Raw genomic sequence first — 227,331 nt, 5'->3', positions numbered from 1 at the left:
CCGCCTCCGCCAGCCGCATGGCCTTGGCCTTCCGCTTCGGCTTCTCCTGCGTCTCGGCCTCCCCGTGCGCGGGCGCCTGGCCGCCCAAGCGCCTCACCGAGGCCTCCAGCTTCGCCTCCAGGCGGTCCTCGGCAACCTCCTCGCTCGTCTTGTTGATGTTGATGCGCCCCTCGATGCCGCAGCCCGAGAAGTACCGGACGAAGTTCTTCACCACGTCGGGGTTCGAGTACGCCGTGGATATGCCGATGCTCAAGTCGTCGCCGAACGAGCACAGAAGGAAGTTCAGCCCAGTGGTGGACGTCAGGAGGTTGATGTCGCGCACGTACGGCTCCACCCGCGCGTCCACGGTGATGCGCCCGAGGTTCGAGAGCGTCGTGGTGGTCTCGCGCGCCGTGAAGCGGCTGGCCAGCTCCAGGAGGGCGTCCTTCACGAACAGGGGGGCCAGGCGCAGAAGCGGGTTCTTCTCCAGCGCGATCATGCGGTTCATGTGGGGCTTGAGGCTCTCGGGGTCGGTGGCCACGCGCAGCTGCTCCTGCACCTTCGCGGCAATCCGCTCCACGGGCTCGTCCTCGTCGCCGGGCACGTAGGACACGAACGCAAGCCCGAAGAAGTTCTTGGTGGTGGTGGACTTGAAGTGCTGCCGCAGGTCCACGGGGACGTCCAGGCGGATGGCGCGGTGGCGCTCGCGCCGGGGCATCTCGGCGCGGATGGCGCACATGATGGCCGCGATGACGAGCGACGTCAGGCTCACGCCGTGCCTGCGCGCCAGGTCGAGCACGGATCGCACGGGCAGGTGGTACTCCAAGTACGTGGGGTCGGCCGCGTCGCGCCAGCCGGTGAGCCGGTAGACCTTGGGGGCGTGCGTGGAGGCCGCCTTGTCGCGCTCGAAGTACTTGTCGAAGCTGTCCTCGGCCTTCTGGTGGTCCGAGCCGTCGTACTCCTGCGGCAGGCCCTCCACGCCGTAGCGCTCCTCCACGTAGGCGTAGAGCAGGGCCTTGAAGAAGCTCAGCGATCCGCGCCCGTCGGACACCATGTGCGACACTTCCAGGTTGATGCGCGCCCGGAACCAGCTTACGCGGATGAGCACGCTCTTCGCGTCCACGTGCAGGCCGAAGCAGATGGGGAGGTTCTCCTGCGTCACGGCAGGGGGGCGGGGCGCCTGCTCCAGATAGTGCCAGAACATGCCGCTGCGCAGGCACACGTTGAAGCCGGGGAACACGTCCACCGTGCGGTCGAGCGCGCGCTGCAGCGCCGCGGGGTCTACGTCGTCGGCCATCGTCGCCGCGTAGCGGAACACCGTCTGGGCGGAGCTGCCCGCCTGCGACGAGTAGAACTTCCCTACGTTGTCTAGTCGGTACCAAGTAGCCCGAGCCACGTCGGTTCGCCTTCCTGCACGAGCGGGTCGCCATCGAGGAACTGCTTGACGATGCGGTACGTGTCCCTCACGATGTTGAACACCGAGGGGTACAGCAGGTAGCCGTGCACGGCGTCGAGCATGCGGTAGCACTGCACGTCGCCGCCGTCGTCGGCCAGCCGCTGCGCGTACACCTCGCCCTCGTCGCGCAGCGGGCAGTACTCGGCCGTGACCACGAGCGTGCGCGGCTGGCGGGAGAGGTCGCTCTCCAACAGCGGCGCGAAGTAGGGCCGGTGCAGGTCGGCGGGCGACGAGGCGTACAGCTCCATGTAGCCGCGTATGTCGCGCGACGAGAGCAGGTAGTCTTCGCCGTTCTCCCGCACGGAGTCGAAGTACGAGGTGACGGGGTCGTGGTCGTTGTACGTCACGGGATAGAGCAGCATCTGCGTGCGGGGCAGGAACTCCCCGCGGTCGCGGGCCATGAGCGACACCACGGCGGCCAGGTTCCCCCCGGCGCTGTCGCCGAAGAGCACGATATGGTCGGCGTCCACGTCGGCCAAAAGCTCGCCCGCATGCAGCTGGCGGGCCACCTCGTAGCAGTCCTCGGGCGCCTGGGGGAAGCGGTGCTCGGGTGCGCGGCGGTAGTCCACCGACACCACGCGCCGCTCCAGGCGCAGCGCCATCGCGCTGCAGGCATCGGTGTAGAAGTCCACGTCGCCGTTCACCCAGCCGCCGCCGTGGAAGAACAGCACGGTGCCGCGGAAGTCCTCCGTGACCTTGAACCCCTCGGCCAGCGAGAAGTCGATGTCGAGCGGGGTGAACACGCGCAGGGGGAGCGCGCAGCCGTCGGGCATCGGGGCCGTGATGTCGTCGACGCGGCAGCGGGGGTTGGGGAGGGCGAGCCTGGCGCTCAGGTCCTCGGCCACGCGCTGCGCCTTGTAGAACTCCTTGATGTCGGGCCGAAGCCGCGTTGCCGCCTTGAAGGCGGCGAGCACCGCCTTGTTGATGGGCATGTATGCCGTCCTTTCCCGGGGCGGCGGCGCCGTTTCCGGGCCGTCCTGCGCGGCGGGGCGCCGCGACTTCCTCGCGTGCCATCGTAGCACAAGCGCGCCGCGGCGTGGGGCGCGCCGCGCGGGCTGCACGGGCCCGGCACGCGGCAGGCCCGTACCCGAGGCTGCGACCTGCCTCGTCGGGAGCGCGGGCGCTTCGAGGTTGCATGTCCGCAACGGTTCGGCCGCGTGCCTGCGGCCGCGCCTAGACTGTTCGGGGAGAGCCCCTCCGGCCTTGCTGGCCCCGGCGGCGGGACCTGCCGGTCGCGGGGTGCGGGCGCGTCTCGCGCCCATAGCCTCCGCGCGGGACGGCTGCGGGCGTGCCCGAGCGCTTGCGGCCCCGGCGGCGGACGGGCTAGTAGTGGAAATGCGGGCAGTACGAGGAAAGGCGGTGCGATGCGGGCGACGTTGGAGGCGGGCGGCAAGGAGGCGCGGGCGCAGCTCCCGCTGCTCCTCGCGTGCTCGTTCGCCGCCTCGTTCGCGCAGAGCATGATGAACATCGCCCTTCCGCAGGTGGCGGACGAGTTCGGCGTGACGCTCTCGACGGCGAACTGGCTCGTGACCGGCTACATGGTGGTGGCCGCCACGTCCATTGCGCTCGCGGCGTTCCTGCTGCGGCGCCTGGGGCTGCGCACGGTGTTCTTTATAGGCTGCGGAGCGCTCGCCTTGGGCAGCGGCCTGGCCCTGTTCGCCCCCAATTTCTGGGTGCTTTTGGCGGGGCGGCTCGTGCAGGCCGTGTGCACCGGCCTGTTCTACTCTGCCGTGACCAGCTTCATCATGGCGAACTCCGATCCGGCCAGGCGCGGCACGCACCTGGCCCTCAACAGCGGCACCGTGGCGGCGGGCCTTGCCGTGAGCCCCGTGGTGTCCGGCCTGGTGCTCACGGGCTTCGGCCGGCACGCGCTGTTCGCCCTGCCGCTTGCCTTGGCGGTGCTGCTGCTTGCCGTGGGGTTCTTCCGTTTGCGCGAGGTGGGGCCGCGCGGCACGGGCGCGGTCGACCCTTTGAGCGTGGTGCTGGGCCTGGGGGCGCTCGTCTACGGGCTGGGCGAGGTGTTCCGCGACCCGTTGCCGTCGCTCGCGGTGCTGGCGGCCGGCGTGGCGGTGCTGGGCCTGTTCGCCTGGCGCCAGCTGGTCCTGAAGGACCCGCTTCTCAACTTGAGGCTGCTCGGCAACCTCGGGTTCGCCGTGGGCGAGCTGCTGGTGATGCTCGGCATGATGGCGTCGTTCTCGCTCAGCATCCTGCTGCCGCTGTACTACGAGGGGGCGCTGGGGTTCTCCGCGTTCCTCGCGGGCGCGCTGCTGGCCGGGCCGGTGCTGGCGAACGCGCTGTCCGACGTCGTGGGCGGGCGGCTGCTCGACCGATGGGGCATCTGGCCCCTCGTGCCCTGCGGCTTCGCCTTGACGGCGCTCGGGCTGGCGGTCGTGGCGCTCGCGGCCGGCCGGCCGCTGCTCGCGCTGGTCGTGCTGGCCTCAGCCGTGGCTTACGTGGGGCTCGGCCTGGTGGTCGCGCCCTCGAAGACCACCGCGCTAAGCCAGCTTCCGCCGAGCCTGTACGCGCACGCCTCGTCCATCAACTCGGCGTTCATCCAGATAGCCTCGGCCATCGGCTCGTCGCTGTTCGTGGGCGTGCTGTCCGCCGACGTGCTCGCGGGCACGTCGCGCGGCCTGGCGAGGGCGGCCGCCTACGATGCCGGCTTCGCGCACACGATGGAGATAGCCATCGGGATCGCTGCGGCGAGCCTGCTCGTGTCGCTGGCCTACGCGTACCGCCTGCGGCGCCGGAGGGGCTGACGCGGCAGGCGGTACGCGTTGAAGCATACGGGACGGAGCACGTGGGTCGGTTGCGGCGCGTAGGGTCGGCAGCGGCTCACGGGGACGGCCTCGGCGGCCGGGGCCGTCCGCGCGGTGCGGCGGGAACCTACCCCTCGATGGCATCGATGGCGTTGATCACGGCACCCCGGAACGCGTCCTTCTCGAGCGATGCCACGCCCTTGATGGTGGTGCCGCCCGGCGAGCACACGGCGTCCTTCATGGCGCCGGGGTGCGTGCCCGTCTCCAGGTGCAGCTTCGCGGTGCCCATCATCATCTGGGCGGCCAGGCGGTAGGCGGCGGCGCGCGGCAGGCCGTGCTTCACCCCGGCGTCGCCGAGCGTCTCCAGGAACATGGCGGCGAAGGCGGGGCCGCAGCCGGCGATGGCGCTGGCGGTGGACAGCAGCTTGCCGTCCACCCATTCGATGAGCGCTACCTGGCCGAACAGGTCCTCGAACGCCGCGAGCTCGCCCTCGGAGAGCGAGTGGCGCTGCTCGCAGGCCACCACGCCCGCGCCCACGGCGATGGGCGTGTTGGGGATGGTGCTCAGATGGTGCGTACCGGGCGCGAGCACGCCCTCGTAGAAGTCGAAGCCGCAGCCGGCGGCCACCGAGATCACGGCCTTGCCGGGCGCGGCCAGCGCGTCGCGCACGGGCTCGAGCACCGAGGCCACGAGGTGCGGCTTCACGGCCACCACCACGAAATCGCTCGCCTTGACGACGCCGCGCGCATCCTCGCAGGCATGTGCGCCCAGCGCGGCCGTGCTCGCCTGCAGCTTGTCGAAGTGCGCGGCGGTCGCGTAGATGCGCGTGCCCGGCAGCGCGCCCGCCTCCACGAGCCCCTTCGCCATGGCCTGCGCCATGTTCCCGAATCCGATGAAGCCCAACGTAGGGGCGTTGACCTGGTCTGCCATAGGGTCCTCTTTCCGTCGCGTCCGAATGCGTTTCCCCGATTGTACGGCACCCGGGCCCGCCGACGGCCCGCGATGCCGAACCAGCGGCCCGCTCGTCAGCAAAACTGCACGCTTTGCCGGGCGGCACTTGCCGCGCCGCCGCGGTCGCAAGCAAGGCGATCCCCCGTTTCGCAGGGAAGAAAATCAAAGGTGACCAGGCCTGACAACTGCCGGTTGTCGTCCGTTCGCGAAAAAGCATCCGCAAGTTGGTTGCGGCACCCATCCTCGCGGTGCATGATGCGAGGCGTGACCACGGTATTGTGCGAGCGTGAGGAGATGCCCATGAGCTTTCGAGACAACCTTCAGCATCTGCGAGACCTGCAGGATATGAGCCAAGCAGATTTGGCGCAGCGGATCGGTGTGAGCCGCCAGTCGGTGGCGAAGTGGGAGGCCGAGAAGAGCTACCCCGAGATGGACAAGCTCATCAAGATCTGCGACCTGTTCGGCTGCTCCCTCGACGATCTTGTGCGCGGCGACCTTGCCGGGCGCGAAGCGGCCTCCGCGGAGCCGTCTTCCGCCGGCGGGAAGGCGGGATGCGAAGGGGTCGTCGAGGACGTTCCGGTGGATGTGTGGGGCTACGACGAGCGCATGCGCCGGCGCGCGTGGGACGTTGCGGCCGCTGTCGCCGTGGTGATCCTCGGTTTCGGAGCGGGCATCAACTTCACGACGATGGGCCCCAACGTGAACCCGGCTCCCTTCATCATCTTCTTCTCGATGGGGGTCGCACTGGCGCTTCTCTTGGTGAAACCCATGTGGGAAGAGTATCGGGCGTTTCTCAAGGAGCACCCGCAGATCGACGACTTCTACACGCCAGAGCAGAAGGCCGAGTCGCGCAGCGCGAAAGGAGGTGCCATCGCCGGCGCCGTTGTGCTTGTGGTTGCGGGCCTGAACATGCCCGGCTTGTTCGGATGGTTCCAGCAGTACACCTTTGCCGCACTTGCGATGTTCGGCTGCCTCGCCTTGGCCTCCGCGATTGTCGTCTACGCCGTCATGATGGATCGGCGCACCGATGTTGCCCGGTACAACCGGCTCTCTGCGGGCACGACCGTCGCCGAGCCCGACGCAGCCAAGGCCCCGACGGCGGGCGACACCCTGGCGAGCTAGTCCCCGGCCGGCGTGTCCCCTGTTCCAAGGGAGCCCCTGGCGTTTGATCTCCGCATGCAGCTTTCCTCGGGGGGGTGGGTTGGGCGGACGCGGCGACGCGAATACGCGGCATCCGCCTTGCCGGCCCGCATGGCCTGGCCGTCAGCGAGCTGGCGTCGTCGGGCGTCGTGTTGACGCGGCAACGGCCTCTTTGGTACCATGGCCGCTCGGGCCGTGGCGCCCGTCATCCTCTTGAAAGGCCTCTTTCCATGACCGTTCCTCCCAACCGGTAGATCACGCGACCCATCCCGCCTATCCGTCGCCGCGTTCGCGCGCGGCCGCTTCGTGATGGGCTCATCCGGCGGAACGATCGATCAAACGAAGAGGTTTCCTTTATGAAAAAGCTGAACAACGGCGTGGTGCCGCCTGCGTTCGCCTTCCTTATTGCACCTATTCTCAACGCAAAGGAAGGCAGCGAACATTATGAAAACGATACAGTGGCGCGTGGGGGCGACCTCCGCGCCGGCCGCTTTGCGCCCGTGCGGCGCCTGCGGTGCTGAGGCAAGGTTCGAATCGACGGGCCGGTTCCGCGTGAACGCCCAGAAGAAGCGCCTGGACGTATGGCTCATCTACCGGTGCGCCGCGTGCGGCAGCGTGTGGAATTGCGCGGTGGTCAGCCGCGGGCGGCAGGGCGGCGTCGGCCGGGAGCGGCTTGAGCGCTTCATGGGCAACGACCCAGGCCAGGCCCTCGAGTGCGCCCTCGACGCGGGCCTGCTGAAAGGCAACGGCGCGCGGCGGGGCCCGGTGGACTTCGCCGTCGAGGGCGAGCTGCCCGGCGACGAGGACTGCCGGGTGGAGATCCATGCCGAAGGGCTCTCGGGCATCCGGCTCGCCGCGGTGATGCGTGCCAAGCTGGGCCTTTCGCGCAGCGAGCTCGAGCAGCTCGTGGGGGCGGGCGACGTGGCGTGCGCCGACGGGGCGGACGCGCTCGCCGCCAAGCTGCGGCCGCATCAGGCGGTCGTGGTGCGGGCGCGAAGCTAAAGAAGGGAAGCGGGGCTCCGGGATCTTCCTGGGGCCCCGCTCGCAAAAGGCCGCCTTGCCGGAAGGGCATCGGTTCCCATGCTATCATGGCGGCGAACGACCCGCGAAGGCGAAGGAGTCTATCATGTACGGACTGAAGACCGAGGCCAGCTTCGATTCGGCCCATTTTCTCACCGACTACTACGGCAAGTGCGAGAACCTGCACGGCCACCGTTGGCGCGCGGTGGTGCACCTGGCGGTGGACGACCTGCAGGCCGAGGGCACGATGAAGGGCATGGTGCTCGACTTCGGCGTGTTCAAGCGCGCGGTGCGCGAGCTGGCCGAGGCGCTGGACCACACCTTCCTCGTGGAGGAGGGCTCGCTCGCTCCGGCGACGCTGGCGGCGCTCGAGGCCGAGGGGTTCAGCCTGTTCATCGTGCCCTTCCGCACCACGGCGGAGAACCTGGCGCGCTACTTCGGCGACTGCCTGGTTGAGCAGGGCCTTCCCGTGTCCCAGGTGGAGATGTACGAGACCCCGAACAACTGCGCCGTCTACCGGCCGCAGTAGCGCAATCGGGAAAGGGGGCGTCGTGGGCAAGAAAGCCGAGCTCTTCGTGCAGTCGGTCAAGCAAGCCGGCGGCCTCATGGTCATGGCCGTGCGCTACAGCGGGAAGGAGCCCGACAAGCGCACCGGGGCCTCGCGGGAGGAGTACGCGCTGCCGTTCGAGGGCGCGTGGACGGTGGTCAACGGCGGCGTCGTCAAGGAGACGTCGCATTCGTGGGACGTGCTCACCCAACGCTATGCCTACGACTTTGTGATACTCGATGACGAAGGGCGCAGCTGCCGCCCCGACGCCGATCCGGCCGACCCCGCCTCGTACTATTGCCACGGTCTGCCCATTCTCGCGCCTGCCGACGGCGTGGTGGTCGAAGCGGGCGCATCGTGCCCGAATGCGACGATCTGGCTCGACGGCAAGGTGCACTTCGGCGGGGGAGACATCCGCGGCAACTACGTGCTCGTCGAGCACGCGCACGGCGAGTTCTCGTGCCTGTGCCACCTGATGCCGGGCGGCGTCTCCGTCGAGGTCGGCCAGGAGGTGAGGCGCGGGCAGCAGGTCGGGCTCTGCGGGAGCTCGGGCTGCAGCTCCGAGCCGCACTTGCACTTCCATATCCAGCAGGGGCAGAGCTTCTACACCTCGCCCGGCGTGCCGGTGCGGTTCGCGGGCGTCGCGGCCGCTCCCGCGCCGAACTACGAGGCGGCCGATCCCCGTCCGCTGCCGCCGGGGGCCTACGGCGACTTCCCGCCGTTCCTCACGCGCGGCCTGTGCGTGGAGCTTTCGCGCGAAGGGGAGCCGTCCCGGTTGCCCTCCTGATCAGTCCCAGAAGGCCTGCGCCGCGTCGAGGATATCCGCCGCCGGCAGGAGGGTGGCGTCGGCGATGTCGGTGCCGGACTCTTCGAGAAAGCGCCTGACCAGGTGGTACCCGCACGCGTAACCGGCGCAGTAAGGCACGCCGTGCACGGGGTAGCCCATGAGCGCCGCCGTCTCGTCGCCGTAGAGGTAGGCGGAAAGCTCGGCCAGGCCCTGCGCATCCAGGCCTGCGTGCACGAGCGGCTTCACCTGCTCGAGCAGGTCGGGCGTGGTGCGCGCGACCCACGGGCCCGCCAGCTCCTCGCCGAACAGCTCCACGGCGAAGTTCTCGGCCAACCCCTCGCTCACCAGCATCTCGCCGAGCGTGATGTCGTTTCGCCACCTCACGAACTGGAAGCGCACGTTGTGGTTCGTCTCGTGCGCGAGCGCTGCGGGCAGGCGGCGCATCGTGCGCCCGCCCGGCACGAGCCAGGCGAAGATGCTGCCGGGGATGCCCCCGTCGCCGCCGTAGCCTTCGCTCGCCCGTACCACGGGGTTTTCCGGGTTCGCCAACAGCACGGTGAAGCGGTAGTCCTTCCGCGGAAGCTCGATGCCGCGCGCGGCGAAACGTGCGAGCGAGCGCTCGACGGTGCGTTGGCATGCGTCCCAGAAGGCGTCGTCGCCGATGAGGCTCACGGCTTCGGCCCAACTGCCGTCCACGCGCATGGGCGGCAGGATGCCGAGCATCTCGCTGGCCATGACCACGTCGTAACCGCCGGGCTGCGCGGCTTTGAGCGGCACGCGGTAGCAGTCCCACTTCTCCTTGAAGGGGGCCATGAGCTCGTGGCGGTACAGGTCGGGGCGCTTCTCGGGCGGCGCGGCGATCATGGCGCGGTATGCTTGGTCTGAGCGCACGGGTCGCACGTCCATGGGGGTTCCTTTCTCGCGGGTGCGCGCATTCGTCATCGAGTGCGTGCGCCCATGCTACGGCCTCACGTGGCGTGAGGGTCAAGGAAATTTCCAAAGGTTTTTCCGGTGCGGCCGCACCGATCGCGCTAGGGATTCGTTATAGAGGGCAGAGGAGGTGAAGCGGGACGTGGGAGGCAGGCTGCGGGACGGCGAGGCGTTCGATCGTCTGGTCGAAGAGCATTACGACGATGTGCTGGCGTACTGCCGGCGGCACGCGCCATCGTACGACGAGGCGCCGGACGTAGCGCAGGAGGCGTTTCTGCGCTTCGTGCGCAGCGGGCGCTCGCCGATCGAGGGCAAGCCGCTCGCGTACCTGCTCACCATCGCGCGCAACCTCTGCATCGACGCATCGCGCGCCAAGCGCCCGCCCGCCGTGCCGCTTGATGTGGACGTGCCCGACCGCTCGCCCGGCGCCGACCCGGCGGCCGCGTGCGCGGGCAGCGAGGTGGGCGGGCTGATCGGGGCGCTCGATCCCGAGCTGCGCGAGGTGGTGGAGCTGCGTTTCGACCAGGGCTTCAAGGTGGGCGAGATCGCGCAGGTCCTAGGCGTGTCGCGCTTTGCGGTGAACCGGCGGTTGAACCGGGCGCTGGCGGAGCTCCGGCGCGGATTGGAAGGAAGGAGCGGGGCATGAGTCCAACGAGCAAGAGAGATGTCGGGCGGCTGCTGCAGGCGCACTACCGCGCCGAGCGCGGCGCGCCGGACGCGGCTGCGAAGGCGGCAACCCTCAAGGCCGTGCGCGCGGTGGCGACGGAGCGCCCGGCGGACGCGAGCAGGGATGCGGTCGGTGCGGGCGTGTGCGGTCACGGCGCGACGTTCGCCTCGTTCGTGGCCGTGCAGGCGCGCTTCATCCATCCGCGCGTGTGGGCGGCGCAGCTCGCGCTCGTGGCGGCGATGGCGGCGGCGTGCCTGCTCGCGGGCGATGCGCCGAGCGGCTTCCCGCTCGCGTCGGGCGTGCTGGCGGCGGCGACGGTGCTCGTGGGCCTGCCCGACCTGCTGTCGAGCGCCTCCCACCGCGTGGCCGAGCTCGAGTACGCCTGCCGCTTCGACTGCCGGGCGGTCGCGCTCGCGCGGCTCGTCGTGCTGGGCTGCGCCGACGTGGTGACGGTCACGGCCATCGCGCTCGCCGCGCCGGTCATGCTGGGTACCGACCTGTTCGCCTCGCTCATGCATGCATGCGCCCCCTACTTCCTCTCGTGCGCGGGCGCGCTCCTGCTGGTGCGCCGCTGCGCGCCGTCGCAGGCGCTGCCGCTCGCCTGCGCCTGGACGCTGCTCGTGGCGGCCGGCGCCTACGCGCTGTTCACGCTCGTGCCGCCCGCCTACGCCCAGGGGTCGGCCTGGGCCTGGGCGCTTGTTGCGGCGGGCTCGCTTGTGTGGGCCTTCCGCGAGGCGCGCGCCTGGCTTGGGGGCATAGCGGGCGGCTTGGACATGCTCGCGGCCGCCGCGAACCAACGATGATGAAGGAGCAAACTCTCATGGAGCTGACCATTGACCGGCTGAGCAAGCAGTTCGGGTCGAAGATCGCGGTCGACCGCGTGTCGGCGACCCTCGAGCCCGGCGTGTACGGCCTTCTGGGCGCGAACGGCGCGGGCAAGACCACCCTCATGCGCATGGTGTGCGACGTGCTGCGCCCCACTTCCGGCGAGATCCGCTTCGACGGCCGGGACGTGCGCGCGCTCGGCGACGGGTACCGCGCGCGGTTAGGCTACCTGCCGCAGGACTTCGGCTACTACCCCGACTTCACGGCGCTCGACTTCATGTGCTACCTGGCCGCGCTCAAGGGCATCAACCGCCGCGCGGCGCGGTGCCGCTCGCTCGAGCTGCTGGAGACGGTGGGGCTCGCCGACGTGGCGGGCCGCAAGATCCGCACGTTCTCCGGCGGCATGAAGCAGCGCCTCGGCATCGCGCAGGCGGTGCTGAACGACCCGGCCGTCCTCGTGCTCGACGAGCCCACGGCCGGCCTCGATCCGAAGGAGCGCGTGCGGTTCCGCAACCTCATCGCCAGCTTCGCGCAGGACAAGATAGTCATCCTGTCCACGCACATCGTGTCGGACGTGGAGTACATCGCCGACGAGATACTGGTCATGCGCGCGGGCGCGTTCGTCATGCGCGGCGCGCCGACCGAGGTGGTGGCCACCGTGGCGGGGAAGGTGTGGGAGTGCCACGTGGACGCGCGGCAGGCCGACCAGCTTGCGGCCGCGAGCTGCGTGAGCAACGTCCACTACGCCGCCGACGGCCACGCAGTCGTGCGCGTGGTGGCCGACGAGCGCCCGGCACCCGGCGCGCACCCGCTCGAGCCCACGCTCGAGGACCTGTACCTGTACGTGTTCCGCGACGCAGTGGAGCCCGAAGCGCCCGCTGCGCCCGCATCCCAAGGAGGCCGTCATGCTTGATCTGGTGAGGTTCGAGCTCAAGAAGCTGCTCGCGCGGCGCACGTCGCAGGTGGTCGCCGTGGGCGTCCTCGCGCTGCTCTGCGTGATCATGGCGCTCAACGTGGTGCAGACCAAGACGCGGTCGGACGCGGGCGAGATCGTGGGCGGCACCGCGGCTATCGCCCAGCAGAAGGCGCGCGCCGAGGCGCACGAGGGCGTGCTCACGGTGGAGCGCGTGCAGGAGGAGGTGGCCGCGTACAAGGCGCTCGCGTTCTCGAAGGTCGACCCGGCCCAGGTGGAGGGCCTCAACGCCGAGGCCGCGTACACGCTCATGAACGAGGCGTACAGCGAGGACGAGTTCCGCGCCATCTACGACACGTACTTCTCCTACCTGCTCTCGCCGTGGATCACCGGCGGGTTGGAGCAGTACCAGGTGGCGGCGCAGCTGGGCGACGAGGACGTTGCGGGCTTCTACGGGGCCGTGGCCGCCATGCTGCAGCGCGCGCTCGACGACGGCATGGGCGGCACCTGGACGTTCTCGGACGCCGAGCGCGCGTACTGGACGGACAAGCAAGCCGGCGTGGGCGAGCCGCTGGCGTACGGCTACGCCGGAGGCTGGGCCGACGTGATGGCGTGCATCGGCTTCCTCGCGTTCGCGATGGTGGCCGTGTGCGTGGTGCTCACGCCCGTGTTCGCCGGCGAGTACCAGGACCGCACCGACGCCGTGCTGCTGGCTGCGCGCTACGGCCGCTCGAAGCTGGTGGCGGCGAAGATCGTCGCATCGCTGCTGTTCGCCACGGCGTATTTCGCGCTGGCGACGGCCGTCATCATGGGTGTGGCGCTCGCGTTCTTCGGCGCCGAGGGCGGGGACTTGCCGGTGCAGGTGCTCGGGCTCGGCATCCCCTACAACCTCACGATGGCCGAGGCCACGTGGACGGCGGTTGGGCTCGGCTACCTCATGACGCTCGGGCTCGCAGGCCTCACGCTGCTGCTTTCGTCGAAGCTGCGCTCCCAGCTGGCCATCTTCGCCGCGTGCGCCGCGCTCATCTTCCTCACCGGAATGATCCCCTCCGGCGGCAGCGGCGCGCTGCAGCACGTGCTGTACCTGTTCCCCATCAACGCCCTGAACGACCAGGTGCTCTACAACGCGCTCGTGTCGTATCCCGTGGGGCCGCTGGTGATCGACCTGGTGGGACTGCTCGCGGTCGCCTACGCGCTTGTGCTGGTCGTCTGCGCGCCGCTGGCCGCCCGCGCCTTCCGCCGGCATCAGGTGATGTAGGGGTGCTGCCGTCGGTATAATGGAGCTTGACGTAAGCGGGCGCGGCGAAAGGCGGGCGCGGCGATGCTGGAGCGGGGATTCATGGTCGTGCCGACAGGCGTTGCGCTCGTGGCGGTTTTGGTTGGGTGCCTTGTGCGCCGAACAGAGGCGAGACGGACGTGCCTTTACCTGGCGCTCACCGCCTACGTGGGTGCGGTGGCGGCGGTGACGCTGTTCCCGCTGCCGGTCGAGGGCGGGATGGGCTATGCGCCTGCTTGGGGGATCTCGTACAACCTCGTGCCTTTCGCCGGCATCGCGCGCACGGTGGCCGATGCGGCCCAAACCGGCTGGTGGTGGTCCATCGCGACCGTCATCGTGGGCGGAAACGTGCTCATGTTCGTGCCGCTGGGGCTCATGCTCCCGTTGCTGTCCGACCGTCTGCGCCGACTGCCCGCCGCAACGCTCGTGCTCGCAGCCTGCTCGGCGGCCATCGAGCTCGCGCAGCTCGTTGCGGGGCTCGCCGTGGCAGGTTACCTGTACCGCGTCGTGGACGTGGACGACGTCATCCTCAACGTCGCCGGCGGCTTGATCGGCTTCGGCTTGTGGAAGGCGTGGGAGCGCCTTGCCGCACCTAAGCGGGACGAGCTCGTTTAAGGCTGGCGAATGACAGCCTGCGTCTCCGGCTCTGCGGGCTTTGCTGCGGAATTCGGGCGCCCGTGTCAAAAAACGAGCGGTTTGGCAAACCTCCTGCAAGACCGCTACGTTTGCCGAAAAAGTGAGCTGGGGAAACGCGGCCTGGCTTCTCGCGTCGCGTCGTTCAAGCTGTTTTTCGATTGCCAAACCGGCCGTTTTCTGGCAGAAGGCCCCAGTTTTGGCGTCACCGCGCCTCGCGTCCTGCTGCCGTCTCCCGCTCCAGCAGCTTCTCCAGCGTGCGCCAGGCGAGCTCGGCGCACTTGACGCGCGCGGGCATGCGGGCGATGGATGCCAGCTCGGCGGCCTCGTCGAGGTCGGCGCGTTCCTCGTCGGTGAGCGGGCGGCCCTTGATCATGTCGAGGTAGAGGCTGCTCAGGCGACGCGCTTCGTCGACCGTCTCGCCGGTGACGAGGTCGGCCATCATGTCGGCGGCGGCTTGGCTCACGGCGCAGCCGTGGCCGGTGAAGGCGGCCTCCTCGATGACGTCGCCGTTGAGGCGCAGCGCGAGCGTCAGCTCGTCGCCGCAGCTGGGGTTCACGCCGTCGTGCGTGCAGGTGGGCTCGTCCATCTCGTACTTGTAGTCGGGGTGCGCGTTGTGCTCCATGAGCGCCGCGGTGTAGATGCTAGCCATTGAAGGTCCTCCAGACGCTGTCCAAGCCGTTGACGAGCGCGTCGATGTCGCTCTCGTCGTTGTAGAACGCGAGCGACGCCCGGCAGCACGACTCCACCCCGAGCCACGCGAGCAGCGGCTGCGCGCAGTGATGGCCTGCGCGGATGGCCACGTTCTGCTCGTCGAGGATGCTCGCCACGTCGTGAGGATGGATGCCGCGCACGTTGAAGCTGATGGCGCCGTGGTGCTGCGCGGGGTCGGGATGCCCGATGATCTCGAGATACGGCAGCGCCGCCATGCGCTCCATCGCGGCGCGCACGAGCGCCTGCTCGCGCGCCTGCAACGCATCCCAGCCGATGCCCTCGAGGTAGCCGAGCGCGGCCGAGGCGGCCACGATGCCGGCGGCGTCCTGCGTGCCGGCCTCGAACTTCTCGGGCACGGGCGCCCACACGGCGTCGGTCTCGGTAACCGACGAGATCATCTCGCCGCCCGTGAGGAAGGGCGGCATGGCCTCGAGCAGGTCGAGCGAGCCCCACAGCACGCCGATGCCGAAGGGGCCGAGCGCTTTGTGGGCCGAGAACGCGAAGAAGTCGGCGCCGAGTTTCCGCACGTCGACCGGCAGGTGCGGCACCGATTGCGCGCCGTCCACCACCAGGTAGCCGCCGTGCGCATGCACGCGCTCGGCCATGGCGCTGATGGGGTTCTCGATGCCGAGCACGTTCGACACCTGGGCGGCCGCGACGATCTTCGTGCGCGGGCCGATCTTCGCGTCCATCTCCGCCTCCGAGATCGTGCCGTGCTCATCGGGGTACAGGTACACGAGCCGTGCGCCCGCCGCGCGGCACGCCTGTTGCCAGGGGATGAGGTTCGAGTGGTGCTCCATGATGGTGATGCACACCTCGTCGCCCGGCTCGAGCACGGCAGGGGCGAAGGCGTGCGCCACGAGGTTGAGCGCCTCGCTCGCGTTGCGGGTGAACACGATCTCGCGCGGGTCCGCCGCGCCGATGAAGCGCGCGATATGGGCGCGCGCCGCCTCGATGGACTCGGTGGCCTCGACCGACAGGCGGTACAGGCCGCGCAGGGCGTTCGCGTTCATGTCCTCGTAGAACGCGCGCTGCGCGTCGAGGGCCACGGCGGGGCGCTGCGCCGTCGCCGCGCTGTCGAGGAAGGCGAGGTCGGGGTTCGCGGCGAGCAGGGGGAAGTCCTGCTTGTAGGGGTTGGCGGCGATGTCGATCGGGTTGCTCATGCGACGGCCTCCTCAAGTGCGATGCCGCGTGCGGCCGCGAGGCGTGCGACGGCGGCGCGGGTGCGCTCGTCGGGCGCGCCGATGGCGGCTTCTTCGAACGCGGCGGCGATGAACAGGCGCTCGGCGTCGTCGGGCGATATGCCGCGACTGGCCAGATAGAACAGCTGCTTCGGCGCCACGTGCCCGATGGTGGCGCCATGGTTGCCGGCCACGTCGTCTTCGTCGCAGAGGATGACGGGCACGGTGCGGTTCGCCACGCGCTCGTCGGCCAAGAGCACCGTCTCCTGCTCGGAGCCGATGGAGCCTTTGCAGCCGTGCACGAGCTCGATGGTGCCGCGCAGCGTCTTCTCCGATTCGCCCGCCAGCACGCCGTTCGCGTCGAGGTTGCACACGGTGCGGCGCCCGCGCTGGTGGGCGACGTAGTTGAAGTCGCGCTGTTGGGCGGCGTGCCCCAGGTAGCGGGTATCGATGTCGAGGCGCGCGTCGTCGCCGCGCACATCGGCGTCGAGCCCGGTGTAGGAGCGGCCCGCTCCCAGCACCGTCTGGCGCAGCTGCACGCGGGCGCGCTCGTCGAGCACGATGCCCGCATCGTCGAGCGCGGTCCAGCTGTCGTCGAGCGTCTGCGTGCTCACGATGTCCACGCGCGCGTCGGCGCCGGCGAACACGCGCAGCCGCGTGCCCACGACCCCCGCGCCCGGGGCGGGCGAGTCGAGCGCGATGGCCAGCGACAGCGACGAGCCCGGGGCGGCCACGACGTCGATGGCGGCCGCGTTGACCGCGCCGTCGACGCCCTCGACGCGCACCGTGGCGCACGTGCGCTCGCCGGGGCGCGTGGCCAGCACGATGGGCTCGCCTGCCGCGAACTCGAGGTACTCCCGCGCCTCGTCTCCCATCCCGGAAGCGAACACGTCGGCGGGGGCGAGGTAGCGGGCCTCGAGGGCCTGCTGCTGGTAGAAGGAGAGGGCGGGCTCCTCCAATGCTGCAGCCTCTCCCTCCATGGCTGTCGTCCCATCCTCCATGGCTGCAGGGGGAGCTGCCGGGTCGTCAACCTGGTGCGCAGCCGAGCCCCCCGACTCCATGGCTGCAGAGAGACTCGCCGGGTCGTCAACCTGGTGCGCAGCCGATGTCGGGACGCTCGCGGGTTCAACGGGGGAGAGCCCCTGGTCGGCCGCGCATGCGACAGGTTGATCCCGAAGCCCCTGCGCGGCCATAGGAAGGTGATCGGCCGCGCGCATGGCAGGTTGCTCCCCGAGATCGCCAGCGGCCGCAGAGGGGGTGGCGGCCACGGGAAAGGAATCGGCCATGGAGAGGAGCGCGGCGTCGAACGCCCCTTCATCTCCCAGCAGCCCTTCGGCGCACTGCACTTCCACCTGGCGCGCGAATGCAAGGTCGTCCGGCAGCTCGATATCGACGTCGTTCACTCCCAACCGGTGCCACGTGGGGGCGGGCATCGCGTTCGCGTGTTCTATCATGAGGGTTCCCATTATCCGATGGCCCCTTCCATTTCAAGCTTGATCAGGTTGTTCATTTCCACGGCGTACTCGAGCGGAAGCTCCTTCGACACCGGGTCGGCAAATCCGTTCACGATCATCGTGCGCGCCTCCTCTTCGGACACGCCCCGGCTCATCAGGTAGAACACCTTGTCGTCGCCGATGCGCCCGATGGTGGCCTCGTGGCCGATGTCCACGTGCTTGCAACGGATGTCCATGGCGGGGATGGTGTCCGAACGGCTGAGGTCGTCCAGCATGAGCGACTGGCACGACACGCTTGCGGCCGAGCCCGACGCGCGCTCGGTGGCCACGATGGACGAGCGGAACGTGGACGTGCCGCCGCCCTTCGAGATGGACTTCGTCTCCACGGTGGCCGACGTGTCGGGCGCGGCCAGCACCACTTTGCAGCCGGTGTCGAGGTTCTGCCCCGCACCCGCGAACGTGATGCCCGTGAAGCTGGACGCGGCCTGCCTGCCGGCCAGGATGGACATGGGGTAGAGATAGCCCACGTGGCTGCCGAACGACCCGCTGATCCACTCGACGGCGCCGCCTTCCTCCACGCGGGCGCGCTTCGTATTGAGGTTGTACATGTTCTTGGACCAGTTCTCGATCGTGGAATAGCGCAAGGAAGCGCGCTTGCCCACGAACAGCTCCACCGCGCCGGCGTGCAGGTTCGCCACGTTGTACTTCGGCGCCGAGCACCCCTCGATGAAGTGCAGGCTGGCGTCGTCCTCCACGATGATCAGCGTGTGCTCGAACTGCCCAGCGCCCTTCGCGTTCAGGCGGAAGTAGCTTTGCAGCGGGAAGTCGAGCTTGACGCCCTTCGGCACGTAGACGAACGAGCCGCCGCTCCACACCGCGCCGTGCAGCGCGGCGAACTTGTGGTCGTCGGGCGGAACGAGCGTCATGAACTTCTCACGGATGAGCGGCTCCCACTCGGGATCGCGCAAGGCTTCTTCGATGCCCGAGTAAACGATGCCCATATCCGATGCCGTCTTCTGCATGCTGTGGTACACGAGCTCCGAGTCGTACTGCGCGCCGACGCCGGCCAGGTAGGCGCGCTCGGCCTCGGGGATGCCCAGGCGGTCGAACGTGTTCTTCACGTCGTCGGGCAGGCTGTCCCAGTCGCTCGCCTGTTCGGCGTTCGGCTTCACGTACGTCACGATGTGGTCCATGTCGAGGCCCTCGAGGCCGGGGCCCCAGTCGGGCGGCAGCATGCGCTGGTACGTGTCGAGCGCCTTCAGGCGGAAGTCGAGCATCCAGGCCGGCTCGTCCTTCTTCGCCGAGATCTCGCGGACGATGTCGGGCGTGAGCCCTGCGTCGAGGTAGCGCGCGGGGTCGGTCGCGTCATGCACGTCGTACAGCGTGCGGTCGACGTCTTCTACGTAGGTGCGGTTTTCTGCTGGCATGCGGACCTCCTAGCGCTCGATCTGCTCGAACTGCTCGAAGCCCTCTTCGTCGATGCGGTCGATGAGCGACGCGTCGCCTTCGGCCACGATGCGCCCGCGCACCATGACGTGCACGCGGTCGACGTCGAGGTGCTCGAGGATGCGCGTGTTGTGGGTGATCACCACCAGCGCGCCGCCCGTCGTGCGGCGGTACGCGTCGATGCCGCGCGACACCACGCCGAGCGCGTCCACGTCGAGGCCCGAGTCCGTCTCGTCGAGGATGGCCAGCTTCGGCTCGAGCAGCAGCAGCTGCAGCATCTCGAGCTTCTTCTTCTCGCCGCCCGAGAAGCCCACGCCCAGCTCGCGGTCGAGGTAGGCCGGATCCATGTCCAGCTCGTCGGCCAGCGCGCGCACGTGCTTGCGGAACTGCTTGCCCTTGAGCTCGCCGGCGCCCTCGCGGCCCGCCACCGTGGCGCGCAGGAAGCTGGACAGCGGCACGCCGGGGATTTCCACCGGTGCCTGGAAGCTGAGGAAGAGCCCTGCGCGCGAGCGCTTGTCGGGGGAGAGCTCGGTGATGTCCTGGCCGTCGAACTCGATGGAACCGCCGTCGATCGTGTAGGCGCCGTCGCCCATGACGACGTGGCCGAGCGTGGACTTGCCCGCGCCGTTCGGGCCCATGATGGCGTGGGTCTCGGCTGCGCCCACGTCGAGGTCGATGTCGTGCAGGATGGGGGTCTCGTCCGCCGAGGCCGAAAGCCCGCGGAGGGAGAGGAGGGGCGTGCTCGTCTGGGATGCCATGTTCGCGTGCCTTTCAATAATCCTATAAGTTTGCTAGGATTAAGATACGAGGAACACGCGGAATGTCAAGACATAATCCTACTTGTTTGATAGAATTTACGAAAAGCGGCGGGGAAAGGACGGAAGGATGCTCGTATCGACGAAGGGACGCTATGCGCTCCGGCTCATGGTGTGCGTGGCGCGCGCCGGCGCGGAGGGCAAGGTGGCCCTGCGTGAGGTGTCGGAGCGCGAGGACATCTCCCTCAAGTACCTCGAGCAGCTGGCGCGCCCGCTCGTGCAGGCGGGCCTGCTGCGCAGCGTGCGCGGCAAGGGCGGCGGGTACGCGCTGGCCCGCGAGGCCTCCGCCGTGCGCGCCGGCGACGTGCTGCGCGCGGTGGAGGGGACGACGGCGCCCGTGGCATGCCTCGACCTGGAGGACGGCATGGCCTGCCCCCGCGCGAACGAGTGCACCACGGTGCGTTTCTGGGCCGGCCTCGACGACGTCATCGAACGCTACGTGGACGGCGTCACGCTCGCCGACCTGGCTGGCTCGTGACGCGGGCCGCCGGACGGCAACGGCTCGGGCACGCGTCGTTCCCTTCCGTCCGTTCCCGTCTGCAGCGTGCGGCGGCGCTGCTATGCTGCGCGGCATGAAGAATCTCTCTTGGCAAACCTCCCAAGGCTCCCGCATCGTGCGCGTCGGCGTGGTGCGCAGCGCCTGCTATGCGGTGGAGACGGGAGACGGCCGACGCTACCTGATAGACACGGCCGTGCCCGGCGAGCGCGCGGCGATCGAGGCGCAGCTTGAAAGGCTCGGCTTCAAGGCGCTCGACGCCATCCTGCTCACGCACGCCCACGGCGACCACGCCGGCAACGCGGCCGCCTGGAGCCGGCGGTTCGGCTGCCCTGTCTACGCCCCGGCCGGCGAGGTCGGCCAGGTGCGGGCCGGCCGCTGCGTCCTGCCCGCCGGGGCCACGCCGCTCGGCGCGGCCGTGATGGCGGTGCAGCGCCGCCTGCACGTCTGCGAGACGTTCGAGCCTGTTCCCGACGTGCGTCCCCTGCCGCTCGGCGAGGGCGTCTTCGGGCCGCATCTGGGGGTGGTCGCCACGCCCGGCCACACGGAGTGCTCCGCAAGCATCGTGGTGGACGGCGAGGCGGCCCTCGTAGGAGACGCGCTCATCCATCGCGGCAGGTCCGTCTTCCCGCCGTTCGCCGACCGTCCGGAGCAAGTGGGGGACGCATGGCGCGTCCTGCTCGGCACCGGTGCGGAAACGTTCCTCTGCGCCCACGGCGGCCCCGTCGGCCGCGCGCTGCTCGAACGAAGCCTCGCGGCGCTCGAGCGCCCGGGCCGCCGCCCGCGCGCCTGACCCGAGGCGCCCACGGCCCGCCGGCACGCGCCGCCTGCCTCCGCCGAAGAATCCTGCGCCCCTCTGCGCCCTGTCCTGCGTCACCCCCTGCGGGCTGTCGCCGTGCCGGCATCGGCGGCGCCATTCCCCTTCGAAAACCCGCTCGCGGTCGAAATCGAACCGGCCGAGGGGCGGCGCGCCGCCGGTTTCTTGACCTTGTAATCGTTGCAACCCCCATGATGGGCCCACGGCGGCCGGTGCCGGAGCACCCTGCGATCCCCGAGCACCGGCCGCCCCCTGCAGAGCTCGCAAAGACCGATCGACGACGAGACACCCCCCCCGACGATGATGAAGGAACGACGCATGAGCTGACCGCGAAGGAGGCACGCCATGAACGCGAAGAAGAAAGCAACCGATACGACGAAGCCCGCAACGAGTACCGTCTCCAACCGTCCCCGCACCGCTTTGAGCGCCCTTTTGGTCCAGACCGCGCACGCCGAGGCGCGCCGCCCGGCCCTGTCCGGCTCCCGCAGGCTCGACCCGTTGGCCCGCATCTTCGATGCGAACGCCAGCCGCGCCGCCAAGATCGCGGCCGTGTCCCGGCTCGCCGACCCGGTGCCGCTCGTGACCCTCGCCGCCAGCGATGCGCCCGCCTACCTGCGGAGGAACGCCCTGCTGCGGCTCGACGAGCTCATGGACGGGCGTCCCCTCGCCCGCACCGACCTCGAGCGCCTTGTGCCGTGCCTGCGCGACAAAGAGCTCATCGCCTTCGCCGTCGTGCTCATGGACATCGCCGACTTCGACTGGTGCGGCCGCTGCGACGAGGGCACGGTGGACGCGCTCTGCCTCGCCCTGCACGAATGCCAGGGCCTGCACGAGACCGTGCTGCTCGAGGACGCGTTCGCGCACCTCATCCACACCCGCCCCGATCTGGGACGGAACCTGCGCGCCTGCAGTCCCGGCGCTCTGCACCTCAAGGCCATGTACCAGCCCGTCGTCGCCCACAACGTGGTGTACGTCGACCTCTCCCGCGAGAACAACGTCGCCTAGGCGCGCCCGCGCCGCGACGATCCGCGCTTTCCGCACCCCAACCTAGACGAGTAGAAGGGATCCCCTCATGGAGCAGAACACCCGCGCCGCCTTCATCAGGCAGATGCTCAAAGACGAGAGCATGATCGAGCCGTCCCCCGAGTTCAGCTACAAGGCCCTCGTGAAGAGCCGCCAAGACTACGACGAGCTGTACCGCCGCTCGATCGACGAGCCCGAGGCGTTCTGGGGCCAGATGGCCCGCGAGACGCTGGACTGGTATCGCCCGTGGGACGCGGTGGAGGAGTACGACTTCGAGTCCTCCCGCCCGTTCGTCCGCTACTTCCGCGGCGCCGAGCTCAACGCCTCCTCCAACTGCCTCGACCGGCACCTGGAGGGACCGCGGCGCAACAAGGCCGCCCTCATCTGGCAGGGCGAGCCCTCCGAAGAGGTGGAGGTGTACACCTACCAGCGCCTGCACCGCGAGGTGTGCAAGGCCGCCAACGTGCTCAAGGACCTGGGCGTGGGGAAGGGCGACCGCGTGGTGCTCTACCTTCCCATGATCCCCCAGCTGGCCATCGCGATGCTCGCCTGCGCCCGCATCGGCGCCGTGCACTGCGTCGTGTTCAGCGGCCTGTCCGCCGACGCGCTGCGCGACCGCATCCTCGACTCCGGCGCCCGCGTGGTGGTCACGGCCAACTACGGCTACCGTTCGGGCAAGATTGCACCTCAAGGATCTCTGCGACAAAGCGGTCGACCAGTGCCCCCAGGTGAGGAGCTGCGTCGTCGTGCGCCGCATCGAGAAGCGCACCGAGATGGCCGCCGAGCGCGACCTGTGGTGGGACGACCTCATGGCCGGCGCCGCGCCCTCCTGCGAGCCCGCGCGCATGGAGGCGAACGAGCCGCTGTTCGTGCTCTACACCAGCGGCAGCACGGCCAAGCCGAAGGGCATCGTGCACGGTACCGGCGGCTACCTGCTGTACGCCTCGCTCACCATGAAGTACGTGTTCGACCTGAAGGAGACGGACATCTACTGGTGCACGGCCGATGCGGGGTGGATCACGGGGCACTCGTACCTCGTGTACGGGCCGCTCGCCAACGGCGCCACGTCGCTCATGTTCGAGGGCGTGCCCAGCTACCCGAAGCCCGACCGCTTCTGGGAGGTCGTGGAGAAGTTCGGCGTGAACATCCTCTACACGGCCCCCACGGCCATCCGCTCCATGATGAAGGAGGGCGAGCGGTGGGTGAACGGCCATGACATCAGCAGCCTGCGCCTTTTGGGGTCGGTGGGCGAGCCCATCACGTCGAAGGCGTGGCTGTGGTACTACTCTGCCGTCGGGCGGGGCCGCTGCCCCATTGCCGACACGTGGTGGCAGACGGAAACGGGCGGCGTCATGATCACGTCGCTGCCGGGCGCGGTGGACATGAAGCCGGGGTCGGCGGCCCTGCCGTTCTTCGGCGTGGCTCCGCGCGTCGTGCGCCCCGACGGGAGCGAGGCCGCGCCGAACGAGCCCGGAAGCCTCGTGCTCACGCGTCCCTGGCCGGGCATGATGCTGGGCGTGTTCCAGAACGAGACCGCGTTCAAGGACGTGTACTTCCCGCACCCCGGCCGCTATCTCACCGGCGACGGTGCCTACCGCGACGAGGACGGCTACCTCTGGATCACCGGCCGCATCGACGACGTCATCAACGTGTCGGGGCACCGCATCGGCACGGCCGAGGTCGAGAGCGCGCTCGTGTCGTACCCGCAGGTGGCCGAGGCGGCGGTCGTGGGCTGCCCGCATCCCGTGAAGGGCGAGGGCATCTACGCCTACGTCACGGTGAAGGAGGGCACGGTCTTGAGCGACGATCTGCGCTCCCAGCTGGTACGGCATGTGCGCGAGGGCATCGGCCCCATCGCCACACCCGACCACATCCACTTCACGGCCGCCCTGCCGAAGACCCGCAGCGGCAAGATCATGCGCCGCATCCTGCGCAAGATAGCCGCGCAGGAGACCGAGGACCTCTGCGACATCTCCACGCTGTCCGAACCCTCGGTGGTGTACAACCTGATAGAGGAGACGAAGCGCCTGAGCGCCTGACGTTTTCCGCGAAGGAGGAGGGGCCCGTGCGCGGGCCCCTCCTCCTGTCGGCCGGGTGCGAGGGCGCCCGGCCTTCCCGTGCCGGCCGGCGCGCGCCCACGGGGGCCCCGTGCCTCTTCGGGGGCGCCCGCCGCTCCTACTCCCCGCCGCCCCTTTCGGCGGCGTCCTCCACATCCACGAGCACCGAGATGTGCAGCAGGTAGTCGTCGGCCGAGGCCGACATCAGGTACGAGTTCATGTCCAGCTCGTACAGCGGCCCCCGCATCCGGAAGCCCTCGCGCTCCACGTAGGCCAGCAGCTTCTCGTACGAGCGCGCCACCGTGCTCGTGCCGCCCTGGTGCAGCACGACCGCGTAGTTGCCCTTCGGCTTGCATTCGACGCGGCCCTCGAGGTGCGCGGCATCGCGGGGCGGCGATATCCAGGTGACGAGCTTCGTGTAGTAGAACTCGGAGGGGTCGTCCGGATTGGGGATGTCGATGACGCGCCCCAAGGGGAACGTGGCCATGCCCGCCCCGTTGCGGCAGAAGTCCGAGTGCTCGCTCACCGCCTGCGCATAGGCCTGTTGGGAGCGCTCGCGGCGCACCTCGGTCGTGAGGAACCAGGTCTCGTCCCAGTACGACAGCCGCGGCTGCTCTTTGGGGAACGTCACGGCGCGCTGGGTGAGGTAGCGCATCTTCTCCATCATGCCGATGCGGGCGTCCAGGATGTCGCGCTGCTGCCCCATGCGGTCGATGCTCGCCTGGATGCTGTCCAGGAACAGCTGGGTCGTGTGGTTGTCCAGGTACTCCTTGATCTCCTTGGTGGACATGCCCGCATCCATGAAGAAGCGCACGACATCGAACAGGTACAGCTGTTTGAGCGAGTAGTAGCGGTAGCCGTTGCCCCGTACTTCCTTGGGCTTGAGCAGGCCGATCTTGTCATAGTGCACCAGAAGCTCACGGCTGACGTTGCACATCTGGGCGAACTCGCCGGTGGAGAGGAGCAGGGAATGCTGCACGGCGACCTCCTTATGCCGCCGGCCGCGGGAGGCCGCTTCGCAGCGGCTCCGGCCGGGCGGCTCGTCCGGGCGGCTCGGGGCGCGCCCGGGCTTGCCATTTCGGGGATTCTACCATGCGGCAGCAGCGTCGCGCCTGATGGTCAGGGGAGCGTAGCCGATCCCTCCGCCAGTGCCCGGCAAGGCATGCGCCGTTGCTGCATGGTTACCCGCGGTCCTTGCCCAAGTGCTCGATGCAGCGTAGCCCCCAGGCCTCGAACTGCGCCAGCACCGGGCGGAACTCCTCGCCAAGCGGGCTCAGCGCGTACTCCACCTTGGGCGGCACCTGCGGGTACTCCGTGCGCGTGATCACGCCGTACTCCTCCAGCGAGCGCAGCTGCTTCGCCAGCGTGGCGTGCGTCATCTCGGGAAGGCGCCGCTGCAGCTCGTTGAAGCGCACCGGCCCGCCCTCCAGATGGTGCAGGATGACGATGGACCACTTGCCCCGCAGCACGCGTTGCGCGGTGACGTAGGGACATATGCCGAACAGGTCCTGGGTCATGGCTCCTCCTTGCGGTTCCTCCCCGTCGTTCCCGCGGCGGGGTGCTTCCTTTCGAGATACCGGGTATCCGAAAAGATCGTACTTGTGGGCTAGTATACACGATACTAAAGTAACCTATGTCAAAAAAACGAACTGTAAAGTTCATCCGGGGAAAGGAACAGATCATGAAGAAGAACGACTTCGAGGCCATCGAGCTCGGCAAGGGCGCCGTGCGCGTGTACGACTTGGGCGCGGCGCGGCTCCATGCCTACCAGACGAACGATCCGCTGGCCGACGAGGTGTTCGTCGTGGAGAGGGGCGGCCGCGGTTTCGTCATCGAGCTGCCTTGCTTCCGCGACAATATCGCCGAGCTGGAAGCGTACGTGCGCGGGCAGGACATTGCCGTCGAGGGTATCGTTGCCGCCTACCATATGGCCGGCGGCAGCTTCATGCCCGGCACGCCCGTCTACTCCACGGGGGAGGCCGAAGCCTACGGTCACGAGGGCGGCGGCAAGGCGCTGGTCGACGGGTTCGCTGCGGCGTTCGGCGAGGCCTTCGACGCCTCGGTCGCCCAGGTGACGAACCTGGTGGAGGGGGACGAGCTTGAGCTGGCGGGCGTTTGCATGCGCCTCGTGCGCAACGCCGATGCCTTCGACCTGGAGCTGCCCGAGCTGGGCGCGGCGTACCTGCACATGCTGGGACACGACTGCCACTCCATCGTAGCCGGCCCTGCGCATGCCGACGCGCAGATCGCGCAGCTGCAAGGTCTTGTCGAGGCGGGCATCGACCTCATCCTGACCAGCCACTACACACCGGAAGACCTGAAAGACGCCCGCACGAAGATCGCGTACCTGGAAGAGCTCAAGCGCCTTGCGGCCGCCAGCACCACCGCCGAGGGTTTCAAGGCTGCGGTAGATGCGCGCTTCCCCTCCTACGGTGGTGCGAACTACCTCGACATGACGGCCGGGTTCTTCTTCGCGTGACGACGGGCCTCGCGGCGCGTCTGGCGGGTGCGCGGCCGTTGCGGGGCGGCGCGGAAAGGCGCATACTCGAGATGGACGAAAGGAGCTTCCATGGTGCAGGTGAGCGAAGCGCGCGCGGCGGGCGGCGCGCGCGGGCGGGACGAGGACGTGGCGTACCTGGTGCGGTACCTGCTGGAAGAGCGGGGCCTCGCGCAGGCACCTGCCGAGGGGCGGCCCTTCGACGAGGCGTTCGCCGAGTTCCGGGCGCTCGTCAACACGCGCGAGCCGCGCCCGGCGGACGGGCGGTTCCTGGCGGTGCAGGACCGGTTGCTGCGCGGCCTCATCGCGCAGGCGGGCATCGCGCGCGCCGCCGAGCTGCCGCCGACGCCGGCCGACGCGCGGCTTTCCGTGTGGCGCGGGGACATAACCACGCTCGAGGCGGACGCCATCGTCAACGCGGCGAACAGCGCGCTCCTGGGCTGCTGGGTGCCGGGACACCACTGCATCGACAACGCCATCCACACGTTCGCCGGCGTGCAGCTGCGCCTGGCGTGCGCGGAGCTCATGGAGCGGCAAGGACATGCGGAGCCCACCGGCCGCGCGCAGGTCACGGACGCATACAACCTGCCTGCCCACTGGGTGCTGCACACGGTGGGCCCCATCGCGGACGGCGCGCCCACCGAACGGCACCGGCGCGAGCTGGCCTCGTGCTACGAGAGCTGCCTCGAGGCCGCTGCGGCGCGCGGGTGCCGCACGGTCGCCTTCTGCTGCGTGTCCACCGGCGCGTTCGGCTTCCCGCAAAGGGAGGCTGCCGAGATAGCCGTGGGCACGGTGCGCGCCTGGCTCGATCGGCGGGCCGGGGTGGGCGCCGATGCCCCCGGCAGCACCCGTGGCGCCGAGGGCGGGGCGGCGCGCGACGTAGCAGGCGGTTCGGAAGCGGCAGGCTCGGCGAGCGCTTCCGGCCCTGGCGGTTCCCCGGCGACGCCCGGCGCGCCCAGCGGCCTCAAGGTGGTGTTCAACGTGTTCGGCGACGAGGACGAGGCGATCTACCATGACCTGCTCGGCTAGCGGCGGGGACGCGGCGCGCGCCGCCGAGCTGCTCCAAGGCGCGCGCCGCGTGCTCATCGGCGCCGGCGCCGGCCTGTCTGCGGCGGCGGGGCTCTCCTACGGCGGCGAGCGTTTCGCGCGGAACTTCGCCCCCTTCATCGAGAAGTACGGCATGACCGACATGTACTCGGCGGGCTTCTACCCGTTCCCGTCCGAGGAGGCGCGCTGGGGCTACTGGGCGCGCCACGTCTGGGTCAACCGCCACGAGCCCGATGCGCTGCCGCTGTACCGCGCGCTGCACGCGTTCGCCCGGGAGCGCGCTACCCGAACCGCGAGCTCGTGGCCCGGATGCTCGCGCGCACCGAGGACTGCCTCGTGCCCTCCGAGCTCGTGCCCGCGTGCCCCGTGTGCGGCGGCCCGATGGCCGTGCACCTGCGCGTGGACGGGCACTTCGTAGAGAACGCCGAATGGCATGCCTCCCAGGAGCGCTACCGCCGCTTCGTCGAGGGCATGGAGCGCGAGCCCGCCGTGCTGCTGGAGCTGGGCGTGGGGTGGAACACGCCGGGCATCGTCCGCTTCCCGTTCGAGGCGCTGGCCCGCGCGACGAACACCCCGCTCGTGCGCCTGAACTACGACGACGCCCGCCTGCCCGAGGGCGTGCCGGGCGTGGGCCTGCAAGGCGACATCGCCGAGCTGTGGCCGCTGATCGCGAGCGCGGCGGGAAAGGGGGAGCAATGACGGTAGACGCAGATTCCTGCCTTCGGTTCCTACGCGAGGTGCGCGACGTGGCCTTCGCCACCGTCGACGAGGACGGCCTGCCCGCCGTGCGCGTCATCGACGTCATGATGGTGGAGGGCGGTCGGCTTTATTTCGTGGCCGCGCGCGGCAAGGCGTTCTATGGACAGGTCATGCGCACGCGCTATGTGGCGATCGTAGGACAGTCGCCCGACTACCGCACGTGCCGGCTGCGCGGCCCGGTGGAGCACCCCGACGATCCGGTCGAGCAGCGCCGTCTCGTGGACCGCGTGTTCGAGCTCAACCCCTCCATGGAGGAGCTCTACCCCGGCGATTCGCGTTACGTGCTGGAGGCGTTCTACCTGGAGCGGGGCCAGGGAGAGTTCTTCGACCTGGGCCGCCACCCCCTCTTCCGCGCACCGTTCGCGCTGGGCGGCGGCCCCGTCGCGCGCGAGGGCTTCACGGTTTCGGACGCCTGCACCGGCTGCGGTGCCTGCTTCGCGGCTTGTCCACAGGGCTGCATCGCGCCGCGGCCCGACGGCCGCGCCTTCATCGAGCAGCAGGCGTGCCTCCACTGCGGCCGCTGCCGCGAGGTGTGCCCGTCGGACGCCATCGCGCCGCGGTAGCGGGGCGTACCTCCTGCGCTCCCGGTTCGCCCTCCTTTTCAGGTAGAATGATGGGGACAGAAAGAGGCTGCCCCATGAAGAACTCCCCGAAACCCCATCCCGCCAACCCGGCCGTGCCCGGCGAGCTGGCGGCGGTGGACGCGCTCGCTGCGTGGATCGAGCGCGAGATGGACGGCGACCCGCTCGTTGCGCACGTGCTCGTCGCGGGCGATGCAGCCGTGCGCGCCGACTTCTCGCTGCTCGAGCTGTCCGAGTCGCGCGTCGAGGGCTGTCGCTACACGGCCTGCGACTTCTCCCGTGCCTCGTTCGCCGACGTGGCGTTCTCCGGCTGCGATTTCTCCAACAGCGATTTCTCCGAGGCGAACTTCACGCGCTGCACGTTCTCCTCGTGCAAGTTCACGGGAGCGAACTTCACCGAGGCCGTGCTTGCCCGCACCGAGCTGAGCGACTCCACGCTGTCCTATGCGTCGCTCGCGAAGGCCAGGCTGACCGACGTGCTCGCGCGTGCTGACGATTTCTCGCACGCCGACCTGTCCGAGGCGCGACTTGCGCGCACCGTCTTCGACGACGTGCGCTTCACGGGCACGAGCTTCTTCCGCACCTCGCTTGCCGGCATCGACTTCACGACCTGCCAGCTGGCCGATATCGTGCTCTCCGACGCCATGGGCGAGCTCAAGGGCTGCCGCATGGACCTCTACCAGGCCGCCGGCATCGCCCAGCGCCTCGGCGTGGTCATCGCCGACTGACGGCGCAGTCCGGAAGCCGGCGGCCCTTGCGGGGCGCTTTCGGCCTTCGGTCCGCAGCATCCGCCGCAGGGCGTCCGCGGCGCCCGAACCGCCGCGTCCGTTCGGACGCCTACCCTTGCTTGCCGCGCGTCTCGATCTCGTCATGGGCCTCGATGATGGCCTTCTTGACCGCCTTTTTCACCACTAGGTATCCGATGGCTACGAACAGCGCGATTATCAGTGGGTAGACGACAAAGATTAGCAGCTCCGGCACCCCTATACCCAGTATCCTCATGTCATCCGCCTTTCCCTCGGTGGCGTCGATCATACCATCTTTCCGTTCTGCCTTGTGTCCTCCTCCGCGATCGCCCGGCCCCGCGACCGTCCTGCCCGGTGACCTCCCTCGAAGGGCGGCCTCGCTCGCGGTCACCCGCTCCGGCTCCAAGTGCCCGGGGATTGGCAAAGGCTCGCCCGCACCGCTTTCGATAACGCCGCCGCGTTGCCGGTGCGTTGACCGGCGGTGCAAAAGCCGTTGGTTGCCCGGGGGTGCATGCGCGCAGGACAATGGGGGGAGTCGATCCGGTTTGCGGCCGCGGCAGCTGCCTCGCGCCGCAGGAAGCGAGGCCCCCATGATCCCGAACCAGTGGTATGCCGTTCTGTCATCCTCCGAGGTGAGGCGCGGGCGCCCCGTGGGCGCCGTGCGCTTCGGGCGGCGCCTGGTGTTCTGGCGCGACGAGGAGGACAACGTGGCCTGCCTCGACGGCACGTGCTGCCACCGCGGCGCCGACCTCGCGGCGGGGCGCGTGGAGGGCGGGCATGTGCACTGCCCCTTCCACGGCCTGCGCTACGCCGCCGACGGGCGCGTGGTGGCCATCCCCGCGAACGGCCTCGAGGCGGAGGTGCCCGAGAACTTCCGCGTGCGACCCTGGCTCGCGGTGGACGCGTTCGGCTTCATCTGGGTGTTCTACGGCAAGCCCGCCGACGCGCCCGACGACCTGCCGATGTTCGAGGAGTTCCGCGGCGATTTCCCCTACGCGGAGCGCTATGAGGTGTGGGACGTGCACTACTCGCGCGCCATCGAGAACCAGCTCGACGTGATCCACCTGCCGTTCGTGCATCCGAACACCATCGGGCGCGGCCACAAGACGCTCGTGAACGGCCCGGTGACGGAGTGGGACGACGAGACGCTCACGTTCTACGTGAAGAACGAGCCCGACTGCGGCCAGACGCCCCAGACAGCCGACGAGATAGAGAACTGGTGGGAGCTGAACAGCCTTCAGTACCGCGTGCCGAACCTGTGGCAGAACCGCATCGCGGACGACCTGCGCGTCATGGCGGCGTTCGCACCCGTAGACGACGAGCGCACGAAGATCTACCTGCGCCTCTACCAGCGCATGGTCAAGGCGCCCGTGCTGCGCGGCCTCGTGTGCGCCGCCGGCAACGTGGCGAACGGCGTGATCCTGCACCAGGACCGAAGAGTGGTGCTCACGCAGCGCCCGAAGAAGACCGAGCTCCAAATGGGCGAGAACCTCCTGCGCGGCGACAAGCCCGTCCTCGAGTTCCGCTCCCGCAGGGAAGAGCTGAAGAAAGCTGCCGAGCGCAGGTAGCATCCCCGCTGCGGAAGCCCCTGCACCGGCGTTTCTCGCTCAAGGCCCGGTTTCTGGCAAGATATTTCGATAATGTATGGTCCTATTCGAGGATAGTTCAAAGTTGATCATTCCGAACTGGTATTTTATAAGATTACTTATCGACTTATATAAAAAGAGCGACTCAAACTCGTACATTATCGAAATATCTTGCCAGAAACCGTGTCCTCGGCAGGAAACCGCCGTCAGTGCCGGCTGCTTCCTGCAACAGAAGGCTTCGAAGAGAGAGGCCTGGCGCGCTTGTCGCGAGCGTTGCGGACGAGAGGGGGGGTTCAACCTAAGCATGAAGCGGCTGCCCTCCGTTTCCCCAAGCACCATGTCTTGTACCATGAAATCATCGTTGAATCGCGCATGCAAGCGCAGGACCAGTAAGGACGTGGCTCTCATGTTGGAATCGACCCATACGTACCAGGTTATCATCCCGTATTCCATCGAGGAGGTATGGCAGGCGCTGAAGCATGCGGCCGATCTCGATGTGGCGGGAGGCCAGGAGATCGTCGAGCGCGTTTCCGACGCCGAGTGGACAACGGCTCTCGACGAGCGCCACAGCACGCGCTGCACGGCCGCCTACGACGAGGCCGCCCGCCGCATGGACGTGACGATGGACTCTACCGCCAAGCACGAGAATGACACCACCTCGATCTCGCTCGCTTCCGTTGACGCAGGCACGGAGGTGACCGTCGAGCAAACCGTTCGCGGGAACTTCGTGGTGATGAAGATGCTCCAGCTCGTGGGCGTCGGCGCCCTGGACAAGGTGGCCGGTTCGATCGTCTCCAACATCGAGGCGCTGTGCTCCGGCGGCGAGACGCGCCGGATGAGCACCGAGGACTTGGAGGCCTACGCGAAAGAACGCGTGGCCGATTGGGGGAAGGACTAGCCTGAGCCATGCAGGCAGGTTGAGAAAAGGGGGCGCGCCGATCGATTGGCGCGCCCCCTTCGTCGCTCTCTGCGGAAAACGCGCTACAGCGTCTCGAAGTTCCAGCTGCTCATGTAGGCGATCTGCTCCTCGGTGAGCGTGTCGATGGCGATGCCGAGCGTCTCCAGCTTCACGCGGGCCACGCCGTCGTCGATGGTGGCCGGCACGTCGTACACCTTGTTCTCCAGCTCGCCGGCGTGGAGGTAGAGGTACTCGGCGGCCAGCGCCTGGTTCGCGAAGCTCATGTCCATGACGCTTGCCGGATGGCCCTCGGCGCACGACAGGTTCACGAGGCGCCCCTGCGCCAGCACGATGACCGTGCGGCCGTCCGCGAGCGTGTACTCCTCCACGAGCGGCTTCAGCTCCTCCTTCTTCACGGCGTGCTCCTCAAGCCACACGAGGTTGATCTCGGAGTCGAAGTGGCCGGAGTTGCAGATGATCGCGCCGTCCTTCATGTTCTCGAAGGCGGGCGCGTCCACCACCTTGCAGTTGCCGGTGACGGTCACCCACACGTCGGCGAAGCGCGCCGCCTCGGCCGCGGGCATCACCTCGTAGCCCTCCATGTGCGCCTCGAGCGCCTTCAAGGGGTCCACCTCGCACACGATCACGCGCATGCCCATGCCCTTCGCGCGCAGGGCCAGGCCGCTGCCGCAGTAGCCGTAGCCAGAGATGACGATGGTGCGCCCGCACATGAGGCGGTTCGTGGCGCGGATGATGCCGTCGAGCGTGGACTGGCCGGTGCCGTAGTGGTTGTCGAAGCAGTGCTTCGTGTTGGCGTCGTTGATGTTGAACACGGGGTAGGCGAGCGTTCCCTCGGCCGCCATGGACATGAGGCGCACGACGCCCGTCGTGGTCTCCTCGGTGCCGCCAACCACGCCGGCCAGCTTGTCGGTGAAGCGGGTGTGCAGCGCGGTGTCGAGGTCGGCGCCGTCGTCCATGATGATCTGCGGATCGGTGGCGATGACGGCCTCGATATGGCGGTTGTAGGTGTCGGCGTCCTCGCCGGCGATGGCGAACACGCTGATGCCGAAGTCGCGCACGAGCGCGGCGGCCGTGTCGTCCTGGGTGGACAGCGGGTTGCTCGCGCACAGCGCCACCTGCGCGCCTGAGGCCGTGAGCGCGCGCATGAGGTTCGCCGTCTCGGTGGTCACGTGCATGCAGGCGCCGATGCGCACGCCCTCCAGGGGGCGCTCGCGCTCGAAGCGCTCGCGGATGGACGCGAGCACGGGCATGTCGCGGTCGGCCCACAGGATGCGGGCAAGGCCCTCGTCGGCCAGCGCGATGTCTTTGATGTCGTGGTTCTCGGGCATGGAAAAGCCTCCCTGGGTATGGAAAACGGCACAGTTCGCCCTCTATTGTACGCCAGCGCGCACGCGTTCACGAGCGGGAGATCCGGGGCGTTTGTGGAGTTCGTATGCACAACGTTTGTGAATCCTTGGCTTTTACCGCGCAAAAAACGGAAGAATCGGTAACGAACGGACTCCCCGTTGGGACGGGCGGCTGCGAAGTGGCTATAATCGTCCGAGCTTGCGAACTCGCACGACAGCACACGTACCATCACCACACCAGGCAGCAGCAGGGGGCGCCGAAGCCCTTGGGCCTGCGTGCGAGCGAGCAGAGGACGGCCGCCGGCAAGGCAGGGACGGCCCGTAAAAGGAGCAAACGGAGTGCTAGACCAATTCTTCTCGCAGATATCGTTCGTCGACATCTTCAACTTCTGCGTGTTTCTCACGTTCAGCATCTGCTATACGTACCAGCTCTACTACGTGTTCGTGGTGCTCACGCGCAAGCCCAAGAAGCTCGTGGCGAAGAAGAACCACCGGTTCGCCGCCGTCATCTCGGCTCGCAACGAGAGCGCCGTCATCGGCGACCTCATCCACTCCATCAAGGTGCAGAACTACCCCGCCGAGCTCATCGACGTGTTCGTCATCGCCGACAACTGCACCGACGACACGGCCGACGTGGCCCGCGAGGCCGGCGCCATCGTCTTCCCCCGCCACAACGACAAGGAGGTGGGGAAGGGCTACGCGCTCGACTACGGCTTCCAGGTCATCCGCGAGCAGTACGCCGATCGTGGTTACGAGGCCTACTTCGTGTTCGATGCCGACAACGTGCTGGACGTGAACTACTTCCGCGAGATGAACGCCACGTTCGACCACGGCGCCAAGGCCTCCACCAGCTACCGCAACTCCAAGAACTACGACTCGAACTGGATCTCCGCCGGCTACGCGGTGTGGTTCCTGCGCGAGGCGAAGTTCCTGTCGCAGGCGCGCCTCACGCTCAACACGAGCTGCGTCGTGTCGGGCACGGGCTTCTTCGTGGCGGCCGATATCATCGAGCGTGCCGGCGGTTGGAAGTGGCACCTGCTCACCGAGGACATCGAGTTCTCCACGAACAGCATCCTGGAGGGCGTGCGCATCAGCTACACGCCCACGGCCATCCTCTACGACGAGCAGCCCACCACGTTCCGCGACTCGTGGAACCAGCGCTTCCGCTGGGCCAAGGGCTTCTACCAGGTGTTCTGGCATTACGGCGCCCGCCTGGCGAAGGGCGTCGTGGCCAACCCCAAGGGCTCGCGCTTCGCCTGCTACGACATGCTCATGACCATCGCGCCCGGCATGCTGCTCACTATCGTGTCGGTGCTGTTCAACGGCATCATCATCGCGCTGGCGGCCACGGGCATGATGTCCACGGGCATCATGATCGCCTCGTCCATCTCGTCCATCTTCTTCTGCCTGTTCAACTACTTGGTGTTCATGTTCATGTTCGGCGTGCTCACCACGTTCGTGGAGTGGGATTCCATCCACGCCGCCACGGGCAAGAAGGTGCTCTACATGTTCACGTTCCCGTTCTTCATGCTCACCTACATTCCCATCGCGCTCGTCGCGTTGGTGAAGAAGTGCAAGTGGAAGCCCATCCAGCACAGCATCTCCGTGGATGTGGCCGAGTTCTCCGACGCCGCCAACTCCAAGCGCGAGCGCACGATGTAGCAGGCGGCTGATCCGGCTTCGGCCAACGTCTGGCATGCGAAAACGGCGAGCCCTGGCCCGCCGTTTTCGCTTTTTTTTGCGCGCCGGCGTCTGGGGCGCTCATAGCCCGGACACGGCCTTGTGCGCTGAGGGCTTCGATGCGCTCGCGTGCAGGGCCTACCTGCTTTCCAGCAGCTCCCGGTCGATGGCCCTGCGGAAGAAGTCCGACTTGCTCTCGCCCTGCCGCTTCGCGGCGGCCTCCACGGCACGGATGCGGGAGCAGGGGAGGCGGAAGGAAACGGTGCCCATGTCCTCGTCGTAGAGCCTCGGTCGGCCCATGGCCACCTCGCCGTGCCCGCTCCAAGTCCCGTCCTCGTACTCTTCCGCCCTCTTGTCGAGCATCTCGTCGGTCAGGACGGTGCCGTTATCTGCTTCGAAGCCCATCGTGCCTCCTCTCGAAGCCCAGTTCCCCGAGTGTATTGGCCGAAGGCGGCGTCATGGCGTGGAACGCCAGCCAATCGCCTGCGGCGGAGCGCACCGCCACCACCTCGACGAGCCTTCCTTTGCCGTCGAAGCCGACTGCAACGTACTCGTTCGGGTCCTTCTGCGTTCGCGGCGTGGACGCGATGCTGTTCTCCCACGCTGCCAGCACGTTGTCGTCCGCGAGTTCGGGGTGGCGCTCGTGGACGCGGCGATGAACCGCGGTGCGGGGCCTCGTATCGCATGCCCTACTTTTGTATTGCATAAGTATACCGCTCCTCTCGTCGCCGGTCAATATGCTTCCTGCGAGCCCTCCGGCCCTCCATGGCATTGCGCCCCCTACCACACCCGGGCGAACGTGAGGCACCAGACGTGGGCGGCGCCGGCGCGGCGCAGGGCGTCGGTGGCGTCGAACAGGGTGGCGCCGGTGGTGCAGACGTCGTCCACGAGCAGCAGGCGACCCGGCACGGTGGCGCCGGGCAGGGCCTCGAAGCGGCCGGCCATGTTCTCGAGGCGCGCCCGGCGCGAGAGCGCGCGCTGGTCGCGGGTGCGCGGGCGGGCGAGGGGGGCCGCCACGGGCAGGTCCAGCCGCTGTGCCAGGCCTCGCGCCAGCAGCTCCGCGTGGTCGAAGCCGCGCCGGCGCCGGGCGGCGGACGTGGCCGGCACGAACGCCACCGCCTCCGGCCGCCAAGAGGGAGGGCGGGCGCGCGCCATGAGCCGAGCCAGGGGCTCGGCCAGGCGGCGCTCTCCCTGGTCCTTGTACGTGCGCACGATCCGCGCAGGCGCCTCGCCGAACGTGACGGCGCTCGCGCACCCGTCGTAGGGCACCCCGTCGCGCCCGGCGCGCCCGAGCACCACAGGGTTGCACTCGCTGCACTGCACCCGTCCGAACGGCGCCCCGCACACCGGGCAGGCACGCCACCAATCCAGATAGGGCAGGGCGCGCCGGCAGGTGTCGCACAGCACCTCGCCAGGCGCGTCGCACACGGCGCAGCGCGTGGGCCACAGCGTCTCCGCCAGGGCCTCGGCGGCGCCGCGGACGTAGAGGCGCGTTCTGTCGACTGCGAGGGACATGCTTCGAGCATAGCGCCGCAACCTAGCACGCCGACCGTATTCCCGCCGTCGCCGAGCCGCCCGGACCTTGCCCGAACCTGGCGCGGGCACCGTCCCCGCCTTGCGCCTTAGCCGTTCCCGCCTTGCCGACCCGCCGTGCGGATCTTGCCCGTCGGCCGTGCGGATCTTGCGCGGGCTGGCACGTGCGGTGCCGATCCTGCTCACAGGGTCCCCCTGCGCGACCCCAACACCGGCCCGCCCGTTTTCGCGACCCTCCGCGGGCAGGGGCGGGCCCTTTCGAATGCTTCCGGCGATTCTTGTCGTGCGATTCTGCGCGCCGCGCTTCCGGGCGTTTTCCCTATCTGCTAAACTGGACGGTGCTTCTTTCGAGTCTGTAGTTGCGGGACGTCTATCCCTAGTCCATGGCAGATGCGGTCGAAAGGATCCACGTAAGTCGAACCGACCTGGTCGGGGAGGCGATCATGGCGCATCCTAGAGGTAAGTCGCACCGCCCGTTTACTTACGACGCGGCATACGGCCGCGACGGGCGAGAGGGTAACCGGTGGGAGCTGGGCCCCGGTGCGCGAGTGTGGGGGCAAAGACTAGGTCAGTCGAAAGGGGCGCTTTGAGAGAGAAACAGCGGATGGAGGCACACCGGAAATGAAGCGTATGAAGGCGCTCGTATGCTGCGCGGCAGCCGCCTGCCTGGCGATGGTGCTGGCAGGATGCTCGTCGCAGCAGAGCTACACCCCTCCCGAGAAGAGCGCGACGGTGTCGTCGCCCACCATCGGCAAAAGCGGCACGTTGCGGGTCGGCGTGAACGCGGGGTCGCCGCCGTTGGCCGGCTCGCCCTCGTCCTCGTCGAAGATCGTCGGCATCGACGTCGACGTAGCCGCGGCGCTGGCCGACCAGCTGGGCTTGAAGCTGGAGATAGTGGACGTGGGGACCGATCCCGAGGCCGCGCTCAAGGAGGGCAAGGTCGACGTGGCCATGGGCATCGGCTCCGAGAGCGACGTGTCGTTCTGGAGGTCGCCGGCGTACCTGCCGAAGGGCGTGGCGCTGTTCTCCACCTCGGCGAACGCGACGGTGCCCACCAAGGCGTCGTCCCCCAAGATCGCGGCCCAGGTGTCCTCCACCAGCTCGTGGCAGGTCACCAACGAGTTCGGCCAGGACGCGCTCGTGTCCGAGAACGACCTGAAGAGCGCGTTCGCCGCCCTTGCCGACGGCTCCGCCCAGTACGTGGCGGCCGATGCCGTCATCGGCATGTACGCGGCCCACAGCGGCGACTACGATGCGCAGATCGTGGCGCTCATGCAGCAGCCCGGCGGTTACTGCGTCGGCGTGCTCGAGGCGAACACCGAGCTGCAGGCGGCCGTCAAGGATGCGCTCGCTGCGCTCACCGACGGCGGCATCGTGTCGGTCATCGAGAAGAAGTGGCTGGGCACGGACATCGACGCCTCGTCGCTCCCGCTCACGACGGGCGCCTCCTCGGCGAAGACGGACGAGTCCAAGGCCAACGGAGACGGGGCGACCAGCGGCGACGGCAGCGAGAACGCGCCCGCTGCCGAAGACGACGAGGAGGGCAACGTCGAGGACAACGCCGGCAGGAACGCCGTGCAGCCCACAGCGTAAGCCCTCGTCGAGGAACCCGCTTCCCAAGCTGAAAGAAAGAGCCCGCATAAGCGGGCTCTTTCTTTTATTCGGTAGACTTTCCCAATCGCTCGGGAAAGCGCTTCGCATGCCGTGCGTGCGGCGAAGCGGTTAGTTCAGGAAGTCCTCGAGGATTTCCTGCTCGGCCTCCTCCTCGGTGAGTCCGAGCGTCATGAGCTTGATGATCTGGTCGCCGGCGATCTTGCCGATGGCGGCCTCGTGCACCAGGAGCGCGTCCTCGCTCGCGGCCTCGATGCCGGGGATGGCCGTGACCTTGGCCTTGCCCATGATGATGGCATCGCACTGCACGTGACCGCGGCAGGCCGCCTCGCCGATGACGAGCGGGTTGAACACCTGCTTGGAGTTGTCCTGCGCCACCGAGCGCGAGATCACCTGCACGCTGGAGTCGTCGCCCTTGAGCTCCACCTTCATGTTCGAGGTGGCCACCTGGTCGTCGTGCGTCAGCAGCTTCTCGGTGAGCACCAGCTTCGCGCCCGCGCCCAGCTCGGCGTTCGTGTCGCGCACGGTGGACGACACGCCGCGCAGTTGCGTGAGCTCCATCTCGCAGCTCGAGTTTTCCTCCATCACCACGTTCGTCACGGGGTTGAGGATGCGCTCGCCGGTGCCCGCGCCCTCGCCGTAGTGCTTCTCCACGTACTTCACGTGGCTGTTCTTCCCGCAGTAGAACGTGTGGATGCCGTCGTGCTCGGAGGCCTGGTGGCTCTCGTTGTGGATGCCGCAGCCGGCGATGATGGTCACGTCGCAGTCGTCCTCGATGTAGAACGTGTTGTACACGACGTCCTTCAGGCCCGCCTGCGTCACGATGACGGGGATGTACACCGTCTCGCCCTTCGTGCCGGCCTTGATGCGGATGTCGATGCCGGGGTTGTCCGTCTTCGTGGCGATCTCGATGTTCGCCGACGAGTGGCGCTCGACGAGCTGCCCGTCCTTGCGGATGTTGAACGCGCCTTTCGGCATGCCGTGTATGTTGGCGATCTCGGCGAGCAGGCTCTCGTCGATGGGGGACAAATCAACAGCCATGATGGCCTCCTTCGTGGGTAGTATCCGTATCGCGCTCTCGCCTACAGGCGAACGAATGTTTCACGTGAAACATTCGGCGCGACGCGGGCGGGTTAGCAGGTGGTGGGGATCTCGGTCAGGTGCAGCTCGGGCGGCTCGGTGAACGAACAGCCGGGGATACCCTTCGCCACGAAGCCCAGCTTCGGCATGAGCTCGGCCGGCGTTCCCGCCTCGGCCACCTGGCCGTTTTTCAGCAGCACGATCTCGTCGGCCAGCTGGATGATGCGCTCCTGGTGCGAGATGATCACGATGGAGCGCCCGTCGCGCGCCTCGTGGATGTCGCGGAACGTCTCGGTCAGGCGGTCGAAGCTCCACAGATCGATGCCGGCCTCAGGCTCGTCGTAGATGGCGAGCTTCGGGTCGCGCGCGAGGATGGTGGCGATCTCGATACGCTTCACCTCGCCGCCGGAGAGGTTCTTGTCCACCTCGCGGGTGAGGTAGTTCGCCGAGCACAGGCCCACGCGCGCCAGGTGCTCGTTGCACGAGAGCATGGGCAGCTTCTTGCCGGCGGCGATGTCCAGGAGCTTCTTCACCTTCATGCCCTTGAAGCGGGCGGGCTGCTGGAAGCCGTAGCCGATGCCCTTCTTCGCACGCTCGGAGATGGACAGGTTCGTGATGTCCTCGCCGTCGAACAGGATCTGGCCGCCCGTGGGCTGCTCCACGCCCATGATGAGCTTGGCAAGCGTGGACTTGCCGCCGCCGTTCGGGCCGGTGATGACCGTGAAGCGGTCGTCGGGGATCGTGAGCGTGAGGTCGTCGATGATGCGCTTCGTCTCCTTCGCGCCCTCCGACAGCGGTACTTCAAACGTGAGGTTCTTCAGTTCCAACATGGCAGATGCTCTCCGTCTCTTCCTCCACTAATTGATACTACATTACTACCATTTATGGTGCATGGCGTCAAGGCGCGGTGTCCGATACCCCCTCGGACGGCGCGCCGCGCCCCCTCGGACGGCAGCGCGAAGAACCCGCTCATGCGCCGATTCGTTCCAATCGTTAATTCTAGCTTTTAAAGCCTGGAACGGAAGCATGAATGTCTTATTTATTCGCCCGAAAGGCGCAAGGGTGCGTCAAGCACGTACAAATGTTTCACGTGAAACATCGCGTGCGCCTGCACGCTGGAATCACGAGCAACGGAATAGCCACGGGCTCGCCGAACGACCGCGTGAAAAAGGCGGGTGCGCGAAACCGGGCGATCGAAAAAACGATGCACGAAAAAACGAGCGATCGAAAAAAATGCGCTCCAGCGCGTTAGGGCGCTGGAGCGCATTGCGGGCGCGGTTTCGTCGCAGCGACGCCGCGACCGTGCTGCGGAAGAGCGCTTGCAGCGCCTGCCTCAGCCGGCGTTGCAAGCGCGTCGTCACTCGTTCAGCAGGTCGACCACCTCGAAGGGGGTGCGGGCGGCCTCGATGATGTCCTTGCTGCCGAACGTGCACACGGCATCATGCGCCACGGCGGCCGCCAGGGGGGCGGCCAGCGCGCGCACGGCCTGCGCGTCGGCGGCCGTCATCTCGGCGCGGGTCTCGAGGCGCGCCTCGGGCGTGCGCCCGCCGAAGTAGTCGCCGTCCTGGCGCCGCGCCAGCGCGCGCGCCTTGAGCGGCGCGTCGAAGCCCGCCACGGTGCTCACCACGTAGCCCTCCATGGCCTCGGGCTTCGGGTCGAACGCCTCGAGCCAGGCTGCCGAGGCAGCGAAGCGTGCGAGCGTCTCGTCCAGATGCGGGTCGCGGTAGGAGTAGAAGCGCAGGTTGCCCGTGCGCGTCGCGCCGAAGCCGGCCCCGTAGGCGCCGCCCTTCACGCGCACCTCGTTCCACAGGAAGTCGTAGGACAGCGCGCGCGCGGCCACCTGCCACGCCCCCGTGTAGGGTGCGCCGTCGGCGCGGCGGTCGAAGCCCTGCGCCGCGTAGCACACGTCGGTGGGCACGATGAACGCCTCGTTGCGCACGACGGGTGCGGGCACGGCCAGCAGATGCTCGGAGGAGCCGGCGCGGCCCGTGACGGCCCCGGCCTTCCAGAAGCGCTCGAAGTCGTCGTCGGAGCCCGTGAAGCCCACCGTGCAGCCGTCGTCCACGAACAGGCGCCCCGCCAGCTCGGACAAGCGTGCAGCCAGCTCGTCCGAGCGCTCGTCGTAGTGCGCGAGCAGGTCCTTCAGGAAGCGGTAGAAATCCACGCCGCTCAGCTGCTCGCGCACGACGCCGGCCGGCAGGTAGTACGATGCCGCGCGCGCCATGGCGGCCGCATGGCCGGCTGCGGCGAAGCCCTGCTCCATGCCGATGCGCCGCTGCTGCAGCACGTCCTTGATCTTCCCGGCATCAGAGAAATCGGTCTCCAGCATGATCTCCAGCGGAAGCTCGCAGGCGGCCTCCACGTTCTCGGAGAGCGCGCTTGCGCCCACCACGAGCTTGGGCGCCAGATCACGCGCGCCGTCGTCGCCCTCGTAGATGTCGGCGAAGAACGAGAGGCTGCCCAGCCGGCCGTTCACCAGCGTGTCGATCTCGGCGGCCGTGTGGCGCGCCGTGCCCAGCTTGCCCAGCACGAGCGCGAGCACGGCCACGTAGGGCAGCTCCTCGAAGCGTGCGCGTCCCAGGTCGAAGTAGCGGTAGGCGTACGCGATGCCGCGCGTGGGTATATCGTGGCGCACGCAGGGCACGGGCGTGCCCCCTGCCAGGCCGTAGGCGGGCTCGACGGGCGCCGGGCCGATGTCGGCCACGGACAGCCGCGGCAGCGTGGCCAGCGCCTCGGGCGAGTCGGGCTCGGTCTGCAGGCGGCGCAGCTCGGCCTCCTCGTCGGCCACGCGCGCGAAGTCCTCGGGGCCCATGGCGGCCTCGGCGGCCCGCAGGCGCTCGGACTCGTAGGCGTCCCCGTCGCCCTCCAGGGGCCGCACCTCGGCCAGCGCCCAGTGGTCGCTCTCCAGGAACACGTCGATCATCAGGCGCTCGAAGTAGCCCGTGCCCAGCTCGCGGCGCAGCAGGGCGAAGTCGTCCTCGTAGCGCAGGTAGGTCGTGGCCATCTCGTCGTCGTAGAGCCAGCCCGAAAGCGCCGTCATGGACAGCGCCACGCCGTCGGCCATGCCGAAGTCGCGCTCGCGCATGACGAACTCGGCGCGCGAGAGCGACGCCTCTACGAGCGTGCGGTCGATGCCCTGCTCCGCCGCGGCGCGCAGCGCGTCCTCGAAGGCGGCGCGGAAGCGCTCGGCGGCTCCGGGCTTCGACCCGCGCAGCTGCACGACGGCGAACGGCTGCAGCATCCCGTCGGCCACGAACGCCTGCACGTCGTCGGCCAGGCCGGCGTCGAGCAGCGCGCGCTTCGCCGGCGCCTCGTTGCTGCCCATGAGCGCGTCCAGCAGGATGTCCACCGCCACGAGCCGCGTGCGCTCGTCCGCGTCGCCTATGACGTAGCCCAGGCCTGCGCAGGCGTTCTCGGGCGCCGTGTCCATGTCGCGCACCACGTGCGCGGCCACCACGGGCGCCTGGGCCTCCAGCGCGTGCGGTTCGAGCGGCGGCTTGCCGGCCTCGGTGCGCGCGGCGGCGCGGGCGGCCTCCTCGTCGGCCACGGGGGAGAGGTACTCGCGGTCCAGGAACGCCAGCATCCGGTCAAGGTCCACGTTGCCGTACAGCGTGAGGTAGCTGTTGTCCAGCCGGTAGTGGCGCGCGTGCTCGTCCAGGAACTGCTCGTAGGTCAGATCGGGGATGGCGCGCGGCGTGCCGCCCGACTCGAAGCGGTAGGCCGTGTCGGGGAACAGCGCCGCCTGCAGCTCGTCGTAGAGCACGGAGTTCGCGTCGGAGAGCGCGCCCTTCATCTCGTTGTACACCACGCCGTTGAGCACGAGCTCCGCCTGGCCGTCCTCGGCCTCGGTCGCCGCCACGACGTCGCCCGCGATGGAGTCGCCCTCGTCGGCCTCGGCGTCGGCGGCCAGCTCGTAGTGCCAGCCCTCCTGCTCGAAGATGGCGCGCTTATGGTAGATGGCCGGGTGCAGCACCGCGTCCAGGTACACGTCCGCGAGGTTCAGCAGGTCCTGGTCGTTCGTGCTGGCCACGGGGTAGAGGGTCTTGTCGGGGAACGTCATGGCGTTCAGGAACGTCTGCATGGAGCTCTTCAGCAGGTCCACGAACGGCTCCTTGACGGGGAACTTGTCGGAGCCGCACAGCACCGAGTGCTCCAAGATGTGGAACACCCCCGTGTCGTCGGCGGGCGGCGTCTTGAACGCGATGGAAAACGCCTTGTTGGCGTCGTCGTTCGCCAGGTAGAGCAGCCGCGCGCCGCTCTTCCGGTGCGAGAGCACGTACGCCGTCCCGTCGATCTCGGGCAGCTCCTCGCGCGTGAGCACGGTGAACCCGTGCAGCTGGTCGTTGGGTGAGAGTTCCATGGGTGTTGGCTCGCTTTCCTCGGTGGCAGCGTTGCGTTTCCGCTCATTGTCGCACAAAAAAGGAGGCCCGGCAGGGCCTCCATACTATCGGTTGACTAGTCGATGACCGCCGTTCCCGGGCCGCCCTCGTCGTAGCGATGGCAGGCGCACTGGTGGTTCGGCTTCACCTCGACCAGAGGCGGCATGACCTCGTCGCAGCCCTCCACCTTCGCGAAGCAGCGGCCGGCGAAGCGGCAGCCGGGGGGCGGGTCGATGGGGCTCGGCACGTCGCCTTCCAGGATGATGCGGTCGCGCTTCGTGGCCGGGTCGACCGACGGGATGGCCGACAGCAGCGCCTGCGTGTAGGGCGACAGCGGGTCGGCGTAGAGCGACTTCTTGGGAGCGATCTCCATCATCTTGCCAAGGTACATGACGCCCACGCGGTCGGACACGTGCTTCACCACGTTCAGTCCGTGGGCGATGAACAGGTACGTGAGGCCGAACTGCTCCTTGAGCTCGTCCAGCAGGTTCAGCACCTGCGCCTGGATGGACACGTCGAGCGCCGACACCGGCTCGTCGCACACGATGAGCTTCGGGTTCACGGCGAGTGCCCGCGCGATGCCCACGCGCTGGCGCTGGCCGCCCGAGAACTCGTGGGGGTAGCGGTTGCGCATGTAGTTCGCCAGGCCCACGCACTCCAGAAGCTCGTTCACGCGGTCCTCCACCTTGTCCTTCGGCAGGATGTTGTTGGTGAGGATGGGCTCGGCGATGATGTCGCCGATGCGCATGCGCGGGTTGAGCGATGCGTAGGGATCCTGGAAGATCAGCTGGATGTCCTTGCAGTACGCCTTGCGCTCCGCGGGCTTCATGGCCGTGAGGTCGTGCCCGTCGAAGACGATCTTGCCAGACGTGGGCTTCAGCAGGTTCACCAGCATCTTGCCCACGGTGGTCTTGCCGCAGCCCGACTCGCCCACGAGGCCGAACGCCTCGCCGCGGCGGATCTGGAAGCTCACGTCGTCCACGGCCTGCACGTGCGAGGTGGCCTTGCCGAAGAAGTTCGTCTCGGCGGCGAAGCGCTTCGTGAGGTGCTGGACGTCCAGCAGGATATCCTGACTCGGCGCGGACGTGCCGTCCGCGCCCGCTTGCGACTGGGCGGCAGCGGCGCCCTTTCCGTTGCTCTCGCTCATCGGCCCGCCTCCTCGCTCTTCTCAAGTTCCTCTAGCTCTGCCTCGCGGATCTCCTCGCCGGCCAGCAGCGCCTCGGCCGTCTCCACGTTGCGCGCCGCCTCGGCATCGGCGTGCGCCTCGGCCTCGCCCTCGGCGATGGCGGCCGCGCTCTTCGCCTCGCCGTCCGCGTTCTCGTACAAGAAGCAGCGCACCTTGTGGCCGTCGATATCCACCAGGTTGGGGATCTTCTCGCGGCAGATGTCCATGCAGGAGTCGCACCGGTCGGAGAAGTGGCAGCCCGGCGGCATCTCCAGCGGGTTCGGCACCATGCCCTTGATCATGTACAGGCGCTTCGAGTCGTCGTCCTCCAGGCGGGGGATGGACTTCAAGAGGCCCAGCGTGTAGGGATGCATCGGGTGGTCGAACAGCGTGCGCACCTCGGCCTCCTCCACCACCTGGCCGCAGTACATGACCACCACGCGGTCGGCCGTCTCGGACACCACGCCCAGGTCGTGCGTGATCAAGAGTACCGCCATGCCCGTATCGTCGCGCAGGCGGCGCAGCAAATCCAGGATCTGCGCCTGGATGGTCACGTCGAGGGCCGTGGTGGGCTCGTCGGCGATCAGGAGCTTCGGGTTGCACGACAGCGCCATGGCTATCATGACGCGCTGGCGCATGCCGCCCGACATCTGGTGCGGGTAGTCGTCGATGCGCTTCTCGGGGCTCGGGATGCCCACTTTGCGCAGCATGTCGATGGCGCGCTCGCGCGCCTCCTTCTTCGACACGTTCTCGTGCGTGCGGATGGCCTCCACGATCTGCTTGCCCACGCGGTACACCGGGTTGAGCGACGTCATGGGCTCCTGGAAGATCATGGCCATGTCGTTGCCGCGCAGCGCGCGGTAGTCGCGCTCGGACAGGTGCACGAGGTCCTTGCCCTCGAACTCCATGGAGCCGCCGGCCACGTGGCCCGGCTCGGCCAGAAGGCCCATGACCGAGAGGCTGGTCACGGACTTGCCGGAACCCGACTCGCCCACGATGGCCAGGATCTCGCCGGCATCCACGTCGAAGCTCACGTCCTCGACGGCCTTGACGATGCCCTTCTTGACGGGGAACTCCGTGGAGAGGTTCTTCACCGATAACAGCATGCGATCACCTCTTCCTTGCTTTGGGGTCCAGGCCGTCGCGGATGCCGTCGCCCAGCAGGTTGAACGCCAGCACGGTCAGCGTGATGGCCATGCCGGGGAAGATCATGAGCCACGGCGCGCGGAACAGCTCGTTGCGGCCGCGTCCCAGCATGTCGCCCCACTCGGCCGCCGGAGGCTGCACGCCCAGGCCCAAAAAGCCGAGCGCCGCCGCGTCCAGGATGGCGGTGGAGATGCCGAGGGTGGCGCGCACGATGATGGACGGCAGCACGTTCGGCAGCACGTGGCGGAAGATGATGGCGGCGTTGGAGTCGCCCACCACGCGCGCCGCGGCCACGTAGTCGTTCTCCTTGATGGAGAGGATCTCCGAGCGCACGATACGCGCGTACTCGGGGATGGACACCAAGCCGATGGCCACGACCGCCTTCTCGATGCCGGGCCCGAGGGCCGCCATGATGGCGATGGCCAGCAGGATGGAGGGGATGGCCAGCATCATGTCCATGATGCGCATGATGACGGTGTCCGCCTTGCCGCCCTTGTAGCCGGCGATGGAGCCCAGGAGCACGCCCACGGTGAGCGAGATGGCCACGGCGGCCAGGCCCACGGTCAGCGTGATCTGCGTTCCCACGAGCACGCGGCAGAAGATGTCGCGTCCCTGGATGTCGGTGCCGAACCAGTGCTGCGCCGAGGGCCCGAGCAAGGACTCGCTCAGGTTCTGCGCGTACGGGTCGTAGGGAAGCACGCTCGGCACGAACTTCGTGACCAGCGCGATGACGATGAGCAGCAGGATGAAGATCCCGCTCACCAGCGACGCCTTGTTCGACACGATGCCGGCGAACACGTCCTTCCAGATGCTCTCGCGCTTCTCCTTGGCCGGCTCGCCGTTCACGACGATCTCGCCGGCGGGCTCGGTTGCGAGCTTCTGCTTCTTCGCCATCGATATCACCCCTCTTCCTTCGCGCCGTACTTGATGCGGGGGTCAAGGTAGGCGTACACGATATCGACGACAAGGTTCATGATCACGAAGATGACCGCCACCAGAAGCACGATGCCCTGGACGACGGGGAAGTCGCTCTTCAGCACGCAGTCGACGGCGAACTTGCCGATACCCGGCCAGGCGAACACCGTCTCGGTGAGCAGCGCGCCGCCCAAGAGGCTGCCGAACTGCAGGCCGATGACCGTGGAGATGGGCAGCATGGCGTTGCGCAACGCGTGCTTGATGTTCACGGTGCCCTTCTTCAGGCCCTTGGCGCGCGCGGTGCGGATATAGTCCGCGTTCAGCGTCTCGAGCATGCTCGAGCGCGTCATGCGCGTGATGATGGCCATGGAGTACAGCGACAGCGCCACCGTGGGCAGGATGAGGTGGACGAGCACGTCGCCGAGCGCCGTCCAGTCGCCGCGCATGATGGTGTCGAGTATGAAGAAGCCCGTCCCCCCGGTGGGTTGGAGCAGGGGCGTCACGCGCCCGCTCGACGGCAGCACGTGCAGGATGCCGGCGAACAGCAAAATGAGCAGGATGCCCGACCAGAAGATGGGCATGGACACGCCCACGAGGGCCACCACCATGCTCACGTTGTCGGCCAGCTTGTTCTTCTTGACCGCCGCCAAGACGCCGAGGGCCACGCCCAGGAGCGACGCCACGATGATGGCGCAGATGGCGAGCTCGGCCGTGGCGGGGAAGCGCGCGGCGATCTCGGCCGTGACCGGCTGGTGCGTGTAGTAGGACGTTCCGAGGTCGCCTTGCACGGCGCCCACGATGAAGTTGACGTACTGCATCCAGATGGGATCGTCCAACCCGTTGTCCGCGCGCCACGTCGCCATCGCCTCGGGGGTTGCGTGCTCGCCCAGAACCACCGGAGCCGGGTCCGGGGCCAACACGCGCGTGATGAGGAAGATGATGATCGTAACACCCAGCAAAACGGGAATCACCATAAGGATTCTCTTGAGGATGTACTTGAGCATAAAGCCCCTTTCTTACCTGCCCTGCTCCGTTATCCGAACGAATACAGGAACGAAGCCGAAGACCCGTGGCCCCCGGCTTCGGGCACGCCAAACCGTCCTTGGCGTGCAGATCATCAGATCGTTTACGACCGGATGACAGTGTAGCGCAAGTGCGGCCCGCACGCGACGAGAATACGACGTGCGGGCCGCACAGGGAAAACCCGGCGCCCTCGCGGGCGCCGGGGAACAGCCTTTACGCTTCCTTCGAGACGCCCTTGAAGAACACGACTCCCGTCGGATGGTAGTAGAAGTCCTTGACCTTCGGGCTGTAGCCCAGCAGGTTCTTGGAGTGGGAGATGAGCACCCACGGCTGCTTCTCGGCAACCATTTCCTCGCACTGCAGGTAGATGGCGTCGCGCGCGTCGCCATCGGGGGTCTTCAGGCCCTCGGCGATGAGCGCCTTGTACTCGTCGTCCTGGAAGTGGGCCACGTTCATGGACCAGTTCGTGTCGGCGAGCAGGTTCATGAAGTTGTCCGGGTCGCCGTTGTCGCCCGTCCAGCCGTAGAAGCAGATGTCGTACGGGTCCGTCTGCACCTTGGTCTTGTAGGTGGTCCAGTCGTACTGCGCGATGCTCAGCTCCACGCCCACGGCGGACAGGTAGCCCTGGATCATGTTGGCCAGGTCGCTGCCGCCCTTCTGGTTGTAGGGGCGGGCGGTGGTGTAGGTGATGCACTGCAGCGACGTGATGCCCTTGTCGGCCAGCGTCTTCTTGGCGGCCTCGGGGTCGTAGGCCGTCTGCTTGACGTCCTTGGCGTAGGGGGCCATCCAGGTGGGCATGACCGAGTTCGCCACAGTGGCGTACTCGCCGTAGATGGACTTCACCATCTCCTCGACGTTGATGGCCTGGGCCACGGCCTTGCGGACCTCCTGGTCCGTGCACTTGCCGGTCTCGGTGTTGAACGCCATGTAGTTGATGGTCATGCCGTCCTCGGAGAACAGCTCGAAGCCGTTGTCGACGATCTGGTCGGCCGACGCGGGGTCGACGCTCGAGATGATGTCGCACTCGCCGTTGATGAGCGAGGTCAGGCGCGTGTTGCCCTCGGCGATGATCTTGAACACGAGGTTCTTCGTCTTGGGAGCCTCGCCCCAGTAGTCCTCGTTGGCCACGAGGGTCACGGAAGCGCCCTTCGTCCAGTCGACGAACTTGTAGGGGCCGGTGCCCACCGGGTTGGTGATGGCTTGGCCGTCGGTGGCCGCCTCGATGGCGCTCGGCGCCACGATGGGGGAGGCCAGGGCCATGGCGAGGTTCTTCACGAACGGGGCGGAAGCCGCGCGCATCGTGATCTTCACGGTGTAGTCGTCAACGGCCTCGACGGTCTCCACGCCGTTGCCCGCCTCTTCCTCGCCGAACACGAACGACGCGTAGGGCATGTCGGAGTTGCGGTTGGGCTCGAGCTGGCGCTCGATGGACTTCTTCACGGCCTCGGCGTTGAAGTCGGTGCCGTCGTGGAACTTGATGCCCTCGTTGAGCTTGATGGTGTACACCAGGCCGTCGTCGGAGATCTCGGGCAGGTCCTTGGCCAGGCAGGGCGACACCTTCGCGTCGGTCTTGCCGTACTGGTACAGGCCCTCGTACATGTTGCAGGACACCACGGCGGACTCGCCGTCGTCGAAGTACGCCGGGTCGACCGCGCGCGGGTCGGCCGTCAGGCTGTACGTGATGGTGTCGGCCGCGCCGCCGCCGGCGGGAGCGTCTGCGCCCTCATCCTTCTTGGCGTCGTCGCCACCGCCGCAGCCTGCCATGCTGACAAGGCCGAAGCCCGCCGCCGACACGCCGAGCAGCTCCATGAACTGACGCCTGCTGAACGCACTCTTGCTTTCCATAGGGGTATGTCTCCTTCCCTCAAACCCCGCTTCCGCGGGGCCCTCCTTCGAGCTTTCAGCTCGCGCGCGGCACGTCGCATCCTGCGTCGACCGTCGCGTATCCGTATACTTTATTACAATAAAGCGTAAGGAAACGCAACAAAACCGCCCAAAACGCGATATTAATCTGCCGAGCGCACCAATCGGCCCCCGAAAGGCGGCGGGAGGGAGGCGGGCGGCGGCCCGCGCTGCCAGGCCCGGCGGCTTCCGCGGAGGCGCGCCTGCGGAGCCTGCTCTGCCAGCCTGCTCGCAGCCGGGCCGCAAGCGGGTCCGTGCGCCGGTTTGCGGCCATCTGAATTCGCCCCTTTCCAAAAGCGGGCCGGTCGTGCTATGCTGCGATCGGCCCGGAAACCAGTACGAGAGGATGATCTTGCCCGCAACCGCCCACACCGCAGCTTTCGCCGACAGCGTGCCTAGCACGTTGACCGTCGGCGCGTGGTGGTGGAAGAGAAGGCATTGATCCCGGGTCTCGCATAGGCTTCTGTTCCGCGCATACATACTTACAGAAGAGCCCTCGGAGATCCGGGGGCTCTTTTTGTTTGCGCGGACGGAGGATGTACCGCGGCGGGGACGCCGCACCGAACGAACGGAAAGGGAACCATCATGACCGAGAACGCGCCGCACCGCCTGTACCTGCGAGAAGACCAGATCCCGGCGCAGTGGTACAACCTGCGGGCCGACATGCCGGAGAAGCCCGAGCCCATCCGGCTGCCGAACGGCGCCGTGGCCACGCCCGAGGACCTTGCACCCGTGTTCTGCGACGAGCTCGTGCGCCAGGAGCTCGACGACGACACGGCCTACTTCGACATCCCCGAGCCCGTGCGGGAGATGTACCGCATCTACCGGCCCTCGCCCTTGTGCCGCGCGTACAACCTGGAGCGCGCGCTCGGCACGCCGGCGAAGATCTACTACAAGTTCGAGGGCAACAACACCTCGGGCTCCCACAAGCTGAACTCGGCCATCGCGCAGGCGTACTACGCCAAGGCCCAGGAGCTCACGGGCATCACCACCGAGACGGGCGCGGGGCAGTGGGGCACGGCGCTCGCCGAGGCGGCCGACCACTTCGGGCTCGACCTGGATGTGTTCATGGTGAAGTGCTCCTACGAGCAGAAGCCGTTCCGCCGCAACATCATGGAGACGTTCAAGGCCAACGTCACGCCCTCGCCGTCGGACACCACGGCTATCGGGCGCAAGATGCTGGCCGACCATCCGGACTCCACGGGGTCGCTCGGCACGGCCATCTCCGAGGCCGTGGAGCGCGCCCTGAACATTCCGGAGAACAAGGGGCGCTACACGCTGGGCTCGGTGCTCAACCAGGTGGTGCTGCACCAGTCGGTGATCGGGCTGGAGAGCTACGCCGCCTTCGAGGAGCTGGGCGCGTACCCCGACGTCGTGATCGGCTGCGCGGGCGGCGGGTCCAACCTGGGCGGCCTCATCGCGCCGTTCATGTGCGACAAGCTGCGCGGCGAGAAGCCCGACACGCGCTTTGTGGCCGTGGAGCCTGCGAGCTGCCCCTCGCTCACGCGCGGGCGGTTCGCCTACGACTTCGCCGACACGGGCCAGACCTGCCCGCTCGCCAAGATGTACACGCTCGGCAACGGCTTCCAGCCGAGCCCCGACCACGCGGGCGGCCTGCGCTACCACGGCATGAGCCCCATCGTGAGCAAGCTCAAGCACGACGGCTACCTGGAGGCCGTGGCCGTCAAGCAGACCGACGTGTTCGCCGCCGCCGTGGAGTTCGCGCGCCTGGAGACCATACTGCCGGCGCCGGAGAGCGCGCACGCCATCTTCCAGGCCATGGAGGAGGCGCGCCGCTGCGCCGAGACGGGGGAGGCCAAGACCATCCTCTTCGGCCTCACCGGCACGGGCTACTTCGACATGAAGGCCTACGATGCCTTCAACCGCGGCGAGATGGCCGACCACGAGCCCACCGACGAGGAGCTCGCGGCCGGCTTCGCCACCATCCCGCACATCGAGGGTTTACAGTAGGGAAGCGGCCTGCGGCCGGGGCCGGGGAGGGACATCTCCCCGCCTCCCGGCTGCCCGGCCGCGGCCGCTTGGCAACGGGCGCGATGCCGGTCGGAGGCGTCACGCCGTGCGAGCGCGCCGCCTGGGCTGGGAGCTTCGTCGCGCTACGCGGGAGCCCTGCGATGGTCGTTTCCGCATAGGCCGATGTTTTTGTCACGCTTTGTCACGCGAAACCGTCCTTCTTGCCAAAAAAGAGCCGGTTTGGCAATCCTCGGAAGCGTTTCGAGGCGCCTTTCGAAAGGACGCCTCGAGAAAGACCAGGTCGTCTTTTTGGGCGGCGCGTTGCCGATTGCCAAACCGGCTCTTTTTTGGCAGGAGGGGCCGGAATCGGCGGCAGGTCCCGGCCTTTCGGGCGCGCGAGGGCGGCCTGTGGTTCCGGCAGCGCACCCTGATGCGCCGCGAACGGGGATGCGCCCGCCGTGCAGCGGGTCCATCGGACGGGGCTTCGCTAGGCTTCACCCGCCCACCCCGCTGCGGCATGCCTGTTCGGGCGCTCGCCTGTTTCCCGGCCGGCAACCTTCTCGCCCCCTGAGGCGAAACGGTGCTACCATGGCCCCATGAGCCTTTTCCGCGTTGAGCATATCACCTTGTCCTATCGCCGCGGCGGCGAAGCCGTGCCGCTTCTGCGCGGCGCGTCGTTCGCGCTCGAGGCGGGCGCGATCTGCGACCTCGTGGGCCCCTCGGGTGCGGGGAAGTCGACGCTTTTGCGCGCATGCGCGCTCATGATGGCGCGCGACTCCGGCGAGCTCTACCTGGACGGGCGGCCCTCCTCGGGCTTCAAGCCCGCCGCGTGGCGCCGCCAGGTGTGCCTCGTGCCGCAGCAGGCGTCGCTCGTGGCGGGCACGGTGCGCGACAACCTGGTGCTTCCGTGGAGGCTCAAGGTGAACGCCGGCACGCAGCCTCCTGCCGACGACGAGCTCGCGCGCCTGCTGGATGCGGCCGAGCTTTCCGATGTGGGCCTTTCCCGCGACGTGTCGCAGCTTTCCGGCGGCCAGGCCGCGCGCGTGGCGTTGCTGCGCGCGTTCGCCACGCGTCCCCGCGTGCTGCTGCTCGACGAGGTGGACGCCGCCCTCGACGACGATTCCGCGCTTGCGGTGGGGCGCCTCACGCGCAGCCTCGTGGACGAGCGCACCGCCTGCCTGCGCATACGCCACCGCGCCTCGGACGGCTTCGCGTCCGGCACGTTCACGCTGGCGGACGGCGCGCTCTCCTTCGCGGCGACAGGTGGCGAGGGGGTGCGCCCGTGACCGACGGCGTGGTGGATATCGGCTATGTGGAGCTCTTCTCCGCGAGCGCCCTCATGCTCGTGGCGGGCCTCGTGTCGTGGAAGCTGGAGCTCGGGCAGACGCGGCGCATCGCCGTGTCGTCGGTGCGCTGCTTCGTGCAGCTCCTTGCCGCGGGCTTTCTGCTCACGTACCTGTTCGAGTTCCAAACGTGGTGGCTCGTGCTGCTCGTGCTGGCGGCCATGGTGATCGCCGCCACGCAGATCGCCACGTCGCGCGTGAAGAGCCGCATCCCCGGGCTGGTGCCGGCCGTGTTCGTCTCGCTCTTCGTGTCGTCCACCGCCATCGGGCTCATCGTGGTGGAAGGGGTCGTGCACGCCGAGCCGTGGTACAACGCGCGGCAGCTCGTGCCCATCGTGGGCATGATCATGGGCAACGCCATGGCGGCCGTTGCCGTGGCCATCGACCGGCTGTTCGCGGACATGGACGCCCGCGCGCCCGAGATGTTCTCTCTCGTGGCGCTGGGGGCGACGCCGCACGAGGCGGCGGCCCCCTCGCTCAAGGCCGCCATCGGGGCGGGCATGACGCCGGTGCTGGCCAACATGTCGGCTGCGGGCATCGTGACGTTCCCCGGCATGATGACCGGGCAGCTGCTCGCGGGGGCCGACCCGCTGGCCGCGGCGAAGTACCAGATCGTGGTCATGCTCATGCTCTCGGCCGCCAACACCATCGCCATCGTCATGGCAAGCTACCTCACCTACCGCAAGCGCTTCGCCCCCGATGGATATTATTTGGACAAGGGCCTGCGCGGATAGGCTGTACTTTATAATCGGCGGGACGCGAAAGGATTGCACCGTGGCCGACGAGAAGGCGTTTTCCCATATTACGGTTTCCACCGATGACGATGACGACGTCGTGATCCAGGCGGGGGCCCGCGCGGTTTCGCGCCCGGCGGCTCTCGAGCCCGCGCCGGAGCCCGATTGCGCGCCCGATTCCGAGGAGCCTGCGTCCGCAGGGGCCGTCGCGGACGAGGCCGCGCCCGGCAACCCGTCTGCCAGCCGTTCGGACGAGGAGGCGCGGTCCTTGGAGGACGACTCCCGCGAGCAGCGGCTCGAAGACCTTGCGGGAGCACCCATGCCCAAGGCCCAGAAGGCCGTGCTGGCCACGGCGCTGCTGCTCATCGTCGGGTTCGCCGCATACTATTACTTCTTCATGCGCTGATGCGCTCTCCTCGAAGGCAGGAAGGTCGAACGATGCCAAAACACGCTGCAAGCAAACCATCCGGGGCCCCGTCGGATCCCGATCGCATTCCCGATGCCGGCGGCTCTGCCGCAGACGATCGCGACGAGCGCATCAGCCTGACGGAGGCGTTCGCGCCCGTCGGCGCCGAGCCGGTGGCCGATGCGCCCGAGGCTCCTGCCGACGACCGCGACAACGCCATCGGCCTCACCCAGGCGTTCGCCCCGGTGGACGGCGCTCCGAGCGGCCCGGCCCATGCCGGCGGCTTCAGCTACAAGGGCGACACCGACGACGAGTACCCGGACGCCTTCGACAGCCTCGAGCCGCACGACGCGCCGTCGCTGCTGCTCGACGACGAGGCACCCCTGGAGCCCGAGCAGCCGAAGGGCCGCCACGGCAAGAAGGACAAGACGGACGTGCCCCCGCATATGCGCAAGTCGCGCCGCATGCGCCGCGTGCTCATCGTGGTGATCGTGCTGCTGGTGGTGCTTATAGGCGTTCTGGGCTACCTCACCTGGCGCCTCGTCACCGAGAGCCAGACGCTGGCCGCCCAGCAGACGCAGCAGCAGCAGGATGCGCAGGAGGTGACCGCCATCCAGCAGGAGGAGACGAAGGACGCCTCCACCGAGACCACGAAGAAGACCGAGGCGCCGAACCTCGTCGCCGTGCTGGGGCTCGGCCAGGACGAGGCCGTGGCCGCGCTCGCCCATGGCGCCCAGGTAACCGCCTCGAAGGACGTGAACGAGGAGGGCAATCCCATCAAGAAGGACGTGACGGTGGCCCTGACCGACGAGCCGGCCGACACGCGCACGGGCACGCCCACGGTGTACCTGGGCCTCAATGAGGAGGGCAAGGTCGTCCAGGCGGGCTACTCCGCCTCCACCGCCGCGCTCGGCTACGGCACGCTCAGCTTCGCCGATGCCGTCAAGAACGAGCACGTGGTGGAGAAGACGCTGCAGGAGGCCGGCATACCGGTGGCCGAGGGCGCGGCCGTGCTGCCCGAGGACAAGACGGCCTACTCCACCTACGACACCGACGGCACGACCCTCGTGAAGGAGAACTGCTCGTTCTCGGGCACGGTCGACCTGAACGGCGCGCCCCACGAGTGGTCCGCGGTGCTGTCCTACAACTACACCACCGCGAACATGACCGGCAACCTGGCCGACACCATCCGCATCATCTACGTGTACGTCAACGCCTAGGGAACCGCCGATTAATTATCGGATTCGGCTTTTTCGCAGGGCAGGCACCCCGGGCTTGCCGCTCGATCGCGGCGTTCCCCCGGCTCGGCAGCAGGCACGGGGCGCCCGCCCTGCGAAGCGCGCGCGGCAGGAGCGTCGATCGGCGGTTCCCCGGGTCCGCAACGGATCGCCGCGCATCCCGTGCACCACGGCGCCGTGCAAGCCGGCGATCGCGCGACGACGCCCGCCCGCATCGCCCTGTCTCTTCGGACACGGTAATGGAATCGAAGAAAATTTTCGATATATTACCGTAGCGGACGACGGGGGTTCCGAAATCCCCTTCCAAGGCGAGACAATCGCCCGAATCAACGCGAAAAGCCGGATATCGGGCGTCGGGCGAGAGCTTTCGGACGGGAGATCCCGGAGGTTCGGTAACATATCGGGAAAAAATTGCGAATCCATTACCGTAGCTCAATCTCTTACCCCATCTTGCAGGGCCGCATGCCCGCCGGCAGGGCATTGCCCGAACCTGGGGAACCGCCGACTGCCGGCGCTCGGAGCCCGCGCCGCACGCCGTCGCGGCGCGGGCGAAGCGAGGCGAAGCGGGCGGCAGAAGACGGCCGGAATGGCGATACCGCCAGATCGGGAGAGAGGCATTCCATGGAGCGCCGGACCGCCCTCGCAGATGCCCGGAGGCCTCCCGCAAGCGCTCGGCCGAGCGCGAGGAGCCCCTGCGCCAGACGGGCACGGCCATCCCCTGCTGCGCATGCGCCTCTTGCAGCCGCGGCCCAACCTCTCTGGCGAAGGCTCGGGAGACGCGGTCTGCGGCCCCCGAGCCTTCTTTGAATTCACGGGCGTGCCCCTCGGGCTCGGCGACCAGGTTCCCGACGCCGCCACGCCCTTGAAGATCCGCCGGGGGGCTCGATCGCGGATGCCGCGTTCGCCGAGGCGCCGAGCTCCGCAAGAAACGCGAAGGGCGGGAGAGATCCGGAGGCCCGCCAGGCCCGGAAGGGGCGGAACTGGCACTCCGGCTACCAGGCCCCTGTCGGCGTGGACGCCGGAAGCGGCCCGGTGCACACGGTCGGGGCTACCGCCGCCAACGTCAACGACGTCGTCATCGCCTGCGCCCTCGTGCGGGAGGACGGCCCGTTTTGCCACGCCGGCTCGGGATACACGGGCACGGGCGACTCGCCCCGGGTTGCCAGCGGCCTCGCCGGCATAGGGCGGAACATGCCCGAAAACGCCCTAGCGGGCACGTAGGGGGAGCCCATGGGAGGGAGAAGGCGTCCCTAAGCGGCCCTCCCGGCGCCGCTTAGGGCGAAAACCGAATGCGGAAAGCGATCAGACCGGTACGAGCACCATTGACCAGCGGTTCCCTAGGGGTTCCGGCGGCCTTCCGGCCGCCGGAACCTGCCGACGCTGCGGCCGGCCGTGGTGCCCGATCTTGCCGTGATCCCGTATTCGCGCCTTCTCACGCCCCGTGCGGTCGGAAGCCGAAGTACTGCTCGCAGGCGTCGGCGAAGGCTGCCTCGTCGGGCAGGGGAATGCGCTCCTTCTTGCCGTCTTTGCGCACGGTAAGCACGTCGTCCCAGATGGCAAAGTAGCCGTTCGGCGTGCGCAGGTTCGCAATGCGGTGGTCGTGGAATTCCGTTCCCGGACGGGAGCAGGCAAGGTTGAGCGCGTCGAAGTCCTTGTCCGAGACGGTTGCCAGGCACAGCTCCAGCTCGGTCTGCATGCGAGAGGGCCCCTCGATGCCGTAGAGATCCTTCTTCGCCCCGGTCACGCGGTCGACGGCCCACCAGTACGCGTCGATGCGGCGCGCGGTGAACGACTCGCCGCGGATGATCTGCTCCTGCCCGTCCACGAGCGAGAGCGAGGCCGAGGGCAGCGGCCCGCCGAAGCCCACGTCCACGAGGACCTCTTCGCCGTCCAGCTCCACGAGCACGGCGCGGTGGTTGATGGGGTCTTTCACCTTGGCCCCGCATACGGCGCGGCACAGGCACGGGCGCACCTGGTAGCCCAGGCTTGCCAGCAGCGCCTCGAACAAGGTGTTCAACTCGAAGCAGTAGCCGCCGCGGCGCTGCGTGACCAGCTTGTCGAACACATGGGCCGGCTCCAGGTCGGGCGGCTCGGTGCAGCGGTACATGTCGATGGTCTCGAACGGGATGGAGCACTGGTGCGCGTAGACGAGGTCGTCGAGCGCCTCCCGCGTGGGACGTTCGGGCCGCTCGAGCCCGAGGCGTGCAAGGTAGGCGCGCGTCTCTTGCGCGCCGAGGACGAATTCGCTTTCCATAGATCTCCCCTGTTCGGTCTACGGTGCCCGGGCTTCCCCTGCGCCCGAGGCGTCACGTGCCAATAATAGCGCAAAACGCACGGAAAGTGGGCTGGGTCCTCTATCCTGTTCGGAGAGGCTGTCTGCAGGGCGGATGGGGACAGAACAGCAGGGTGGGTGGGGCGGAGGGCAGCCGGGCCGGCCGGCCTACTCGGCCTCGTCGGCCTTGCGGGCGGCGCGCACGTTCTCGAGCGAGATGGTGGGGATGCGCACGAGCATGAGGTACAGCAGGAACAGGGCCACGCAGCCCAGGACGATCCAGACGAAGGGCTTGCGCACGAAGAAGGCGCTGGCGCCCATGAGCACGAATGACACGGTGAGGATGCGCACCTTCGTGGCGGCGGGGATGCCGCCGGCCTCCTTGAACGCGGCCACGTAGGTGCGGTACACCTTCGTGGAGACGATCCACGCATGGCAGCGCGGCGAGGACCGCGCGAACAGGAACGTGGCCAGCAGGAGCAGCGGGGTGGTGGGCAGCACGGGCACGAACACGCCGATGCAGCCCATGATGCAAGCAATCCAGGCTCCGGCGAGCATGAGCAGGCGGGGCAGGCGATTCATGGAAGTCCTTCCGTAGCGGTGGGCGGACGGTGCTCCTCGGCGGCGTTTCGCCGTTGGCAGCAGTATACCGAATGTCGCGCCCCCGGGGCGAAAGGCGCGGGGTTTTCCCGACGGGCGGCGAGGCGGCACGCATGCGCGTGGCGCGGAGCGGCCCCGCCCCGCGCCGGACATCGCGCCGACTGCCGAACTCACATCGCGTTAGGTCTTGGTTGGGTATCTGCGGAGACGTTCCCTTCTCGCAAAGCACCGTCTTTCGGAAAAATGTGCTCGATGGGGGATATTTCTCGGCCGTTTTTATTGACGGGGGGGCGCTTTCTTTAAGCTGATCTAAGCCGTAACGTTTACGGCTTGAGCGCGATGCATGCGGGCAGGGTTTTCGCAGCAGGCGGAGAGGCATGTGCGACAACGTATCAGCACGGGGAAAGGGCAGGCCATGAGGTGGAAGAAACGGGTCAACCAATCATTAGCGATCGCACTGACTGTTGCCCTCGCCTTCGCGATGAATGTTCCAATCGCCGCTTGGGGAGAGGTGCAGGATCCGGTTTTGGACGTGCCAGGCGCCGAACCTGCCTCCCTTGCCGAGTCGACCGCCGCTCAACAGTTCGAGGCGCTGGTGGCCGAGCTTCCCGAGGCGAACGCCGTGACAGCCGAGGACGCCGATGCCGTGTCAGCTGCGCAGGCCGCCTACGATGCGCTCGCCGAAGATGAGAAGGTGCTGGTGAATGCGAGTTGTGAGAAGCTCGACGCAGTCTCAGCAGCCTTCGCAGCGCTTAGCACGCCGAAAGCCTCGGATGTCGAGACGCAAGCATTCGAGGCTATGATAGGGAGTCAAGGGTATTCGACGCTTGCTGATGCGGTAAGCGCGGCTCAATCAGGCAGCACGGTTGTTCTCCAAGGTAATGCTGCCCTCACGGAAACGCTTAATATAGACAAAGGCTTGACGATCGAAGGCAGCGGATTCACGGTGACGGCGGAAGGACTCGCGCCAGCTATACAGGTGAGCACTTCCGAGCCCGTTGTGATCAAGAACCTCACTTTGACAGGCGTGCAGCGCGGGATCAAAATGAATAACAGCGCTGTGAATCTTGCATTGACTGGCTGCACCATCAACGCTTCCCTTCGCGGCATTGACTCACCTTCTCTGGAGTATAGCGGAATTAGCCTTGTCCTTGACAACACCGCCATCAATTGCTCCGACGTTTCTGACTATGATACGCAGGTGAAGTATGACCAATCTTGTCGCGGGATATCGCTCTGGAATATCAAGGATTCGCAGGTCATCCTAAAAAATAGCAGTTCCATCAACGGATTTTCGTATTGTATAAACGTGAGTGGCGCCCAAAGCGAGAGCGGGGTGTGCGATACAACCGGCTTGAAGGTTGATGTGGTTGATTCGACCTTGCACGGATGGACGGGCTTAAATATTTGGGGCTCGTCTGCTGTGTACACCATAAAAGGATCTACGGTCAAGGGTATAAACACCAGCAGTGCTCCATCGAATTCTTTTGCTGCAATCGTCTTTAATGACGATATCTACGATCAGTTCGCCCAGGCCCATTCGGTGAATAATACGCTCACGATTGCGGATTCGACGATCACGAACTTCCAAGGGGGCTCGTGTACGGAAAATCTTCTACGTATAGACTGCGGCATCACCAAGTTGATCCTTTCTGGAGAGGTCAAGTTTGCAGACACGACAGGAAACATTGCTGCCGCGTTGCAACTCGATTCAATGGATGATCCTTATGGATTCCTGCAAAAAAATGTGCAACGCGACGGCGAAGTAAATGTTGTATGTACGGCTCCTTCGGGGGCAGAGCTTCCGTTCAGTCCGGCATATGTCGCTCATTACTACTGGCCTAATAACAACGGTGGGACAACGGGAGTCAATTGCGCTGATTTGACGGACATCTTCACTGGCAATGGGTACACCCTTTGCAACGGCGAATCGATAGACCTGTTGTCGGATGCTGCTCTCTCCCAAAATGTCGTTGTGGCGTTGAGCGAGGGTGTCGGGGAGTTCGCGCTCAATCTGAAAGGACATCGGATTACCGGGGGCACAATATCACTTCCTGCAGGCACGTCAGTAAAAACGGACGTACAGAATACTGATGTCTTTGTCGCCGCGGAAGGCTGCGAGTTAAAGGAGCGGGTCGATGACGCGGTGTACGTATACACGAGCGTCCAATCGACTGCCGTCGCCCAGATTGGCGAGGGTGAGGCTGCAAAGAAATTCGAAACTCTTCAAGCAGCCATCAACGCTGCGCAATCCGGCGACACCGTGAAGCTTTTGAGCAATGTCGATCTGGGCGATGCCCCGAGGATCGATGTGATTGACAAGGAACTTGTTCTCGATCTGGCTGGATTCACGCTGACACGGTCTGGCGGTGTGATAGCTACTTCGAACTCCGTGGTCACCGTGAAAAACGGGTCGATTGTCGGCCTGTGCTTGAATTCGACGAATGGAGCTGAATTCGTTTCCGCGATTACAGCTGGCCGAGGATCCAAGTTGACTATCGCGGCCGATGCGAAGATCTCTGGACCCTTCGGCATCGGGATTGGGGCTCTTGGAAAAACAGAGGACGCCGCCACGGCGGGAGAGGGCACTGTCATCGAGGTCTATGGGACCGTGTGCGGTACTGACGAGGCTTCCGCTCTCGAGTGGAGCGGCACAGGCGCGATCACCATTAATGGGAACGTAACGAGTCTTGCAAACCATGCCACCGTGCATGTCCGCCCCGGAGCCAAGCTTGTTGGGACGCGAGGTACCGATCAGAATATCAATTACGCTACCGGGCCAGCTATTTACGCTGCTGGTTACGGTGAGTGGATCATCGATGAAGGAGCCGCTCTCACAGGCGACGAACCATTGAGCATCAAAGCCGGCAAGTTCACTATCAACGGGGGGACGTTCACCGCTCAAGGGGAATACTGCGATCCCGTTACTGCCCATGATGGCGGAAGCGAGGCCACTGGTGCTGCTATCAGCATCACCAAGAACGGCTCGTATGCCGGACAAGTAAGCATGGAGATACTCGGAGGGACATTCGTCTCGGAAAACGGGTTCGCATTATTCGAAACAGATTCTAAAAAATACCCCGGTAGCCCCATGGCGCCGTCGTCGCCTCTGTTGAATAAGGGCGGAACGTTCAGCGGCAAGATGGGCGCCTTGTCCGTCAAGCATGCGACTGGATTCGTGCAAGGCGGCACGTTCTCGAGCGATCCTTCGGCTTATGTGGCAACAGGCTATGCAGCGACGCAAGACGGCGGCACGTGGACGGTTGCCGCATGCAGCTTCGCGGAGATGACCATCGACGGAACGGCCAAGACCTATAACGATCCGCAAGCCTTCATCGGCGATCTGATGGGTGCAGCCGGCAAGACGATCGGTATCAAGATGCTCGCCGATGTGGATGTCGACGGGTTCATCCCCGTTGCCGAAGGGCAGACCGTAACGCTCGACATGGGCGGCAAAAAACTCACGAGCTCGTATGCCGGTTCCTTCATTCGAAACAGCGGGACCCTCACTATTCAAGGCGATGGCATCATCTGTGCCACCGATATCGAGGCGCAGGGCCGTCATGCGGTGGAGAATTACGGAACGTTGATCATCGAGAACGGCACGTTCAGCAGCAACAAGAGCCGCGGCAACGCCGTGCGCAATTTTGGAACGGCTACCATTAAGGGCGGAACCTTCACGGCGTGCGACAACTTCACCAACGGTGGATACGCATATGCTGTTGCGAACGGCAGTTCTGCCTATCCGAATGCAACGATGACTGTTGAAAACGCGACGGTGCAGGGTAATATGAACGGCGCAATTGCCTGCGACGGCGGAACCCTCACCATCAAAAACGGCTCGTACACGCTGGGCGACGGCACGGCGGACAGCCTTTACAGGCTCGCTTACGTGTCGGGTAACGGCACGGTGAACATCGAGGGCGGAACGTTCGTCCGAAATGTGAAAAATAACCACGGCTTCTTCGGTGGTGGCGATGGCAATGAGGGAACGACGGAGGGCATCAACATCTCTGGCGGCACGTTCACTGATCAGGTGAACGAAGCTATCAACTTCGATTCCGGCAGAACGCGCATCTCCGGCGGCACGTTCGAGAAGGGCCTCGTATCTGGAAAGAAAGCGACCGTGACGGTCACGGGAGGCACTTTCGCTGCCGATCCTCTTAAGGACGGATTCGTGGCTGATGGCTATGTCGTCAAGCCTGGCGACAAAGGCGCGTTCGTGGTGTCCCAGGCCACCGATGCCGACAAGATCCAGGTGACCGACGAAAACGGCAATACCGTGGATGCTGTGGGCACGATGGGCGATGCAGTTGACAGGGTTGCGAAGACGGGCGGAACGCTGACCCTCATGGGCGACGCGACCGAGATTGCTCCCATTGCGGTTGAGCCCGCTGCAGGCTCGCCGTCTACGAGCGTCTCCATCGACCTCAACGGCAAGGCCCTGAACGCTTCCCTGACGATCGGCCAGAACGCCACCTGCACCATCACCGACAAGACCGGCGTTGGCACTGTCTCTGCGGCTGGCTCCAATGCTGCCGTCGAGGTGAGCGGAGCCCTCGTCGTTAACGGCGCGACGATCGTCGGCGCGGGAACGAGCGGCGTGAAGGTGAATCCCGGCGCGAGCCTCACCGTCAACGGCGGCGAGGTGCAGGCGCAGACGCAGCCGGCGACGTTCTCGTTGCCGCTGGCCGCTGCGGCCACAGCCGGGCAGTACGGCATCGAGGCGACCGGAACGCAGGATAATCCCTCCACGGTGACGATCTCCGCAGGCAAGGTGCTTGGTGCCACGGGTGCTCTTTCCGTTGGCGAAAACGTAACCACCGACATTACCGGCGGCACGTTCAGCCATAGCGTGGCATCGCTTCTCGCTTCCGGCTATGCCGAGAGCGAGGTGGGCGGCCTGTTCTACGTAGCCAAGGACGGCATGTACGAGGTTTCCGCGTACAAGGCCGATCCCGCCGATTCGGCCACGTGGGCGTATCCTGATGGCGCTCAGGGTCAGGTGTTCGCCGGCTGGTATGCGGACAGCGCTTTCCGCACGCCCTTCACGGCCGCTTCCGGTCAGGCCTACGCCAGGTTCGTGAACGTGAGCGAAACCATCACTTTCAAGGGCGGCTCGCTTCGTATGGATGGCGATCCCTCTGCGTCGACAAGCCTTCGCTTCGGCTATTCGTTCAAGATTCCCCAACAGGCGACGTATGTCAAATCTGGATGGACGTATCGCAACGCCAATCTGGGCAAAGAGGTTGATGTCCCCACCCGGGTTTGGGCGTTCAACGATACCGGCTTCTTTGATGCCAACATGGTCATCACAAACATTCCCACAAGTTCGTATGCTTGGGAAATGACAAGCCAGATGTACGTGTATTACGAAACGGCAGATGGAACAACCGTGAGGGCTGAAGAAGCGGCGCCTCAATCCCGCTCCGCACAATCCGCCGCGCAGTTCATCGTAGATTCTTCGTTTGCGCCAACCATAGAGAAGGAATATGCGCAAAAAATACTGGTAGCTATCGTTTAGCGAAAGGGTGTATGGCTATGGGCAAAGAGTACGAGAAGCCAAGTGCAGACGTGATCATTCTCGATGGGGAAGACGTGGTCACGACCTCGGGAGGAGGCTTTCCTGACACTGACATCGAGATGTAGGGTTCATCGATTGCGATTGGGAAGCGGAGATGCATTTCGCCCTGAGGTGCATCTCCAGTCATAAGGCTGGTGCCGGAATGTCCGATAAGAAACGCAAGATGATCATCGGGGGTGTTGTCGCGGCGGCTTTCGCGGCGGTGGTGGGGGTCGCTTTTGTTTGCATGGGCGCCAACAATGTTGGAGGAGGCATCCCGAAGCCCCCAATGCACGTGCATGATGAAGACGAGGCTTCAACGGGTATACACTCAGGTTCGTTGAATGAATCTGGTTCCGAGACAGTTTCGGGCTTGGATGATGCGGGGAAGACCAAAGGCTCGGATGGGTCGGAAGCATGCATCCCGTCCGAAGTTTCCTCGTCTCAACCTCTTTCAGCGGGTGAAAGCGGCGAGACGGACAACGTTGTCGACTTCGGTTCGCTCGATCCCGGTCAGGCGGATCCCTCCGGCCAAGGCGCTGCTTCCTCCGACAACAACCAAGAGCCGCCTAATTCCTCGGACAATCCAAGTGGCGACGCTCCGAGCGGCGAGCAGTGGACCGGCTACTACTAGAGGACGCGGCTGAACCGGTGCCTTCGTTCAGCATCGACTTGGCGGGGGCGTGCATTCGCGTGTCCCTGCTGCATGGGCGGGTGCGCGCGCTGTGCAGGGACTACCTTTCCGAAGGGGTCCCCGCCTTGCACGTCCGTACCACGCAGGTCGAAATCGACGCAGAGCGGGATGGGCCGCAGTGGTCGGACGACTACTTGGAAACCTTGGCGGTGTACCGCAAGATCGCCGAATGGCTGCCCTCGTGCGAGCGGATGCTCGTCCACGGGGCAGCCGTCGCGTTCCAGGGCCGGGCGCACCTGTTCTGCGCGCCCAGCGGCACGGGAAAGTCGACGCACGTGCGGCTGTGGTGCGAGCACCTGGGCAGCGCCGTCACCGTGATCAACGGGGACAAGCCCATCGTGCGTGTGCCTGCCGACGGTGGGCCGCCCATCGTCTACGGCGTGCCGTGGGCGGGCAAGGAGGGGTGGCAGACCAACACTTCGGCGCCGCTTGCGGGCATCTGCTTCCTCGGCCGCTCCCGTCCGGGGGAGAGCGTCATCCGGCGCGTTGCGCCCGAGGAATGCGTGGACGAGGCCCTGCGCCAGGCATACCTGCCGCGCGACGCGCATGCGGCGGGCCTCGCTTTAGAGCTGCTCGACGGCCTGCTGGCGCGCGTCGCGCTGTTCCGGCTTTCGTGCGACGTGTCCGAGGATGCCGTGCGGTGCAGCTTCGAGGCGCTCGCCGGGCTCTCGTACGACGACTGGACGATCACTGCGTAGGGCAGCGGGGGAAGGAGGCGCGGATGGCGCGCATCAAAGACGGCTTCGTGCTGCGGGAGGTGGCCGGGCAGGCGGTGGTCATCGCCACCGGCGAGGCGAGCGAGGGCTTCCACGGCATGGTCAAGCTCAACGGCACGGGCAAGCGAATCTGGCAGGGCCTGACCGAAGGCCGCACGGACGATGACATCGCCCGCGACCTCGCGCAGGAGTACGGCGTCAGCCCCGAACGGGCCGCCGCCGACGTGCGCGAGTTCGTGGAGCAGGTGCGGGAAGCGGGCTTCCTCGCGTCATGACCGGGCAGTTCGAAGGAGCGTTGGGCATCGAGGACGTGCTCGCGCGCGAGGGCGTGTACGTGGGCACCACGGCGGGCGTGAGCATGTGGCCCCTGCTGCGGCATCGGCGCGACACCGTCGTCGTCGAGCCGTGCGCGGGCAGGCTGCGCGTTCACGACGTGCCCCTGTACCGTCGCGGCGACGCCTACGTGCTGCACCGCATCGTGGAGGTTCGGCCCGATTCCTACGTGATCTGCGGTGACAATTGCGTGGAGAAGGAACGCGGCGTGACCGACGAGCAGATCCTCGGCGTGCTCGCGGGGCTCTACCGCGATGACCGGCCGGTGAGCCTGGACTCGCGCGCCTACCGCGCCTACGTGCGTGCGTGGTGCGCGCTCTATCCGGTGCGCCGCATATGGAAGAGGGCTCGCGCGAAGGCGGCCCGCGCCCTGCGATCCGCGAAGCGGCGCGCATGAGCGTGCGGGGGTGGATCGTGCGCGCGGCCGGTCGCACAGCGTGGCTCGTGGCGGCGCTCTGCGCGCTGCAGAGCGCGATAGCGGTGAACGGCATCGCGTTCGCCCTGCTCATGCGTCAGGCTGTCGATGCTGCGGTAACGGGGCTCCCGGAGGCTTTCCAAGGCGCGGCTGCGGCGTTCGCTGGGCTCGTGCTGCTTCAGGTGGTCCTGCGCGCCGCTAACCGATTCGTGCTGGAGCAAGCGCGCGCGTTGCTGGACAACCGCTTGCGGCGACGGGCGTTCGCGGGCGCGCTCGAGCAGGAGTATCGGGTGGCCTCCTCCTTCCACACGGGTGCCCTCATGAGCCGTATGACCTCGGACGTGGCGGTGGTCACGGAGGGCGCGACCAGCTTCGTTCCCAACCTGGTTTCCATGGGTATCCGCGTCGTGGGCGCGTTGGCGGCGATGTACGTGCTGGTGCCGACGCTCGCCCTGGTGTTCTTGGCGGCGGGGTGCGCGGCGGCGCTCCTGTCGGTGCTCTTGCGGGGTTGGCTGAAGCGTTTGCATCGCGGGATGCAGGAGGCCGAGAGCGACGTCCGCTGCTTCTTGCAGGAATGCCTGGAGAGCCTGCTGGTGGTGCGTGCGTTCGGCTGCGAGCGCAAGGTGGAGCGCGCAAGCGAGCGCGCCATGGACGAGCACGCCCGCGCGCGCATGCGCAAGGCGAACGCGTCCAACCTGTGCAACACCGGGCTTACGCTGGCCATGCAGGCGGGCTATGTGCTCGGCTTCGCCTGGTGCGGCTGGGGCATCTTGCAGGGTACGGTGAGCTATGGCACCCTCATGGCCGTCGTCCAGCTGGTGGGGCAGATCCAGTCGCCGTTCGCCAGCCTGGGCGGCACGTTTTCCAGGTACTCGTCCATGCTGGCCAGCGCCGAGCGGCTCATGGAGCTTGACGGTGCCGGCGGTGGCGGCAGGCGCGGGGCGTCGCTCGCGGATGCGGATGCGCGGGGGCTGTATGCGCGCATGGAGGTGCTGCGCTTCGACGATGTGACGTTCGGCTACGGGCGCGACCTTGTGTTGGAGGGGTTCTCGCTCGTGGTGCCGAAGGGAAGCTTCGTGGCGGTGACCGGTCCGAGCGGACAGGGCAAGAGCACGCTTGTGAAGCTGCTGTTGGGGGCGTACCCGCCCGATGCCGGCGAGGTGCGTCTCGAAGACCGCGGGGGGAGCCTTTCTGCGGCCGATGCGCCGGCGGGGCTCTTCGCCTACGTGCCGCAGGGCAACCATCTTATGTCGGGCGCCATTCGCGAGGTGGTGGGTTTCGCGGAGCGCGGGGATGCCATCGATGACGAGGCGGTGAGGGCTGCTTGCCGCGTGGCCTGCGCCGACGAGTTCGTGAGCGGACTTCCCGACGGCTACGGCACCGTTCTGGGCGAGCGCGGTGCGGGGCTTTCCGAAGGGCAGATGCAGCGGCTGGCTGTGGCGCGGGCGGTGTACTCCGGCGCGCCCGTGCTGCTGCTCGACGAGGCAACTTCGGCGATCGATGCGGCCACGGAGCGTCGCATGCTGGAGAATCTGAGGGCCCTTCCCGGCCGGACGGCCATTGTGGTGACGCATCGGGCGGAGACTCTCGCCCTCTGCGATGACGTCGTGGAGATGGAGGAGGTGCAGCATGGATGCTGACAATGCTGGGATCGAGGCGCAGGTCGGAGGGGGACGGCGTGCTTCGGGGCTCTACCTGGCGCACCTCGTGGACTGCGCCCTGCATGGTGCACGCCCAAGGCTTCCGTGGCAACTTTTATGGGAGAATTAACCCCTTGCATCTTCTGCTTCCCGTGCTACAATAGGCAGGCTGTTTACACAAGCGAGGGGAAACCCTCCACCTGATTCGGCGCTTCGGCTGCTGATGGGTCGCTCGAATACGGGGCCGCACGCGGCCCGGTCATGAGAATCGAACCCGTCGCTTTCCGGAGCGGCGGGTTTTTCATTGAAGCGCGCAAGCGCGGAAGAATGGGAGGTGAGCGCGATAGCTGCTCAAGAGCCTCGGCTCAACGAAGAAATCACCGTCCGGGAATGCCGTCTGATCGGCTTCGACGGCGAGCAGATGGGCATTTACGTCACGGCGGAGGCCCAGCGCGTCGCGGACAACCAGGGGCTCGATCTCGTGGAGATCGCCCCGAACGCCGAACCGCCCGTGTGCCGCATCATGGACTACGGGAAGTTCAAGTACGACCAGGCCATCAAGGCCAAGCAGGCCCGCAAGAACCAGAGCAAGGTCGAGACGAAGGAAATGAAGTTCCGGCCGAAGATCGACGTGGGCGACTACACGACGAAGAAGAAGCACGTCATGCGCTTCCTCGACGCCGGCAACAAGGTGAAGATCACCATCATGTTCCGCGGGCGCGAGATGGCGCACCCGGAGCTGGGCCTCACCATCCTGGAGCGCCTGGCCGACGACCTGAAGGACGAGGCGGTCATCGAGAACCAGCCGAAGATGGAAGGCCGCAACATGCACATGCTCATCGCCCCCCTGCCCGCAGCGGTGGCGGCGAAGAAGAAAAAGGAAAACGAGAAGAAGGAAGCTGAAGGGAAGGACGAGTAATGCCCAAGATGAAGACCCATCGCGGCACCGCGAAGCGTTTCCGCGTCACCGGTTCCGGCAAGATCATGCGCTCGAAGGCCTACAAGAGCCACATCATGACCAAGAAGAGCCAGAAGCGCAAGCGCAACTTCCGCCACGAAACCGAAGTGTCCAAGGCCGATCAGAAGACCGTCGCGCGCGGTCTCGGCCTTCGCTAGAGAAGGAACAGGTGATAGAACATGGCTCGTGTCAAGCGTGCAGTCAGCGCCCATAAGAAGCGTCGTACCGTCCTCAACCGCGCCAAGGGCTACTACGGCGCGAAGTCCCGTTCCTACCGTGCCGCGAAGGAGCAGGTGCAGCACTCCCTCCAGTACATGTACCGCGACCGCCGCAACAAGAAGCGCGAGATCCGCCGCCTGTGGATCACCCGCATCAACGCGGCCGCCCGTATCAACGGCATGAGCTACTCGGTGCTCATGAACGGCCTCAAGAAGGCCGGCGTGCAGCTGGACCGCAAGGTGCTGTCCGACATGGCCGTCAACGACCCCGCGGCGTTCACCGCCATCACCGAGGTCGCCAAGAAGGCCCTGTAGCCGCACACGCCCCGACGGCCTGCCGGCCGTCGGAACCGGCTCGGCGCTGCGAACATGCGGCGCTACCGCAAGAAGGCCCCGCACTGCGGGGCCTTCTTGCGCTTTTGGGGAGAACGGGAGGTTTCGGGTGTGACAAAGGCGGGTGTGACAAAGGGACGGGGATAATGTCACGCCGTGGCCTGCGGGCCCCGCGGAGGGAGCGGGCGCCTTACGCTTCGGCGAGATCCCGGTCGTGGCCATCCTCGTGCTCCCAGCCATCCAGATGGCACAGCTCGTCCACGCCGGTGAGCGTGCGGGTGAGGTAGGCCTGCACCACTTCGCGTGCGCTTCCGTGCGCGCCGGCTATCACCTCGACGCCTGCGTGGCAGAACACGTTCGCCACATCGTAGTCGATGGCGCCCACGATGAGCGTGTCCACGCCCATCTCCACGAGCAGCGCCACGAGCTTGGGGGCGGCCAAGCCGGGATTCGGCAGGTTCTGGCATTCCACGATGATGCCCCGCTCGACCCGGTAACACATGTAGCTGGCGCATTGCCTGAAACGGGGAGCAACTTCCAAGCCTTCGCTGGCTACTGCGATCCTCATGAGCACCCTTTCCATTCGATTGACACCCTTACGATAGCGTGTTTGCCCGATTGCGTGTCCACCCTTTCGCCCAGCGGGGAAAAATAGTAAGCTGAACGACATGGATACCTTTGAAGAACCTGCCTATGACGTCATCGTGGTAGGAGCGGGCGTGGCCGGCGCAGCCTGTGCGCGCGAGCTGTCCCGCTACCGTCTTGACGTAGCCGTGCTCGAGGCCGGCAACGACGTGGCCTGCGGGGCGACCCGCGCGAACTCCGGCATCGTGCATGCCGGCTACGATCCGGTGCCCGGCACGCTCAAGGCGCGCTACAACCGGGAGGGCTCGCGGCTCTTCGCGCAGTGGGCCGACGAGCTGGGCTTCGCCTACCGGCGCAACGGCTCGCTCGTGCTGGCGTTCACCGACGAGGAGCTGGCGAGCGTCCGCGCGCTCGTGGCGCGGGCGGCGGACAACGGCGTGGAGGGCGTGCGCGAGCTGGACGCCGCCGCGGTGCGCGCGCTGGAGCCGGCCGTCGCCCCGTCCGTGAGGGGCGCGCTGCTGGCCGGCACCGGCGCTATCTGCGATCCGTACGAGGTCGCGCTCGCCTGCCTGGAGCAGGCGGCCGAGCACGGTGCCTGCCTGCGCTTCGGCGAGCGGGTGGTGGGCATCGGGCGGCTGGGGCAGGACGGAGGCGGCGGGCGCGGCCAGGGTGCGCGCTACCTCGTGACGACGGCGGCGGGCACCCGCCTTGCCTGCCGGGCCGTGGTGAATGCGGCGGGCGTGCATGCCGACGAGCTGAACAATCTGGTGAGCGCCTACAAGCTGCGCATCGTGCCGCGGAGGGGCGAGTACCTGCTCTACGACACCGACCAGGGGGCCGCGTTCTCCCACACCGTTTTCCAGGCGCCCTCGCGGGCGGGCAAGGGCGTGCTCGTGACGCCCACCGTGCACGGCAACCTGCTGGTGGGGCCGAATGCGGTGGAGCAGGGGAGCAAGGAAGACGTGTCCACGAGCGCCGAGGGGCTCGCGTTCGTGCTGGAGGCGGCGCGGCGGACGTGGCCGGAGGCGGGCACACGCGGCGTCATCGCGAACTTCGCGGGGCTGCGCGCCTCGTGCGCGGAGGGCGATTTCGTCATCGGCCAGCCGGACGATGCGCCGGGCTTCTTCAACGTGGCCTGCTTCGATTCGCCGGGCCTTACCTCGGCGCCCGCCGTGGCCGTGGACGTGGCCGCCGGCGTGGCCGAGCTGCTGGGGGCGCCCCTGCGGCGGGACTTCGAGCCGCGCCGACGGCGCGCCGTGCCGTTCTCCCAGATGAGCGAGGAAGAGCGTGCCCAGGCCATCGCGGCCGACCCGCGTGCCGGGCACGTGGTGTGCCGCTGCTGCCAGGTGACGGAGGCCGAGGTCGTGGCGGCGCTGCGCGGGCCGGTGCCGGTGCTCTCGCTCGATGCGCTCAAGTGGCGCACGCGCGCCACGATGGGACGGTGCCATGGCGGGTTCTGCTCGCTCGAGATCGCGAGGATCGTTGCGCGCGAGACGGGCACGGCTCCCGACGCCCTGGACAAGCGGCTGCCGGGCTCGCCGCTCGTGGCAACGGCGCGGCCGGACTATGCCGCGCTGGCGCGGATCGAGGACGAAGAGGGGCCCGCAGCCGACGCGCATGCGCCGTCGGGCGCGGCGGGCTGCGGCGCCCGCGCGGCCGAGCCGCTTGCCGATGCCCCTTCTGCGGCGGGCTCCCTCTACGACGTGGTCGTGGTGGGCGGGGGCGCGGCGGGCATGGCCGCAGCGCGCGCCGCAGCCGATGCCGGCGCGTGCCGGGTGCTTTTGGTGGACCGCGAGGCGAAGCTGGGCGGCATCCTGAAGCAGTGCGTGCACAACGGATTCGGCCTGCACCGCTTCGGCGAGGAGCTCACCGGGCCGGAGTACGCCGCGCGCGAGGCCGCGTCGCTCGAAGGACCATCGGCCTCCGTTGGCGGAGGGCCCGGCGGGCAGGACGCGCCCGGCGCCCCGGCCTGCGTGGAAGTGCTGCGCGGCACGTCGGTGCTTTCGGTGGACGCGGCGCGCGCCGCCGCCGGGGAGCTTGCGGTGCATGCGGTGAGCGGGGCGGGGGCCCACGTGCTGCGCGCCCGCGCCGTCGTGCTGGCCACGGGCTCGCGCGAGCGCGGCGCCGGCGCGCTCAACCTTGCCGGCAGCCGCCCGTCGGGCGTGTTCTCGGCCGGCAGCGCGCAGAACTTCATGAACCTGCAGGGATGCCTGCCGGGCCGGCGCGCCGTCATCCTGGGCTCGGGCGATATCGGGCTTATCATGGCGCGCCGCCTGGCGTCGCAGGGCGCCCAGGTGGAGGGGGTTTACGAGCTGATGCCGCACCCTTCGGGCCTGCGCCGCAACATCGTGCAGTGCCTGGACGACTTCGGCATCCCGCTGCATCTCGGCCGCACGGTGGTGCGGCTGGAGGGCGCGGGCCGGCTGGAGGCCGTGCACATCGCCCAGGTCGATCCCGCCACGCTCAAGCCCGTGCCGGGCACCGAGGGGCGCGTGGCCTGCGACACGCTGCTGCTGTCCGTGGGCCTTATCCCCGAGAACGAGGTGGCGAAGACGGCCGGCGCGGCGCTCGACGCGGTGACGGGCGGCCCGCGGGTCGACAACCGGTTGGCCACGGGCGTGCCGGGGCTCTTCGCCTGCGGGAACGCGCTGCACGTGCACGACTTGGTGGACCACGCGTCCGCCGAGGGCGAGGTGGCCGGCGCGGCTGCGGCGGCCTATGCGCGCCGCATTGCCCTCGGCGGGCACGCTGCGGCCGAGAGCGCGCACGGCGATGCGTCGCCGGCTGCCGCTGCGACGGCCGTTCCCGTGCTGCCGGACGAGGGGGTGCGCTACGTGGTTCCCCAGTCCATCGACCCGGCCACGGGCGCCGACGAGCGCGTGACGCTGTCGCTGCGCGTGTCGCGCGCTCTGCGCGAGCCGCGCTTCCTCGTGGAGGGCGTGGCCCCTGACAGGTCGGTGCGCACGGTGAAGAAGGCCAAGACCATGGTGGCGGTGCCGGCCGAGATGGTGCAGATCAAGCTATCGGGCGCCGACGTCGCGGGCCTCTCCTCGCTGCACGTGCGGGTGGAGGGGCGCCCGGACGGCGCGGCGCCGGCAGCTGCGGCGCGCACGGCGGCCCCGCAGGCCGCACCAGGCGTCGGCGGGCGGCCCGATGTGGCGGGAGGGGGAGCGGAATGATGCAGCTTGCCACCGAGATAACCACGTTCACCTGCATCTGCTGTCCTTTGGGATGCCAGCTGGAGGCAGCGTTCGACGAGCGGGGCGGCGTGGCCGAGGTGTCCGGCAACACGTGCGGGCGCGGCGCGGAGTACGCAAAGCGCGAGGCGACGGCGCCCGAGCGCATGGTGACGGCCGTGCTGCCCGTGGAGGGCTGCCTGGAGCCCGTGAGCGTGAAGACGGCGTCCCCCGTGCCGAAGGCCCGGGTGGCCGACGTGCTGGCCGCCTGCCTGTCCGCGCACCTGGCGGCACCGGTCGCGGCGGGCGACGTCGTCGTGGCCGACGCATGCGGCACCGGCGTGGACGTCGTCGCCACGAAGAGCGTACCATAGCGGGGAGGATCGCGAAGGGCTGCCCGGCGCGAGGGTGCCGGCAGGCGAGGCGAGGTCGAAGGGGCAAGGTGGCCGCCATGGCGGACGAGGACGTGCAGGAACAGCAGGAGGAAGGGCGCGGCGTCCGCATCGCGGGGACGGCCATCGTGGCCGTGGGTGTGGTCGTGCTGATATTCGCCGCCGCTGCGGCGGCGTTCTTCCTGCTGGCCGAGCTGCTGCAGGGGGAGTGGCTCCTTGCCGGCAGCGCGCTCGTCGTGCTGGCGGGCCTCGTGTGGCTGGCCAACCGCCTGGTCCGCGTCGCCGCCAACCAGAACAAGGACCCGCTGGGGTAAGGCCCGCCGGGTCGTTCTCCTCGCCATCAGCCGGCCGAGATCGCGCGTGTCGTGCGGGCCGATCCGGCGCATCGGTTCATCCCCGAGGTTGATCTCATGCGCCGGATCGGCCGCCTTCGGGCGCACTATCCCGGCCGGCTGACGAGGGTGCGCGGTTCCCTCCAGCTGACGAGGGCGCGCAGCCCCCGCCAGTTGACGGAGAGCATGCTGCCGCGGCCGGCTTGACGACAAGCGCCTTCCTCCGGCCGGTGTGACGCTTTCCGCAGCCCCCGGACCCCTAACGCTGCTTCCCGCGGCGCTTTGCCACGTCGGCGCGGTGGGCGCGGCCGGGCCGCAGGTCGGCTCCGCCGCGGGCGGGCTTCGCCGCCGACGATCCCTTCGCCGCCTGCTGCTTCGGCTGGGCGGGGCGGCCAGAGGCCCCCTGCGCGGGCTTCCTCGCCGAGGGCTGCGCCTTCGGCTGGCCCTTGCCTGCCTTCGCCGTAGCGCCTGCGGCCGGCTTCTTCGGGCCTTTCTGGGCGGGACGCTGGCGGTTCGGTTGGGCGCCCGCAACGCCGGCCGGCTTCTTCGCCGCGCGTTTCTTGCCGCCCTGCCCGCGTCCGCCGGCATCCTGCGCCCCTTCGGCGGCGGCCTCGCGGGCGCGCTCCTTCTTGCGCTCGCGCTTCGCCATCTCTCGCGCTGCCTGGGCTATCTCGGGGTCGGTGCGCGCGGCTTTGCGCGTGGCGTGGGCGGCGGCCTCGGCCAGCGCCTCCTGCTCGTCGAAGGTGGCTATCTCCATCTCGGGGATCTCGCGCTTGATGAGCTTCTGGATGTCGCGCAGCGCGTCCTCGGTCTCCGGGCTCACGAACGAGATGGCCCATCCCTCCTCGCCGGCGCGACCCGTGCGGCCGATGCGGTGTACGTAGTCCTCGGGCACGGTGGGCAGGTCGTAGTTGATCACATGGTCCACGCTCTCCACGTCGATGCCGCGTGCCAGCACGTCGGTGGCCACGAGCACGTCGGTGGTGCCGCCCATGAAGTTGTCGAGCGCGCGGCGACGCTGGTTTTGGCTGCGGTCGGAGTGGATGGCCTCGGCCGTGTAGCCCGCCTTCTTCAGGCGCCGGCACGTGGCGTCGGCGCGGCTGCGGGTGCGCGTGAACACGATGACACGCTCGTGCCCCTTCTCGGCGAGCACGGCCTTCAGCAGGGCCGGCTTGAGCGTCTGCGGCGCGCGGACGATGAACTGCTCCACCGTGTCGGCCGTCTCGCCCTTGTGCGCGATCTCCACCATGGCCGGGTCGTGCAAAAGCTTCCCCACGCTGCCCATGATGGAGCGGTCGATGGTGGCCGAGAACAAAAGCGTCTGCCGGCTGGCGGGCGTCGCCCCGATGATCTTGCGCATGGAGGGCAGAAAGCCCATGTCCAGCATGCGGTCGGCCTCGTCCAGCACGAGCACCTCCACGTCGCCCAGGCGCGCGGCCCCCTGGTCCATGAGGTCCACGAGGCGCCCGGGCGTGGCGATGAGCACGTCGATGCCGTGCTTGAGCTTCTGGATCTGCGGCTCGTAGGACAGGCCGCCCACCACGGTGGCTATGCGGTGGTGGGTGGACACGGCCACGGCGGCGCACACCTCGCCGATCTGCTGCGCCAGCTCGCGCGTGGGCGTGACCACCAGCATGAGCGGCCCTTGGCCTCCCTTCGCGTGCCCGAGGCCGTCGAGCGCGGGCAGCGAGAACGCGGCCGTCTTGCCCGTGCCGGTCTTGGCGGCCGCGATGAGGTCGCGGCCCTCCAGCACCAGCGGGATGGCCTGCTCCTGCACGGGGGTGGGCATTTCATAGCCCAGACGCGCCACGGCGTCGAGGACTTCCGGGGACAGCCCCAGCTCGTTGAATTCTGCCATAGGTATCGCTTGCGTTCCTTTCGATGGTCTCGCGCGCGGCGTCGGGCCGGGCGCGTCAGCGCGTGTGCGCAGGCTTCCCGCCCCAGTAGAAGCGCAGGAAGTGCTTCCTTCGCTGCGGGTCGTCGGCGCTCTTGGGGTACGCGGTCAGCTCCAGCGTGGCGCGCGCGACGTCGCGCGCGGCGTCCGGGTGGCGCAGGAAGCTGCCGTTGATCAACATGGAGCGGATGCTCTCCGGGTTCTTCTCGATGTGGCGCAGCGCGTCCAGCAGCTCGCGGGACGTGGTCACGTGCATGGCCGCGCCGAGCGAGGTGAGCATCCGCACGTTCACCTTCTCCTGGCCGTATGCGCGGCCCAGCAGGATCATGGGAACCTGCGCGCACAGGCATTCCGTGACCACGAGGCCGCCGGACTTGCAGATGATCACGTCGCTGGCCGCCATGAGCGCCGCCATGTCCTCCACGTAGTCGAGCACGCTCACGTTGGCAAGTCCCAGATCGGCGCATTCCTGCCGCAGGTGGCGGGCGTAATCGGCGTCGTTGCCGGCCACGATGACGAAGTGCATGTCCGAAAGCGCGTGCAGGTAGGGCAGCAGCTTGTCGAGCGCGTCGCGGAAGTGCACGTAGGGGCGCGGCAGCTGCGCGCCGGCCAGCGCCAGCACCACGGTCTTGTCCTGCGGCAGGCCCAGGCGCTCGCGCGTCTCCCGCTGGTCGTAGGTGCGGCGGAAATCCTCGCGCGTGGGGATGCCTGTGATGCGGATGCCCTCCTCGGGCACGCGGCGGGGGCGCAGCGTCTCGGCCATGGACTCGTTCGCCACGCAGAACAGGTCGGTGCAGCGGTGCGGCCAGAGGCCCTCGGTCTCGTAGTCGGTGGGCACGCTCACGATGGGGAACTCCAGGCCCGAGAGCATGCGCGCGCCCACGGCCACGTTCGCCGCCGTGATGTGGGTGCACACGATGGCCAGCGGGCGCACCTCGCGCACGTGCTCGGTGAAAGCGGGGTACATGATGCGCGACCAGGCGGTGCCGCCGGCCCACAAAAGGCGGCCGGTGAGCGTGAAGCGCCAGGTGAGATCGTAGATAGGGCGCGTGGCTCCCGTGAAGAGCGATGCGGCGTGGTCGCCGTCGAACACGATGCGGCCCCAGTCCAGGATGTCGATGACCTCGACTTCCAGGTCCTCGGGGACGGAGACGCCGGCAAGCGCGTCATGCGGCGCATCGGGACGGGACGCGCCGTCTGCGGCATCTCCGATACCGGCTCGGGCGGCCGCCGCCTCGTCCCTCAGCAGCTCGAAGGCCTGGGCCACGGCCATGGCCGCGCTGCGATGGCCCGAGCCCACGGACGCATGCATGACGATGACGCGCGGCTTGGGCGGCGCGGCCGCCGCCTCGTCGCCCGCGGGCTCCGCGGCTTCCGCCAATGCGGGCGCGGCGGCCGGCGTGTCGGCTGCATCGGAAGGCCTCGCGTCCCCGACAGACCCCGCGGGGGGCTCCTCGGCGGGGTCGGGGCGATCGATTGGGGGTTGCGGCCGAGCCGCCTTGTCGTTGTCCATGCCTCCATCATACCGCAACGCCCCCGCTTGCGGGCGATTTCCCGGTCCGCCGGCACCCGGATTCACGGAACGAGTGGAACCCTTCCGAAGGCGGATCGCCCGATGGTTACGGATTCGTGACGGACGGCGAACGGGAAGGTGCGCGCCCGGCCGTCCGGTAAACTGGTCGCTGGCGGCACTCCGGCGCACGGGAACTCGGAAGGCACCACCGTGCGCCGGGAGCGCCATCAGCGCTCGGTGCTTCGATGCCTGAAAAATTCACCCTTGCATTGCCGCGCGGGCTTTGCAATAATGTTCAGGCTGTTTTCCTTGGCGGAAAACGCCTTCGTCCCCATAGTCTAGAGGTCAGGACGCGGCCCTTTCAAGGCTGAGACACGGGTTCGATTCCCGTTGGGGGCACCACCCTTGCAACCCGGCTACCCTCGTGGAGTCGGGTTTTCTGTTTCATGCGAAGGATTGGCAACCGGCGGCTCGTCTGAATGCCTTGGGGAGCTCGGCATCTTTCATGCGGAACTGGCCGCCGGGGGGGGGGCATTGCCTCATGCAATGCTTGGACGCCCGCGAAAGCCGCCGGTGCTCCCATGCTCTGTTATCGGGCATCTTCCGGAACGCCGGTCTTGGCGGGGAGCAGGTTCGGCAGCTGGGACACCACCACGCCGGCCAGGATGACGACGACGCCTGCGGCCTGCAGGGTGCTCACGGGCTCGCCCAGCACGAACACCGAGATGAGGATGCCGCAGGGCAGCTCCGAAGACGCCATGATGGTGGACAGGCCGGTAGGCAGGTGCGGGGTGCCGATGCCGAACAGCACCACAGGGATGAGCAGGCCGAACGCACCCAGCACGAGGCCGTACTTCCAGATGCCCGCCTGCAGTGCGCCGCTGGCGAAGTAGCCAGGGCACACGGCGAAGCCGAGGATGCACGCGCCCAGGCACACGAACAGGCCGCGTTGGATGGGCGGCAGGTCCACGCCGATGCGCCCCGACAGGAACATGAACAGCGCCGTGCTCACGGCCGAGAGCAGCCCGCACGCCACGCCGAGGGGGTCCATGGCGCCCGCCTCCTCCGAGAACAGCCCGCTGGCGAGCAGTGTGCCGCCCAGGATGATGGCGGCCGCCGCGAGCTCGGCCGTGTTCGGGCGGCGGCGCGTGACGACGATCTGGATGACCACGCCGATCCAGGTGAACTGGAACAAGAGCGTGATGGCCACGGCCACGGACAGCTTCGTGAGCGCGAAGTTGTACAGCACGCAGGTGGTGCACGTGGTCAGGCCGAGTCCCAGCAGGCGCAGCACGCCGCGCGGGGAGAGGCGCACGGGACGCTTGCCCGCAAGCGCCAGCACCGCCAGCGCCACGGCGAACAGGAGCGTGCCGAACAGCGGCTGGCTCGCCGCGACCTGCGTCCATTGGAAGCCGTCCGCGAGCGCGAACTTCACCGTGGTGGCCATGACGCCGTAGCTGGCGCCGCCCGCGAACACGAGGGCCGAGTATTTCAAGATGTTCTTCTGCATGGGCGCCATTCTAGCGCATTCCCCGCGCGGTGCACGGTTACAATAGCGCCATGCCTTACCGAACCATCACAGCCGAAAACGCCGCCGCGGCCCTGGGCGCCGCCGTGGCCTGCGCCCGCGACCTTGCGGACGGCGGGGCCGTGCCCGCGGTGCTGGTGCCCTCGCTGCCCGCCGTCGCGCGCCTGCGCCGCGCGCTCGCGGACGGCGGCGGCGCGCTCGGCGTGCGGGCGGCGACGTTCTCCTCGTGGATCGCGGACCGCTGGGAGCTCTTCGGCGACGGGCGCCGGCTCGTGTCCGCGGCGGAGCGCACGCTGCTCGTGCGGCGCGCTATCGGCGAGGCTGCGGAGGGGGGCGCGGCATCGGACGGCGCATTGGCGGATGCGGGAGCCTACGCGGCCGGGCGGGGGATCTCGCCGGCCGCCTTGGAGGCGACGCCGGGGACGGTCGACCTCGTGGCGGGCCTCGCGCGCGAGGCGCTTCCCTGGCTCGTGGAGGCAGGCCCGTCGGACGGGGCGAGCCTAAGCGACGGCGAGCGGGCCGTCGTGGCGGCGCTCGCGCGCTATGCCGCGGGGCTGCGCGCGGCCGGGCTCTGCGAGTTCTCCGAGGTGGTGCGGGCGCTCTCCGAAACGCTTCCCGCGTCTCCGGTCGTGACGCTGGGATTCGACGAGCCGGGCTGCGCCCTCGGCCGCATGCTGGACGCGCTGTCGGAGCGCGCCGACGTCGTGCGCGTCGACGACGCCTGCTGCGCGCCCGACGGCGCCCCCGGGCGCAACGGCGAGCTGCAATCCCTGCTGGGGCGCCTGTTCGCGCCCGTCGACGGCGCGGCCGTGGAGCCGACGGGGGTCGTGCGCTTCCTGCTGCCGGCCGGCCGCTACGCCGCACCCGCGCTCGTGGCGCGCACCTTGGCCGACGCCGTGCTCGCGGAGCGCGCCGCGGCCCGCCGGGAGGGCCGCGCGCCGCTCTGCGTGTGCGCGGCCTGCCGCGAGCCGGCTGCCCTGTTCGCCGAGACGGCCGACTTCCTGGCCCGCCGCGGCGTGGACGCCGCCGTGTCGGCGCGCATGCCGTTCGCGCAGACCGGCTTCGGCCGGGCGTTCCTGGCGCTCGCGGAGTTCGCCTGGGGTTCCGGGCCCTGCGCGGCGAAGGCCGCCGACTTCGTGCTCAGCCCGTTCTCGGGCGTGCCGCAGCGCGCGGCCTGGGCGCTCGACGCCGCTTGGCGCGGCGACCGCACGGCCGGACGCGCCCGCATCGAGGCCGACCTGCGCGCGGCGAGCGAGGTGCTGGACGCGGCGCTGCCGGCGCTTGGGCGCGATGACGCGGACGCAGCGCTCGCGGTGCTGGAGGAGCGCTTGCGCCGCATGGGCGGCCTGGACGAGGCGTACCGCGCCGAGCAGCTGGCCGCCATCGCCTGCGCGCGGCGCTTCGCGGCCGCCTGCGCCCGGGCGGGGGAGCCGCTGGCGGGCGTGCTGGAGCTGCTCGCGCGCCAGCCGGTGTCGTCGGGTGCGCGGGAGGGGGCCGTGGAAGGCGCGGCGCCGGATGCCCCCCGCGAGCCCTCCGTGCTGTTCATGGGCCTGGCCGACGCCGCCGAGCGGCCGCCGTGCTCGTGCGCGGTGCTCGTGCTGTGCGACCTGGAGGCGAGCTCGTATCCGGTGCGCCCTGCCGAGGACGCTGCGACGCTTATCTTGGAGAAGCGGGGGCTTGCTGCGTGCGGCGACGCGCTGGCGACCTCGCGCCGCCGCTTCTTCCGGGCGCTGTCGTGCGCGCGCGACGCGGTGGTGTGCGAGCGCGTGCTGAGCACGGTGGACGCGGACGAGGCCTACCCGGCCGTCATGTACGAGGAGCTGATCGACTGCTACCGTCCCGACCCCACGCGCACGGACGACCTCGACCGTGCGACGGGGCTGCCCCAGGTGCTCGTGCCCTTCGCCGAGCGCGCGGGCGAGGACGCCCTGCATGCGAACCTGGCGCCGGGCGACGACGCGTCCGACGCGGAGGCGTGGGAGGTACCCGCGAGCGGGGACGTGTCGCCTGCCGCGCGCGGGCGCGTCGTGCTGCCGCGCACGGGCGGGCCGGCTCCCTGCGGCCGCCCGGCGGCGCCCGTCCTGTCGCCCTCGGCCATCGAGAGCTACCTCGAGTGTCCCTGCAAGTGGTTCTCGCTGCGGCGCCTGCGCCTGTCCGCGCCCGACGCGGGCTTCGGCCCGCTGGAGATGGGCAGCTTCTCCCATGGCGTGCTGAAGAGCTTCTACGAGCACTTCATCGAGACGGGCAACGCGAAGGTGGCGCCGGGCAACCTGGAGGAGGCGCGCGCCCTCATGCGCGAGACGTTCGCCCGCCACCTGGCGTTCCAGCCCGAGCTCAAGCGCAAGGCCAACCCGCTTCTGCCCCTCACGGCCTTCGAGCGTGCCGAGGCGCACGGCCTGGAGCGCCGGCTCGTGTCCTACCTCGACCGCGAGGCGGCGCTCTTGCCCGGATTCTCCCCGGCCTTCTTCGAGCTCGACTTCGGCACGAGGGAGCCGTTCGCGTACGGGGGCTTCGAGCTGCGGGGCAGCGTCGACCGCATCGACGTGAACGGACGTGGCCAGGCCGTGGTCATCGACTACAAGGGGTCGCTCTCGCCCGACTACGCGCTGTCCTCGGCATCGCCGGCGGCCACCGCCGGCGGGGCGATGCTGCCGCACAAGGTGCAGGCGCTCGTGTACGCGCAGGCGGCCCGCCGCCTGCTGGGGCTGGAGGTCGTGGGGGCGCTCTACGTGTCGTACGGACGGGACGGGCGCGTCGCCGGCGCCTTCGACCGCACCGCCCTCGGCGCGGCCGACGTGCCGGGCATCGACGCCGGGGCCTGCGGCGTGCCGGGGCCGGCCGCCGAGGCGGTGGGCGCCGGCTCGTTCGCCGAGCTGGCGGACAAGGTGGAGGAGGGCATTTCCCAGGCGGCCCGCAGCATGGCCGCGGGGCACGTGTCCCCCGACCCGCGCGGGGCCGACCCGTGCGGCTTCTGCCCTGTGCTCGCCTGCGAGAGGAGGCGGTAGCCCATGAACCTGGATTCCTGCACGCCCGGCCAGCGCGAGAGCGTGAGGCGCGTGGAAGGCCCGCTGCTCGTGTCCGCCGGGGCGGGCTCGGGCAAGACGTTCACGCTCACGCAGCGCATCGCCTACGCCCTCTTGCCCGAGAGCGGGCCGGCGGCGGGCGGTATCGACGAGGTGCTGGCCATCACGTTCACCGAGAAGGCGGCCGCCGAGATCAAGGCCCGCGTCAAGCGCACGCTGCGCGCCGAGGGCATGTGCGAGGAGGCCCTGAAGGTGGATGCCGCCTGGATATCCACCATCCACGGCATGTGCGCGCGCATCCTGCGGACGCACGCGCTGGAGCTGGGGCTGGACCCGGCGTTCGGCATCGTGGGCGACGCGGAGCGCGCCGACCTCGTGGCCGCGAGCATCGACGAGGCGCTCGGCGCCGACAACGACATCATCGAGCGCGGGTCGTACGGGGCGCTGTTCGACGAGTTCCCCGCGCGATCGGCGCTGCCCTCGGCGCCCTCGGTGGCGTCGATGCTGCAGGCGCTGCTCGACAAGGCCGTGGGCCTGCGGGGCGGCTTGGACGCCGTGGGGCTGGGGCCGGAGCCGCCGGCCGCGACGGTGCTCGCGCGCGAGCTGCTGCTGGCGTACGAGGACGTGGCGGGCGCGCTCGAGCAGGGCGGCAAGAGCGCCGCGGCCGAGCGGGCGCGGGCGCAGGCGGCCGATGCCGCAGGGGCGCTCTCGGCGTTCGTCGCCGGGCGCCCGGACGCCGGTTTGCGCGACCTCGCGGCCGTGGTGGACGGGTGCGCGTTTTTGCCGAAGACGTTCGGCGGTCCCGACGTGAAGGAGCGGGTGGCGGCGTACCAGGAGGTCCACGCGCACGTGTGCCGCAGCCTGGCGCTGGGGCTGGCCTGGCCGCGCATGGCCGAGCTCATGGCGCTCGCGCGCGACGTGGCGGGCCGCTACGAGGGCAAGAAGCGCGCCCTGTGCAAGCTGGACAACGACGATTTGCTGGTGAGGACGCTGGCGGCCTTCGAGGAGCACCCGGACGTGGCCGGCCGCTACGCTGACCGCTTCAAGCTGGTCATGGTGGACGAGTTCCAGGACACGAGCCAGCTGCAGATCGACCTGGTGGCCCACCTGGCCGGGCCGGGGCTTGCGCGCCTGTGCACCGTGGGCGACGCGCAGCAGTCCATCTACCGCTTCCGCGGGGCCGACGTGAACGTGTACGAGGCCCACAAGCGCACGATGCGCTCGGACGAGGTGGGCGCGCTCTACGTGGAGCTTGCGAAGAACTTCCGCAGCCACGCCGACGTGCTCGCGTTCGTGGACCGCGTGTTCGAGCAGCCCCACGTGTTCGGCGACGGCTTCATGTCGCTCGAGCCGCACGAGGGGCGCCCGTCGACGTACCGCGGCGACGGGCCGCGCATCGACCTCGTGCTGGCCGAGCGCCCCGCCGGGCGCGGAACCGGCGTGGGGGTCGATGACGCGAAGGCCGCCTGCGCCCGCGCCATCGCCCGGCGGTTCGCCGCATTGCGGGCGTGCGGGCACGCGCCGGGCGACATGGTGGTGCTGCTGGGCAAGATGTCGCGCGCCGAGACGTACGCCCAGGCGCTGCGCGACGAGGGCTTCGAGTGCGCCGTCACGGGAGGGTCGCTGTTCGCCGCCGCCCCCGAGGTGCGCGTGGTGGCCCGGTTCGTGGAGGCGCTGGCGAACCCGGCGAACACGGCGGCGCTGTTCGAGGTGCTCACGAGCGACCTGGTGCGCCTCTCGGCCGACGACCTGCTGGAGCTGGCGACCGAGCAGGACGACGAGACGGGCGAGCTGCGCCGCCGCGACCTGGACAAGGGGTTCGCCCGCCTGGCCGAGCGGACCGAGGAGCTGCCCCCGCGCCTGGCCCACGCCGTGCGCCTGCTCGCCCGCGCCCAGCGCGACGCGCGCACCTGCCCGCTCTCGCGCGTCGTGCGCGACGCCGTCGTGCGCTCGGGCTGGATGGCGCGGCTCGAGGGCCAGGGCGCCGCGGGCCTGGCGCGCGCTGCCAACGTGCTCAAGGCCGTGCGCCTCATCGAGCAGCTGGAAGGCGAGCGCGGCCTGGGCCTGGCGAGCGCGGCGCGCGCGTTCGCGGCCGAGCTGGCGACGGGGATGAAGGAGGCGCCGGGCGCGCTCTCGGGCAGCGGCGGCGACGTGGTGAAGATCATGACGATCCATGCGTCGAAGGGCCTCGAGTTCCCCATCGTGGCCGTGGCGGACTTCGCCGGCCCGGCGCTGCCGCCGGGCAAGCTCGTGGTGGAGACGTGCGGCGCGGCCGCACATGCCTCGCTCGCGGCGGGCGGTTCGCTGGACGCCTTCCCGGGCGTGGCGAAGCGCGCGGGCGCCGGCGGCTTCGAGGACGAGGAGGACGCCGACCTCGCCGCCGCGCGGCGTGTGCTGGAGGGCGCCCCCGCGTGCGACGGCCGGGGCGCGCCGGCATGCACCCAGGACGCCTACCGCGCGGCCCTGCGCGGGCGCGCGGCGGCCGAGGAGCTGGCCGAGGCGCGCCGCAAGCTGTACGTGGGGCTCACCCGGGCGAGCGAGGCGCTGGTCGTGGCCATGGACGCGAAGGCGCCCGCGGCCGGCAAGCCCCCTGCGTACCCGGCGCTCGTGGACGACGTGCGCAGCGCGCTCTGCGGCGCGGCCGACTTCCCGGAGGGCGAGGCCCTGCTGGAGTACGGCGGCAGCGCGCCCGCGCGCTTCGAGCGCATCGTCGTGCAGGCGGCGGGCGCCGTGCTCGCCGGTGCCGGTCCCGATGCGCAGGCGGAAGGGCCGTCCTGCGGCTCCGGTGCGTCGTGCGCGCCGTTCTTTGTGCCGCGCATGGCCGGTTTCGAGCCCCTTCCGCGCCGTCCCTGGCGACCGGCCGACGAGGGCGCTTTCTCTTACTCGTCCATAGCCCCCGCGTACGCATCCGCCCCCGGCGAAGTGCCGGCGGCCGTCGTGGAGACGGGTGCCGATGCGCCGTCCTCGGCCGGCCTCGCCGTCGCGCCGCCGCCGATGCCCGGGGGCGAAGGGGAGGAGGCGTACCCGAAGGCCGACGCGGACAAGGCCACGGCGCTCGGCAGCGCGTTCCACCGCGCCGCCCAGTTCGCCATCGAGGCGGGCTCGCCCCCCGACGGCGCGCGCATCGCGGCCATCGCCGACGCCCTCGCGCTCTCGCCGGCCCAGCGCAGGCGGCTCGCCGGCGCCTGCGAGCGCTGGTTCGGCAGCGTCGCCTGCGCGGAAACCCATGCTTGGGAGCTGCGCCGCGCCGAGGTGCCCTTCGTCGTGGCGTTGGACGGCGCGCTCATGGAGGGCGAGATCGACCTTTTGTGCACGCATGGCGCCGAACCGGGCGGCGCGGCGCTCGCCATCGACTACAAGACGGGCGGCTCGGCCTCCGAGACCCCCGCGCAGCTGCACGGAAAGCACCTGCTGCAGGCCCAATGCTATGCCTATGCGCTGTTGTCGCAGGGCTTCGACGAGGTGGAGCTGCGCTTCGTGCGCGTCGAGCGCCCCGAACCCCCGCACGAGGACGGCACCGCGGCGGCGGCCGGCCCCGGCGAGCCCCAGGCCGTGTCGTACCGCTTCGCCCGGCCCGACCTCGAAGACCTACGGGGCGCCGTCGCGCAGGCCCGTCGCGCCGCCCGGGCCTGAACGCGGCTGGGCATCCTCCCTCCGCGTCCAGACGCCCGATCGTCCCGCACGCCCCCGCTCGGCGCGACGCCGACGGCCTTCCCGCTTTCCTCCGGCTGTAACGTAACCTAGAGGTTACGGTGCGTTGTCGCCCACGGCCAACCAAGGGGGAAGCGCGCAAATCTCCTATTATGCGCAGTTCCGATCAATTATTCACGACTGAAAATTAAAGGCACGATCAGGTATTATGCAGTATGCAAAGAGGGGCGGGACATGAGCGAGGCAACGCGTCGGCCCGAGGCGAGCGCATCGTTCATCCGCCCCGACAGGGCTTTCGCGGAACGCGCGTGCGCGCCGCCCGCCTAACGGCGCCCGTGCTCGCGGTACGCCTCGGTCACCTGCAGCTCGTACTGCTTGCGGGTGCCCTTCACCACGGTGTCCAGAATGAGTCCGCAGGTGAAGCTCAAGATGCCGATGAACACGAGCGCCACGGCCAGGAGCGCGGAGGGCAGCTTCGGCACGAGGCCCGTCGCCAGGAACTCCGCGATCACGGGCACGCCCGCCACGAGCCCCAGCACGCAGAACAGAAGCGACACCCAGGAAAACAGCGCCAGCGGCCGGTAGTCCTTGAACAGCGACAGGATCATGAGCAGCACCTTGCACCCGTCGGAGAACGTGTCGAGCTTGCTCTCCGAGCCCTCGGGCCTGTCGCGGTAGTCGATCGGCACCTCGGCGATGCGCCAGCGCTTGTCCACCGCGTGGATGGAGAGCTCCGTCTCTATCTCGAAGCCGGGGCTGAGCACCGGCATGGTCTTGGCGAACACGGCGTTGTAGGCGCGGTAGCCGGTCATGACGTCGGAGAACTCGAAGCCGTAGATCCACTTGATGAGCACGCGCACGAGGTCGTTGCCGAAGCCGTGGAAGGCGCGGTCGTTCTCCTCGCCGTAGGTGCCGTTGGAGAGGCGGTCGCCCACCACCATGTCGGCCTCGTCGGCCACGAGGGGGGCGAGGAGCTCCGGCGCGGCCTCGGCCGGGTAGGTGTCGTCGCCGTCCACCATGAGGTAGTAGTCCGCGTCGATGTCGCGCATCATCTGGCGCACGACGTTGCCCTTGCCCTGGCGCCGCTCGCAGCGCACCACGGCCCCGTGCTCGCGCGCGATCTCCCCCGTGCCGTCCGAGGAGTTGTTGTCGTAGACGTACACGGTGGCCTCCGGCAGCACCCGGCGGAAGTCGTCCACCACCTTGCCGATGGTCACGGCCTCGTTGTAGCAGGGGATGAGCACGGCCACGCTGCCCTGCTCGGGCACGTTCTGGGTGCGCGGCGCCCCGGCCTGCACGTCCTTCGTCTCTTGCACGTTTCGCTCCTCGATTCTCGAATGCACCTATCCTACCCGAAAGACCTCCCGCGCGCCAGCCGTCGCGGGGCGTTTCGCTGCGAATCCGCGCGGGGGGAGGCCTCGTCCCGGTCGCCCCTCCCGGCCGGCCGTCAGGAAGCCGTTGCCAAGCGGTAGGACGGCGGGGGAGGGCGACCGTCGGGGCGATGGTAGAATGCCCGGGGTTCCGACGATGAAGATGGGTGAGGCTTTCAGCATGAGCGTGCATTTCGGGTCGCACGGGCGCAGGCGCGCGGCGGTGGCTGTGGTGGCGGTGGCCGTGGCCGTGGCGCTGCTGCTGGCCTACACCATCATCTCCACGCGCAAGGCCACCGACGACGTCATCGCGAACGTGAGCGAAGTGTATCTGGGCGAGCTGAGCAAGCAGCTGGTCTTCCACTTCGATACGGGCGTGGAGAACAAGTTCAGCCAGCTCGAGACGGTGGCGAGCGGGTTGGAGATGGCCGCTCCCGAAAGCCGGGAGCAGACGGTGGACTACCTGCAGGCCCAGGCAGGCAACGACGACTACGCCTTTCTCGCCGTGCGGACCGCCTCCGGCGAGTTCGTCTCCGCAGACGGCGAGGTGCGTCCCTGCGACGGGGACGGCGGCGAGCTGCCCGCGTACTACGATGCGCAGGGGCGTCGGGTCGTGCTGTACGACGACAAGATCGTGCTGGTGGACGACATCGAGCCGCTGCGCTGCGGCGACGACACGATCGTGGCCGCCGTCTGCGGGTTCAGCTCCCTGGGCGTGGGCGACCGCCTCAACCTCACGCTGTTCGACGGCTTCTCGCGCTCCATCATGATAGACCGCGACGGCATGTGCGTGGTGAGCGACCGCAACAGCGGGCTGGATTCGGGCGAGAGCCTGTTCGCCCTGATAGACGAGCGGGGCTCCTTCGTCGGGGGCAGTAGCGAGGAGGAGAGGATCCGCTCGGTCCTCGCGAGCGGCGGCACCGTCAACGTGCCCATCGTGTTCGACGGCCGCAGCGAGTACCTGTACTTCTATCCGCTCGGACATGCGGAATGGTACCTGTGCACCGTCATGCCCTACAGCGTCATCGAGGGCGACATCGGCGACCTCAGCGGCACTATCGCCGCGAACGCCGCCATCGTGGGCGCGGCCGTGCTGCTTTTCGTACTGTTGGTATTCCTCCTCTACTACCGGATGGCCAGGCGCAACACGCGCCTGCTGGCCGAGGAGAAGGACCGCGCCGAGCGCGCGTTCGCCGAGGCCCAGCAGGCGAGCCTGGCCAAGACCGAGTTCCTGTCGCGCATGTCGCACGAGATACGCACGCCCATGAACGGCATCATGGGCATGACGGCCATCGCCCTGGAGAGCATCGGCGACGACGGCAAGGTGCGCACGTGCCTGGAGAAGGTGACGCTGTCCTCCGAGCACCTGCTGTCGCTCATCAACGACATCCTCGACATGAGCAAGATCGAGAGCGGCAAGGTGGAGATAAAGAACGAGCCGTTCGACCTGTCCACGTTCATCGGGTCGCTGGCGGCCGTGTTCCGCACGCAGGCATCCGAGCGCAACGTCGCCTTCGACACCGTGGTGGAGGGCGAGGTGCCCGGCCATGTGGTGGGCGATCCGCTGCGGCTCAACCAGGTGGTCTACAACCTCATGGGCAACGCGTTCAAGTTCACTCCCGAGGGCGGGAGCGTCACGCTGCGCATCGAGCGGCTCGCGGACGCGGAGGACGGATGCGTCTGGCTGCGGTTCGCGGTCGACGACACGGGCTGCGGCATCGAGCCCGAGCACCTGGACAAGATCTTCGCCTCGTTCGAGCAGGGCGACGCCTCCGTGGCGCGCAAGCACGGGGGCACGGGGCTGGGGCTGGCCATCACGAAGCGCTTCGTGGAGCTTATGGGCGGGCGCATCCGCGTGGCCAGCGTCGTGGGCCACGGCTCGTCGTTCGCGGTGGACGTGCCCCTCGGCCGCGCGACGGGGGAGCCTGCCGTCGTCGACGAGCCGGAGGCCGAGGAGGCCGCCGCGCCCGTCGCCCTCCATCCGGACGCGCACGACTTCGCGGGCGCGCACATCCTCGTGGCCGAGGACAACGCCCTGAACCAGGAGATAGCCGTGGAGCTCATGACCATGGCGGGCGCGAGCGTCGAGACGGCCTCCACGGGCCGCGAGGCGGTGGAGGCGTTCGCGGCCTCCGACGCGGGCCATTTCGACCTCGTGCTCATGGACGTGCAGATGCCCGAGCTGGACGGCTACGGTGCGGCGCGCGCCATCCGGGCCATGGACCGCCCGGACGCCTCCACCGTGGCCATTCTGGCCATGACGGCCAACGCCTTCACCGAAGACGAGGAGCGCAGCGCGGAGAGCGGGATGGACGGCCACTTGAGCAAGCCCCTTGATATTCGCCGCGTTTATGCCACAATAGACGGGTTTTTGGAGAAGCGTCGCAACGGGCGCTGAGGCCCGGCCGGCGAGCGGCCGGCGGCGGGGAGGCGCGAACGTGAAGAAGCTCATTGCCCAGATCATGAAGTTCGGCGTGGTGGGCGTTATCGCCTTCGCGATCGACTACGGCCTCCTGGCGCTCCTGACCGAGGCGTTCGGCGTGAACTACCTGGTGAGCGCCACCGTCTCGTTCACCGTGTCCGTGGTGTTCAACTACGTGGCTTCCATGCGCTACGTATTCAGGCACAAGGAGGGCATGAGCCGCCGCCGCGAGTTCGTCATCTTCGTGGTGCTGTCGGTGATCGGCCTTGCCATCAACAACCTCTGCATGTGGGCGGGCGTGGAGCTTTTGGGCGTGCATTACCTGATCGTGAAGATATTCGCCACCGCCGTGGTCATGGTGTGGAACTTCGTCACCCGCAAGATCTTCCTCGACGCCGGCGACGAGCCGGGCGAGATACTCTCGGACATCGAGTAGGGCGCGCGGGCGGGACCGAAGGGGCGCGCAGGCGGGACCGCCCGACGAATAGAAGAGGCCGGGCGCAATGGCCCGGCCTCGGCGTTTCTCGCTGGTGCCCTTGACAGGATTCGAACCTGCGGCTTTCTGCTCCGGAGGCAGACGCTCTATCCCCTGAGCTACAAGGGCACGACGGCAGATTATACGCTATGATGGTGAAAAACGTCGATCAAAGCTAAGGAAATCCAAATTCATGGAAGAGACGCTGCGCATCGAGCGCATGGGTAACGGGGCCGAGGCCGTGGGGCGCTTGGCGAGCGGCAAGACGGTGTTCGTGGCGGGCGGCGCCCCCGGCGACGCGGTGCGCGTGGAGGTGGTGGAGGAGAAGGCCTCGTTCGCGCGGGCGCGCATCGTGGCGGTCGAGGAGCCCTCGCCCCTGCGCGCGGAGCCGCGCTGCCCGCACGGGGACGCCTGCGGCGGCTGCCCGTGGCAGCACCTGTCCTACGAGGCCCAGCTGGAGGCGAAGCGCGCCAACGTCGTCGGCGCGCTCGTGCACACGGCGCGCCTCGAAGCCGTGCGCGCCGAGGACCTCGTGCGCCCCTGCCTGCCGAGCAAGCGGCAGTGGGGCTACCGCAACAAGCTTGAGCTGGGAGCCGCGCGCGCGGAGAACGGCGAGTTCCTGCTGGGCTTCCATCGCGAGGGCACGCACGAGATAGCCACGCCGGCGGTCTGCCCGCTCGCCCACGATGCCGTGGCCAAGGCGCCGAAGGCCCTGCGCGGCGCGCTGCGCTTCGCGCAGGGCTCGGCCGACCTGGGGATCTTCCGGGTGGGCGTGCGGCACAGCGTGCGCACGCGCGAGACCGAGATCGCGCTGTGGACCAAGCCCGGCGCGTTCCCCCGCGCGCATGTGGCGAAGACACTCAAGAGCGCGCTCAAGGCCACGAGCATCGTGCGCGTGCTGGCCGACCCCGGGCGCGCGCGCAAGATAAAGGGAGTGGAGACCCTCGACGGCAAGGGCTGCTGGGGCGAGGAGCTGGCCGATGCGCGCTTCCTGACCAGCGCACCGTCGTTTTTCCAGGTGAACACCGCGCAGGCCGAGAAGCTGGCAGCGGAGGTCGTGGAGGGCCTGGGCGGCCGGATGGGCGAGGAGGGCCCCGAGGGCCTGGACGGGCTGCTCGTGGCCGACCTGTACGCCGGCGGCGGCACGTTCTCCGTGCCGCTGGCCCGTGCCGGGGCCGACGTCATCGCCATCGAGGCCGCCGGGTCGTCGGTGCGCGACCTGCGCCGCAACGCCGAGATGAACGGCGTGGACATCGAGGTGGTGGGCGGCGACGCCGCCCGCGAGCTGCCCGAGCTGGGCGGGCTGGACGCGCTCGTGGTGGACCCGCCGCGCGCCGGCCTCGCCGACGGCGTGGCGGAGAGCATCGCCGAGGCGGCTCCCGCGCGCGTGGCCTACGTGAGCTGCAACCCCGCCACCTGGGCGCGCGATGTGGCCCGCTTCGAGCAAAACGGCTACCGCCTGGCGCGCGCGCAACCCGTGGACCTGTTCCCCCAGACGCACCATGTGGAGGTGGCGAGCCTGTTCGAGCGGGAATGACGCTTCCGCCCGCGTCGAGGGGGCGCCGCTCCCGGGCGCGCCCGCCCCGAGGGGCTGCCGCGCGGTTTTGCGGGGGCGGCCACGTGCGGCGCGCCTTCCGAACCCTTTCAGCCCTTTCAAACGCCCCGTCCACAGGCGCGTGAATGTTATACGATTTTTCACCTGGGCCGGGCGTTACCTGCTAAAATTCCCAATCGTATGTGGTAATTCGCCCACGCGGCGCAACCGGCTCCGGCCGGGGCGCGACGCGACGTATGCAAGCAAGGAAAAGGAGCCACCATGGCGCAGTACACGCCCGAATACCAGCCGACCGGCGACGAGATCGCGGTCATCACCACGTCGAAGGGCACGATCCGCGTGCAGCTCAAGGGCAAGGACGCCCCCATCCACGTGGGCAACTTCGTGGAGCTGGCGCGCAAGGGCTTCTACGACGACCTGAAGTTCCACCGCTACGTGCCGGGCTTCGTGATCCAGGGCGGCTGCCCGAACACGCGCGAGCTGTCCTCCGAGGAGGTCGTGAACGTGACGAAGAGCCCCCGCTCCCGTCTGGGCACGGGCGGCCCGGGCTACTCCATCAAGGAGGAGTACACCACGAACCCGCACAACGAGCACAACGACGGCACGCTGGCCATGGCCCGCTCGCAGGACCCGAACTCCGCCGGCTCGCAGTTCTACTTCTGCCTGGGCGCCCAGCCCATGCTCGACTCGGGCTACACGGTGTTCGGCGACACGATCGAGGGCCTGGACGTCATCGGCAGCCTGCGCGTGGGCGATGTGATCGAGCACGTGGAGATCGAGAACGCCGCCGAATAGCGCATCAGGGCGCCCGCCAGCCGGGCGCCCTCGACCAAACGTAAGGAAGCAGATGAACAACGACCTATTCCAGCAAGCCCGCGCGGCCTATGCCGCGAAGGACTATGCAGGCGCCCTCCAGGCGTTCACGCAGTGCTTGCAGGATGGAAGCCACCCGCTCGCGCCGGGCGAGATGGGGCTGCTCTACCACCAGATAGGGAACTGCCTCGTCAAGCTCAAGGACTGCAACGAGGCCATCCATGCCTACACGCAGGCCACGGCCGACGCGGCCTACGACGCGTGCGGCGCGGTGAACTACAACTTAGGGATGGCCTACGCGGCGCTGCACGACTACGAGGACGCGGTCAAGCACTTCGAGATAGCCGTGTCAGACGCCAAGTACGACACGCCGTACAAGGCCTACACCGGCATGGGCAACGCGCTGCTGAAGCTGGGCAAGTCCGCCGAGGCGGGCGTGGCGTTCCGCGAGGCGGCGCTCGACGAGGGCAACCCCGACCCCACGAAGGCGCTGCTGAACCTGGGCGTGTGCTTCATGGCGCTCGACCGTCCGGCCGACGCCGTGGCTTCCTACGAGAGCGCGCTGCAGTTCGGCATGCAGCCCGACACGAAGAACAAGCTCTATGCCAACCTCGGGCAGGCCTACGTGGCGTGCGGCCAGATGCAGAAGGCCGTGAACGCCTTCGAGCAGTCCATCGCCGACAAGACGTACTACCTCTCCGACTCCGCGAGCGTGGACTACCAGCGCGCCATCGCGGCCGTGGCCCAGGGCACTTCCGAGATCACGCAGGTCATGCCCGCCGTGGCCTCTGCCGGCGACCTGTCCGGCCTGGACGTGGCGGCCGACGGCGCCCCCATGTACGCCGACGAGGGCGCCTACGCCTACGGCCAGCAGGACCCGTACTACTACGCCGACGCCTACGGCGAGCAGGCGTACTCCGGCACCGAGGCGGGCGACCACTTCTTCAACGCAAGCGACGAAGAGCTGGAGAAATGGTCGAAGGGCCTGGCCAAGCAGGACCGCAAGCGCCGCAACGTGGGGCTGAAGGTGCTCGTGGCCATCGTGCTTCTGGTGGTGGTGGCGTTCGGCGCGGCCGTGTTCCTGTACACGCAGGGCTGGGGCTACCCGACGCAGGAGACCGTGGTCAAGGAGCTGTTCGCCAACCCCGAGGCCGCGTCTTCCACCGTGTTCGCCAAGGAGGTCGATGCCGATAAGGCCAAGACCATGGTCGAGCCGCTCGTGGCCGACGCGAACCCCGCCATCGACGGCGTGGACAAGTCCATGAGCGATTCCACGGTGTACGTGACGGCCAAGACCGAGCAGGGCGGCGACGTGCAGTACAAGGTGTCGCTCGTGCGCGATATGATCGGCTGGAAGGTGTCGAGCGTCGAGCTCTACTTCCCGAGCCAGAACTAACCGGGTTCACCGAAAGTGCGCGCGCGTGCGCGCACTTTCTTCATGTCTGTATAAAAGAGAGAAAGGGAACCACATGGCAGTGCAGAAGACCTACACCATGATCAAGCCCGACGGCGTGCGCAACGGCCACATCGGCGAGATCGTCAACCGCTTCGAGCGCGCGGGCCTCACCGTCGAGCGCATGGAGCTGGGCATGGTCACCGACGAGCAGGCCAAGGCCAACTACGCCGAGCACGAGGGCAAGCCGTTCTACGAGGGCCTCATCTCCTACATCACCAGCGGCCCCGTGGTGAAGATGGTCGTGTCCGGCGAGGGCGCGGTGGCGAAGTGCCGCTCGCTCATGGGCGCCACGAACCCGGCGGAGGCGGCCCCCGGCACGATCCGCGGCGACTTCGGCCTCATCATGGACGAGAATGTTATCCACGGCTCCGACAGCCCCGAGTCCGCCGAGCGAGAAATCGGCATCTTCTTCGAATAGTTCTCGCGGCTGGTCCGCTGGGCGGGTATTCTGTTACGCATTAGCAGGTCACCAGACGAGAAAAGGACGAGAGCATGCTCTATCGCGTCATCGATGCCTCAGAACTTCCCTCGCTCGTGTCGGCTTTCATGGAATCCTATGAAGTGGTAGCTCCGGTCAAGCGCGACCGGAGCTACGTGTTCGAGGCCGTGGAATCTTATCACGACATAGAGCTGGGTTACGACACGACCGTCTCATCGCCCAAGAAGTACTTCCTGCCGCCCACCGAGACGCTGTTTCCCTTCGATGCCCGCGCGGAGGAGGTGGCGTCCTTCGCCGCCGAGATCACGCCCCGCGTCATCTTCGGCGCCCATGCCTGCGACATCAACGCGCTGAACCGGCTCGACCTCGTGTTTCGCGACGGCCGCTACCCCGACCCCTACTACGTGGCGCGCCGGGCGGCCACGCTCGTGGTGGGCGTGAGCTGCATGCCCACCGACACGTGCTTCTGCCACCTCTGGGGCGCCGACGAGGCCCGTTTCGGCTACGACCTGTTCCTGCAGGATATCGGCGGCAAGTACCTCGTGAGCATCTCCAGCGTGGAGGCGGCGAACATCCTGGAGGCGGCGTGCAGCCCGCGCGTGGCCACCGACGAGGACCGCATCGAGTTCCGCCATGCGACGAGGCGGCGCCAGGAGGCGTTCAACGGCGACATCCCCGACATCCAGGACGTGGCCATGCTCATGGACGCGTTCCACAAGGACCCGTACTGGGAGGAGCTCGGGGGCCGTTGCCTGGCCTGCACGGCGTGCTCGGCCGTGTGCCCCACGTGCTTCTGCTTCGACATCCAGGACACGCTCGACCCCGACGGGCGCACCGGCGTGCGCGAGCGCACGTGGGATTCGTGCACCTCGCCGCAGTTCGCCCAGGTGGCCGGCGGGCACAACTTCCGCGCCGACGGGCGCAACCGCGTCCGGCACCGCATGTACCACAAGCTCAACGGCTTCCTGGCCAACCACGACCGCATGCTCTGCGTGGGCTGCGGGCGCTGCGTGACGGCGTGCAAGGCGAACATCAACCCCATCGAGGTGCTGGAGTTCTTCGAGAGGAAGGGGGCCTGCGATGCCGAGTAGCTGCGCGGTTTCCACGGTTCAGGTGCATCCGCTGGAGGGCGGGCCCGCACCGCTCACCGGCGAGGAGATGATGGCCGCCAACCCGTATCGGCCTTGGCCGGCCCGCATCACGTCCATCATCGACGTGACGGCGACGGAGAAGCTGTTCGAGTTCCGGCTCATCGACGACCGCATCCGCGACGCGTTCTCCCACGAGCCCGGCCAGTTCGTCGAGGTCTCCATCTTCGGCGTGGGCGAGGCGCCCATCTCCATCTCCAGCTCGCCCACGAAGCGCGGCTTCATCGAGCTGTGCGTGCGCCGCGCCGGCGCGTTCACCAAGGTGCTGCACGAGATGCAGTGCGGCGACGTCGTGGGGCTGCGCGGCCCGTTCGGGCGCGGGTTCCCCATCGAGGACATGAAGGGCCACGACATCCTGCTGGTGGCGGGCGGCTTGGGCATCGCGCCGCTGCGCTCGCTCATCAACAACATCCACGACGAGCGCTCCGAGTTCGGCAAGGTCACCATCATCTACGGGTCGAAGAACCCCTCGGAGGTGATGTTCCGCCAGCAGTTCGAGATGTGGCGCCACCGCAAGGACTTCGACCTCTACCTGACCGTCGACCATCCCGACGATACGTGGGATGGAGAGGTTGGCCTGGTCACGAAGCCGTTCGAGCATCTGGAGATCGACGCGCCCAACACGTTCGGGGCGCTGTGCGGGCCACCGGTGATGTACCGGTTCGCCATCGACGAGATGCGCAAGAAGGGCATCAGCTACGACCGTATCTACGTGAGCTTCGAGCGCCATATGAAGTGCGGCATGGGCAAGTGCGGCCACTGCCAGATCGGGCACCAGTACGTATGCATCGACGGGCCCGTGTTCAACTACTGGGAAGCGAAGAACATTCAGGGGTCGATGTGATATGAGCGGATACTGCATAGCCTGCCAAGAGAAACCGCAGCCTCCCCGCGTCGTGGTGGTCGGCCTGGCCAGCTGCTTCGGCTGCCAGCTGCAGATCACGAACGTCGAGGAGCACCTGCTGGACGTGCTCGGCCAGATCGACCTGCGCTACTGGCAGCTCACCTCGAGCGAGCCGATGCCCGACGCCTTCGACGTCGCCGTCATCGAGGGCGCGGTGACCACCGTGGAGGCGGAGGAGACCGTGCGGCAGCTGCGCGAGCGCGCCGGCGCCGTCATCGCCATCGGCGCCTGCGCCACCACGGCCGGCATACCCGGCATGGCGGCGGCGGGCTTCTCCGAGCGGCCGGGCCAGGTGTACGACCTCGTGCCCGAGGCCTGCGGCGACATGGTTGCGCCGCAGCCCGTGGGGTCCGTCATCGACGTCGACTTCGAGGTGCGCACGTGCCCGGTGGACTCCCTCGATTTCATCGACGTGCTCCAGCGTGCGCTCTACGGCTCGAACAAGGCCGTGCCCACGCGCACGATGTGCGGCGACTGCAAGCGCAACGAGACGAGCTGCTTCTTCGGCAAGCAGCAGCTGTGCCTGGGTCTGGTGACGCGGGCCGGGTGCGGCGCGCGCTGCGTGAACCTGGGGAGGCCCTGCAACGGGTGCCGCGGGCTGTCGCCCGACGCGAACCTGCCCTCGGCGCGCGAGGCGTGCGAGCGCTACGGCGTGCCGGTGGCTGACTTCGACAAGGCGCTGGAGATGTTCAACCAGGTGAATCCCGCCCTAGCGGCGAGCGAGTAGGGAGCTTCCATGACGAAAACCGCCATACACGTGGACCATATCGCACGGGTGGAGGGCCAAGGCAACGTGCACGTGGTCATCGAGGACGGCGCCGTGAAGACCGTGGAGATGAACGTGGTGGAGCCGGCGCGCCTGTTCGAGAGCATGGTGCGCGGCCGCAGCTGGCGCGAGGTGTCCTACATCTCCTCGCGCATCTGCGGCATCTGCTCGGCCAGCCACGTGGTCACCGACCTCAAGGCCATCGAGCGCATCTTCGGGGTGCAGGTCACGCCCCGCACCCGGGCCCTGCGCGAGCTTCTGGTGTACGGGTCGTACCTGCAGAACCACGCCACGCACCTGTTCGTGCTGGCAGCGCCCGACTTCGTGGGGCAGAAGAGCGTGTTCCCGCTGGCCGAGAGCGACCCGGCGCTGTTCGAGGGGGCGCTCGGCCTGAAGGCGCTCGGCAACGAGCTGTGCACGGCCGTGGGCGGCCGGTCCATCCACCCCATCACGGCGGTGGTGGGCGGCTTCACCCACGAGATAGGGGCGGGGGAGTACCGCGCCCTGGCCGACAAGATGGACTCGTTCGCGGCGTTCGCGGCCGCGGCCGTGGACCTGTTCGCCGGCTTCCCGGTGCCGCGCATCGCCACGGCCGGCGACATGCTGGCCATGGTGGAGCCCGACTACTACCCGGTGGAGTGCTCCGACACGGCGCGCTTCCTGGACGCCGGCATCGAGTTCGACGCGAACGACGTGGGCGCGCACCTGGAGGAGTACGCCGTGCCGCATTCCGCCGCGCTGCTGGCGCGCGTGAGGGAGACGGGGTCGCCCTTCTTCACGGGCGCGCTCGCCCGCATCAACGCCTCGTGGCAGCATCTGGGGCAGAACGCCAAGGTGGCCGCCGCCAAGGCCGGGCTGCGCCCGCCCGAGCGCAACCCCTTCATGAACAACGTGGCCCAGGCCGTGGAGCTGGTCGACGCGCTCGACCGCTGCGCGGGCATCTGCCGCGCGCTGGCCGAGCCGGGCGCCGTGGAGGGCTCGAGCGAGCCGGTGGGCTTCGAGGTGCGGGCCGGCCGCGGCGTGGGCTTCACCGAGGCCCCGCGCGGCGCGCTGTTCCACGACCTGGAGCTGGACGGCGAGGGACGGGTGGTGCATGCCTCCATCATGACGCCCACGGCCCAGAACGTGGCGAACCTCGAGGCCGACATGCGCGTGCTCGCCGAGCAGCTCGTGGCCGAAGGCGCCGAAGAGGACGCCGTGCGCCTGGAGATCGAGAAGCTCGTGCGCGCCTACGACCCCTGCCTGTCCTGCAGCGTCCACTAGCGGGACGGGGTGGGTGTGACAAAAGGACGGGGGTAATGTCACATCGAAGGGCTTGCCGGCGCGGCGAGCGCCTCATGCGCGCATGATGATACCGCGCCCGATGCCGGTCAGCCTTTCTATCTGCCGAATAGAGAGCCCAAGCGCCTTGAGTCTCCTCAGGGCGCGGTCGCGCTCGCTTTTGTCGAGCGCGACCAATCGGTCTGAGAAATCGGCCCCGTAGCAGGTCTCGGCCAGATGCTTGGCCTCGGCGTCGCTTATGCGGGGCCCTTTTGCGCTGAAGCTGACCAGATCCTCGCGCCCATGACCTGGATCGCAGAACTCGACGAACGAGCCCCTTCCGCCAAGGAGATCGAGCACGGTCGACGTATCGCACAAGCCCGGTTTGCCGGCGTACTGTCCGTAGCTGCTCCAGCGGTAATCTCCGGGGAAGGCCGCTCCCAGGTCGAGGGGGTTGAGGTGGATGTAGCGCATTGCCATGAGAAGGTGCTCGTCCGTTTCAACGGGGAGGCTGCCGAAACGGTCCTGGAAGACGGGTCCCACGTGGCCGTGCCTGCCGTTGAAGAACAGGGCGTATGAGGTGGCGAGGCGGTGCAGGCCCTTCGATAAGTGGAGCAGATCCGCTTTTGCCAGCATGTGGACATGGTTGTCCATGAGACACCAAGCGAGCAATTCGACGCGATCTTTTTCCACGAGCTCGCGAAGCCCTTCGACGAAGTATCGTCGGTCGCGGTCATCTTCGAATATTCTGCGGCGGCCGGCTCCGCGCATCGTGACGTGATGCACTCCGCTTCCAGATTCTCGACGAGCTGCATGCGTCATGTCCCCTCCTGTCATCCGAACGAGGTCGACGGTGTGGAAGGCATTATCGCACGGCGAAGGGGGCTCGTGCCCCTCGGGTGCGGATGTGACATTATCCCCGTCCTTTTGTCACGCTCTTTTGTCACGCTCCCCGCCCGCCGGGCGGGGTGTGCCCCTCGTGGATTTTCAACGCCGGGGCAACGCCTGTGCTAGAATGCGTTTTTACTTGGAATACGAGAATTCAAGGGGTTTGCCTCTATGTCCTTTTTAGACGCGTTCTCCGGGCTGACCGGCCAAATGTCTACGGACATGGCCATCGACCTCGGGACTGCCAATACACTGGTCGCCATCACGGGCGAGGGCATCGTCATCAACGAGCCCTCCGTCGTCGCCATCGAGAAGAGCACGCACCGGGTGCTCGCGGTGGGCCATGAGGCGAAGAACATGATCAACCACACGCCCGAGGCGTTCTCGGCCGAGCATCCGCTCAAGGACGGCGTCATCGCCGACTACGACGTGACGGAGGCCATGCTCTCGGCGTTCATCAACAAGGCCGCCGTGCGCAAGTACCCGTGGCAGGCGAAGCCCCGTATCGTCATCTGCATCCCGTGCGGCGCCACCTCGGTGGAGAAGCGCGCGGTGTTCGAGGCCGCCATCCAGGCCGGTGCGCGCCAGGCCTACCTCATCGAGGAGCCCATGGCCGCGGCCATGGGCGCCGACCTGCCCGTCACCGAGCCCACGGGCTCCATGGTGGTGGACATCGGCGGCGGCACCACGGAGGTGGCCGTCATCTCGCTCGGCGGCATCGTCACCTCGTCGTCGCTGCGCCTGGCCGGCAACCGCATGGACGAGGCCATCGCCATGCACCTGCGCGACCTCCTGGGCATCAAGATCGGCGAGCGCACGGCCGAGATCATCAAGATCAAGATCGGCTCCATCCTGCCGTTCGAGGACGGCCGCGAGCGCGACATGATCATCTCGGGCCAGGACGTCATCACCGAGCAGCCGAAGGAGGTGACCATCCAGTCCGAGGACGTGCGCGCCGCGCTCATCGGCCCCTGCGAGGAGATGGTCGTGCACATCAAGGAAACGTTCAAGAAGACGAACCCGGACCTCGCGTCCGACATCATACAGAACGGCATCCTGCTCACGGGCGGCGGCGGCCTCCTGTCCGGGCTGGATCGCTACCTCACCGACAAGCTGGAGATCCCGGTGTGGGTGAGCGAGACGGCGCTCACGAACGTCGTCACCGGATGCCTGAAGGTGCTCGAGACGCCCACGGCGCTCAAGCAGACGCTCATGCGGTCGAAGTAAGGCAGCGCCCCTCACCGCATGGCCCTCAACTTCCAACAGAGCGGATCGGCATCGGCGAAGCGGGTGCTGCTCGTCGTATTGCTCGTGATATCCCTGGCCCTCGCCACGTTGTACGCGCGCGAGGGCGAGGACGGGCCGCTGCACGCCGTACAGGGCGCCGTGGCCGTAGCGGTCGGGCCCTTCAAGTTCGTCGGCGCCGCCGCCGGCGCGGGCGCGTCCTCGGTAGGCGAGGGGGTGGAGAACCTCACGGCCGACGAGTCGACGCTCTCCGGTTTGCGCGAGAGCAACGAGGAGCTGCGCCGCCGCCTCGCCGAGGCCGACGAGTACAAGCAGGAGGCCGAGCGCCTGGAGGGCCTGCTCGACCTCAAGAAATCCTATGACATCGACGGCGTGGCCGCGCGCATCGTGGGCAAGAGCGTGGAGGCGTACAACCAGACCGTGACCCTGGACGTGGGCCGCGACGACGGCGTGGAGAGCGGCATGACCGTCATGGGCGCGACCGGCGTCGTGGGCCAGGTGAAGAGCACCGACGCCCGCACCTGCGAGGTGCGGCTGCTCACCGACCAGAATTCCGGCGCAGCGGCCATCATCCAGTCGAACCGCGGCGAGGGCATCGTGCGCGGCTCGCTCGAGGGCCTGTTGTACCTGGAGAACGTGGACGAGGCCAACTGGCCCGTGGTGGGCGACGTGATCGTGACCTCGGGGCTGGGCGGCAGCTACGTGCGCGGCCTCATCATCGGCACGGTGGTGCGGGTGGACGCCGCGGCGGGCAACGCCACGGGCCGCATCGTGGTGAAGCCCAACGACACGGCCGCGTCGCTCTCCGAGGTGCTGGTGGTGCGCGGCCTGAACTCCGAGGGCGCGCTCGCATCGACGCCGCAGGCCGGCACCGACGGCTCCGGCGCGGCAGGCGGCGACACGGCGGGCGAAGACGGCGACGGCGAAGGAGGCGGTGAATCGTGAACGTGACGCGCGACGGCATAGCGGTTGCGGTGGGCGCCGTGGTCGCGGTGCTCCTCCAAGTCGTCGTGGCCCCGAACATCGCCCTGTTCGGCGCCATGCCGAACTTCGTGGTGGCCTACGCGCTGCTCGTGGCCATCGTGCGCCCGATGGCGGCCGGCCCGGTGATGCCGTTCGTCCTGGGCCTCGTGTTCGACCTGGTGTCCGGCGGCCCGGTGGGGGCCATGGCCTTCCTGCTGGTGCTCATGACGTTCTTGGCCGCGCGGGCGTTCGCCGTGCTCGACAACGACACGCTGTTCATGCCGCTCGTCATCTTCGTGGCGGCCACGGTGCTCGTGGAGGCGCTCTACGCCGCGTTCCTGCTGGCGCTCGGCTTCGATGCCAGCGCCCTCGACGTGTTCCTGTACCGCGCGCTGCCGTGCGCGCTCTACGACTGCGTGATAGGCCTCGTGCTCTACCCGCTTGCCGCGCGCGTCCTTGCGGGCGCCGCGCCGGCCCAACCCGGCACGCCGCGCTTGCGCTAGGGAGGCCGCCCGTGATCGCCGCCCTCATCGCAGCCGCCGTCACGCTCGTGGCGGCCATCGCCGTCATCGTCGCGGTGTTCGTCGTGCGCAGCCGCACGAAGACCCCCTACGCCGGCCAGAAGAAGGACGTGCGCTCGGTGGGCAACGTGGGCGTGTCCTCGACGCTGGGCGGCGCGGGCAAGCGCGCGGGCGGCGGCGCCGCGCCGCGCGTGAACTCGTCGCAGCCGGCCTCCAAGGCGGCCTCCGAGGGGCTGAAGTCCCGCTTCCTCGCCATGGGCGTGCTGACGGCGGCCATCTTCGGGTCGCTTGGCGCGAAGCTCTGGAGCATGCAGGTGCTGGCCTCGGAGTCGTACTCCAGCGCGGCCCAGAAGAACAAGTTCACCGTCGTGCCCACGCCCGCCCCGCGCGGCTACATCTACGACGCCGACGGCGTGGCCATCGTGAAGAACCGCTCGTCGCTCACCGTGCTGGCGGACGCCGAGGTGGCGAACGACCGCGACGTGGTGCAGCGCCTGTCCACCGTGCTGGGGGTACCGTACAACGTGGTGCGCCAGCGCATCCAGGACGCCACGAGCGGCGCGCAGAGCCAGCGCGTGGTGGCGAGCGACGTGCGCCTGCGCGACGTGGCCTTCATCTCGGAGCATGCCGACGCGTTCCCCGGCGTGGCCGTGCAGACGCGCACCGTGCGCGACTACCCCTTCGGCGCCCTTGCGGCGCACGCGGTGGGCTACACCGGGTCCGTGACGGCCGACGACCTGGCCGCCATCCCCGACGGGCGCGAGATCGAGCTGGGCGACACGGTGGGCCGCGCGGGCGTCGAGAGCGTCTACGACAACCTGCTGGCGGGGGACCACGGCCAGCGCACCGTCGTGGCCGACGCCGAGGGCAACGTGGTGGAGGTGGCGAGCGAGACGCAGCCCGAGCGCGGCAGCGACGTGTACCTGTGCGTGAAGGCCCCCGTGCAGTACGTGTGCGACCGCGCCCTCGCGGAGCTCATCGCCCCGAAGGACGGCGTCATCGGCACGGGCAAGGGCTGTGCGGGCGCCGTGGTGGTCATGGACGTGCGCGACGGCGGCATCGTGGCGCTGTCGAGCTACCCCACGTTCTCGCCGGAGACGTTCACGGGGGCCATATCGCAGGATACGTGGGACTTGTTCAACACCGACGAGTCGTACCATCCCATGCTCAATCGCGCCGTCTCGGGCACGTACCCCGCCGCGTCTACCTACAAGGCTTTTACCGGCCTCGCGGCGCTTGCCTACGGGTTCGCCGACACGAAGAGGACCTGGGATTGCGGAGGCTCGTGGGACGGCTTCGACACCGGCCAGCCGCAGATGTGCTGGAAGCACAGCGGGCACGGCGTGCTCGACTTCCGCGGGGGCGTCGTGAACTCGTGCGATGTCGTGTTCTACGACATCGGCAAGCAGTTCTTCCAGGCTGGCAGGAGCCAGGGCGGCTCCATCAGCGACACGGCCATGCAGGACGAGATCGCGAAGTACGGGTTTGGCAAGAAGACGGGCATCGACCTGGGCAGCATTGAAGAGGTGGGCCGCATACCCACGCCGGAATGGCGTGCGGAGCATTTCCGCGACTATCCCACTGAAGCGGTGTGGAAGGGCGGCTTCAACACGAACATGGCCATCGGGCAGGGCGACGTGCTCGTGACGCCCATCCAGGTGGCCGTGGCCTACGGCGCCATCGCCACCGGCAACCTCATGAAACCGCACCTGCTGAAGGAGGTGCGCAACTCTTCGGGCGGGGTGGTGAGGTCGTTCGAGCCCGAGGTCGTGGGAACGCCCGACGTGAAGCCGGAGAACCTGGCCGTCATGCGCGACGCCCTCAAGGGCGTGTCCACCGACAACGCCGAGCTCGTGGCGCTGTTCAACAAGTTCGGGCTCGATCCTGCCACCGTGGCCTGCAAGACGGGCACGGGCGAGGTTGCCGGCAAGGAGGACTACGCCTGGTTCGCCTGCTACGCGCCCTTCGACGACCCGAAGTACGTCGTGGCATGCGTGGTGGAGCAGGGCGGCGGCGGCTCGGCCGTCGGCGCGCCGCTCGGTATCGAGGTGCTGGCCGCCGCGCTCAACGCCGATGCGGGCGAGCTCACGGACGTGGGCGCCGTCGCGGGCTCCACGGGCAAGTCGCAGGAGCTGGCGACGTCCGGCTCGTCGGGACGAACGGACTAGGAAGGGAGGCAGCCATGGCCCAGCCGCCGCAGATAAACTCGGTGAGGACGCCCGACAAGGCCGTCGTCGACGCCACGCGCTCGCGCCGGTTCCCCTCGCTCAACCTGCCGCTCGTCGTGGTGGTGGCGCTGCTTGCGGGGTACGGCCTGGTGGTGGTGTACTCGGCCGTGTACGGCGACCCCGACTACAGCTTCCCGCGCCAGGCCGCCTTGGTGGCGGCGGGCGCCGTGGTCATGATCGTGCTCTGGCGCTTCGACTACCGGCGTCTGTCCGAGTTCACCACGCTGTTCCTCATCGTGAACGTGGTGCTCATCCTCTTGCCGCACATCCCGGGCCTCGGCACCGACGCGGGCATGGGCTCCCAGTCCTGGATCAAGCTGGGCCCGCTCCCGCAGGTCCAGCCCGGCGAGTTCGCGAAGATCACCGTCATCCTGCTGGACGCGAGCGTCATGGCGCGCTACGGCGGCCGGCTCGACGACGTGCGCGAGTACCTCAAGGCGCTCGGCATCATGCTCGTCCCGTTCGCGTGCATCATGACGCAGCCTGACCTGGGCACGGGCCTCGTGTACCTGTTCATCGGCGCCGTGGCGCTCGTGGTGGGTGGGGCGCGGCCGAAGTTCCTGCTCGTCACGCTGGCTGCCGGCATCGTGGCCGTGGCCTGCGTGTTCGCGCTCGACGAGGTGCTGGCCGTGCGCAACGCCGACGGCACGGTGGAGTACAAGCTGCTCAAGAACTACCAGCGCGCCCGCCTGCTCGTGTTCCTGGACCCCGACATGGACCCGACGGGCAACGGCTACAACCTGAAGCAGGCGCAGATAGCCATCGGGTCGGGCGGCCTGTTCGGCCAGGGCTACATGCAGGGGTCCCAGCATGCGCTGGGCATACTGCCCGAGGCGCCCACCGACTTCATCTTCTGCGTGCTGGCCGAGGAACTCGGGTTTTTCGGTGTAGTGGTGCTGCTGGGGCTGTACCTGGCGCTCGTTTTGGTAAGCTTCCGCATAGCCGGCTCGGCCGGCGATTTGTTCGGCCTGCTCATCGTTATGTGCGTGGTGGGCATGTGGCTGTTCCAGATACTTGAGAACATAGGCATGACCTGCGGGCTCATGCCTATCACGGGCATACCCCTGCCGTTCATGAGCTACGGTTCGACGGGCACGATAATGAACTTCATCATGCTGGGGCTCATTGGATCGGTGTGGGCCCATAACACTGCGACCGGGAAGAAGGGCAGCTATGCAGATACCCGTTGACGTGAAGGCCGTCATCGACGAGGCGACGAACATCGACGAGGCGCGGCAGACGCCGCTGTCGGTGAGCGTGTACATCGACGAGAGCGCCCCCGGCGACGTCGTCGCGCGGGTGCGCGGCGCGTTCGCCAGCGCGAGCCCGCATGCGCGGGTGTCGCTGATGTACCTGGACGGGCGCCCGTTCGCGCCGTATGCCGGCGACGACATGGCCGTCATCGTGGCAGGCCTCTCCGACCAGGTGGGAGCCTATGCCGACGAGCTGCGCGCCGCAGGCGTGCCCGTCATGGTGGCCACCACCATGCCCTCGCTCGTGGCCGAGATCGCCCAGTCGCAAGGCCATCCCATCCCGCACGCCGACGTGGTGGCGCCCGATACGCCGGGCCGCGGCGGGCGCCTGCTGCCCGCCCGGGCGGACGGCGCGGTGCCTGCGGATGCCGCCGAGCCCTACGTGCTCGACGAGCGCGCCGCCGCCTCGCTCGACCGCCGCATGGGCGAGTGGGTCATCGCCGCGTGCCACGACAAGCGCTTGGCGTTCGCGCTGGCGTTCCCGTTCGTGCGCCGCCCGCTGTCCGTGGACGCCGTGAACGCCACGTCCGTGCAGAACGCCGGCATCGGCCTCGTGGTGTTCATCCCGGGCGCCGATATGCCCATCATGACGCTGAACCAGGCGAAGATGCTGCTCCAGATAGCCGCCGCGTACGGCGAGCCCATGAGCATGGAGCGCGTGAAGGAGCTGGCCGCCGTCGTGGGCGGCGCGTTCGCGCTGCGCTCGGTGGCCCGCCAGGTGGTGGCGTTCGTGCCCGCGCTCGGCTGGGCAGTGAAGGCCGCCATCGGCTACACGGGCACCCAGGCCATGGGCCGCGCCGCCATCGAGTACTTCGAGGAGGGCGGCAGCCTGGCGGGCCTCGCCGGCGTGGTGGCCCGCGCCCGCGACAAGGCCGTCGAGCTGGCCGAGGACGCCCGCGAGACCGTCTGCGGCGAGCCTGCGCCCGCGCCCGCCCACGCCGCGCCGCCCGTGCGGGGCGGCGGCCGCGTGGCCGGTGCCGCGCGCTCGGCCGCGACGAGGGTGGCCGGCGCCGCCCGCAGCGCCGCCGGGTCGGCCGTGCCGTTCGCCTCGTCGGTCGTGCAGGCCGGCGCCCAGGCGGCCGGCGTGGAAGCACCCGCGGCGGCCCGGTGCGCGGCGCGTTCCGTGGCCGATGCCGCGCGCTCGCGCCTCAAGGCCACGCGTCCCTCCGCGCGCTAGCGCGCCTCCCAACGAAAGAAGGTCGAATCCGATGACGGATCTCTGGCCGCGCCTCGAGGCGCTGCTCGGCGATGCGGAGCGTCCCGCGCGCTACATCAACCGCGAATGGGGCTGCGTGTACAAGCCCGACGCGGACTTCCGCTTCTGCATGGTCTATCCCGACACCTACGAGCTGGGGCAGGCGAACCAGGCCGTGCGCATACTCGTGAACGCGGTGAACGCGGCGGACGGCATGGCCGCCGAGCGCGCGTTCCTGCCGGCGCCGGCGTTCTGCGACACGATGCGCGACGAGGGCCTGCCGCTGTTCTCCATCGAGAGCTGCGCCCCCGTGGCCGAGTTCGACGTGGTGGGCATCACGCTGCCGCACGAGCTGGCGGCCACGAACGTGCTGGAGACGCTCGATCTGGCCGGCATCGCGCTGCATGCCGACGAGCGCGCCGAAGGCGACCCGCTCGTGCTGGGCGGCGGCCCCTGCGCGTTCAACCCCGAGCCGTACGCGCCGTTCTTCGACGCCTTCAGCATCGGGGAGGGGGAGGAGGCCGTGCCCGAGGCGCTTGCGCTCATCCGCCGCCTGCGCGCCGAGGGTGCGCCGCGCGCGGGCATCCTGCGGGCGCTCGCGGACGAGCCGGGCTGGTACGTGCCGTCGCTCTACCGCTGGCGTGCGGAGTCCGTGGCCCAGGAGGCGGGCTCGTGGATCGAGCCCGTGGAGGAGGGCCTGCCCGTGCGCATAGAGAAGCGCCTGTTCGAGGGCTTTGCGGAAAGCCCCGGATGGGAGCCGTGCATCGTGCCGTTCACCGAGGTGGTGCACGACCGCCTGAACGTGGAGGTGCTGCGCGGGTGCGCCCGCGGCTGCCGCTTCTGCCAGGCGGGCATGATGTACCGCCCCGTGCGCGAGCGCTCGGCCGACAACGTGGTGGCGTCCACGCTTGCGGGGCTCGCCGCCACGGGCTACGACGAGGTGAGCCTGACGTCGCTCTCGTCGACGGACCACTCCCAGATCGCGGACATCCTCACGCGCCTCAACCGCGCGTGCGACGGCAAGGGCGTGCGGATATCAGTGCCCTCGCAGCGCCTGGACGCGTTCGGCGTGGACATGGCGGGCTTGGTGGCGGGCCAGAAGAAGGGCGGCCTCACGTTCGCGCCCGAGGCCGGCACGCAGCGCCTGCGCGACGTCATCAACAAGAACGTGACCGAGGAGGACCTGTTCGGCGCCCTGGACGCCGCGTTTGCGGCCGGATGGCGGCGCGTCAAGCTGTACTTCATGATAGGCCTGCCCACCGAGACGGACGAGGACATCAAGGGCATCGCCAGCCTGGCGAGCCGCGCCTACGACCGCGCGAAGGCTGCCGTGCCGCCCGAGCAGCGGGGCAACGTGCGCGTGAGCGTGTCGTGCGCCCTCTTCGTGCCGAAGGCGCAGACGCCGTTCCAGTGGGACGGCCAGATAGCGCCCGAGGAGGCGCTGCGCCGCGTGGGCATCCTGCGCCGCAGCGTGAAGTACAAGGCCGTGGACGTGCACTGGCACGACCCGGCCACGAGCTTCGTGGAGGCGGTCATGAGCCGTGCGGGCCGCGAGGCGGCGGCGTGGGTCGAGGCCGCCTGGCGGCGCGGCGCGCGCTTCGACGCCTGGACGGAGTGCTTCGACGGCGAGGCGTGGCGCGCGGCTGCCGGCGAGGCGGGCATCGACCCCGAGGCCATTGCGCAGACGGGCTACCCGACCGACCGTGTCATGCCGTGGGACCATATATCCACGGGCGTGTCCGCGCGCTTCCTCGCGCGGGAGCGCCGCCTGGCCGACGAGGGGCGCACGACGCCGGACTGCACGTTCGGCTCGTGCTCCGCATGCGGGGCCTGCCCTGCGCTCGGTGCCGACAACGAGCTGGCCGCGCCGCGCACGGCGGCCGGGGGACAAGGGGACGGTTCTCTTGTCCCCTTAGACGAAGGGGACAAGAGAACCGTCCCCTTGTCCCCATCCGGGAAGGAGGTTCCCCGTGGCTGATCCCCGCAACTTCCGCCTGCGCGTGGAATTCTGCAAGCAGGGGCGCCTGGCGCTGCTGAGCCACCTCGAGGTGGCCCGCGCGCTCGAGCGCGCCGTGCGGCGCGCCGGCTTGCCGTTCGCCATCAGCCAGGGCTTCTCGCCCCACATGAAGATCGCCTTCGGTGCCGCGCTGCCCGTGGGCGTGGGAGGGCTGCACGAGGTGTTCGACCTGCAGCTCACGCGCTACGTGGCTCCCGAGCGGGCGCTCGAGGCGCTCCAGGCGGCCAGCGCCCCCGACCTCATGGCGAAGGAGTGCCGCTACATCGAGCCTGGCGCGCCTGCCGCCTCCGTTGCGTACCCGGTGAGCACGTACCGAGCGCTGCTGTCGTGCGCGCCCGCCGCGCTTCCGGTGCCCGACGAGATAACCGTCGTGCGCAAGAAGAAGGAGAAGGTGCTGCGCACAGCCGACTTCCTCATGGGCGGCATCGAGCTGGCAGGCGCCGTGGCCACGTTCGCCCTCGAGGCGAAGCCCACGGGCTCCTTGCGCCCCGACGTGCTGCTGCACGCCTGCGTGGATGCGTACAACGCTGCAGGGGCGGATACGCCCGCGCTCGGCGCCGCGGCGGATGCGCCGAGCGGCCTTCCAGAGGACAGCCTCTCCGCCGAGTCCTGCGCGCCGGACGAGCGCCTGCGCGTCGTCACCCTCACGCGCATCGAGCAACGCGCCTGACGCGCTGCTCGACGGGATGGTGCTAGGGGGCGGGGACGAGGTATCGTCCCCGCCCCCTTGCCGCTTCGGCCGTATACGGCCGAAGCGGGCTCTTACGGCATCGACCGATGCCGCGGGCGGCTATCAAGCCCGGCAGTTCGAGCGGTCGGGTGCCTTCAGCTGCTTGAGCCAGGCCTCGTAAGCCTCCTTGTCGCTGCGGCTGGGTATGCCGTCGCGCGACGGTCGCGCGGCGTTCCTCCGCGGCTCGGGGGCAGAGTCGTCCGCCGGCGCGGCGCCGGACGTGGTGCGGGGATTCTCCTCCATGGACCCTCCTTTATCGGTTGCGGACGCAGGCGCGCCGCCGGGCGCGTTTTCCCGAGTATAGAGTACGCGGCGGGACGGAGGTATATGCCCAGAGGGCTAATTCCAGGGCACGAGCATCCCTCCGGCCGGATGGGATGTTCGCAGGTGCTCCCAGGCGTCGATAACGGCAAAAAGGCTCCGGGCGAAATCGCCCGGAGCCTTCGAATTCTGATGGCGGGATGTACGAGACTTGAACTCGCGACCTCCGACGTGACAGGCCGGCGCTCTAACCAACTGAGCTAACACCCCGTGAAGCAGTGGTGGTTATTCTACCGGGTGTTGCCTTCTCGCGCAATACCCTAATTCATACTTTTCGCCTCAAAGAAAAAACCCGCACGAGGCGGGTTTTCCAGATTCCAATGGCGGGATGTACGAGACTTGAACTCGCGACCTCCGACGTGACAGGCCGGCGCTCTAACCAACTGAGCTAACACCCCGTGCTTTGCAGCGCGGATTATTCTACCGGTAGCGTCCATCCGGCGCAATACCCTATTTTGAGTTTTTTCGAATCGCGAAGTCAGGTTGCCGAAGGGGCTGTTGCGCGGCATTCGTGCAGGTTCTGTGTCCGTGTAAACAATTTAGAAACTAAAATTTAAATTATGCTAAGGTTTAGCAGCTAAACTACAAGGGAGATCAGGAAAGGAGACGCCGTGGACGAATCGTTCGCCGAGACGAAGCGCGGGCTGTACGAGCTCATGCAGCGCATGCGGCACGACCGCATCACCCCGCCCACGCCCGAAGGCGTGACGCCGTCGGAGGCGCGCACCATGATGACGGTGGCGATGCTGGAGGAGCATGGCGAGCCCATCAGGCCCGGCCGCGTGGCGGAGCTCTCGCACACGACGCCCAGCGCGCTGTCGCAGACGTTCAAGGCGCTCGAGGAGAAGGGTCTGATCGAGCGGCGCCGGGCAGGGGACGACTACCGCGCCGTCACGGTGAGCCTCACCGCCGAGGGCCGCCGGTTCGCCGCGGAGGGGCGTCGCATGCGCGACGAGCACATGGAGCAGGTCATGGCGTTCGTGGGCGAGGAGGACATGGCGCATCTTGTGCGCATCCTCAAGCGCGTCGTCGAGTTCCACGACCGCACGCACGCGGGCGGCGAGTCGGCGCTGTGTCCTTGCGGCCCCGCGCCCTCCGCACCGCGCGACCCTGAAGGAGGAGATGCCCCGTGCGCATAGTCCGCTACCTCAAGAACTCCAAGATCGCGGTCGCGCTCATCGTGTGCCTGCTCATCGTGCAGGCGTTCACCGACCTTGCGCTGCCGAACTACACGTCCCAGATCGTGGACGTGGGCATCCAGCAGTCGGGCGTGGAGCACGCCGCCACCGAGGAGATGACGGCCCGCACCCACGACCTCGTGGCCATGATGCTGCCCGAGGGCGACGAGAAGACGTTCGAGGCCGCCTACGACGAGACCGACCAGGGCACCTACAAGCTGAACGCCCAGGGCGAGCGCGAGCAGGCCGAGCTCGACCGCATGGTGTCGCTGCCGCTCGTGGCCATCCACTACTCCCATCAGATCCCCGACCTCGACCTCGACCAGGCCCTGCAGGCCTACCAGGCGGGCGCCGTCCAGAAACAGCAGATCCTCGACATGCTGGACAAGGCGAAGGAGCAGATGGGCGACATGGGCGATTCCATCGTCGACCAGCAGGCCATCGCGGCTGCTCGCGCGGAGTACGAGCAGCTCGGCTACAACCTCTCCGACATGCAGATGCGCTACCTCGTGCGCATCGGCCTGACCATGCTGGGCCTCGCGGCGCTGGGCATGGCGGTGGCCATCCTCGTGGGCTTCATCGCCTCGCGCACGGCCGCCAAGGTGGGCGCCACGCTGCGCGCGAAGCTCTTCCGCCAGGTGGTGTCGTTCTCCGACGCCGAGGTGCAGAGCTTCTCGGCCGCCTCGCTCATCACGCGCGGCACGAACGACATCCAACTCGTGCAGATGGTCACGGTCATGCTGCTGCGCATGGTGCTGTACGCGCCCATCCTGGCCATCGGCGGCATCATCATGGTGTCGCGCACGAACCTGGCCATGAGCTGGATCATCGTGCTGGCCGTAGTGGTCATCGGCGTGCTCATCGTCGTGCTCATGAAGGTGGCCATGCCCAAGTTCAAGATCATGCAGAAGCTCATCGACCGCGTGAACCTCGTGTCGCGCGAGATACTCACGGGCCTGCCCGTCATCCGCGCGTTCGACCGCCAGCCCTTCGAGGAGCAGCGCTTCGACGTGGCCAGCACGCGCCTCATGAAGACCCAGCTGTTCACGAACCGCGTCATGACGTTCATGATGCCGCTGATGATGCTCATCATGAACGGCGTGTCGGTGCTCATCGTGTGGGTGGGCGGCTCCTACATCGACAACGGCACCATCCAGACGGGCGACCTCATCGCGTTCATCACCTACGCCATGGTCATCATCATGGGCTTCCTCATGATCGGCATGATCTCCATCATGCTGCCGCGCGCCGACGTGGCCGCGCAGCGCGTGGACGAGGTGCTTTCGAAGCAGCCCACCATCTGCGACCCTGCGCCCGGGAAGGCGCGCGACGCGGAGCTGGCCGGCCGCACGGGCGGCGCCCGCATCGTGTTCGACGACGTGAGCTTCAAGTACGGCGACTCGGCCGAGTGCGTGCTGGAGAACCTGGACTTCGCCTGCGAGCCGGGGCAGACCACGGCCATCATCGGCTCCACCGGCTCGGGCAAGTCGACGGTGGTGAAGCTCATCGAGCGCTTCTACGACGTCACCTGCGGCTCCATCACCGTGGACGGCGTGGACGTGCGCGACGTGAGCCAGGAGGCTCTGCGCGCGCAGCTGGGCTACGTGCCGCAGAAGGCGTTTTTGTTCAGCGGCACCATCCAGTCGAACATCGCGTACTCGGACGAGGGCATGCCCGAGGAGCGCGTGGAGCTGGCGGCCCAGGTGGCCCAGGCCGCCGACTTCATCGCCTCGAAGGCCGAGGGGCTCGACGCCGAGGTGTCGCAGGGCGGCACGAACGTGTCGGGCGGCCAGCGCCAGCGCCTGGCCATCGCCCGCGCGCTGGCCACGGAGGCCCGCGCGTACCTCTTCGACGACAGCTTCTCGGCGCTCGACTACAAGACCGATGCGGCGCTGCGCCAGGAGCTGCACACGCGCCTGGGCGGCAAGACGGTGGTCATCGTGGCCCAGCGCATCTCCACCATCCTGCACGCCGACAAGATCGTCGTGCTCGACGACGGCCGGATCGTCGGCCAGGGCACGCACGACGAGCTCATGGAGGGCTGCGAGGAGTACCGGGAGATCGCGATGTCGCAGCTCTCGGCCGAGGAACTGAACGGGGGTGATGCGGCATGAGCGCGCAGACGGACGGGGCGGCCACGCGCCGCGGCCCCATGGGCGGCCACGGCCCCGGGCACGGCATGATGCCCGGAGAGAAGCCCAAGGACTTCAAGGGCACGCTCAAGAAGATGATCGGCTTCATGGGCCGTTTCAAGGCGGCGCTCGTGGTGGTGCTCGTGTTCGCCATCGGCTCCACGGTGTTCAACATCGTTGGACCCAAGGTGCTCTCCACGGCCACGACCGAGCTGTTCAACGGCATCGTGGCGAAGATCGACGGCTCGGGCGGCATAAACTTCGACGCCATCGCGCAGATACTCCTGTTCACGCTGGGGCTGTACCTGCTGTCCGCAGCCTGCTCGTTCGTGCAGGGCTGGATCATGTCGTCGGTATCGCAGCGCACGAGCTACGAGCTGCGCCGCTCCATCGCCGAGAAGATCGACCGCATGCCCATGGGCTACTTCGAGCGCAACTCGGTGGGCGACACCCTCTCGCGCATCACCAACGACGTGGACACGCTCGGGCAGAGCCTGAACCAGGGCGTGACCCAGCTCATAACGTCCGTCACCACCATCATCGGCGTGCTCGTCATGATGCTGACCATCAACCCGCTCATGACGCTCGTCACCGTGGTCATCCTGCCGGTGTCGGTGGTGCTCATCATGGTGGTGGTGAAGCGCTCGCAGAAGTTCTTCCTGGCGCAGCAGCGCACGCTCGGCGAGATCAACGGCCTGGTGGAGGAGACGTTCTCGGGCCACGCCATCGTGAAGGCGTTCAACCGCGAGGACGGCACGGTGGACAACTTCAACGAGACGAACGCGCGCCTGTACAACTCGGCATGGAAGAGCCAGTTCTTCAGCGGCCTCATGCAGCCCATCATGAACTTCGTGGGCAACCTGGGGTACGTGGCCGTGGCCATCACGGGCAGCTTCCTGGCCGTGCAGGGCATCATCACCGTGGGCGACATCCAGGCGTTCATCCAGTACGTGAAGAACTTCACGCAGCCCATCACGCAGCTCACGCAGGTGTCGAACGTGCTGCAGCAGATGGCCGCCGCCGCCGAGCGCATCTTCGAGTTCCTGGACGAGCCCGAGGAGGAGCCGGACCACGCGACGATCACGTCGTCGCAGGTGGAGTGCGAGGTAGAATTCGATCACGTGCACTTCGGCTACAATCCGGAGAAGCCCGTCATCAAGGACTTCTCGGCGCGCGTGACCGAGGGCCAGACCGTGGCGCTCGTGGGACCCACCGGCGCCGGCAAGACCACGATGGTGAAGCTGCTCATGCGCTTCTACGACGTGCAGTCGGGCTCCATCAAGATAGGCGGCCACGATATCCGCGACTTCGCGCGCGACGACCTGCGCTCGATGTTCGGCATGGTGCTGCAGGACACGTGGCTGTTCAACGGCTCCATCCGCGACAACATCCGCTACGGCAAGCTGGACGCCACCGACGAGGAGGTGGAGGCGGCGGCGAAGGCCGCCTACGTCCACCACTTCATCCAGACGCTGCCCGAGGGCTTCGATACCGAGATCAACGAGGACGCCAGCAACATCAGCCAGGGCCAGCGGCAGCTGCTCACCATCGCGCGCGCCATCCTGGCCGACCGCCGCATGCTCATCCTCGACGAGGCCACGAGCTCGGTGGACACCCGCACCGAGGAGCGCATCCAGAAGGCCATGGACAACCTCATGGCCGGGCGCACCTCGTTCGTCATCGCGCACCGCCTGTCCACCATCAAGAACGCGGACCTCATCCTCGTCATCCGCGACGGCGACATCGTGGAGCAGGGCACGCACGAGGAATTGCTCGCGCTTGGCGGTTTCTACGCGGAGCTGTATAATTCACAGTTCGCTGAGACTATCGACGAGATCGAGGACTAGCGCGACCGCGGGAGGGGCCCGCCGCCGTGCGGGCCCCGCGGCCGGGCATGCGGGCCGGACCTCGTCGCGACGACGAGGATGGCCTATGTCCCGACCGGGGGAGACGACAACGGAAGAGCACCAGGGCGACGGCGTGCCGTTCGCCGGCCCTGACACGGGCCGCGAGGGCGACGCGCCGGCGCGGCTCGCGGTGTTCGACTTCGACGGCACGAGCATCGAGGGCAACTCGCCCGTGCTGCTCGTGCAGCACCTCATGGAGCGCGGCATGCTGCGCAAGCGGGTGATCTTCCGCATCCTGTTGTGGGCGGCGGCCTACAAGCTGCGCCTGCCGCAGAACGAGAGCAAGGTGCGCAGCCTGGTGTTCACGGCGTTCGAGGGCCGTTCGGCCGACGAGGTGGACCGGTTCCTGGCCGACTTCTACGACGAGCGCATCGCGCTCCTGTTCCGCCCCGAGGCCGACGCCGCCATGCGCGCCCATGCGGCGGCGGGCGACACGGTGGTGGTCATCTCGGCCACGTTCGAGCCCATCATCCTGCGCGCCATGGAGCACCATCCCTTCGCGTTCCAGATATCCACGCGCATGCGCAAGGCGCCCGACGGCACGTACACCCGCGAGGTGGAGGGCCTGCCCGTGGAGGGCGAGGAGAAGATCGCGGCCGTGCAGCGTTTCGGCGACGGCCGTTTCGGACCGGGGAACTGGGTGCTGGACAGCGCCTACGGCGATCACCATTCCGACCGCGCGGTGCTGGGCGCCGCCCGGCACGCCTTCGCCGTGGACCCTGACCGACCGCTCGCCCGCACGGCTCGCGAGAAGGGCTGGACGGTTCTCGGCTGGTGAGACGAGGGGGAGGCTGGGAGGCGGGGCGGCGTCATTCGCTCGCGGACGGGGGGTCGCACCCGCCTCCCTGTCCCGCCCCTTTCCGTCCCGTGACGTTTTGAGGTTTTTGCGGCGCGCCCTATGCGCCTGCCTCCCAGTCCGGTAAAATGCGACTTGACCATATACAATTGCGCATTTGACAGGCGAAACATACTTGCGAAGGAGGTGGGTCCATGTTCGAGAACGCTGACGCGAACAGCTCACCAAGCCAGAACGACGAATACGACAACTCCGCCGCCGACTACCTGCACCGTGCCGCGCAAGCCTGCGCGGCAGGCGATGCGGTGCTGGGCATGCACCTGTACCTCGCCGCCTTCGAGAAGGGGGCGCACGGCGCCTACGCGCCCGATGACGAGGCCGTGGAGGGCCTTCGCCAGGCATGGGCGCTGGCCTGCAAGCTGAAGGAGCGCTCGCTTGCCGAGTACATCTTCGAGAAGCTGGAGCCCTACCTGGCCTCCGACGAGGTGGCCGCCTGCGCCGAGCAGCTGCAGCGCCTCGCGCTCGACAAGCTGGAGGAGTTCGGGCTGACGCGCGAGGACCTGGAGGACATGACCGACATGATCTCCCAGGACTTCCTCGGCATCGACGCGCCGCGGCTCATGAAGGTGGAGCACGTCACGCTCCCGCGCTCCCCGCGCGCAGCGCTGCCCGACCCGGAGGCGGCGGGGGCCGCCGGGGCCGGGGACGATGCGGCGAAGGCCGCCGAGAGTGCCGGGAACGCCGAGAAGGGCGCCGCCGCCTGGCGGCGCGAGGCGGGCGGCACGAAGGGCGATCAGGGAAAGGACGCGTCCTCCGAGCACGCTGCGGCGCTCGCCCAGGCCGCCAAGGCGGTCGAGGACGCCATGGGCCCCGATGCCGACGCGCACGCGGTGGTGTCGGCCATCGAGCGCATCTCCTACGCCGACATCGTCGGCTACAACGACACGGTGGCGCTCATGCGCGACTTCGGCCTGGGAATGCAGGACGACCCCCAGTTCCAGAGCCTCGTGGAGCTGCTCAACGCGCGCCACGGCCTGGACCGCATGCCGGCCGCCGACGCGATACTCTTCCGCTCGCCCGCCCGCGAGGACGCGAACCGCTTCATGGCGGCCACGCTCGGCGAGCTGGACATGCCGGCCATCCGCATGCGCATGGAGGAGAACCTCCAGGGCATGCCCGTGCTGTGCGTCATGGCGCAGGCCGACAACCAGCCCCAGCTCAACGCCGCGCGCAACGCCTTCGAGGGGCCGGGCGTGCTCATGCTGGAGGACTTGGACCTGTGGGCGTCGCCCATGACCGAGGGCGGCGACGACTTCGGCGGCTTCGTGTTCTCCAGCCTGTCGCGCGGGGCGCGCGAGGCCATCGGGCTCATCCGCTCGGCGGTGGAGAATCCCGACGTGTTCGTGCTGGCCTCGGCGGCGGAGGCGGGGGAGATCGACCCGTTCTTCTTCGACCTGCTGGAGCCGCTGTCCATCGTGGACATCGACTATCCCACGCCTGAGGAGCGCGTGGACATCTGGATGGAGATCGCGCGCGAGCATCCGTCGCTGCGCGGCGTGAACCGGGTCGACCTCGTGCGGCTGTCCTCCGGCATGCCCCGCTACGACATCTACATGGCGGCGCGCGAGGCCATCGAGGAAGCCTACAAGGCCAGCCTCGTGGCACGGCGCTACGTGCCCGTCACCGCGGACAACCTGTTCGACAAGCTGGCGGCGTACCAGCCGCTCGACTCGGACGAGTACCGCGCCCTCGAGGACGCGGTCGTGCGGGACTTCCGCCGCGACCTCGATCATCTCGACGACCTGCTGAAAGGAACCGAGGAGTAGACTTTATGGATATCACGCGACGCTGCGATTACGCCTGCCGCATTCTCCGGGCCGCCTACAAGAGCGGCGAAGCCTACGTATCCGTGTCCGACATCGCCGAGGACGAGGACATACCCTACGCGTTCGCGCGCAGCATCCAGCACGACCTGGTGAAGGGAGGCCTCATCAAGACCGTGCGCGGCGCGCACGGCGGCCTCATACTCAACTGCGACCCGGCCGAGGTGACGCTGCTGGAAGTGCTGGAGGCCATCCAGGGGCCGGTGAGCATCTCGCTGTGCGCCATGGACCCCGACTACTGCCAAAAGCAGCCGGAGTGCGCCTACAACAAGGTATGGCAGGGTGCCGACCGCCTGCTCAACGGCTACTTCGCCTCCATCACGCTCAGGGACCTGTTCGAGCAGGGAGCCTCCCATCCCGTGGTGGAGGAGGCCATGGGAGCGGGCGAGGCGCCTTCGCCGGCCGACGGCGCCGCTGCGTCCCGCGATGCGTCGGGGGTGCGGACGAGCGCCTGCGCGTGCGCGGCGCGCCCGTCCTGCACGCAGGGCCCATGCCGCTGACGGACGGCCCGCGGCCTGCGTGGCCGCCTGCCGCACCCGACCGCGAGACGTTCACGGCGCTCGTGCGCGAGCGGGGTGCGGCGCTCTACCGCGACCTTCCGTGGCGCAACCTCGACGACCCCTACGCCGTGCTCGTGTCCGAGATCATGCTGCAGCAGACCCAGGTGGCGCGCGTGGGACGGTTCTGGGAGCGCTTCATGGCGCTGTTCCCCACGATCGACGCGCTCGCGTCGGCCGACACGTCCGATGTGCTGGCCCAGTGGCAGGGGCTCGGCTACAACCGCCGCGCCCTCGCGCTGAAGAGGACGGCCGACCTCTGCGCCGCCGAACGGGGCGGGCAGCTGCCCTCCACGGCCGAGGAGCTGGTGCAGCTGCCCGGCATCGGCCCGGCCACGGCGGCCGGCGTGGTGGCGTTCGCCTTCGACCGCCCCTCGCTCTACCTGGAGACGAACGTGCGCACGGTGTTCCTGCACGAGCTGTTCCCGGGCCGCGAGGGCGTGAGGGACCGGGAGCTGGCCCCGCTCGTGGCGGACACGTGCCCCGAGGAGGGCGCCCGGGCGTGGTACTACGCGCTCCTGGACTACGGCGCGCACTTGAAGACCCAGGTGGCGAACCCGTCAAGGCGCAGCGCCCACCATACGCGGCAGTCGGCCTTCGAGGGGTCGCGGCGGCAGAAGCGCGCCGAGCTCGTGCGCATCGTGCTGGCCGCCCCGGGCATCGCCGCGCCGGAGCTGGCCGGTCGCCTGGACGCCTTCGAGCAGGCCGCCGGCCGCCCCTGCGTGGATGCGGACGTGTTCGACGGCATCGTCGCCGACTTGGTGTCCGAGGGCTTCTTCCGCCGGGAGGGCGACCTGTTCTTCGCGTAGGCGCACCGGGCCGATGTCGGCCACAACCTCCGTTCTTGTCCATCCCATAGCAAGCTCCTGAACAGGTAAAACAATATATAACACCTGGTCAGACAAGTGGACGAAAACGGAGGTTATGGCAAGGTGTTTGACGACTCGGCGGCGGAAACCTGTGCTAGAATATCCGAATCCCGTGGGGGAGTAGTCGGCGCCGTCAAGGCGCGGCTGCGTCAACATGCTGCTTCTTCCTGAAGCTGGCGCAACCTGAAACGACAAGACTCGCGGTGTGGCGCTTGGCGTCGCACCGCTCGCTTCTGCAGCCGGTGCGCACGCGCCGGTGTTTTTTTGCCTGCAGCCCGGACCGGCGCTGCGGCGCGGCCAGGGGGATTGCGGAGACGAGAGGAAACGACCATGGGATTCGCGGAGCTGTTCTTGATCGCGGTGGGGCTGTCGATGGACGCGTTCGCCGTGTCGGTGTGCAAGGGCTTGTGCATGAAGCGCCTGAACATGCGCCAGGCGCTGGTCATCGCGCTGTTCTTCGGCGGCTTCCAGGGGCTCATGCCGCTTCTCGGCTGGGCGCTGGGCACGCAGTTCGAGCGCTACATCACGCCGGTGGACCACTGGATAGCCTTCGGCCTTCTGGCGCTTATCGGCGGCAAGATGCTCTGGGACGCCTTCCATGAGGACGACGAGGAGCTGTCCTGCCCGGCCGACGGCAAGCTCGACCTGCGCGAGCTCGTCATGCTCGCCATCGCCACGAGCATCGACGCGCTCGCCGTGGGCATCACGTTCGCGTTCCTGCGCGTGGACATCGTCATGTCCGTGGGGCTCATCGGCGCCACCACGTTCGTGCTCGCTCTCGCGGGCGTGGCCGTGGGGCACCGCTTCGGCGCGCGCTACGAGAAGGCCGCCACCATCGCCGGCGGCATCGTCCTCGTGCTCATCGGCACGAAGATCCTGCTGGAGCACCTGGGCATCCTGGCGCTCTAACGCCCTTAGTCCACCGGGTAGCTGCCGAGCACCTTCACCTCGCGCAGCTTCAGGCGCAGGCAGTTCAGGGCCGTCTGCACGGGCAGGGTGTTCGCGTCCTCCTTGAACTCGATGAAGAACATGTAGTCGCCGAGCGCCTGCTTCGTGGGGCGCGATTGGATCATCGACAGGTTGATGCCGGCGTAGGCGAACTCGGACAGGATCATGTTCAGCGTGCCCGCGCGGTCCACCTGCAAGAACAGGGCGAGCGAGGTCTTGTAGCGGTCGCCGCGGAATACGGGCGGGTGTCCCTGGCGGCCGATGAGGGCGAACGACGTCTGGTTGCCGAAATGGTCCTCGATGTCGCGCACGGCCACGTGCGCGCCGTGCAGCTCGGCGGCGAACGCGTTCGCGATGCCGGCCACGTGGACGTCCTCGGCGGCCATGCGGGCGCTCTCGGCGGTGGACGACGTGGTGACGGTCGCGCGCCCCGGCAGCCGCTCGGCCAGGAAGCGACGGCACTGCGCGAGCCCCTGCGCGTGCGAGGCCACGCAGGTCACGTCCTCCAGCTTCGCGTCGGGGTGCAGCACGAGGCAGTGGTGGATGTCGAGCACGTGCTCGCCCAGGATGGAGGCCTGGCTCTTGAACGCGAAGTTGTCGAGCGTGGCCGTGACCGACCCCTCGAGCGAGTTCTCCTTCGCCACCACGCCGAACTCGCATTTGCCGCGGTCCACGGCGTCGAACACCTCGTCGAACGACGCGCATTCGAGAAGCGCGGGCTCGTCGATGCCCAGCCGCGCGGCGAAGGCGCGGGCGGCCTCGTGGGTATAGGTGCCGGCGGGGCCGAGGTAGGCGAACACGGGTGCGGAGACGGGCATGGGGTTGTCCTTCGGTCGATGTGGATGCAAAGGTCGCTTTGCGCGCCGTCTTATGATATCCTTCCGTGCGGCGTTGCCCGAGGGGTGGGGCCGCTTCCCGTGCAGGAATCCAACATTTCTCCTGTTTTTCGATGAGCGGCCTTGTATCGCACGTGGTTCGAGGAGGTTGGGCCCGTTATGCGGGTTTTTGCATAAAAGCGCGCCTAACCTGCATAAATCATGTTACGAGAAGGGGTATCTGTAACATTTTTGTACCATTTGCGGCCCAAACGTTGCGCTCGCGTAGACGCAAGGACGCAAGAAACACTTCTCGGGGAAAATGCTAGCAGTGAATATCAGACGAGAAGCACCTGAGGAGGTGTGCACATGGAAACAGAGGCCACGGTTTCAGAGTTTCAGGACATGCTCTCCGCCCGCGGCGTGACGCGACGGAGCTTCATGAAGCTTTGCGGCGCCGTCGCCGCGGCTGCCGGGCTGTCCCAGCTCGCCGCGCCGCAGATAGCGCAGGCCCTCGAGAAATCCGTGATCGGCGCTACGAAGGGGAAGCTCTATCCGGTCATCTGGATCGAAGGCGCGTCGTGCACGGGATGTACCGAGTCGTTCGCCCAGGTCGAGACGCCGGATCCCGCGAGCGTCGTGCTGGAGCTGATCTCGCTTAACTATTCGGAGACGCTTTCCGCGGCTGCCGGCTGGTCGATGGAGGAAGCCAAGGAGCAGACGATCGAGGCCGGCAACTACATCCTCGTGTACGAGGGTGCCGTGCTGGAGGGCTGGGACGGCCAGGCGCTGCGCGTTGCCGACAAGCCCGGCACGGAGCACCTGATCGAGGCTGCGGAGAAGGCCAACGCCGTGGTGGCGCTGGGTTCCTGCGCCGTCAACGGCGGGTGGATGGGCGCCCATCCGAACAGCTCGGGCGCGCTCGGCGTGCAGCAGTTCCTGGAGAAGGCCGGCATCGAGACGAAGGTCATCAACATCCCGGGCTGCCCTGCGAACCCCGAGTGGCTCGTGTCCGTGCTCGTGGACGTGATCATGCTCGAGAAGCTGCCCCCGCTCACCAACGAGGGCAAGCCCGAGGGCATCTTCGGCCAGACGATCCACGACAACTGCGAGCGCCGCGGCCACTTCGAGAACGGCGAGTTCGTCTACCAGTTCGGCTCCGAGGAGGAGGCCAAGGGGTACTGCCTGTACCCGCTCGGCTGCCGCGGGCCGCAGACGAAGTCCAACTGCGGCGTGACGCTGTGGAACAACCGCCGCAGCTGGTGCGTGCAGGCGGGCTCCCCCTGCATCGGCTGCTGCGAGGCCGCGCCGCACGACCCCGGCCACAACTGGGTCGAGGTCAACACCCCGTTCTACAAGCGCCATCGCGACCTGCGCATCGGCGATTGGATGGTCCAGCCCGGCACGATCGCGCTCGGCATCACGGGCATCCTGGCCGCAGCGCTCGTCGTGCACGGCTTCGGCATGAAGATCACGGGCCGCATGGACGGCGGCGCCGACTTCGAGAAGGTCCGTGCCTGGGACAAGAACCACCCCGACAAGGCAATCGGGAAGTACGACCTCACGCGCGACGAGGCCAAGGCCGCGTGCGAGAAGAGCAGCCACAACGCGAACGCGAAGGCTGTCGAATCCGATGAAGAAGAAGGGAGGTAAGCCTACATGACCCGTTCAGTTATCGACCCGATCACCCGCATCGAGGGCCACCTCCGCGTGGAGATGGAGGTCACCAACGGCAAGGTCTCCGACGCCTGGGTGTCCGGCGGCTGCTTCCGTGGCATGGAGATGGTCGTGGAGAACCGCACGCCCGAAGACGCCGCGCAGATCGTGCAGCGCATCTGCGGCGTGTGCCCGGTCTCGCATGCCCACTCGTCCGCCATCGCGGCCGAGAAGGCCTACGGCATCAAGATCTCGAACAACGCGCGCATCATCCGCAACCTGCTCGAGGGCGCGCAGTTCCTGCACAGCCACATCCTGTGGTTCTACAACCTGGCGGCGCTGGACTACGTGAACCCGCTCAACGCCCTCAAGGCCGACGCGGCCGACGCCTACGATCTCGCGCAGGCTGCCGGCACGTCCACGAACAGCGACTTCGTTGCCCTGAAGGAGCGCCTGTCGAACTTCGCCGACAACGGCCAGCTGTCCATCTTCTCGGGCAACTGGTTCGACGCCGAGGACGGCACCGGCTACAAGCTGCCGCCCGAGCTCGACCTCATCTGCACGGCCCACTACCTGGAGGCGCTGCAGATGCAGGCCAAGGCCTCCCAGGTGTCCGCCATCATCGGCGGCAAGATGCCGCACGTCATGACGCTCATCCCGGGCGGCACGGCGTTCGTTCCCACCGACCAGAAGCTCGACGACCTCAAGTACCTCGTCGACGAGATCTACGACTGGGTCGAGGCCACGATGATCCCCGACACGCTTGCCATCGCGCCGTACTACATCGACGCGCTCAACTGGGGCAAGGGCTGCGGCCGCTACGTGGCCTGGGGCGTGTTCGAGAACGAGAGCATGGAGCTCAAGGACCGCTACCTGCCCATGGGCGTCATCGACGACAAGCTCAACCTCTCCGACGTGAAGGAAGAGCTCATCACCGAGTACATGGGCCACTCCTGGTACAAGGGCGAGGAGACCTACACCTCCCCGTACTTCGTCACGGAGCCCGAGTTCACCTCCTACGACGTGAACGACCGCTACACGTGGGTCAAGTGCCCCGCCTACGACGGCAAGCCCTACGAGGCCGGCGGCCTGTCCCGCGTCCTGGCCGCGTACAAGCGCAACGTGCCGTTCATCGTGGAGCAGGTCGACGGCCTGCTGGAGGCGCTGGGCGCCCCCGGCCAGATCGGCGTGGCGCAGTCCACGCTCGGCCGCACCGCCGTCCGCCAGATCGAGACGCTCTACATCGCCGGCCTCATGAAGGACTGGGTCGCCGAGCTCTGCGAGGCCGTGAAGAGCGGCGACAGCGAGTACTTCCGCGAGCCCGCCACCATCACCGGCTCCGGCACCGGCTTCTGGGAGGCGCCCCGCGGCGCGCTCTACCACTCCGAGGAAGTCAAGGACGGCAAGATCACGGGCTACCAGATCATCATCCCGACCACCTGGAACCTCGCGCCGAAGAACGCCAACGGCGAGAGCGGCCCGATGGAGCAGGCCCTCATCGGCAACCCGGTGGGCGACATCGAGAAGCCCATCAACGCGCTGCGCACGGTGCACAGCTTCGACCCCTGCACGGCGTGCGCGGTCCACATCACCGAGCCGGCGACGGGCAAGAGCTTCGAGACCGTCACGAGCCCTTGGGGGGTGAAGTAACATGGCGCACTTGGCACACTACCGCGAAGCGCATCCGATGCCCTTCGTCATCACGCACTGGATCAACCTCGTCTGCATGATCCTGCTGATCGTCACGGGCTTCAGCATCCACTTCCCGTTCTGGCCCGCGTTCATGGGCATCGCCCGCGGCGTGCACGTGTTCTGCGGCTTCATCCTGTTCATCAACTGCATCGTCCGCGTGATCATGGCCTTCTTCGTGAAGTCCTCGCCGGACGGCGGCACGCGCTACCAGGTGACGGACTACAAGACCTGGCTGCCCCAGGCCGACAACCGCCACCAGCTGGGCGCGTGGATCAAGTACTACCTGTTCCTGAAGAAGGACCACCCGCTGGGCGCCAAGCTGGGCGTTCCGCAGAAGATCAGCTACCTGGCCATCCCCATCCTCATCATCCTGATGTTCTACACGGGCCTGGCCCTGTGGGCTCCCACGATGAACATGGGCTTCTTCGCGGCCGGCACGGATCTGGTGGGCGGCCTCATGTCGATGCGCATCATCCACTACTTCATGATGTACGTCTTCATCTGCTTCATGTTCATCCATATCTACCTGGCGAACATCGAGGGCATCTCCCCGACGCTGCTCATGTTCTTCTGGAAGGAGCATGGCGGACTCGTGTACGATCCCGAGCACCACACGATCGTGGGCGACGACGACCTGCATCACGAGAAGGCTTAAAGCGCACGGCACCCGCCATCGCTTGGAACCGCTCTTCGAGGGGACCTGGGAAACCGGGTCCCCTCCCTTTTGCGGGGGCGGGGCGGGCGATGCGGGGCGAGGCGGGGGTGCGGAGGCGGACGGGCGGCGGGGCATGCGGCGAGGTGCTGGGCGCCCGACGGGCGATAGGTACGCCGCCCGCCGGGTGCGCAATAACGTACAAGCGCCGCGGCGTGCGCATGGACTATACTGTGCCTTTGCGAAAGGAGATCAGGCGTATGCGATGCGAAGGCGAGCGGGTCGAAGGCCCGCAGGCGGAGGAGGGGCCGCGGGGCATGAGCGCGCGCGAGGTGCGGGCGCTCGCGCTTCCCGACGGGTCCGTCGTGGAGGTATGCTCGCTGGCCGGGGATATCCGGGCGTTCCCGAACCACCTGCACGACCACTACGTGGTGGGCGTCCTGCACGCCAGCCGCCGCGCGCTCACCGTGAGCTCTCGCGAGCTGCATGTGCTGGAGCCCGGCGACGTGTTCCTGGTCAATCCCGGCGAACCCCATGCCTGCGACCCGCTCGACGACGAGCCGTTCTCGTACCGCTGCGCGAACGTGCCGGTGGGCGTGATGGCCGCGCTCTCGAAACGAGGCGGGGAGGGGACGGCGGGAGGCTCTGCGCGCGAAGGCGCTGCGGCAGGGGGCATGCCGCCTGCCGCATGCGGGGCGGTCGCGGGCTCGGACGGTCGGGCGATGCGTGCGCCGCGGTTCGCCGTTCCCGTGCTGCACGACCCCGCGCTGTTCGCGCGGGCGGACGCGCTCTTCGCGCGGGCCGCGCACGAGGGCCCGGGGGCCCTCGCCGAGCTTGACGGCCTGCTGTGCGCACTGCTCGCTGCCGCCGACGCGGCCGCCGGCAGCGCGCGGGCATGCGCGGAGCCGGGAGGCCCCGTGGCGGCGGCGCGCACCTTCGTGGACGCGCGCTACGCCGACCGTATCGCGCTCGAGGACATGGCGGCCGTCGCGGGCACGAGCCGCTATGCGCTCGTGCGCGCCTTCAAGAGGGAGCTCGGCATCACGCCCGGCCGCTACCTCACGGCCGTGCGCGTCATGCATGCGAAGAGCCTGCTGGAGCAGGGCTGCACGCCCGTCGAAGCTGCCGGCCTTGCGGGCTTCGCCGACCAGGCCCATCTGGGGCGCGTGTTCCGCAACGTGACGGGGCTCACGCCGGCGCGCTACCGTGCCGCCTGTGCGAAGGACGCCTCGTGAGCGCGCGCGAGGCGGCAGCGGCCGCGCGGGCGGCCGGGGGCTCGGCGGCGCGGGGGCACCTGTTCGCGCTCTTCACCGTGGTGGTGTGGGGCACGACGTTCGTGGCCACGAAGGTGCTGCTCGTGGACTTCGCGCCCATCGAGATACTGTTCTACCGCTTCCTCATCGGGTTCTTGGTGCTGTGGGCGTGCCGCCCGCGCCACGTGAAGCTGGGCGGCTGGCGCGAGGAGGCGCTCGTGGCGGCGGCCGGCCTCACGGGCGTGGTGCTGTACTTCCTGTTCGAGAACATCGCGCTCACCTACACCACGGCCAGCAACGTGGGCGTGATCGTGGCGGTGAACCCGTTCTTCACGGCGCTGCTGTCCTCGCTGCTGCTGCGCGACGAGAAGCTGCATCCCGTGTTCTTCGCCGGGTTCGCGCTGGCCATGGCGGGCATCGTCCTCATCAGCTGGGAGGGGTTGGGCACGGGCGGCGTCGTGGGCGACGCGCTGGCCGTGGCGGCCGCGGCCGTGTGGGCGTTCTACGCCGTGCTCACCCGCAAGCTGGCGCTTCTGTGCGACGACACCATCCAGATGACGAAGCGCACGTTCGCCTGGGGCCTCGTGCTCATGGTGCCGGCGCTGTTCCTGCTGGATTTCCAGTTCGGCCTCGAGCGGTTCGCCGACCCGCTCATGTCGGCGAACATGCTGTTCTTGGGCGTGGGCGCGTCGGCGGCGTGCTTCGCCACGTGGGGCATCGCCGTGAAGCTTCTGGGCGCCGTGAAGACGAGCGCCTACATCTACCTCGTGCCTGTGATCACGGTGGCGGCGTCGGTGCTGGTGCTGGGCGAGCCGCTCACGCCGCAGATAGGCGTCGGCGTCGTGCTGACCTGCGCCGGCCTCGTGCTGTCCGAGCGCGGCAAGGGCGCGCCGCCCGCGGAGGCCGCGGCGTGCGCGGAGGGCGGCGCGACCGCGGCGTGCGGGCAGGCTGCGGCCGGCACGGGAGCCCCCGGCTGCGAGGAGGCTGCGCCCGACCGGCGCTAGCGGCCCTCGCGCTCGATGAAGCGCACGAACGCCTGCGCCTGGCGCTCCAGGTAGGGCGCCGAGGTGTCCAGCGCGAGCACGCCGTCCGCGGCCTGGATGGCGATATGGGGGATGGCCAGGCGGGGCTGGTTCATGATGCGCGCATCCAGGAAGCTGAGCACGCCCACGAGCTGCTCCTGCGCATGCGCCGCCCCGCTCATGCCGATGCTGGCCCCGGCCAGCGCCACGGGCTTGCCGGCCAGCACCTGGCCCTCGGCCTCGCTCACGGGACGCGAGAGCCAGTCGATCAGGTTCTTCAGCGGGCCGGGGATGGCGTGGTTGTACTCGGGGCTGAACAGCCACAGCCCGTCGGCCCGCTTGACCTCGTCGCGCACGCGCGCCACGGCGGCGGGCGCGGGGTGCTCGGTGTCCTGGTTCATGAGCGGGACGTCGTCCCAGGCGAGCAGCTGGAAGCCTGCCTCGGGGCGCAGCCTGCCCAGCGCCGCCCCTGCGGCCTCGGCGAGCTGGCGGTTGTAGCTTCCCTGTCGAAGCGATCCGGCGATGGCGAGTATGTCCATGGGGTGCCTCCCGATCCATTAATGTTATCGTCCTGGTGTCATATGGTAGCACGTTCGACAGGTCGCTGCTTGGTTTGGCGTTGAACCGTCACGGAAAACCGCTCGGCCCCCTACGTGCTCTGCAGCCGAAGGCTTCGCTATAATAGGCGGCGATCACGAGAGCGAAGGAGACATCGGTGGCGGAATTGACGGACGAGCAGATCGCACGGGAAGAGAAGTTCCTGGAGGGTATACCGCGCCTCAACGTGGGTGCGCTGTTCCTGCCGCCCATCTGGGGGCCGGCGCATGGCATGTGGGCGGCGCTCCTGTTCTACCCCATCTGGCTGTTCGCAGACAACACGTTCTATGCGGCGTGGACGGAGCGGACGCCGCTCGCGCTCATCGTGGCGGCAGCCGTTTTCGCGACGCTCACGGCGGGCACGGTGGCCTTCTCCCTCATCGGGCAGCCCTTCGCCGCGCATCGCGCCGCCTCGCGGGGCGTGGGGAAGGATGCGTACCTGCGCCGTCAGCGCATCTGGGCCGCGGTGAGCGTGGTGGCGGGCTGCGCCATGATCGCCGGGGCCACGTACTACAACCTGGTCATCCGTCCGACGCTGGGGGCGTGATCGGCATGGGGGAGGAGCGTGGGGGCGGCACGCCCGCCGCGGGCACGGCGGAGGGCGCGGGCGCGCGGCGCATCGGGGTGTTCTGCGTGGGGAACAAGCTCATGCTGGACGACGGGCTGGGCACCGCCGTGTACGAGGAGCTGGTAGAGCGCTACGAGGCGCCCGGCAACGTGGAGCTGTTCGACGTGGGCTGCCTGAGCATGGATATGCTGCCGTACGTGCGCGATTTCGACGTGCTCGTCACCGTGGACGCGGTGGACGGCACGGACGCGGAGCCGGGCACCGTGTTCCGCTTCGAGCCCGATGCCATGGCGCGCCACTCCGGCGCCACGGCGTCGCTGCACGACCTGAAGCTCGTCGACCTGTTCGACGCCGCCACGCTCTTGGGCTACGAGGCCGAGGGCCTGTGCCTGGGCATGCAGGTGGAGAACCCCTCGCCGGCCGTGGTGACGGTGGGCCTCACGCCGAAGGTGGCTGCCGCGCTGCCCCTTCTGGTGGAGACGGTGGCGGGCGAGCTTGCGCGCCTGGGCTCGCCGCTCGTCCCGCGCGCGGGCGCGGCTGGATGAGGGCGGCTTCGTAACGGCATGGTTTCAAGGCGGCCAACGTTGCGTGAAGCGCCTTTACACGGGGCCGACGGCGCTGGTAGCATGCTGACCCCGTGAGGACGGCCCCTTATGAAGGCAACCCCGTAACGCCCCGCGCGGCCCTGCAGCCGCCCTTGGCGCGGCGCCGATGCGTCGCGGCCTCCTCCCCCCGTTCCAGAGAGCTAGCAAGAGGAGTGCCGAGCACCGTGCCGAACCCCAGCGAAGAGACCGACTACCTGCGCGCCATGCCCGTACCGTTCGCCGTCGTCAAGACCGTCCCCGACGAGGAGGGGCGCACCGTCGATGCGGTGTTCGCCTATGTGAACGATGCCGCCATCGCCTTGGCGGGCTGTGCGCGCGAGGTGCTCGTGGGCTCGTCGGTGTTCGACGCCTGCCCCGATGTTGCGCGCTGCATGCTGGGAGTGCTGGACGACACGGCGCGCACGGGCGCCACGCAGTACTTCACCTGCCGCAGCGTCTCCGGCGACCGTTACTTCTCCGTGCGCTCCTACCGTCCCCGCGAGGGCTTCTGCGCCTGCGTGCTCCAGGACGTGACCGAGCAGGCCCTGCTGGACCGTCGGCTGCGCGAGGAGCGCCGCCTGCTGGAGCGCCAGGCCATGCGCGACCCGTTGACCGGCCTGTACCATGTGCGGCAGGGCAGGCGCCTCGTGGAGGGCGCCCTGGCCGAGCCGCGCTGGGAGGGGGCGTGCAGCGCGCTGTTCATGTTCGACGTGGACGACTTCAAGAAGGTGAACGACGAGCACGGCCATCATCGCGGCGACGACGTGCTGCGCGGCTTCGCCCAGCTGCTGGAGCGGTCGTTCCGACGCACCGACATCGTGTTCCGCGCGGGAGGCGACGAGTTCTCCGCGTTCGTGGCCGACATCCCCTGCGCCTGCGTGGCCGAGCGCCTCTGCGCCGACGTGATCGCGGGCGTCGAGCGGCTCTCGGCCGAGGGCGTGCCGGTGAGCGTGAGCATCGGCGTTGCCGTGGGGCGGCCCGGCTGGTCGTACGAGGCGTACTACCGCGCGGCCGACCAGGCGCTCTACCGCATCAAGCGCGCGGGCAAGAGCGCGTACTGCGTGGCCGTGATGGAGGGACGTGCCGCCGCAGCCCCGATGGCGGCCGCCGTGTCCGAGCGCTGCAGCCTGCCGCTGCCTGCGCGGAAGGAGGCAGCGCCGCGCACGCAGCCTGCCGCCTGACGTGCCCGGTGCAGGCCGGGCGCCTACTCCCCGGTGGCGTCTGCGCCCAGGAAGCGCTCCTCGAACTGCCCGGCGGGCAGCGGGCGGGAGACGAGGAATCCCTGCACGCTGTCCGCGCCGATGGCGCGCACGGTGTCCAGCTCGGTCCGCTCCTCAACCCCCTCCACCGTCACCTCGAAGTCCACGCTGTGGCAGAGGTCGATGACGGCGTCGATGAACGCGCGGTTGAACGATTCGACGTGGATGTTCTTGATGAACAGCCGATCGATCTTCACGATGTCGGCGGGCGATTGGGACAGCAGGCCGAGCGAGGAGTACCCCGTGCCGAAGTCGTCCATGGCCAACCGTATGCCGATGGCGCGCAGCTGGTCGAACGTCGCGCGCAGCGCCTCGAGGTCGGTGACGAAGTAGCTCTCCGTCATCTCCAGCACGATGCGGCTCGGCTCGACGTCTGCCTGGGCCAGGAGGCGCTCCACGAACGGCACGAAGTCGGTCTCGAGCAGCTGCAGGTAGGAGATGTTCACGTTCATGATGAAGTCGGGCCGGATGCGGTCCCACGCCGCGCACTGGCCCACGGCCTGCTCGAGCACCCAGCGACCCACGGTGCCGATGAGCCCGTAGGATTCCAGCACGGGGATGAACTCGGCCGGGCTCACGCTGCCGAACTCGTCCGCGCTCCAGCGCAGCAGCGCCTCGGCTCCCGCGATGCCCAGCGTTCCCGCATCCACGAGCGGCTGGTAGTGCACCGAGAAGCCCCGCATGCCGTCCACGACGGACGCCTGCAGGCGGTCGCTGAGCTCCAGGCGGCGCAGCTTCTCCTCCGACATGGCCGACGAGAAGAACGACACGGTGTTCTTGCCGCGGTGCTTGCTTTCCTCCAGCGCGCTTTCGGCGTGCTTGATGAGGTCGAGCCCGGTGGTGCCGTCCTCGCCGACCATGGCGATGCCCCCCCGACACCGTGCAGAAGTAAGGCACGCCGTCGATGGCCTGCTGGCGGTTGGCGAACGCGTGCACGGCGCGGTACAGGTCCTCCATGGCGCCGCGGTCGGCCTCGTCGAGCACCACCGCGATCTCGTCGCCGTCGAAGCGGAACGCGGAGGCGTTCTCGGGCAGCAGGCGCTGGAGCGTCTGGGCGAACTGGCGCAGCACGCCGTTGCCGAACGAATGGTCGTTGAGCGAGTTGATGCGCGAGAAGTCGTCGAGCCCCAACAGCAGGATGCCGCCCGAGGGGCGCTCGCGGGCGAGCAGGCGGTCGAGCACCTGCAGGCACTTGCCATGGGCGAACAAGCCCGTGGTGGCGTCCACCTCGCCCTTGCGCTCCAGGCTGGTGACGGCGCCCGAGAACAGCATGGGCGAGCCTTCGCCGTCGCGCATGAGCAGCCCGCGGCACATGATCCAGATGTACTCGCCCTTGCGGTTGCGCACCTGGTACTCCAGGTCGTGCTCGTCGGTCTTGCCGCAGAGCATGTCGTCGATGGACTCGTCGAAGCTCTGGCGGTCGCGATCCGCTATGAGCTCGCGCCACCGGGGGATGAGTCCCTCGAACACGCGTCCGGGCAGGTCGAAGTCCTGCTGCATGTTCTCGGACACGAGGGCCATGTCCGTTTTCATGTCGATGATGTAGAGGTAGTCGTCCGTGCTGTAGGAGATGGCATCGTAGAACAGGCGTGGGTCGAGGTCGAAGGAGTTCAGCGCTTCATTCGCATCCATGCAGGGCTACCTCGCGTCTTGTTGCCGGGCATTCAAATTAACGTTGACCGTATTGTAAGGTCAATCGGCCTTCTCGGCGAGCAGAAAGCGCAAGGAAGGGGTTTTCGGCGGCTGCGGTTGGCCGGGGCGCCGGCGAGCGGCTTCCAGCAGGGCCCGGCCGTGGCGGTTGCGTGACGGAATGCCTGCGGTTTGCCTGCGGTTGCGCCACAACGTCCGTGCGCGGCGCCGGGGCGGGGGGCGGTGCGGTTATGGTGTTCCGAAAAGCCGTGGCCCGCGTTCGCGCGCGGCCGAGAAGGAGCCTTCCGCCATGCGAATCAACACGATCAGCGCCTACGAGACCACTGCCGAGAAGTTCTTCGGCGCCTTGGAGTCATGGGACGTCGACCTGCTGCTGGACACGCGCCTGAAGAACACGAACCAGCTGGCAGGCTTCACCAAGAAGAACGACCTGGCGTACTTCGTGCCGAAGCTCCTGCACGCCGACTACGTGCACGACAAGCTGTTCGCCCCCGCGCCCACCATGCTTGAGCGCTACCTGCACGGCAACATCGGCTGGGACGCCTACGCCGACGCCTACCGCGAGGACATCCGCGAGCGCGAGGCCGTTCCGCAGTTCTACGACCGCTACGGCGAGTACAAGAGCGTCTGCCTCCTGGGCACCGCCACCCACAAGCGCCGCAGCCACGTGGAGGTGCTCCAGCAGATGCTCGAGGCCGCGACGAAGGGCTAGCGCCCTCGCCCCGCCGGCACCACGGTCCCGCTTCCTGCGCGCACGTCCCCAGCCCCCGTTTCCGCACCCCTTGGCCAGATGTTTCACGTGAAACATCTGTACGGTCGTTGGCTTGCTTGCAAAACTAGCAAGTGCTAGTATAATAGCTAGCGTTCGCTAGTTTAGGAGGATGCATGAGGGACAGGGACACGAAGGGTCGGATCGTCGAGGCGGCGTTCGGGCTGTTCGCGGAGCGGGGGTACCATGCCGTCTCCGTGCGCGACATCGCGGCGGCGGTGGGCGTCAAGGACGCGTCGCTCTACAACCACTTCCCGGGCAAGCAGGCCATCTTCGACGCGGTTCTGGCCGCGCAGCTGGAGCGCACGCGCGCGGTGTTCGCGGCGCAGGGCGTCATGGCCGCGCCGGCCGAACGCCCCGACGGGTACGCCGGGGCGTTCGAGGAGACGGAGCGGCGGGTGCTCGCGGGGTTCCGGCACTTCTTCGCGGACGGGGACATGGTCCGGTTGCGCCGGTTGCTGGCCGCGAGCCGCTACGCCGACGAGCAGGCCGCGGAGGCGTTCCGCTTCGTGTTCGTGGAGCAGCCCCTGGCCATCCAGCGCACGGTGTTCGAGCACCTGATGGCCGTCGGGCAGTTCGCGACCGACGACGCGGCGGCGCTCGCGCGCGAGTTCTACGGGCCGGTGTTCCTGCTCTTGCTCTCGGACGTCCCCTGGGAGGATGCGGAGCCGCTCGTGCGCGGCCACCTGGGGCGGTTCTTCTCCGCACAGGCGATCGGGGCGCCCGCGGGCGCCGCAGCGGAAGGGGGTGCGCGATGAGGGCCGTGGTGGTGTACGCATCGCAGACGGGTTTCACGAGGCGCTATGCGGAATGGATCGCGGAGGAGCTGGGCGGCGAGGCGGTGCCGGTGGAGCGGGCGGACGGGATCGACGCGGGCTCCTACGATGCGGTCGTGTTCGGCGGCTGGCTCCATGCGGGCGGGCTCGTGGGGAAGAAGTGGCTCGCGCGCGCCCGCGCCGCGCATCCGCGCACCCCGTTCGTCGCGTTCGCGGTGGGCGCGACGCCGCCCGAGTGGGCTGACATGGTGGACGAGGCGATGGCGCGGGAGTTCCCCTCGCCGGAGCTCGACGGCGTGGAGCGGTTCTACCTGCGCGGCGGGTTCGCCTACGAGCGGTTGAGCCTGCCGAACAAGCTGGCCATGAAGATGTTCTTCAAGATGCAGGAGAAGCAGGCGGCCACCGACCCGCGCGCCGCCGAGATGCTCTCGGGGATGCGCGGCGGCTTCGACGGCACCGACCGCGCCGCCATCGCGCCGGTGGTTGCCCGGGTGCGCGAGCTGGCGGCCGCGAAGGGCGCGGAGCAAGCCTGACGGATGGGCCGGGAAGCCGCCGCCGGCCGCTTCCCGGCCCGCGCCTAAACGCGCGGGGTCGCTCGCATCCCTAGACGGTTCGAGCCTGGCGGCGGGGGCTCGCGGCGGGAGCGGCGTGCCGCATGAGGCCGTGCTCGGTGCAGCAGGTGTAGAGCACGCCGCCGGGCAGGCGCGGCAGGCGCGCCTCGCCGCCCTGCTCGGGGTAGAGCTTCTCCACGGCCAGGCGGTCGTAGCCCACGACGGCGGCGAGGCACAGATGATGCCCCTTCTCCATGGGGTGGCCGAACGTGAGGTACCAGTCGCCCTCCACGTCCTCCACCTGCACGGCGTGCGCCTCGTCGGCGGGTTGGACGGGCAGCGGGGCGAGCTTCCTGCCGCAGCAGGAGACGTCGGCGTCCCCCGTGGTGGTGATGATGTTCCCGCAGGCGGGGCAGATGCGGAATGCCGTGCGCTTCATGGTGCCTCCTTGGGCCTCGTCGGGGGAGAGCGAGCCTGCCAGCAGCGTCTCTACCGGGCATCCCAGCTCGGCCGCGAGCGCGGGCAAAAGCGACACGTCGGGGCAGCCGCCCCCGCGCTCCCACTTCGACACGGCCTTGTCGCCCACGCCCACGAGCTGGGCGAGCTGGAGCTGCGTGAGCCCGCGCTCCTCCCGCAGGCTGCGGATGAGCCCGCCGGTGCGTCTGGTGTCCATGGTTCTCCTCCCGTGATGGTTTTGCGTGCCGTCCCACGATACCCGCAAGCGGCGGCGCGCGCAATGAACGCTCCGTAGAGTGCGGGGAGGCGGGGCCCCTTACCTCCCCTTGCCCTCCACCGCCCCTGCGGGGCACACGTGGTAGCAGTTGCCGCACTCGTCGCAGCGCTCGCCCAGGATGGTGTAGGGCTCGCCGGGCACGATGGCCTTGAACGAGCAGCCCTCGAGGCAGGTGCCGCACGCGATGCAGCTGTCCGTTATCCGCAGGCCCGGCTCCTCGAACGTGTCGCCGCCGAACGCGAAGCGCTCGCGGTAGAGCTTGTGGTCGCGCCTCGCCATGGCGTAGTCGTAGTCGTACAGCTCGCCGTGGAAGCGGTGTAGCACGAGCACGCGCGTCTCGGGGTACTTGGCGATGTCGTGCACGGCCACGTTGAAGTTGCGGTCATGCGCGGCCTTCGCCTCCACCTCCACCATGGACAGCTCGCGCACCTCGCCGGAGACGCGCATCTGGTAGCCGGGCTTGAACAGGGGCAGGTTGTCCTCGTCGAACACGACCTTGGCCTCCGTGCGCTCGCCGCACACCGCTAGGCGCCCGCTCTCCTTGAGCTGGCGGTAGAACGGCTTCACGTCCATGGTGCGCAGGTAGAGGCCCTCGTCGCCGTAGGCGAAGAAGTGGGCGATGCGCGCCTCCACGCCGCCGTGCCCGTCGGGCGTGGCGAAGCTGCAGCAGCCTATCTCGTCGAACTTGCGGTAGACGTCCTCGATGGTCATCATGGGCGGGTCCTTTCTCGGGGGTGGGGGGGCGGTGGCGCCGAGCGCGTGCCAGCGACGGGCGACGGCCTCGGCGTGGGCGCGCATGAGGTCCATGCCCAGCAGCTCGGTGCAGTCCTCGGACACGTTCGACACGGAGTTCGCGTCGATGAGGCAGGGGCCGCGCGCGCCCTCGATGACGTCGAAGCTGCCGAGCTCGATGGACAGCACCGCGGCGGCCCGCTCCGCGGCGTCGGTGACCGTGCGGGGGACGTCGGGGTAGGCGGCGTAGGTGGAGCCGAAGCGGTAGGCCGACAGGCCGTTGTCGGCCACGGAGCGCTTCACTGCGAGCGCGCAGGCGCCGTCCACCACCTCGATGCGCGTGAGGAAGCCGCGCGCCGGCTCCACGTACTCCTCGGCGATGAGCTCGATGGCGGGCGCCTCGGCCAAAAACGCCCGGGCCTCGTCCGCGCTGCGCGCGATGGCGGTGCAGGTGGTGCGGCCCCCGCAGTTCGGCTTGAGCACGCAGGGGTAGGCGAGCGCCGCGGCATCGATGCCCGCCGGAGGCGCGCAGGCGTAGACGGCAGGCGTGACCAGCCCGGCCGCGGCCAGCGTCTCGGTTGCGCGGCGCTTGTCGACCTCGAAGAAGTGGGCGCGGCCGGGGTTCACCAGCACGATGCCGCGCTGCTCGGCCGTGCGCGCAAGGCGCGCCATGCGCTCGAGCGAGGCCGCGTGCCCGCGGAACTGCGCGCTCGCGAACACGCGGCTGACCAGCATCTCGCAGCCGAGCGCCGCCTGCTCGCTCGCCGCGTCCTCCATGTCCAGCAGGCGCACGGGCACGCCGAGCGCCTCGAGTTCCGCCGCCAGCTTGTGGTCGGACCATTCGTCGGACTCGTACAGCAGGCCCAGCATCGGCTCGCCCCTGCGCCCCTGCGCCGTCCTCGCGCCTATCAGATGCTCCATTCCAGCAGCTTGCCCAGGAAGCGCTGCAGCTCCGGCGTGGCCGGGCGGTCGAAGAGCTGCGCGCTCTCGCCGTATTCCAGCAGGCGCCCGCCGTGCAGGAACGCCGCCTTGTCGCAGGCATGGCGGGCGAACCCCATCTCGTGCGTCACCACGATGAAGCGGGTGCCGGTCTCCTTGAGGTCGCGGATGAGGTCCAGCACGTCGTTGGTGTACTCGGGGTCGAGCGCGCTCGTGGGCTCGTCGAGCAGCAGCATCTTGGGTTCCGCCGCCACGGCGCGCGCGATGGCCACGCGCTGCTGCTGGCCGCCCGAGAGCTGGGCGGGGCGCTTGGCCTCCTCGGCCGCCAGCCCGAAGCGCGCGAGCAGGTCGGCGGCTCGCGCGCGGGCCTCGTCCTCGGGTACGCCGTGCACCACGGAAAGCGGCAGGGCCACGTTCTCCAGCGCGCCCAGGTGGTGGAACAGCCCGCTCGCCTGGAACACGAAGCCCAGGCTCGCGCGGTAGGCGGGAAGCGTGCGCTCGTCGAAGTCCACGCGCTCGCCGTCCACCTCCACCGTGCCGGCCGTGGGCGCGATGAGCCCGCCCACGATGCGCAGCAGCGTGGACTTCCCGCCGCCCGAGGGGCCGATGACGGCGAGCGTGGTCACGTCGTCGTCGAAGTCGATGCCGCGCAGCACGGGCACGCCGTCGAACTCCTTCTCCAGGTGCTCCAGCCTAATGCGCATAGCCGAACCTCTTCTCGAAGCGCTTGCTCACGAACATGATGGGCAGCGTCAGGCACAAATACAGCCCTCCCAGCAGCAGAAAGCCGCCGAAGAAGTTGTAGTTCGTGGCCGTGATCTCGCGGATGGTCTGCGTGAGCTCGATGACCGCGATGACGGACAGGAGCGACGAGTCCTTCACGATAGTGGCGAACTGCCCGGTGAGCGCCGGCAGCGTGCGCGCCACCAGCTGCGGCAGCACCACGTGGCGCACCGTCTGCGTGCGCGTGAAGCCCACGGCCCGTGCCGCCTCCAGCTGACTCTCGTCGATGGACAGGAGACTTCCCCGCACGATCTCGGCGATGTAGGCGCCGGCGAACACGGACAGGATGACCACGCCCGCCACCACCTTGTTGTCGATGCCCCACGCCGTGCCGATGATGTAGTAGAACAGGTAGATTTGCACGAGCAGCGGCGTGCCGCGCACGAGCTTCACGTACAGGTCGCACAGGTAGCGCACGGGCAGCAGGCGCGCGCTCTGCCCCAGGGCCACGGGCACGCCTATGATCATGCTGGCCACGAGGCTGGCTGCCGAGAGCTCCACCGTGAGCAGAAAGCCGCTGCCGATGCGGTCGCGGTACTGCTCCACGAAGTCGAAGTTCAGCGTGATGCCGGCCATGCCGAGCGACGCCCAGAACACGGCGATCACGGCTGTGCAGACCAGAAGGTAGTTCGCCATGGCCTTGAGCGGCGGCGTCGCCTGGTCGGGCGGCGCCGTGAACGGGCGGGCGAGCGGGGAGGGTGCTTTCAACGGGCGCCTTTCTCGCAGTGGTCGGACGGCGCGGCTACTCGAAGTCGAAGAACCACTTGAAGCCCAGCTCGTCGAATGCGGCCTTCTCGTCGGCCAGGTGCTTCTCGGTCAGGCGGTCGAACTCGCCGTCGGCCTTGCTCTGGGCGATGAACTCGTTCAGCTGTGCCAAGAGCTCGTCGTTGCCCTTGGCCACGGCAATGCCCCACGACTCGGGATCTTGGAACGGGATGAACACGGCCTCGGTGGCGTCGGGGTTCTTCTGGTTGTTGCGGTAGATGGTGAGCTGGTCGTACAGGAAGCCGTCGGCCTTGCCCTGCACGACCTCGGTCACGCAGGCGCTCTCGTCGGCCAGGCGCACGATCTCGGCATTCGTCAGGTTCTTCGTGGCGAACACGTCGCCGGTGGAGCCGGTCTTCACGGCCACCTTCCTGCCGGCCTGGTTCAAATCGTCGATGCCGCCGATATTCGACTGGGCGTTCGCCAGGATGGCCAGCTGCGCCTGGGCGTAGGGGTCGGAGAAGTCCACCGACTCCTTGCGGGCCTCGGTGATGGTGATGGACGACATGAGGCAGTCGGCCTTGCCGGTCTGCACCATGGGGATGAGGCCGTCGAACGCGGTGTTCTCGATGACCACGTCGTAGCCGTACGCCGCGCCGAAGTCCTTCATGAAGTCGACGGACACGCCGGCGGGGTTGCCGGCGTCGTCCTTCGTCTCGAACGGGGGGTAGGCCAGCTCCATGGCCACGGTCAGCGTCTTCTTCGCGTCGTCGCCGGCCGGGGCGGCATCCTTGGCGTCGCTTGCGCCGTTCGACGAGCAGGCGGCCAGGGTGAGGAGCGCCGCCGCGGCGAGCGCGAGAGCGGCGAGGGCCGCGCGCAGGCGGCGCGGGCGGGCAGGGGCGGTGGTGTTCATGCGGGTTCTCCCTCCAGAGCGGTTTCGAAGTTCTCCTGCATCGTGCGAAGCGCGCGGTCGAGCGCCTCCAGCTCGCCGTCGTCCAGGCCGCGGCACTGCACGTCGGCGAGCGCGTCCGAGATGGACTCGAAGGCGGGCTGCAGCCCTCGCCCGCGCTCGGTGAGCGCGACGAGCGTCACGCGCTTGTCCTCGGGCAGCTTCGCCGTGGACACGTAGCCGCCGGCTGCGAGCTTCCTCACGAGGGCGGTGACGGTGGATGGGTCGCGGCCGATGCGCTGGGCCAGCTCGCTCATGGGCAGCTCGCCGTGTGCGAACAGCTGCACGAGGATGTCGCCGTGCGAGGGCGCGATGCCCGCGAGGCCGTACTGCTCGAGCTGCTCCAGGAGGAATCGGTTCGCCAGGCCGAGCGTCCGGGCCAGTTGGTTGACGGTTCCGCGCAAGCCGGGCTCCTTTCGATGCGTCGGATGCTCGGAGATTATACTTTGACGTCAAAGTAATGTCAAAGGACCCGCTCGGACGCCCGGCCACGCCCGTGTGAAAACCCTAGTAAAAGTGTAGCAATTATGGTGCGCGCCGTCTTTTCCCGTGGCGGTTGACTTGGAGCAGGCTCCGGGGTATATGCTGCTGCCATAACCAGAGACGGCGGCGGCGCGCCCGGCCGCCCGCGGGAGGCCGAGGCCGCCTGCGGGGCCGGGGCCGCCGCGGAAAAGGAGCATGCCATGACCCCCCGGATCACCGAGGCCGCACGGGCGTACCGCGAGAAGCTGTACCCCGGAAGCGCGGCCACCCTGTACGAGACCGACCCCGAGTTCGTGGAGCTGTTCGCCAACTTCGCGTTCGACGAGGTGGTGAACGCCGAGGGCGCCGGCGGCGACCTTGACGACCGCACGCGCTTCCTGGCCATCCTGTCCGCGCTGATCGGCTGCCAGGGTGTCGAGGCGTTCAAGGCGCTTGCGCCGGCCGCGCTCGAGGTGGGCGTGACGCCCGTCGAGCTGAAGGAGCTGGTGTACCAGTCGATGGCCTATGTGGGCTTCGGGCGCATGCTGCCGTTTCTGCTGGCGGCGAACGAGGTGCTGTGCGAGCGCGGCGAGAGCCTGCCGCTTCCGCCCCAGGGCACGACGACGCGCGAGAGCCGCCGCGCGGCCGGCAACGAGCTGCAGGTGGAGTTGTTCGGCGAGGGCCTGCGCTCGGCATGGGAGCGCGGGCCCGAGGACCGGCGCCCTGTGAGCGCGTGGCTGGCCGGCAACTGCTTCGGCGACTGGTACACCCGTGGCGGACTGGGGCTGGCCGAGCGCGAGCTGGCGACGCTCGTGCTGCTGGCCGCGCAGGGCGGCTGCGAGCCCCAGCTTGCCGCCCATGCGCTGGCGAACCTGCGCGCGGGCAACGGCAGGGAGCTGCTGGCGGGCGCCGTGTCGCAGTGCGTGCCCTACATAGGCTACCCGCGCGTGCTGAACGCGCTCGCCTGCATCGACGAGGCTGCCGAGCGCTTCGCGGCCGAGGGGGAGGCGGGCGCGTAGGGCGCCCGCGGTGGGCGGGGCTGCTACGCGAACAGCGCGGCGGCCTTCTCCATGCGCTCGGCCACCGGCACGCCGAAGGGGCAGCGCGGCTCGCACGCCCGGCAGGCGATGCAGTCGGCGGCCGCGGCGTCGAGCGACCCGTAATGGGCGCGCACGCCGGCGGGGACCTCGTCCTGCATCGTGGCCAGATCGTAGAACTTGTTCACGAGCGCGATGTCGATGCCGGACAGGCAGGGCGCGCAGTGCCCGCAGTACGTGCACTGGCCGAAGTAGGCGTGCCTCGGTGCGCCGGCCAGCACGCTCGCGTAGTCCTTCGCCGCGTCGTCGGCGGTCTCGTAGGCGCAGGCGTCGGCTACGTGGGACGGCTCGCCGAAACCGGCCATGATGCTGGCCACGGCAGGGCGCGTGAGCGCGTAGTGGATGCACTGCACGGGCGTCATCGCCACGCCGAACGGCGACGCCTCGGCGCTGAACAGGCGGCCTCCGGCATAGCCCTTCATGACGGTGAGGCCCACGCCCTCGCGCTCGCAGAGCGCGTAGAGCTCCGCCCGCGCCGGGTCCATGCCGCCCAGCTCGTCGGCGTAGCCGAACGTGAACGCATCGTCGAGGCTGGCCGTGGCGGGCAGGAGGTCGAAGGCGGGGTTCACGCTGAACATGATGGCCTCCACCTCGCCGGAGAGCGCCGCGCGGCGCGCCACCTCGGGCGCGTGGGTGGACAGGCCGATATGGCCTATCGTTCCCGCCTCCTTGAGCGCGCGCACGTAGGCGATGAACTCGCCGGCCATGATGGCCTCGAACTCCTCCACGTCGTCCACGTAGTGGATCATGCCGAGCTCCACGTGGTCGGTGCCCAGGCGTGCGAGCAGGTCCTCGAACGCGGGGCGCACCGCGTCGAGGTCCCGCGTGCGCGTGTACTGGCCGTTCTGCCAGGTGGAGCCGATGTGTCCCTGGATGATCCAGCGGTCGCGCTCTCCCGCGATGGCGGCGCCCAGGTTGCTGCGCACCTCGGGCTCGGCCATCCAGCAGTCCAGGATGTTGATGCCGGACGCGGCGCACGCGTCCGCCACGGCCTTCACCTCGGCCGCCGTCTTCTTCTCCATCCACTCGGCCCCGAAGCCGATCTCGCTCACCTCAAGGCCGGTGCGGCCCAGTTCCCGATAGCGCATGGTTTCCCCCTTGCTCGTTTCTCCGTACGTCGATGATACCGCCGAGTGCGCCTGCATGCGAACGCGCGGCTACCTTCCGAGCGCCCGGCGCAGGCAGGCGGCCGTGGCGCCCTCGCCGTGCGCGGCGAGCTCGGCGGGGGTTCCCGCGAACACGAGGCGGCCGCCGCGCTCGCCTCCCTCGGGGCCGAGGTCGACCACCCAGTCGCTCGCGCACAGCACCCGATGGTCGTGCTCCACCGCCACGACCGTGTTGCCGGCGTCGACCAGGCGGTCGAGCAGCGCGAGGAAGTGCTCCACGTCCTGCGGGTGCAGGCCGCGCGTGGGCTCGTCCAGCAGGTAGAGCGTGCGCCCGCGGCCGCCGCCGAGAAGTTCCCGCGCCAGCTTCAGCCGCTGGCCCTCGCCGCCCGAGAGCGTGGTGAGCGGACGTCCCAGCTCCAGGTAGCCCAAGCCCACGTCGGACAGGAGGCCGAGCGCGCGGGCGATCTTGGGGCGGGCGGAGAAGACGTCCCGGGCCTCGTCCACCGACAGCGCCAGCACGTCGGCGATGGAACGCCCGTCGAGCGTGGCCTCCAGCACCTCGTCGTGGAAGCGCCGGCCGTGGCAGGCGGGGCAGGGGGCCTGCACGTCCTGGAAGAACAGCAGATTGCTCGTGACGGTGCCCATGCCCTCGCACGTCTCGCAGCGGCCGCCGGGCGTGTTGAACGAGAACGCCTTGGCCGCGAGCCCGCGCGAGCGCGCCTCCGGGGAGGCGGCGAAGGCCGCGCGGACGGGCGCCCACACGTCTGTGTACGTGGCCACGTTCGAGCGCTTCATGCGCGCGATGGGCGCCTGCCCCACGGCGACGATGCGGTCGAGGTGTGCGCAGCCGGACACGGCGTTCTCGGGGCCGCGCGCATCGCCGCGGGCCAGGATGTCGAACACGAGCGTGGACTTGCCCGAGCCGGACGGGCCCGTCACCGCCACGAGGCACCCGGCGGGGATGTCCGCATCCAGATGGTCGAGGTTGAACCGGGTGGCGTTGCGCAGCTCGATCGGAGCGCCCTGGGGCGCGCGCGGCGCCGCCTTGGGCGCGAGCGGGCGCGCGAGGAAGCGTCCCGTGGCGGAGTCGGGCGCGGCCGCGAGGTCGGCGAGCGACCCCTCGGCCACCACGCGCCCGCCGTGCGCGCCCGCGCCGGGGCCCAGGTCCACCAGGTGGTCGGCCGCGCGCATGACGTCCGGGTCGTGCTCGATGACGAGCACGGTGTTGCCCAGGTCGCGCAGGCGCCGCAGGATGCCCACGAGGCCCTCCGTGTCGCGGGGGTGGAGCCCCGCGGTGGGCTCGTCCAGGATGTAGACGACGCCGGAGAGCTCCGAGTCCAGCACGGCGGACAGGCGCAGCCGCTGCAGCTCGCCGCCCGAGAGCGTGGCGGTTGCGCGGTCGAGCGTCAGGTAGTCCAGGCCCACGGCCCCGATGCGCGCGAGCTTCGTCTCCATGTCCAGCAGGTAGTCCTTCACCACCGCGCGGCGCGGCCCGTCCAGCTCCGCGCCCACCCGGCGCACCCACTCCGCGAGCTCGCGCAGCGACCGGCCCGCCAGCTGGGGCAGCCGCGTGCCCGCCACGACCACGTCGCGGCCCCGCGGGCCCAGGCGCTCGCCGCCGCAGGCGGGGCAGGGGGTGCGCATGACGAAAGCGCGCACGCCCTTCGCGTCGGGCCCCTGCTCGCCCAGGCGGCGCATGAGCAGCGGCACCACGCCCTCGAAGCGCCCGTCGGCCACCTTCCGGGGCGGCTCGACCTGCGGCAGCGCGCGTTCGAGCGCGGGTGCCTCGGCCCCCTCGTACAAGAGCGCCTTCTGCAGCGCGTCGAACGATGCCACGGGCACGTGCGCGGGGTCAGGCAGGCCGAAATGCCGGCACGCCGCGCGGAACACGCCTATCTGGTATTCCCGGTACCTCGCCTGCCAGAAGGCCACGGCGCCGTCCTCAAGCGACCGGGACTCGTCCACGGCGGCCGCGCGGTCCACCGCGAGCACGTCGCCCATGCCCTCGCACGCGGGGCAGGCGCCCTCGTGCGTGTTGAACGAGAACTCCGTGCGCGTGACCTTGTCCATGCGCTCGCCGCACGAGGGGCAGAACTGGTACACGCGGAAGTCATCGCCCACGCGCTCCGTCTCCTCTGCGCAGTCGGCCGCGCAGAGCATCTGTCCGCAGTGCGGGCAGGGGTACTCGCCCAGCTTCTCGAACACCATGCGCAGCGCCGTGTACACGTCGGTCGCCGTGCCCACGGTGGAGCGCGGGTTGCGGTTCGCGCCGTCCTGCAGGATGGCTATGGCGGGGGAGGCGCCCCGCACGCGCTCGACGGCGGGCTTGGGGATGCCCTGCATCGAGAGGGCCTCCAGGTGCAGACGCTGGCATTCGGTGGCCAGCACGTCCACGAGCAGGGTGGACTTGCCCGAGCCCGACACGCCCGTGAACACGGTGATCTTGTTTTTGGGGATGGCGAGCGTGACGTCGCGCAGGTTGCCCTCGCGCGCGCCGACGATGGTGAGGGTATCCAAAAGGGGTCCTTTCGCCGAAGGGGAGTCGGGGGAACCCTACACCTTGCCGCAGCTGGGGCACAGGTCGCAGATGAAGCACTCGCCGCACTTCGGGCTGCGCGCGATGCACGTCTCGCGGCCGAACAGCACCCACTGGTGGTTGATGGGCCCCCAGTATTCCCGCGGGTAGAGCTTGAGCAGCGCCGTCTCGGTCTTGGCCGGCGTGTCGGCGGAGGGGCCCGCGAACTTCAGCCGGTGCGCGATGCGGAACACGTGCGTGTCCACCGCGATGCCCTCCACGATGCCGAACGCCTCGTTGAGCACCACGTTCGCCGTCTTGCGGCCCACGCCCGGCAGCTTCTGCAGCTCGTCGATGTCGCGCGGGATCTCGCCGCCGTAGTCGGTCACCACCATCTGGGCGCACTTGATGACGTTCGCCGCCTTCGTGTGGAAAAAGCCGATGGTGCGGATGATGTCCTCCACGTCGCGCACGTCGGCGGAGGCGAGGTCGGCCGGCGTGGGGTAGCGCTCCCACAGCTTGGGCGTGACCTTGTTCACGCCCTTGTCGGTGGTCTGCGCGGACAGCAGCACGGCGATGGTCAGGCGGAACGGGTCGCCCCAGTAGTGCAGCGCGCACTCGGCGGCCGGGTAGTGCTCGTTCATGCGGCGCGCCACCTCGAGCGTGCGCTCCCGCTTGGCGGTCATGGTCTCGCGCGGCATAGGGTCTCCTGTCGGCTAGCGTGCGGACGGTTTCGCCTCCCAGTATAGCGAAATTCGCGGGCGCGTTGCCGCCATACGGGGAGGCGAAGGCAACCCGTGGCGATGAAAGGCGACCCTCGTGGCGGCGACGTTGGCGGTGGGGGGACATCGGGATGATCCCATGCGGCGATAGCCGGGAGCGTGGCTTCTGGTTGCCGCGCGCGGTATCCGAGGCGTAGAATCCTCCTTCGCCTCGATACAGCGCCGAAAAGCATTCCGAAAGTCACCGCTTTGGCGTTGTGAAGGCTTTTCGCGCGCCCGGACTCTGATTTTGACGGCGGATTGGTTGCCCCTTGCCGTTTGCGCAGGTCGCGAACCGCAGCGAGCCCCTTATTGCCGCCGAAACGCTTCACAGCGGCCAAATCGGCGACTGAGGACCCTTGGATCCTGAAGGGACCTCCGGAACGTGCGTCTCTGGAACGTGTGCCGGATGCTCCGCTCCTTCGATGCGCTGGCGCGCTCCGCCTGCCTATGGTTTCTCCTTCATGCGCGCCTTCGGGCATCGTGCAGGGCGTCCTCGGGTGGTAGAATCGTCTGCGCTGTTCGCGCCTGCGCGGGCGGCAGGCAGAAACCTTGCACGAGGCCGCGAATCGCGGCTTTTCGTGCTGTTCGCATACGGATAGGATACGCCATGCTCATCGACTCACTGACGTTCACCCTGGAGAAATCGGGTTGCCTCGACGCGTTCTGGGGCAAGCTCGACGAGGGCCTCGACGGCACGCTCGGCGTGGCCTCGTCGGCGCGGCCGTTCCTCGTGGCGGCGCGGTTCGCGCACCGGCCGCAGACGACGCTCGTCGTGGTGGCGGGCGAGGAGGCGGCCATCGCGTTCGCGCGGCAGGTAGCGGCATATTTGGGCGACGAGCGCGTCATGCGCTTCCCCGAGCGCTCCGACTACCCGTGGGGCGGCAAGCCGGGCGACCCGGCCCAGGCGGCGCGCCGCCTGGAGGCCGTGCATGCGCTGGCCTCCGGCCGCGAGGCCGTGGTGGTGGCGAGCGCCCGCGCGCTCGTGCGCGCGCTGCCGCCGGCAGGGTCGAACGTGCACCTTCCGCTCGTGTTCGAGGCCGGCCGCGAGCTGGCGGACATGGAGGGCGCGAAGGCGGCGGGCATCGCCGAGTTCGGGGACGTGGCGCGGGCCCTCGAGGAGCGCGGCTACCAGAACACCGGCGAGCTGGACGGTCCCGGCACGTTCGCCGTGCGCGGCGGCACCATGGACGTGTTCCCCGGCAACCTGGTGTACCCGGTGAGGCTCGACTTCTTCGGCGACGAGCTGGACGAGATCCGCCGCATCGTGCCCACCACCGGGCAGACCATCGCCTCGCTGCCCCGCGCCGACGTGTACCCCGTCGTGGAGTTCGCGGCCACGAAGGGCGCGCTCGCCCGCGCGCGGCAGAAGCTCGAGCGGCCCGCCGAGACGAACGCCGCGCTGCGCGACGTGCTGGAGAGGCTGGACGGAGGCCTGCGCGAAGGCGGCTCGGACGTGCTCTTGCCCTACCTGTACAAGACCACCTCCACGCTCGGCGACTACGTGCGTCCCGGCTCCCTCTCGGTGCTGGTGGAGCCGCGCTCGCTCTTCGACGACATGACGCACGCCTACGAGGACCTGGCCGGGCGGGCGAAGGGGACGGGCATCGCGCTCGAGGGCCTCTACGCCGAGCCCGCTTCCGTGAGCTTCGGCGACGGCCAGCGCGCCACGTACGTGTCCATCATGCGCGTGGGCGGGCAGATCGACGACGAGCTGCCGGTCAAGCGCGTGGAGGTGGCGGGACACCCCGACAAGCTCTACGGCCGCCTGCGCACGCTCGTGGACGGCGGCTACACGGTGGTGTTCAGCGCCCCGAACTTCCGCGCCCGCCAGGACATGAAGCTGGCCTTCGTGGACGTGGGTCTGCCCATCCAGGAGACGCTGGATTCCGACGTTCTCCCGAACGTCGGAGCTGCCGACGCTGCGGGAACCCTCGCCGACCCTGCGAACGACCGGCGGGACGGGGAGACCGCCGGCGCGGCCAAGCGCCGGCTGCGGCGCGGCGTGGTGAACGTGGTGGACGTGGACATCCCGCTCGGCATGATCATCCCGAAGGCGAAGCTGGCGCTCGTGAGCGTGTCGGATACGCAGGGGGCGTCGGCGGCGCGCCCGAGCCGGCACATCGACGTCACGGACATCACCTTCCCCTACAAGCCGGGCGACTACGTGGTCCATGCCGCGCACGGCGTGGCGCACTTCAAGGAGCTCGTGCGCCGCGACGTGGACGGCACGGCGCGCGACTACCTGCTGCTGGAGTACGCCGAGGGCGACAAGCTCTACGTGCCGGTGGAGCAGCTGGACCGCGTGACGCGCTACGTGGGCCCCGAGGGCGCCTCCCCGCGCCTCACGCGCCTGAACACGGCCGACTGGTCGCGCGCCATGAGCAAGGCCTGCGCCGCCACGAAGAAGCTCGCCTTCGACCTGGTGGACGTGTACACGCGCCGCGCCACCGTGCAGGGCTACCGCTTCGGCCCCGACACGCCGGCCCAGCGCGAGATGGAGGAGGCGTTCCCGTACCAGGAGACGCCCGACCAGCTCTCCGCCATCGCCGACGTGAAGGCCGACATGCAGTCCGCCAAGCCCATGGACCGGCTGGTCTGCGGCGACGTGGGCTTCGGCAAGACCGAGGTGGCCATCCGCGCCGCGTTCAAGGCCACGCAGGACAAGAAGCAGGTCATGGTGCTCTGCCCCACCACCATCCTCGCGCAGCAGCACTTCACCAACTTCAAGGAGCGCTGCGAGCCCTTCGGCGTGCGCGTGGAGGTGCTCTCGCGCTTCCGCACGCCCGCCCAGCAGGCCGAGGCGCTCAAAGGGTTCCAGGAGGGCGACGTGGACATCCTCGTGGGCACGCATCGGCTGCTCTCGCGCGACGTGAACCCGCACGATTTGGGCCTGGTGATCATCGACGAGGAGCAGCGCTTCGGCGTGGGACACAAGGAGCAGCTGAAGAACCTGCGCGAGTCCATCGACGTGCTGACGCTCTCGGCCACGCCCATCCCGCGCACCATGCAGATGAGCCTGTCGGGCGTGCGCGACATGAGCCTCATCCTCACGCCGCCCGACGAGCGCCGCCCCGTCGAGGTGCACGTGGGCGAGTGGGACCCGGACCTCGTGAGCGCCGCCATCCGCCGCGAGCTGGCGCGCGGCGGGCAGGTGTACTACGTGTCCAACCGCGTGCGCACCATGGAGGAGGCCGTGGGCCGCGTGGCGGCGGCCGCCGGCGAGGCGCGCGTGGGCGTGGCGCACGGGCAGATGTCTAAGGAGGAGCTCGAGCGCGTGATGGAGGACTTCAGCGCCGGCGAGCTGGACGTGCTCGTGGCCACCACCATCATCGAGAGCGGCATCGACAACCCGCACACGAACACCCTCATCATAGAGGACTCCCAGCGCTACGGCCTGGCGCAGATGTACCAGCTGAAGGGCCGCGTGGGACGCTCGTCCACGCAGGCCTACGCCTACTTCATGTTCCCCGAGCACGTGAGCCTGACCGAGGAGGCCCAGGCGCGCCTCACCGCGCTCGACGAGCACACCGACTTGGGCAGCGGCATGCGCATCGCCATGCGCGACCTGGAGATCCGCGGCGCCGGCAGCCTCATGGGCGCCGAGCAGTCGGGCAACATGTCGGCCGTGGGCTTCGACCTGTTCGCGCAGATGCTCAGCACTGCCGTGAGCGCCACGCGCGAAGGGGACCTCAAGGCCATGGACGCGCTGCCGCCTGCGCTCTCCGACATCACGGTGAACGTGCCGGGGCACACCTACCTGCCCGAAGACTACGTGCCCGACGCCGACGAGCGGGTGCTGTGGTACCGCAAGATCGCGAGCGCCGCCACCGGGCAGGCCGTGGAGGACGTGGCGACGGACCTCGCCGCCAAGCGCCCCGACATGCCGCAGGCCGCGAGGAACCTGCTGGAGAAGGCGCGGATCAAGGCCTATGCGAACGAGCGCCATATCCGCACCGTGTCGGTGACGGGCGGACGGCTGGTGGTGGAGCCCATCGACGTGTCGCGCGACCAGATGACGAAGCTGCGCCGTGCGGGCGGCCGCTACCTGGCGGACAAGCGCAAGCTGCAGCTGCCGCTGCGCTACTTCAAGCTGGACGAGGGCGACAACCTGCTGGGTCCGGTTTTCGACTTCCTGAAGGAGCTGGCGGGATGAGCGGCGGGATGGGAGGCGGGTCGGCGGCCGAGGAGGAGGTTGCGGTGCCGACGGCGGGCTCGCCGCCGCCGGAAGCTCCCGCGCCCGGCGCGGGGATCGCGGCGGGGGAGGCGTTCTTCCGACGGCGGTTCTGGCGGGGCATCGTGTGCGCGCTCGTGGGCGCGGGACTCTGGGGCTTCTCGGGGGCCTGCGCGCAGTTCCTGCTGTCGAACTACGACATAACGCCCCCGTTCGTCACGGCGGTGCGCATGCTGGGGGCGGGCCTTCTGTTCCTCGTCGTGCTTGCAGCGCGCCAGCGGGAGCGGCTGGCCGCGATGCTGCGCGACCGGCGCACGCTCGGGCGCCTTGCGGTGTTCGGCGCGGGCGGCCTGTACCTGTGCCAGATCACGTACGCCATCGTCATCGACTACACGAACGCGGGCACGGCCACGGTGCTGCAATGCACGGGCATCGCGTTCGTCATGCTGTTCACGTGCATCGTCGGGCGCGCGCTGCCGCGGGCGAAGGAGCTCGTCGGACTGGGGGCGGCCCTGTTCGCCACCTGGCTCATCGCCACGCAGGGCGACCCGTCGGCACTCTCGCTGCCGCTGCCGGGCCTGGTGTGGGGCATCGCGAACGGGCTGTCGGTGGCGTTCTACATCATGTATCCGAAGAAGCTGTTCGCCGAATGGGGCAGCTTCGCGGTCACGGGCATCGGCATGCTCGTGGGCGGCGTGGCGGCCGCGCTCGTGTGGCTGGCGGGCGGCGTCGTGGACGGCGCGGGGCTCGCGCTGCCTACGCTCGACGCGGCGGGATTCCTCGTGTTCGGGCTGATCATCGTCGTGGGCACGTTCGCCGCGTTCGCGCTGTACCTGCACGGCGTGTCCATCGTGGGCTCGGTGAAGGGGAGCCTGCTCGGCGCTATCGAGCCGGTGAGCGCCACGGCGTTCTCCGCACTGTGGCTGGGCACGGCGTTCTCCGGGGCCGACTGGGTGGGCTTCGTGCTCATGATAGCCATGATATTCCTGGTCACGGGTGAGAAGCCGCAGTCGCGCCGGGAAGCGGAAGCGAGCGGGGAAGTTCTGGAGGGCTCGGAAGGGGAAGCGCGATGAACAGGGAACGCAAGCACTGCTTGGAGTCGTGCGAGGTGTCGCGGCTCGTGCGCTACGAGCTGGGCGGCGTGGAGCAGAAGGTGACGCTGGAAGGCCGCCGCGCGGACGCGCCGGTGGTGATCTTCCTGCACGGCGGGCCGGGCTCGCCGCTGCCCATCTCGGTGGGCACGCGCGGCATGTTCCCGGATCTCACGGACCGCTATGTGCTGGCAGCGTGGGACCAGCTGGGATGCGGCGCGAACCGCTGCGCGCTCGGCGACGACGCGTGCATCGAGCGCTACGTGGACATGACGCTCGACCTCGTGCGCGCGGTGCGGCGCGACTTCCCCGGCAACGAGGTGAACCTGCTGGGCGTGTCGTGGGGCTCCATCCTGGCGGCTCGGGCGGCCGCGCGCGAGCCGGGGCTCGTCGACCACGTGGTGACGTACGGGCAGGTGCTCAAAGAGCTCGGCTTCAACGACGAGGTGTTCGAGGCGCTCGAGCGCTCGGCGATGCCCGCGAAGCTGAAGGCCGATCTGCGCGCGATCCGTGCGTCCGGTGCACGCGACCTCAAGGCGGGCATGCGGCTGGCCGGCTGGGTGCGGAAGTACACCGAGGGCTACCAGGCGCAGGGCGGCGGCATGATGCCCGTCGGCGCGTTCGTGCGCGGCCTGCTGGCGAGCCCCGACTACACGCTGCGCGACCTGGTGGCGGCCGTGTCGAACGACTTCTCGCGCAGCGAGCGCCTGTTCGCCGAGCTTTTCGCCGTCGACCTCTCCGAGGAGCTTGCGAACATGCGCGTGCCGTACCTCATCGTGCAGGGCGAGACGGACATCGTCACGTCCACCCGCGCCATCCGCGCGTTCGTCGCGGAGTGCGGCAACCCCAACCTGCGCTACGCCGAGGCCCCGCGCAGCGGACACATGCCCGGCACGGCCGGCATGGACCTGCTGTTCGCGCGCATGGCCGACTTTCTGGGCCCAAGCACGCCGGCGGCGGAGGCGGCCCGATGATGCGGGAAGAGGATGCGGCCGAGCTGCTCGACGCGCTCGCCGAGCGCGGCATCGACGTGCGGCTCGACGGCGGCTGGGGCGTGGATGCGCTGCTGGGCAGGCAGACGCGCGAACACGACGACCTCGACCTGTTCTCAGAACGCCGCGATGAGGACGCGCTCGTCGCCCTGCTGCGCGAGCGCGGCTTCGCGCCGGTGGGGCGCGCGTTCACCACCGAGGCGCACACGGCCTGGGCCGACGACGAGGATCGCGAGGTTGACCTGCACGTGTTCGAGCGCGCGGCCGACGGGTCGCTCCTGTTCGAGGGCGAGGCCTACCCGGCAAGTACCTTCGACGGCGAGGGCCGCATCGCGGGGCGCGCCGTGCGCTGCATCCCGCCGGCCGAGCAGGTGGCCTTCCACTGCGGCTACGACCACGACGAGGACGACGTCCACGACGTGCGCCTGCTCTGCGAGCGCTTCGGCATCCCCGTGCCCGCCGAGTACGCCCGCGAGATCGAGGGGTAGGGGCGGCCGCGCGGCCTACTGCTTGCCCAGCTCCTGGCGGTAGATGACGTAGGAGCCGACGATGGCGGCGGCGAACCCTGCTAGCAGCACCAGCAGCACCGCCGGGGTCACGAGGCGCGCGGGAAGCACGAGGCCGAGCACGATCATGGCGAAGCCCGTTGCGACGCCCGCGTACCCGCCGAGGCGCTGGCTGCGCCGCCACGTCTCCGGGCTGGCCTCGCTCCACGGCGTGCGCAGGCCGAAGAAGGGGTTGCGGTCCGCTTTCGGCATGAGGTTCCCCGCCACGACGCAGAGCGCGCCGCCGATGACGGCGGCCCAGCGGCTCGCGTCCAGGTCGGGCTCGGGGAAGGGCGCGCCGTCGTAGAGGAGCGCCTTCGTGAGGTAGAACAGTATCCAGCCCAGCACGAACACCTCGAAGGCCACGGCGCCCCACGCCCAGCGGCGCTCCTTGCCGATCGGCGCGTTCTTGGAACCCATCACGACGAACACGCCGCAGAGCGGGAAGAGGATCGCCACCAGGAACTCGTACTTGCTGCCCAGGCGGTCCGGCTCGTTCGCCCCGTTGAAGTGCACCGGTACCTGGTCGGGCATGAGGTGGATGAGCACGGACGCCACGAGGACGTCAAGCGCCATCAGGATGTACGTGGTTGCGTAGAGCCTCTTCACCGTCCGCCTCCTTCAAGTTCATCATCCACAGCAGGGTCTCCTCCAGCACCGATGCCTTCAGCTCGTAGAACACGAACTTTCCCTCGCGGTAGTCGCGCACGAGCCCGGCGTCCTTGAGCACCGAGAGGTGACGCGACACGGCGGGGGCGGAGATGTCGAACAGCTCGGCGATCTGCCCGGCCGGCATGCGCCCTCGTTTCAGATGCTCGAGGATCTGCCGGCGCACCGGGTCCGACAAGGCCTTCAGCGTCTCCTGGATACCCATGGCACGCCCTTCCTTCGCACAACGATTAACATTTAAGTTAATTGTTACCTATTGTACGATCGATTGCAAGAGAGGGGGCGGTGAATGAGCGAAAAGCGACGGAATGTTGCGTTTTCTCGTGCGCGAAGGGCTTGTTCCTGGGTGTCGGCTGCGATTTGCGTGCGCTTTCGCAGATGGGGGGAAACGGTTCGATCGGTTGCCGCCGCAAGCGCACTATTCGGTGTTTTTCGCACGCTGCCGAGACGATCGGGATCGCCCGGTGCGCCGCGGTACAATGGCGGGGTGCCTACAGGACGGGAAGGATGTGCCGATGGGTTTCGACGCTCTGATCGTGATCGACATGCAGGAGGCCCTCGTTGGGCGGCGGCCCTACGGGGCGGATGGGACGGTGGGCGCGATCGCGAGGCTTGTCGGCGCGTGCCGCGAAAGCGGCGTGCCGGTCTTGCACGTGCGCCACGACGGCGGGCCCGGCGACGAGCTGGAGGCGGGCACGGACGGCTGGCGGATCTGCGCGCCGCTTGCGCCGCAGGAGGGCGAGCCCGTGTTCGACAAGCATTTCAACAGCGCGTTTCGCTGGACGGGGCTGCAAGCGCACCTTGAGCAACGCGGCCTGCGCCGCCTGTTGATGTGCGGCATGCAGACGGAGTTCTGCTTCGATGCGTCGGTCAAGGTGGCCTTCGAGCTGGGCTTCGACGTGACGGTGCCGAGGGGCGCGGTGACGACGTTCGACTGCGCGTTCGCCCCGGGCGATGAGCTGACGGCGTACTTCATGGACTGCATCTGGGACGGCCGCTACGCGCGGGTGATCCCGCTGGAAGAGGCGCTGGGCGCGATCAGGCGCGGCGCGTGAGAGGAGGGCGGCCGTGGGGCTGTTCATGACGTTGGAGGACGCGTCGGCCGAGGAGGCGGCGCTGCTGCGGGAGGGCGTGCTGCCCAAGGCGGCGCCGGGCGGGGCGGCCGGGCGCCTGCGGGTGTTCGACCTGCACTGCGACACGCTCGACAGGCTGGCGTTCCATGGCGACCCGACGGTGCCGGGAGGGTTCGCCGCGCACGACGCGCCTATCCCGGCCGCGCGCATGAGCTCGCTCGCGGACAACGACGCGCATATCTCGCTCGCGCGCACCGCGCCCTTCGCCTGGTGCCAGTGCTTCGCGGCGTTCATCCCCGACCAGGTGCGCGGCGACGAAGCCTGGGCGCTGTTCGAGCGCGTGCGGCGCGTGTGGGAGCGCGAGCTGGGCCGCTGGCCTGGCCGGCTCGCGCCGGCGCGTTCGATGGCCGATGTCGACGCGGCGCTGGCCGCCGGCAGGACGGCGGGCCTCCTCACCGTTGAGGGCGCGTCGTTCCTCGAGGACGACGCGGCCGCCGAGGGCCGCCTCGACGCGCTCGCGGAGGCGGGCGTGCGCATGGTCACGCTCACGTGGAACGGGCGCAACGCGCTCGGCAGCGGCAACGACACGGCCGACGGGCTCACCGGCTTCGGCCGCTCCTGCGTGCGCGAGCTGGAGCTGCGCGGCATCATCGTGGACGTGTCGCACCTGAACGATGCTGGCTTCAAGGACGTGTGCGCGACCGCGACGCAACCCTTCGCCGCCTCGCACTCCAACGCGCGCGCCGTGTGCGGGCATCCGCGCAACCTTGCCGACTGGCAGCTGCGCGAGCTGGCCGACGCGGGCGGCGTGGCGGGCCTCAACTTCTGCCGCGACTTCCTGTCCGAGACGCACGCCGACCCGACCCCCGACGACGTGCTGCGCCACGTGGACCACGTGCTGGAAGCCGCCGGCGAGGACGTGCTCGCGCTCGGCAGCGACTACGACGGCTGCGACGTGCCCAGCTGGCTCGACCCCTGCGACCAGGTGGGCGGCCTGCACGCGCTCATCGCGAGCCGGTTCGGCCGGGAGGTGGCCGACAAGGCGTTCTTCGGCAACGCCCGCGCGTTCTTCGAACGGCTGGAGGGGCAGGTTTAGGTATGCACTAACGTGTATAAGCTCGAATCTCGCCCGCGGTGTTCGACGTGCGGGGAGGAGGCTGCGGGCGCCTCGCCCCCGACACCTCGTGGGCGTTCTGTGAACCCCGTTGACGCGAATCCGATATCGGACTTAAATACCGCAGGTACGAAATCGGACTTGCTGATCAGACCACGGAGGAATGCGCGCATGGACGCTCGGACGGCGCACGCCAACCGCGAATACAACAACCTGTACCGGCTCGGCAACGAGCTCTACCATAACGTGGCCGTGAGGATGGGGCTGTCGGACAGCGCGTTCGACATCCTGTACGCCCTCGACGGCTTAGGCGACGGCTGCCTGCAGAAGGACGTGTGCACCGCATCGGGCCTGTCGAAGCAGACGGTGAACACCTCGGTGCACAAGCTGGAGCAAGCAGGCTACGTGGAGCTGCGCGTGGAGCACGGGCGCGGCACCCACCTCCATCTGACCGAGGCGGGTCGCGCCCTGGTGGCCGAGCGCATACGCCCGGTGGCGGGTGCCGAGGAGGCCGCGTTCGCCGCCATGGCCCCCGGGGAGTGCGAGGAGCTGCTGCGCCTGACGCGCGTCTACCTCGAGCACCTGCGCGGGTTGGTGGACGCCCTGCCGTATCCAGAGAGGGGGTGAGCGGCGTGGCCATCAAGCTGTCGGACCACTTCACCTACGGGCGCCTCGTGCGCTTCGCGCTGCCGTCCATCGCCATGATGATCTTCATATCCATCTACAGCGTGGTGGACGGCCTGTTCGTGTCCAACTTCGCGGGCAAGGAGGCGCTTGCCGCCGTCAACCTCGTGTTCCCGCTGGTCATGGCCCTGGGATCCGTCGGCTTCATGTTCGGCACGGGCGGCGCGGCCCTCGTGGCCAAGACGATGGGCGAAGGCGACCAAGTGCGGGCGAACCGCCTGTTCAGCCTTATAGCGGTAGCGGGAACGGCGCTGGGCATAGTCTTGGCGGGAGTGGGGGCCGGCATCCTCGGCCCGCTGCTCGAAGCGCTGGGAGCTCAAGGGACGCTCAAGGACCAAGGGCTCGCGTACGGTTTCATCTTGCTCGCCGCGCTGCCGTTCTCCATCATGCAGAACATGTTCCAGAGCTTCTTCATCGCGGCCGAGCGGCCAAAGGTGGGCCTGGCGGTCACGATTGCCGCGGGCGTAGCGAACATCGTGCTGGACTACCTGTTCATCGCCGTGCTGGGTTGGGGCATCGCCGGGGCGGCGCTCGCCACGGCATTGGGGCAGGCGCTCGCCGCCGTGGCCGCCGTCGCGTTCTTCGCCTCCAGCAAGACGAGCCGCCTGCGGTTCGCGCGGCCGACGGCCGACTTCCGCGCGCTCGGCAAGACCTGCGTGAACGGCTCGTCCGAGCTCATGACCGAGGTGGCGGCGTCGGTGGTGAGCATGCTGTACAACTACCAGCTCATGATGATAGCCGGCGCGGACGGCGTGGCGGCCTACGGCGTGATCATGTACGTGAACTTCATCTTCACGGCCGTGTTCTTCGGCTTCTCCATGGGCACGGGGCCGGTGGTGAGCTACCACTACGGCGCGCAGCATAAAGAAGAGCTGAAGGGCCTGTTCAAGAAGAGCATGGTCCTCGTGGGCGGCACGGGCGCGGCCATGTTCGCGGCCTCGCAGCTGCTCGCCGGGCCGCTTGTGGGCGTGTTCGTGGGCTACGACCCCGAGCTCGCCGCCATGACGCTGCACGGGTTCCGCATCTACGCGGTGGCGTTCCTCGTGTGCGGGTTCAACATCTACGGCTCGGCGTTCTTCACCGCGCTCAACAACGGCAAGGTGTCGGCGCTCATCAGCTTCATGCGCACGCTCGTGTTCGAGACGTCCACGGTCATGCTGCTGCCCATCGTGTGGGGCATCGACGGGGTGTGGAGCGCCATCATCGTGGCGGAGGCCTGCGCGCTCGTGCTGACGACCGCGTTCCTCGTGGGGCTGCGGAAGCCGTACGGATACGCATAGGATTTGGCAGGCGCCCCGCTGCGCAAGACTCTCTTTGCGTATAATGGCGGCACGGTTGCATGCCGTTCAAGCTCCGGAGGTGCAAGGGCGGCGCGGATGCGCGGCCGTCCGGACGTGCCTGGCGGCGGGGGCGGGCGCGGAAGGCGCCTCGGGGCCGGGGCGGCGGCCTATGTCCGAAGCAGGAGAGGGGAATACGGAGATGAAGGGGTTGGCGGGCGGCTTTCCGCTGCGGTGCTGCATCGCGCTGGCAGCGCTTGCGATGAACGCGCTGGCCCTCAACCTGTTCGTGGTGCCCTCGACGGGCTCGTACCCGTCGTACGGCGGTTTCGCCGCAGCCCTCGCCGCCGCGCTCGCCTATGCCGCGCTGCTCGCGGTTGCCGTCCGGAGGCCGGACGCCCTGCTGCGCCCGTCGGTGCCGTGGGCTGGCCTCGCCCTCTTCTGCGCGGGCTCGGCGCTCGTGGCGGCGGGGTACCGGGGCGAATCGACGGCCGCCTCGCTCGCGGGGTGGCTCCTGGCAATGCTCGCCACGGCGTGGCTCGCGGTTCTGGCGGGGCTCGTGCTCGCGCGTCTCTCGCCCCGGCCCGCCTTCGCGGCGGTGCCGGCGGCGTACGCCTCCGTGTACGTGGCCGCATCGGTTCTGATGCCGTTCGTGGAGTCGCTGCGCGCGGCCCGCTTGGCGCTGCTCGCGCTCTACGTGCTCACGTTCCTCGTCGCTTTCGCCTGCACCGTGCGCCCGGGGCTCTCCGCGCTCGCCGCCTTCGCCGACCAAGGGGGCTCGGGCGGGGCGACCCGCTCCGCGAAAGCGGCCGGCTCCTCGCCGGCCCGCGCGGAGGCGGGCGGCCCGCCCAAGGCGGTGCTGTTCGCGGTGCTGCTGGCGCTTGGCCTGGCGAGCGGCTACACCGCCTTCGTCGTGTACGGCTCGCGCGAGAGCGCCGGCGTGAGCTTCGTGGCGATGGCGGCCGCGATGCTGGCCGTGATCGCCGCCTCACGGTTCTCGAGGGGACGCACCGACGTGGTGTTCCACTTCGGGCTGCTGCTCGTGCTGGCCGGCCTTCTGGTGGTGCCGTTCGTGGCGCAGACGTCCAGCGGCGAGCGCGTGGCCCTCATCCATGTCTCGAACACGCTGCTGGCGGCCGGGTCCGAGTGCTTCGCCATGCTCGTATGGATCGTGCTGGCGGCGCGCGTCGCGCGCCGGCCGGCCGAGGCGCTGGTCTTGCAGGCGGGCGGACGGCTGGCCGTGGCCCTCGGCATGCTGGGCGGCCTGGTGCTGGGGACGGTGGCCAGCTCGTTCTCCGCGGTGAGCCCGCTCGTGCCCGACGCGGTGGCCGTGGCGTTCGCCTTCGCCCTGGTGGCTTACGCGCTGGTGGGGCTGCGGCGCTTCAGCTTCGAGGATGCGCTCTCCGGCGGCGAGGGCGTCCCGCAGGCCGCGGCGCCCGAGCGGGATGCGGCCGCCGAGGTCTCGGCAGCCGCTGCGGGCGTTGCGGCTGCCGAGGGTGCGGCGGGCGCGGCATCCGCGGCGACGGCCCCGATGGCGGAGGCTTCCCCCGGCGACGGGACGCGCGCCGCCGTCGAGCGGAGCTGCGGGGCGCTGGCCCGCAAGGGCGGCCTCACCGGGCGCGAGACCGAGATCCTCGCGATGCTCGCGCGCGGCCGCAGCGCTCCCTTCATCGCCCAGGAGCTGGTTATCTCGCCGAACACGGTCAAGACGCACGTGAAGCACATCTACGCGAAGCTCGGCGCCCATTCCCAGCAGGAGATCATCGACCTCGTGGACGGCCAGTGCGCCGCCGAGTAGCGGGGCGCCGGCAACGTCCTCGGCCCGCGCCCGGGTCGCGCCCCGGCGTTGCCGACCCGGCGCGACCGACGGCGCCGGGTCGCTAGCGGTAGCAGGTGGCGGTCATCCTCGCGATGTCCTTGCCTAGGTCATCTTTGACGGTCACGGTGTAGAAGCCCAGATGGCGGCCTGGTTTGTCGCAGACGGACGTGGCGGTGAGCCTCGTGCCCTGCGTCGCGCGCAGGAAGCTGATGTTCGAGTCCACCGACACCGTGGGCTCCTCGCCGATGTTGCAGGAGACGGCCAGCGCGAAGTCCGCGAGCGTGAAGATGGCGCCGCCCATGACGTTGCCCATGGCGTTCTTGTGGATGTCGGCCAGCTCCATCTCGCACACGGCGCGGCCCCGCTCGCCCTCCACGACGCGGCACCCGGCCGCCTGGGTGGCGAAACGGTCGTTGGCGAACACGGCTTCTATCTGGTCGCGGGTGGGGTTGTCGGGGAGCATGGGCGGGTCCTTTCGCATGGGTTCCGGTCGGGTACCGAGAAGGCCCCTCGCGGGGCCTTGGAGGGTAGGGCGGGGTCGGCTACTGCGCCGGGGCGGCGGTGGCGGCGTAGAGCTCCAGCCAGTCGCCGTCCTTCACGGTGACGGTCTGCGAGCTCCCGCGCACCACGTACTTCTCGTCGGTGATGGAGCCGCTGCCGAAGGCCAAATCCCTCATCACGAACGCCCCGCACTCGTTGTCGGCCTCGGCCGCCGCCTCGGGCTCGATGGTGACCGTGTAGGTGCCGGCAGGGATGTCCTCGCCCACGCGGTAGAGCCCGCTGCGGTAGGGCGCGGTCGGCTCGAAGGAGGCGTCGGCGGCGGGGTACAGGCGCAGGCCGTCGGGCGCGTCCCAGGCGAACACCGCGCCCTCCTCGAGCTCCACGAAGTAGTTGCCGAAGTACGTAACGCCGTAGTCCACCTCGTAGCGTGCGTCCGAGGTGGGGCCGAACAGCACGTAGTCGGCCTCGTCCGCGGGGTCTCCCTCCACGTAGTAGAGACCGGGCTCGAGGTCCTTGCCGGCGCCCACCTCGTAGACGCCCGGCGTGTGCTTGCCGTCGACCGTCCGGCCGTCCGGCAGGTCGAGCATGTCCTTGATGTACTCGATGCTGAAGTCGACGTCCGCGCCGTCGTAGCCGCCGGAATCGCCGTAGCCGTACCGGTAGCCGTCGTCGGACCCGTACCCGTAGCTGTTATGGTAGCCGCCGTAGCGGCCGTCGACTGCTTCCGAGACGATGGCGCAGGCCGTGCAGCTCACGCACCCGCCGATGCCCAGCACGAAGACGAGCAGGCATCCTGCGAGCACCCAGGGCCATGCCTTGCGCTTCGGCTGGCCGGGGGATGCCGCGGGGTAAGGCTGCCCCGGGTACGGCGGATAGGGAGGCTGCTGGCCGGCGCCGCAGGGCGGGTACGGCGGCTGCTGGCCGCCGGGCTGCTGCGGCGGGGGCGGATACGCCCCGTAGGGCTGCGCGGGCTGCTGCGGCTGCGCAGAGGGCTGCGGGAAGGGTTGCCCGTACGGCGGCGGGGGAGGGTACGCTCCGGCGGACGCGTAGGGCTCCGCGGCGGAACCCGGCAGCGGGGGCTGCTCGTAGGGCGCGGAAGCGGGCGGCGGCCCGGCGGGCTCGGATGGTCCGGGGGAGCCGGGCTCGGGCAGGTCGCAGGGGTTCTGGCGCTCGGGATCGGTCATGGGAGGCTCCTTGCCTGTTGCGGTCCCGCCTATCTTAGCACAGCCGCTCGCGGCGGTTTTTCGCCCGCACAGAGATTACAGGCCGCCGTCGTCCTCGGCGGGCAGCAGCGCCTCGGCCGTCGTCTCCACCAGCTCAACCGCGCCTTCCGGACAGGCGTCCGCGCACAGGCCGCAGCCGATGCAGTAGCGCGGGTCGTAGGCGAGCGTCCCGTCGGCCGGGTCGGGGCGCCGCGCGCCCGTGGGGCAGGCCGCCGCGCAGGAGAGCGCATCCGTGCAGCGCGCGCAGTCGGTCTCGGACAGCACGAGCGGCACGCGCGCGGCGATGCCCGGGTCGCGCTCGAGCGCTTCCAGCAGCATCTGGCGCTTCGGCTGCATCGTCCTTCTCGTAAGTCCCTCGGGCACGAAGTCGTTGAACTCGGTGCCGTTGCCCAGGTTCAGACGCGCCAGCGCCCGCGCGCGCTCGCGGCGCTCGTAGAACTCCTGCAGCACCTCCGAGTTGCGCAGGCGGCGCTTGCCGCTGGCGATGTCGCCCACCTCGCCCACGAGGTTCGTAAACGCGCTGCGCCGGTCGACCCCCGCCGGGTTCGCCAGGTCGCGCACCAGGTTCTCCTTCTCGGGGATGACGTCTGAGAAGCCCACGGAGCGCCCGCTCCACGCCTCGCCCGTCTCCACGGCATGGGCGTACAGGAGCTCGCCCATCTCGCCGGCGCGTGCGCAGTCGGCGCAGTAGGACAGGTCGGCCGCTATCGTCACGTCGATGCCCTCGGCCAGCACGAGCGTCCAGAACTCGGGCGACAGGCACGCCAGGCAGGGCAGCACCACGACGTTCGCCGCCGGCTCCAGGCCGGGGAACACGTTCTCCTTGCAGGTGAGCACCACGCGCTCGCCGCGCAGGGCGATGCGGCGGATGCGGGCGTGCAGGTCGGCCATAGTGACGCGCGTCGACGAGAACGCGTCGCACACGCCCAGGCAGATGCCGCAGCGCGTGCAGGCATCCTCGTCGATGGCGGGGATGCCGTCCTCGGCGAACGATACGGCCCCCTGCGGGCAGGCCAGCGCGCACCGCTCGCAGTCGGCCCCGTGCGCGCGCAGGCAGAAGTCCCGCAGCACCACGATGCGCTGCGGCCGCTCGGAGCCGCCCGCCGCAGCGGGCGGCTCCTGCTGGGACGGGAGCCCCGTCCCCTTCCTGTCGGGGGCGTCAGCCACCGAACACCTCCGCCGTCACCTTGTCGATGCGCGCCAGCACGTCCTCGCGGGGCAGAAGCTCGATGCTCTCGAACAAAGGCGGCGACACCATGTTGCCGCACACGGCCACGCGCAGGGGCTGGAACAGGAGCTTCGGTTTGATCTCCAGGCGCTCGCCCTCGGCGCGGCACGCCTCCTGCAGCGCCTCGGCGTCCCAGTCAACGCCCTGGTCGGCCAGCACGCCGCGGCAGGCGGCCAGGGCCTCGTCGGCGCGCGCGCCCTCCTTCTTCAGCACCTTGTTGACGCTCTTCTCGTCGAGCTGCACGTTGCCGCCCCAGAACATGAACGCGAGCTTGTCCGTCACCTCGTCCAGGCGCGTCAGGCGCTCGGACACGAGCGGGTACAGGTCGCAGTACCACACGGCGCGCTCCTGCACGTCGGCGAGCGCGGACTCGATGGCCGCGCCGCCGAAGGCGGCCTCGCGCGCCTCGGGGCCGATGGGCGTGCCGGCGGCCACGGCGCTGCCGAGGATGTTCGCCTGTGCGAGCCACAGCAGCGACGAGCGCACCCACGCGCTCGCGCCCATATCTTTGATATACTGGCCGTTCATCCAATCGAGCTTCGTCTCGTCGAAGACGGCGTCCTTCTTGGTCACGCGCTCGAGGCTGAACTTCTCGCACAGCGTCTCGCGGTCGATGAGGGTGGTCTCGCCGTCGAGCGACCAGCCCAGCAGCGCCAGGAAGTTCACCATGGCGTCGGGCAGGTAGCCGCGCTCGCAGAACTCCTCCACGCTCGCCGCGCCGTGGCGCTTCGAGAGCTTCTTGCCGTCGGGGCCCAGGATCATCGACAGGTGCGCGAACACGGGCACGTCGAATCCGAGCGCCTCGTAGATGAGGATCTGGCGCGGGGTGTTGGACAGGTGGTCGTCGCCGCGGATGACGTGCGTGATGCCCATGTTCGCGTCGTCGCACACCACGGCGAAGTTGTAGGTGGGGCTTTCGTCGGTGCGCACGACGATCATGTCGTCCATCACGTCGGCCGGGAAGCTCACGTGGCCGTACACGGCGTCGTCGAACTCGATGGCGCCGCGGCCCTCGGGCACGCGCAGGCGCCACACGTGGGGCTCGCCGGCCTCGATGCGCGCGGCCGCCTCGGCGGGGTCGAGGTCGCGGCAGGTGCGGTCGTAGCCCGCGTAGCCGCCCTCGTTCTCCTCGGCCGCGGCGCGCTTGGCGTCCAGCTCCTCCTTCGTGCAGAAGCAGGGGTAGACGCTCCCGCGCTCGCGCAGGCGCTCGAGCGCCTCGGCGTACGTGTCCGTGCGCTGGGTCTGGAAGTAGGGGCCTGCCTGCCCGCCCACCTCGGGGCCCTCGTCCCAGTCGAGCCCGAGCCATTTCATGGCGTTCAAGATGACCTGCACGTTCTCCTCGGTGGAGCGCTCCGGGTCGGTGTCCTCGATGCGCAGGATGAAGTCGCCTCCCATGGCGCGCGCGAACGCCCAGTTGTAGATGGCCGTGCGGGCGCCGCCCACGTGCAGGCGGCCGGTAGGGGAAGGCGCGAAGCGCACGCGCACGTTCTTCTTCTCTTCACTCATGGTTGCGATGATCCTCCAGGTAGAATTACGGTAACGGCGTCGTGCGCGCGGCCTGGGCGGAATGCCCGAGGGCATGCCGCGCGCAGTTTCCGCACGAGCCGAAACGCCCTAGGGGCGTTTCGAGCGAGCCCAGGACTGTTTGAGCACGGCATGTCCTCGGGCATTCCGCCCAGGCCGCCTCAAAAGCACGCCAACGACGATAGCCAGTATAGACAACGCGAGGGTCGTCGCAAACCAGATACCCGCCATGCCCATCCAAAAATCAAGCGGGTACATGCTAATGAGGAGCGAATCGTAGGAGAACGTCCAGTTGCCCTGGGGGAACAGCACCGCATGGAAGGCGGAGAACAGGCCGTTGAAATCGAGGGCAGCCCACGCGCCGAGCGCCGCGAACGCAACGATGAGCACGGCGGGCGCGACGACGAGCGCGGTGCCCGCCAAGCGCCGCTTGCGGCGCGCGAGCAGAAACGCGAGCGCGGCCACGGCGAGCGCCGCCACGCCCCAGAGCGCGGGGACGGCAGCCCGCACGAGGACGTTGCAGTCGTCCAGGTGGGAGAGCGCGTCGCCATCCAGCGCGTAGGCGTCGTCCACGGCGGCCAGCCGATCGAGCGCGGCCTGGGGGGAGGAGCCGTCCGCGATTGCGGCGACCGCCTTGCGGGCTTCGGCCGACCAGCGCCCGCTGGCAGGCGAGCCCTCCGCGCTCGCCTCGCGCGCGGCGTCCAGGATGACGGCGGCTAGGCGGTCGCGGGCGCCGTCCTCGCCGTCGGCGTCGCGGCCGTAGTCGTCCACGGTGAACCCGCGGGTCTCCACGGCGAGCGCCGTCAGCTGCCCGTCGGCGTAGGGCGATACCGCGTCGTTCGCGGTGGCCTGCGCGAGCAGCTGGGTGGAGGCGGGCAGTGTGCACGCGCCGAACCCCGCCGCGAACAGCGTCATCGCCAGCGCCATGGCGGCAACCGCCGCCGCTACCTTGTCGGCCATCGGCCGTCCTCCTCGCCCTCTCGCGCCCCCGCGCATCCTCGGCGGCATCCCGTGCCCGGGCTGTCGCGCCGCCCTGTCCGATTGCCGGGCCGCACCCCCGTGCGGCCCGGCGTCAATGCCGTCAGCCCCGGCCCACCCAGATGGTGGCCGCCGTCATGCCCTGCTTGTCCTTCGAGATCGTGGGCTGCGGCCCCAGGCGGCTGAACACGCCCATGAACTCGCCGTCGTACAGGTACAGGCCGTTCAGGTTGTTGTACGGCCGGGGGTCGAAGGGCACCTCGTCGTCCGGCAGCGCGTCGATACCCGTGTCGGGCGGCAGCGTCTCGGTCTTGAAGGGGCGGATGTAGCGCTGCACGATGAACGGGTGCCCGGCGCGGCCGTTCGCGAAGCGGTCGATGAGCCGCTCCCATTCCTCCTGCGTCACGGACTCGCCGGCGTACACGTCGTCTGCGCCGTAGTGGTCGGTCGGCTTGATGATCCACTCGCAGCGGTTCTCGCGGATCTGCGGCAGGTTCACGTGGTCGTCGTCCAGGAAGGCCGTGAGCGGCACGGTCTCCTCCACGAACGAGATCTCGTCGGCGTCCAGAAACGCGGTCGTGCGCTCGTCGAACAGCACGCTGAACAGCTGCTTGTCGTGCACGATGTGCCCGGCGAAGCTGCCGATGAGCGCCACCTTGGCCGCCCGCACGGCGTCGATGAGCTGCTGCGACTCGTCCCAGTGGTCGATGACGTCGTTCGTCACGCACCGCCGCCAGATGGCGTCGACCTGCCGGCCCTCCCCGTCGCGCAGCACCTCGCCGTCGAAGCGCAGGTCGCGCACGTCGGCCACCACGCACTCCACGCCGCGCTGGCGGAACAGGCCCGCGTAGATGTGGAACTCGTCCACCACGCCGTTCTCCAGATAGTCGCAGATGGCGATGCGCGGGTTCTCCACCCGGCGCTCGTACGTGGCGTAGATGTCCAGGAACTTGTCGACCCAGCTCTCGAACAGCTCGCAGCCCTCCACATGGTGGCGGTTCGCGAATTCCTCGAACGTCTTCGACTGCGCCACGGACGTGGTGATCTCGCGGTTCTCGTTCATGCCCGACGAGCCGTCGGCGTTGAACTCGCAGAACTTGATGCGCCCGTCGTCCTCGTCGAGGAACGTGTCCACGCGCGCGAACGGAAGCACCGCGTCGTAGCCGCGCGGCAGCAAGATGAGCTCCTCGAGGCGCGGGTCGAAGTCGAAGGCGCGGCGGTAGGCGGGGTCGGCCAGGTAATGCTCGATGACCTTCACGAGGATGCGGTGGGCGGTCTCGGCCGTCTCCTTCATGATGCGGTACGTCTGTGCGTCGAACAGGCGGGGCACGAAGCTGGCGGCCACCACCTGGTGGTGCACGATGGCCGTGGAGCCCTGCAGGTACTCGTAGGCGGCACGGCGGCCGGGCACGTCGCCCTGCAGCGATTCCATGATGGCGAAGTACTCGCGGGTGTAGTCGGCGTTGTACGACATAGGCGCTCTTTTCCGTCGGTCGGAGGCAGTGGATCGCCTGCCATCTTACCACGAGCGCTGCCTGCCCGCGATGCTGTGCGCGCGGGCGTAGAATAGTCGTGATTTGCCGGATGACTCGGCCCGCCCGGCCCGAGGTGTGCTAACCTTGGATGGAGATAAACCAGGCGCCTCGCGGGGAAGCGGGGCGCCGTGTACGTATGAGGAGAATGGGGAACCATGTCCGACACGCATGCATCGTATCTGTTCACGTCCGAGTCCGTCACCGAGGGGCATCCCGACAAGGTGTGCGACCAGATATCGGACGCCGTCCTGGACGCCATCCTGGCCAAGGAAACCGAGCTTGCGGCCCAGGGCTACGTGGCGCCCAACGGCTGCCCGGCCGACCCGGCGCAAGTGCGATGCGCCTGCGAGACCATGGCCACCACGGGCATGGTCATGGTCACGGGCGAGATCCGCACGCAGGCCTACGTGGACGTGCCCGGCATCGTGCGCGAGGTGCTCTCCGACATCGGCTACAACCGCGCCAAGTTCGGCTTCGACTGCGACACGTGCGGCGTGCTCAACGCCATTCACGAGCAGAGCCCGGACATCGCGCAGGGCGTCGACGAGAGCTGGGAGGCCCAGCACGGCCTGGCCGGTGACGACCCCTACGAGCGCATCGGCGCGGGCGACCAGGGCATGATGTTCGGCTACGCCTGCGACGAGACGCCCACGCTCATGCCGATGCCCATCTACCTGGCGCACCGCCTGGCCGAGCGCCTGTCGGCCGTGCGCAAGGACGCCACGCTGCCGTACCTGCGCCCCGACGGCAAGACTCAGGTGTCCGTGCGCTACGTGGACGGCCGCCCGACGTGCGTGGAGAAGGTGGTCGTGTCCACGCAGCACGCCGAGAGCGTCGCCCACGACGAGCTGCGCGCCGCCATCGTGGAGCACGTGGTGCGCCCCGTGCTGGAGGCCGAGGGCGTGGAGCTAGCCGAGGACGCCGAGATCCACGTGAACCCCACCGGCCGCTTCGTCATCGGCGGGCCCATGGGCGACGCGGGCCTCACCGGCCGCAAGATCATCGTGGACTCCTACGGCGGCATGGGCCGCCACGGCGGCGGCGCGTTTTCCGGCAAGGACTGCACGAAGGTGGACCGCTCGGGCGCCTACGCGGCGCGCTGGGTGGCGAAGAACGTGGTGGCGGCCGGCCTCGCCGCGCGCTGCGAGATCCAGCTCGCCTACGCCATCGGCATGGCGCGGCCGGTGTCGGTGATGATCGACACGTTCGGCACGAACGAGGTGGACGAGGCCGCCATCGAGCGCGCGGTGGGCGAGGTGTTCGACCTGCGCCCGGGCGCCATCATCGACGAGCTGGACCTGCGCCGCCCCATCTACCGCAAGACGGCCGCCTACGGCCACTTCGGCCGCGAGCTGCCCGAGTTCACCTGGGAGCGCACCGACCGCGCCGACGCGCTGCGGAAGGCCTGCGGGCTGGACTAGGGTGCAGCTCGAACGTCCCCATTTTCGGCAAACGCCCGTCGCTCGTGCTTGCGGCGGGTTTTTTCTTACTTTTGTAAATAAGGGAACAAACGTTCCTATATTTATGCTATGATCTCTCTACCGAAAAGAGCCAGTGCGGATGCTTCCCTTCGGCCGGCGAACGGCCTTGTGCGGGATGCCCATAGACGGCGGCGGTCTCCGCGTCGCCCGCACCACGTCCGCAATATCCTCTGAGCAAACGGAGCTGCCCCACAGGCCGCCAACGTGCGGCCGCGGCCGCGTACGCTGCAAGGGCGGAAAAGGAGGACGTTCATGGAGCTGCACGACATCGAGAGGCGTAAGCTGACGCTGGACGACCTGGCGCACATCGACGCGGAAAGCGGCGTCGAGTTCTGGTATGCGCGCGACATCATGGAGTTTCTGGGATACCGGCGCTGGGAAAACTTCGCGGTTGCAGTAGAGCGGGCGAAAGTGTCGGGGAATGCTTCGAGAACCGCAGGTCAAGATCATTTTCGTGAGGCCACGAAAATGATCGAGGCCGGCAAGGGCGCCCAGCGCAAGGTCAAGGACTACAAGCTCACGCGCTATGCCTGCTACCTCATCGCCCAGAACGGCGACCCGCGCAAAGAGGAGATCGCCTTCGCGCAGAGCTACTTCGCGCTGCAAACGCGCAAGCAGGAGCTCATCGAGGAGCGGATGCGAGCACTTGCGCGCATCGCTATCCGCGGACAGCTCACCGAGGCGGAGAAGGAGCTCTCGCGCATCGCTTACGAGCGGGGCGTCGACGGGGCGGGCTTCGCACGCATCCGCTCCAAGGGGGATGCGGCGCTGTTCGGCGGCCATACGACGGCCGACATGAAGAAGCGGCTGGGCGTCAAAGGGTCGAGGCCCCTTGCAGACCACCTGCCGTCGGTAACCCTCGCGGCGAAGCAGCTGGCCACCGAGATGACGAACCACAACGTCGAGGGCAAGGACCTGCACGGCGAGCGCCCTATCGCCGAAGAGCACGTGCAGAACAACGTCGGCGTGCGCGACTTGCTCGGCCGGCGCGGCATCAGGCCCGAGGAGCTGCCGCCCGAGGAGGACGTGAGAAGGCTCGAGCGCCGCGTGACCGTCGAGACGCGCAGGCTGGAGCAGGAGGCGCGGGGATTTCCCGCGTCAAAGGGCTAGGTCGGTACGGTCCGGTTGCAGACGTGGGATATACTGGTTGCCATGAGATTCGCATCGGTCATCCTGGACATACCCACGCAGGCGCTCGACGCGCCCTACACGTACTCCGTTCCCGAGGCGCCGGCCGAGGCCGGCGGCTACGACGTGGAGGTGGGGTGCGCCGTGCTCGTGCCGTTCGGGCACCGGCAGGCGGTGGGGTTCGTCGTGGGGCTGCAGGAGCTTCCCGACGGCGAGGCGCCGGCCGGTATCGACGTGGCGAAGGTCAAGCCCGTCGCGCGCGCCGTGAGCCCCGCCTACTTCGACGAGGAGGGGGCGGCCTGCGCGCAGTGGCTCTCGGAGCGCTACCTGGCGCCGCTGTCGTCGTGCGTGCGCCTGTTCACGCCGCCGGGCGGCGTGCCGCGCATGGTGCGCGCGCAGGAGGGGTACTGGCGGCTCGAGGAGCCGGCCGTGGGCGAGGTGGACGACCGCTGGGTGGTTCCGGGCGAAGCCTTCGATGGGTTCGAGCCGCGAAAGAACGCCGTCAAGCAGGCATCCATCGTGGAGGCGCTGCGCGCGGGCGAGCTGCGCGTGGCGGAGCTGGCAGCGGAGTTCGGCGCGGTGTCGGGCGCGCTGAAGGCGCTCGAAAAGCAGGGCGTCGTGCGCATAGAGCGCCGCCGGCGCATGCGGGGCTTCCAAGTTCCGACGGCTTGTCAGCCGCCGGAACCAGCCGACGCTGCGGCCGGCCGCGGCACCCGATCTCGTGGGGATGCCGGAGGCTCGCGTACCGAAGTACGCTTCGCCTCCGCCATCCCCACGATCTCGGGCACCACGGCCGCCCTCGCTGACTTACTACGCCAACCTGCGAGTTCGGTTCAACCTGAGGGATTGTCTTTCGTTCCTTCCCCCAAGCCGCCGCTGACGGCGGGGCAGGCTTCGGCGCTTGCGGCTATCGATGCGGCGCGGGAGCGCGGGGCGGGCGAGGTGGTGGTCGTGGACGGCGTCACCGGGTCGGGCAAGACCGAGGTGTACCTGCAGGCCATCGAGGCGGCGCTCGCCGCGGGGCGCACGGCGTGCGTGCTCGTGCCCGAGATATCGCTCACGCCGCAGACGGTGGGGCGCTTCCGCGGACGCTTCGGCGACACGGTGGCCGTCATGCACTCGCGCATGGGCGCGGGCGAGCGCTACGACCAGTGGGACTTCATCCGCTCGGGCGCGGCCCGGGTGGTGGTAGGCGCCCGCAGCGCGCTGTTCACCCCGCTGGCGAACGTGGGACTCATCGTCATCGACGAGGAGCACGAGGGCTCCTACAAGCAGGACAGCGCGCCGCGCTATCATGCGCGCGACGTGGCCGTGTGGATGGCGCGGCGCGCCGGCGCGGCCGTGGTGCTGGGAAGCGCCACGCCCTCCATCGAGGCCCTGCACGCGTGTGCGAAGGACCCGCGCTGGCACCACGTGGAGCTGCCCGAGCGCGCCAACGGCCGCCCGCTGCCCGCCGTGCAGGTGGTGGACATGGCCCGCGAGTTCGGCGGCGGGTCGCGCTCCATGTTCTCGCGCGCGCTCTCGCGCGCGCTCGCCGAGGAGCTCGCGGCCGGCCGCAAGGCGGTGCTCCTGCTGAACCAGCGCGGCTTCGCGAAGTTCCTGCTGTGCCGCGAATGCGGCTTCGTGCCGGAGTGCCCGTCGTGCTCCACGTCGCTCACGTTCCACGAGAGGGGCAACTTCCTCATCTGCCACCACTGCGGCTACCGCGTCACGGCCCCTCCCACCTGCCCCGAATGCGGCAGCCCTTACCTGCGGAAGTTCGGCGCAGGCACGCAGCGCGTGGAGGCCGACCTGCGGGTGCTCTTGGACGCGACGCCCGGCGTGGGGCCCGACGTGCCCATCGTGCGCATGGACGCGGACACCACGGGCGGCAAGGGCGCGCACCAGCGATTGCTGGAGGAGTTCGCCGCCGCCGACGCCGCGGTGCTGCTGGGCACGCAGATGATTGCGAAGGGGCTCGACTTCGAGGACGTCACGCTCGTGGGCGTCATCAACGCCGACACCATGCTGCGGCTGCCCGACTACCGCGCCGCCGAGCGCACCTTTGCGCTCGTGGAGCAGGTGGCCGGCCGCGCCGGGCGCGCCGAGCTGCCGGGCCGCGTGCTCGTGCAGACCTACGAGGCCGACGCCGCGCCCATCCGCGCCGCCGCGGCCTACGATCGCGCGCTGTTCTTGCGCGACGAGCTGCCGAAGCGCCGGATGCTGCGCTACCCGCCCTACGTGCGGATGGCGAACGTGCTGGTGTGGGGCAAGGACGAGGAGGCGGTGCGCACCTCGGCCGCCGCGCTCTACGAGGGGCTGGCCGCCCAGGTGCGCGACTTCGGCGGCGAGGGCTGGGACGTGCTGCCCGCCACGCCGTGCGTGCTGGCCAAGCTGCGCGGCACGTACCGCTGGCACCTGGTGGTGAAGTGCCCGCTCGACGGCGACCTGTCGGGCGTGCTGCTGCCGTACTTCCGCGCCCGCAAGCCCGAGCGCGAGGTGAACGTGGCCGTGGACGTGGATCCGGACGACCTCCTGTAGGCCGCCGGCCGCGCCGGGCATGGCGTCAGGACACCTCCATGGCGCCCAGGTTCAGCAGCTTGCCCTCGGCTGTGGCGGGCGTTCCGGCGAAGCCGCCGAGGAAGCGCTCGACGGCGATCCCGGCGGCCTCCCACCAGGAAGGGGCCAACACGTCCTCGGCGGCCACGAGGTCGGCCTCCCATACCACGGCGCCGTCGCGGCGAAACGCCAGGTGCCCCACGACGTCGCCGCGCGCCACGTTCCCCGTCACGGCGTCCAGCGAGGCCTCCTGCTCGAGGCGCCCGCCCTCCCGCGGCACCGTGGCCGTGGCGTCCGGCTCGAGCACGGTGGCCGCCACGGTGCGCCGCGTCCAATCGGCATGCGCGACCTCGGCCACCACGGGCCAGGCGGCCTGCTCGCCGCGGATCTCCGCATGCACGGAGCGCGGGGCGGACACCAGCTGGTAGGTGGCCTCCGCCGGCGCGGCCGGCACGTCGCACTCGGCCGCGGCGCCGACCGCCCGCGCGGCCGCCTGCAGCTCGTCGCGGTGGGCGAGCACCCAGTCGTAGAGCGCCTTGGAGTCCTCGAAGCGCTGCGGCTTCGAGGACGAGCCCAGCACCACCGCGTAGTACTCGTGCCCGTCGCCGCGGTTCACGGCGGTGGCGACGCAGGGGCCGGCGGCCAGCGTGTAGCCGGTCTTGGCGGCGCACGTGCCGGGGTAGCCCTCCAGCATCGTGTCCGTGTTCGCCAGCTCCACGGCCGCCGTGCCACCGCCGCGCGTCACCGCGATGGTCGCGTGCGCGTGCCCGATGCTCGAGCGCACGAGGCCGTTGCCCATGGCGTGCCGCAGCATGACGGCCACGTCGCGAGCGCAGCTGTACTGCCCTTGGGCATATGCGTCGAAGTCGAGCCCATGGGGGTTCGCGAAGCGCGTGCCGTCCATGCCCAGCTCGGCCGCCTTCGCGTTCATGGCCTCCACGAACGCGGCCTCGCGGGCAGCGGCGCCGCCGTCCTGCCCGCGCCCTCCCAGGATGGCGGCGCCCGCCGCCTGCGCCACGGCGCTCGCGGCGTCGTTGCCGGATGCGGTGAGCACGGCCTTGAGCGCGTCGCCGAACGACATCTCGTCGCCGGCTGCGAGCCCTGCGCTCGACTCGCCCACGGCGGCGGCCTCGGGCGTCACGACGATGCGGTCGCCGGCATCCAGGTGCTCGGCCGCCACGGCGGCCGTCATGATCTTCGTGAGCGAGGCGATCTGCGCCCGCTCGCCGGCCGCCCGGCCGTACCAGAGCGTGCCCTCCTCGTCCATGAGCGCCGCATGCGATGCGTCGATGCCGGGCAGCCGCTCTTCGGAGATTCCCAGGTCGGCCGCGCTGCAGCCGAGGACCGCATCGCCTCCGTCGGTGCGCGCGAACGCCGCAAGGGGCAAACAGCAGGAAACGAGCGCGGCCGCGAGGGCGCACGAAGCTGCGCGGAGCATGCGGCGACGGCGGGCGTCCATGGCTGCCTCCTCCTCGGCCCCGAAGGGCGCTGCTGACGATTTTCACCCATATAATAGCACCGGCCCAGGGGCCGTCGCGCCAACCCATGGTATCCTGAGCGCTTGCTTGATGCACGCGTGGGGGCCGAAGGAGGACGGAATGGGGAAGTGGGCTGCGCGTATCGTATGCTTGGTGCTTGCCGTGGCGCTGTCCGTTCCGGCCGCATCCTCCGCTCTCGCCCAGGAGGCGGGCGCCTCCGCTCCTGGCGAAGCGCCTGCGGCGGCCGGCGCAGAAGGAGGGCCGGCCGCCGGCACCGGGGAGGCCTCGGGCGCCGCTGCGGGCGACGACGGTCAAGGGCGACTTGTGCGCGTGGCGTTTCCCCAGGCCGAAGGCTTGAGCATGGTCGACGAGAACGGACGGCGCAGCGGCGTGCTCTACGATTGGCTCGTGGAGATAGCCAAGTACACCGGGTGGCGCTACGAGTTCGTGGAAGGCAGCGTGGACGAGCTCGTCAAGCAGACCATGGCGGGCGGCATCGACCTGATGGGCGGCATGTTCTACCGCGAGCAGCTCGACGAGAGCCTCGACTACTCCACGTTCGGCATGGGCTCGAACCGCTCCCTCGTCATCGGTCCCAGCGACGACGACTCCGTCGCCGGTTTCGACCTGCGCACCCTGAACGGCAAGACCATCGGAACCTATGCCAACGCGACGGAGAAGATACGCCGGCTGGAGAATTTCCTGGAGTTCAACGGCTTGGACTGCACGGTGCTGCGCCTCGACCTGGCTTCGTACGAGAGCTGCCTGGACGACGGCACCGCCGACCTCATGCTCGGCAGCGACGTGGAGATGAAGGACGGCTGCAAGGTGGTGGCGGAGTTCGACGGCGAGCAGCACTACCTGGCCGTTCCCGAGGGCAGCGACCTCATGGCGGGCATCGACGAGGCCATGAGGCAGATCTACGCGGCCGACCCCAACTTCTCCCGCTCGCTCTACGCCCGCTATTTCCCCGACGACTACGCCAGCCCCATCGCGTTCTCCGAGGCCGACCGCGCCTACGTGGCCCAGGCGCGCGAGGTGCGGGTGGCCGTGACGGCGGGGCAGTACCCGCTGTACTACGAGCATGACGGCTTGTACCAGGGCATTGCGAAGGACGTGCTCGACCGCATCGCCGAGCGCACGGGCCTCTCGTTCCGCTTCGTGCATGCGGACAGCTACCAAGGGGCGCTCGACCTCGTGGCGGCGGGCGAGGCCGATGTGGCGGGCTGCTTCATGGACGACGAGCAGACGGCTGGCGATCAGGGGCTTGCCTTGACCAAGGGGTATGCGACGCTCGGCGAGGTGGTATTCCGCAGCAAGTTCTCGGCGCAGTCCTCCGGCGGCCCCGTGATAGCCCAGCTCCAGGGCCGCGCCGCGCCCGAAGGGCAGGAGGGCGCGGAGGTGGTGTGGCTCCCCACGTACGCCGACTGCCTCGAGGCGGTGAACACCGGGCGCGCCGACCTCACGAGCATGCCCGCCTCGTTCGCCGAGTGCCTGTTTACCGAACGCTCCTACGGCAACGTGGCCCCGGCCACGGCCGACCATACCGAGACCTCGTTCTCCCTGGCGCTGCCGCGCCCGGTGGACTCGGGCCTGTACTCGGTGCTGAGCAAGGCGGTGAACAGCTTCACGGACGACGAACTGGAGGCCCTGTACTCCCGCAACGCCGTGGCCCTGGGCAACCGCTCCGCTACGGTGGAGTCGTTCGTGTCCGACAACCCGCTGCTCGTGGTGGTGCTGTCATTGGTGTTCTTCCTGCTGGTGGGCGCCATTGCCATCATCGTCACCGGCTCGAAGGTGCGCAGCCGCATGATGGCGCTCAAGCTGGAGAAGGCCGAGGAGACGGGCCAGGCGAAGGCCGACTTCCTCTCGCGCATGTCCCACGAGATACGCACGCCCATGAACGCCATCATCGGGCTGTCGAACGTGGCGTCGCTGTCGGGCGAGGCCACGCCCGCCATCCGCTCGGACCTGGAGAGGATCAACACGTCGGCCCAGTTCCTGCTCTCGCTCGTGAACGACATCCTGGACATGTCCAAGATACAGAACGACAAGGTGCACATAGAGGTGGCGCCCCTGCGCCTGGCGTCGCTCGCCTCGCGCCTCGAGAGCATGTTCGGCATCCAGGCGCAGGAGAAGGGCATCTGCCTGAAGGTCGTGTGCGAGACCGAGGCCGTGGTGGTGGGCGACGACGTGCGCCTGCAGCAGGTTCTGGCGAACCTGCTGTCCAATGCCTTCAAGTTCACCGACGCGGGCGGCACCATCTCCCTGCGCATCGAGGAGGCGCAGCTTGGCGGGGGCGGGGAGGGCCCGACGTACCGGTTCTCCGTGTGCGACGACGGAGCCGGCATCCGCCCCGAGGACCTCGAGCGCATCTTCGACTCGTTCGAGCAGGCGGCCGAGAACCACCGCAACGCCCAGGGAACGGGGCTGGGGCTGGCCATCAGCAGCAACCTCGTGCGCCTCATGGGCGGCAAGCTGGAGGTGGAGAGCCAGGTGGGCGCAGGCTCCGAGTTCCATTTCACGCTGCGGCTGCCTTTGGGGCGCCCGGAGGACCTGGACGCGCCGGGCGCGGACGACCCCGCGCCGCGCTCGCTTGCCGGCACGCGCGCGCTCTTGGCCGAGGACAACGACCTGAACGCCGAGATAGCCGCCGCCTTGCTGGACATGGAGGGGGTGGCGGTCGACCGCGCCGCGAACGGCCGCGAGGCGGTGGACCTGTTCGCGTCCGCGGAGCCGGGGCGCTACGACTTCGTGCTCATGGACGTGAAGATGCCCGTGCTGGACGGACTGGGCGCCGCCGCCGAGATCCGCGCGCTTCCCCGCCACGATGCGCGCGACGTGCCCATCGTGGCTTTGACGGCCAACACGTTCCAAGAGGACCGCGACGATGCGGCCGCTGCCGGCATGGACGGCTTCATCCCGAAGCCCTTCGACGCCCGGCAGCTCTACGAAACGCTGCGCTCCTTCCTGCCCCCGGAAGGGTAGCCCGCCGCCGGTGATTTTCCGGCCGCTCCTGGCGGGCTTTGGCGAATCGGAGAAGGGGGCGAAAAGTGCGCTGCGAAAGCGCGTGATCTATGGTATACTGCTCCACTGTATCTTTGCGCCCGGCGCGCATGCTTCCGCATGCCCGAGCGCATCCAGTTGGAAAGGAAGATCACGTGGCCCAAGCCTCTAAGAACCAAGCTGTCGAGCCCGACACCGAGCAAGGTGCGAAAGCCCCGATCGATACCGAAGAGATACTGGACGATGACGACGCGCTGGACGTGGAACCCGACGTCGGCGCTTCCGATACGCTGGACGACGACAAGCTGGAAGCCGGCCTGGACGAGGACGAGGACCTGCTCGAGGGCATCCCCGAGGAGGAGCTCAAGGCGACCGTCGAGGTGCAGCTGCCGAAGGTGACGAAGAGCAAGGCGCGCACGACGCGCAAGCGCAACGCCGACGCCGGCGTGACCATGCTCACGGGCGACCCCGTGCGCATGTACCTGAAGGAGATCGGCAAGGTCCCGCTGCTCACCGCCGCGGAGGAGATCGACCTGGCCATGAAGATAGAGGCCGGCGTGGCGGCCACCGAGGAGCTGGACCGCGCCGAGGACGAGGGCATCGAGCTCGAGCGCCGCGAGAAGCGCCGCCTCGACCGCATCGAGCAGGTGGGCATCGATGCGAAGCAGCAGCTCATCGAGGCAAACCTGCGCCTGGTGGTGTCCATCGCCAAGCGCTACGTGGGGCGCGGCATGCTGTTCCTCGACCTCATCCAGGAAGGCAACCTGGGCCTCATCCGCGCGGTGGAGAAGTTCGACTACACGAAGGGCTTCAAGTTCTCCACGTACGCCACCTGGTGGATCCGCCAGGCCATCACGCGCGCCATCGCCGATCAGGCCCGCACCATCCGCATCCCCGTGCACATGGTGGAGACCATCAACAAGCTCGTGCGCATCCAGCGCCAGCTGCTCCAGGAGCTCGGCCGCGAGCCCAACCCCGAGGAGATCGGCAAGGAGATGGGCCTGCCCGCCGAACGCGTGCGCGAGATCCAGAAGATCTCGCAGGAGCCCGTGTCGCTGGAAACGCCCATCGGCGAGGAGGAGGACTCCCAGCTGGGCGACTTCATCGAGGACGACGCCGCCGTGGTGCCGCCCGACGCCGCCTCGTTCAGCATGCTGCAGGAGCAGCTGAGCAAGGTGCTCGACGGCCTGGCCGAGCGCGAGCGCAAGGTCATCAGCCTGCGTTTCGGCCTGGAGGACGGCCATCCGCGCACGCTCGAGGAGGTCGGGCGCGAGTTCGGCGTCACGCGCGAGCGCATCCGCCAGATCGAGAGCAAGACGCTCGCGAAGCTGCGCCACCCCAGCCGCTCGAGCAAGCTGAAAGATTATCTGGAAGACTAAGGTTCCGTCGGCCTGACGGCCGCCGGAACGAAGCCGATGCTGCGAAGGGCCCTGGCACCCCGCCTTGCCGCGATGGCGAAGACTCGCGTACTGAAGTACGCTTCGCCTTCCCCATCCCGTCAATTCGGGGCACCAGGGCCCTTCTCGCTGACTTGCTACGCCAACCTGCGCGGTTGGGCATACGGACCTGCGAGCTCCTGTTCGCGCTTCGCGCGAATCGGCCGCAGGTACGCCGAGGTTGAGGGGATTGCGCTATGCAACAGGAAAAACTCGAGTTCTTCGCCAGCTGCCTCGCCGGGCTGGAGGCCCCGCTCGCCGACGAGCTGAAGGCCCTCGGCATCAGGAGCGTGCGGCCGCTCGGCGGCGGCGTCGCCTTCTTCTGCGACGTGCGCCACGCGCTCGCGGCGTGCCTGTGGTCCCGGCTGGCCTCGCGCATCATGCTGGTGGTGGGGCGCGTGGACGCGCACCTGGCCGACCTGCTGTTCGAGGACGCGTTGGAGCTTCCCTGGGAGGACGTGATCGCGCCCGGCGCGAGCATCGCGGTGTCGGCCCACGGCATGAACGACGAGCTGCGCAACACGCGCTTCACCGCGCTCAAGGTGAAGGACGCCGTGTGCGACCGCCTGCGCGAGGCGCGGGGGGAGCGCCCGAACGTGGACGCCGAGCATCCCGACGCGGCCATCGACGTGCGCGTGCGCGAGAAGCGCGCCACCATCTCGCTCGACCTGTCGGGCGCCTCGCTCTACCGCCGCACCTACCTCGCGCCCGACGACGGTGCCGAGGCGCCGCTCGAGTGCGCGCTCGCCGCCGGCCTGCTGGCGCTTGCCGGCTGGGACGGGCGGGCGCGCGCGGGTGCCGCCTGCGTCGACGCGGCCTGCGGCGACGGCGCCGTGGTGGTGGAGGCGGCATCCGCAGCCTGCGACCTGGCGCCGGGGCTCGCGCGCGATCGCTGGGGCTTCCACGGCTGGGCGGGCTTCGACGAGGACGCATGGGCCGACCTGCTGGACGATGCCGATGCGCGCTTCGAGCGCGGGCTGGCGGCCGCCGCGGCGCAGGGGGCCGTGGACGGCCCGGCATCGGCGCGCCCCGACCTCGGCGTCGTGCGCTTCGCGGGCCTGTCCGCGTCCTCGCCGGCCATCGCGCGGGCGCGCGGGCGCGCCAAGCGCGCAGGGCTCCGTCAGGCCGTGAGCATCGAGCCGGGCGGGGCCGAGGAGGCGGGCGCGCTCGTGGAGCGCGTGAGCGCCGCAGCTGCCGCCGCACGGGCCGCCGCAGGCGCACCGGCGGGCGAGGCCCCCGGCTGCCTGGTGGCGAGCGTGCTCGGCGCCCGCGAGCGCTCCTCGGAGGCGAGCGCCCAGGCCGACGCCGCCGCGTTCGTGGCGGCCGCCACGGCGGCCCCGGAGGGCTCGGCGTTCGCGGTGGCGGACAGCGAGGCCGTGGAGGACCGCTTCGGCCGGGCGCCGGGCACGCGCGTCGAGCTCGGGCGCGACCGCGTGGCCGTGGAGGCGCTCGTGTTCCACGCGCCGCCCGCCGCCTCCGCCGTGGTCATGGTGCCCGATCCTGCCGGCGGTGCCGAGCACCGCGTGGAGGTGCTGGAGCCCGCTTCCGAGCAGTTCTCGTCCCGCCTGTTCAAGGTGGCGAAGGAGCGCCGCAAGTGGGCGCGCCGCGAGGGGGTCTCGTGCTACCGCGTCTACGACGCCGACCTGCCCGACTACGCCGTGGCCATCGACGTGTACGCGGGTGCGGGGGAGGCCGAGGGCAACACGTACCTGCACATCGCCGAGTACGCGCCGCCCTCCTCGGTCGACCCCGCCCGCGCGCGCCGGCGCTTCGACGACGTGCTGGCGCTCGCGCCCGTGGCGCTGGGCATCCGCCCCGACCACGTGTTCGCCAAGACGCGCCGGCGCGACAAGGGCGGCTCGCAGTACCGCGACGCCGGCCGGCGCAGCTACGTGACGCAGGTCGACGAGGACGGCTACCTCATGGAGGTGGACCTGTCGGGCTACCTGGACACGGGCATCTTCCTGGACCACCGCGCCACGCGCGAGCTCGTGGGCGCGAAGGCGGCGGGCAAGCGCTTCCTCAACCTGTTCGCCTACACGGGCACGGCCACCGTGCACGCGGCCGGCGGCGGGGCGGTGGAGACGACGACGGTGGACCTCTCGCAGACCTACCTGGACTGGGCGCGGCGCAACATGGCCGGCAACGGCTTCGCCGGGCCCGAGCACTCCTTCGAGCGCGCCGACGTCATGGCCTGGATCACCGAGACGCGCCGCAAGCCCCTGCGCTACGACCTGATCTTCGTGGACCCGCCCACGTTCTCCAACTCGAAGGCCATGGGCAGCCGCACCTGGGACGTGCAGCGCGACCACGTTGAGCTGCTCATCGGCGTGACGCGCCTGCTCACCGAGGGCGGCGAGGCCGTGTTCTCGTGCAACCTGCGCACCTTCAAGCCTGACCTGGAGGCGCTGGCGCGCTACGGCGTGGCGTTGGAGGACATCACGGCGTCCACGATCCCCCACGACTTCGAGCGCAACCCCAAGATCCACCAGTGCTACCTCGCGAGGCGCGCCTAGCCCCCTCGCGAAAAAACCGCCCGTCGCGTCTGCGACGGGCGGTTTTGCCTGATAGGATCTTCCTACTACGTTTTTTCCGATGCCCTCGCGCCCCTAATACGCGCTTTTTCCCGATTACACCCCCTCGCCCGGCTCCTAGAGTCCCTGGCAAGCCGCGGCTCGCAGCGATGCCGCGGGACGAACCGAAGGGAAACGGGAGAAGGAGGGGCTTATGGAAGCACGGAAGTCATCGTCGGCGAGAGGCTGGCTCGTCACGCTCGTGGGGATGCTGGCTGCGGTGGCCATCGCCATCAACATGTTCAAGGTGCCGCCCACCATGGGGCTGCTCATGGCCGACCTGGGGATCGGGCCGGCGCTCGGAGGCTGGCTCATGACGGTGCCCACGGTCACGGGGCTCGTGCTCGCGCTGCCGTCGGGCGGGCTCACCGACAAGTTCGGGCCGAAGAAGGTGGGCCTGTTCGCCATCCTGTCCGCGGCGGTGGGCAGCCTGATAGGGTCGTTCGCGCCGAATATCGAGCTCTTGCTGTTCAGCCGCTTCGTGGAGGGCCTGAGCTTCGCGCTCATCGGCGTTGCCGTGCCGGCCATCATCGCCCTATGGTTCTCGCCTGAGAAGAGCGGCGCGCCCATGGCCATCTGGTCGGGGTGGGTGCCCATCGGCATGCTCGCCATCTTCACGGGGGCGAACCTGTTCATCGCAGCCGACGACCCCGGCACGTGGGCGAACGTGTGGTGGCTCTCCACCGCGCTGCTCGTGGCGGCCGCCGTGCTGTACCTGGTGTTCGTGAAGGCGCCGGAGGGTTACGCGGCCGAGGACGCGCCGAAGATCTCGCTCGTCGAGGGCATGAAGTCGCCGTCGACGTGGCTGCTGGCCGTAGTGTTCGCCATGTTCGCGTTCATCATGTACGCCGTGTCCACGTTCGCGCCCACGTACTGCATGGAGGAGCTGGGCTACAGCCTGGAGGACTCCAACCTGTACTCGAGCCTCATCACGGTTGGCATGATCCTGGGCGTGGTGCTCATGACGCCCGTGCTCAACAAGGTGGTGAGGCTGAAGAGCCGCATCTGGCTGCTCGTGGCCAGCATGGTGCTCACGGCGCTCATCGCGGTGCTCGCGTTCAACGTGCCGCCGTCGGCCACCGTGGCCGTCATGATCATCACCGGCATCGTGCTGCAGCTCGTGCCGGCCGTCATCTGGCCCATCGCGCCGTCGGCCGCCGTGGCGCCCGTCTACATCGGCACGACGTTCGGCGTCATCGCGCTCGGACGCTCCATCGGCGGGTTCGGCAACGCGTCCATCGGCACGCTCATCGAGACGTCCGGCTGGGGCGCGGCCGTCATGCTGCTCGTGGGCATCGGCGTCGTGGGCGTGGCAGCCTGCCTGGCGCTGCTCAAGTTCCTGAAGGAGCCGGCCGGGGCGGCTGCGCCCGCCGGCGCGCCCACGGAGCCGGCCGAGGCGGAAGCCGCCGGCCGCTCGGCGAGATAAGACGAAAAGGACGAGGAAGGAGAAGGCTATGGAGGAGCGAGACTACCAATTCGTGGAGCACGAGAATCCTTACACGTACCGCGACGGGGACCTGACGGTCACGCGGGGGAGCGCTTGGTCGGGGCCGGGGTGCCACCTGGGATGCGGCGTGCTGCTCTACACGAACGACGAGGGCGACCTCGTGAAGGTGGAGGGCGACCCGGAGAACCCGTTCAACGAGGGGCGCCTGTGCGTGCGCTGCCTGGACCTGCCCGAGATGGTGAACAACCCGAAGCGCCTGACGCACCCGCTGCGCCGCGCCAAGGCCGACCGCGGCCATGACCGCTGGGAGCGCATCGGCTGGGACGAGGCGCTCGACCTCATCGCTGCCGAGCTCAACAAGGTGAAGGAGGCCTACGGCCCCGAGTCCGTCATCTTCTCGTGCGGCACCGGGCGCGACATCGCGCCGTACATCACGCGCCTGTGCTGGTCGTTCGGCTCGCCGAACTTCGTGAACATCTTCTCCGGCAACGCGTGCTACCTGCCGCGCGTGGCCGGCTGCATCGCCACGACGGGCGCGTTCTGGGTGGCCGACTGCGCCCAGCAGTTCCCCGACCGCTACGACAACCCCGCATGGCAGATGCCCGAGACCATGTTCGTGTGGGGCAACTACCCGCTCATCGCCAACTCGGACGGCTTCTTCGGCCACTGGGTGGTGGACCTCATGAAGCGCGGCATGAAGATCGTGATGATCGACCCGAAGGTCACGTGGCTCTCCGCCAAGGCCGAGGTGCACCTGCCGGTGCGCCCGGGCACCGACGCCGCGCTGGCGCTCGCCATGATGAACGTCATCATCAACGAGGACCTGTACGACCACGACTTCGTCGACCGCTGGTGCTACGGCTTCGAGGAGCTCTCCGAGCACGTGCAGCCGTTCACGCCCGAGTACGCCGAGACCACCACGTGGGTTCCGGCCGAGCGCATCCGCAAAGCCGCGCGCATCCTGGCGGCGAGCAGGCCCGCGACGCTGCAGTGGGGCGTGGCCGTGGACATGACGAAGGAGGCGCTGCCGGCCGGCCAGGCCATCATGGCGCTCTTCCAGGTGACGGGCAACGTGGAGGTGCCCGGCGGCATCATCGTGCCGCCCGAGATCCTGAACTACGGCGGCGGCTGGGGCTTCGAGCTTCTGGGCGACGAGCAGAACGAGAGGCGCCTCGGCCTGGACAAGTACTCGCTGTTCCGCCTGGGTTTCCAGGCGGCGCACCCGAACACCACCGTCGAGGCGATGAAGACGGGCAGGCCGTACCCCATCAAGGCCGCCTGGGTGCAGACGTCGAACTTCCTGGCCTGCATGTCGGCGAACTCCACCGAGGTGGCGGAGTGCTTCCGCAAGCTGGACTTCGTGGCGGGCGCCGACCTGTTCATGACGCCCACGATCATGGCGTTCTACGACGTGGTGCTGCCGGCGGCCATGTTCCCCGAGCGCGACGGCGTGCGCCTGGGCGACGGCGCGCAGCGCGCCGAGGCCATCAACAAGGTGTGCCGGGTGGGCGAGTGCAAGTCCGACATGGAGATGAACCTGGAGCTGGGCCGCCGCCTGGCCCCCGAGGCGTGGCCGTGGGAGAACGTCGAGGACATGTTCACCGAGATGATCGCCTCCTCCGGCATCACGTTCCCCGAGCTGCGCGAGGCGGCGCCGGTGTATTTGCCGTTCGAGTACGGCAAGCACGAGAAGGGCCTCCTGCGCCCCGACGGCAGCCCCGGCTTCTACACGGCCACGGGGCGCATCGAGCTGTGGTCGACGTACTACAAGAACGCCGGGCTCGACCCGCTGCCCGTGTTCGACGAGCCCGCGCCCGGCCCCCTGGCCACGCCCGAGCTCCTGGACGAGTACCCGCTCGTGCTGTGCACGGGCGCGCGCCGCTGGCCGTTCTTCCACTCGGAGCACCGCCAGGCCAAGCGCCTTCTGGCCATGCACCCCGACCCGTGGATCGAGATCCACCCCGAGACGTGCGCCGAGCTGGGCGTGGCGGACGGCGACTGGGTGTGGGTGGAGAACATGCTCGGGCGCGCGAAGCGTCGCGTGAAGGAGACGCCCATCTTCGACCCGCGCATCGTGGCGGCCGACCACGGCTGGTGGAACCCGGAGGGCGATCCGGAGAACCTCTACGACATAGGGGACCTGTGCATCAACAACCTCATAGCCTGGGGCAACGGCAAGAGCGGCTTCGGCGGCAACTACAAGACGAACCTGTGCAAGGTGTACAAGATGAAGGAGGGCGAGTGACATGGCGGAATACGGGCTGCTGGTGGACTACGAGTGGTGCACGGGATGCCATTCGTGCGAGATGGCGTGCGCGGTGGAGCACGGGTTCCCGCAGGGCCAGTGCGGCGTGGTGGTGTGCGAGGTGGGGCCGTGGAGCTACGGGCCCGAGAACGATCGCTGGCAGGTGGGCTACCAGCCGGCGTTCACCGACCAGTGCGACCTGTGCGCTGCGCGCACGGTTAAGGGCGGGACGCCCACGTGCGTGAAGCACTGCCAGGCGAAGTGCCTGGAGTACGGCCCGCTCGACGAGTTGGCGGGCAAGCTGGGCGCCAAGGCGAAGCAGGCGCTCGTGGCGCTGCGCTGACGCGGCGCGGCGTTCCGGCCCCCTCTCCGCCCCGGCGCGCGCCCGATACGGCGCGCGCCGGGGCCCCGGGGCGCGGCGGGGAGGGTGGCCGTGGGGCGAGACGGCAAGGCGATGGAACGGCGGAGGAGGCTGGCGATGCGGGATGGGGAGGAAGGCGGACCGGCCGTCGACGCGGCGACGGGGGCGACCGTGTGCGGCGCCTTGCAGGAGGCGGGGCGCCGCGTGCTCGGGGAGCAGGGGGCCCCGCGGGCAACCCCTCCGGGAGCGACGTTGGAAGAACTGTTAGAATATGCTTGTGATCAGGTAAAACAATGAGGTAGCGACTCAGGTTAGCCCGTCGCTCGCACCCCGTGCCGCCTTGGGGGCACCCGGTGCGGCGGCCTTGCAGAAGGGGGTGCGAGGTGAAGGAGCGGAAACCGAAGGGGCGCGTCTCGCGCGCGCTGCACGGTCTTGCCGGCGGCCGGGGAGCGTCCGCCGACTCGCTCGTGCACGAATGGCAGGTGCTTCCGACCGTCGCGGTGTCGTGCTACTGGATATGGCTGTACCTTGCCTACTCGCTCGACGTGTTCGTGGTCTCCTCGGACGTGCTCGTGCGCTTCGATATCTTGCAGAAGGGGTTCGGCTTCCTGGGGGCCGCGCTGTTCATGGTGGCGGTCTCGCTGCTGCGCACGGCGGCGTTCTTCGAGCGCACGCCGTTCCTGGCGCTTTTCTCGGCGGCATCCGGAACATCGATCGTCGTGGTGTCGGCGCTCGCGCGGGCCGGCGTGCCCGTGGCGCTCCCGGTGGTCCTCGCCGTATGGCTGCTCATGGGCGCCGGCACGGCGGCGGCCTTCCTGCGCCTCTTCGGCGGATTGCAAGATGCGGGGCAGGGGAGGTTCTGCGCCGTCAACGCGCTCGCGCTCTTCCTCTCGGGGTTCTTCTACCTGCTTCTGCTGGGCCTGCAGGACGGCATCCGGCTCGTGTTGACGGTGTTCGTGGTGTGCATCGCCGCCTTCGCGCCGCTGCGCCCGCCCGAGGAGGCCCCGGACGCCGCGCGTGCCCCCTCCGCGCGCGGGGACGTGCCGTCTCCGGATGCCGGCAACGCGGCCGTGGCGGCCCTCTTGAGCTTCCGCGGCGAGCTGTTCCTGCTGAGCGTGGTGTTCGGCCTTGCGTACTGCCTGGGCATATCGCTCAGCATCATGTCGAACAGCCTGGAGTTCATCTGGCTGTCGCTGTGCGTGCCCGGCATCTTCCTCGTACTGTACAGCGTGTTCCTGAAGGACCGCGTGTCCGTGCGCGTGCTCCTGACCCTCCTGTTCCCCATCGCGGCGTTCCTGCTTCTCCTGCTCCCGTTCAGCAACCCCTTCGGGCTCGTGCTGTGCTGCAGCCTGCTGGTCATGTGCTTCACCACCTACGACGTGCTCAACGTGGTGCGGCTGCGCGAGATCATCGCGGCCAACCGGCTGCCGGGGGCGAAGTCGTGGGCGACGGGGCGCTACCCGCAGCTTGCGGGGCTCGTGCTGGGATGGGCCGCCGGCTACGGCATGCTGCTGACCGACGACGCGCTCAAGGTGCTGCTGCCGGCCGTGTGCGTGGGGCTGGTGGTGGCCATCGTGGCCATGCTCACGCGCTATGTGTGGAGGTACAGCGACGTGGCGGGCGGCGCCGCCCACGTGCCCGAGGAGACGGTGGGGCGCGTGCACGATGCCATCGTGCTGCGCTACGGCCTGTCGCCGCGCGAGCGCGAGGTCATGGAGCTCTTGGTGCGCGGCTACAGCACCGATCGCATCGGCAAGGACCTGCACATCTCGTACCATACGGTCAAGACGCACGTGTACCACATCTACCAGAAGGTGGGGGTGCACGCCCAGCAGGAGCTCATCGACCTCGTGGAGGAGCGCCTGCGCCTCATGCGCTGAGAGCCGCCCTCAGAGCAGCAGCTCGAGGCCCTCCCGGTCGAGCACTGCCAGCCGGCAGCCGTCCATGCGGAAGTAGCCCTGCTTCTCCATGCGCTTGGCCTCCTGGTTGAGCGACGAGCGGGAGACGCGCAGCTCGTTAGCCCAGATCGTCTGGGACGCGGGCAGCTCCACGCAGCCGTCCTGCGCTATGTCGTCCATCCACAGCACCCAGAAGGCGATGCGCTCCCGTATGGTCTGGTAGCGCAGGCAGCACAAGAGCATCTGGTTCTTCAGCCCCCGCTTCGACAGGTAGAGCATGAAGCGGTACAGCATCTGGCTGTCCGTCCTCAACATCAGCTCGAAGAACGACGTGTCCAGCCACATGACCGTTGTCTTCCTCACGGCCAGCAGGTTGTAGGTGTACACCTTCTCGCCGGTGAAGTAGAGCAGCTCGGGGAACACGTCGTCCTTCTCGAAGTACCCGTTGCACAGCTCGTGGCCGTCGACGGTGTAGCGGGCCGTTTTCAGGCACCCCTCGGTCACGATGCCGAACTCCCTGATGGGCGCCCCTTGCGCGTGGACCGTCTCAGCTGTCTTGTACGTTTGGCGCCGCAGGAGGTCGCCGTACACGGGATGCGCCAGGCAGGAGCTGGCGAACGAGGGCAGCCCTGCGGCATCGCGCTCCAAGGAGCCCCAGCTCCCCGGCGAAGGGGGTGCGGGGGCGAAGGGCTTCCCAAGCTCGTTCCGGATCAACGTAAGACCCCTCTCGTCGAGCGGGCCGCCGGCGCCATGCCGCCTTGCGGCGGAGACGGCGGCGGCCTTGCGGCGGCCTGCGGGCGCAAGGCCGCCGCTTCGCATTCAGGCCTGCCTACGCGAGCGCGCGGTCCAGCAGCTCGCAGACGTCATCATAATCTCTTTCGCCGGCGAACCGCAATACCTCCTTGCCCTGGTTGAATACGGCCACCACCGGAATGCCGAGGGCCTGGCAGCCCTTGGCGATCTCGGGGCTCTTGTCCACGTCCACGTAGCGGATCCGGAACATGCCGTCGTACTCCTCGCCCAAGGCCTCCTCCAGCACGGGGTGGAGCGCCTTGCAGTGCACGCAGCGCTCGGCGCCGAACAGCACGAGCACGGGCTTCCCCTCGGCCTTCAGCACCTCGTCGTTCCAGGCGCCCATGGTGTCGACGGGCACGAACACGTCGGTGTCCACGGAGAACACCTTCTCGCGCAGGCTCAGGTCGGCCTCGTCGTCCGTGGCCACGCAGAGGGCCACGTCCGGGTAGTAGGGCAGCGTGCCCTCCACGTCCACCACCGTCTTGGCGCCGAACGCGCCGGCGTTGGGCAGGCGCCACGTGGCGTTGTCGATGCGCTCAACGGGCACCTCCTGCGGCACCGGCTCCTGCGGCACGTAGCTGTAGGGGTAGCGGTAGGCGCGGTAGACCATGTTGTTGCGCGGGCCCTCCTCGTTGTGGCTGTAGTAGGGGCAGATCCACTCCCACACTATCTCGTGGTCGGGCGTGACCTCGATCAGGCGGCCGTCGCTGCCCTCGTCCACGAGCGTGTTGCCGTTCGGCAGGCGCTGGGCGCTCGACACGTAGGGGCTGTAGAACTTGCTCGCATCGGTGGGTACGGCGTGGCCCAGCTCCTTCGGCGTGAGCTTCCACACGATCTCGAGCGTGGTGGGGTCGAACTCGATGATGCGGCTGTAGTCGCGCAGGGCGTTCTTGGAGCCGTCGCGCGAGCCGGGGTTCGGCACGCCGTAGCCGCCCCAGCCGCCGTTGTCGAACACGAGCAGGTTGCCCTCGCCCGGCAGGCCCTTCGGAATCATGTGCAGGTGGTGCTGGCCGATGATCCAGCCGAGCTTCCTAAGCTCGGGGGTGGCGTTGAAGTCCGGGCCGATCTTCCACACGATCTTGCCCGTCTCCTTGTCGATGATGGCCAGGATGTTGGCCTCGCGCGAGTCGAAGATGATGTTGTCGGGCTTGAAGCGCAGGTCGCCCTGGTCGTGCCACTTGTTCGGCCCCAGGTAGCTCATGCAGTTCACGTGCAGGTAGTCGCCCACGCCGCCGTCCGAGGTGCGCATGTTCGGGTCGCGGGCCAGCACGTTCTTCGCCGCCTCGTCGAAGCCCAGCTCGTCGAAGTGGTCGGTGATGGACCACTTCCACACGATGTTGCCCTCCCAGTCTACCTCGTACATGCAGTCGTCGAGCAGCTTCTTGTCGGAGACGTTGGGGCTGTACAGCGTCTGGTGGGCGAGGATGAGCGTGTTGCCCTCGAGCGGCTTGGCGTCCATGCCCGGCACGTAGTAGCCCACGGGGTTGCCCTCGCGCTGGAAGTCGTGGTGCTGGCGCGCCATCCAACGATGGTCGCGGCCGGGGTCGTCGATGCTCTCGAAGCGGTCGAACTGCCACACGATGTTGCCGTCGTAGTCGATCTCCTGCAGGTTCACGCCGTCCTGCATGCCGTAGTCGGGGTGCCGCGTGCCCGCATAGCCCATGACGTAGCCGCCCGGCAGGAGCTTCGGCGGCATGGCCTGCATGTTCCAGCGGCGCACCTCGTTGCCGTTCATGTCGAACAGCAGCACGCCGTCGTTGATGAGGGGCACGATGGTGTACCCGTTCCAACACTTCTCAGGGTTGTAGATGGTGGTACCGTGAGGGAATACGCTCGGTTGACCCATGGTTCGTTCCTCCGTTTGTCGGTTCGGCCCTATTCGCTTGATGCAAAGCTATCTTGAGAGGTCGTTCTATAAGGTACTGAAAGCCGGCTCACACCTCCGTTCCCATCAGCTTGCCGCCGAAGTAGAAGGCGGTTGCGGGGGAGGCCGTGAGCCCCAGGCGGCCGTACAGCAGCGACTGCCGGGTGATGTCCTGGCGCTCGACGCGCCACTCGCCGCGCAGCTTCTCCTCCAGCGCGGATACCTGCTCTATCTGCTCGCTGTCGTAGGGGTCGTAGAAGACGAACGCCACCTTGCCCGCGTCGGGCGTGAGCAGCGAGTCGATCTGCTTCTTCTCCTTCACGTAGCGCTCGCTGGCCGTCGCCGCGATGGCGCCGTCGGCGGCTGCGGTGACCACCTGGCGCAGGAAGGTCTGCGTGCAGTCGCCCACGGCGTAGATGCCGGGCACGCTGGTCTCCTTCTTCTCGTTGACCGCGATGTAGCCCTTATCGTCGCATTCCACCAGGTCGCGAACCAGCTCGGTCTGCGGTATCATGCCCACGAAGAAGAAGATGCCGTCTGTCTCCACCTCGCTCGACGCGCCCGTGACCACGTTCTTGATGACGAGCCCCTCCACCTCGTCGCGCCCCTTGATCTCCTCCAGGGTGGAGTTCCACACGAAGTCGATCTTCGGGTTGCGGAACGCCGTTGCGGCGGCCACCTCGTTGCAGTCGAGATGCCCCTCCTCGTGCAGCACGATCACCGTCACCTTCGACGCGAAGCCCGTGAGGTAGTCGGCCTCCTCGATGGCCTGGTCGCCCGCGCCCAGCACGTAGATCTCCTTGCCCTTGAACATCTCGGCGTCGCAGGTGGCGCAGTAGGCCACGCCGTGGCCGGCGAACTCCTTCTCGCCGGGTATGCCCAGCACGCGCGGCTTCGTGCCCAGGTCCAGCAGGACGCAGCGCGTCTCGAAGTCGCCGCGCCGCTTCGTCTGCACGAGGAAGTTCCCGTTGTCCAGCTGCTTGATGCCGGTGACCGTGGTGCGTTTGAGCTCGTTGGTGGGGAAGGCGAGCGCGTGGGCCTTGAACTTCTCCATGAGCCCGATGCCGGTGTCGCCGATCGTGCCCGGGTAGTTGCGTATCTCGCGCGTCTCGTTGATGCGCCCGCCGTAGCTTCCCTTCTCGATGAGGATCGCCTTGCGTTCGGCCCGCCCGGCGTAGACGGCGGCCGAAAGCCCTCCGGCGCCCCCGCCTACGATGATCATGTCGTACGTCTCAGCCATTGTTCGCCACCAGATCCTTCTTCTCGATTGCAGGTTTGCATGCCGTGGCCTTCCGCCCCCAGCCGAACACGACCCAGCCGAAGCAGACCGCAGCCAGCATCAGGGGATAGAAGCAGCAGGTGAATATCGGGACGGGCGCCACGAGGGGCAGCGCCGGGTTGGCGCCGGCCAGGCCCGCCACGAGGGTGATGGAGCCCATGATGAAGATGGAGTTCACGGGCACGATGGCCGGGATGTTCGTGGCCATGGCGGTGAGCAGGATGCTCCGGCGGTTCGCCGAGATGCCCGACCTCTGGCCTATGTTCTCCACCACGTCCTTGAACATGATGACGGTGGGCAGCTCGGACCCTGACAGCAGGCAGCAGATGACGCCGGTGCCCAGCGCGACGATGCCCTCGGCGCCCGCCGGCTTCTTGGCCATCTTGAGGCCCATGAGGAAGTCGCAGCACTTCTCCAGGATGCCGCCCTCCACGGCGATCTGGATCATGCCGAACAAAAGGATGCTGGCGAACACGAGGTTCACCGAGCTGGCCACGCCGTCCATGAACACGCCGTGCATCTGCTGCTTGGCGAAGTCGAAGGAGACGAGCGCTGCGGGCTCCATGAGGCCGCTCGCAAGCCCGAGGACGACGCCGGCGAGGATGGCCCAGCTCACGCCCATGAGCAGGTTGCGGGTCTTCACGCAGATGGCCAGCAGGAGCGCGATGGGGACGAACATGAGCAGGCCGCGGGCATCCGCCATGCCGGCCAGCTCCTGCGGCGAGACGGTTGCCGCGCCGGCGCCGCCGAGAAGGAAGAAGAGCACCGCGGAGACGAGGGCGATGGCCACGAGGTAGGGCGACCGGGCCTTCATCACCTCTACGAGGTCGGCCGGCCTGCCCGTTCCCGGGTCATGCTGCGAATTGATGGTCACGTGGATGACCTGGGAGCTGGGGGAGAGCGCGTCGCCGAAGAACACGCCGCTGATCATGGCTCCCACGAGCACGGTCGGGTCCGCCCCCAGCATGATGCCGGTCGGGTAGAAGATGGGCACGAGCGCCAGCAAGGCGGGAAACGGGGCGCCCGATCCCGTGGCGAAGACGGCGCAGCCGACGAACACCAGAACGACGAACGCCCCGCCCTGCAGCCCGCAGTTCAGGCCTATCCAGAGCAGGCCCCCGCCTATGTCGCCGGCAACGAGCACCTTGCCGAACACGGCGATGATGATGAAGATGAAGATGAGGTTAGCATTGCCGAACTGGGTGAGGCCGCGCACGCACGAGGCCCAGTACTCCAGCTTGTTCCGGCAGAGGAAGAAGCCGGCAAGCAAGCCGATGACCGAGGCGAAGATGAGCGCCTCCATGCCGTAGTAGCGTATGCCGATGGAGATGACCGCTGCAATGACCATGTAGAGAAGGATCGGAAGAGCCGCGAAACCTTGCGTGCCGTAGAATTGCAAAGCGAACCGCTTGTCTTTGCCGTCAACCCGCTGATGAGCCAAGGCAAACACCGCCTTTCTATTCGATTGCTCACTTCGGGACCCCGTTCCTGTGCCTTCTATTAAGCCATGCGCGCTCGGGCAAAGCCTGTTGGCGCGACAACACTTTTACGGCCTGTCATCGCGATTTCGCATGGCCGGCTGATGGCGAGCGGCATAGCAGGGAGGCCGTAGGGCGGCCCCCTTGTTCGGAGAGACGGATAATCGGACACTCCTCGGCCGAGCGTCCATGTCGAAAAGGCCTGTGCCGAGCATAATGAGGGCATCGAAGCTTCGAGCCAAAACCGAGAGCAGCAAAGGAGGATATGATGATCTTTAAAGGGCCGGGTGGGTTCGGACGCGTTCTCAACATCGTGATGTGCATGGTTATGTGCGTTGTTCTGAGTGTAATCATTCTTTCGACCATGCAGGGCGTTCCGGGTAATGAAACGTTGCCGATCTTCACCCTCTTGGGCTTTGGCGTTTCGTTTCTCATGAGCTTCTGCGTGGGCTACGTAGTCGGCGATCTTTTCCCCGCTCTTTCCTGGGGGCGCAAGCTCTGCGACGCTTTCCATATCGAAAACAAGATAGCCGTCCATGCGGTGAGCAGCTTCGTGCTCGCCTTCACCCTCATCACGTTGGTGAGCGTCTCATGCGTTTGGATGACGAATGCTCAGTCTCTGGGTTTGGACGCGTGCGTGGGGATATGGATGATGGTGTACCCGCCGCTGCTGGGCGCAGGCTACCTTGTCATTCTGGTAATCCTGCCCTTGGCGATGAGGCTCGCCTCCGCGATAAGCGGGTTCGATCCGAACGGGCCTTCCCCGCAGAAGCCGGCGGAAGGCGCCGTGGAGGGCGTGCTGTCTTGAGGACGGCGAGGTTGGGAACACCGTTACGTGCGACGAGATGGGAGATGCTATGATGCCGATGGAAAGGGAGCGGTTCACCCTCGAGACCACCATCAGGGGTGAGGAGATAGAGAGGATATACCAGAAGGAGTTGAGGCCCGTCCCGCCCGAGGAGTGGGAGGCCCTGTCCGACGAGGAAAAGCAGCTGGCCAAGCCCTATGCGTTCGACCAGCGCACGTACGAGGCGGCGCCCGGCATCGTGTGCGAGCAGGACGTGGCGGTCAAGATGCGCGACGGAATCACCCTCTACTGCGACGTCTTCAGGCCGCAGGACTCGGACGCGAAGGTGCCGGCGATCCTGGCCTGGTCGAACTACGGGAAGCGCCCGAACGATTTCCGCACGGGCGAGGACGTGGGCTACACGCCGGGCGTGCCGTTCGGCGCCGTCTCGCCCAGTGCCAAGTTCGAGGCGGCCGACCCGCTTTTCTGGTGCCCCAACGGGTATGCGGTCGTCAACGTCGACCCCCGCGGCATCGGCTACTCGGAGGGCCTCCACGACCAGTTCTGCGAGGAGGAGGCCAAAGACGGCTACGACGTGGTCGAGTGGGCCGCGCAGCAGCCTTGGTGCAACGGGCGCGTGACCATGGCCGGCTCCTCCGCGCTGGCCATCACCCAGTGGCACATCGCCGCGCAGCAGCCGCCCCATCTCGCCTGCATCGCACCGTGGGAGGGCATGAGCGACATGTACCGGGAATCGCTCTACGAAGGGGGCATCCCCTGCATCCGCTTCACCAGCTTCGCCACCGCGGGCGCCTGCGGCCTTAAGGGCATCGACGACCAGGCGGCCATGGCCCTGCGCTACCCTTTGATGAACGCCTACTGGGAGAACAAGATCCCCGATTTCGGCAAGATCACCGTGCCCGCCTACGTGGCGGCGGGGTGGAACCATTTCCACCTCCGCGGCTCCATCAACGGGTACCGCAAGATATCCTCGGAGAAGAAGTGGCTCCGGGTGCACCGCGAGTTCGAGTGGCCCGATTTCTACACGCGCCAGAACATGGAGGAGCTCAAGGCGTTCTTCGACCGCTACTGCAAGGACGTCCACAACGGGTGGGAGCTCACCCCGAAGGTGCGCATCGACGTGATGGACGCCTACGACGAGGACTTCGCCACGAGGCGCCCGGAGCGCGAGTTTCCCCTGGCGAGGACCGAGTACCGGAAGCTCTACCTGAATGCCGAGGCCATGAGCCTCGAGGGCGAGAACCCGGCCGCGCCCGCCTCCGTCTCCTACGACGGCAACGAGGGCGTCGCGGAGTTCGACTACCGGTTCGAGGAGGACACCGAGCTCACGGGGTACATGAAGCTCCACGCCTTCGTCGAGGCGGACGGGCACGACGACATGGACCTGTTCGTCACCGTGAAGAAGGTCCACGAGAACGGGACCGAGATACCCGTGACCCTGTTCGACGGCACGGCGCCCCACCCGGGCGCCTGGGGAAAGATGCGGGTCTCGCACCGCGAGCTGGACGAGGCGCTTTCGAGCGACTTCCAACCCGTGCAGGCGCACCGCAGGGAGCTGAAGCTCTCCGCCGGCGAGATCGTCCCCATCGACGTGGAGATCAACCCCACGAGCCGCCTGTGGCGCAAAGGCGAGATCCTCCGCGTGCAGGTTGCGGGGCGCTACCTCCGCGACGAGCATTGGATCGAGCCCCTCATGTGGGAGACGGACAACCGGGGGAGCCATATCGTCCACACCGGCGGCGAGTACGGGTCCTACCTGCAGGTGCCCGTCGTCGGGCCGCGCCACGACCGCTCGAAGCCGTTCGTCGTGGACGAGGCGAGGCACCCGACCCATCCCATCTTCTAGCCGGGGTCCGCGGCAAGCCGCAAGGCGAGACGGCGGCGCCTGCCTTTGCAGGAAGGCGCCGCCTGCCTTAGAATCAGGGAACGATCGCAGGGCTGGAAAGGCGGTGCGGATATGGATTCGGGTTCGAGGGCCTCGGCGGCGAGGCGGGCTATCGTCGAGGCGTACATCGACCTCATGGAGGAGAAGCCCTACGACTCCATCCGGGTCAAGGAGCTGGTCCAGCGGTCCAACGTTGCCAGGTCCACCTTCTACGTGCACTTCCGCGACGCCATCGACGTGCTGGAGGGCATAGAGGGCACGCTCCTCGGCCTGTTGAGCCTCTACCGGTCCGACGGCGACGCCTACAAGGGCGCCATAGCGGGCATGCCGTTCGAGTGTATGGAGAACTGGTTCGAGGTCTGCATCGAGCACGAGCGGGTCTTGAGGGCGCTGACCGGCCCCCACGGCGACCCGTACTTCACCGTGCGCCTGCAGAACCAGATCAGGCAGGAGCTCAACCAGATGATGGACGACGACCGTGCCCCGCGCGACAGGCTGCGGCCCTACTACGTGGAGCTGCTCACCGCATCCTACATCGGGCTCATGAGCTACATCGTCAAGGAGAAGAACAAGAGCGAGTACCTGGAGGCGCACGAGCTGGCGAGCATCGCGAACTCGACGAGCGCCGCCTACTACAAGCTGAGCGACAAGGCGCCGCGGCTCTCCGACGAGCGCCTGTTCGGCGCGAAAGCGCCGATAGGGGAGGACGGGGGCGAAGATCGTCCGGAAACGGCCCGATAGGCGGAGCCGTTCCCGGACGCGGCGCTAGCCCAGACCGGCCGTGGAGAAGTAGCCGGCGACGGCTACGAGGGCGATACCGGCAGCGCCTATGAGCACGTTTCTTGCCGAGGGGGACGGCGGGGCCTGCCCGGGCCGCGCGGACGCGGGCTCGACCGGCGCCTCGGCCGCCTCTGCGGGGACGGTGCCCGTCCGGCGGGCGGCGGCTTTCTGGGCGGGGGTCATCTTCTTCTTGCGGCTCATGGCGGAATCTCCTTCCTCGGCGGCGGCGCGGCGGATTTACGCCGCTAGCCCTTCTTCGTCGGCACGGGCGCGCGCTCGGCCTCCCATTGCTCCAGTATCACGCTGCCGCGGTACTTGTACACGCCGTAGATGCCGGCGAAGTCGTAGCCGGCGCAGGAGAACGTGCCGCCGATGGACGTGACGAACTCGGCCGCCTCGACGTTGAACGCGCCGCGTTGGAACACGTAGAGGTTCGCGATGTTGTCGCGGCTTCCCGTGGGGGCCAGGAACAGGCCCGTGCCGAACTGCACCGGCAGCCCGTCGCCCTTGAGGCGCAGGTTCTCCACGGCCAGGTCGGGCTCGAAGCGTCCGATCCAGCTCTTTCGCTTGAGCGCAGCCCACCCCGCCCACACCGACGTGCCCTTCTGGGCGTCGTCGGTGTAGACGGCGTTGAAGAAGTCATGGTAGGATGCCGCGCCTTCCAGGTACGGCGCGTAATCGGGCGATACGCCCGGGCCCGCCGACACGTACAGCAGCAGGCGCTCCAGCGTGGCACGCGAGGCGAGCGGCGCCTGGTCGATTCCCTCTTTCAGCTCTTGGTAGTCCATGGTGTCTCCTTCGTCCCGGCTTCTCGGCCGGGCAGTCGTCGGCGGTCGGCCGCCCAGGCAGCCGCCTAGAACCCGCGCGGCCAGGCCTCCTCGGCCGGCACGTCGTCGAGCGTCTTCACGTCCTTACCGCGCGGCAGGATGAACAGGCACAGCACGAACGAGATCACGTAGGCGGGGATCTGCAGCACGATGCCGGCCATGTTCCAGCCGAGGGCCTCCTGCAGCGCCCCGAACACGGGCGATCCCAGCGTGGAGCCCAGGTTCTGGCAGAACTGCATGATGGCCATGGCCATGGTGGCGCCCATGGCGGTGTTGCGCATGAGCATCGGCGCCATGGGGCGCAGCGAACCGCCGCACATGCCGCCGCCCACGCCCTGCAGCACGATGACGAACCACATGACGGCGATCGCCCCCGGCCCGGTGTAGAACATGCACCAGCCGGTCAGGAACAGCATGCCCATCATCACCAGGCCCACGACGTACTTGCGCCCGAGCGGCAGGCGGTCGGACACGAAGCCCGTGAGCGGCGCCACGATAAGCGACAGGAGCATGATGACGGACGAGAGCGACGAGGCCGTCTGCGCGTCGAAGCCCAGCTGCGTCTCGAGGAACGTGTTGTAGTACGTGTTCATGATGCCGATGGTGGTGAAAGCGAACAGGAAGAACACGGCGCCCAGGATCCAGATGCGGCGGTTCCTGCAGTATTTGAGCGACTCCTTGAACGTGCCCTCCACGCCCATGTCCCCCGTGGCGCCCGGAGGCATCTTGTACACGAGGGCGAACATCAGGAACGCCACGGCGCACACGCCGGCGATGGCGAAGAACACCGCCTGGTAGCCGAACATGCCGGCGATGGCGGGCGCGGCGTTGAAGGCTGCGACGGAGCCCACGGGCACCCAGGTGGCCCAGATGCCCAGCGCGAGCCCGCGCTTGCGCTCCGGGAACCAGATGGTCACGCACGACGGCGCGGCCACGCCGATGAGGCCGATGCCCACGCCCTCCAGCAGGCGGCTCGCCATGAGCACGTTCAGGTCGGCCGTGGCGCCGCCGAGCGCCGAGCCCACGCCCAGGCACGCGACGGACAGCAGTATGACGTTCTTCAGCCCCATGCGGCGCGCGATGAACGCGGCGGGGAAGGCCAGCACCACGCCGATGACGGCGATGGCGCTCATGAGCGTGCCGAACGAACGTCACGGGATCGAGCGCCCCGTGGAACGCCGGGAACAGTCACGACGCCAACGGCGGCATCTTGAACTGGCACAGCGGCGCGCAGAAGCTCGCCAGGTACGTGACGGCCAGGATGCCCCAGGCCTTGCCGGAAACCTTGTCCTGCTTGGCTATCTGGTCGGCGGTCAAATCTGCCATATGAAATCACCCCTTGGATACGCTTTCCCCAAAATCCATCCCCTTTCGGCATTACCTCACCGGCTCGCGGTCGACGGGGAAATGCCGGAAGCAGGCAGCTGGCTGGGCCGTCCGCCGAAAACCGGGCGGCGGCAAAGGGCCAGTCGCTGAAAGCGGGAGGCTGGAGCGGCGCGGAGCCGATCCAGCCTCCCTCATGCCCCTACGCGCAGGGCGGTACCCACAGGTACTGCTGCGGCTTGGCGTCCAGGCGCTTCGCGAGCTCTTCCACCGGGCCGAACTCCATGCACTTGGCCTGGCAGTGGAACACGCAGGAGGGGAGCTTGCCCTTCTCCCGGCGGTCGGCGCACAGATCGCAGATCTTCGTGAACGCGGGGATGAAGTCGTAGACGTAAGCATCCGTCTCGTTGCCCTCGGCGTCCTTCACCGGCCACGGGCCGTTCTGCATGACCTTCACGCCCCACTGTTCGAGCGGCAGCTCGTGCTCGGCCTGGCAGGCCACCTCGCACGAGTAGCACCCCGTGCAGTACTGGTAGTCGACGAGAATTCCGTTCATGGCCATTACAGTTCCTCCTCCTTGCAGCGGTACACCTTGCAGAGCGTGCACTTCAGATCGGCGCCGAAGCCGGTGGTGCCGGGCTTGTTGGCGAGCAGCTGGTTGATGTTGGACTGGCGGAAGCCGTACAGGTTCGGCTCGGCGCCGTCCTGCTCGGGGAACCACCAGCCGTGCTGTGCGGCGATCTCCTTCTCGTGCACCTCGAAGGTGAGGCGGGCGCGCTGGCGGCAGCGGCCGCGGTGGTTCTCGATCCACACCCAGTCGCCCTCGGAGATGTTGAGGTCCTTCGCCGTGCGCGGGTGGATCTGCACCCACGGGTCGGGCGTGAGCTGGCGCAGGTAGGGGATCTGGCGGTGCTCCGAGTGGAAGAACGACGTGGTGCGGGCGCCCGTGATCATGATGAGCGGGTACTCCTCGTAGAGGTCGGGCGTGGTGACGGGCCCGATGCCCGGCTCCTCGATGTAGGGCAGCGGGTCGTAGCCGAACTTCTCGAACAGCGTGGAGTAGAACTCGATGCGGCCGGTGGGGGTGTTGAAGCCGGGCTGACCGTCGGGGCGCATGAGGCCCTTCTCGTACTTCTTGTACACGTACTTCTGGTAGACCGGGCCATGCTCCATGAGCTCGTGGAACGTGAAGCCGGAGGGGCTCACTATCTCGTCGTACACCTCGTCCTCGGTCGCCCACGGCCAGGTGCGCTGCTTGCCCTCGGGGCGGCCGATGGCCTGGTTGAACTCGTCGTCGTTGTCGAAGTACTGCGCGAGCTCGCGGTTGATCTCGCAGTCCGACTTCGCCTCGCCCTCGGCCGCGCAGGCGCCCGTGATGGCGGAGAGGAAGTAGTAGTGCGCGCGTACCGAGTGCTTCTCGGCCCAGGTCTGCACCGGCATGACGATGTCGGCGCACGACTGGATGGTGGGCGTCATGAAGATGTCCACGGCGGCGATGAACTCGGGCTTCTTCATGGCCTGGTACCAGCGCTCGGTCTCGCAGCTCATGCAGGCGATGCCGTTGGACGTCTGGATCCACACGCCCTTGACCTTGCCCTCCTCCATGTACTCTAGGCACATGTCGGGCATGGCCTGGGTGAGGCCGTAGCGGTACATGGGGAACTCTTTCCAGCCCACGCGCTTCTTCTGCATCTCCTCGTTGATGAGGTCGTAGATGCCCCAGGCGCCGGCGGAGGGCTGGTCCACGCCCATGGGCGAGGCGGTGTAGCACATGCCGCCCGGCACGTCGAGGTTGCCGGTGATGGTCCACAGCGCCGCGATGGCGGCGGCGCAGGGCGTGCCCTGGCTCTGCATGTCAACGGCGAGTCCCCACACGACGTTGGCCGGCTTGGACGTGGCGAACAGGCGCGCGGCGGCCACGATCTTCTCCTTGGGAACCCACGTCATGGCCTCCACCTGGTCGAGCGACAGCTCGCGGGCGCGCTCGGCCAGCTCGTCGAAGCCGTAGGTCCAGCGCTCCACGAAGTCGTGGTCGTAGAGGTCCTCGTCGATGATGACCTTGATCATGCCGAGCGCGAGGCCCGTGTCGGTGCCGGGGCGCAGCTGCAGGTGGATGTCGGCGTGCGCGGCGAGCCACGTGACGCGCGGCTCCACGCTGATGAGCTTGCAACCGAGCTTCATGGCGTCGGTCACCCAGTGGCCCATGAAGAAGTCGGGGTTGGAGATGGTGGGGTTGCAGCCCCAGACGATGGTGCACTCGGGGCACACCCACTCGGGGTCGTCGTAGCGCAGCGCCGAGAACTGCGAGAAGTCGGCGATGAGCATGCCGCCGTAGGTCATGATCATGAGCGACAGGCGGGGCAGGTAGCAGGCGGTGCCGGACAGGAAGCCGTACTCGTTGGGGCTGCCGAACGTGTTCGCCATGCGGCCGACCTGCCACTGGTTGTCGCGGGCGGTGCCGCGCAGGCAGTGGATGGAGTCGCCGCCGTAGGTCATGGAGATGCGGCGGAACTCCTTGTAGCAGGTTTCCAGCGCCTCGTCCCACGTGATGCGCTCCCACTGGCCGCTTCCGCGCTCGCCCACGCGCCTCATGGGGTGCAGGATGCGGTCGGGATGGAACTCCACCTGCTTGAAGGCCAGGCACCTGGGGCACAGTGCGCCGCGGTTGTACGGGTCGTCCGGGTCGCCCTCGCACTTGATGAACTTGCCGGTCTCCTTGTCGGAGTACACCAGCACGCCGCAGCCCTCGTGGCAGCCCGGCGCGCTCCACACCGAGGTGCGGGTGACCACCATGCCGTCCTCCTCGTACTGGAAGGGTTTGGGGTGCTTCCAGCGCGGATCCACCTCCTGCCTCTTGCCGGCGCCGAAGTTGAACTGGTTCTCCTCCTTGGACGTGCCGATCTCGTCGCGGTCCTTCTCCGCGACAGCGTTCTCTACCATCGCAACTCCTCTCGCTTTGCGCGGGCCTGTCGGGTGTCCGCCCCAATCGGCCCTCCCCTCTGGGGTTGCAATCGAGTAAAGCACGCGATAGGTATGAGCCTATCGCGTAATGAGTATGCAGATTGGGAATCAGTACGTTGGTATGACGCGGTGAGCAGGGGCGATGGAAAGGGGGTCAAAGATTTGCACGGAGGAGCGCGGTGGCGCCCTAGGCCATCGCCGCCATGGCCTGACTTGCCCAGAACACGAGAACGCCAACGGTGACGATAACGATGAACGCCGCCAGCACCCGGTAGAGGATGAGCGCCCCTTTGCGGCTGATGTTGTGCACGAGACCATGGTCGTAGAGGAAGTCGTTGAATGCGTAGCACGCCGCGAGGAGCGCGTTCGTCGCTCCCATTATCATGCCGAAGGGCAGCATGGTCCACGGCGAGCCGTATCCGTCGATGTCCCCCGCTGCGTTCCAATGCATCGGCACGTTGGTCGCGCCGGGAGGGAACAGCAGGATGGTTGCCAGGCAGGCGATTGCCGGCAGCACGATAACGGCCAGCCAGAAAACCACGTCGAGCACGCGGGGTGGTCTCATAGGCTATTCCATGCGGTGCGTCGATTGGCGGGCGTCATATCGGGTTCCTCCTTGGGGATGTCACCTGATTGCGAGCCCATTGTCACACTTTCGTTTCTAAAGATTGAGAATAATTGAAGAAATTTCGGCAGGAGTACAGCAGGAAGGCGGTTATTGACGTACGTAATTGCGTACGCTACTATAGGGCAGAAGAAAAGAGATAAGGAGGCAGGCCATGACTTCGATCACCGCAACGGCCCTGCGGCAGAATATCTACCAGACCATCGCTCAAGTGAACGAGAACTGCACGCCCATCGCCATCACGAACAGCAAGGGGAAGGGGGCAGTGCTCGTCGGCGAATCCGATTGGGCGGCTATCGAGGAAACGCTCTTCCTCAACGGCATACCCGGCATGAGCGAGTCGTTGCGCGCCGGCAAGGAGGAAAAACCCGAGGATTGCCTCTCCGAAGACCAACTTGAGTGGTAGTCATGTATGCAGTGAAGTTCACGAAGCAGGCCGCAAAGGACGCAAGGAAGCTTAAAGCCGCCGGTCTCGACAAGAAGGCGAAAGCCCTTGTCGAGGTGCTCAAACGCGATCCTTTTCAAGAGGCCCCTGCCTACGAAGCGCTTGTGGGAAACCTTTCCGGCCTCTATTCGCGGCGCATCAACCTGCAGCATCGACTCGTCTACCAGGTATATGCAGAGCCCTTTGATGAAGAGGGCGTGCATTACCAGGGCATCGTGAAAGTTGTGCGCATGTGGACGCACTACGAGGGGCTCTAACCTGCTCCCGCGCGCCCTTGCCTTTCCGCGTTATTTCTGCTGCTCCTCCACCGGGAACTCCTCTACGAAGTCCATGAGCTTCTGCTGGGAGTGGATGTCGAGCTTGCGGTAGATGCTGTAGATGTGGCTCTTCACCGTGTGCGGCGAGATGGTGAGCTTGCTCTGGATGTAGGCGGCGTTGCGCCCCTTCGCCAGGAACTGCAGGATGTCGGTCTCGCGCGGCGAGAGCTGGTAGAGCTCGGCCACGGCGGCGCAGCGGCGCTCGAAGAGCTCCTTCTCGGTCAGGTTGGAGGGCACGACGGGCTGCGGACCGGAGGGCCCGTCCGCCGCGGTGCCGTCGGGGGCGTGGTGCTCGGCCGAGGGGAAGAACAGCATGACCACCACCACGAGGGCGAACGCCATGCACAGGCGCACGATCATGAAGGCGTCGGAATGGGCGCCGTAGGCCATGGTCGTGCCCGTGGCGACGGCCCATCCCACGAGGAACCCCAGCGCGCTGAACACGAGGCGCGCGGGCGCCTGCCTGAACACCGGCGTGTCCCAACGGTGCATGCCCTTCTTGACGATGAACGCGTAGTTCACCGAGACGAACGCCGCCCAAGAGGCCACCACCAGGCACGAGCAGGCCAGCTGCACGCCCTCGGTGGCGAAGGGCATGGACAGGCACGCCAGCACGGTGATGCACAGCAGCACCCGCTGGATGACGGTGATGCCCACGGACCGCCCGGCGAAGGCGAGCGCGGCGATGATGCCGGCGCCGGGCACGACGAACAGCAGTCCCACGAGCACGTCCTGCGAGCCCGAGTTGAACAGGTAGACGAACGTGAGGCCGAACACGATGCCGAACGCCACGAGCGAGGGCTCGATCTCCCGAGTGAACTCCCAGGTGTTCTTGCAGGAGCCGGCGGGCGGGGCGTCGGCGTTGCCCTCGCCCCGCTCCCCGGCGAAGCGCAGCAGGCCCACGCTCAGGAAGGCGTAGATGATGCAGAAGACGGGCTGCAGGGACTCGGGCACGAGCGCTGCGAGGGCGAACAGCGCGCCTCCGGCCGCCATGGACAGGCTCGTGAAGCGCGGCAGGCTCTGCAGCTTGATGCGGCTGCCCACGTCGAGCCAGCTCACCGTCAGAAGCGCCCCGCCCAGGCCCGCACCGAGGTTCACCGCGCAGAGCACGGGCACGGGCACGGCCACGCCAAGGTCCAGCAGCACGGCCGTCGTAGGCAGTAGGAGCGCGAGTACGGCGCCGGTTGCGAGGACGGGAAGGTGGAACGGGTCGAACCGGGCGCTCTTGCCGGCGAAGTGAAGGGCCAGGTATCCCAGCGCCATCCCTGCGAACACGAACAGCTGGATGCCGTCGCGCTCGGCGACGGGGACGTCTTGGATGAACACGGCGAACAGCCAGTAGTACGAGACGAACATCCATCCGAAGAAGCAGGCGAACCCGCCGGTGGCCAGAAGCTCCATGGCGCCGATGCGGGGCTTGCCCGCGATTTTGCCGTCGTTCATCCGATTCCCCCTGCAGTGCCCGATGCGGTTTCATCCCCCCTGGAGAAACTGAGCACGATCGCACGCCCGCCGGGCACTCTCCGGGACGCGGACCCCAACATCTCCGAAAGCCTAGTATACATCAAAAAGACCGCTGCCTGTCGTGCCCGCGGCGTGCCCCTTACTGGGTGGCAGCCGCCGCCTTCGTGGCGGGGCCTTTGCGCAGAGTACACGATCTGATACCTCTGCGAAAACCCCAGCCGAAGCGATAGGGAGGGGAAGCCCCCTTCCCGTGAACGGTGTTCTTCAAGGTGCGCTCGCTATGAGTGCTACAGCCGCTCCGAGCCCTTTCATCTGAAGCTTCGTGAAGTGGCGGGCGAATGCGGGGTCGTCGAGCAAAAGGCATACATGCGCGGCGCGCTCGATGGCGGTGCGGCCGTTGTACACCTCCTCGATCAGGGCGAGCGCTCCCTGTACGGCGATCGATTCCGAATCTCCGAGCACGGCAGCGCGCCCTTCCCCGTCGTGCTCGACGGGGATCCATGTTCTCGCTTGGCATTCTCTCACGAGGTGCGCATCGTCGCGCAGGTGCTCGGGAAAGGCGGCCGCCTCGCCCGCACATCCTGCGAGGTAGCCGTACTGCAGCACCGGGTCGTCGAGCTCGTGCAGGTCAGCGAGTATGTCGTTCTCGACAGAGCGCATGTCCACCGCATCCGCCCCCTTTCAGCAGACAGGAAGCCGTCTCGAAGGCGGCAAGGGCCCGGTCGATGTCTCCGGCGGTATTGTACGGGGCGACCGATACCCGCACGGCCGCGTCGCAGCCGAGTGCGCGCAGGTAAGGCTGGGCGCAGTGATGCCCGGAGCGCACGGCCACGCCGCGGCCGTCGGCGATCTTGGCCCAGTCGTAGGGCGAGCCCTTGTCGACGGAAAAAGCCAGGCAGCCGTGCCGCGCAGGACAACTGCCGAGGACGTTCGCGCCTTCGATTAAGGTAAGACCCGCCTCGAGGCGGGCGAGCAGGGCGTCCTCGTGGGCGAGCAGGGCCGCCGCGTCGAATCCTTCCCAGAAGCGCAGTGCCGCGGCAAGCCCGACAGCCCCATCGATGTTCGGCGTGCCGGCCTCGAAGCGCTCGACGGAACCGAGCAGGCGCGTCTCTTTCTCCGTTACCTCCGAGACCGTTCCGCCACCGAAGCTTTCCGGTTCGAGCCGCTCTTGGACGCGAGCTGCGATCCACAGTACCCCGATGCCGCAGGGCGCTCCGAGCTTGTGTCCCGAGAACGCGTAGAGGTCGCAGCCGAGATCCCGCACGCTTCGCCGGCCATGGACGATACCCTGGGCGCCATCGGCCACGATGAGCGCGTCGCTGCCCTCGTGTACAACAGCCGAGAGCGCCGCGAGATCGCACCCGATGCCGGTGACGTTGGACAGCTCGGTGAGCGCCACGATGCGCGTGTTCTCGGTTACTTCCTGCAAGAACGCCGACAAGTCGAGGGCGCCTCTCGCATCCGGCGGTACGACGCGCAGCTCGCAGTCCGTGATGCGGGAGAGGTGGCGCCAAGGAAGCAGGTTGGAGTGATGCTCGAGACCGCTTACGACGATGTTGGAGCGCTCGTCGAGGGCGGGGGCCAGCATCCGCGCCGCCCGGTTGAGCGCGTCGGTTGCGCCGCTCGTGAACACGACTTCCTGCTCGTCGGCCCCGATGAAGGCCGCCACTGCCCGTCGTGCCCCGTCGAATGCATCCGAGGCGGCGAGCGACAGGGAATGCACGCCGCGGTGGACGTTTGCGTAGCTCGTCGTGCGGAACGCCTCCAATGCGTCCATGACCGGGCGCGGCATCTGCATCGTGGCGGCGTTGTCCAGGTAGGCGACCGGCGCCGCTCCCTCGGCATCGGCGAGCAAAGGGATGGCGGCACGGATACGGCAGGCCAGCGCATCGTCGGGCTGCCGCGCGCTCACAGCTGCACCTCTCCGTCGCCGAGGGTTGCGAACACGAGGTCGGCCAGCTCGTCCGTCGTCTCGGCGAGGCCGGCCCTCATTCCATCGAGCGCGACGCCGAGCTCACGCTGCAAGGCCATGATGAGCAGCGCCTGCTTCATGTCGACCGAGCGCACTCCGTCGCAAGTGGGGGATCGGCCCTCCTCGGCCACGTGCGTACGATTCGCCGCAAGCGCCTTGGCAAGGCTCGCCTCGGCGAGCGCTTCAAGGTTGCGGCTCGGCGCCTCGTCGGCCGCGAGGCCGAATTTCGCCAGCACGTACAAGAGCAGCCGCTCCCGCAGTTCGTCAGCATCGAGCGTTCCGGCAACAGCGGACGCGCGAACGGAGGAGATCTGGCGGGCTGCCGCTTTCTTGCTATCCATCAGGCGCTCCTTAACCTCGCTGCGCATGGTCTGTCCTTTCGCTTCCAGGTTTGCCTGTTTTGGCCCGACCTGTCCGGCGCGCCCGTCGTCGGACAGGTCGGGAAGGTTTTTTCTGGGCCCGCACGACGGAAAGGTCCAGGCGACGAGCCAACTCGGCCAGGTCGTCGGCGATGTCGCCGTAGACGAGCGGCAGGTGCAGCCCGAAGCGCATCTGCTTCTTGAACAGGTCGCGCGCATCGGCCACCTTGAACACGAAACCCCCGTTGCAGTTGTCGGTGTCGAAGCCGGTGCCGACAACGATCTCGCCGGAAACGATCAGCATCTCGTCGAGGGTGGGGGAGATGCGGCAAAGCGTGACCCTCTGCCCCGCATCGGCCGTGAAGTCGTGTCTCTGGATGGTGCCGAATCCTTGGTCGTAGGCGAAGTGCCGCAGTGCGTAGGCATCGGCGGCCGCCTCGAGGCCGTGAAGCTTGCGGCAGGGGGTGGAGTGGATAACCGAGTACAGGTTCGCCGCTTCCTCGAGCGGGATGCCGGCCACGTCCTCCTCGTGCATGTTCACGGGCCACTCTATATGCCCTTCGGTCACGACGACGGGCAGCGTGTTGCCCATGTAGGCGGCCGAGTTCGAAAGGGCCATCTCGGCGATCATGCACACCACCGATGTCACGTCGTACTCGCAGGCGCTCCCGAACCCCTGCTCCAGGTTGAGCGAGTGGGCCAGGCAGAACGTGAACTGCTGCTCATTCAAGCGGCGAGTCGAGCAGGCATCCGGACAGGGGGCGGCGAATCCTGCGCAGTCGTACTCGTCCATGAGCTTCTGCACGACGGTCCATGCGACGAGCGACTTCACCACGAACGACTTGTCGACGATGCATGGATCGGCCCCGGCCATGAGCTCGTCGGCCATATCCTCGCAGCGGGTCAGCTCGTCGGACGTTATGTTGGGCGTGGCGCGTCCGGGCGTGGTGGGGTTGCCGTCTTCGGGCAGCGGATCCATCATGTCCATGAGCTCGTGCACGTTCACGTGACGGAAGTGGCATCCCAGCTTTCGCGTCACATCGGAGAGGCAGACGAAGGAGTCGTTGCCGCCTGCCTTCGGCGTGGTGGAGTCGAAGCGGGGAGCCAGAAGGATATTCGCCGTGCGCACGGCCTTCTCGGCGCGCAGGAGGCGGCAGTAGCGCGCCACTTCCGGCCAGTCGAAGGCGGGCAGGATGTCGGCGCCGCGGCGAGCGGCGGGTGCGGTGGACATGGCGCCGAACGACTTGGTGGGGTTCATGGCCACCGGCTTGCTCGTGCGGCAGCAGAACTCCACGAGGACCTGGTTCGCACCGAAGTTCGACATGACCACGTAGAGGTCGGTTCGCGCCTCGTCTGTGAGCATCTCCTCGAAGTAGGCATCCTTGATATCCCAGTCATCGGTGCAGCACACAACGGCGGGTTCGAGAACATTGGCGCCGGTTGCGGCCACGTATTTCTGCACGTTGGCCAGGAAGCCTTTGAGCATCTTCCCCTGCACGATGGCATCGAAGCCGGGCTTGATGGCGTCGCCGCCGGCCATGCGGCACGGCCCTTCGTAGTAGTACTGATGCTCGAAGCCGATGAACACCGGCTTCACGTTGAGCTTGACGTCGGTTACGCTGCGTTTCATGGACGACCCCTCTCATTCTATGGTGGACCGGCCTTTAGGAGCCGGCATCCTCCTGGTCGCATAATAGAGCGCACGATATACCGTGGATATGGCGTATTGCACAAGAAAATGATCTATAATGCAGCATTATGACGATATCCTTATTTATGATCGCCGATAGCGTGAAAGGTTGCTCTCTCGGCGATGTCCCCGATGGTGCGCCACGATGGTTCACGCGCATCGTTTCGGACGAACAGGCGGATGGGGCCCTGTTCGGCGCGTTGCGCCCGCGCGTCGAAGACGTGCTGTTCGTTGGCGATGCCGCGGGGTGCTCGGCTTACGTCGAACACCATCCGGCAGGGTGGGCGCTGTGCGTGCAGGATGAGAGCGTTCTCCCCGCGGAGCTCGCTGCCTTTGCGGATCGCGTAATCGTTCTGCAAACCAGCCGCAATGCCGGGTTCGTAGCCACCGCCGCATCCTGCAAACTGATCGACGTCTCCGAATGGCTTGCACGCATGCAGCGCTCCCTGCTGGAGGGGGGAAGCTATCAGGAGCTGGTCGATGCGAGCGAGCATATGCTGGGCAACGCCCTGACGGTGTCCGATTCCGGGTTTCGCATCGTCGCCCGTACGCGCGAGCTGCTGCCAACCAACCCGCTTATAAGGGAGTCCATTGCCAACGGCATGTTCGACAAGAAGGCACTCGACACCTTCAGGAAAAACGAGCGGCCCCAGCGCTGGAGCACCCGTACCGGCATCCATCTGCTCGAGGTCTCGGAAACGGGCCCGGTCGTTGAATGTATCTTCCGTATCGAGGGGATTTACTCGGCACATCTGGTCATGCATTGCGAATGGAGGCCTTTGTCAGACGGCCTTCTGGACGAGCTGTCGCTGCTCGCTGATTGCATCGAGTTGCACCTCAAGCATGAGCTTTCGGCGGGAAGGCTGTTCGACCAAGGACCCGCGCGAACGCTTGTCGACCTCATCGAAGGCGTACCGGTGTCGCATCGTAAACTCAACGCGTGGTTGCGGACGTCGGGGTTAGCTTGCGATGGGTTCTTCGAGCTAGCGGTTGTCGACTACGGTTACCGCGACGAGGAGCGGCAGCTCGCCGTGTATGCTGGCTTGCGTCTGCTCGAACTGTTCCCCGATGCGGTTGTTGCCCTCAAGGAGAATTGCGCTGTGATGGTGCGCAAATGTTTCGCGAGAGGGGATGCTGCGACGCACGATACCGTGCTTGACACCCATGCGCGCTCCTATTACGGAAGGGTTGGCCTGTCGGACCGATTCGAGCGTATCGAAGATGCGCGTTTCGCCTACAGACAGGCCGTCATCGCGCTGTCGATGGCGGCGTCCGATGGGCGGGGTGTGACGGCGATGCCGAACCGGCTATGGAGAGAGGGCGCGGACGCTGCAGAGGATACCCGGCTTTTTTGCTTCCGGGACTATCTGGTTCTCTATCTTCTGGTGGCCGAGCAGCAGGACGAGGAATTGGTATCGTACTGCGTCGGGCGGGGCGTGCCCATGCGTATTCTCGAGGCCGATCGACGGGCGGGCACGCAGGATTGCGAGTTGCTGTTCGTCTATCTCGTGTGCGAACGTCGTTCGTCGCTCGCGGCAGAGCGGCTCCACCTTCACCGCAACACGCTGCTGTACCGCATCCGTCGTATAGAGCAGGAGTACGGCATCGATCTCAAGAGATGGCAAGTTCGCGAGCGGCTGCTCGCCGAGTACCAGATCATGTGCTTCGGCGGATGATCTGGTACTCGGAGTAGGGGGGGCGCTCGCCGGCCTCATGCTACGCCCGGCGGTCTGATGCCGCGCTCGCTCACGACCTTGTCCACCGACGCCATGCCGAACTCCCTGCAGGCGCTCGCCACGCCGGGCGTGGCGCCGGTGACGGCGTCTGGATCGCAGGTGCCCGGCGGCGGGCAGGGGGGAGGAGCCGACGGGCCGCCGCCGGCTCCTCCGGGGTCGAGGGCGGCCGCCGCATCGGCCAGGCTCGTGGCTCCCGTGACGGCATCGGGCCGTTCTACCGGCTGGTTGCTTTCCCTTTTCCCGTCCATGGCCCTTTCTTCTCCCGTCTTGCTCGGCTGCAATCGATGGCCTCCAGGCGACCCTACGCTGGCCGAACGCGGCAGGGGCGCTCCTCAAAGTACGGCTCGCGCCTCTCGGCGGCCTACGCGGCAGCCGGGTGCCCGTCGGGCTCCGGCTCTCCCAGGTGCTCCGCATCCTGTGCGGCATTCTCGTCCTCCTCGAACACCGGCGGCTTCGTGAGCACGTACACGATCCACAGGACCGTGCCCACGGCCGCGGTTCCCGCGCACAGCGGCGCCACGTTCGCCCACACCTGGGCCTCGCCTATGATGTAGCCCACCACCGGCGTGCACAGAAGGTTCGAGATGCCCTGGAAGAAGATGATGATGGCCATGCCCACCGGCATCGTGACGCGCTTGGGCATGGTCACGGGCACCATCGACCACACCACCCCGCTCGTCCAGCCGCTCTCCAGGCCCAGCAGGACCAGGTAGGCGGGAAGGTACTCGTAGGGCACGAGGAATGCTCCCACGTAGAAGAACGCGCAGAACCCGGCGATGATCACCATGACGTTGCGCGCCTTGAGCGTCTGGAACCTCCCCAGCAAAAACGCCGTCACGAGCGCCATGGGGATGGAGGCCGCGAAGCCGAGCGAGGCCATGGACCCGCCGGACACGCCGGCCTGCGCCTGCGCGGCGGCCAGGTCCATGCCGCCGGCCAGCAGGCGCTCCAGCTCCACGCCCTGCACGTAGGTGGGCACCCAGGTGAGCACCGAGAGCGAGGTGAACATGAGGAAGCAGAAGCCCAGGCCGAAGAGCCACATGCGCTTCACCTTGAAGCCCTCCAGCAAAATGGCGGCGGGGCGATGCTGCTTCTCGCCCGTGGCGCGCTCGCGCTTGGCGGCCACGCCGCGCCCGGCGTGCGGCACGCTCACGAACAGCGCGAACACCACGAACGCCACAAGCGCGAGCGCATCGGAGAACCACCACCATGCGTGCCAGTTCGACGGGTCGCCCGTGAGGGCGAGCGACACCGGCACGCCGATGTTGTAGGCGAGCGTGGAGCCCACGACGTACCACAGGTTCCAGATGCCCATGGGCAGCCCCGCCTTCTCGCGGGGGAAGTACATGGAGATGACGGTGGTGGCCACCACGCCCATCATGGCAACTCCGATGCCCTCGAGCACGCGGCCGACGATGAGCTGGGCGAACGAGGAGGAGAGCGCGCCCACGGCGCAGCCGGCCACCATGAAGGCCAGGCCTGCGAGGCCCACGCGCTTGGGCCCGAAGCGGTTGAGCAGGAACGCCGAGGGGAACGCGGTGATAATGCCGGCCACGGCGATGACCGACATGAGCCAGCCGGTGGTGCCGGGGTCGGTGCCGAAGTCGTGCATGAGGGCGCCCATGAACGTGGGCACCTTGAACTGGTTCATGATGACGATGATGCCGCAGAACAGCGTGGCGAAGAGCACGATCCAGCCCTTGCGCTGCCGGTTGCGGGCTGTCTCGTCGCCGGGCGACGAGCTGGCTGAGGGGGAGGGCTGCCAGGATGATGCCTGCGGGGATGCGGCGGCGCTTCCCGCCGCATTACGAGGTTGCTTGATCGTTACGCTCATGGTCGATCCCTTCTCCCTGCGAGGCAGGGATACAGGCTTTGACGGAAAGGGCCGCCTGCCGCGCCTCGGCGCTGCAAGGCGGCCCGGACGCGCCCCGGCTTCGACCGGAGCGCGTCGACGAGGGATGCGGGCAGCCTTAGTGTTGCGCAGCCGCCTCGCCTTCGGCAGGCTTGGCGGCGGGGGCGCCGGCGGCCTGCTTCTTGGACGGTTTCACGCCGAACGCGAGCAGGCAGCCCACGACGCCGACGGGGACGAGTGCCCAGAAGGCGAGCATCGGATCCACATGGATGCCCTGCGCCATGGCCTCCTGCACGGCCTGGCCAATGGCCGGGCCGAAGTCGGCCGGGGTGCCGCCGGAGGCGAGCACGGCCTGCTTGGCGTTGATGGCCACGTTGGAGGCCGCGGTGAGGCCCTCGTTGAAGGGCGCGAGCGCGTAGCTCGTTACGATCTGGCCGGCGTACTGGCCGAGCGTCAGGAACGACAGGCCGAACGCGACGGCGGTAGCGCCGCCCTTGAACACGAACGTGGGCACGAGCGGGCGGCAGCAGGCATTGAGCATCATGTTGCCGATGCAGAAGAAGATGACGTACGGGATGAAGAACTCGGCGTGGAAGGCCAACGCAGAGCAGATGGTGAGTCCCAGGATGCCCACGACGACGCACAGGTACTTCTTGGATTTCGGCGTTTTGTCGAGGATGAGGCCGCCAAGCGGGGCCAGCGCTCCGCAGGCGACGATCAGGCCGCCCCAAAGGCCGGCGGTCGTGGCATCCCAGCCGAAGCCGCCGAGCGCTTCGGGCGTCTGCAGCCACGTCTTGAGGTACTGGCTGAACGCGTAGTTCATGTAGTTGAAGATGGCGAACATGATAATGAGGCACCACAGTTGGCGGCTCTTGAAGAACTTGAGCACGGCCTTGAGCGGCTTGCGCTCGGGCGACACCTGGGAGCGCTCGTTCTCGCGCGGGTCGCGGAACACGACGGCGAACAGGATGCCGAACACGGCGGCCACGGCGACCCATACCCACTGGAGGTTCGCCATATTGGAGCCCACCAGATGGTACACGCCGTCGTTCACGAAGTTCGACAGGAAGATTCCCACGGGCGCCCAGCACGACCAAATGGCCATGGCGCGTCCGCGCGTAGCGTCCGGGAACCACATGGAAACGCAGGTGGGACCGGACACGACGGTGGTGGACAGACCCAGGCCCAGAATGAAGCGGCCGGCCAGGAACACGTAGAAGTTGCTGCCCACGAACGCCGCGCTGATGGCGCTGCCGACGACCGCGCAGCCCACGCCGATGATCGTGGTGGCCTTCGCGCCGAACTTGCGCACGAGAATGGTGGTGGGCAGCGCCATGATCAGCGCGCCGATGGGCACGAGACCCATGACGTTGGACAGCAGGCCGAAGTTGGCTGGATTTGCGAAGAACGCGTTGTTCTCGGCCAGCCAGTTCTTGAACACCGGGAACGTGATGCCCGGAAGCCACATCCACGCGAACACGATGCCCACGGCCGCCAAGAGCGACACGATGAGGCACGGCCACGCGTAGGATGGCGTCTTCTCCACGGGCTTGGCCGCGGGTGCGCCGTTGGCTGTGGCAACAGCAGGATTGCTCATAGTTTCCCCTCTTTCATCGGACGCCTCCTTGCAAGGCGTCGACGGATTGTGCCGGGAAGGGCGCACGCCCTTCCCGCTTAGTCGGCGTCGTCGGAAACTCCGGCGACGCCGCGGTTCCCTACAGGTTGAACAGCTTCGCCGCGTTGCCGCCCAGCATGAGGTCCTTCTCCTCCTGCGAAACGTCGAGCGCCTTCACCGATCCCACCGAGCGGGCCATCCACTCGTAGAACACCGGGAACGACGAGCCCAGCAGCAGGTGGTCGGCGCCGCACGTCTTCACGGCGAGCTCCAGCTGGTCCTTGCTCCAGCTCATGGGGTGCGTCATGTCGAAGTAGATGTTGTTGGCGAGATAGCGGTCGTACGCCTCGCGGTCGACGTTGGTGGCCAGGCGGTTCATGGCCTCCTTCTTCTGCTTCGAAACGTGCGGTGCCAAAATGTCCTTGAGCGCGAACCAGTTGCCGCCGAACATCGTGTGGATGAACTTGAGGTCGGGGAACTCGTCGAACATGCCGGAGTACACCTCGCGGCCCACCGCGGTGGCCTGCACGTGGATGCGGCCGAGCTCGCGGCGCAGCGGCGTGTAGTCGGCGAAGTTGCCGAACGCGTTCTGGCCGGGCGTGTGGTGGATGGCGCAGGGCACCTTCTTGTCGTTGAGCACTTTGAGGTAGGGCTTGAACAGCTCGTCGTCGAGGAACTTGTCGCCGTAGCAGCAGGCGAACTGCACACCCACCATGCCCAGCTCGCCCAGGCAGCGCTCCAGCTCGTAGATGTCCTCCTTGCGGCCCCACGGCGGCAGCACGGCATTGGCGTACAGACGCCCCTCCGACTGGCGGCACATCTCGGCGGCCTGGTCGTTCACGATCCTGCACATGTCGAGCGGCAGCCATTCCTGCCACACCGGCATGCGCAGAAGCGCGATGTCAACGCCCACCTCGTCCATGGCGCGCAGCTTCGTCTCCAGCGTGTAGTCGCCCTCCACGTAGTTCAGGATGTCCTTGCCGTCCTCGGTGGCCAGCACGATCTGGTCCTTGGCGCCGTCGGGCGTCTTGCCGCGGTAGGCCTTGAGCCCCATGGTGATGGGCGCGGAGTACAGAAAGCCGTTGAGCACCTCCTCGTTCGTGAACAGGTCGGTGGGCAGGAAGTGCATGTTGATGTCGATGACCTTGTTGTCAGCCATGTTCTCTCCTTCTGGTCGACGGGCGCCCGTCCCGCGTCGCCCGGCCGGGCCGCGGGACGCGGGACGGGCAGCCCGCCTGGGTTTACCGGTAGATCGGCGTGACTTCGCGCTCCGCGATCTTCTTCATGTTGGCGCCGCAGCGGTCTTTCCAGTCGATGCGGCCCTGCTCGCGCTCGAGCTCGGTGACCGAGCGGCTGAAGTCGCGCGTCAGGTGAACGTCGACGTTCATCAGCTTCTCGGCGATCCTCCCGCCGAAGTCGTCCTCGAATCTCTGGGCCATGTCCGTCCTCCTTCCTGGTTTCCCTTTCCCGCGGGCGCCCCGCGTCGGCGCGGCGCCCGCGGCCCGGCTGATCTACGCCTGCTTGACGGCGACGATCATCTGCTTCTCGCGGTCGACCTTCTTCGCGAGGTCCTCCACACGGCCCCAGTCCAGGCACTGGGCCTGGCAGTGCTGCACGCAGGTGGGCTGCTTGCCCTTGCCCACGCGCTCTTCGCACAAATCGCACCACTTGGTGAACTGGGGGATGAAGTCGTACTGGTAGTCCTTCTTGGCTTCGTCGATGTGCAGCGGGCCCAGCTTCGTGATCTTCAGGCCGAACTCGCGCTCGGTGTAGCCGTGCTCCTGCTGGCAGGCCAGCACGCACGCCTCGCAGCCGGTGCAGTAGTCCACGTCGACCAAAATTCCAAGGTATCCCATGTCTATCTTCCTTTCCGTCGCGCGGCTGCTAGTCGGCCTTGCGGATCTTGCACATCATGGCCTTGTAGTTCGAGCCGAAGCCCGACACGCCGGCGTCGAAGGGCACGAGGTTGTTGATGTTGGACTCCAACACGCCGAACAGGCCCTCCTGCTCGTTCTCCACGTTCTCCTCGGCCGCGTCTTTGCGCTCGGGGAACCACCAGCCGTGCTCGGCCTGCAAAACGCGCGGGTCGTAGGTGTCGTTGAAGGCGGCCTTGTACTTGCACTTGCCGTGCTTGTTCTCCAGCCACACCCAGTCGCCCTCCTCGATGCCGTTGGCGGCCGCGGTGTCGGGATGCAGGTACACGAGCGGGTCGGGGTGCAGGGCGCGCAGCTTCGCGATTTGGCGCTGCTCGGAGTGGAAGAAGTGCGGCACGCGGGCGCCGGACGTGACGATGTAGGGGTACTCCTCCACATCCTCGGGCGCGCTGTAGGGGCTCTCCACCGGCTCCACGTAGCTCGGCAGCGGGTCGAGGCCCGACCACGAGGTGTGGTGGAACACCATGGAGTAGATCTCCGCGCGGCCCGTCTCGGTGCGGAAGCCCGGCTGGCCGTCGGGGCGCAGGTCGCCCGTCTCGTACTTGCGGTACTTGAACTCGGGGTACTTCCACGTGGACTCGCGCAGCTCGTCCCACGTGAAGCCGCCGTCCTCCAGCGCGTAGTCCCACATCTCCTGCACGTCGTCCCAGGGCCAGGCGATGTCCTGGTTCTCGGGCTTGATGGCCGCCGTCAGGCGCTTGCCCAGCTCCAGGAAGATGGTGTTGTCGGGCTTGGAGTCGCCCACGGGCTCGATGGCCTTGTTTATGCAGCTGATGCGGTAGGCGTTCAGCCCGCCGAAGCCGTCGCGCTCCTCGTAGGTGGCCGCCGGCAGCACCACGTCGGCTAGCGCCATCATGGTGGGGGTCATGAACAGGTCGGACACCACGATGAAGTCGATCTGCTTGTACCATTCCAGCTGCTGCTCCGCCTGCGCGCCCATGGTGGCCAGGAAGTTGTTCGTCACGATGTAGGCCGCGCGGATGGGCACCTCGCCGCGCTGCCACGCCTCGATGGTGGCGTTGGAGGACAGGTTCTTGAAGCCCACGGCGAACATGGGGTAGCGCTCCACGCCGATGCGCTTGGACTGCTCCTCCTCGGTCATGAGCTCGTTCCAGCCCCAGGTGCCGGTCCAGTTCGGCTGCTCGATGCCCCAGCACGCGTCGCCCATGACGTTGCCGCCGGGCACGTCGAGGTTGCCGGTGATGCACCACAGGGCCGTGATGGCGTGCGCGGCCTGCTGGCCGCCCGTCTGCTGGTCCAGCGCCACGCCCCACTGGATGGCGGCGGGCTTCGACGCGGCGTAGGTGCGGGCGACGCGCTGCACGTCCTCCTTGGCAACCCATGACTTCTCGCACAGATCGTCCAGGTCCATCTCGGCCACGCGCTCGCACACGGCTTCCAGGCCGTAGACCCACTTGTCGCAGAACTCCTGGTCGTAGAGCTTCTCGTCGCAGACGACCTTCAGCATGGCCATGGCCAGCGCGCCGTCGCCGCCGGGGCGCACGCGTAGCCAGTCCTCGCCGGCGCGGGCCGCGAGCCACGTGAGCTGCGGGTCAATCACGGCCACCTTCATGCCGCGCTTCATGAGGTCGGTGATCCAGTGGCCGTAGAAGCCGTCGGCGTTGCTGTAGAAGGGCTGGTGGCCCCACACGATGCAGTACTTGGGCACCGTGTAGCGCGGGTCGTCGTAGCGCTGGGGGAGGAACTGCGAGCAGTCCATGACGCAGGCGCCGCCCAGCATGCAGGCCATCGACGCGATGCGGGGCAGGTAGCACGAGTTGCCGGCGAAGTAGGGCACGCCCTCGTTCGGGCTGCCCACGCAGGCGTTCAGGCGTGTCACCTGATGGATGTCGCGGCCCGTGCCCTGGCACATGGCTATCTTGTCGGCGCCGTAAGTGTCCACGACGCGCTTGAACTCGCGCACGATGATGTCGTAGGCCTCGTCCCACGAGCATTCCACGAACTTGTCCTTGCCGCGGTCGGCGCGGTCGCGCTTCATGGGCTTGACCAGGCGGTCCTCATGGTACACGTAGTCCGGGATGCAGAGGCAGCGGCTGCACAGGCGCCCCTGGTTGTAGGGGTCCTCCGGGTCGCCCTCCACCTTCACCAGCTTGCCGTCCTTCACGTAGGACAGGATGCCGCACACGTTGTGGCATCCCGGCGCGCTGCGCGCGGTGCCGCGGATCACGGTCATGCCGTCCTCCTCCCACGTCCAAGGCACCTTCGGCGTCTCGGCGGCGGGCACGGGCGGGCGCGTGTCGGTCTTCTTCGGCAGGCGCGAGCCGCGGCGGTACTTCTTCCCGTTGGTCTCGCTCCAGTGCTCCTGCACGGGTGCCTGGGCTGAATCGGCCATACGTTCCTCCTTCTCGTTGCTTCCCTCGTCGGTTCTCGTCTCGCATCAGGGTCGTCTCCGGCCCGCCTGCTGCGGCTTGCGCGTGCGGCGGGCGGGCCGATTCCGAACGAGGCCAGAATAAGGAGGATTCGCGTAGCGGCGTCCCCCACAGATGATGAGGGGGACGTTTTCATTATTCCAACCCGAGCGTTTTCGGCGGTAATCCCGTTGGTATGAGGCTCCCAACTGGGAAGACGTCGTGGATGAAGAAACGAGCCCAGCAGGGGGCGGTGCAGGTGCGGCGCCGGATCTGCATGCTGCGTCTGCAAAGCAGCCCCGTTGCGTCGAGCCTTGCAGGCACCGAATCTGCCGCTGATTTCGAGGGCAAGCGAATTTGCGAAAATTCGGTCTTGCGCAAAGGCTGCGTTCCGGTATAATCTTCACTTGCGCGCGACCGAGACAGGAAGCGCCAAGGCTCATTCCTCGGTAGCTCAACGGCAGAGCATCCGGCTGTTAACCGGAGGGTTGTAGGTTCGAATCCTACCCGGGGAGCCAAGATACGCACAGGCCAGAAGCATCGCGCTTCTGGCCTTTTTGTTTTCGGGGCGCGCGGGCGGATACGGCCCGAACCGGTCCGGTGGGCGTGCAGCGCAAGGGCCAGGAGCCGGCAGGGGCCGACAGGCGGGACGAAGCAGGAGGGTCGGGGGACTCGTGGGCGTTTCGGACAGGGGAGCGGCGCGCAGGGGCGCGCGCGGCGGCTCGGCGTTGATGGGCGTGCTGGCCATCGCGGCGGGCATCGTCATCGTCATGAACCTCTTCAAGGTGTCGGCATCGCTCGGCCAGATCACGGCCGACCTGGGTATCGGCGCAAGCACGGGGAGCTGGCTCGTCACGGTGTGCACCGTGGTGGCCGTGGTGCTCGTGCTGCCGGCAGGCGGCCTGGCCGACCGGTTCGGGCCGAAGCGGGTGGGGCTCGTCGGCCTGGCGTGCGCGGCGCTCGGCAGCGTGGCGGGCGCCCTCTGCACCGACATCGGCCCCCTCCTGGCGTCGCGCGCGCTCGAGGGCGTGGGCTACGGGGTCACTGGCGTCGTCTCGCCGGCCATCATCGCGGAGGCCTTCCCGCCCGAGAGGCGCGGCGTTCCCATGGCCGTCTGGTCGTGCTGGATGGATTTGGGGATGCTGGCCGTGCTCACGGTGGCGAACCTCGTCATCGACCCGGCCGTGGCGTCCAGCTGGAAGGGCCTCTGGTGGCTGTGCGCGGTCCTGACCGCGGCGATGGCGGCGGTCTACGCGCTCGCGGTGCGGGAGGGGCCACGTCTCGATCCGGGCGCGAGCGGGGAGGCGGGCGGCCCGCGGCCCTTGCTCGCCGGTGCGCTGAAGTCGCCCGCCACCTGGGTGGTGTCGCTCGTGTTCTTCCTGTACAACGTCGGCGTGCTGTCGCTTTTGACGCTGGCGCCGCTCTACTGCCAGGTGCAGCTCGGCCTGGGCGCGGCCGAGGCCAACTCGTGCACGAGCCTGCTCACCGTCGGCATGATCTCGGGAGCGCTCGCCACGGGGCTCGTGCTCGTGCGGGTGCGCACGCTGCGCGGGCGCATCATGCTGCTGGCGGCGAGCATGGTGCTGGCCGCCGCGGTGCTCGGCTGGGCCTACGTGTACACGGCCGACCAGATAATCCCCTTCATGCTGCTGGGCGGGCTGGCCCTCTCCATCATGCCGGCGGTGGGGTTCACCATCGTGCCCGAGACGCCCGCGTCGCCCGCCTTCGCCGGCACGGCCATCGGGCTGTTCATGCTCATGGGAAATTTGGCCGGCTTCGGCACGCCGCTCGTGGGCGCCCTGATGGAGAGCGCCCCCGCGGTCCTCTCGGCCGCGCTCGCGGCGGCGAGCCTGGCCGGCGCGGCGCTGTCCTTGCTGTTGCTGCGCCTCATGGGAGGGCGCCCCTCGGCCCCGGGCGCCTAAGCTCCCTCGCCTAGTGCGGGCGGCATGAAAAAAGCCGGATGCGGGAAGCATCCGGCTTTGTCATTTTTGGTGGGCCCAGCAGGACTCGAACCTGCAACCAAGGGATTATGAGTCCCCTGCTCCGCCATTGAGCTATAGGCCCTCGAACAGCGTTTCGCCATTCTATATCAAAACCGGCCCCGTTGCCAAGAGAACGCGCAGGCTCCGCGAAAAACCTGCGGGACGGCCGCCAGAGCAGGCGGGGTGGCGCCTAGTACACCATGCCCATGGTCTCGCGCACCTCGTCGAGCGTGGCGTTGGCTATCTCGTTGGCGCGGCGGTTGCCCTCGTGCAGCACGTCCTCGATGTAGCCCATGTCGCCCAGCAGCTCTTCGCGGCGTTCGCGGATGGGGGCCAGGTAGGCGTTCACGCTCTCGGTGACGTACTTCTTGAGGGTGCCCGAGCCGCCGTCGCCTATCTCGGCGGCGATGTCGGCCTCGGCGCGGCCCGTGCAGAGCGCCGCCGTGGTGAGCAGCGCCGACACGCCGGGGCGGCCTTCGGGGTCGTAGGTGATGTTGCGGTCGGCGTCGGTCTGCGACTTCTTGATGAGCTTCGCCGTCTCGGCGTCGGTGGCCGACAGGCTGATGGCGTTGCCATAGCTCTTCGACATCTTGCGGCCGTCGAGGCCGGGGATGGCCGGCGCATCGTTCAGCAGTCCGTCGGGCTCGGGGAACACGTGGCCGTAGCGCTCGTTGAAGCGGCGGGCTATCTGGCGCGTCTGCTCGATGTGGGGCATCTGGTCCTTGCCCACGGGCACGATGTTGCCCTTGCAGAACAGGATGTCGCACGCCTGGTGCACGGGGTAGGTGAGCAAAAGGCCCGTGAGCGCGTGGCCGGACGCGTCCTGCTCGGCCTTCACCGTGGGGTTGCGCAAAAGCTCGGACTCCGTGACGAGCGAGAGGAACGGCAGCATGAGCTGGTTCAAGGCCGGCACGGCCGAGTGCGTGAAGATGATGGTCTTGGCGGGGTCGATGCCGCAGGCTAGGTAGTCCACCACCATGTTGCGCACGTTGTCGGCGATGTTCGCCGTGGTGTCGCGGTCGGTGATCACCTGGTAGTCGGCGATGATGATGCGGGTGGTTATCCCCAGGTCCTGCAGCGCCACGCGCTCGCGGATGGTGCCGAAGTAGTGGCCCAGGTGCAGCCGCCCGGTGGGGCGGTCGCCGGTCAGCATGGTGTACTTCTCGGGGTGCTCGGGCAGGTCCGCGCGGATCTCGTCGGAGCGCTTGCGGCTGGCTTCGTAGCTGTCGATGCTCATGGGTTCAAGTCTCTTTCATATATCATGCGGGCACAACGTTGTCGTCCAGTATAGCGTTTCTTCGGCACGGCCGCTCGCGGTTCCTCCTGCCGCTCGCGGTTTCGCCCGTTGCGCGCATCGGCGGGATCGTCTATATTTAGCAATACTAAGTAACAGAAACGAGGAGCGTCGATGCGGCAGAGGTTCGCCCAGCAGATGAAGAAGGGCGCGCTGGACATGCTCGTGCTGAAGCTGCTGGAGCACGAGGAGAAGTACGGCTACCAGCTTATCGGCGAGCTGTGCGAGCGTTCGGGTGGCACCGTGTCGCTGAAGGAGGGCACGCTGTACCCCATCCTGTATCGGATGGAGGACAACGGCCTGGTGGCGAGCCGCCTGGCGGCCAAGACGGCGAAGGAGCCCGCGCGCAAGTACTACGCCGTGACGGAGCGGGGCCGCACGGCCCTGGCCGAGATGTACGCGGTGTGGAACGAGTTCGACAGGTGCGTGCGGTCGATCATGGAGGAGGAGCGATGAACGAGAAGGCCTATGCGAAGGCGGTGGCGAGGCGCCTGGCGTGCTCGAAGGCGCGCCGTGACGAGTTCGTGCGCGACCTGGAGTCGGACATCGCCTCGTCGCTTGCCGACGGCGAGACCTGGGAGCAGGTGGAGCGCCGCCTGGGCGACCCCCGTGACGTCGCCCGCGAGTTCAACGAGGCCCTCTCCGAGCGCGAGCTCGCCGCCGGCAGGAAGCGCCGGCGGCTGAGGGCAGCCGGCATCGCGGCCGCCGCCGCGGTCGTGGTGGTGGCGGTGCTCGCGGCGGGATCCTGGTGGGCCCTGCCCAAGACCGCGCCGGCCGGGCAGGGCATCGGGCTCACCGAGCAGGAGATCCTCGGGCGCGCGCAAGAGGTGGTGGCGCTGGTCGATGCCGAAGACTTCGATGCGCTTCGGTCGATGTCCACCGAACCCATGCAGAACGCCCTTGACGCGACCTCGCTCGAGGCCGCCCGCGCAAGCTTCAGCGATGACTGGGGGGCGTTCGAGGCGTTCGGCAACGCGTATGCCTTCGAGGCCCGCCAACTGTGGGTCACGCAGGAGGTCGTCGAGATGGTGGCCATCTACAAGAACATCACGGTCACGTACGACATCGTCTTCGAGAGCGATATGAGGCTCTCCAGCTTCTACATTAAGTAGAGGGCCCCGGCCCTTCCGCAGGCTTCCTAAATCCCATCTATCGGGTGAGCGTTCGTTCGGGGTACAATGTCCGGTAGTGTTCGGGGCGCGGCCGAGGGAGGATGCATGACGTTGCACGATGGGGGGGGGGTGGCTTCTCTGAAGAAGGGCCCCTGGTCCTCTCGCGATCGCGGGTGACGTTCGCCTGCGTCGCCGTCTGGATTGTCGGCGCGGCGCTTCTGTTCTCGAGCCTCCTGCAGATGCAGGGCTACGCGGCCATCATCAACAACGCCGGAACCGTGCGAGGCGGCACGCAGATGGCAGTGAAGCTCGAGCTTGCCGGCACGCAGGCTGACAACCTCGAGGCGCACGTCGATGGGCTGCTCTCCCAGCTGATAGCCGACGAGGAGGCGCGCCCGCTCAAGTCGTCCGCCACCCGCGAGGTCGTCGAGGGCCTTCATGCCGTGCAGGCGAAGTGGCGCGAGGTCGAGCGGGGCATCGCCGAGGTGCGCGCCGGGGCCCCGGGTGATGCGCTCATGCGCGCGAGCCAGGAGCACTGGGACCTCGCCGACCGGGCCGTGAGGGCCGCGGAGGCGCGTGCGAACGGGGAATCGCGGCTCATGCTGCTCGTCAGCGCCCTCCTCGTCCTATTCACCACGGCGCTCCTCGTGCTGCGCGAGCGCGACAGCATGCGAAGGCTCCGCAAGACGTTCCTGATCGACCCCCTGACCGGGGGCAGCAACCTGGAGGGTTTCTACCGGGAGGCGTCGAAGGCCATCGCCGGGGCCCCGCCGTCCACGTACCTGGTGGTCTACACCAACGTCGTTCACTTTCGGTTCATCAACGACTCGTTCGGCCGCGCGGCGGGCGACGAGCTCATCGTGCGCCTGTACGGCATATACCGCTCCTCGTGCGACGGCCTGTGCGCCCGGGCCGACTCCGACCACTTCGCGCTGCTCGTGAAGAACGACCCCGCGGCCTTGGAGCGTCTTTGCGAGAAGGTGGACGCCGATCTGCGCGAGGCCGAGGACCTTCACTTCACAGGAACGCTTTCGTGCAACTACGGCGCATACGTCGCCGATGACCCGAACGTGGGCGTCGCGTCCATGGTGAGCGATGCCGCGCTCGTGCTCAAGGCGGGCGTCAAGGAGCGCGGGGTGGCCTATTACACCGAGGCGTTCAGGGCCAAGCTCAGCGGCGAGATGGAGATCGTGCAGGGCATGGGCGACGCCCTCGCGCGCGACGAGTTCCTGATGTACCTGCAGCCGCAGGTCGACGTGCGCACGGGGCGGCTGACGGGGGCCGAGTGCCTGTGCCGCTGGAAGTCGGACAAGCTTGGGCTCCTGCAGCCGACCGCCTTCATCCCCGCCCTGGAGCGCTCCGGGCTGATATCCGACCTCGATTTCCATATGCTGGAGCGCGTGTGCCGGGCCTATCCGCTGCCTTTGCCGGGAGGGGAGGGCGCGCCGTTGCCCATCTCCGTGAACTTCTCGCGGCCCACGGTGCTGCAAGACGGTTTCGTCGAGCGGTTCCTCGAGATCGTGAGCCGCTACGACCTGCCTCCCGAGGCCATCGAGGTGGAGGTCACCGAGGGCGCGTTCATGGTGGACGAGGCCGTGGTCGTGCGCACGCTGGAGACGCTGAGCGCGGAGGGCTTCCGCATTGCCATGGACGACTTCGGATCAGGCTTCTCGTCGCTTAACCTGCTGCGCCGGCTTCCCATCCACGTGCTCAAGCTGGACAAGGAGTTCCTGTGCGAGGGCTACGAGACCGACCGTACGCAGTCCATCTTGAGCGACATCGTGGTCATGGCGCAGCATCTGGGCATCCGCACCGTATGCGAGGGCGTGGAAACGCCCGAGCACGTGGCCCTGCTGCGCGAGATAGGCTGCGACACGGCGCAGGGCTTCTACTACTCCCGCCCCCTCGATCTGGATGCCTTCAGGAAGAAGTACCTTTCCCAGCCGTGAGGCCGCCCTGCCCGTCCACGTGTTCCCGCACGCGGCGCTTTTCGGCGTACATGGCCTCGTCGGCTCGCTTGATCAGGTTGTTCAACGTAAACGGCGCCTTGCTCCAGCGGCTCCCGACGGCGGCGGTGGCCACGACGTCGTGGGTTTCGGCCAGCTTGCCCAGGTGCTCCTCCCAGCGCTCGACGAGCTTTGCCAGCTCCGCCTCGTCGCTGTCGCACGCCACGACGAGGAACTCGTCGCCGCCGTAGCGGTAGCCGTGGACGCGCTCGTCGGTGATGGACCGGATGCTGTCGGACACCAGTTTCAGCAGGGCGTCTCCTCGGCCGTGGCCCTGCGTGTCGTTCACGGCCTTCAGGTGGTTGACGTCGAAGAACAGCACGCCGCATGACGACAGGCCTTGGTAGACGCTTGTTCGCATGCGCGCGAGCCTCGTGCGGTTGGGCAGCCCTGTGAGCTCGTCTCGCTCGGCTATGGCGCGCTCCTTGGCGGCCAGCTCTTCGGTCAGGTCGGTGTAGTAGCCGCTTAGCAGCAGGTTTCCGTCCCGGTCGTCGGTTACGCGGTAGAACACCTGCATGGGCACGTAGCTGCCGTCCCCGCGGATAAGGCGCAGGCGAACCGTGATGGTCTCGCGGGTGGTGATGAGCTTCTCCAGCGCTTGCCGAGCCATCTCCTCGTCATCGGGATGAACGCCCGTGAACCCGTCCGCGCTGTAGAAATCGGTGCATTCGCGATGGCTCATGCCGCTCATGCGGCAGAACTCCTCGTTGATGAAGTGGGGCACGGTCCTGCCCTCCGGGGTTACCAGCTGCTGGACGAAACCGCCGGGCATGTCGTTCATGAGGTCGCGCAGGATGCGGTTGTCGCGGAGGATCTGCTCCTCGTTGTCGCGTCGCTGGAGGATCGCCGTCATGTAGTCGCCCAGCGCCGCGAGGTGGCTTGCGTGCGACGCGTTGCGCGCAGGGTTGTCCACGCCCATGAATCCCACCAGGTGGCCACCGGAGCGCAGGGGCACGAGGATGAGGCTCTCGATGCCCTGGCTCGTGAATATCCGGTTCTCGTCCAGGCCGCTTTCGAGGATGGCTTCCACGCCGTCGAGGCAGATGCTCTCGCCGGCCTTCAGGATATCCAGCATGCGCCGGTAGGTCGAGCAGGGAAGGTCCTGCAGGTTCTGCTGTTCGGCCGCCACGCCGGGGGCGCAGCATTCGTAGGTGTTGCTGGCCAGCTCCCTCTCGTCGTCGATCTCGAACACGTAGGCGCGGTCGCCCTCGAAGTACTCCCGCGTCTTGTCGAGCGCAAGGCCGATGGAGTCGTCGGGGTCGGCGCCTGCCAGGAGGTAGCGGGAGGCGTCGTTCAGGAACCGCAGCTGATCGCTCGTCTCCTGGGAGCGCGCTGCCGCGGCGTCCCGGCTGCGCAGGGCGTTCTCGAGGTGCGCGCGGACGAGACGCGGGCTTGCGGGAAGCAAGATCACGCCGTCGGCGCCCTGCTCCAACGCGGTCACCTGGATATCCTCGTCGTTTCTTGGTGCAAGGGCGAACACGAGGGGGTTTTGCCGCCCCTCGTCGCGGTGCTGCTGGCCGAGAAGGGCGTCGGCATCGGGCGAGAGGGCGTTGAAGAGAACGGCCGCGGGGGCTTGCGCCCGCATGGTGCCGAGCGCTTCGCAGGCGGACTTTGCGAAGAGGAGGCGGAACTCCCTGCCAAGCGCTTCCTCGAGGGCTGCGCGGTCGGTATCTTCGAGGCAGGCGAGCAGGAGCGTGGTGCCCGGTTGCACCTCGACAGGGTTCGCGTCGGCCATGCCCACCTCCTTTCGCTTCGAGGTTTAAGAATGTAGTGTAGCAAGTTTTCGGCGCGCGCGACGGGCGAATAGACCAACTAACGGTAGAAGCAGGAATTTGTTTTTCCTGATTATCAGCTCAAAAGAAAGGCGTGAACCTGCCGATAAGTTAACGGCTGGGATTGCCCGCCGGGGCGAATATGCTCGTCGCGCATCCGGCATGCTCGGCGCGTCTTGCGTATAATGGGGGGAACGAGAGGGTTTCCCATGGGCGAGGCGATGGAGGGCCTGGCACGGGCGCCTGGCCTGCACCTGTCCGAGCTGCCGTCCCGAAGCAGCCGGTGATGCCTGCAGCTGTGCTTGGCGTTGTACCCTGTGGGCGCCTTGGAGAGGAGCGGAGATGTTCGAATGGCTGGGAATAGAGCTGGACCCGAGCGGGTTGGCGATTCTTGCAAACCCGATAGGCTTCTTCACCGCGTTCTCGTTCCCCCTCATGATCTTCGCGGCCTTCCTGGTTTCGGGGCTCGTCGGCCCGCTTGAGCGTTTGGCGAGAAGGAGCGAGCGGCTGGGGCGCCTCTTGGACAGCGCGATAGAGAAGGGCCCGCGGGAGGGCTGGTCGGGCTACATCCTCGCAGCCGTCACGGTGGCGCTCCTCTTCGGCATCGCTCTCTGGGTGTTCTGCCGCATAAGCGGCTCATGAGGCCCGGGCAGGGTTCATGAATGCCCCATGCGCCCGAGGAGGGTGCGCGGATGGGGGGCGGCAATCCTGGATAATGAAAAGGCCGGAAGCAAAATATGCTTCCGGCCTGCTATTTCATGGTGGTCGCTACAGGATTTGAACCTGTGACCCCCGCCGTGTGAAGGCGATGCTCTCCCGCTGAGCCAAGCGACCGTTTTCCGCTGCGTCGTCGCAACGTGCTTGGATATTCTAGCGGTAGTTAAGCCGTCGCGCAAGGGCTGATTTCGAGGTTGTGCGAGGAATCTTCAAAACTTGCCGACAACCGGGTGCCCCGTTGCGGGCGAAGGTGCTCGCGCATCGCCGCGGATCGCGCGCTCGGCGGCCAGAATTCCCTCGTAGTTCTCTATCTTGGCGTTCAAGCGGTCGAGACCCGCCTGCATGTCGGCGATGCGTTTCTCGACGAGGCCGCGCTGCTCCTCGAGAATCGCCTTGCGGGCCGCCGCCGTCTGCTCGCCCTGCTCGAACAGGTCCATGTACTCGATGAGCGCTTCGATGGAAACGCTCGCTGCGCGCATGCACTTCACGAACTCCACGCGCGCGCAGTCCTGCTCGCTGTAGTCGCGTATGCCGCTTGCATTGCGCGTGACGCCTGGCAACAGGCCGATGCGCTCGTAATAGCGAAGGGTGTCGGCGCTCAACCCGTACCGCTTGCTCACTTCCGCGATCTTCATCTTCGGGCTCCTTTCCGCCATGCCCTGCATTGAAGCACATGGAGCGCACTCCAAGTCAAGGGGGTTTCGCGAAAGCGCCTCCGGGGCTGCGGCGGCTACTGGTAGAAATGCCGGACGATGAACGACACCACGAGGATGAACCCCGCGGCCAGAAGCGAGCCGAGCGTGCGGGGGTCGGCCTTCGCGGTGCTGCGGGCCGTGCTTGCGGGTTGGAGGTCGGCGATGTCGGTGTTCGGGTTCCTGGTCATGCGGGAGTGCCTCCCATCGTGCTCGTTCGTGGTTGCTTTCTGGGATCGGCGAAGCCGTTAGCCGTGCGCGGCCTCTTCCGCTATCATAGACAAGTTGCGCCTCCTGGCCTGCCGCGCATCGCCAGGCGGGCGGGCAAAGGCGCTGCCGGCTCTGCCGGCGCGACGAAACCTGCGACAGAAAGCACGCACGCACCATGATCATGCAGCTCGAACATATCTCGAAGTCGTTCGGAGGGCGCCAGCTCTTCCATGACGTGACGTTCCGCCTCGAGGAGTACGAGCGCCTGGCGCTCGTGGGCCCCAACGGCGCGGGCAAGACCACCATGCTCAACATCATCTCGGGGGCCGAGGACGCCGACGAGGGCCGCGTGCTGTTCGCCAAGGGCGCGCGCGTGGGCTACCTGGAGCAGGAGGCCATCGAGATGGCCGACCAGCCCATCTTCGAGGAGGTCATGTCCTCGCAGGTGGAGGTTCTGGAAGCCGAGCGCCGCCTGTACAAGCTGGAGCAGGAGCTGGGCGAGGATCCCACCGAGCAGCAGCTTGCGGCGGCCGGCCGCGCGCGCGACGCCTACGAGGTGCTGGGCGGCTACACCATCGAGGCCAAGGTGCGCAGCGTCATGTTCGGCCTCGGATTTGCGGAGGGCGACCTGCGCCGCCTGACCACGGAGTTCTCCGGCGGCTGGCAGATGCGCATCGCGCTGGCGAAGCTCCTCATCCGCAACCCCGAGGTGCTGCTGCTCGACGAACCCACGAACCACCTGGACCTGGAGAGCGTGAAATGGCTGGAAGGGTTCCTCCGCGGCTACGCGGGCACCGTGGTGGTGGTGAGCCACGACCGCGCGTTCATGGACAACATGGTGGACCGCGTGGCCGAGGTGGACAACGGCCAGGTGAACCTGTACAAGGGCAACTACTCGGACTACCTGCGCATCCGCGAGGAGCGCCTCGAGCGCCTGCGCGCCGAGGCGGCGAAGCAGGCCGAGGAGATCGCCCACATGGAGGCGTTCGTCGAGAAGTTCCGCTACAAGCCCACGAAGGCCAAGCAGGTGCAGGACCGCGTGAAGAAGCTCGAGAAGATCAAGCGCATCGAGCTTCCCGAGGAGAAGAAGACCGTGCACTTCAACTTCAAGCAGCCGCCGCGCACCGGCGACGAGGTGGTGCGCGCCCGCGGCCTGGTGAAGCGCTTCGGCGACAAGACGGTGTACGACGGCTTCGACTTCACCATGTACCGCGGCGACAAGATAGCGCTCGTGGGCCCCAACGGCGCGGGCAAGTCCACGCTGCTGAAGATGGTGGCCGGGGCGCTCGCGCCCGATGCGGGCTCCATCGACTACGGCGTGCACGTGACGAAGACGTACTACGCCCAGCACCAGCTGGAGGAGCTGCACCCCGGCAACACCGTGTTCGAGGAGCTGGACCGCGTGGCGCCGGGCTGGACCATCTCGCAGGTGCGCACGCTCCTGGGCGCGTTCCTGTTCACGGGCGACGCGGTGGACAAGCGCGTGAGCGTGCTCTCCGGCGGCGAGAAGAGCCGCCTGGCGCTGGCGAAGATGCTCGTGGCGCCGCGCCCGCTCCTGTGCCTGGACGAGCCCACGAACCACCTGGACATCGCGAGCGCCGACATCCTCGAGCAGGCGCTCAAGGCGTTCGAGGGCACCATCCTCTTCATCACGCACGACCGCCATCTCATCAAGGGCGTGGCGAACCGCATCGTGGAGGTGGAGCCCGGCCGCGTGACCAACTACGACGGCGACTACGACTACTACCTGTTCAAGAGCGGCCAGCTGGACGGCCCCGCGCCCGAGGAGCGCTCGCTCGTGGACGAGGTCATGGGGGAGGGCGCCCCCGGCAAGGGCGCGAAGGGGCCGGGCGCAGGCTCCAAGACGGCGGCGAGCGCGAGCCGCCGCGAGCTGACGGCCTCCTCGGGGGGTGCCGCCGCGAAGCCGGCCGGCCAGCCCGCCGAGCTCACGGCCCCGCGCGAGAGCGCGCCCAAGACCAAGGAGCAGAAACGCCGCGAGGCCGAGGCGCGCAACCGCGCCTACGCCGCGCTCAAGAACCACCGCAAGCGCATCGCCGAGCTGGACCGCCAGATGGAGCGCGACAACGCGCGCATGGCGGAGCTCTTGGAGCTCATGGCCGACCCGGACTTCTACATCAACGAGGACGCCTCCTCCGACGCCGTGGCCGAGCACGCCAAGATCAAGCAGCGCTTGGCCGCCGCCGAGGAGGAGTGGTTCGCGCTCACCGAGGAGCTGGAGGAAGAGATGGCCAGGCAGGCGGAGGGGCTGTGAGCGAGCCGTTGAACATCGTCCTCGTGGAGCCCGAGATTCCGCAGAACACGGGCAACATCGCGCGGACGTGCGCGTGCACGGGCGCGCGGCTGCATCTCGTAGAGCCGATGGGGTTCCGGCTCACGGCCAAGCAGCTCGCCCGTGCCGGCTGCGACTACTGGGACGAGGTCGACCTTGTCCGCTGGCCGTGCGCCGAGGCGTTTTTCGAGGCGCACGGCGGCTCCGAGCTGCACCTGTTCACCGGTCAGGCGCACCGCTCCTTCGCCGAGGTCTCCTACGGGCCGGGTGCCTTCCTCGTGTTCGGCCGCGAGAGCCGTGGCCTGGGCTTGGGGATCATCGAGGCGTATGCGGGCCGCTGCGTGCGCATCCCCATGCGAGAGGGCCTGCGCAGCCTCAACCTCTCCAACGCCGTGGCCGTGGCTACCTACGAGGCCCTACGCCAGCAGGGTTACTGCGGCCTCGGGGATAGCGCCGGCGCATGAGGCGTCCGCCCGCGGCGGCGGGTTCCCCTGCCTGCTGACGCAGAAAAGGCCCTTCTTTGCCAAAAAACGGCCGGTGGGAGTGCGGCAGCCCGCTTGGACCGCCTAGACGGCGTAGCCGAGCCGCCTCCTGCGGCCCGTGATCGTATCGTACACCATCCGGCCCTCCTCGCGGAAGCCCTTGAGCCTGCCGTCCCTGTACCA

At 68.3% G+C, this 227,331-nt stretch carries 198 protein-coding genes, 7 tRNA genes and 2 pseudogenes (1 of these 207 only partly in view); 119 read left to right on the top strand and 88 right to left on the bottom strand.

The window, feature by feature from the left end; all coding sequences use genetic code 11:
• Positions 1-1,375, bottom strand: partial view of a phthiocerol/phthiodiolone dimycocerosyl transferase family protein gene (locus C1877_RS03575; RefSeq protein ID WP_244909778.1) — the 5' portion only. Its footprint begins 137 nt before the window's first position; only the first 1,375 of its 1,512 coding nucleotides appear in the window; it begins with the start codon at positions 1,373-1,375; its stop codon lies off the left edge, out of view.
• A complete protein-coding gene (locus C1877_RS03570; protein ID WP_114568392.1) occupies positions 1,348-2,367 on the bottom strand; it encodes an alpha/beta hydrolase in 1,020 nt (339 codons plus the stop codon). The genes C1877_RS03575 and C1877_RS03570 overlap by 28 nt, the downstream gene beginning before the upstream one ends.
• Before the next feature lie 432 nt (positions 2,368-2,799).
• Here C1877_RS03570 and C1877_RS03565 point away from each other — a divergent pair, with 432 nt between their 5' ends.
• Positions 2,800-4,194, top strand: a complete 1,395-nt coding sequence (locus C1877_RS03565) for an MFS transporter (protein ID WP_114568391.1) — start codon at positions 2,800-2,802, stop codon at positions 4,192-4,194.
• 127 nt (positions 4,195-4,321) lie between these two features.
• Here the strand turns inward: C1877_RS03565 and proC are convergent, their stop codons facing one another.
• Entirely contained in the window at positions 4,322-5,125 is an 804-nt protein-coding gene (gene proC, locus C1877_RS03560) for a pyrroline-5-carboxylate reductase (protein WP_114568390.1), read from the bottom strand.
• 95 nt (positions 5,126-5,220) lie between these two features.
• Positions 5,221-5,448, bottom strand: a complete 228-nt coding sequence (locus C1877_RS15280) for a hypothetical protein (RefSeq protein ID WP_156791062.1) — start codon at positions 5,446-5,448, stop codon at positions 5,221-5,223.
• On the opposite strand from C1877_RS15280, the gene C1877_RS03555 reads away from it, so the two are divergent.
• The 5 genes from C1877_RS03555 to C1877_RS03540 all read left to right on the top strand — a co-directional run bounded on the left by C1877_RS03555 (position 5,447) and on the right by C1877_RS03540 (position 8,640).
• Positions 5,447-6,268, top strand: coding sequence for a helix-turn-helix transcriptional regulator (locus C1877_RS03555; protein WP_244909777.1), 822 nt, complete (start codon positions 5,447-5,449; stop codon positions 6,266-6,268). The genes C1877_RS15280 and C1877_RS03555 overlap by 2 nt on opposite strands.
• A gap of 374 nt (positions 6,269-6,642) precedes the next feature.
• On the top strand, positions 6,643-6,807 hold the full coding sequence (locus tag C1877_RS15275; protein ID WP_167536559.1) for a hypothetical protein: 165 nt from the start codon (positions 6,643-6,645) through the stop codon (positions 6,805-6,807).
• A gap of 31 nt (positions 6,808-6,838) precedes the next feature.
• Entirely contained in the window at positions 6,839-7,288 is a 450-nt protein-coding gene (locus tag C1877_RS03550) for a DUF1062 domain-containing protein (protein WP_231847656.1), read from the top strand.
• 124 nt (positions 7,289-7,412) lie between these two features.
• A complete protein-coding gene (locus tag C1877_RS03545) occupies positions 7,413-7,835 on the top strand; it encodes a 6-pyruvoyl trahydropterin synthase family protein (RefSeq protein ID WP_015540250.1) in 423 nt (140 codons plus the stop codon).
• Positions 7,836-7,857: 22 nt separating this feature from the next.
• On the top strand, positions 7,858-8,640 hold the full coding sequence (locus C1877_RS03540) for a M23 family metallopeptidase (RefSeq protein WP_114568388.1): 783 nt from the start codon (positions 7,858-7,860) through the stop codon (positions 8,638-8,640).
• Here C1877_RS03540 and C1877_RS03535 read toward each other — a convergent pair whose 3' ends face one another.
• Positions 8,641-9,546, bottom strand: coding sequence for a DUF2268 domain-containing putative Zn-dependent protease (locus tag C1877_RS03535; protein WP_114568387.1), 906 nt, complete (start codon positions 9,544-9,546; stop codon positions 8,641-8,643). It abuts the gene before it with no gap.
• A 166-nt stretch (positions 9,547-9,712) separates the two neighbouring features.
• Between C1877_RS03535 and C1877_RS03530 the strand changes: the two genes are divergently transcribed.
• The 5 genes from C1877_RS03530 (at position 9,713) to C1877_RS03510 (ending at position 13,866) form a co-directional block, all read left to right on the top strand.
• Positions 9,713-10,216 (top strand): RNA polymerase sigma factor, encoded by a 504-nt coding sequence (locus C1877_RS03530; protein WP_114568550.1) that lies wholly within the window; start codon positions 9,713-9,715, stop codon positions 10,214-10,216.
• The gene (locus C1877_RS03525; RefSeq protein ID WP_114568386.1) at positions 10,213-11,040 is read left to right on the top strand and encodes a hypothetical protein; all 828 of its coding nucleotides are present in this window, start codon (positions 10,213-10,215) and stop codon (positions 11,038-11,040) included. Before C1877_RS03530 ends, C1877_RS03525 begins: the two co-directional genes overlap by 4 nt.
• Before the next feature lie 17 nt (positions 11,041-11,057).
• Positions 11,058-11,975, top strand: a complete 918-nt coding sequence (locus C1877_RS03520; protein ID WP_114568385.1) for an ABC transporter ATP-binding protein — start codon at positions 11,058-11,060, stop codon at positions 11,973-11,975.
• Positions 11,968-13,233 (top strand): ABC transporter permease subunit, encoded by a 1,266-nt coding sequence (locus C1877_RS03515; protein ID WP_015540248.1) that lies wholly within the window; start codon positions 11,968-11,970, stop codon positions 13,231-13,233. The genes C1877_RS03520 and C1877_RS03515 overlap by 8 nt, the downstream gene beginning before the upstream one ends.
• A 63-nt stretch (positions 13,234-13,296) precedes the next feature.
• Positions 13,297-13,866 (top strand): VanZ family protein, encoded by a 570-nt coding sequence (locus C1877_RS03510; protein WP_015540247.1) that lies wholly within the window; start codon positions 13,297-13,299, stop codon positions 13,864-13,866.
• Between the two features lie 223 nt (positions 13,867-14,089).
• Here C1877_RS03510 and sufU read toward each other — a convergent pair whose 3' ends face one another.
• The 5 genes from sufU to sufC are packed head-to-tail and all read right to left on the bottom strand — an operon-like array spanning position 14,090 to position 19,437.
• Positions 14,090-14,536 carry a Fe-S cluster assembly sulfur transfer protein SufU gene (gene sufU / locus C1877_RS03505; protein WP_015540246.1) on the bottom strand — a complete coding sequence of 149 codons (447 nt, stop codon included), beginning with the start codon at positions 14,534-14,536 and terminating at the stop codon, positions 14,090-14,092.
• On the bottom strand, positions 14,529-15,761 hold the full coding sequence (locus C1877_RS03500; RefSeq protein ID WP_015540245.1) for an aminotransferase class V-fold PLP-dependent enzyme: 1,233 nt from the start codon (positions 15,759-15,761) through the stop codon (positions 14,529-14,531). Before C1877_RS03500 ends, sufU begins: the two co-directional genes overlap by 8 nt.
• A complete protein-coding gene (locus C1877_RS03495) occupies positions 15,758-17,245 on the bottom strand; it encodes a SufB/SufD family protein (RefSeq protein WP_114568384.1) in 1,488 nt (495 codons plus the stop codon). Before C1877_RS03495 ends, C1877_RS03500 begins: the two co-directional genes overlap by 4 nt.
• Positions 17,245-18,660 (bottom strand): Fe-S cluster assembly protein SufB, encoded by a 1,416-nt coding sequence (gene sufB / locus C1877_RS03490; RefSeq protein ID WP_015540244.1) that lies wholly within the window; start codon positions 18,658-18,660, stop codon positions 17,245-17,247. The genes C1877_RS03495 and sufB overlap by 1 nt, the downstream gene beginning before the upstream one ends.
• 9 nt (positions 18,661-18,669) lie before the next feature.
• Entirely contained in the window at positions 18,670-19,437 is a 768-nt protein-coding gene (sufC, locus tag C1877_RS03485; protein WP_015540243.1) for a Fe-S cluster assembly ATPase SufC, read from the bottom strand.
• A 127-nt stretch (positions 19,438-19,564) separates the two neighbouring features.
• On the opposite strand from sufC, the gene C1877_RS03480 reads away from it, so the two are divergent.
• The 5 genes and pseudogenes from C1877_RS03480 to C1877_RS03465 all read left to right on the top strand — a co-directional run bounded on the left by C1877_RS03480 (position 19,565) and on the right by C1877_RS03465 (position 23,869).
• On the top strand, positions 19,565-19,972 hold the full coding sequence (locus C1877_RS03480) for an RrF2 family transcriptional regulator (protein WP_114568383.1): 408 nt from the start codon (positions 19,565-19,567) through the stop codon (positions 19,970-19,972).
• Between the two features lie 94 nt (positions 19,973-20,066).
• A complete protein-coding gene (locus C1877_RS03475) occupies positions 20,067-20,783 on the top strand; it encodes an MBL fold metallo-hydrolase (protein ID WP_173014879.1) in 717 nt (238 codons plus the stop codon).
• Positions 20,784-21,152: 369 nt separating this feature from the next.
• Entirely contained in the window at positions 21,153-21,812 is a 660-nt protein-coding gene (locus C1877_RS03470) for a hypothetical protein (protein ID WP_015540242.1), read from the top strand.
• A gap of 67 nt (positions 21,813-21,879) precedes the next feature.
• Positions 21,880-22,440, top strand: a pseudogene (locus C1877_RS15875) (AMP-binding protein); the annotation flags it as partial.
• Positions 22,441-22,558: 118 nt separating this feature from the next.
• The gene (locus C1877_RS03465; protein WP_261798088.1) at positions 22,559-23,869 is read left to right on the top strand and encodes an acetate--CoA ligase; all 1,311 of its coding nucleotides are present in this window, start codon (positions 22,559-22,561) and stop codon (positions 23,867-23,869) included.
• A 136-nt stretch (positions 23,870-24,005) separates the two neighbouring features.
• On the opposite strand, the gene C1877_RS03460 is transcribed toward C1877_RS03465, so the two are convergent.
• Positions 24,006-24,866 (bottom strand): MerR family transcriptional regulator, encoded by an 861-nt coding sequence (locus tag C1877_RS03460; RefSeq protein WP_227154987.1) that lies wholly within the window; start codon positions 24,864-24,866, stop codon positions 24,006-24,008.
• A gap of 202 nt (positions 24,867-25,068) precedes the next feature.
• A complete protein-coding gene (locus C1877_RS03455; protein WP_114568381.1) occupies positions 25,069-25,404 on the bottom strand; it encodes a winged helix-turn-helix transcriptional regulator in 336 nt (111 codons plus the stop codon).
• A 164-nt stretch (positions 25,405-25,568) separates the two neighbouring features.
• On the opposite strand from C1877_RS03455, the gene C1877_RS03450 reads away from it, so the two are divergent.
• From C1877_RS03450 to C1877_RS03425, 6 genes are all read left to right on the top strand, one after another.
• Positions 25,569-26,366, top strand: coding sequence for a hypothetical protein (locus C1877_RS03450; RefSeq protein ID WP_114568380.1), 798 nt, complete (start codon positions 25,569-25,571; stop codon positions 26,364-26,366).
• Between the two features lie 90 nt (positions 26,367-26,456).
• Positions 26,457-27,413 carry a protein-ADP-ribose hydrolase gene (locus C1877_RS03445; protein ID WP_114568379.1) on the top strand — a complete coding sequence of 319 codons (957 nt, stop codon included), beginning with the start codon at positions 26,457-26,459 and terminating at the stop codon, positions 27,411-27,413.
• Positions 27,397-27,849 carry a hypothetical protein gene (locus C1877_RS03440; RefSeq protein WP_114568378.1) on the top strand — a complete coding sequence of 151 codons (453 nt, stop codon included), beginning with the start codon at positions 27,397-27,399 and terminating at the stop codon, positions 27,847-27,849. Before C1877_RS03445 ends, C1877_RS03440 begins: the two co-directional genes overlap by 17 nt.
• Positions 27,813-28,130, top strand: a complete 318-nt coding sequence (locus C1877_RS03435; RefSeq protein WP_114568377.1) for a hypothetical protein — start codon at positions 27,813-27,815, stop codon at positions 28,128-28,130. The genes C1877_RS03440 and C1877_RS03435 overlap by 37 nt, the downstream gene beginning before the upstream one ends.
• Positions 28,127-28,753, top strand: a complete 627-nt coding sequence (locus C1877_RS03430; protein ID WP_015540239.1) for a 4Fe-4S binding protein — start codon at positions 28,127-28,129, stop codon at positions 28,751-28,753. The genes C1877_RS03435 and C1877_RS03430 overlap by 4 nt, the downstream gene beginning before the upstream one ends.
• Positions 28,754-28,827: 74 nt before the next feature.
• Complete coding sequence (locus C1877_RS03425; RefSeq protein WP_015540238.1) at positions 28,828-29,499, top strand: pentapeptide repeat-containing protein; 672 nt, start codon at positions 28,828-28,830, stop codon at positions 29,497-29,499.
• Positions 29,500-29,608: 109 nt separating this feature from the next.
• Here the strand turns inward: C1877_RS03425 and C1877_RS03420 are convergent, their stop codons facing one another.
• Complete coding sequence (locus C1877_RS03420; RefSeq protein WP_015540237.1) at positions 29,609-29,806, bottom strand: hypothetical protein; 198 nt, start codon at positions 29,804-29,806, stop codon at positions 29,609-29,611.
• A 301-nt stretch (positions 29,807-30,107) separates the two neighbouring features.
• Between C1877_RS03420 and C1877_RS03415 the strand changes: the two genes are divergently transcribed.
• Positions 30,108-31,085 carry an aromatic ring-hydroxylating oxygenase subunit alpha gene (locus C1877_RS03415; protein ID WP_114568376.1) on the top strand — a complete coding sequence of 326 codons (978 nt, stop codon included), beginning with the start codon at positions 30,108-30,110 and terminating at the stop codon, positions 31,083-31,085.
• 424 nt (positions 31,086-31,509) lie between these two features.
• Entirely contained in the window at positions 31,510-32,001 is a 492-nt protein-coding gene (locus C1877_RS03410; protein WP_015540235.1) for a hypothetical protein, read from the top strand.
• Positions 32,002-32,084: 83 nt separating this feature from the next.
• Here C1877_RS03410 and ahcY read toward each other — a convergent pair whose 3' ends face one another.
• The gene (gene ahcY / locus C1877_RS03405; protein ID WP_015540234.1) at positions 32,085-33,350 is read right to left on the bottom strand and encodes an adenosylhomocysteinase; all 1,266 of its coding nucleotides are present in this window, start codon (positions 33,348-33,350) and stop codon (positions 32,085-32,087) included.
• A gap of 357 nt (positions 33,351-33,707) precedes the next feature.
• On the opposite strand from ahcY, the gene C1877_RS03400 reads away from it, so the two are divergent.
• Entirely contained in the window at positions 33,708-35,030 is a 1,323-nt protein-coding gene (locus tag C1877_RS03400; protein ID WP_041239678.1) for a glycosyltransferase family 2 protein, read from the top strand.
• Positions 35,031-35,186: 156 nt separating this feature from the next.
• Here C1877_RS03400 and C1877_RS03395 read toward each other — a convergent pair whose 3' ends face one another.
• The 3 genes from C1877_RS03395 to C1877_RS15870 are packed head-to-tail and all read right to left on the bottom strand — an operon-like array spanning position 35,187 to position 36,563.
• Positions 35,187-35,453, bottom strand: a complete 267-nt coding sequence (locus C1877_RS03395; protein WP_015540233.1) for a ribbon-helix-helix protein, CopG family — start codon at positions 35,451-35,453, stop codon at positions 35,187-35,189.
• The gene (locus C1877_RS03390; RefSeq protein WP_197533106.1) at positions 35,434-35,784 is read right to left on the bottom strand and encodes a hypothetical protein; all 351 of its coding nucleotides are present in this window, start codon (positions 35,782-35,784) and stop codon (positions 35,434-35,436) included. The genes C1877_RS03395 and C1877_RS03390 overlap by 20 nt, the downstream gene beginning before the upstream one ends.
• A gap of 44 nt (positions 35,785-35,828) precedes the next feature.
• Positions 35,829-36,563, bottom strand: coding sequence for a ComF family protein (locus C1877_RS15870; RefSeq protein WP_114568375.1), 735 nt, complete (start codon positions 36,561-36,563; stop codon positions 35,829-35,831).
• A 639-nt stretch (positions 36,564-37,202) separates the two neighbouring features.
• On the opposite strand from C1877_RS15870, the gene C1877_RS03380 reads away from it, so the two are divergent.
• Entirely contained in the window at positions 37,203-38,174 is a 972-nt protein-coding gene (locus C1877_RS03380) for a substrate-binding periplasmic protein (protein ID WP_015540231.1), read from the top strand.
• 129 nt (positions 38,175-38,303) lie between these two features.
• On the opposite strand, the gene C1877_RS03375 is transcribed toward C1877_RS03380, so the two are convergent.
• The 8 genes from C1877_RS03375 to C1877_RS03340 form a co-directional block, all read right to left on the bottom strand.
• Entirely contained in the window at positions 38,304-39,233 is a 930-nt protein-coding gene (locus tag C1877_RS03375) for a SufB/SufD family protein (RefSeq protein ID WP_041239677.1), read from the bottom strand.
• 92 nt (positions 39,234-39,325) lie between these two features.
• Complete coding sequence (locus C1877_RS03370) at positions 39,326-40,102, bottom strand: ABC transporter ATP-binding protein (protein ID WP_015540230.1); 777 nt, start codon at positions 40,100-40,102, stop codon at positions 39,326-39,328.
• Between the two features lie 527 nt (positions 40,103-40,629).
• Positions 40,630-43,632 carry an insulinase family protein gene (locus C1877_RS03365; RefSeq protein WP_114568374.1) on the bottom strand — a complete coding sequence of 1,001 codons (3,003 nt, stop codon included), beginning with the start codon at positions 43,630-43,632 and terminating at the stop codon, positions 40,630-40,632.
• A gap of 95 nt (positions 43,633-43,727) precedes the next feature.
• Positions 43,728-44,798, bottom strand: a complete 1,071-nt coding sequence (locus C1877_RS03360; RefSeq protein WP_114568373.1) for an ABC transporter ATP-binding protein — start codon at positions 44,796-44,798, stop codon at positions 43,728-43,730.
• Entirely contained in the window at positions 44,795-45,922 is a 1,128-nt protein-coding gene (locus C1877_RS03355; RefSeq protein ID WP_015540228.1) for an ABC transporter ATP-binding protein, read from the bottom strand. Before C1877_RS03355 ends, C1877_RS03360 begins: the two co-directional genes overlap by 4 nt.
• A gap of 4 nt (positions 45,923-45,926) precedes the next feature.
• Positions 45,927-46,856, bottom strand: coding sequence for a nickel transporter permease (gene nikC / locus C1877_RS03350; RefSeq protein WP_154249212.1), 930 nt, complete (start codon positions 46,854-46,856; stop codon positions 45,927-45,929).
• A gap of 5 nt (positions 46,857-46,861) precedes the next feature.
• Entirely contained in the window at positions 46,862-47,881 is a 1,020-nt protein-coding gene (locus C1877_RS03345; RefSeq protein WP_015540227.1) for an ABC transporter permease, read from the bottom strand.
• Between the two features lie 232 nt (positions 47,882-48,113).
• A complete protein-coding gene (locus C1877_RS03340) occupies positions 48,114-49,745 on the bottom strand; it encodes an ABC transporter substrate-binding protein (protein WP_114568372.1) in 1,632 nt (543 codons plus the stop codon).
• A gap of 642 nt (positions 49,746-50,387) precedes the next feature.
• On the opposite strand from C1877_RS03340, the gene C1877_RS03335 reads away from it, so the two are divergent.
• From C1877_RS03335 to C1877_RS15985, 6 genes are all read left to right on the top strand, one after another.
• Positions 50,388-51,773: a TrpB-like pyridoxal phosphate-dependent enzyme gene (locus C1877_RS03335; RefSeq protein WP_015540225.1), complete on the top strand. Its 1,386-nt coding sequence runs from the start codon at positions 50,388-50,390 to the stop codon at positions 51,771-51,773.
• A 596-nt stretch (positions 51,774-52,369) separates the two neighbouring features.
• The gene (locus C1877_RS03330) at positions 52,370-53,059 is read left to right on the top strand and encodes an ABC transporter ATP-binding protein (protein ID WP_114568371.1); all 690 of its coding nucleotides are present in this window, start codon (positions 52,370-52,372) and stop codon (positions 53,057-53,059) included.
• Entirely contained in the window at positions 53,056-53,850 is a 795-nt protein-coding gene (locus C1877_RS03325; protein ID WP_041239674.1) for an ABC transporter permease, read from the top strand. Before C1877_RS03330 ends, C1877_RS03325 begins: the two co-directional genes overlap by 4 nt.
• Before the next feature lie 40 nt (positions 53,851-53,890).
• The gene (locus C1877_RS03320) at positions 53,891-54,256 is read left to right on the top strand and encodes an SURF2 Surfeit locus protein 2 (protein ID WP_114568370.1); all 366 of its coding nucleotides are present in this window, start codon (positions 53,891-53,893) and stop codon (positions 54,254-54,256) included.
• Positions 54,257-54,288: 32 nt separating this feature from the next.
• On the top strand, positions 54,289-55,476 hold the full coding sequence (locus C1877_RS03315) for a histone-lysine N-methyltransferase (RefSeq protein WP_114568369.1): 1,188 nt from the start codon (positions 54,289-54,291) through the stop codon (positions 55,474-55,476).
• Between the two features lie 825 nt (positions 55,477-56,301).
• On the top strand, positions 56,302-56,715 hold the full coding sequence (locus C1877_RS15985) for a transposase (protein WP_114568368.1): 414 nt from the start codon (positions 56,302-56,304) through the stop codon (positions 56,713-56,715).
• 211 nt (positions 56,716-56,926) lie between these two features.
• Here the strand turns inward: C1877_RS15985 and C1877_RS03305 are convergent, their stop codons facing one another.
• Entirely contained in the window at positions 56,927-57,748 is an 822-nt protein-coding gene (locus tag C1877_RS03305) for an arylamine N-acetyltransferase family protein (protein WP_114568367.1), read from the bottom strand.
• A gap of 186 nt (positions 57,749-57,934) precedes the next feature.
• Positions 57,935-58,348, bottom strand: a complete 414-nt coding sequence (locus C1877_RS03300) for a DUF454 family protein (protein WP_015540222.1) — start codon at positions 58,346-58,348, stop codon at positions 57,935-57,937.
• Between the two features lie 433 nt (positions 58,349-58,781).
• Here C1877_RS03300 and C1877_RS03295 point away from each other — a divergent pair, with 433 nt between their 5' ends.
• The 9 genes from C1877_RS03295 to rplT all read left to right on the top strand — a co-directional run bounded on the left by C1877_RS03295 (position 58,782) and on the right by rplT (position 69,218).
• Complete coding sequence (locus tag C1877_RS03295) at positions 58,782-63,890, top strand: autotransporter outer membrane beta-barrel domain-containing protein (protein ID WP_114568366.1); 5,109 nt, start codon at positions 58,782-58,784, stop codon at positions 63,888-63,890.
• A 202-nt stretch (positions 63,891-64,092) separates the two neighbouring features.
• Positions 64,093-64,563, top strand: coding sequence for a hypothetical protein (locus C1877_RS15105; protein WP_147274499.1), 471 nt, complete (start codon positions 64,093-64,095; stop codon positions 64,561-64,563).
• 125 nt (positions 64,564-64,688) lie between these two features.
• Positions 64,689-65,321, top strand: a complete 633-nt coding sequence (locus C1877_RS15270; protein ID WP_181813782.1) for a hypothetical protein — start codon at positions 64,689-64,691, stop codon at positions 65,319-65,321.
• Positions 65,322-65,344: 23 nt separating this feature from the next.
• Positions 65,345-65,614 (top strand): PqqD family protein, encoded by a 270-nt coding sequence (locus C1877_RS03285; RefSeq protein ID WP_015540219.1) that lies wholly within the window; start codon positions 65,345-65,347, stop codon positions 65,612-65,614.
• Entirely contained in the window at positions 65,611-66,069 is a 459-nt protein-coding gene (locus C1877_RS03280) for a S24/S26 family peptidase (protein WP_114568365.1), read from the top strand. Before C1877_RS03285 ends, C1877_RS03280 begins: the two co-directional genes overlap by 4 nt.
• On the top strand, positions 66,066-67,727 hold the full coding sequence (locus C1877_RS03275; RefSeq protein ID WP_049784164.1) for an ABC transporter ATP-binding protein: 1,662 nt from the start codon (positions 66,066-66,068) through the stop codon (positions 67,725-67,727). The genes C1877_RS03280 and C1877_RS03275 overlap by 4 nt, the downstream gene beginning before the upstream one ends.
• A gap of 334 nt (positions 67,728-68,061) precedes the next feature.
• A complete protein-coding gene (gene infC / locus C1877_RS03270) occupies positions 68,062-68,646 on the top strand; it encodes a translation initiation factor IF-3 (RefSeq protein WP_172623289.1) in 585 nt (194 codons plus the stop codon).
• A complete protein-coding gene (rpmI, locus tag C1877_RS03265; RefSeq protein WP_015540216.1) occupies positions 68,646-68,843 on the top strand; it encodes a 50S ribosomal protein L35 in 198 nt (65 codons plus the stop codon). The genes infC and rpmI overlap by 1 nt, the downstream gene beginning before the upstream one ends.
• Positions 68,844-68,864: 21 nt before the next feature.
• Entirely contained in the window at positions 68,865-69,218 is a 354-nt protein-coding gene (gene rplT, locus C1877_RS03260) for a 50S ribosomal protein L20 (RefSeq protein ID WP_015540215.1), read from the top strand.
• Positions 69,219-69,426: 208 nt separating this feature from the next.
• Here rplT and C1877_RS03255 read toward each other — a convergent pair whose 3' ends face one another.
• The gene (locus tag C1877_RS03255) at positions 69,427-69,804 is read right to left on the bottom strand and encodes a NifB/NifX family molybdenum-iron cluster-binding protein (RefSeq protein ID WP_041240579.1); all 378 of its coding nucleotides are present in this window, start codon (positions 69,802-69,804) and stop codon (positions 69,427-69,429) included.
• Between the two features lie 100 nt (positions 69,805-69,904).
• Here C1877_RS03255 and C1877_RS03250 point away from each other — a divergent pair, with 100 nt between their 5' ends.
• The 3 genes from C1877_RS03250 to C1877_RS03240 all read left to right on the top strand — a co-directional run bounded on the left by C1877_RS03250 (position 69,905) and on the right by C1877_RS03240 (position 73,703).
• Positions 69,905-73,000, top strand: coding sequence for an FAD-dependent oxidoreductase (locus C1877_RS03250; protein ID WP_114568364.1), 3,096 nt, complete (start codon positions 69,905-69,907; stop codon positions 72,998-73,000).
• Positions 72,997-73,371 (top strand): DUF1667 domain-containing protein, encoded by a 375-nt coding sequence (locus C1877_RS03245; RefSeq protein ID WP_227154118.1) that lies wholly within the window; start codon positions 72,997-72,999, stop codon positions 73,369-73,371. Before C1877_RS03250 ends, C1877_RS03245 begins: the two co-directional genes overlap by 4 nt.
• A gap of 77 nt (positions 73,372-73,448) precedes the next feature.
• The gene (locus C1877_RS03240) at positions 73,449-73,703 is read left to right on the top strand and encodes a hypothetical protein (RefSeq protein ID WP_114568547.1); all 255 of its coding nucleotides are present in this window, start codon (positions 73,449-73,451) and stop codon (positions 73,701-73,703) included.
• 277 nt (positions 73,704-73,980) lie between these two features.
• On the opposite strand, the gene C1877_RS03235 is transcribed toward C1877_RS03240, so the two are convergent.
• On the bottom strand, positions 73,981-75,579 hold the full coding sequence (locus tag C1877_RS03235) for a DEAD/DEAH box helicase (RefSeq protein ID WP_114568363.1): 1,599 nt from the start codon (positions 75,577-75,579) through the stop codon (positions 73,981-73,983).
• A gap of 55 nt (positions 75,580-75,634) precedes the next feature.
• Positions 75,635-77,128, bottom strand: a complete 1,494-nt coding sequence (locus tag C1877_RS03230; protein ID WP_114568362.1) for a glycosyltransferase — start codon at positions 77,126-77,128, stop codon at positions 75,635-75,637.
• 327 nt (positions 77,129-77,455) lie between these two features.
• On the opposite strand from C1877_RS03230, the gene C1877_RS03225 reads away from it, so the two are divergent.
• Positions 77,456-77,530: transfer RNA gene (locus C1877_RS03225), tRNA-Glu, on the top strand.
• Positions 77,531-77,717: 187 nt separating this feature from the next.
• Here the strand turns inward: C1877_RS03225 and C1877_RS03220 are convergent.
• The gene (locus tag C1877_RS03220; protein ID WP_227155864.1) at positions 77,718-78,638 is read right to left on the bottom strand and encodes an EamA family transporter; all 921 of its coding nucleotides are present in this window, start codon (positions 78,636-78,638) and stop codon (positions 77,718-77,720) included.
• A gap of 50 nt (positions 78,639-78,688) precedes the next feature.
• Between C1877_RS03220 and C1877_RS03215 the strand changes: the two genes are divergently transcribed.
• Complete coding sequence (locus tag C1877_RS03215) at positions 78,689-81,661, top strand: PD-(D/E)XK nuclease family protein (protein ID WP_114568360.1); 2,973 nt, start codon at positions 78,689-78,691, stop codon at positions 81,659-81,661.
• A 3-nt stretch (positions 81,662-81,664) separates the two neighbouring features.
• Positions 81,665-85,312 carry a UvrD-helicase domain-containing protein gene (locus C1877_RS03210; RefSeq protein ID WP_114568359.1) on the top strand — a complete coding sequence of 1,216 codons (3,648 nt, stop codon included), beginning with the start codon at positions 81,665-81,667 and terminating at the stop codon, positions 85,310-85,312.
• Between the two features lie 341 nt (positions 85,313-85,653).
• Here the strand turns inward: C1877_RS03210 and C1877_RS03205 are convergent, their stop codons facing one another.
• Positions 85,654-86,646 carry a glycosyltransferase family 2 protein gene (locus C1877_RS03205; RefSeq protein WP_302319552.1) on the bottom strand — a complete coding sequence of 331 codons (993 nt, stop codon included), beginning with the start codon at positions 86,644-86,646 and terminating at the stop codon, positions 85,654-85,656.
• 235 nt (positions 86,647-86,881) lie between these two features.
• Here C1877_RS03205 and C1877_RS03200 point away from each other — a divergent pair, with 235 nt between their 5' ends.
• Positions 86,882-89,098 carry an ATP-binding protein gene (locus tag C1877_RS03200; protein WP_227154111.1) on the top strand — a complete coding sequence of 739 codons (2,217 nt, stop codon included), beginning with the start codon at positions 86,882-86,884 and terminating at the stop codon, positions 89,096-89,098.
• A 40-nt stretch (positions 89,099-89,138) separates the two neighbouring features.
• On the top strand, positions 89,139-89,558 hold the full coding sequence (locus C1877_RS03195; RefSeq protein WP_041239465.1) for a GtrA family protein: 420 nt from the start codon (positions 89,139-89,141) through the stop codon (positions 89,556-89,558).
• A 92-nt stretch (positions 89,559-89,650) separates the two neighbouring features.
• Here the strand turns inward: C1877_RS03195 and C1877_RS03190 are convergent.
• Positions 89,651-89,726, bottom strand: a tRNA-Arg gene (locus tag C1877_RS03190).
• 64 nt (positions 89,727-89,790) lie between these two features.
• Here C1877_RS03190 and rlmD point away from each other — a divergent pair.
• The 8 genes from rlmD to C1877_RS03150 all read left to right on the top strand — a co-directional run bounded on the left by rlmD (position 89,791) and on the right by C1877_RS03150 (position 97,941).
• Positions 89,791-91,134 (top strand): 23S rRNA (uracil(1939)-C(5))-methyltransferase RlmD, encoded by a 1,344-nt coding sequence (gene rlmD, locus C1877_RS03185; protein ID WP_114568357.1) that lies wholly within the window; start codon positions 89,791-89,793, stop codon positions 91,132-91,134.
• 279 nt (positions 91,135-91,413) lie between these two features.
• Positions 91,414-91,947 carry a peptidylprolyl isomerase gene (locus C1877_RS03180; protein WP_015539885.1) on the top strand — a complete coding sequence of 178 codons (534 nt, stop codon included), beginning with the start codon at positions 91,414-91,416 and terminating at the stop codon, positions 91,945-91,947.
• Positions 91,948-91,999: 52 nt separating this feature from the next.
• The gene (locus C1877_RS03175; protein ID WP_096228296.1) at positions 92,000-93,361 is read left to right on the top strand and encodes a tetratricopeptide repeat protein; all 1,362 of its coding nucleotides are present in this window, start codon (positions 92,000-92,002) and stop codon (positions 93,359-93,361) included.
• A 73-nt stretch (positions 93,362-93,434) separates the two neighbouring features.
• A complete protein-coding gene (gene ndk, locus C1877_RS03170; protein ID WP_015539887.1) occupies positions 93,435-93,839 on the top strand; it encodes a nucleoside-diphosphate kinase in 405 nt (134 codons plus the stop codon).
• A 74-nt stretch (positions 93,840-93,913) separates the two neighbouring features.
• Positions 93,914-94,951, top strand: a complete 1,038-nt coding sequence (locus C1877_RS03165) for a 4Fe-4S dicluster domain-containing protein (protein WP_015539888.1) — start codon at positions 93,914-93,916, stop codon at positions 94,949-94,951.
• Positions 94,941-95,852: an FAD/NAD(P)-binding protein gene (locus C1877_RS03160; protein WP_041239489.1), complete on the top strand. Its 912-nt coding sequence runs from the start codon at positions 94,941-94,943 to the stop codon at positions 95,850-95,852. Before C1877_RS03165 ends, C1877_RS03160 begins: the two co-directional genes overlap by 11 nt.
• Position 95,853: 1 nt before the next feature.
• Entirely contained in the window at positions 95,854-96,639 is a 786-nt protein-coding gene (locus C1877_RS03155; RefSeq protein ID WP_015539889.1) for an NADH-quinone oxidoreductase subunit B family protein, read from the top strand.
• 9 nt (positions 96,640-96,648) lie between these two features.
• Positions 96,649-97,941: a Ni/Fe hydrogenase subunit alpha gene (locus C1877_RS03150; RefSeq protein ID WP_114568356.1), complete on the top strand. Its 1,293-nt coding sequence runs from the start codon at positions 96,649-96,651 to the stop codon at positions 97,939-97,941.
• Between the two features lie 72 nt (positions 97,942-98,013).
• Here C1877_RS03150 and C1877_RS03145 read toward each other — a convergent pair whose 3' ends face one another.
• On the bottom strand, positions 98,014-98,760 hold the full coding sequence (locus C1877_RS03145) for a transposase (protein ID WP_041239492.1): 747 nt from the start codon (positions 98,758-98,760) through the stop codon (positions 98,014-98,016).
• A 237-nt stretch (positions 98,761-98,997) separates the two neighbouring features.
• Between C1877_RS03145 and mreB the strand changes: the two genes are divergently transcribed.
• The 8 genes from mreB to C1877_RS03105 are packed head-to-tail and all read left to right on the top strand — an operon-like array spanning position 98,998 to position 108,918.
• The gene (mreB, locus tag C1877_RS03140; RefSeq protein ID WP_114568355.1) at positions 98,998-100,053 is read left to right on the top strand and encodes a rod shape-determining protein; all 1,056 of its coding nucleotides are present in this window, start codon (positions 98,998-99,000) and stop codon (positions 100,051-100,053) included.
• 18 nt (positions 100,054-100,071) lie between these two features.
• The gene (gene mreC, locus C1877_RS03135; RefSeq protein WP_114568354.1) at positions 100,072-101,016 is read left to right on the top strand and encodes a rod shape-determining protein MreC; all 945 of its coding nucleotides are present in this window, start codon (positions 100,072-100,074) and stop codon (positions 101,014-101,016) included.
• A complete protein-coding gene (gene mreD, locus C1877_RS03130) occupies positions 101,013-101,537 on the top strand; it encodes a rod shape-determining protein MreD (protein WP_114568353.1) in 525 nt (174 codons plus the stop codon). Before mreC ends, mreD begins: the two co-directional genes overlap by 4 nt.
• A gap of 11 nt (positions 101,538-101,548) precedes the next feature.
• Positions 101,549-103,723, top strand: a complete 2,175-nt coding sequence (gene mrdA, locus C1877_RS03125; protein ID WP_114568352.1) for a penicillin-binding protein 2 — start codon at positions 101,549-101,551, stop codon at positions 103,721-103,723.
• Between the two features lie 14 nt (positions 103,724-103,737).
• On the top strand, positions 103,738-104,973 hold the full coding sequence (gene rodA, locus C1877_RS03120; protein ID WP_015539892.1) for a rod shape-determining protein RodA: 1,236 nt from the start codon (positions 103,738-103,740) through the stop codon (positions 104,971-104,973).
• Positions 104,957-106,213: a YcjF family protein gene (locus tag C1877_RS03115; RefSeq protein ID WP_114568351.1), complete on the top strand. Its 1,257-nt coding sequence runs from the start codon at positions 104,957-104,959 to the stop codon at positions 106,211-106,213. Before rodA ends, C1877_RS03115 begins: the two co-directional genes overlap by 17 nt.
• 31 nt (positions 106,214-106,244) lie before the next feature.
• Entirely contained in the window at positions 106,245-108,209 is a 1,965-nt protein-coding gene (locus C1877_RS03110; RefSeq protein ID WP_114568350.1) for a TIGR03960 family B12-binding radical SAM protein, read from the top strand.
• Positions 108,202-108,918, top strand: a complete 717-nt coding sequence (locus tag C1877_RS03105; RefSeq protein WP_114568349.1) for a TIGR03936 family radical SAM-associated protein — start codon at positions 108,202-108,204, stop codon at positions 108,916-108,918. Before C1877_RS03110 ends, C1877_RS03105 begins: the two co-directional genes overlap by 8 nt.
• Before the next feature lie 123 nt (positions 108,919-109,041).
• Here C1877_RS03105 and C1877_RS03100 read toward each other — a convergent pair whose 3' ends face one another.
• From C1877_RS03100 to C1877_RS03090, 3 genes are all read right to left on the bottom strand, one after another.
• A complete protein-coding gene (locus tag C1877_RS03100; RefSeq protein ID WP_015539893.1) occupies positions 109,042-109,221 on the bottom strand; it encodes a hypothetical protein in 180 nt (59 codons plus the stop codon).
• A gap of 211 nt (positions 109,222-109,432) precedes the next feature.
• A tRNA-Asp gene (locus C1877_RS03095) sits at positions 109,433-109,509 on the bottom strand.
• Positions 109,510-109,620: 111 nt separating this feature from the next.
• Positions 109,621-109,697 (bottom strand) — tRNA-Asp (locus C1877_RS03090).
• A gap of 213 nt (positions 109,698-109,910) precedes the next feature.
• On the opposite strand from C1877_RS03090, the gene C1877_RS03085 reads away from it, so the two are divergent.
• The 8 genes from C1877_RS03085 to C1877_RS03050 all read left to right on the top strand — a co-directional run bounded on the left by C1877_RS03085 (position 109,911) and on the right by C1877_RS03050 (position 119,530).
• Positions 109,911-110,438 carry a MarR family winged helix-turn-helix transcriptional regulator gene (locus C1877_RS03085; RefSeq protein ID WP_041239498.1) on the top strand — a complete coding sequence of 176 codons (528 nt, stop codon included), beginning with the start codon at positions 109,911-109,913 and terminating at the stop codon, positions 110,436-110,438.
• Positions 110,429-112,591, top strand: coding sequence for an ABC transporter ATP-binding protein (locus C1877_RS03080; RefSeq protein WP_041239499.1), 2,163 nt, complete (start codon positions 110,429-110,431; stop codon positions 112,589-112,591). Before C1877_RS03085 ends, C1877_RS03080 begins: the two co-directional genes overlap by 10 nt.
• On the top strand, positions 112,588-114,456 hold the full coding sequence (locus C1877_RS03075; protein WP_015539894.1) for an ABC transporter ATP-binding protein: 1,869 nt from the start codon (positions 112,588-112,590) through the stop codon (positions 114,454-114,456). Before C1877_RS03080 ends, C1877_RS03075 begins: the two co-directional genes overlap by 4 nt.
• 85 nt (positions 114,457-114,541) lie before the next feature.
• Positions 114,542-115,294 (top strand): HAD family hydrolase, encoded by a 753-nt coding sequence (locus C1877_RS03070; protein ID WP_114568348.1) that lies wholly within the window; start codon positions 114,542-114,544, stop codon positions 115,292-115,294.
• Between the two features lie 212 nt (positions 115,295-115,506).
• A complete protein-coding gene (locus tag C1877_RS03065; RefSeq protein ID WP_114568347.1) occupies positions 115,507-117,138 on the top strand; it encodes a ribonucleotide reductase subunit alpha in 1,632 nt (543 codons plus the stop codon).
• A gap of 5 nt (positions 117,139-117,143) precedes the next feature.
• Positions 117,144-117,695: an RrF2 family transcriptional regulator gene (locus tag C1877_RS03060; protein ID WP_114568346.1), complete on the top strand. Its 552-nt coding sequence runs from the start codon at positions 117,144-117,146 to the stop codon at positions 117,693-117,695.
• Positions 117,686-118,561 carry an HhH-GPD family protein gene (locus C1877_RS03055; RefSeq protein ID WP_114568545.1) on the top strand — a complete coding sequence of 292 codons (876 nt, stop codon included), beginning with the start codon at positions 117,686-117,688 and terminating at the stop codon, positions 118,559-118,561. Before C1877_RS03060 ends, C1877_RS03055 begins: the two co-directional genes overlap by 10 nt.
• A 390-nt stretch (positions 118,562-118,951) precedes the next feature.
• On the top strand, positions 118,952-119,530 hold the full coding sequence (locus C1877_RS03050; protein WP_114568345.1) for a manganese efflux pump MntP: 579 nt from the start codon (positions 118,952-118,954) through the stop codon (positions 119,528-119,530).
• 5 nt (positions 119,531-119,535) lie between these two features.
• Here the strand turns inward: C1877_RS03050 and pheA are convergent, their stop codons facing one another.
• Positions 119,536-120,387 (bottom strand): prephenate dehydratase, encoded by an 852-nt coding sequence (pheA, locus tag C1877_RS03045; protein ID WP_114568344.1) that lies wholly within the window; start codon positions 120,385-120,387, stop codon positions 119,536-119,538.
• Positions 120,388-120,753: 366 nt separating this feature from the next.
• Between pheA and C1877_RS03040 the strand changes: the two genes are divergently transcribed.
• The 5 genes from C1877_RS03040 to C1877_RS03020 all read left to right on the top strand — a co-directional run bounded on the left by C1877_RS03040 (position 120,754) and on the right by C1877_RS03020 (position 126,641).
• Positions 120,754-122,037, top strand: coding sequence for a hydrogenase small subunit (locus C1877_RS03040; RefSeq protein WP_114568343.1), 1,284 nt, complete (start codon positions 120,754-120,756; stop codon positions 122,035-122,037).
• A 6-nt stretch (positions 122,038-122,043) separates the two neighbouring features.
• Positions 122,044-123,690: a nickel-dependent hydrogenase large subunit gene (locus C1877_RS03035; protein ID WP_015539897.1), complete on the top strand. Its 1,647-nt coding sequence runs from the start codon at positions 122,044-122,046 to the stop codon at positions 123,688-123,690.
• A 1-nt stretch (position 123,691) separates the two neighbouring features.
• On the top strand, positions 123,692-124,387 hold the full coding sequence (locus C1877_RS03030) for a cytochrome b/b6 domain-containing protein (RefSeq protein ID WP_041239502.1): 696 nt from the start codon (positions 123,692-123,694) through the stop codon (positions 124,385-124,387).
• Between the two features lie 257 nt (positions 124,388-124,644).
• The gene (locus C1877_RS03025; RefSeq protein ID WP_173014867.1) at positions 124,645-125,619 is read left to right on the top strand and encodes an AraC family transcriptional regulator; all 975 of its coding nucleotides are present in this window, start codon (positions 124,645-124,647) and stop codon (positions 125,617-125,619) included.
• Positions 125,616-126,641, top strand: a complete 1,026-nt coding sequence (locus tag C1877_RS03020; RefSeq protein ID WP_114568341.1) for a DMT family transporter — start codon at positions 125,616-125,618, stop codon at positions 126,639-126,641. The genes C1877_RS03025 and C1877_RS03020 overlap by 4 nt, the downstream gene beginning before the upstream one ends.
• Here the strand turns inward: C1877_RS03020 and C1877_RS03015 are convergent.
• On the bottom strand, positions 126,638-127,198 hold the full coding sequence (locus C1877_RS03015) for an NADPH-dependent FMN reductase (RefSeq protein WP_114568340.1): 561 nt from the start codon (positions 127,196-127,198) through the stop codon (positions 126,638-126,640). The genes C1877_RS03020 and C1877_RS03015 overlap by 4 nt on opposite strands.
• 176 nt (positions 127,199-127,374) lie before the next feature.
• On the opposite strand from C1877_RS03015, the gene C1877_RS03010 reads away from it, so the two are divergent.
• From C1877_RS03010 to C1877_RS03000, 3 genes are all read left to right on the top strand, one after another.
• Entirely contained in the window at positions 127,375-127,803 is a 429-nt protein-coding gene (locus tag C1877_RS03010; protein ID WP_041239504.1) for a hypothetical protein, read from the top strand.
• Between the two features lie 5 nt (positions 127,804-127,808).
• Complete coding sequence (locus C1877_RS03005; RefSeq protein WP_049784279.1) at positions 127,809-128,369, top strand: hydrogenase maturation protease; 561 nt, start codon at positions 127,809-127,811, stop codon at positions 128,367-128,369.
• A 224-nt stretch (positions 128,370-128,593) separates the two neighbouring features.
• A complete protein-coding gene (locus tag C1877_RS03000; RefSeq protein WP_114568339.1) occupies positions 128,594-129,589 on the top strand; it encodes a sensor domain-containing diguanylate cyclase in 996 nt (331 codons plus the stop codon).
• A 23-nt stretch (positions 129,590-129,612) separates the two neighbouring features.
• On the opposite strand, the gene C1877_RS15585 is transcribed toward C1877_RS03000, so the two are convergent.
• Positions 129,613-130,527, bottom strand: coding sequence for a putative bifunctional diguanylate cyclase/phosphodiesterase (locus tag C1877_RS15585; protein ID WP_244909776.1), 915 nt, complete (start codon positions 130,525-130,527; stop codon positions 129,613-129,615).
• A gap of 52 nt (positions 130,528-130,579) precedes the next feature.
• Positions 130,580-131,167: pseudogene (locus C1877_RS15580) on the bottom strand (diguanylate cyclase domain-containing protein); the annotation flags it as partial.
• Between the two features lie 439 nt (positions 131,168-131,606).
• Between C1877_RS15580 and C1877_RS02990 the strand changes: the two are divergent.
• The 3 genes from C1877_RS02990 to C1877_RS02980 all read left to right on the top strand — a co-directional run bounded on the left by C1877_RS02990 (position 131,607) and on the right by C1877_RS02980 (position 133,395).
• Complete coding sequence (locus C1877_RS02990) at positions 131,607-132,029, top strand: DUF488 domain-containing protein (RefSeq protein WP_015539900.1); 423 nt, start codon at positions 131,607-131,609, stop codon at positions 132,027-132,029.
• Between the two features lie 173 nt (positions 132,030-132,202).
• Positions 132,203-132,844, top strand: a complete 642-nt coding sequence (locus C1877_RS02985; RefSeq protein WP_015539901.1) for a TetR/AcrR family transcriptional regulator — start codon at positions 132,203-132,205, stop codon at positions 132,842-132,844.
• Positions 132,841-133,395, top strand: a complete 555-nt coding sequence (locus C1877_RS02980) for a flavodoxin domain-containing protein (RefSeq protein ID WP_114568338.1) — start codon at positions 132,841-132,843, stop codon at positions 133,393-133,395. The genes C1877_RS02985 and C1877_RS02980 overlap by 4 nt, the downstream gene beginning before the upstream one ends.
• A 70-nt stretch (positions 133,396-133,465) precedes the next feature.
• Here C1877_RS02980 and C1877_RS02975 read toward each other — a convergent pair whose 3' ends face one another.
• From C1877_RS02975 to C1877_RS02945, 6 genes are all read right to left on the bottom strand, one after another.
• Entirely contained in the window at positions 133,466-134,086 is a 621-nt protein-coding gene (locus C1877_RS02975) for a helix-turn-helix domain-containing protein (protein WP_114568337.1), read from the bottom strand.
• Positions 134,087-134,185: 99 nt separating this feature from the next.
• Positions 134,186-135,799 carry a 4Fe-4S binding protein gene (locus C1877_RS15420; protein ID WP_220149887.1) on the bottom strand — a complete coding sequence of 538 codons (1,614 nt, stop codon included), beginning with the start codon at positions 135,797-135,799 and terminating at the stop codon, positions 134,186-134,188.
• On the bottom strand, positions 135,787-136,521 hold the full coding sequence (locus tag C1877_RS02960) for an amino acid ABC transporter ATP-binding protein (RefSeq protein WP_114568336.1): 735 nt from the start codon (positions 136,519-136,521) through the stop codon (positions 135,787-135,789). Before C1877_RS02960 ends, C1877_RS15420 begins: the two co-directional genes overlap by 13 nt.
• Positions 136,511-137,308 (bottom strand): amino acid ABC transporter permease, encoded by a 798-nt coding sequence (locus tag C1877_RS02955; RefSeq protein ID WP_041239509.1) that lies wholly within the window; start codon positions 137,306-137,308, stop codon positions 136,511-136,513. The genes C1877_RS02960 and C1877_RS02955 overlap by 11 nt, the downstream gene beginning before the upstream one ends.
• A 34-nt stretch (positions 137,309-137,342) precedes the next feature.
• Positions 137,343-138,218: a transporter substrate-binding domain-containing protein gene (locus C1877_RS02950; RefSeq protein ID WP_114568335.1), complete on the bottom strand. Its 876-nt coding sequence runs from the start codon at positions 138,216-138,218 to the stop codon at positions 137,343-137,345.
• Entirely contained in the window at positions 138,215-138,658 is a 444-nt protein-coding gene (locus C1877_RS02945) for a MarR family winged helix-turn-helix transcriptional regulator (protein ID WP_114568334.1), read from the bottom strand. The genes C1877_RS02950 and C1877_RS02945 overlap by 4 nt, the downstream gene beginning before the upstream one ends.
• Before the next feature lie 279 nt (positions 138,659-138,937).
• Here C1877_RS02945 and C1877_RS02940 point away from each other — a divergent pair, with 279 nt between their 5' ends.
• Entirely contained in the window at positions 138,938-139,735 is a 798-nt protein-coding gene (locus C1877_RS02940) for a carboxymuconolactone decarboxylase family protein (protein WP_114568333.1), read from the top strand.
• Between the two features lie 23 nt (positions 139,736-139,758).
• Here the strand turns inward: C1877_RS02940 and C1877_RS02935 are convergent, their stop codons facing one another.
• From C1877_RS02935 to nth, 3 genes are all read right to left on the bottom strand, one after another.
• The gene (locus C1877_RS02935; protein WP_114568332.1) at positions 139,759-140,901 is read right to left on the bottom strand and encodes an aldo/keto reductase; all 1,143 of its coding nucleotides are present in this window, start codon (positions 140,899-140,901) and stop codon (positions 139,759-139,761) included.
• 69 nt (positions 140,902-140,970) lie between these two features.
• Positions 140,971-143,436 (bottom strand): excinuclease ABC subunit UvrA, encoded by a 2,466-nt coding sequence (locus C1877_RS02930; protein WP_114568331.1) that lies wholly within the window; start codon positions 143,434-143,436, stop codon positions 140,971-140,973.
• 36 nt (positions 143,437-143,472) lie between these two features.
• Positions 143,473-144,135, bottom strand: a complete 663-nt coding sequence (nth, locus tag C1877_RS02925; protein WP_015539903.1) for an endonuclease III — start codon at positions 144,133-144,135, stop codon at positions 143,473-143,475.
• A gap of 670 nt (positions 144,136-144,805) precedes the next feature.
• Here nth and mfd point away from each other — a divergent pair.
• From mfd to C1877_RS02905, 4 genes are read left to right on the top strand one after another with little or no spacing between them, the layout of a single operon-like run.
• Entirely contained in the window at positions 144,806-148,351 is a 3,546-nt protein-coding gene (gene mfd, locus C1877_RS02920) for a transcription-repair coupling factor (protein ID WP_114568330.1), read from the top strand.
• Positions 148,348-149,442 (top strand): DMT family transporter, encoded by a 1,095-nt coding sequence (locus C1877_RS02915; protein ID WP_244909775.1) that lies wholly within the window; start codon positions 148,348-148,350, stop codon positions 149,440-149,442. Before mfd ends, C1877_RS02915 begins: the two co-directional genes overlap by 4 nt.
• Entirely contained in the window at positions 149,439-150,434 is a 996-nt protein-coding gene (locus tag C1877_RS02910; protein WP_015539904.1) for an alpha/beta fold hydrolase, read from the top strand. Before C1877_RS02915 ends, C1877_RS02910 begins: the two co-directional genes overlap by 4 nt.
• Positions 150,431-150,940 (top strand): nucleotidyltransferase domain-containing protein, encoded by a 510-nt coding sequence (locus C1877_RS02905; protein ID WP_114568329.1) that lies wholly within the window; start codon positions 150,431-150,433, stop codon positions 150,938-150,940. The genes C1877_RS02910 and C1877_RS02905 overlap by 4 nt, the downstream gene beginning before the upstream one ends.
• Positions 150,941-150,955: 15 nt before the next feature.
• Here C1877_RS02905 and C1877_RS02900 read toward each other — a convergent pair whose 3' ends face one another.
• Positions 150,956-151,606, bottom strand: a complete 651-nt coding sequence (locus C1877_RS02900) for an SdpI family protein (RefSeq protein WP_049784121.1) — start codon at positions 151,604-151,606, stop codon at positions 150,956-150,958.
• Positions 151,563-151,871, bottom strand: a complete 309-nt coding sequence (locus C1877_RS02895; protein ID WP_015539907.1) for an autorepressor SdpR family transcription factor — start codon at positions 151,869-151,871, stop codon at positions 151,563-151,565. Before C1877_RS02895 ends, C1877_RS02900 begins: the two co-directional genes overlap by 44 nt.
• A 310-nt stretch (positions 151,872-152,181) precedes the next feature.
• On the opposite strand from C1877_RS02895, the gene C1877_RS02890 reads away from it, so the two are divergent.
• The 5 genes from C1877_RS02890 to C1877_RS02870 all read left to right on the top strand — a co-directional run bounded on the left by C1877_RS02890 (position 152,182) and on the right by C1877_RS02870 (position 157,612).
• Complete coding sequence (locus C1877_RS02890) at positions 152,182-152,721, top strand: cysteine hydrolase family protein (RefSeq protein ID WP_181813781.1); 540 nt, start codon at positions 152,182-152,184, stop codon at positions 152,719-152,721.
• Positions 152,722-152,734: 13 nt separating this feature from the next.
• Positions 152,735-153,835 (top strand): dipeptidase, encoded by a 1,101-nt coding sequence (locus tag C1877_RS02885; protein ID WP_114568327.1) that lies wholly within the window; start codon positions 152,735-152,737, stop codon positions 153,833-153,835.
• A 189-nt stretch (positions 153,836-154,024) separates the two neighbouring features.
• On the top strand, positions 154,025-154,480 hold the full coding sequence (locus C1877_RS02880; protein ID WP_015539908.1) for a MarR family winged helix-turn-helix transcriptional regulator: 456 nt from the start codon (positions 154,025-154,027) through the stop codon (positions 154,478-154,480).
• A gap of 5 nt (positions 154,481-154,485) precedes the next feature.
• Positions 154,486-155,817 carry an MATE family efflux transporter gene (locus C1877_RS02875; protein WP_227155634.1) on the top strand — a complete coding sequence of 444 codons (1,332 nt, stop codon included), beginning with the start codon at positions 154,486-154,488 and terminating at the stop codon, positions 155,815-155,817.
• 169 nt (positions 155,818-155,986) lie between these two features.
• The gene (locus tag C1877_RS02870; protein WP_147274498.1) at positions 155,987-157,612 is read left to right on the top strand and encodes a response regulator transcription factor; all 1,626 of its coding nucleotides are present in this window, start codon (positions 155,987-155,989) and stop codon (positions 157,610-157,612) included.
• Between the two features lie 82 nt (positions 157,613-157,694).
• Here C1877_RS02870 and C1877_RS02865 read toward each other — a convergent pair whose 3' ends face one another.
• The 6 genes from C1877_RS02865 to C1877_RS02840 form a co-directional block, all read right to left on the bottom strand.
• Positions 157,695-158,096 carry a PaaI family thioesterase gene (locus C1877_RS02865; RefSeq protein WP_114568324.1) on the bottom strand — a complete coding sequence of 134 codons (402 nt, stop codon included), beginning with the start codon at positions 158,094-158,096 and terminating at the stop codon, positions 157,695-157,697.
• Between the two features lie 79 nt (positions 158,097-158,175).
• Positions 158,176-159,318: a hypothetical protein gene (locus C1877_RS02860; RefSeq protein WP_114568323.1), complete on the bottom strand. Its 1,143-nt coding sequence runs from the start codon at positions 159,316-159,318 to the stop codon at positions 158,176-158,178.
• Positions 159,319-159,393: 75 nt separating this feature from the next.
• Entirely contained in the window at positions 159,394-160,524 is a 1,131-nt protein-coding gene (locus C1877_RS02855) for a 4Fe-4S dicluster domain-containing protein (protein ID WP_114568322.1), read from the bottom strand.
• Complete coding sequence (gene gltX / locus C1877_RS02850) at positions 160,517-162,091, bottom strand: glutamate--tRNA ligase (protein ID WP_114568321.1); 1,575 nt, start codon at positions 162,089-162,091, stop codon at positions 160,517-160,519. The genes C1877_RS02855 and gltX overlap by 8 nt, the downstream gene beginning before the upstream one ends.
• A gap of 108 nt (positions 162,092-162,199) precedes the next feature.
• Complete coding sequence (locus C1877_RS15865; protein WP_114568320.1) at positions 162,200-163,069, bottom strand: lipoprotein intramolecular transacylase Lit; 870 nt, start codon at positions 163,067-163,069, stop codon at positions 162,200-162,202.
• A 121-nt stretch (positions 163,070-163,190) separates the two neighbouring features.
• Positions 163,191-164,561, bottom strand: coding sequence for an ATP-grasp domain-containing protein (locus C1877_RS02840; protein ID WP_015539909.1), 1,371 nt, complete (start codon positions 164,559-164,561; stop codon positions 163,191-163,193).
• Positions 164,562-164,777: 216 nt separating this feature from the next.
• Here C1877_RS02840 and metK point away from each other — a divergent pair, with 216 nt between their 5' ends.
• The 3 genes from metK to priA all read left to right on the top strand — a co-directional run bounded on the left by metK (position 164,778) and on the right by priA (position 169,751).
• Positions 164,778-166,043, top strand: a complete 1,266-nt coding sequence (metK, locus tag C1877_RS02835; RefSeq protein ID WP_015539910.1) for a methionine adenosyltransferase — start codon at positions 164,778-164,780, stop codon at positions 166,041-166,043.
• A gap of 312 nt (positions 166,044-166,355) precedes the next feature.
• Positions 166,356-167,213 (top strand): DNA damage-inducible protein D, encoded by an 858-nt coding sequence (gene dinD / locus C1877_RS02830; protein ID WP_015539911.1) that lies wholly within the window; start codon positions 166,356-166,358, stop codon positions 167,211-167,213.
• Positions 167,214-167,255: 42 nt separating this feature from the next.
• Positions 167,256-169,751: a replication restart helicase PriA gene (gene priA / locus C1877_RS02825; protein ID WP_114568543.1), complete on the top strand. Its 2,496-nt coding sequence runs from the start codon at positions 167,256-167,258 to the stop codon at positions 169,749-169,751.
• 25 nt (positions 169,752-169,776) lie between these two features.
• Here priA and C1877_RS02820 read toward each other — a convergent pair whose 3' ends face one another.
• On the bottom strand, positions 169,777-171,228 hold the full coding sequence (locus tag C1877_RS02820) for a D-alanyl-D-alanine carboxypeptidase family protein (RefSeq protein ID WP_114568319.1): 1,452 nt from the start codon (positions 171,226-171,228) through the stop codon (positions 169,777-169,779).
• Positions 171,229-171,367: 139 nt separating this feature from the next.
• On the opposite strand from C1877_RS02820, the gene C1877_RS02815 reads away from it, so the two are divergent.
• The 7 genes from C1877_RS02815 to C1877_RS02785 all read left to right on the top strand — a co-directional run bounded on the left by C1877_RS02815 (position 171,368) and on the right by C1877_RS02785 (position 184,195).
• Positions 171,368-174,235, top strand: coding sequence for an ATP-binding protein (locus C1877_RS02815; RefSeq protein ID WP_114568318.1), 2,868 nt, complete (start codon positions 171,368-171,370; stop codon positions 174,233-174,235).
• 173 nt (positions 174,236-174,408) lie between these two features.
• A complete protein-coding gene (rpoD, locus tag C1877_RS02810; protein ID WP_114568317.1) occupies positions 174,409-175,632 on the top strand; it encodes an RNA polymerase sigma factor RpoD in 1,224 nt (407 codons plus the stop codon).
• Positions 175,633-175,886: 254 nt separating this feature from the next.
• Complete coding sequence (locus tag C1877_RS02805; RefSeq protein ID WP_114568316.1) at positions 175,887-178,205, top strand: class I SAM-dependent methyltransferase; 2,319 nt, start codon at positions 175,887-175,889, stop codon at positions 178,203-178,205.
• 211 nt (positions 178,206-178,416) lie between these two features.
• On the top strand, positions 178,417-179,688 hold the full coding sequence (locus C1877_RS02800) for an MFS transporter (RefSeq protein WP_015539912.1): 1,272 nt from the start codon (positions 178,417-178,419) through the stop codon (positions 179,686-179,688).
• Positions 179,689-179,716: 28 nt separating this feature from the next.
• A complete protein-coding gene (locus tag C1877_RS02795; protein ID WP_114568315.1) occupies positions 179,717-181,954 on the top strand; it encodes a molybdopterin-dependent oxidoreductase in 2,238 nt (745 codons plus the stop codon).
• A gap of 1 nt (position 181,955) precedes the next feature.
• The gene (locus tag C1877_RS02790; RefSeq protein WP_015539914.1) at positions 181,956-182,297 is read left to right on the top strand and encodes a hypothetical protein; all 342 of its coding nucleotides are present in this window, start codon (positions 181,956-181,958) and stop codon (positions 182,295-182,297) included.
• 401 nt (positions 182,298-182,698) lie between these two features.
• The gene (locus C1877_RS02785) at positions 182,699-184,195 is read left to right on the top strand and encodes a helix-turn-helix transcriptional regulator (protein WP_114568314.1); all 1,497 of its coding nucleotides are present in this window, start codon (positions 182,699-182,701) and stop codon (positions 184,193-184,195) included.
• Between the two features lie 9 nt (positions 184,196-184,204).
• On the opposite strand, the gene C1877_RS02780 is transcribed toward C1877_RS02785, so the two are convergent.
• The 4 genes from C1877_RS02780 to C1877_RS02765 all read right to left on the bottom strand — a co-directional run bounded on the left by C1877_RS02780 (position 184,205) and on the right by C1877_RS02765 (position 189,592).
• Positions 184,205-184,861: a Crp/Fnr family transcriptional regulator gene (locus C1877_RS02780; protein ID WP_041240427.1), complete on the bottom strand. Its 657-nt coding sequence runs from the start codon at positions 184,859-184,861 to the stop codon at positions 184,205-184,207.
• Positions 184,862-185,042: 181 nt separating this feature from the next.
• On the bottom strand, positions 185,043-186,854 hold the full coding sequence (locus C1877_RS02775) for an aryl-sulfate sulfotransferase (RefSeq protein WP_041239524.1): 1,812 nt from the start codon (positions 186,852-186,854) through the stop codon (positions 185,043-185,045).
• Positions 186,855-186,942: 88 nt separating this feature from the next.
• Positions 186,943-188,112 (bottom strand): NAD(P)/FAD-dependent oxidoreductase, encoded by a 1,170-nt coding sequence (locus C1877_RS02770; protein WP_015539916.1) that lies wholly within the window; start codon positions 188,110-188,112, stop codon positions 186,943-186,945.
• On the bottom strand, positions 188,105-189,592 hold the full coding sequence (locus C1877_RS02765; protein ID WP_114568313.1) for a Na+/H+ antiporter NhaC family protein: 1,488 nt from the start codon (positions 189,590-189,592) through the stop codon (positions 188,105-188,107). The genes C1877_RS02770 and C1877_RS02765 overlap by 8 nt, the downstream gene beginning before the upstream one ends.
• Before the next feature lie 305 nt (positions 189,593-189,897).
• Between C1877_RS02765 and C1877_RS02760 the strand changes: the two genes are divergently transcribed.
• The 3 genes from C1877_RS02760 (at position 189,898) to C1877_RS02750 (ending at position 193,063) form a co-directional block, all read left to right on the top strand.
• Complete coding sequence (locus tag C1877_RS02760) at positions 189,898-190,437, top strand: hypothetical protein (protein WP_231847634.1); 540 nt, start codon at positions 189,898-189,900, stop codon at positions 190,435-190,437.
• Between the two features lie 49 nt (positions 190,438-190,486).
• Positions 190,487-192,283 (top strand): CocE/NonD family hydrolase, encoded by a 1,797-nt coding sequence (locus C1877_RS02755; protein WP_015539918.1) that lies wholly within the window; start codon positions 190,487-190,489, stop codon positions 192,281-192,283.
• 111 nt (positions 192,284-192,394) lie between these two features.
• Complete coding sequence (locus tag C1877_RS02750; RefSeq protein ID WP_015539919.1) at positions 192,395-193,063, top strand: TetR/AcrR family transcriptional regulator; 669 nt, start codon at positions 192,395-192,397, stop codon at positions 193,061-193,063.
• 24 nt (positions 193,064-193,087) lie between these two features.
• Here the strand turns inward: C1877_RS02750 and C1877_RS02745 are convergent, their stop codons facing one another.
• From C1877_RS02745 to C1877_RS02720, 7 genes are all read right to left on the bottom strand, one after another.
• The gene (locus tag C1877_RS02745; protein ID WP_114568312.1) at positions 193,088-193,303 is read right to left on the bottom strand and encodes a hypothetical protein; all 216 of its coding nucleotides are present in this window, start codon (positions 193,301-193,303) and stop codon (positions 193,088-193,090) included.
• Positions 193,304-193,347: 44 nt separating this feature from the next.
• Positions 193,348-193,890, bottom strand: a complete 543-nt coding sequence (locus C1877_RS02740) for a hypothetical protein (RefSeq protein WP_015539920.1) — start codon at positions 193,888-193,890, stop codon at positions 193,348-193,350.
• 65 nt (positions 193,891-193,955) lie between these two features.
• Entirely contained in the window at positions 193,956-195,062 is a 1,107-nt protein-coding gene (locus C1877_RS02735) for an MFS transporter (RefSeq protein ID WP_114568311.1), read from the bottom strand.
• A 55-nt stretch (positions 195,063-195,117) separates the two neighbouring features.
• On the bottom strand, positions 195,118-195,255 hold the full coding sequence (locus tag C1877_RS15265; protein ID WP_015539921.1) for a hypothetical protein: 138 nt from the start codon (positions 195,253-195,255) through the stop codon (positions 195,118-195,120).
• Between the two features lie 199 nt (positions 195,256-195,454).
• Positions 195,455-195,814, bottom strand: a complete 360-nt coding sequence (locus tag C1877_RS02730) for a 4Fe-4S dicluster domain-containing protein (RefSeq protein WP_015539922.1) — start codon at positions 195,812-195,814, stop codon at positions 195,455-195,457.
• Complete coding sequence (locus C1877_RS02725; protein ID WP_114568310.1) at positions 195,814-198,192, bottom strand: molybdopterin-containing oxidoreductase family protein; 2,379 nt, start codon at positions 198,190-198,192, stop codon at positions 195,814-195,816. Before C1877_RS02725 ends, C1877_RS02730 begins: the two co-directional genes overlap by 1 nt.
• Positions 198,193-198,400: 208 nt before the next feature.
• Positions 198,401-198,778, bottom strand: coding sequence for an SdpI family protein (locus C1877_RS02720; protein WP_147274497.1), 378 nt, complete (start codon positions 198,776-198,778; stop codon positions 198,401-198,403).
• A 214-nt stretch (positions 198,779-198,992) separates the two neighbouring features.
• Between C1877_RS02720 and C1877_RS02715 the strand changes: the two genes are divergently transcribed.
• Positions 198,993-199,244 carry a type II toxin-antitoxin system Phd/YefM family antitoxin gene (locus tag C1877_RS02715; RefSeq protein WP_015539924.1) on the top strand — a complete coding sequence of 84 codons (252 nt, stop codon included), beginning with the start codon at positions 198,993-198,995 and terminating at the stop codon, positions 199,242-199,244.
• A gap of 2 nt (positions 199,245-199,246) precedes the next feature.
• Positions 199,247-199,540: a Txe/YoeB family addiction module toxin gene (locus C1877_RS02710; protein ID WP_015539925.1), complete on the top strand. Its 294-nt coding sequence runs from the start codon at positions 199,247-199,249 to the stop codon at positions 199,538-199,540.
• 30 nt (positions 199,541-199,570) lie between these two features.
• Here the strand turns inward: C1877_RS02710 and C1877_RS02705 are convergent, their stop codons facing one another.
• From C1877_RS02705 to C1877_RS02685, 5 genes are all read right to left on the bottom strand, one after another.
• Complete coding sequence (locus C1877_RS02705; RefSeq protein ID WP_114568308.1) at positions 199,571-201,043, bottom strand: helix-turn-helix transcriptional regulator; 1,473 nt, start codon at positions 201,041-201,043, stop codon at positions 199,571-199,573.
• Between the two features lie 285 nt (positions 201,044-201,328).
• Positions 201,329-201,724: a SufE family protein gene (locus C1877_RS02700; protein WP_015539927.1), complete on the bottom strand. Its 396-nt coding sequence runs from the start codon at positions 201,722-201,724 to the stop codon at positions 201,329-201,331.
• A complete protein-coding gene (locus tag C1877_RS02695; protein ID WP_114568307.1) occupies positions 201,693-202,976 on the bottom strand; it encodes an aminotransferase class V-fold PLP-dependent enzyme in 1,284 nt (427 codons plus the stop codon). Before C1877_RS02695 ends, C1877_RS02700 begins: the two co-directional genes overlap by 32 nt.
• On the bottom strand, positions 202,973-203,377 hold the full coding sequence (locus tag C1877_RS02690; RefSeq protein WP_114568306.1) for a hypothetical protein: 405 nt from the start codon (positions 203,375-203,377) through the stop codon (positions 202,973-202,975). The genes C1877_RS02695 and C1877_RS02690 overlap by 4 nt, the downstream gene beginning before the upstream one ends.
• 10 nt (positions 203,378-203,387) lie before the next feature.
• Positions 203,388-205,025, bottom strand: coding sequence for a fucose isomerase (locus C1877_RS02685; protein WP_114568305.1), 1,638 nt, complete (start codon positions 205,023-205,025; stop codon positions 203,388-203,390).
• A 146-nt stretch (positions 205,026-205,171) separates the two neighbouring features.
• Between C1877_RS02685 and C1877_RS02680 the strand changes: the two genes are divergently transcribed.
• Positions 205,172-206,761 carry a PucR family transcriptional regulator gene (locus tag C1877_RS02680; protein ID WP_167536650.1) on the top strand — a complete coding sequence of 530 codons (1,590 nt, stop codon included), beginning with the start codon at positions 205,172-205,174 and terminating at the stop codon, positions 206,759-206,761.
• A gap of 35 nt (positions 206,762-206,796) precedes the next feature.
• On the opposite strand, the gene C1877_RS02675 is transcribed toward C1877_RS02680, so the two are convergent.
• The 7 genes from C1877_RS02675 to C1877_RS02645 all read right to left on the bottom strand — a co-directional run bounded on the left by C1877_RS02675 (position 206,797) and on the right by C1877_RS02645 (position 214,575).
• Positions 206,797-207,069 (bottom strand): hypothetical protein, encoded by a 273-nt coding sequence (locus C1877_RS02675; RefSeq protein ID WP_114568304.1) that lies wholly within the window; start codon positions 207,067-207,069, stop codon positions 206,797-206,799.
• Positions 207,070-207,182: 113 nt separating this feature from the next.
• A complete protein-coding gene (locus C1877_RS02670; RefSeq protein WP_083809090.1) occupies positions 207,183-208,655 on the bottom strand; it encodes an MFS transporter in 1,473 nt (490 codons plus the stop codon).
• Positions 208,656-208,791: 136 nt separating this feature from the next.
• The gene (locus C1877_RS02665; protein WP_114568303.1) at positions 208,792-210,270 is read right to left on the bottom strand and encodes an MFS transporter; all 1,479 of its coding nucleotides are present in this window, start codon (positions 210,268-210,270) and stop codon (positions 208,792-208,794) included.
• A gap of 118 nt (positions 210,271-210,388) precedes the next feature.
• Positions 210,389-211,447 carry an amidohydrolase family protein gene (locus C1877_RS02660; protein WP_015539932.1) on the bottom strand — a complete coding sequence of 353 codons (1,059 nt, stop codon included), beginning with the start codon at positions 211,445-211,447 and terminating at the stop codon, positions 210,389-210,391.
• A gap of 82 nt (positions 211,448-211,529) precedes the next feature.
• Positions 211,530-211,727, bottom strand: a complete 198-nt coding sequence (locus tag C1877_RS02655) for a hypothetical protein (protein ID WP_015539933.1) — start codon at positions 211,725-211,727, stop codon at positions 211,530-211,532.
• Between the two features lie 72 nt (positions 211,728-211,799).
• The gene (locus C1877_RS02650; protein ID WP_041239530.1) at positions 211,800-212,144 is read right to left on the bottom strand and encodes a hypothetical protein; all 345 of its coding nucleotides are present in this window, start codon (positions 212,142-212,144) and stop codon (positions 211,800-211,802) included.
• Positions 212,145-212,172: 28 nt separating this feature from the next.
• Entirely contained in the window at positions 212,173-214,575 is a 2,403-nt protein-coding gene (locus C1877_RS02645; RefSeq protein ID WP_114568302.1) for a molybdopterin-containing oxidoreductase family protein, read from the bottom strand.
• Between the two features lie 242 nt (positions 214,576-214,817).
• Between C1877_RS02645 and C1877_RS15260 the strand changes: the two genes are divergently transcribed.
• From C1877_RS15260 to C1877_RS02635, 3 genes are all read left to right on the top strand, one after another.
• Positions 214,818-214,991 carry a hypothetical protein gene (locus tag C1877_RS15260; protein WP_156791014.1) on the top strand — a complete coding sequence of 58 codons (174 nt, stop codon included), beginning with the start codon at positions 214,818-214,820 and terminating at the stop codon, positions 214,989-214,991.
• Between the two features lie 43 nt (positions 214,992-215,034).
• A tRNA-Asn gene (locus tag C1877_RS02640) sits at positions 215,035-215,109 on the top strand.
• A gap of 156 nt (positions 215,110-215,265) precedes the next feature.
• Positions 215,266-216,513, top strand: a complete 1,248-nt coding sequence (locus C1877_RS02635) for an MFS transporter (RefSeq protein WP_114568301.1) — start codon at positions 215,266-215,268, stop codon at positions 216,511-216,513.
• Between the two features lie 67 nt (positions 216,514-216,580).
• Here the strand turns inward: C1877_RS02635 and C1877_RS02630 are convergent.
• Positions 216,581-216,655: transfer RNA gene (locus C1877_RS02630), tRNA-Ile, on the bottom strand.
• 108 nt (positions 216,656-216,763) lie between these two features.
• Positions 216,764-217,810 (bottom strand): tryptophan--tRNA ligase, encoded by a 1,047-nt coding sequence (gene trpS, locus C1877_RS02625; protein WP_015539935.1) that lies wholly within the window; start codon positions 217,808-217,810, stop codon positions 216,764-216,766.
• A 171-nt stretch (positions 217,811-217,981) separates the two neighbouring features.
• Here trpS and C1877_RS02620 point away from each other — a divergent pair, with 171 nt between their 5' ends.
• The 3 genes from C1877_RS02620 (at position 217,982) to C1877_RS02610 (ending at position 220,928) form a co-directional block, all read left to right on the top strand.
• Positions 217,982-218,323: a PadR family transcriptional regulator gene (locus C1877_RS02620; RefSeq protein ID WP_015539936.1), complete on the top strand. Its 342-nt coding sequence runs from the start codon at positions 217,982-217,984 to the stop codon at positions 218,321-218,323.
• Positions 218,320-218,979 (top strand): DUF3887 domain-containing protein, encoded by a 660-nt coding sequence (locus tag C1877_RS02615; protein WP_114568300.1) that lies wholly within the window; start codon positions 218,320-218,322, stop codon positions 218,977-218,979. The genes C1877_RS02620 and C1877_RS02615 overlap by 4 nt, the downstream gene beginning before the upstream one ends.
• Before the next feature lie 173 nt (positions 218,980-219,152).
• Positions 219,153-220,928 carry a putative bifunctional diguanylate cyclase/phosphodiesterase gene (locus tag C1877_RS02610; protein WP_041239534.1) on the top strand — a complete coding sequence of 592 codons (1,776 nt, stop codon included), beginning with the start codon at positions 219,153-219,155 and terminating at the stop codon, positions 220,926-220,928.
• On the opposite strand, the gene C1877_RS02605 is transcribed toward C1877_RS02610, so the two are convergent.
• The gene (locus C1877_RS02605; protein ID WP_220149886.1) at positions 220,900-222,720 is read right to left on the bottom strand and encodes a diguanylate cyclase domain-containing protein; all 1,821 of its coding nucleotides are present in this window, start codon (positions 222,718-222,720) and stop codon (positions 220,900-220,902) included. The genes C1877_RS02610 and C1877_RS02605 overlap by 29 nt on opposite strands.
• A 379-nt stretch (positions 222,721-223,099) precedes the next feature.
• Here C1877_RS02605 and C1877_RS02600 point away from each other — a divergent pair, with 379 nt between their 5' ends.
• Positions 223,100-223,399 (top strand): hypothetical protein, encoded by a 300-nt coding sequence (locus C1877_RS02600; protein WP_114568298.1) that lies wholly within the window; start codon positions 223,100-223,102, stop codon positions 223,397-223,399.
• A gap of 117 nt (positions 223,400-223,516) precedes the next feature.
• Here the strand turns inward: C1877_RS02600 and C1877_RS02595 are convergent.
• The 3 genes from C1877_RS02595 to C1877_RS15255 form a co-directional block, all read right to left on the bottom strand.
• Positions 223,517-223,591, bottom strand: a tRNA-Val gene (locus C1877_RS02595).
• Positions 223,592-223,683: 92 nt separating this feature from the next.
• Positions 223,684-224,109 carry a MerR family transcriptional regulator gene (locus C1877_RS02590; RefSeq protein WP_049784127.1) on the bottom strand — a complete coding sequence of 142 codons (426 nt, stop codon included), beginning with the start codon at positions 224,107-224,109 and terminating at the stop codon, positions 223,684-223,686.
• Positions 224,110-224,204: 95 nt separating this feature from the next.
• Positions 224,205-224,357, bottom strand: a complete 153-nt coding sequence (locus tag C1877_RS15255; RefSeq protein ID WP_015539940.1) for a hypothetical protein — start codon at positions 224,355-224,357, stop codon at positions 224,205-224,207.
• 194 nt (positions 224,358-224,551) lie between these two features.
• Here C1877_RS15255 and C1877_RS02585 point away from each other — a divergent pair, with 194 nt between their 5' ends.
• The gene (locus C1877_RS02585) at positions 224,552-226,648 is read left to right on the top strand and encodes an ABC-F family ATP-binding cassette domain-containing protein (protein WP_114568297.1); all 2,097 of its coding nucleotides are present in this window, start codon (positions 224,552-224,554) and stop codon (positions 226,646-226,648) included.
• A complete protein-coding gene (locus C1877_RS02580; protein WP_114568296.1) occupies positions 226,645-227,130 on the top strand; it encodes a tRNA (cytidine(34)-2'-O)-methyltransferase in 486 nt (161 codons plus the stop codon). The genes C1877_RS02585 and C1877_RS02580 overlap by 4 nt, the downstream gene beginning before the upstream one ends.
• Positions 227,131-227,331 lie beyond the last annotated feature (201 nt).

This window comes from Gordonibacter pamelaeae (assembly GCF_003340385.1).
In the GTDB taxonomy this organism is placed as follows: domain Bacteria; phylum Actinomycetota; class Coriobacteriia; order Coriobacteriales; family Eggerthellaceae; genus Gordonibacter; species Gordonibacter pamelaeae.
This window is presented reverse-complemented; position numbering and strand designations above follow the sequence as displayed.

What these genes read in the sequence shown, in the direction of transcription:
- C1877_RS03230 (WP_114568362.1), bottom strand. Translation starts at nt 77,128, where the DNA reads ATGGACAACGACAAGGCGGCTCGGCCGCAACCCCCAATCGATCGCCCC.
- dinD (WP_015539911.1), top strand. Translation starts at nt 166,356, where the DNA reads ATGGAGCTGCACGACATCGAGAGGCGTAAGCTGACGCTGGACGACCTG.
- C1877_RS03370 (WP_015540230.1), bottom strand. Translation starts at nt 40,102, where the DNA reads ATGTTGGAACTGAAGAACCTCACGTTTGAAGTACCGCTGTCGGAGGGC.
- C1877_RS03565 (WP_114568391.1), top strand. Translation starts at nt 2,800, where the DNA reads ATGCGGGCGACGTTGGAGGCGGGCGGCAAGGAGGCGCGGGCGCAGCTC.
- C1877_RS03475 (WP_173014879.1), top strand. Translation starts at nt 20,067, where the DNA reads ATGAAGAATCTCTCTTGGCAAACCTCCCAAGGCTCCCGCATCGTGCGC.
- C1877_RS02980 (WP_114568338.1), top strand. Translation starts at nt 132,841, where the DNA reads ATGAGGGCCGTGGTGGTGTACGCATCGCAGACGGGTTTCACGAGGCGC.
- C1877_RS03455 (WP_114568381.1), bottom strand. Translation starts at nt 25,404, where the DNA reads ATGACCCAGGACCTGTTCGGCATATGTCCCTACGTCACCGCGCAACGC.
- C1877_RS03025 (WP_173014867.1), top strand. Translation starts at nt 124,645, where the DNA reads ATGCGATGCGAAGGCGAGCGGGTCGAAGGCCCGCAGGCGGAGGAGGGG.
- C1877_RS02950 (WP_114568335.1), bottom strand. Translation starts at nt 138,218, where the DNA reads ATGAACACCACCGCCCCTGCCCGCCCGCGCCGCCTGCGCGCGGCCCTC.
- C1877_RS02915 (WP_244909775.1), top strand. Translation starts at nt 148,348, where the DNA reads ATGAGCGGCGGGATGGGAGGCGGGTCGGCGGCCGAGGAGGAGGTTGCG.
- C1877_RS15865 (WP_114568320.1), bottom strand. Translation starts at nt 163,069, where the DNA reads ATGGCCGACAAGGTAGCGGCGGCGGTTGCCGCCATGGCGCTGGCGATG.
- C1877_RS03375 (WP_041239677.1), bottom strand. Translation starts at nt 39,233, where the DNA reads ATGGCTGTTGATTTGTCCCCCATCGACGAGAGCCTGCTCGCCGAGATC.
- C1877_RS15280 (WP_156791062.1), bottom strand. Translation starts at nt 5,448, where the DNA reads ATGGGCATCTCCTCACGCTCGCACAATACCGTGGTCACGCCTCGCATC.
- C1877_RS02750 (WP_015539919.1), top strand. Translation starts at nt 192,395, where the DNA reads ATGGATTCGGGTTCGAGGGCCTCGGCGGCGAGGCGGGCTATCGTCGAG.
- C1877_RS02990 (WP_015539900.1), top strand. Translation starts at nt 131,607, where the DNA reads ATGCGAATCAACACGATCAGCGCCTACGAGACCACTGCCGAGAAGTTC.
- C1877_RS02890 (WP_181813781.1), top strand. Translation starts at nt 152,182, where the DNA reads ATGGGTTTCGACGCTCTGATCGTGATCGACATGCAGGAGGCCCTCGTT.
- C1877_RS02730 (WP_015539922.1), bottom strand. Translation starts at nt 195,814, where the DNA reads ATGGCCATGAACGGAATTCTCGTCGACTACCAGTACTGCACGGGGTGC.
- pheA (WP_114568344.1), bottom strand. Translation starts at nt 120,387, where the DNA reads ATGCCCGTCTCCGCACCCGTGTTCGCCTACCTCGGCCCCGCCGGCACC.
- C1877_RS15260 (WP_156791014.1), top strand. Translation starts at nt 214,818, where the DNA reads ATGAAGAAACGAGCCCAGCAGGGGGCGGTGCAGGTGCGGCGCCGGATC.
- C1877_RS03275 (WP_049784164.1), top strand. Translation starts at nt 66,066, where the DNA reads ATGAGCGTGCGGGGGTGGATCGTGCGCGCGGCCGGTCGCACAGCGTGG.
- C1877_RS02755 (WP_015539918.1), top strand. Translation starts at nt 190,487, where the DNA reads ATGATGCCGATGGAAAGGGAGCGGTTCACCCTCGAGACCACCATCAGG.
- gltX (WP_114568321.1), bottom strand. Translation starts at nt 162,091, where the DNA reads ATGAGTGAAGAGAAGAAGAACGTGCGCGTGCGCTTCGCGCCTTCCCCT.
- C1877_RS03450 (WP_114568380.1), top strand. Translation starts at nt 25,569, where the DNA reads ATGAAGAAGAACGACTTCGAGGCCATCGAGCTCGGCAAGGGCGCCGTG.
- trpS (WP_015539935.1), bottom strand. Translation starts at nt 217,810, where the DNA reads ATGAGCATCGACAGCTACGAAGCCAGCCGCAAGCGCTCCGACGAGATC.
- C1877_RS03495 (WP_114568384.1), bottom strand. Translation starts at nt 17,245, where the DNA reads ATGGGAACCCTCATGATAGAACACGCGAACGCGATGCCCGCCCCCACG.
- C1877_RS03295 (WP_114568366.1), top strand. Translation starts at nt 58,782, where the DNA reads ATGAGGTGGAAGAAACGGGTCAACCAATCATTAGCGATCGCACTGACT.
- C1877_RS03175 (WP_096228296.1), top strand. Translation starts at nt 92,000, where the DNA reads ATGAACAACGACCTATTCCAGCAAGCCCGCGCGGCCTATGCCGCGAAG.
- C1877_RS03445 (WP_114568379.1), top strand. Translation starts at nt 26,457, where the DNA reads ATGGTGCAGGTGAGCGAAGCGCGCGCGGCGGGCGGCGCGCGCGGGCGG.
- C1877_RS03430 (WP_015540239.1), top strand. Translation starts at nt 28,127, where the DNA reads ATGACGGTAGACGCAGATTCCTGCCTTCGGTTCCTACGCGAGGTGCGC.
- C1877_RS03305 (WP_114568367.1), bottom strand. Translation starts at nt 57,748, where the DNA reads ATGGAAAGCGAATTCGTCCTCGGCGCGCAAGAGACGCGCGCCTACCTT.
- C1877_RS03115 (WP_114568351.1), top strand. Translation starts at nt 104,957, where the DNA reads ATGCAGATACCCGTTGACGTGAAGGCCGTCATCGACGAGGCGACGAAC.
- C1877_RS02645 (WP_114568302.1), bottom strand. Translation starts at nt 214,575, where the DNA reads ATGGCCGATTCAGCCCAGGCACCCGTGCAGGAGCACTGGAGCGAGACC.
- C1877_RS02650 (WP_041239530.1), bottom strand. Translation starts at nt 212,144, where the DNA reads ATGGGATACCTTGGAATTTTGGTCGACGTGGACTACTGCACCGGCTGC.
- C1877_RS15420 (WP_220149887.1), bottom strand. Translation starts at nt 135,799, where the DNA reads ATGGAGCATCTGATAGGCGCGAGGACGGCGCAGGGGCGCAGGGGCGAG.
- C1877_RS02685 (WP_114568305.1), bottom strand. Translation starts at nt 205,025, where the DNA reads ATGAAACGCAGCGTAACCGACGTCAAGCTCAACGTGAAGCCGGTGTTC.
- ahcY (WP_015540234.1), bottom strand. Translation starts at nt 33,350, where the DNA reads ATGCCCGAGAACCACGACATCAAAGACATCGCGCTGGCCGACGAGGGC.
- C1877_RS02620 (WP_015539936.1), top strand. Translation starts at nt 217,982, where the DNA reads ATGCGGCAGAGGTTCGCCCAGCAGATGAAGAAGGGCGCGCTGGACATG.
- C1877_RS03255 (WP_041240579.1), bottom strand. Translation starts at nt 69,804, where the DNA reads ATGAGGATCGCAGTAGCCAGCGAAGGCTTGGAAGTTGCTCCCCGTTTC.
- C1877_RS02615 (WP_114568300.1), top strand. Translation starts at nt 218,320, where the DNA reads ATGAACGAGAAGGCCTATGCGAAGGCGGTGGCGAGGCGCCTGGCGTGC.
- C1877_RS15255 (WP_015539940.1), bottom strand. Translation starts at nt 224,357, where the DNA reads ATGACCAGGAACCCGAACACCGACATCGCCGACCTCCAACCCGCAAGC.
- C1877_RS03145 (WP_041239492.1), bottom strand. Translation starts at nt 98,760, where the DNA reads ATGACGCATGCAGCTCGTCGAGAATCTGGAAGCGGAGTGCATCACGTC.
- C1877_RS03535 (WP_114568387.1), bottom strand. Translation starts at nt 9,546, where the DNA reads ATGGACGTGCGACCCGTGCGCTCAGACCAAGCATACCGCGCCATGATC.
- C1877_RS03075 (WP_015539894.1), top strand. Translation starts at nt 112,588, where the DNA reads ATGAGCGCGCAGACGGACGGGGCGGCCACGCGCCGCGGCCCCATGGGC.
- C1877_RS02840 (WP_015539909.1), bottom strand. Translation starts at nt 164,561, where the DNA reads ATGTCGTACAACGCCGACTACACCCGCGAGTACTTCGCCATCATGGAA.
- mreC (WP_114568354.1), top strand. Translation starts at nt 100,072, where the DNA reads ATGGCCCTCAACTTCCAACAGAGCGGATCGGCATCGGCGAAGCGGGTG.
- C1877_RS02740 (WP_015539920.1), bottom strand. Translation starts at nt 193,890, where the DNA reads ATGGACTACCAAGAGCTGAAAGAGGGAATCGACCAGGCGCCGCTCGCC.
- C1877_RS02675 (WP_114568304.1), bottom strand. Translation starts at nt 207,069, where the DNA reads ATGGACGGGAAAAGGGAAAGCAACCAGCCGGTAGAACGGCCCGATGCC.
- C1877_RS02680 (WP_167536650.1), top strand. Translation starts at nt 205,172, where the DNA reads ATGATCGCCGATAGCGTGAAAGGTTGCTCTCTCGGCGATGTCCCCGAT.
- C1877_RS03220 (WP_227155864.1), bottom strand. Translation starts at nt 78,638, where the DNA reads ATGCAGAAGAACATCTTGAAATACTCGGCCCTCGTGTTCGCGGGCGGC.
- C1877_RS02905 (WP_114568329.1), top strand. Translation starts at nt 150,431, where the DNA reads ATGATGCGGGAAGAGGATGCGGCCGAGCTGCTCGACGCGCTCGCCGAG.
- C1877_RS02605 (WP_220149886.1), bottom strand. Translation starts at nt 222,720, where the DNA reads ATGGCCGACGCGAACCCTGTCGAGGTGCAACCGGGCACCACGCTCCTG.
- C1877_RS03520 (WP_114568385.1), top strand. Translation starts at nt 11,058, where the DNA reads ATGGAGCTGACCATTGACCGGCTGAGCAAGCAGTTCGGGTCGAAGATC.
- C1877_RS02865 (WP_114568324.1), bottom strand. Translation starts at nt 158,096, where the DNA reads ATGCTCCCCGACAACCCCACCCGCGACCAGATAGAAGCCGTGTTCGCC.
- C1877_RS02665 (WP_114568303.1), bottom strand. Translation starts at nt 210,270, where the DNA reads ATGAGCAATCCTGCTGTTGCCACAGCCAACGGCGCACCCGCGGCCAAG.
- C1877_RS03330 (WP_114568371.1), top strand. Translation starts at nt 52,370, where the DNA reads ATGAGCCTTTTCCGCGTTGAGCATATCACCTTGTCCTATCGCCGCGGC.
- C1877_RS03340 (WP_114568372.1), bottom strand. Translation starts at nt 49,745, where the DNA reads ATGGAAAGCAAGAGTGCGTTCAGCAGGCGTCAGTTCATGGAGCTGCTC.
- C1877_RS02795 (WP_114568315.1), top strand. Translation starts at nt 179,717, where the DNA reads ATGGAGGAGCGAGACTACCAATTCGTGGAGCACGAGAATCCTTACACG.
- C1877_RS02660 (WP_015539932.1), bottom strand. Translation starts at nt 211,447, where the DNA reads ATGGCTGACAACAAGGTCATCGACATCAACATGCACTTCCTGCCCACC.
- C1877_RS03480 (WP_114568383.1), top strand. Translation starts at nt 19,565, where the DNA reads ATGCTCGTATCGACGAAGGGACGCTATGCGCTCCGGCTCATGGTGTGC.
- C1877_RS03160 (WP_041239489.1), top strand. Translation starts at nt 94,941, where the DNA reads ATGCCGAGTAGCTGCGCGGTTTCCACGGTTCAGGTGCATCCGCTGGAG.
- C1877_RS03110 (WP_114568350.1), top strand. Translation starts at nt 106,245, where the DNA reads ATGACGGATCTCTGGCCGCGCCTCGAGGCGCTGCTCGGCGATGCGGAG.
- C1877_RS03050 (WP_114568345.1), top strand. Translation starts at nt 118,952, where the DNA reads ATGGGATTCGCGGAGCTGTTCTTGATCGCGGTGGGGCTGTCGATGGAC.
- mreB (WP_114568355.1), top strand. Translation starts at nt 98,998, where the DNA reads ATGTCCTTTTTAGACGCGTTCTCCGGGCTGACCGGCCAAATGTCTACG.
- sufC (WP_015540243.1), bottom strand. Translation starts at nt 19,437, where the DNA reads ATGGCATCCCAGACGAGCACGCCCCTCCTCTCCCTCCGCGGGCTTTCG.
- C1877_RS02940 (WP_114568333.1), top strand. Translation starts at nt 138,938, where the DNA reads ATGACCCCCCGGATCACCGAGGCCGCACGGGCGTACCGCGAGAAGCTG.
- C1877_RS03360 (WP_114568373.1), bottom strand. Translation starts at nt 44,798, where the DNA reads ATGAGCGAGAGCAACGGAAAGGGCGCCGCTGCCGCCCAGTCGCAAGCG.
- mfd (WP_114568330.1), top strand. Translation starts at nt 144,806, where the DNA reads ATGCTCATCGACTCACTGACGTTCACCCTGGAGAAATCGGGTTGCCTC.
- C1877_RS02600 (WP_114568298.1), top strand. Translation starts at nt 223,100, where the DNA reads ATGTTCGAATGGCTGGGAATAGAGCTGGACCCGAGCGGGTTGGCGATT.
- C1877_RS03345 (WP_015540227.1), bottom strand. Translation starts at nt 47,881, where the DNA reads ATGCTCAAGTACATCCTCAAGAGAATCCTTATGGTGATTCCCGTTTTG.
- C1877_RS03415 (WP_114568376.1), top strand. Translation starts at nt 30,108, where the DNA reads ATGATCCCGAACCAGTGGTATGCCGTTCTGTCATCCTCCGAGGTGAGG.
- C1877_RS02705 (WP_114568308.1), bottom strand. Translation starts at nt 201,043, where the DNA reads ATGAACGACGGCAAAATCGCGGGCAAGCCCCGCATCGGCGCCATGGAG.
- C1877_RS03335 (WP_015540225.1), top strand. Translation starts at nt 50,388, where the DNA reads ATGACCGAGAACGCGCCGCACCGCCTGTACCTGCGAGAAGACCAGATC.
- C1877_RS03065 (WP_114568347.1), top strand. Translation starts at nt 115,507, where the DNA reads ATGTTCGAGAACGCTGACGCGAACAGCTCACCAAGCCAGAACGACGAA.
- C1877_RS03100 (WP_015539893.1), bottom strand. Translation starts at nt 109,221, where the DNA reads ATGGAGGAGAATCCCCGCACCACGTCCGGCGCCGCGCCGGCGGACGAC.
- C1877_RS03395 (WP_015540233.1), bottom strand. Translation starts at nt 35,453, where the DNA reads ATGGGCTTCGAAGCAGATAACGGCACCGTCCTGACCGACGAGATGCTC.
- C1877_RS02720 (WP_147274497.1), bottom strand. Translation starts at nt 198,778, where the DNA reads ATGAGACCACCCCGCGTGCTCGACGTGGTTTTCTGGCTGGCCGTTATC.
- C1877_RS03570 (WP_114568392.1), bottom strand. Translation starts at nt 2,367, where the DNA reads ATGCCCATCAACAAGGCGGTGCTCGCCGCCTTCAAGGCGGCAACGCGG.
- C1877_RS03410 (WP_015540235.1), top strand. Translation starts at nt 31,510, where the DNA reads ATGTTGGAATCGACCCATACGTACCAGGTTATCATCCCGTATTCCATC.
- C1877_RS03015 (WP_114568340.1), bottom strand. Translation starts at nt 127,198, where the DNA reads ATGGACATACTCGCCATCGCCGGATCGCTTCGACAGGGAAGCTACAAC.
- C1877_RS02960 (WP_114568336.1), bottom strand. Translation starts at nt 136,521, where the DNA reads ATGCGCATTAGGCTGGAGCACCTGGAGAAGGAGTTCGACGGCGTGCCC.
- C1877_RS03200 (WP_227154111.1), top strand. Translation starts at nt 86,882, where the DNA reads ATGAGCGTGCATTTCGGGTCGCACGGGCGCAGGCGCGCGGCGGTGGCT.
- C1877_RS15275 (WP_167536559.1), top strand. Translation starts at nt 6,643, where the DNA reads ATGAAAAAGCTGAACAACGGCGTGGTGCCGCCTGCGTTCGCCTTCCTT.
- C1877_RS02710 (WP_015539925.1), top strand. Translation starts at nt 199,247, where the DNA reads ATGTATGCAGTGAAGTTCACGAAGCAGGCCGCAAAGGACGCAAGGAAG.
- C1877_RS03315 (WP_114568369.1), top strand. Translation starts at nt 54,289, where the DNA reads ATGCCAAAACACGCTGCAAGCAAACCATCCGGGGCCCCGTCGGATCCC.
- C1877_RS02910 (WP_015539904.1), top strand. Translation starts at nt 149,439, where the DNA reads ATGAACAGGGAACGCAAGCACTGCTTGGAGTCGTGCGAGGTGTCGCGG.
- C1877_RS03500 (WP_015540245.1), bottom strand. Translation starts at nt 15,761, where the DNA reads ATGAGCAACCCGATCGACATCGCCGCCAACCCCTACAAGCAGGACTTC.
- C1877_RS03515 (WP_015540248.1), top strand. Translation starts at nt 11,968, where the DNA reads ATGCTTGATCTGGTGAGGTTCGAGCTCAAGAAGCTGCTCGCGCGGCGC.
- C1877_RS02735 (WP_114568311.1), bottom strand. Translation starts at nt 195,062, where the DNA reads ATGAGCGCCATCGCCGTCATCGGCGTGGTGCTGGCCTTCCCCGCCGCG.
- C1877_RS03040 (WP_114568343.1), top strand. Translation starts at nt 120,754, where the DNA reads ATGGAAACAGAGGCCACGGTTTCAGAGTTTCAGGACATGCTCTCCGCC.
- C1877_RS02880 (WP_015539908.1), top strand. Translation starts at nt 154,025, where the DNA reads ATGGACGCTCGGACGGCGCACGCCAACCGCGAATACAACAACCTGTAC.
- C1877_RS03440 (WP_114568378.1), top strand. Translation starts at nt 27,397, where the DNA reads ATGACCTGCTCGGCTAGCGGCGGGGACGCGGCGCGCGCCGCCGAGCTG.
- nikC (WP_154249212.1), bottom strand. Translation starts at nt 46,856, where the DNA reads ATGGCGAAGAAGCAGAAGCTCGCAACCGAGCCCGCCGGCGAGATCGTC.
- rpmI (WP_015540216.1), top strand. Translation starts at nt 68,646, where the DNA reads ATGCCCAAGATGAAGACCCATCGCGGCACCGCGAAGCGTTTCCGCGTC.
- C1877_RS03060 (WP_114568346.1), top strand. Translation starts at nt 117,144, where the DNA reads ATGGATATCACGCGACGCTGCGATTACGCCTGCCGCATTCTCCGGGCC.
- C1877_RS15105 (WP_147274499.1), top strand. Translation starts at nt 64,093, where the DNA reads ATGTCCGATAAGAAACGCAAGATGATCATCGGGGGTGTTGTCGCGGCG.
- C1877_RS03555 (WP_244909777.1), top strand. Translation starts at nt 5,447, where the DNA reads ATGAGCTTTCGAGACAACCTTCAGCATCTGCGAGACCTGCAGGATATG.
- C1877_RS03380 (WP_015540231.1), top strand. Translation starts at nt 37,203, where the DNA reads ATGAAGCGTATGAAGGCGCTCGTATGCTGCGCGGCAGCCGCCTGCCTG.
- C1877_RS02820 (WP_114568319.1), bottom strand. Translation starts at nt 171,228, where the DNA reads ATGGACGCCCGCCGTCGCCGCATGCTCCGCGCAGCTTCGTGCGCCCTC.
- C1877_RS02975 (WP_114568337.1), bottom strand. Translation starts at nt 134,086, where the DNA reads ATGGACACCAGACGCACCGGCGGGCTCATCCGCAGCCTGCGGGAGGAG.
- C1877_RS02985 (WP_015539901.1), top strand. Translation starts at nt 132,203, where the DNA reads ATGAGGGACAGGGACACGAAGGGTCGGATCGTCGAGGCGGCGTTCGGG.
- rplT (WP_015540215.1), top strand. Translation starts at nt 68,865, where the DNA reads ATGGCTCGTGTCAAGCGTGCAGTCAGCGCCCATAAGAAGCGTCGTACC.
- C1877_RS02745 (WP_114568312.1), bottom strand. Translation starts at nt 193,303, where the DNA reads ATGAGCCGCAAGAAGAAGATGACCCCCGCCCAGAAAGCCGCCGCCCGC.
- rodA (WP_015539892.1), top strand. Translation starts at nt 103,738, where the DNA reads ATGGCCCAGCCGCCGCAGATAAACTCGGTGAGGACGCCCGACAAGGCC.
- proC (WP_114568390.1), bottom strand. Translation starts at nt 5,125, where the DNA reads ATGGCAGACCAGGTCAACGCCCCTACGTTGGGCTTCATCGGATTCGGG.
- C1877_RS15870 (WP_114568375.1), bottom strand. Translation starts at nt 36,563, where the DNA reads ATGTCCCTCGCAGTCGACAGAACGCGCCTCTACGTCCGCGGCGCCGCC.
- C1877_RS03245 (WP_227154118.1), top strand. Translation starts at nt 72,997, where the DNA reads ATGATGCAGCTTGCCACCGAGATAACCACGTTCACCTGCATCTGCTGT.
- C1877_RS02860 (WP_114568323.1), bottom strand. Translation starts at nt 159,318, where the DNA reads ATGACCGATCCCGAGCGCCAGAACCCCTGCGACCTGCCCGAGCCCGGC.
- C1877_RS03070 (WP_114568348.1), top strand. Translation starts at nt 114,542, where the DNA reads ATGTCCCGACCGGGGGAGACGACAACGGAAGAGCACCAGGGCGACGGC.
- C1877_RS02590 (WP_049784127.1), bottom strand. Translation starts at nt 224,109, where the DNA reads ATGAAGATCGCGGAAGTGAGCAAGCGGTACGGGTTGAGCGCCGACACC.
- C1877_RS02935 (WP_114568332.1), bottom strand. Translation starts at nt 140,901, where the DNA reads ATGCGCTATCGGGAACTGGGCCGCACCGGCCTTGAGGTGAGCGAGATC.
- C1877_RS03030 (WP_041239502.1), top strand. Translation starts at nt 123,692, where the DNA reads ATGGCGCACTTGGCACACTACCGCGAAGCGCATCCGATGCCCTTCGTC.
- C1877_RS03525 (WP_114568386.1), top strand. Translation starts at nt 10,213, where the DNA reads ATGAGTCCAACGAGCAAGAGAGATGTCGGGCGGCTGCTGCAGGCGCAC.
- C1877_RS02770 (WP_015539916.1), bottom strand. Translation starts at nt 188,112, where the DNA reads ATGGCTGAGACGTACGACATGATCATCGTAGGCGGGGGCGCCGGAGGG.
- C1877_RS03155 (WP_015539889.1), top strand. Translation starts at nt 95,854, where the DNA reads ATGAGCGGATACTGCATAGCCTGCCAAGAGAAACCGCAGCCTCCCCGC.
- C1877_RS02700 (WP_015539927.1), bottom strand. Translation starts at nt 201,724, where the DNA reads ATGCGCTCTGTCGAGAACGACATACTCGCTGACCTGCACGAGCTCGAC.
- ndk (WP_015539887.1), top strand. Translation starts at nt 93,435, where the DNA reads ATGGCAGTGCAGAAGACCTACACCATGATCAAGCCCGACGGCGTGCGC.
- C1877_RS03180 (WP_015539885.1), top strand. Translation starts at nt 91,414, where the DNA reads ATGGCGCAGTACACGCCCGAATACCAGCCGACCGGCGACGAGATCGCG.
- C1877_RS03470 (WP_015540242.1), top strand. Translation starts at nt 21,153, where the DNA reads ATGAACGCGAAGAAGAAAGCAACCGATACGACGAAGCCCGCAACGAGT.
- C1877_RS02670 (WP_083809090.1), bottom strand. Translation starts at nt 208,655, where the DNA reads ATGAGCGTAACGATCAAGCAACCTCGTAATGCGGCGGGAAGCGCCGCC.
- C1877_RS02725 (WP_114568310.1), bottom strand. Translation starts at nt 198,192, where the DNA reads ATGGTAGAGAACGCTGTCGCGGAGAAGGACCGCGACGAGATCGGCACG.
- C1877_RS03215 (WP_114568360.1), top strand. Translation starts at nt 78,689, where the DNA reads ATGCCTTACCGAACCATCACAGCCGAAAACGCCGCCGCGGCCCTGGGC.
- C1877_RS02715 (WP_015539924.1), top strand. Translation starts at nt 198,993, where the DNA reads ATGACTTCGATCACCGCAACGGCCCTGCGGCAGAATATCTACCAGACC.
- C1877_RS03300 (WP_015540222.1), bottom strand. Translation starts at nt 58,348, where the DNA reads ATGAATCGCCTGCCCCGCCTGCTCATGCTCGCCGGAGCCTGGATTGCT.
- C1877_RS02870 (WP_147274498.1), top strand. Translation starts at nt 155,987, where the DNA reads ATGTCCGAAGCAGGAGAGGGGAATACGGAGATGAAGGGGTTGGCGGGC.
- C1877_RS15585 (WP_244909776.1), bottom strand. Translation starts at nt 130,527, where the DNA reads ATGGTCGGCGAGGACGGCACCACCGGGCTCGACCTCATCAAGCACGCC.
- C1877_RS03240 (WP_114568547.1), top strand. Translation starts at nt 73,449, where the DNA reads ATGGCGGACGAGGACGTGCAGGAACAGCAGGAGGAAGGGCGCGGCGTC.
- C1877_RS03285 (WP_015540219.1), top strand. Translation starts at nt 65,345, where the DNA reads ATGGCGCGCATCAAAGACGGCTTCGTGCTGCGGGAGGTGGCCGGGCAG.
- C1877_RS03035 (WP_015539897.1), top strand. Translation starts at nt 122,044, where the DNA reads ATGACCCGTTCAGTTATCGACCCGATCACCCGCATCGAGGGCCACCTC.
- C1877_RS03420 (WP_015540237.1), bottom strand. Translation starts at nt 29,806, where the DNA reads ATGATCGACGCCACCGAGGGAAAGGCGGATGACATGAGGATACTGGGT.
- C1877_RS03280 (WP_114568365.1), top strand. Translation starts at nt 65,611, where the DNA reads ATGACCGGGCAGTTCGAAGGAGCGTTGGGCATCGAGGACGTGCTCGCG.
- C1877_RS03210 (WP_114568359.1), top strand. Translation starts at nt 81,665, where the DNA reads ATGAACCTGGATTCCTGCACGCCCGGCCAGCGCGAGAGCGTGAGGCGC.
- C1877_RS02775 (WP_041239524.1), bottom strand. Translation starts at nt 186,854, where the DNA reads ATGGGTCAACCGAGCGTATTCCCTCACGGTACCACCATCTACAACCCT.
- C1877_RS02760 (WP_231847634.1), top strand. Translation starts at nt 189,898, where the DNA reads ATGATCTTTAAAGGGCCGGGTGGGTTCGGACGCGTTCTCAACATCGTG.
- C1877_RS03150 (WP_114568356.1), top strand. Translation starts at nt 96,649, where the DNA reads ATGACGAAAACCGCCATACACGTGGACCATATCGCACGGGTGGAGGGC.
- C1877_RS02805 (WP_114568316.1), top strand. Translation starts at nt 175,887, where the DNA reads ATGCAACAGGAAAAACTCGAGTTCTTCGCCAGCTGCCTCGCCGGGCTG.
- nth (WP_015539903.1), bottom strand. Translation starts at nt 144,135, where the DNA reads ATGCCGCGCGAGACCATGACCGCCAAGCGGGAGCGCACGCTCGAGGTG.
- C1877_RS02690 (WP_114568306.1), bottom strand. Translation starts at nt 203,377, where the DNA reads ATGGATAGCAAGAAAGCGGCAGCCCGCCAGATCTCCTCCGTTCGCGCG.
- C1877_RS02815 (WP_114568318.1), top strand. Translation starts at nt 171,368, where the DNA reads ATGGGGAAGTGGGCTGCGCGTATCGTATGCTTGGTGCTTGCCGTGGCG.
- C1877_RS03435 (WP_114568377.1), top strand. Translation starts at nt 27,813, where the DNA reads ATGGCCGTGCACCTGCGCGTGGACGGGCACTTCGTAGAGAACGCCGAA.
- rlmD (WP_114568357.1), top strand. Translation starts at nt 89,791, where the DNA reads ATGGAAGAGACGCTGCGCATCGAGCGCATGGGTAACGGGGCCGAGGCC.
- C1877_RS02655 (WP_015539933.1), bottom strand. Translation starts at nt 211,727, where the DNA reads ATGGCCCAGAGATTCGAGGACGACTTCGGCGGGAGGATCGCCGAGAAG.
- C1877_RS02800 (WP_015539912.1), top strand. Translation starts at nt 178,417, where the DNA reads ATGGAAGCACGGAAGTCATCGTCGGCGAGAGGCTGGCTCGTCACGCTC.
- priA (WP_114568543.1), top strand. Translation starts at nt 167,256, where the DNA reads ATGAGATTCGCATCGGTCATCCTGGACATACCCACGCAGGCGCTCGAC.
- sufB (WP_015540244.1), bottom strand. Translation starts at nt 18,660, where the DNA reads ATGCCAGCAGAAAACCGCACCTACGTAGAAGACGTCGACCGCACGCTG.
- C1877_RS03365 (WP_114568374.1), bottom strand. Translation starts at nt 43,632, where the DNA reads ATGGAACTCTCACCCAACGACCAGCTGCACGGGTTCACCGTGCTCACG.
- C1877_RS03005 (WP_049784279.1), top strand. Translation starts at nt 127,809, where the DNA reads ATGGGGGAGGAGCGTGGGGGCGGCACGCCCGCCGCGGGCACGGCGGAG.
- C1877_RS03250 (WP_114568364.1), top strand. Translation starts at nt 69,905, where the DNA reads ATGGATACCTTTGAAGAACCTGCCTATGACGTCATCGTGGTAGGAGCG.
- C1877_RS03165 (WP_015539888.1), top strand. Translation starts at nt 93,914, where the DNA reads ATGCTCTATCGCGTCATCGATGCCTCAGAACTTCCCTCGCTCGTGTCG.
- C1877_RS03425 (WP_015540238.1), top strand. Translation starts at nt 28,828, where the DNA reads ATGAAGAACTCCCCGAAACCCCATCCCGCCAACCCGGCCGTGCCCGGC.
- C1877_RS15265 (WP_015539921.1), bottom strand. Translation starts at nt 195,255, where the DNA reads ATGGCAGATTTGACCGCCGACCAGATAGCCAAGCAGGACAAGGTTTCC.
- sufU (WP_015540246.1), bottom strand. Translation starts at nt 14,536, where the DNA reads ATGGCTAGCATCTACACCGCGGCGCTCATGGAGCACAACGCGCACCCC.
- C1877_RS02585 (WP_114568297.1), top strand. Translation starts at nt 224,552, where the DNA reads ATGATCATGCAGCTCGAACATATCTCGAAGTCGTTCGGAGGGCGCCAG.
- C1877_RS02790 (WP_015539914.1), top strand. Translation starts at nt 181,956, where the DNA reads ATGGCGGAATACGGGCTGCTGGTGGACTACGAGTGGTGCACGGGATGC.
- C1877_RS03235 (WP_114568363.1), bottom strand. Translation starts at nt 75,579, where the DNA reads ATGGCAGAATTCAACGAGCTGGGGCTGTCCCCGGAAGTCCTCGACGCC.
- C1877_RS03545 (WP_015540250.1), top strand. Translation starts at nt 7,413, where the DNA reads ATGTACGGACTGAAGACCGAGGCCAGCTTCGATTCGGCCCATTTTCTC.
- C1877_RS03355 (WP_015540228.1), bottom strand. Translation starts at nt 45,922, where the DNA reads ATGCTGTTATCGGTGAAGAACCTCTCCACGGAGTTCCCCGTCAAGAAG.
- C1877_RS02895 (WP_015539907.1), bottom strand. Translation starts at nt 151,871, where the DNA reads ATGGGTATCCAGGAGACGCTGAAGGCCTTGTCGGACCCGGTGCGCCGG.
- C1877_RS03510 (WP_015540247.1), top strand. Translation starts at nt 13,297, where the DNA reads ATGCTGGAGCGGGGATTCATGGTCGTGCCGACAGGCGTTGCGCTCGTG.
- metK (WP_015539910.1), top strand. Translation starts at nt 164,778, where the DNA reads ATGTCCGACACGCATGCATCGTATCTGTTCACGTCCGAGTCCGTCACC.
- C1877_RS03055 (WP_114568545.1), top strand. Translation starts at nt 117,686, where the DNA reads ATGCCGCTGACGGACGGCCCGCGGCCTGCGTGGCCGCCTGCCGCACCC.